The sequence below is a fragment of the Luteimonas salinilitoris genome (genome assembly GCF_041300785.1).
GTDB lineage: Bacteria > Pseudomonadota > Gammaproteobacteria > Xanthomonadales > Xanthomonadaceae > Luteimonas > Luteimonas salinilitoris.
Map to the genome: position 1 here is coordinate 1 of NZ_JBFWIB010000001.1, position 230,686 is coordinate 230,686.

Annotated in this window: 173 protein-coding genes, 3 pseudogenes and 1 riboswitch (1 of these 177 cut by a window edge); of the genes and pseudogenes, 94 read left to right on the forward strand and 82 right to left on the reverse strand. The window is 69.5% G+C overall.

Going from position 1 to position 230,686, the window contains the following annotated elements:
- Nucleotides 1-237: 237 nt before the first annotated feature.
- The 3 genes from AB5T46_RS00005 (at nucleotide 238) to hemC (ending at nucleotide 3,069) form a co-directional block, all read left to right on the forward strand.
- Nucleotides 238-1,215 carry a sensor histidine kinase gene (locus AB5T46_RS00005; RefSeq protein ID WP_370562411.1) on the forward strand — a complete coding sequence of 326 codons (978 nt, stop codon included), beginning with the start codon at nucleotides 238-240 and terminating at the stop codon, nucleotides 1,213-1,215.
- The gene (locus tag AB5T46_RS00010; protein WP_370561690.1) at nucleotides 1,184-1,975 is read left to right on the forward strand and encodes a LytR/AlgR family response regulator transcription factor; all 792 of its coding nucleotides are present in this window, start codon (nucleotides 1,184-1,186) and stop codon (nucleotides 1,973-1,975) included. Before AB5T46_RS00005 ends, AB5T46_RS00010 begins: the two co-directional genes overlap by 32 nt.
- 179 nt (nucleotides 1,976-2,154) lie before the next feature.
- Nucleotides 2,155-3,069 carry a hydroxymethylbilane synthase gene (gene hemC / locus AB5T46_RS00015; RefSeq protein ID WP_370561692.1) on the forward strand — a complete coding sequence of 305 codons (915 nt, stop codon included), beginning with the start codon at nucleotides 2,155-2,157 and terminating at the stop codon, nucleotides 3,067-3,069.
- Here the strand turns inward: hemC and AB5T46_RS00020 are convergent.
- From AB5T46_RS00020 to AB5T46_RS00050, 7 genes are all read right to left on the reverse strand, one after another.
- Nucleotides 3,062-3,862: a DUF481 domain-containing protein gene (locus AB5T46_RS00020; protein ID WP_370561693.1), complete on the reverse strand. Its 801-nt coding sequence runs from the start codon at nucleotides 3,860-3,862 to the stop codon at nucleotides 3,062-3,064. The genes hemC and AB5T46_RS00020 overlap by 8 nt on opposite strands.
- 368 nt (nucleotides 3,863-4,230) lie before the next feature.
- Entirely contained in the window at nucleotides 4,231-5,190 is a 960-nt protein-coding gene (locus AB5T46_RS00025) for a dimethyl sulfoxide reductase anchor subunit family protein (RefSeq protein WP_370561694.1), read from the reverse strand.
- Nucleotides 5,191-5,574: 384 nt separating this feature from the next.
- Nucleotides 5,575-6,339, reverse strand: coding sequence for a 4Fe-4S dicluster domain-containing protein (locus tag AB5T46_RS00030; protein ID WP_370561696.1), 765 nt, complete (start codon nucleotides 6,337-6,339; stop codon nucleotides 5,575-5,577).
- 16 nt (nucleotides 6,340-6,355) lie between these two features.
- Nucleotides 6,356-8,119 carry an SLC13 family permease gene (locus AB5T46_RS00035; protein ID WP_370561697.1) on the reverse strand — a complete coding sequence of 588 codons (1,764 nt, stop codon included), beginning with the start codon at nucleotides 8,117-8,119 and terminating at the stop codon, nucleotides 6,356-6,358.
- Complete coding sequence (locus AB5T46_RS00040; protein ID WP_370561698.1) at nucleotides 8,116-11,058, reverse strand: molybdopterin oxidoreductase family protein; 2,943 nt, start codon at nucleotides 11,056-11,058, stop codon at nucleotides 8,116-8,118. The genes AB5T46_RS00035 and AB5T46_RS00040 overlap by 4 nt, the downstream gene beginning before the upstream one ends.
- A 183-nt stretch (nucleotides 11,059-11,241) precedes the next feature.
- A complete protein-coding gene (locus tag AB5T46_RS00045) occupies nucleotides 11,242-11,898 on the reverse strand; it encodes a LolA-like protein (protein ID WP_370561699.1) in 657 nt (218 codons plus the stop codon).
- Between the two features lie 61 nt (nucleotides 11,899-11,959).
- Nucleotides 11,960-12,559: a hypothetical protein gene (locus AB5T46_RS00050; RefSeq protein ID WP_370561700.1), complete on the reverse strand. Its 600-nt coding sequence runs from the start codon at nucleotides 12,557-12,559 to the stop codon at nucleotides 11,960-11,962.
- A gap of 138 nt (nucleotides 12,560-12,697) precedes the next feature.
- Here AB5T46_RS00050 and AB5T46_RS00055 point away from each other — a divergent pair, with 138 nt between their 5' ends.
- From AB5T46_RS00055 to AB5T46_RS00075, 5 genes are all read left to right on the forward strand, one after another.
- Nucleotides 12,698-13,669 carry a helix-turn-helix transcriptional regulator gene (locus AB5T46_RS00055; RefSeq protein ID WP_370561701.1) on the forward strand — a complete coding sequence of 324 codons (972 nt, stop codon included), beginning with the start codon at nucleotides 12,698-12,700 and terminating at the stop codon, nucleotides 13,667-13,669.
- Complete coding sequence (locus AB5T46_RS00060) at nucleotides 13,669-14,562, forward strand: patatin-like phospholipase family protein (RefSeq protein WP_370561702.1); 894 nt, start codon at nucleotides 13,669-13,671, stop codon at nucleotides 14,560-14,562. The genes AB5T46_RS00055 and AB5T46_RS00060 overlap by 1 nt, the downstream gene beginning before the upstream one ends.
- 219 nt (nucleotides 14,563-14,781) lie before the next feature.
- Nucleotides 14,782-15,111, forward strand: coding sequence for a hypothetical protein (locus tag AB5T46_RS00065; protein WP_370561703.1), 330 nt, complete (start codon nucleotides 14,782-14,784; stop codon nucleotides 15,109-15,111).
- A gap of 261 nt (nucleotides 15,112-15,372) precedes the next feature.
- Entirely contained in the window at nucleotides 15,373-17,496 is a 2,124-nt protein-coding gene (locus AB5T46_RS00070) for a prolyl oligopeptidase family serine peptidase (RefSeq protein ID WP_370561704.1), read from the forward strand.
- A gap of 118 nt (nucleotides 17,497-17,614) precedes the next feature.
- The gene (locus AB5T46_RS00075; RefSeq protein ID WP_370562412.1) at nucleotides 17,615-19,732 is read left to right on the forward strand and encodes a S9 family peptidase; all 2,118 of its coding nucleotides are present in this window, start codon (nucleotides 17,615-17,617) and stop codon (nucleotides 19,730-19,732) included.
- Nucleotides 19,733-19,801: 69 nt separating this feature from the next.
- Here the strand turns inward: AB5T46_RS00075 and AB5T46_RS00080 are convergent, their stop codons facing one another.
- Nucleotides 19,802-21,232: a S41 family peptidase gene (locus AB5T46_RS00080; protein ID WP_370561705.1), complete on the reverse strand. Its 1,431-nt coding sequence runs from the start codon at nucleotides 21,230-21,232 to the stop codon at nucleotides 19,802-19,804.
- Between the two features lie 152 nt (nucleotides 21,233-21,384).
- On the opposite strand from AB5T46_RS00080, the gene AB5T46_RS00085 reads away from it, so the two are divergent.
- The 11 genes from AB5T46_RS00085 to AB5T46_RS00135 all read left to right on the forward strand — a co-directional run bounded on the left by AB5T46_RS00085 (nucleotide 21,385) and on the right by AB5T46_RS00135 (nucleotide 29,489).
- Nucleotides 21,385-21,903 (forward strand): helix-turn-helix domain-containing protein, encoded by a 519-nt coding sequence (locus tag AB5T46_RS00085; RefSeq protein WP_370561706.1) that lies wholly within the window; start codon nucleotides 21,385-21,387, stop codon nucleotides 21,901-21,903.
- Nucleotides 21,904-22,094: 191 nt separating this feature from the next.
- Nucleotides 22,095-22,493, forward strand: coding sequence for a YbaN family protein (locus AB5T46_RS00090; RefSeq protein ID WP_370561707.1), 399 nt, complete (start codon nucleotides 22,095-22,097; stop codon nucleotides 22,491-22,493).
- Nucleotides 22,494-22,545: 52 nt separating this feature from the next.
- Complete coding sequence (lptM, locus tag AB5T46_RS00095; protein WP_370561708.1) at nucleotides 22,546-22,824, forward strand: LPS translocon maturation chaperone LptM; 279 nt, start codon at nucleotides 22,546-22,548, stop codon at nucleotides 22,822-22,824.
- Between the two features lie 4 nt (nucleotides 22,825-22,828).
- Complete coding sequence (gene dapF / locus AB5T46_RS00100) at nucleotides 22,829-23,689, forward strand: diaminopimelate epimerase (protein ID WP_370562413.1); 861 nt, start codon at nucleotides 22,829-22,831, stop codon at nucleotides 23,687-23,689.
- Complete coding sequence (locus tag AB5T46_RS00105) at nucleotides 23,686-24,360, forward strand: DUF484 family protein (protein WP_370561709.1); 675 nt, start codon at nucleotides 23,686-23,688, stop codon at nucleotides 24,358-24,360. Before dapF ends, AB5T46_RS00105 begins: the two co-directional genes overlap by 4 nt.
- Before the next feature lie 208 nt (nucleotides 24,361-24,568).
- A complete protein-coding gene (gene xerC / locus AB5T46_RS00110) occupies nucleotides 24,569-25,516 on the forward strand; it encodes a tyrosine recombinase XerC (RefSeq protein WP_370561710.1) in 948 nt (315 codons plus the stop codon).
- A 158-nt stretch (nucleotides 25,517-25,674) separates the two neighbouring features.
- Nucleotides 25,675-26,226 carry an ATP-dependent protease subunit HslV gene (gene hslV / locus AB5T46_RS00115; RefSeq protein WP_370561711.1) on the forward strand — a complete coding sequence of 184 codons (552 nt, stop codon included), beginning with the start codon at nucleotides 25,675-25,677 and terminating at the stop codon, nucleotides 26,224-26,226.
- Nucleotides 26,227-26,344: 118 nt separating this feature from the next.
- Nucleotides 26,345-27,724: an ATP-dependent protease ATPase subunit HslU gene (gene hslU, locus AB5T46_RS00120; protein ID WP_370561712.1), complete on the forward strand. Its 1,380-nt coding sequence runs from the start codon at nucleotides 26,345-26,347 to the stop codon at nucleotides 27,722-27,724.
- Between the two features lie 149 nt (nucleotides 27,725-27,873).
- Nucleotides 27,874-28,272, forward strand: a complete 399-nt coding sequence (locus tag AB5T46_RS00125) for a type II toxin-antitoxin system PemK/MazF family toxin (RefSeq protein WP_370561713.1) — start codon at nucleotides 27,874-27,876, stop codon at nucleotides 28,270-28,272.
- A gap of 146 nt (nucleotides 28,273-28,418) precedes the next feature.
- Nucleotides 28,419-28,886: an AAC(3)-I family aminoglycoside N-acetyltransferase gene (locus tag AB5T46_RS00130; RefSeq protein WP_370561714.1), complete on the forward strand. Its 468-nt coding sequence runs from the start codon at nucleotides 28,419-28,421 to the stop codon at nucleotides 28,884-28,886.
- 210 nt (nucleotides 28,887-29,096) lie between these two features.
- Nucleotides 29,097-29,489: a VOC family protein gene (locus AB5T46_RS00135; protein WP_370561715.1), complete on the forward strand. Its 393-nt coding sequence runs from the start codon at nucleotides 29,097-29,099 to the stop codon at nucleotides 29,487-29,489.
- Nucleotides 29,490-29,615: 126 nt separating this feature from the next.
- On the opposite strand, the gene AB5T46_RS00140 is transcribed toward AB5T46_RS00135, so the two are convergent.
- The 12 genes and pseudogenes from AB5T46_RS00140 to AB5T46_RS00195 all read right to left on the reverse strand — a co-directional run bounded on the left by AB5T46_RS00140 (nucleotide 29,616) and on the right by AB5T46_RS00195 (nucleotide 44,100).
- A complete protein-coding gene (locus AB5T46_RS00140) occupies nucleotides 29,616-29,747 on the reverse strand; it encodes a hypothetical protein (RefSeq protein ID WP_370561716.1) in 132 nt (43 codons plus the stop codon).
- A 170-nt stretch (nucleotides 29,748-29,917) separates the two neighbouring features.
- On the reverse strand, nucleotides 29,918-31,507 hold the full coding sequence (locus tag AB5T46_RS00145; protein ID WP_370561717.1) for a hypothetical protein: 1,590 nt from the start codon (nucleotides 31,505-31,507) through the stop codon (nucleotides 29,918-29,920).
- A gap of 434 nt (nucleotides 31,508-31,941) precedes the next feature.
- Nucleotides 31,942-32,250, reverse strand: a complete 309-nt coding sequence (locus AB5T46_RS00150; protein ID WP_370561718.1) for an Imm27 family immunity protein — start codon at nucleotides 32,248-32,250, stop codon at nucleotides 31,942-31,944.
- On the reverse strand, nucleotides 32,247-35,636 hold the full coding sequence (locus AB5T46_RS00155; RefSeq protein WP_370561719.1) for a polymorphic toxin type 10 domain-containing protein: 3,390 nt from the start codon (nucleotides 35,634-35,636) through the stop codon (nucleotides 32,247-32,249). Before AB5T46_RS00155 ends, AB5T46_RS00150 begins: the two co-directional genes overlap by 4 nt.
- Before the next feature lie 293 nt (nucleotides 35,637-35,929).
- A pseudogene (locus AB5T46_RS00160) lies at nucleotides 35,930-36,700 on the reverse strand (IS5 family transposase).
- A gap of 32 nt (nucleotides 36,701-36,732) precedes the next feature.
- Complete coding sequence (locus AB5T46_RS00165) at nucleotides 36,733-39,504, reverse strand: TonB-dependent receptor (RefSeq protein WP_370561721.1); 2,772 nt, start codon at nucleotides 39,502-39,504, stop codon at nucleotides 36,733-36,735.
- Between the two features lie 307 nt (nucleotides 39,505-39,811).
- The gene (locus AB5T46_RS00170) at nucleotides 39,812-40,261 is read right to left on the reverse strand and encodes an OsmC family protein (protein WP_370561722.1); all 450 of its coding nucleotides are present in this window, start codon (nucleotides 40,259-40,261) and stop codon (nucleotides 39,812-39,814) included.
- Between the two features lie 70 nt (nucleotides 40,262-40,331).
- A complete protein-coding gene (locus tag AB5T46_RS00175) occupies nucleotides 40,332-41,390 on the reverse strand; it encodes a hypothetical protein (protein ID WP_370561723.1) in 1,059 nt (352 codons plus the stop codon).
- A 39-nt stretch (nucleotides 41,391-41,429) separates the two neighbouring features.
- Nucleotides 41,430-42,149: a helix-turn-helix domain-containing protein gene (locus AB5T46_RS00180; protein WP_370561724.1), complete on the reverse strand. Its 720-nt coding sequence runs from the start codon at nucleotides 42,147-42,149 to the stop codon at nucleotides 41,430-41,432.
- Nucleotides 42,150-42,234: 85 nt separating this feature from the next.
- Entirely contained in the window at nucleotides 42,235-42,687 is a 453-nt protein-coding gene (locus AB5T46_RS00185) for a nucleoside deaminase (protein WP_370561725.1), read from the reverse strand.
- Nucleotides 42,684-43,172 (reverse strand): GNAT family N-acetyltransferase, encoded by a 489-nt coding sequence (locus AB5T46_RS00190; protein ID WP_370561726.1) that lies wholly within the window; start codon nucleotides 43,170-43,172, stop codon nucleotides 42,684-42,686. Before AB5T46_RS00190 ends, AB5T46_RS00185 begins: the two co-directional genes overlap by 4 nt.
- Nucleotides 43,173-43,230: 58 nt before the next feature.
- Nucleotides 43,231-44,100, reverse strand: coding sequence for a peptidoglycan-binding domain-containing protein (locus AB5T46_RS00195; RefSeq protein WP_370561727.1), 870 nt, complete (start codon nucleotides 44,098-44,100; stop codon nucleotides 43,231-43,233).
- Between the two features lie 338 nt (nucleotides 44,101-44,438).
- On the opposite strand from AB5T46_RS00195, the gene ubiE reads away from it, so the two are divergent.
- Nucleotides 44,439-45,197: a bifunctional demethylmenaquinone methyltransferase/2-methoxy-6-polyprenyl-1,4-benzoquinol methylase UbiE gene (gene ubiE / locus AB5T46_RS00200; protein ID WP_370561730.1), complete on the forward strand. Its 759-nt coding sequence runs from the start codon at nucleotides 44,439-44,441 to the stop codon at nucleotides 45,195-45,197.
- Nucleotides 45,198-45,231: 34 nt separating this feature from the next.
- On the opposite strand, the gene AB5T46_RS00205 is transcribed toward ubiE, so the two are convergent.
- The 3 genes from AB5T46_RS00205 to AB5T46_RS00215 all read right to left on the reverse strand — a co-directional run bounded on the left by AB5T46_RS00205 (nucleotide 45,232) and on the right by AB5T46_RS00215 (nucleotide 47,605).
- The gene (locus AB5T46_RS00205; protein ID WP_370561731.1) at nucleotides 45,232-45,573 is read right to left on the reverse strand and encodes a DMT family transporter; all 342 of its coding nucleotides are present in this window, start codon (nucleotides 45,571-45,573) and stop codon (nucleotides 45,232-45,234) included.
- 101 nt (nucleotides 45,574-45,674) lie between these two features.
- Entirely contained in the window at nucleotides 45,675-46,868 is a 1,194-nt protein-coding gene (locus tag AB5T46_RS00210) for an MFS transporter (protein WP_370561732.1), read from the reverse strand.
- Nucleotides 46,865-47,605, reverse strand: coding sequence for an SDR family NAD(P)-dependent oxidoreductase (locus tag AB5T46_RS00215; protein WP_370561733.1), 741 nt, complete (start codon nucleotides 47,603-47,605; stop codon nucleotides 46,865-46,867). The genes AB5T46_RS00210 and AB5T46_RS00215 overlap by 4 nt, the downstream gene beginning before the upstream one ends.
- A 102-nt stretch (nucleotides 47,606-47,707) precedes the next feature.
- Between AB5T46_RS00215 and AB5T46_RS00220 the strand changes: the two genes are divergently transcribed.
- From AB5T46_RS00220 to AB5T46_RS00235, 4 genes are read left to right on the forward strand one after another with little or no spacing between them, the layout of a single operon-like run.
- A complete protein-coding gene (locus tag AB5T46_RS00220; RefSeq protein WP_370561735.1) occupies nucleotides 47,708-48,328 on the forward strand; it encodes a TetR/AcrR family transcriptional regulator in 621 nt (206 codons plus the stop codon).
- Nucleotides 48,329-48,363: 35 nt separating this feature from the next.
- Nucleotides 48,364-50,394 (forward strand): M1 family metallopeptidase, encoded by a 2,031-nt coding sequence (locus AB5T46_RS00225; protein WP_370561737.1) that lies wholly within the window; start codon nucleotides 48,364-48,366, stop codon nucleotides 50,392-50,394.
- 3 nt (nucleotides 50,395-50,397) lie between these two features.
- Nucleotides 50,398-51,369, forward strand: coding sequence for an alpha/beta fold hydrolase (locus AB5T46_RS00230; protein ID WP_370561738.1), 972 nt, complete (start codon nucleotides 50,398-50,400; stop codon nucleotides 51,367-51,369).
- Nucleotides 51,366-52,094, forward strand: coding sequence for a hypothetical protein (locus AB5T46_RS00235; protein ID WP_370561740.1), 729 nt, complete (start codon nucleotides 51,366-51,368; stop codon nucleotides 52,092-52,094). Before AB5T46_RS00230 ends, AB5T46_RS00235 begins: the two co-directional genes overlap by 4 nt.
- 144 nt (nucleotides 52,095-52,238) lie before the next feature.
- Here AB5T46_RS00235 and AB5T46_RS00240 read toward each other — a convergent pair whose 3' ends face one another.
- The gene (locus AB5T46_RS00240) at nucleotides 52,239-53,171 is read right to left on the reverse strand and encodes a carbohydrate kinase family protein (RefSeq protein WP_370561741.1); all 933 of its coding nucleotides are present in this window, start codon (nucleotides 53,169-53,171) and stop codon (nucleotides 52,239-52,241) included.
- 359 nt (nucleotides 53,172-53,530) lie between these two features.
- On the opposite strand from AB5T46_RS00240, the gene AB5T46_RS00245 reads away from it, so the two are divergent.
- From AB5T46_RS00245 to rarD, 14 genes are all read left to right on the forward strand, one after another.
- Nucleotides 53,531-54,574, forward strand: coding sequence for a rod shape-determining protein (locus tag AB5T46_RS00245; RefSeq protein WP_370561743.1), 1,044 nt, complete (start codon nucleotides 53,531-53,533; stop codon nucleotides 54,572-54,574).
- 126 nt (nucleotides 54,575-54,700) lie between these two features.
- A complete protein-coding gene (gene mreC / locus AB5T46_RS00250; RefSeq protein WP_370561744.1) occupies nucleotides 54,701-55,654 on the forward strand; it encodes a rod shape-determining protein MreC in 954 nt (317 codons plus the stop codon).
- On the forward strand, nucleotides 55,651-56,133 hold the full coding sequence (mreD, locus tag AB5T46_RS00255) for a rod shape-determining protein MreD (RefSeq protein WP_370561746.1): 483 nt from the start codon (nucleotides 55,651-55,653) through the stop codon (nucleotides 56,131-56,133). The genes mreC and mreD overlap by 4 nt, the downstream gene beginning before the upstream one ends.
- Nucleotide 56,134: 1 nt before the next feature.
- Nucleotides 56,135-58,102 (forward strand): penicillin-binding protein 2, encoded by a 1,968-nt coding sequence (gene mrdA, locus AB5T46_RS00260; protein ID WP_370561749.1) that lies wholly within the window; start codon nucleotides 56,135-56,137, stop codon nucleotides 58,100-58,102.
- On the forward strand, nucleotides 58,099-59,208 hold the full coding sequence (gene rodA / locus AB5T46_RS00265) for a rod shape-determining protein RodA (RefSeq protein WP_370561750.1): 1,110 nt from the start codon (nucleotides 58,099-58,101) through the stop codon (nucleotides 59,206-59,208). Before mrdA ends, rodA begins: the two co-directional genes overlap by 4 nt.
- 163 nt (nucleotides 59,209-59,371) lie before the next feature.
- Nucleotides 59,372-60,547: a lytic murein transglycosylase B gene (mltB, locus tag AB5T46_RS00270; RefSeq protein WP_370561751.1), complete on the forward strand. Its 1,176-nt coding sequence runs from the start codon at nucleotides 59,372-59,374 to the stop codon at nucleotides 60,545-60,547.
- Complete coding sequence (locus AB5T46_RS00275) at nucleotides 60,544-61,875, forward strand: septal ring lytic transglycosylase RlpA family protein (RefSeq protein ID WP_370561752.1); 1,332 nt, start codon at nucleotides 60,544-60,546, stop codon at nucleotides 61,873-61,875. The genes mltB and AB5T46_RS00275 overlap by 4 nt, the downstream gene beginning before the upstream one ends.
- Nucleotides 61,876-61,958: 83 nt before the next feature.
- Nucleotides 61,959-63,173: a D-alanyl-D-alanine carboxypeptidase family protein gene (locus tag AB5T46_RS00280; RefSeq protein WP_370561753.1), complete on the forward strand. Its 1,215-nt coding sequence runs from the start codon at nucleotides 61,959-61,961 to the stop codon at nucleotides 63,171-63,173.
- 50 nt (nucleotides 63,174-63,223) lie between these two features.
- Nucleotides 63,224-63,502 (forward strand): DUF493 family protein, encoded by a 279-nt coding sequence (locus AB5T46_RS00285; protein ID WP_370561755.1) that lies wholly within the window; start codon nucleotides 63,224-63,226, stop codon nucleotides 63,500-63,502.
- Between the two features lie 98 nt (nucleotides 63,503-63,600).
- A complete protein-coding gene (gene lipB, locus AB5T46_RS00290) occupies nucleotides 63,601-64,260 on the forward strand; it encodes a lipoyl(octanoyl) transferase LipB (RefSeq protein ID WP_370561757.1) in 660 nt (219 codons plus the stop codon).
- A 290-nt stretch (nucleotides 64,261-64,550) separates the two neighbouring features.
- On the forward strand, nucleotides 64,551-65,567 hold the full coding sequence (gene lipA / locus AB5T46_RS00295; protein WP_370561758.1) for a lipoyl synthase: 1,017 nt from the start codon (nucleotides 64,551-64,553) through the stop codon (nucleotides 65,565-65,567).
- Between the two features lie 207 nt (nucleotides 65,568-65,774).
- Nucleotides 65,775-67,964 carry a carboxy terminal-processing peptidase gene (locus tag AB5T46_RS00300; protein WP_370561760.1) on the forward strand — a complete coding sequence of 730 codons (2,190 nt, stop codon included), beginning with the start codon at nucleotides 65,775-65,777 and terminating at the stop codon, nucleotides 67,962-67,964.
- A gap of 340 nt (nucleotides 67,965-68,304) precedes the next feature.
- The gene (yedA, locus tag AB5T46_RS00305; RefSeq protein WP_370561761.1) at nucleotides 68,305-69,240 is read left to right on the forward strand and encodes a drug/metabolite exporter YedA; all 936 of its coding nucleotides are present in this window, start codon (nucleotides 68,305-68,307) and stop codon (nucleotides 69,238-69,240) included.
- On the forward strand, nucleotides 69,237-70,148 hold the full coding sequence (rarD, locus tag AB5T46_RS00310; protein WP_370561762.1) for an EamA family transporter RarD: 912 nt from the start codon (nucleotides 69,237-69,239) through the stop codon (nucleotides 70,146-70,148). Before yedA ends, rarD begins: the two co-directional genes overlap by 4 nt.
- 119 nt (nucleotides 70,149-70,267) lie before the next feature.
- On the opposite strand, the gene AB5T46_RS00315 is transcribed toward rarD, so the two are convergent.
- From AB5T46_RS00315 to AB5T46_RS00325, 3 genes are all read right to left on the reverse strand, one after another.
- Nucleotides 70,268-70,837, reverse strand: coding sequence for a hypothetical protein (locus tag AB5T46_RS00315; RefSeq protein WP_370561763.1), 570 nt, complete (start codon nucleotides 70,835-70,837; stop codon nucleotides 70,268-70,270).
- A 10-nt stretch (nucleotides 70,838-70,847) separates the two neighbouring features.
- Nucleotides 70,848-73,028 carry a xanthine dehydrogenase family protein molybdopterin-binding subunit gene (locus AB5T46_RS00320; protein WP_370561765.1) on the reverse strand — a complete coding sequence of 727 codons (2,181 nt, stop codon included), beginning with the start codon at nucleotides 73,026-73,028 and terminating at the stop codon, nucleotides 70,848-70,850.
- A 144-nt stretch (nucleotides 73,029-73,172) separates the two neighbouring features.
- Entirely contained in the window at nucleotides 73,173-73,628 is a 456-nt protein-coding gene (locus AB5T46_RS00325; protein ID WP_370561766.1) for a (2Fe-2S)-binding protein, read from the reverse strand.
- Nucleotides 73,629-73,829: 201 nt separating this feature from the next.
- Here AB5T46_RS00325 and AB5T46_RS00330 point away from each other — a divergent pair, with 201 nt between their 5' ends.
- Together AB5T46_RS00330 and AB5T46_RS00335 are read left to right on the forward strand one after the other, a co-directional pair.
- A complete protein-coding gene (locus tag AB5T46_RS00330; RefSeq protein ID WP_370561767.1) occupies nucleotides 73,830-74,795 on the forward strand; it encodes an XdhC family protein in 966 nt (321 codons plus the stop codon).
- Entirely contained in the window at nucleotides 74,792-75,418 is a 627-nt protein-coding gene (locus AB5T46_RS00335) for a nucleotidyltransferase family protein (protein ID WP_370561768.1), read from the forward strand. Before AB5T46_RS00330 ends, AB5T46_RS00335 begins: the two co-directional genes overlap by 4 nt.
- Nucleotides 75,419-75,446: 28 nt before the next feature.
- Here the strand turns inward: AB5T46_RS00335 and AB5T46_RS00340 are convergent, their stop codons facing one another.
- From AB5T46_RS00340 to AB5T46_RS00360, 5 genes are all read right to left on the reverse strand, one after another.
- A complete protein-coding gene (locus tag AB5T46_RS00340; protein ID WP_370561769.1) occupies nucleotides 75,447-75,782 on the reverse strand; it encodes a hypothetical protein in 336 nt (111 codons plus the stop codon).
- Complete coding sequence (locus AB5T46_RS00345; RefSeq protein ID WP_370561770.1) at nucleotides 75,779-77,104, reverse strand: ABC transporter permease; 1,326 nt, start codon at nucleotides 77,102-77,104, stop codon at nucleotides 75,779-75,781. The genes AB5T46_RS00340 and AB5T46_RS00345 overlap by 4 nt, the downstream gene beginning before the upstream one ends.
- Before the next feature lie 13 nt (nucleotides 77,105-77,117).
- On the reverse strand, nucleotides 77,118-78,284 hold the full coding sequence (locus tag AB5T46_RS00350; protein WP_370561771.1) for an ABC transporter permease: 1,167 nt from the start codon (nucleotides 78,282-78,284) through the stop codon (nucleotides 77,118-77,120).
- 151 nt (nucleotides 78,285-78,435) lie between these two features.
- A complete protein-coding gene (locus AB5T46_RS00355; RefSeq protein ID WP_370561773.1) occupies nucleotides 78,436-79,128 on the reverse strand; it encodes an ABC transporter ATP-binding protein in 693 nt (230 codons plus the stop codon).
- Between the two features lie 199 nt (nucleotides 79,129-79,327).
- Complete coding sequence (locus AB5T46_RS00360) at nucleotides 79,328-80,572, reverse strand: efflux RND transporter periplasmic adaptor subunit (protein ID WP_370561776.1); 1,245 nt, start codon at nucleotides 80,570-80,572, stop codon at nucleotides 79,328-79,330.
- A gap of 225 nt (nucleotides 80,573-80,797) precedes the next feature.
- Here AB5T46_RS00360 and AB5T46_RS00365 point away from each other — a divergent pair, with 225 nt between their 5' ends.
- The 8 genes from AB5T46_RS00365 (at nucleotide 80,798) to AB5T46_RS00400 (ending at nucleotide 87,790) form a co-directional block, all read left to right on the forward strand.
- Complete coding sequence (locus AB5T46_RS00365; RefSeq protein WP_370561778.1) at nucleotides 80,798-81,706, forward strand: ABC transporter ATP-binding protein; 909 nt, start codon at nucleotides 80,798-80,800, stop codon at nucleotides 81,704-81,706.
- Nucleotides 81,706-82,482, forward strand: a complete 777-nt coding sequence (locus AB5T46_RS00370) for an ABC transporter permease (protein ID WP_370561780.1) — start codon at nucleotides 81,706-81,708, stop codon at nucleotides 82,480-82,482. Before AB5T46_RS00365 ends, AB5T46_RS00370 begins: the two co-directional genes overlap by 1 nt.
- Before the next feature lie 156 nt (nucleotides 82,483-82,638).
- Nucleotides 82,639-83,805: a sensor histidine kinase gene (locus tag AB5T46_RS00375; protein ID WP_370561783.1), complete on the forward strand. Its 1,167-nt coding sequence runs from the start codon at nucleotides 82,639-82,641 to the stop codon at nucleotides 83,803-83,805.
- A gap of 105 nt (nucleotides 83,806-83,910) precedes the next feature.
- Complete coding sequence (locus tag AB5T46_RS00380; protein ID WP_370561786.1) at nucleotides 83,911-84,513, forward strand: response regulator; 603 nt, start codon at nucleotides 83,911-83,913, stop codon at nucleotides 84,511-84,513.
- 100 nt (nucleotides 84,514-84,613) lie between these two features.
- On the forward strand, nucleotides 84,614-85,042 hold the full coding sequence (locus AB5T46_RS00385; RefSeq protein ID WP_370561788.1) for a hypothetical protein: 429 nt from the start codon (nucleotides 84,614-84,616) through the stop codon (nucleotides 85,040-85,042).
- A gap of 79 nt (nucleotides 85,043-85,121) precedes the next feature.
- On the forward strand, nucleotides 85,122-85,322 hold the full coding sequence (locus AB5T46_RS00390; RefSeq protein ID WP_370561789.1) for a zinc-finger domain-containing protein: 201 nt from the start codon (nucleotides 85,122-85,124) through the stop codon (nucleotides 85,320-85,322).
- Nucleotides 85,323-85,344: 22 nt separating this feature from the next.
- Nucleotides 85,345-86,469 carry a glycosyltransferase gene (locus tag AB5T46_RS00395; RefSeq protein ID WP_370561790.1) on the forward strand — a complete coding sequence of 375 codons (1,125 nt, stop codon included), beginning with the start codon at nucleotides 85,345-85,347 and terminating at the stop codon, nucleotides 86,467-86,469.
- Nucleotides 86,447-87,790, forward strand: coding sequence for an O-antigen ligase family protein (locus AB5T46_RS00400; protein WP_370561792.1), 1,344 nt, complete (start codon nucleotides 86,447-86,449; stop codon nucleotides 87,788-87,790). The genes AB5T46_RS00395 and AB5T46_RS00400 overlap by 23 nt, the downstream gene beginning before the upstream one ends.
- Before the next feature lie 135 nt (nucleotides 87,791-87,925).
- On the opposite strand, the gene lpxL is transcribed toward AB5T46_RS00400, so the two are convergent.
- Nucleotides 87,926-88,840: an LpxL/LpxP family Kdo(2)-lipid IV(A) lauroyl/palmitoleoyl acyltransferase gene (gene lpxL / locus AB5T46_RS00405; RefSeq protein WP_370561793.1), complete on the reverse strand. Its 915-nt coding sequence runs from the start codon at nucleotides 88,838-88,840 to the stop codon at nucleotides 87,926-87,928.
- A 380-nt stretch (nucleotides 88,841-89,220) separates the two neighbouring features.
- On the opposite strand from lpxL, the gene waaA reads away from it, so the two are divergent.
- A complete protein-coding gene (gene waaA, locus AB5T46_RS00410; RefSeq protein WP_370561794.1) occupies nucleotides 89,221-90,507 on the forward strand; it encodes a lipid IV(A) 3-deoxy-D-manno-octulosonic acid transferase in 1,287 nt (428 codons plus the stop codon).
- 402 nt (nucleotides 90,508-90,909) lie between these two features.
- On the forward strand, nucleotides 90,910-91,386 hold the full coding sequence (locus tag AB5T46_RS00415) for an RICIN domain-containing protein (protein WP_370561796.1): 477 nt from the start codon (nucleotides 90,910-90,912) through the stop codon (nucleotides 91,384-91,386).
- Nucleotides 91,387-91,813: 427 nt separating this feature from the next.
- Here the strand turns inward: AB5T46_RS00415 and AB5T46_RS00420 are convergent, their stop codons facing one another.
- From AB5T46_RS00420 to AB5T46_RS00430, 3 genes are all read right to left on the reverse strand, one after another.
- On the reverse strand, nucleotides 91,814-93,187 hold the full coding sequence (locus AB5T46_RS00420; RefSeq protein WP_370561798.1) for a TolC family outer membrane protein: 1,374 nt from the start codon (nucleotides 93,185-93,187) through the stop codon (nucleotides 91,814-91,816).
- Between the two features lie 56 nt (nucleotides 93,188-93,243).
- Nucleotides 93,244-93,906 carry a protein-L-isoaspartate O-methyltransferase family protein gene (locus AB5T46_RS00425; protein WP_370561799.1) on the reverse strand — a complete coding sequence of 221 codons (663 nt, stop codon included), beginning with the start codon at nucleotides 93,904-93,906 and terminating at the stop codon, nucleotides 93,244-93,246.
- A 130-nt stretch (nucleotides 93,907-94,036) separates the two neighbouring features.
- Nucleotides 94,037-94,705, reverse strand: a complete 669-nt coding sequence (locus AB5T46_RS00430; RefSeq protein WP_370561802.1) for a TetR/AcrR family transcriptional regulator — start codon at nucleotides 94,703-94,705, stop codon at nucleotides 94,037-94,039.
- A gap of 85 nt (nucleotides 94,706-94,790) precedes the next feature.
- On the opposite strand from AB5T46_RS00430, the gene AB5T46_RS00435 reads away from it, so the two are divergent.
- The 5 genes from AB5T46_RS00435 to AB5T46_RS00455 all read left to right on the forward strand — a co-directional run bounded on the left by AB5T46_RS00435 (nucleotide 94,791) and on the right by AB5T46_RS00455 (nucleotide 104,331).
- Complete coding sequence (locus AB5T46_RS00435; RefSeq protein ID WP_370561804.1) at nucleotides 94,791-95,921, forward strand: efflux RND transporter periplasmic adaptor subunit; 1,131 nt, start codon at nucleotides 94,791-94,793, stop codon at nucleotides 95,919-95,921.
- Between the two features lie 43 nt (nucleotides 95,922-95,964).
- Nucleotides 95,965-99,129, forward strand: coding sequence for an efflux RND transporter permease subunit (locus AB5T46_RS00440; RefSeq protein WP_370561807.1), 3,165 nt, complete (start codon nucleotides 95,965-95,967; stop codon nucleotides 99,127-99,129).
- 121 nt (nucleotides 99,130-99,250) lie between these two features.
- The gene (locus tag AB5T46_RS00445; RefSeq protein WP_370561809.1) at nucleotides 99,251-101,080 is read left to right on the forward strand and encodes an FAD-dependent oxidoreductase; all 1,830 of its coding nucleotides are present in this window, start codon (nucleotides 99,251-99,253) and stop codon (nucleotides 101,078-101,080) included.
- Between the two features lie 61 nt (nucleotides 101,081-101,141).
- On the forward strand, nucleotides 101,142-103,064 hold the full coding sequence (locus AB5T46_RS00450; RefSeq protein ID WP_370561811.1) for a 2-oxoacid:acceptor oxidoreductase subunit alpha: 1,923 nt from the start codon (nucleotides 101,142-101,144) through the stop codon (nucleotides 103,062-103,064).
- Between the two features lie 211 nt (nucleotides 103,065-103,275).
- Nucleotides 103,276-104,331 carry a 2-oxoacid:ferredoxin oxidoreductase subunit beta gene (locus AB5T46_RS00455; protein ID WP_370561812.1) on the forward strand — a complete coding sequence of 352 codons (1,056 nt, stop codon included), beginning with the start codon at nucleotides 103,276-103,278 and terminating at the stop codon, nucleotides 104,329-104,331.
- Nucleotides 104,332-104,470: 139 nt separating this feature from the next.
- On the opposite strand, the gene leuB is transcribed toward AB5T46_RS00455, so the two are convergent.
- The 14 genes from leuB to thrA form a co-directional block, all read right to left on the reverse strand.
- Nucleotides 104,471-105,685, reverse strand: coding sequence for a 3-isopropylmalate dehydrogenase (leuB, locus tag AB5T46_RS00460; protein ID WP_370561813.1), 1,215 nt, complete (start codon nucleotides 105,683-105,685; stop codon nucleotides 104,471-104,473).
- Entirely contained in the window at nucleotides 105,675-106,304 is a 630-nt protein-coding gene (leuD, locus tag AB5T46_RS00465) for a 3-isopropylmalate dehydratase small subunit (RefSeq protein WP_370561815.1), read from the reverse strand. Before leuD ends, leuB begins: the two co-directional genes overlap by 11 nt.
- Complete coding sequence (leuC, locus tag AB5T46_RS00470; protein WP_370561816.1) at nucleotides 106,304-107,728, reverse strand: 3-isopropylmalate dehydratase large subunit; 1,425 nt, start codon at nucleotides 107,726-107,728, stop codon at nucleotides 106,304-106,306. Before leuC ends, leuD begins: the two co-directional genes overlap by 1 nt.
- Nucleotides 107,729-107,827: 99 nt before the next feature.
- Nucleotides 107,828-109,414, reverse strand: a complete 1,587-nt coding sequence (locus AB5T46_RS00475; protein WP_370561817.1) for a 2-isopropylmalate synthase — start codon at nucleotides 109,412-109,414, stop codon at nucleotides 107,828-107,830.
- Complete coding sequence (locus tag AB5T46_RS00480) at nucleotides 109,411-110,556, reverse strand: threonine dehydratase (protein WP_370561818.1); 1,146 nt, start codon at nucleotides 110,554-110,556, stop codon at nucleotides 109,411-109,413. Before AB5T46_RS00480 ends, AB5T46_RS00475 begins: the two co-directional genes overlap by 4 nt.
- A gap of 125 nt (nucleotides 110,557-110,681) precedes the next feature.
- On the reverse strand, nucleotides 110,682-111,602 hold the full coding sequence (locus tag AB5T46_RS00485; protein WP_370561819.1) for an aminotransferase class IV: 921 nt from the start codon (nucleotides 111,600-111,602) through the stop codon (nucleotides 110,682-110,684).
- Between the two features lie 76 nt (nucleotides 111,603-111,678).
- On the reverse strand, nucleotides 111,679-111,915 hold the full coding sequence (locus tag AB5T46_RS00490) for an ACT domain-containing protein (RefSeq protein WP_149196438.1): 237 nt from the start codon (nucleotides 111,913-111,915) through the stop codon (nucleotides 111,679-111,681).
- Nucleotides 111,899-113,746: an acetolactate synthase 2 catalytic subunit gene (ilvG, locus tag AB5T46_RS00495; protein ID WP_370561821.1), complete on the reverse strand. Its 1,848-nt coding sequence runs from the start codon at nucleotides 113,744-113,746 to the stop codon at nucleotides 111,899-111,901. The genes AB5T46_RS00490 and ilvG overlap by 17 nt, the downstream gene beginning before the upstream one ends.
- Nucleotides 113,746-114,783 (reverse strand): ketol-acid reductoisomerase, encoded by a 1,038-nt coding sequence (ilvC, locus tag AB5T46_RS00500; RefSeq protein WP_370561822.1) that lies wholly within the window; start codon nucleotides 114,781-114,783, stop codon nucleotides 113,746-113,748. The genes ilvG and ilvC overlap by 1 nt, the downstream gene beginning before the upstream one ends.
- A gap of 31 nt (nucleotides 114,784-114,814) precedes the next feature.
- Complete coding sequence (gene ilvD, locus AB5T46_RS00505) at nucleotides 114,815-116,569, reverse strand: dihydroxy-acid dehydratase (RefSeq protein ID WP_370561823.1); 1,755 nt, start codon at nucleotides 116,567-116,569, stop codon at nucleotides 114,815-114,817.
- A gap of 160 nt (nucleotides 116,570-116,729) precedes the next feature.
- Entirely contained in the window at nucleotides 116,730-116,888 is a 159-nt protein-coding gene (locus tag AB5T46_RS00510) for a hypothetical protein (RefSeq protein WP_370561825.1), read from the reverse strand.
- Nucleotides 116,889-117,009: 121 nt separating this feature from the next.
- A complete protein-coding gene (gene thrC, locus AB5T46_RS00515; protein ID WP_370561826.1) occupies nucleotides 117,010-118,308 on the reverse strand; it encodes a threonine synthase in 1,299 nt (432 codons plus the stop codon).
- Complete coding sequence (locus tag AB5T46_RS00520; protein WP_370561828.1) at nucleotides 118,305-119,303, reverse strand: homoserine kinase; 999 nt, start codon at nucleotides 119,301-119,303, stop codon at nucleotides 118,305-118,307. The genes thrC and AB5T46_RS00520 overlap by 4 nt, the downstream gene beginning before the upstream one ends.
- 189 nt (nucleotides 119,304-119,492) lie before the next feature.
- On the reverse strand, nucleotides 119,493-122,033 hold the full coding sequence (thrA, locus tag AB5T46_RS00525) for a bifunctional aspartate kinase/homoserine dehydrogenase I (protein ID WP_370561829.1): 2,541 nt from the start codon (nucleotides 122,031-122,033) through the stop codon (nucleotides 119,493-119,495).
- 412 nt (nucleotides 122,034-122,445) lie between these two features.
- Between thrA and AB5T46_RS00530 the strand changes: the two genes are divergently transcribed.
- Together AB5T46_RS00530 and thiC are read left to right on the forward strand one after the other, a co-directional pair.
- Nucleotides 122,446-122,925, forward strand: a complete 480-nt coding sequence (locus AB5T46_RS00530; protein ID WP_370561830.1) for a glycoside hydrolase 5 family protein — start codon at nucleotides 122,446-122,448, stop codon at nucleotides 122,923-122,925.
- Between the two features lie 87 nt (nucleotides 122,926-123,012).
- A riboswitch (TPP riboswitch) is annotated at nucleotides 123,013-123,112 on the forward strand.
- A 65-nt stretch (nucleotides 123,113-123,177) separates the two neighbouring features.
- Complete coding sequence (gene thiC, locus AB5T46_RS00535) at nucleotides 123,178-125,052, forward strand: phosphomethylpyrimidine synthase ThiC (protein WP_370561832.1); 1,875 nt, start codon at nucleotides 123,178-123,180, stop codon at nucleotides 125,050-125,052.
- Nucleotides 125,053-125,218: 166 nt separating this feature from the next.
- On the opposite strand, the gene AB5T46_RS00540 is transcribed toward thiC, so the two are convergent.
- From AB5T46_RS00540 to AB5T46_RS00575, 8 genes are all read right to left on the reverse strand, one after another.
- Complete coding sequence (locus AB5T46_RS00540; RefSeq protein WP_370561833.1) at nucleotides 125,219-126,229, reverse strand: polysaccharide biosynthesis/export family protein; 1,011 nt, start codon at nucleotides 126,227-126,229, stop codon at nucleotides 125,219-125,221.
- Nucleotides 126,230-126,382: 153 nt separating this feature from the next.
- Nucleotides 126,383-127,303 carry a YdcF family protein gene (locus AB5T46_RS00545; RefSeq protein WP_370561835.1) on the reverse strand — a complete coding sequence of 307 codons (921 nt, stop codon included), beginning with the start codon at nucleotides 127,301-127,303 and terminating at the stop codon, nucleotides 126,383-126,385.
- Nucleotides 127,304-127,316: 13 nt separating this feature from the next.
- Complete coding sequence (locus AB5T46_RS00550; protein ID WP_370561836.1) at nucleotides 127,317-128,315, reverse strand: EpsG family protein; 999 nt, start codon at nucleotides 128,313-128,315, stop codon at nucleotides 127,317-127,319.
- Between the two features lie 59 nt (nucleotides 128,316-128,374).
- On the reverse strand, nucleotides 128,375-129,226 hold the full coding sequence (locus AB5T46_RS00555; RefSeq protein WP_370561837.1) for a glycosyltransferase family 2 protein: 852 nt from the start codon (nucleotides 129,224-129,226) through the stop codon (nucleotides 128,375-128,377).
- Nucleotides 129,223-130,341, reverse strand: coding sequence for a polysaccharide pyruvyl transferase family protein (locus tag AB5T46_RS00560; RefSeq protein ID WP_370561838.1), 1,119 nt, complete (start codon nucleotides 130,339-130,341; stop codon nucleotides 129,223-129,225). Before AB5T46_RS00560 ends, AB5T46_RS00555 begins: the two co-directional genes overlap by 4 nt.
- Before the next feature lie 56 nt (nucleotides 130,342-130,397).
- Nucleotides 130,398-131,687, reverse strand: coding sequence for an oligosaccharide flippase family protein (locus AB5T46_RS00565; protein WP_370561839.1), 1,290 nt, complete (start codon nucleotides 131,685-131,687; stop codon nucleotides 130,398-130,400).
- Entirely contained in the window at nucleotides 131,684-132,859 is a 1,176-nt protein-coding gene (locus AB5T46_RS00570) for a glycosyltransferase family 4 protein (RefSeq protein WP_370561841.1), read from the reverse strand. The genes AB5T46_RS00565 and AB5T46_RS00570 overlap by 4 nt, the downstream gene beginning before the upstream one ends.
- Before the next feature lie 206 nt (nucleotides 132,860-133,065).
- Entirely contained in the window at nucleotides 133,066-134,262 is a 1,197-nt protein-coding gene (locus AB5T46_RS00575; RefSeq protein WP_370561842.1) for a right-handed parallel beta-helix repeat-containing protein, read from the reverse strand.
- Nucleotides 134,263-134,737: 475 nt separating this feature from the next.
- On the opposite strand from AB5T46_RS00575, the gene AB5T46_RS00580 reads away from it, so the two are divergent.
- Nucleotides 134,738-135,598 (forward strand): hypothetical protein, encoded by an 861-nt coding sequence (locus tag AB5T46_RS00580; protein ID WP_370561844.1) that lies wholly within the window; start codon nucleotides 134,738-134,740, stop codon nucleotides 135,596-135,598.
- Between the two features lie 34 nt (nucleotides 135,599-135,632).
- Here the strand turns inward: AB5T46_RS00580 and AB5T46_RS00585 are convergent, their stop codons facing one another.
- The 5 genes from AB5T46_RS00585 to AB5T46_RS00605 all read right to left on the reverse strand — a co-directional run bounded on the left by AB5T46_RS00585 (nucleotide 135,633) and on the right by AB5T46_RS00605 (nucleotide 143,489).
- On the reverse strand, nucleotides 135,633-136,736 hold the full coding sequence (locus AB5T46_RS00585) for a right-handed parallel beta-helix repeat-containing protein (protein WP_370561846.1): 1,104 nt from the start codon (nucleotides 136,734-136,736) through the stop codon (nucleotides 135,633-135,635).
- Nucleotides 136,733-138,133, reverse strand: a complete 1,401-nt coding sequence (locus AB5T46_RS00590; protein ID WP_370561847.1) for an asparagine synthase-related protein — start codon at nucleotides 138,131-138,133, stop codon at nucleotides 136,733-136,735. The genes AB5T46_RS00585 and AB5T46_RS00590 overlap by 4 nt, the downstream gene beginning before the upstream one ends.
- Before the next feature lie 23 nt (nucleotides 138,134-138,156).
- A complete protein-coding gene (locus tag AB5T46_RS00595) occupies nucleotides 138,157-140,391 on the reverse strand; it encodes a polysaccharide biosynthesis tyrosine autokinase (protein WP_370561848.1) in 2,235 nt (744 codons plus the stop codon).
- An 82-nt stretch (nucleotides 140,392-140,473) separates the two neighbouring features.
- Entirely contained in the window at nucleotides 140,474-142,798 is a 2,325-nt protein-coding gene (locus tag AB5T46_RS00600) for a UDP-N-acetylglucosamine 2-epimerase (protein WP_370561850.1), read from the reverse strand.
- Between the two features lie 247 nt (nucleotides 142,799-143,045).
- Nucleotides 143,046-143,489 carry a low molecular weight protein-tyrosine-phosphatase gene (locus AB5T46_RS00605; RefSeq protein ID WP_370562414.1) on the reverse strand — a complete coding sequence of 148 codons (444 nt, stop codon included), beginning with the start codon at nucleotides 143,487-143,489 and terminating at the stop codon, nucleotides 143,046-143,048.
- 170 nt (nucleotides 143,490-143,659) lie between these two features.
- Between AB5T46_RS00605 and AB5T46_RS00610 the strand changes: the two genes are divergently transcribed.
- Nucleotides 143,660-144,253: a DUF4136 domain-containing protein gene (locus AB5T46_RS00610; RefSeq protein WP_370561851.1), complete on the forward strand. Its 594-nt coding sequence runs from the start codon at nucleotides 143,660-143,662 to the stop codon at nucleotides 144,251-144,253.
- A 37-nt stretch (nucleotides 144,254-144,290) separates the two neighbouring features.
- Here the strand turns inward: AB5T46_RS00610 and AB5T46_RS00615 are convergent, their stop codons facing one another.
- The 4 genes from AB5T46_RS00615 to AB5T46_RS00630 form a co-directional block, all read right to left on the reverse strand.
- Nucleotides 144,291-144,626, reverse strand: a complete 336-nt coding sequence (locus AB5T46_RS00615) for an immunity protein YezG family protein (protein ID WP_370561852.1) — start codon at nucleotides 144,624-144,626, stop codon at nucleotides 144,291-144,293.
- A 2-nt stretch (nucleotides 144,627-144,628) separates the two neighbouring features.
- On the reverse strand, nucleotides 144,629-145,882 hold the full coding sequence (locus tag AB5T46_RS00620; RefSeq protein ID WP_370561854.1) for a DNA/RNA non-specific endonuclease: 1,254 nt from the start codon (nucleotides 145,880-145,882) through the stop codon (nucleotides 144,629-144,631).
- Nucleotides 145,883-146,084: 202 nt separating this feature from the next.
- The gene (locus tag AB5T46_RS00625) at nucleotides 146,085-146,387 is read right to left on the reverse strand and encodes a contact-dependent growth inhibition system immunity protein (protein WP_370561855.1); all 303 of its coding nucleotides are present in this window, start codon (nucleotides 146,385-146,387) and stop codon (nucleotides 146,085-146,087) included.
- A 29-nt stretch (nucleotides 146,388-146,416) separates the two neighbouring features.
- Nucleotides 146,417-147,097, reverse strand: coding sequence for an RNase A-like domain-containing protein (locus AB5T46_RS00630; RefSeq protein ID WP_370561856.1), 681 nt, complete (start codon nucleotides 147,095-147,097; stop codon nucleotides 146,417-146,419).
- 570 nt (nucleotides 147,098-147,667) lie between these two features.
- Between AB5T46_RS00630 and AB5T46_RS00635 the strand changes: the two genes are divergently transcribed.
- The 7 genes from AB5T46_RS00635 to AB5T46_RS00665 all read left to right on the forward strand — a co-directional run bounded on the left by AB5T46_RS00635 (nucleotide 147,668) and on the right by AB5T46_RS00665 (nucleotide 159,877).
- Nucleotides 147,668-149,941, forward strand: a complete 2,274-nt coding sequence (locus AB5T46_RS00635; protein WP_370561857.1) for a winged helix-turn-helix domain-containing protein — start codon at nucleotides 147,668-147,670, stop codon at nucleotides 149,939-149,941.
- Nucleotides 149,942-150,054: 113 nt separating this feature from the next.
- Nucleotides 150,055-150,990 (forward strand): helix-turn-helix domain-containing protein, encoded by a 936-nt coding sequence (locus tag AB5T46_RS00640; RefSeq protein ID WP_370561859.1) that lies wholly within the window; start codon nucleotides 150,055-150,057, stop codon nucleotides 150,988-150,990.
- 148 nt (nucleotides 150,991-151,138) lie between these two features.
- On the forward strand, nucleotides 151,139-154,045 hold the full coding sequence (locus AB5T46_RS00645) for a TonB-dependent receptor domain-containing protein (RefSeq protein WP_370561860.1): 2,907 nt from the start codon (nucleotides 151,139-151,141) through the stop codon (nucleotides 154,043-154,045).
- 138 nt (nucleotides 154,046-154,183) lie between these two features.
- A complete protein-coding gene (locus tag AB5T46_RS00650) occupies nucleotides 154,184-157,216 on the forward strand; it encodes a xanthine dehydrogenase family protein molybdopterin-binding subunit (RefSeq protein WP_370561862.1) in 3,033 nt (1,010 codons plus the stop codon).
- Entirely contained in the window at nucleotides 157,213-157,785 is a 573-nt protein-coding gene (locus AB5T46_RS00655; RefSeq protein ID WP_370561863.1) for a (2Fe-2S)-binding protein, read from the forward strand. The genes AB5T46_RS00650 and AB5T46_RS00655 overlap by 4 nt, the downstream gene beginning before the upstream one ends.
- The gene (locus AB5T46_RS00660) at nucleotides 157,782-159,059 is read left to right on the forward strand and encodes a c-type cytochrome (protein WP_370561865.1); all 1,278 of its coding nucleotides are present in this window, start codon (nucleotides 157,782-157,784) and stop codon (nucleotides 159,057-159,059) included. Before AB5T46_RS00655 ends, AB5T46_RS00660 begins: the two co-directional genes overlap by 4 nt.
- A 26-nt stretch (nucleotides 159,060-159,085) precedes the next feature.
- Nucleotides 159,086-159,877, forward strand: a complete 792-nt coding sequence (locus AB5T46_RS00665) for an outer membrane protein OmpK (RefSeq protein ID WP_370561866.1) — start codon at nucleotides 159,086-159,088, stop codon at nucleotides 159,875-159,877.
- A gap of 38 nt (nucleotides 159,878-159,915) precedes the next feature.
- On the opposite strand, the gene ppa is transcribed toward AB5T46_RS00665, so the two are convergent.
- Entirely contained in the window at nucleotides 159,916-160,446 is a 531-nt protein-coding gene (gene ppa / locus AB5T46_RS00670) for an inorganic diphosphatase (protein WP_370562415.1), read from the reverse strand.
- A 206-nt stretch (nucleotides 160,447-160,652) separates the two neighbouring features.
- Here ppa and AB5T46_RS00675 point away from each other — a divergent pair, with 206 nt between their 5' ends.
- On the forward strand, nucleotides 160,653-162,194 hold the full coding sequence (locus AB5T46_RS00675) for a M91 family zinc metallopeptidase (protein WP_370561868.1): 1,542 nt from the start codon (nucleotides 160,653-160,655) through the stop codon (nucleotides 162,192-162,194).
- 122 nt (nucleotides 162,195-162,316) lie between these two features.
- Entirely contained in the window at nucleotides 162,317-162,991 is a 675-nt protein-coding gene (locus AB5T46_RS00680; protein ID WP_370561870.1) for a hypothetical protein, read from the forward strand.
- A gap of 234 nt (nucleotides 162,992-163,225) precedes the next feature.
- Here the strand turns inward: AB5T46_RS00680 and AB5T46_RS00685 are convergent, their stop codons facing one another.
- On the reverse strand, nucleotides 163,226-165,280 hold the full coding sequence (locus AB5T46_RS00685) for a sodium-translocating pyrophosphatase (RefSeq protein WP_370561872.1): 2,055 nt from the start codon (nucleotides 165,278-165,280) through the stop codon (nucleotides 163,226-163,228).
- Nucleotides 165,281-165,760: 480 nt separating this feature from the next.
- Between AB5T46_RS00685 and AB5T46_RS00690 the strand changes: the two genes are divergently transcribed.
- The 7 genes from AB5T46_RS00690 (at nucleotide 165,761) to AB5T46_RS00720 (ending at nucleotide 179,810) form a co-directional block, all read left to right on the forward strand.
- Nucleotides 165,761-166,273, forward strand: a complete 513-nt coding sequence (locus AB5T46_RS00690) for a hypothetical protein (RefSeq protein ID WP_370561874.1) — start codon at nucleotides 165,761-165,763, stop codon at nucleotides 166,271-166,273.
- Nucleotides 166,274-166,414: 141 nt separating this feature from the next.
- On the forward strand, nucleotides 166,415-168,751 hold the full coding sequence (locus AB5T46_RS00695; RefSeq protein WP_370561875.1) for a winged helix-turn-helix domain-containing protein: 2,337 nt from the start codon (nucleotides 166,415-166,417) through the stop codon (nucleotides 168,749-168,751).
- Between the two features lie 307 nt (nucleotides 168,752-169,058).
- Nucleotides 169,059-174,230 (forward strand): YadA-like family protein, encoded by a 5,172-nt coding sequence (locus AB5T46_RS00700; RefSeq protein ID WP_370561876.1) that lies wholly within the window; start codon nucleotides 169,059-169,061, stop codon nucleotides 174,228-174,230.
- A 109-nt stretch (nucleotides 174,231-174,339) separates the two neighbouring features.
- Nucleotides 174,340-176,223, forward strand: a complete 1,884-nt coding sequence (locus AB5T46_RS00705) for a S8 family peptidase (protein ID WP_370561878.1) — start codon at nucleotides 174,340-174,342, stop codon at nucleotides 176,221-176,223.
- Nucleotides 176,224-176,519: 296 nt separating this feature from the next.
- Nucleotides 176,520-177,452, forward strand: coding sequence for a 30S ribosomal protein S6--L-glutamate ligase (rimK, locus tag AB5T46_RS00710; protein WP_370561879.1), 933 nt, complete (start codon nucleotides 176,520-176,522; stop codon nucleotides 177,450-177,452).
- A gap of 298 nt (nucleotides 177,453-177,750) precedes the next feature.
- Entirely contained in the window at nucleotides 177,751-178,434 is a 684-nt protein-coding gene (locus AB5T46_RS00715) for a response regulator transcription factor (protein ID WP_149196539.1), read from the forward strand.
- Nucleotides 178,435-178,457: 23 nt separating this feature from the next.
- Nucleotides 178,458-179,810 carry a sensor histidine kinase gene (locus AB5T46_RS00720; protein WP_370561880.1) on the forward strand — a complete coding sequence of 451 codons (1,353 nt, stop codon included), beginning with the start codon at nucleotides 178,458-178,460 and terminating at the stop codon, nucleotides 179,808-179,810.
- A 109-nt stretch (nucleotides 179,811-179,919) separates the two neighbouring features.
- Here AB5T46_RS00720 and AB5T46_RS00725 read toward each other — a convergent pair whose 3' ends face one another.
- The 4 genes from AB5T46_RS00725 to AB5T46_RS00740 all read right to left on the reverse strand — a co-directional run bounded on the left by AB5T46_RS00725 (nucleotide 179,920) and on the right by AB5T46_RS00740 (nucleotide 183,705).
- Nucleotides 179,920-180,567: an ABC-type transport auxiliary lipoprotein family protein gene (locus tag AB5T46_RS00725; RefSeq protein WP_370562416.1), complete on the reverse strand. Its 648-nt coding sequence runs from the start codon at nucleotides 180,565-180,567 to the stop codon at nucleotides 179,920-179,922.
- A 50-nt stretch (nucleotides 180,568-180,617) separates the two neighbouring features.
- On the reverse strand, nucleotides 180,618-181,544 hold the full coding sequence (locus AB5T46_RS00730; RefSeq protein WP_370561881.1) for an MlaD family protein: 927 nt from the start codon (nucleotides 181,542-181,544) through the stop codon (nucleotides 180,618-180,620).
- 134 nt (nucleotides 181,545-181,678) lie between these two features.
- Nucleotides 181,679-182,515 carry an ABC transporter ATP-binding protein gene (locus AB5T46_RS00735; RefSeq protein ID WP_370562417.1) on the reverse strand — a complete coding sequence of 279 codons (837 nt, stop codon included), beginning with the start codon at nucleotides 182,513-182,515 and terminating at the stop codon, nucleotides 181,679-181,681.
- Nucleotides 182,516-182,589: 74 nt separating this feature from the next.
- Nucleotides 182,590-183,705 (reverse strand): ABC transporter permease, encoded by a 1,116-nt coding sequence (locus AB5T46_RS00740; protein WP_370561882.1) that lies wholly within the window; start codon nucleotides 183,703-183,705, stop codon nucleotides 182,590-182,592.
- Nucleotides 183,706-183,864: 159 nt separating this feature from the next.
- Here AB5T46_RS00740 and AB5T46_RS00745 point away from each other — a divergent pair, with 159 nt between their 5' ends.
- Nucleotides 183,865-185,115 (forward strand): threonine/serine exporter family protein, encoded by a 1,251-nt coding sequence (locus tag AB5T46_RS00745; protein WP_370561883.1) that lies wholly within the window; start codon nucleotides 183,865-183,867, stop codon nucleotides 185,113-185,115.
- Nucleotides 185,116-185,422: 307 nt separating this feature from the next.
- Here AB5T46_RS00745 and AB5T46_RS00750 read toward each other — a convergent pair whose 3' ends face one another.
- The 4 genes from AB5T46_RS00750 to AB5T46_RS00765 form a co-directional block, all read right to left on the reverse strand.
- Nucleotides 185,423-185,794 carry an H-NS histone family protein gene (locus tag AB5T46_RS00750; protein ID WP_370561884.1) on the reverse strand — a complete coding sequence of 124 codons (372 nt, stop codon included), beginning with the start codon at nucleotides 185,792-185,794 and terminating at the stop codon, nucleotides 185,423-185,425.
- A 176-nt stretch (nucleotides 185,795-185,970) separates the two neighbouring features.
- Nucleotides 185,971-187,671, reverse strand: a complete 1,701-nt coding sequence (locus tag AB5T46_RS00755; protein ID WP_370561885.1) for a proline--tRNA ligase — start codon at nucleotides 187,669-187,671, stop codon at nucleotides 185,971-185,973.
- A 219-nt stretch (nucleotides 187,672-187,890) separates the two neighbouring features.
- A complete protein-coding gene (locus AB5T46_RS00760; protein WP_370561886.1) occupies nucleotides 187,891-188,178 on the reverse strand; it encodes a DUF4124 domain-containing protein in 288 nt (95 codons plus the stop codon).
- Nucleotides 188,179-188,181: 3 nt separating this feature from the next.
- On the reverse strand, nucleotides 188,182-188,592 hold the full coding sequence (locus AB5T46_RS00765; protein ID WP_370561888.1) for a DUF4124 domain-containing protein: 411 nt from the start codon (nucleotides 188,590-188,592) through the stop codon (nucleotides 188,182-188,184).
- A gap of 147 nt (nucleotides 188,593-188,739) precedes the next feature.
- On the opposite strand from AB5T46_RS00765, the gene pssA reads away from it, so the two are divergent.
- The 3 genes and pseudogenes from pssA (at nucleotide 188,740) to rimI (ending at nucleotide 190,261) form a co-directional block, all read left to right on the forward strand.
- A complete protein-coding gene (gene pssA / locus AB5T46_RS00770; protein ID WP_370561889.1) occupies nucleotides 188,740-189,519 on the forward strand; it encodes a CDP-diacylglycerol--serine O-phosphatidyltransferase in 780 nt (259 codons plus the stop codon).
- 86 nt (nucleotides 189,520-189,605) lie between these two features.
- Nucleotides 189,606-189,773, forward strand: a pseudogene (locus AB5T46_RS00775) (alanine acetyltransferase); the annotation flags it as partial.
- Nucleotides 189,774-189,820: 47 nt separating this feature from the next.
- On the forward strand, nucleotides 189,821-190,261 hold the full coding sequence (rimI, locus tag AB5T46_RS00780) for a ribosomal protein S18-alanine N-acetyltransferase (protein ID WP_370562418.1): 441 nt from the start codon (nucleotides 189,821-189,823) through the stop codon (nucleotides 190,259-190,261).
- Nucleotides 190,262-190,523: 262 nt separating this feature from the next.
- Here the strand turns inward: rimI and AB5T46_RS00785 are convergent, their stop codons facing one another.
- From AB5T46_RS00785 to AB5T46_RS00795, 3 genes are all read right to left on the reverse strand, one after another.
- Complete coding sequence (locus AB5T46_RS00785; RefSeq protein ID WP_370561891.1) at nucleotides 190,524-193,331, reverse strand: valine--tRNA ligase; 2,808 nt, start codon at nucleotides 193,329-193,331, stop codon at nucleotides 190,524-190,526.
- A gap of 119 nt (nucleotides 193,332-193,450) precedes the next feature.
- A complete protein-coding gene (locus AB5T46_RS00790; protein WP_370561892.1) occupies nucleotides 193,451-193,870 on the reverse strand; it encodes a DNA polymerase III subunit chi in 420 nt (139 codons plus the stop codon).
- Between the two features lie 117 nt (nucleotides 193,871-193,987).
- Nucleotides 193,988-195,478, reverse strand: a complete 1,491-nt coding sequence (locus AB5T46_RS00795) for a leucyl aminopeptidase (RefSeq protein ID WP_370561893.1) — start codon at nucleotides 195,476-195,478, stop codon at nucleotides 193,988-193,990.
- Nucleotides 195,479-195,607: 129 nt separating this feature from the next.
- On the opposite strand from AB5T46_RS00795, the gene lptF reads away from it, so the two are divergent.
- The 3 genes from lptF to AB5T46_RS00810 are packed head-to-tail and all read left to right on the forward strand — an operon-like array spanning nucleotide 195,608 to nucleotide 199,375.
- Entirely contained in the window at nucleotides 195,608-196,696 is a 1,089-nt protein-coding gene (lptF, locus tag AB5T46_RS00800) for an LPS export ABC transporter permease LptF (protein ID WP_370561894.1), read from the forward strand.
- Nucleotides 196,693-197,802 carry an LPS export ABC transporter permease LptG gene (gene lptG / locus AB5T46_RS00805; RefSeq protein ID WP_370561895.1) on the forward strand — a complete coding sequence of 370 codons (1,110 nt, stop codon included), beginning with the start codon at nucleotides 196,693-196,695 and terminating at the stop codon, nucleotides 197,800-197,802. Before lptF ends, lptG begins: the two co-directional genes overlap by 4 nt.
- Before the next feature lie 34 nt (nucleotides 197,803-197,836).
- Nucleotides 197,837-199,375: a family 16 glycosylhydrolase gene (locus tag AB5T46_RS00810; protein WP_370561896.1), complete on the forward strand. Its 1,539-nt coding sequence runs from the start codon at nucleotides 197,837-197,839 to the stop codon at nucleotides 199,373-199,375.
- 21 nt (nucleotides 199,376-199,396) lie between these two features.
- On the opposite strand, the gene AB5T46_RS00815 is transcribed toward AB5T46_RS00810, so the two are convergent.
- Entirely contained in the window at nucleotides 199,397-199,867 is a 471-nt protein-coding gene (locus AB5T46_RS00815) for an RDD family protein (RefSeq protein ID WP_370561897.1), read from the reverse strand.
- 113 nt (nucleotides 199,868-199,980) lie between these two features.
- On the opposite strand from AB5T46_RS00815, the gene xerD reads away from it, so the two are divergent.
- The 10 genes and pseudogenes from xerD (at nucleotide 199,981) to AB5T46_RS00865 (ending at nucleotide 223,731) form a co-directional block, all read left to right on the forward strand.
- Nucleotides 199,981-200,955 (forward strand): site-specific tyrosine recombinase XerD, encoded by a 975-nt coding sequence (xerD, locus tag AB5T46_RS00820; RefSeq protein WP_370561899.1) that lies wholly within the window; start codon nucleotides 199,981-199,983, stop codon nucleotides 200,953-200,955.
- A 216-nt stretch (nucleotides 200,956-201,171) separates the two neighbouring features.
- Nucleotides 201,172-201,978, forward strand: coding sequence for a DsbC family protein (locus tag AB5T46_RS00825; protein WP_370561900.1), 807 nt, complete (start codon nucleotides 201,172-201,174; stop codon nucleotides 201,976-201,978).
- Nucleotides 201,979-202,075: 97 nt separating this feature from the next.
- The gene (gene purL / locus AB5T46_RS00830; protein ID WP_370561902.1) at nucleotides 202,076-206,221 is read left to right on the forward strand and encodes a phosphoribosylformylglycinamidine synthase; all 4,146 of its coding nucleotides are present in this window, start codon (nucleotides 202,076-202,078) and stop codon (nucleotides 206,219-206,221) included.
- A gap of 544 nt (nucleotides 206,222-206,765) precedes the next feature.
- A pseudogene (locus AB5T46_RS00835) lies at nucleotides 206,766-206,900 on the forward strand (ESPR domain-containing protein); the annotation flags it as partial.
- On the forward strand, nucleotides 206,901-216,686 hold the full coding sequence (locus AB5T46_RS00840; protein ID WP_370562419.1) for a hypothetical protein: 9,786 nt from the start codon (nucleotides 206,901-206,903) through the stop codon (nucleotides 216,684-216,686). It abuts the pseudogene before it with no gap.
- Between the two features lie 101 nt (nucleotides 216,687-216,787).
- Nucleotides 216,788-218,677: a S8 family peptidase gene (locus AB5T46_RS00845; RefSeq protein WP_370561904.1), complete on the forward strand. Its 1,890-nt coding sequence runs from the start codon at nucleotides 216,788-216,790 to the stop codon at nucleotides 218,675-218,677.
- A 315-nt stretch (nucleotides 218,678-218,992) separates the two neighbouring features.
- Entirely contained in the window at nucleotides 218,993-220,726 is a 1,734-nt protein-coding gene (gene gspE, locus AB5T46_RS00850; RefSeq protein ID WP_370561906.1) for a type II secretion system ATPase GspE, read from the forward strand.
- 148 nt (nucleotides 220,727-220,874) lie between these two features.
- Nucleotides 220,875-222,092 carry a type II secretion system protein XpsF gene (xpsF, locus tag AB5T46_RS00855; RefSeq protein WP_370561908.1) on the forward strand — a complete coding sequence of 406 codons (1,218 nt, stop codon included), beginning with the start codon at nucleotides 220,875-220,877 and terminating at the stop codon, nucleotides 222,090-222,092.
- Between the two features lie 319 nt (nucleotides 222,093-222,411).
- Nucleotides 222,412-222,831: a type II secretion system major pseudopilin GspG gene (gene gspG, locus AB5T46_RS00860; RefSeq protein WP_370562420.1), complete on the forward strand. Its 420-nt coding sequence runs from the start codon at nucleotides 222,412-222,414 to the stop codon at nucleotides 222,829-222,831.
- 150 nt (nucleotides 222,832-222,981) lie between these two features.
- Nucleotides 222,982-223,731, forward strand: coding sequence for a response regulator transcription factor (locus tag AB5T46_RS00865; RefSeq protein WP_370561910.1), 750 nt, complete (start codon nucleotides 222,982-222,984; stop codon nucleotides 223,729-223,731).
- Here AB5T46_RS00865 and AB5T46_RS00870 read toward each other — a convergent pair.
- Entirely contained in the window at nucleotides 223,728-225,125 is a 1,398-nt protein-coding gene (locus AB5T46_RS00870) for a sensor histidine kinase (RefSeq protein WP_370561911.1), read from the reverse strand. The two genes, AB5T46_RS00865 and AB5T46_RS00870, sit on opposite strands and share 4 nt — an antisense overlap.
- A 295-nt stretch (nucleotides 225,126-225,420) precedes the next feature.
- On the opposite strand from AB5T46_RS00870, the gene AB5T46_RS00875 reads away from it, so the two are divergent.
- Together AB5T46_RS00875 and AB5T46_RS00880 are read left to right on the forward strand one after the other, a co-directional pair.
- Entirely contained in the window at nucleotides 225,421-229,767 is a 4,347-nt protein-coding gene (locus AB5T46_RS00875) for an ESPR-type extended signal peptide-containing protein (RefSeq protein WP_370561912.1), read from the forward strand.
- A 170-nt stretch (nucleotides 229,768-229,937) separates the two neighbouring features.
- Nucleotides 229,938-230,686 carry the 5' end (the start) of a S8 family peptidase gene (locus AB5T46_RS00880; RefSeq protein ID WP_370561913.1) on the forward strand. Its footprint extends 1,075 nt past the window's final position, so 749 of the gene's 1,824 nt are visible here — the first part of the coding sequence; it begins with the start codon at nucleotides 229,938-229,940; its stop codon lies beyond the right edge, outside the window.

A 230,686-nucleotide genomic window follows, 5' to 3' on the forward strand; every position in this document is an offset into this window, starting at 1 on the left:
CCCGGCGCCGCATGGCGGCCATTGGGAAGCAACCCGAAGGGCCGGGCCTGCGGACGCGCAGGGCGGCGTCATCACTCGGTTGCGTATCGACATACGCGCCCTCGCTCTTCCTTGCCCCGCACGCCCGCAGGCCCGGCGCGGCATGCTCCATAAGTGCTAACAGGCCCTAGGGTGAGCGATCCGCGCAACCGCGAATCGTGGCTGCCGGATCTGTGCCGGCTGCCGCGGCTGGCGGCGATGCTCGGCCTGGCGCAGCTGGTGGTCGTGGTGGTGGCGCTGGTGCCGGACGGCTCGCCGGGCTGGGACCTGGCGCGGCTGCTGTCGGTCAGCGGCTATGCGCTGTGGTTGGCGCTGGCGGTCTCGGTGCTGCTGTGCGTGTCGCGGCGCACGTTGTCGGCGCTGCCGCGGCGGCTCGGCGCGCTGGCGGCGGTGGCGCTGTCGACCCTGGTGGCGGCGGTCGCGGCGGCGGTGGTGCATGCCCTGTTCGCCAGCGTCGGCGAGGCCGAGGCGTGGCCCGGATTCTGGCGCTTCATCGGCGGCTCGTGCGCGGTGGTGGCGCTGATCACCGCGCTCGCGCTGCGCTACTTCTACGTGATCGACGGCTGGCGGGCGCAGGTCAACGCCAGCGCCCGCGCCGAGGCCGATGCGCTGCAGGCGCGGATCCGCCCGCATTTCCTGTTCAACAGCATGAACATGATCGCCGGCCTGCTGCGGCGCGACCCGGCCGTGGCCGAGCGCGCGGTGCTCGACCTGTCCGACCTGTTCCGCGCCGCGCTCGGCGCCGGCGAGGGCGATTCGTCGCTGGCCGAGGAAGTGCGGCTGGCCGAGCAGTACCTCGCCATCGAGCAGCTGCGCGTGGGCGAGCGCCTGCAGGTGCAGTGGCGCAGGACCGAGCCGTTGCCGTGGACGCTGCCGATGCCGCGGCTGGTGCTGCAGCCGCTGCTGGAGAACGCCGTGCTGCACGGCATCTCACGGCTGCCGCGGGGCGGCTGCATCGCGATCGAACTCGTGGCGACCCCGGACACCCTGTACCTGCGGGTGCGCAACCCGTCGCTGCCGCCGTCGGCGCAGGCGCAGGTGCCGCAGCAGGGCGCCGGCCACGCCCAGCGCAGCATCGCCCATCGCCTCAGCTATGCCTTCGGCGCGCGCGCGCGGATGGCCTGCGGCTGGCGCGACGGCTACTATGCCTGCGAGATCGAGCTGCCGCTCGACTGAAGACGCGAAGCGCGGGAGGGCGCCTGACGTGAAGGTCGTGATCGCCGACGACGAGCCGCTGGCCCGGGAGCGGCTGCGCACGCTGCTGGCGCAGCAGCCGGGCGTGGAGCTGGTGGCCGAGGTCGGCGACGGCCACGCCGCCCTGCATGCCTGCGCCGAGCACGACGCCGACTTGATCCTGCTCGACATCGCCATGCCCGGCATCGACGGCCTGGAGGCCGCGCGCCACCTCGCCGCGTTCGAACCGCGCCCGGCGGTGGTGTTCTGCACCGCGTACGACGCGCACGCGCTGTCGGCGTTCGAGGCCGCCGCCGTCGACTACCTGGTCAAGCCGGTGCGGCCGGAGCGGCTGCATGCGGCGCTCGAGCGTGCGCGCACCTTCACCATCGGCCGCGATCACGACGGCAACGGCAGCAGCCTGAACAAGAGCCGCACCCATCTGTGCGCGCGCCTGCGCGGCAGCCTGCGGCTGATCCCGGTCGAGGAGGTGTATTACCTGCAGGCCGAGGAAAAGTACGTGGTGGTGCACCACGCGCGCGGCGAGGACCTGATCGAGGAATCGCTGAAATCGCTCGAGCAGGAGTTCGGCGAGCGCTTCATGCGCATCCACCGCAACTGCCTGGTCGCGCGGCACGAACTGGTGGAGATCCGCCGCGACCACGACGGCCACGTGCACGCGATGCTGCGCCACGTGCAGCAGCCGCTGGAAGTCAGCCGCCGCTGCGTGGCGCAGGTGCGCGAGGTGATCCAGCGGCTGTGAGCGGGCGTTCCGCGACCCTCGGGTCCGCGACCGGGCGTGCCGGCGCCATGCATGCCGCGGTGCCGGCAGCGATGACGAGTGCCAGCAGTCGGCCTTCCGGCCCGGCGACCACAGGTCGGCGAGCGAAGCATGCAAGTCCGCAATCCCAGCGTCACGCCGCGACCGGCGATAATGGGCCGATGAAGACCCTCCACATCGCCACCCGCAAGAGCCCGCTCGCCCTGTGGCAGAGCGAGCACGTCGCCGCGCGCCTGCGCGAGGCGCATCCCGGCCTCGAGGTCGTGCTGGTTCCGATGAGCACGCGCGGCGACGAGGTGCTGGATCGGTCGCTGGCGGCGATCGGCGGCAAGGGCCTGTTCCTCAAGGAGCTGGAATCGGCCATGCAGCGCGGCGAGGCCGATTGCGCGGTGCACTCGCTCAAGGACGTGCCGATGGCGCTGGAGCCGGGTTTCGCGTTGCCCGCGATCCTGGTGCGTGCCGATTCCGCCGACGCCTTCGTCAGCGCCGCCCATGCCACGCCGATGGCGCTGCCGCCGGGCGCGCGGGTGGGCACTTCGTCGCTGCGGCGGCAGGCGCAGTTGCGCGCGCTGCGCCCCGATGTCCAGCCGCTGGACGTGCGCGGCAACGTCAACACCCGCCTGGCCAAACTCGACGCCGGCGACTACGACGCCATCGTGCTCGCCTGCGCCGGGCTGCAGCGGCTCGGCCTGGAGCGGCGCATCCGCATGCGGCTGGACGCGCCGGACTGGCTGCCGGCACCGGCACAGGGCGCGATCGCGGTCGAATGCCGGGACGACGATGCCGGCATCGCCGCCCTGCTCGCCGCGCTCGACGATCGCGACACGCGCCTGTGCGTGGAGGCCGAGCGCGCGATGAACCGGGCCCTCGACGGCAGCTGTCACGTGCCGGTTGCGGCGCTGGCCCGGCTGGAAGGGGAGCGGGTCACCCTGCACGGGCTGGTCGGCAGCGCCGCCGACGGGCGGCTGGTGCGCGCCTGCGGCAGCGATATGGCCGACGCGCGCGAGCGGCTCGGCGAACGCGTCGCCGGGGACCTGCTCGCCGCCGGCGCCGACCGCCTGCTGGCTTCTATCTAAAGGTGTAGACGAGGTTGATCGTGGTCAGGGTGTCGGTGTTCTTGATCCCGGCCTGGTCGTCGACCTCGGTGTTGTGGCGGGCCTGCAGCGCGGCCTTCAGCGCCAGCGATTCGTTCATCGACACCGCGACGCCGAGGTCGTTCTGGGCGAAGGTGTTGTCGTTGCCGGACTCGACCAGCAGCGTATTGGTCAGGCGGGTGTTTTCGGTCAGCCGGCGCTCGAAATCGAGCAGCCCGCGGACGATGAAGTCGCTGCGGATGTCGCCGCTCTCGGCGTGGCGCGCACGACGGTAGCCGGGGCCGATCTCGGTCAGCAGCTTGGTGCGCGCGTCCTTCAGGAAGTGGTGCCCGTAGCCGAACGAGAACGTGCCCTGGTAGTCGTAGACCGAGAAGTCGTCGCGCTCGTAGCGCGCGGCGCCGAACCAGTTGTGCATCTCGTTGACCTTGATCGCGGTGGTGCCGCCGGCCTGGTAGCGGTTGGCGCTGGTGGTGTAGCGGGTCTCGGCGATGCCGTCGCCGTCGAAATCGCCGGTGACGTCGCTCTTGGCACGCAGCGCCGACAGCGTCAGCTGGTGCTTGCTGCGCACGTCCTCCTGCGAGAACAGCAGCTTGCTGTTGAGGTTCTCGGAGCGGCGGTTGCCGCGGCTCATGGCCAGGCCGAGCTCGCCGGTCAGGTTCCAGATCGACGCTTCTTCCCCGTACGCCGGCGGCGGCGTCTGGGCGCGCAGCGGGCCCGACGACAGGGCGAGGACGACGAGGGCGAGCGGGGCCAGCAGGTGGCGGGAGTCGGTCATTCAACTGGTTCCTGGTGCGACGCGTGACGCGCGGGATTCGACGGATGAGACGTGCAATGTTCGGGCGGCGAAGACGGCGGGTGAAGCGATGATCGCGGCCGCGCCTCGAAGAGGCGGCGACACCGGCGGCGCGGTTCGCCGGCGCGGCGGCGGACCGGGGCCTCACGGGGCATGCGTAGCGGCATTCTGTACGGGGCCGGTGTCCGTGGGGCTGGTTGCATGAATACGGGAGACCGGTCACGGTGGGCGGATCGCGAGCATCGGAGATCCTCGCGGAACGGTCGTGTGGAAACGGTTCCATTATGCCGTCATCGGTTCCGGTTCCCAAGTCGTCCTCGGCGCTCGCGCATCTGTGCGCCGACGACCGTTCAGTAGTAGAGCGTGACCAGGTGCCGGGCCTGGGCGAAGAACAGCCAGCGTTCGACGAATGCGCCGGCCAGCAGCGCGATGGCGGTTGCGGCCAGCAGGGGCGCCGCCGGTGCCCCTGCCGACAGCGCCAGCAGCCAGGCCAGCCCGGGCGCTGCGACCAGCAACGCCGCCGCCAGCCACCGCAGCCGCCGCGCGTGCCGCCGCGCCACGGTGAAGGCCATCTCGCGGGTGATGAAATTGGCCTCGGTGTGCGGTCGCTCGAATACCGTGACCGTGCGTCCCGGCAGGCCGACGGCGTCGCCGCGCGTCGCCGGCGACGGCTGCCGGTCGATCCCACGCCAATACAGCCATTTGCATGCCAGCAGCAGCGCGCCGAGTGCGGCGAGCGTTGCCGTCATCGCGGTCGCGGCGGTACCCGCCGGCAGCAGCAGTGCCATCAGCCAGAACAGCAGCGCCAGCCCCGTCAGCAGCGCGAACAGCAGATAGACCGGGACCACCAGAGGATGGTGCCAGGCCGGAATCGGCGGCAGCGAGGCGTAGATCATCGCCGTGCATGCCACCGTCGCCAGCGCCAGCACCGCCAGCAGCAGGCCGCAGAGCCCGAGCGCGAGCGCGCGTTCCGGGCCGGGTTCGACCCACAGCAGCAGCGCCGCCAATGCCAGCGCCGGGATGACGGTCGCCATCGCCAGCACGCCTTCGCGCGACAGCCAGGAGGTGCGCCACTGCGACAGCGCCCGCCAGGCCCGCTGCGGCTTGCCCAGGTGCGCCAGCGAGCTGAGCAGGCCGACCGTGCTCAGCACCAGGCCCAGCAGCAGCGCCCACCAGTGCAATGCCTCCAGCATCGGCATCACGTCGGCGCGCGCATGCAACAGCAGCACCGACAGGCCGAGCCACGCCAGCAGGCCATAGCCGGCGCCGGACAGCGTGGTGAAGAAGATCACCGAGAGGGCGGGGTGCATCAACGGTTCCCTGGCGGACGAGTCCGCGCGACATCGTACAGGGGAATGCGTGGAGCGAAGCCGGTAGCTGCTTGCGGGCGGAATCGGGAATCGGGAATGGCTCTTGCTCGTCATCCCGGCGAAACGAGCGAAGCGAGTTAACGGCGAAGCCGGCCGAAGAGCCTGCCCCGTACTTGACACGGGGCGAGCGCGGTAGCGCGAGTGAAGCCGGGATCCATTTGCTTTCCGCGCACGTCAGGATGGATCCCGGCTTGACCAGCCGTTCGGCTGTTGAAAACCGCCGGGATGACGATGCGGGCGGGATGACGATGTGGGGCGGGATGACGATGTGGGGCGGGGCGCCGATGCGAGGCGGGATCACGCGCGCGGGACTGCCCCCGTCGGTCAACGCTTGAGAATGCGGTTCAACCAGTGCAGCGGCGTTGTCGCTGTGGCCGGCGGTTCGCGTGGTGCGGCCGCATCGTCGCCGCTGCGACGCGGGCGCGGCGGCAGGTAGCGGTTGACCGGGGCGTAGCCGAGTTCCGGCATCAGCGCCACGCCCTGGCGCTCGGCCACCAGCTTCGACACGTCCGAATCCGGGTCGCCGAGGTCGCCGAAGTGGCGTGCGCGGGTGGGGCAGGCCTGCACGCAGGCCGGTACCCGCTCGCTCTCGTCGAGTTGCTCGTTGTAGATGCGGTCCACGCACAGGGTGCACTTCTTCATCACCCCCTCGACCTCGGAGTATTCGCGCGCGCCGTACGGGCAGGCCCAGCTGCACAGCTTGCAGCCGATGCACTTGTCCTCGTCGACCAGCACGATGCCGTCCTCGGCGCGCTTGTAGCTGGCGCCGGTCGGGCACACGGTCACGCACGCCGGGGTCTCGCAGTGCAGGCAGCTGCGCGGGAAGTGCAGGGTCATCGCCGGCGGGGTCTCCGAAGCCGCGGGTTCAGCCTCCGCAGCTCCGCTCGCCGCGACCTCGTAGCTGTGCACGCGGTTGAACCACACTCCCGACGGTGCCTTGCCGTACGGCTGTTCGTCGGTCAGCGGGCCGGCGATGCCGCCGGCGTTCCACTCCTTGCAGCTGGTGGCGCAGGCATGGCAGCCGACGCAGGTGTCCAGGTCGATTACCAGGCCCATCTTCTTCTTCGATGGCGGCGGCAATGCGGTCACGGGCGGGACATTGCGGTCAAAACGGGAAGTAGCGCGGAATCAGCAGTCCCGCCATGACCAGGAAGATCACGTTCAGCGGCAGGCCGACCTTGACGAAATCGGTGAAGCGGTAGCCGCCCGCGGTGTAGACCATGGTGTTGGTCTGGTAGCCGATCGGCGTGAGAAAGCTGGTCGAGGCCGCGAACGCCACCGCGACCAGGAACGGCTTGCTGTCCAGGCCCAGCGCATCGGCGGTGGCGATCGCGATCGGCACCACCAGCGCCGCCGAGGCGTTGTTGCTCATCGCCTCGGTCAGCACCGAGGTCAGCAAGTAGATCGCCATCAGCGTGGCCACCGGGCCGAAGCCGCCGACCACGGTCACCGCGTGCTCCGCGATCCAGTCGGCGGCGCCGGAGTTCTGCAGCGCGATCCCCATCGGCAGCACGCCGGCCAGCAGGATGACCACGCGCCAGTCGATCGCGCGATATGCGTCCTCCGGCTTGAGGATCTGCAGGACCACCAGCGCGATGCAGCCGAGGATCGCCGAGCCCACGATCGGCAGCCAGCCGAGCCCGGCGACGGTCACCACCGCCGCCATCACCGCGATCGCCAGCAGCGCGCGACCGATCGACGAGCGGTCCTGCTCGCGCTCGCCCAGCACCAGCAGCCCGGGATCGGAGCGCATCGCTTCCAGCGATTTTTCCGGCGCGTCCAGCAGCAGCACGTCGCCGACCGCCAGCGGCACACGGTCGAGCGGCTGCCGGATCGCCAGCCGGTGCCGGTGCAGGCCCTGCACCCGCACGCGATAGGTGTGGCCGAAGCGGACCGCCGCCAGGGTCTGGCCGATCAGGTGCGAGCCGGGCGCCACCATCGCTTCGGCGTGCAGGCGCTCGTCCTCGGTGCCGCCGTCGAGCTCGCGGGCGACCTGGTCGTAGTCGAGCTTGAGCTTCTTGCGCGCCTGCTCGATATCGCGCCATTCGCCGCGCAGCAGCAGGCGGTCGCCCGCGCGCAATTCCTCGCTGCGCGGCGACGGCACCGGCTGCCGGCCGCGGAAGATCTCGAGCACGACCACGTCGCCGGCGTCGTCGGGCAGCAGCTCGCTGCCGCGCTTGCCGATCGCGGACGAGCGCTCGGTCGCCAGCAGTTCCACCACGTAGCGTCCGGCGTGGCCGCTGTCGGCCTGCTCCGGAACGCCGAGGTCGGGCAGCAGGAACCGCCGTGCCACCATCATGTAGGTCACGCCGACGGCGACGAAGATCACCCCCATCGGCGCGAACTCGAACAGGGTGAAGCCGGTCTCGCCCGACTGCCGCGCCAGCGAGTCGACCAGCAGGTTGGTGGAGGTGCCGATCAGCGTGCACACGCCGCCGAACTGGCCGGCATAGGACAGCGCGATCAGGTACTTCGACGGCGGCTGCCGGTTGGCCACGGTCGCCGCGATCACCAGCGGCAGGAACACCGCCACCGCCGCGGTGTTGTTGATGAAGCCGGAGATCACAGCCGTCAGCAGCATCATCGCCAGCGCGAACAGCCATCCCCAGCGGATCCGCGCCAGCAGCGCGCCGAGCCGCTGCAGCGAGCCGCCGCGCTGCAGCCCGGCGCTGAGCACGAACATCGCCGCTACCGTGATCGTGGCCGGGCTGCTGAAACCGGACAGCGCCTGGTCGGTGGACACCAGCCGCAGCGTCAGCAGGCTCGCCAGCACCAGCAGCGCCACCACCTCCACCGGCAGCTTCTCGCTGACGAACAGATAGACCGCGCCGGCGATCACGGCGAAGGTCAGCCAGGCATCCATGGTCATCGAGCGCGTTCCCCGCGGTTCCGTCGGCGTAGCGGCGCACCATAGCGCAGCGGGTGGTCATCAGGGACGGCGCCCGGCAGCGGTGCGAACTGCGGCTGCGTGCAGTCGTCGACGGCGGTTGCCGGGCGCAGGTTCACCCGCAGGTCGAACCAGGCCGCCTGGCCGGTGACCGGGTCGGCGTTGGCGTAGTCGCCGCGCGGGGTATGGTCGGAAATCAGGTGGTTGAGCAGGAAGCCGCGTTCGCCTTCCGGCGCGTCCTTGGCCAGTTTCCATGCGCCGCGGCGCTTGCCGATCGCGTTCCAGCTCCACACCGTGTCCGGCTGCACGTTGCCGGCGAACTTCGCCTGCACGGTGATGCTGCCGTGGTGCGAGACCACCTCGACCCAGTCTTCGTCCCCGATCCCGTATTTCGCCCCGGTGTCCGGATGCAGGTACAGCCAGTTGCGGGCGGCAATCTGCCGCAGCCAGGCGTTTTGCGACCCCCAGGCGTGATACATGAACATCGGCCGCTGGGTGATGGCATGCAAGGGGAAGGGGTGGGTGTGCTCCGCTCCGGTCTGCGCGTGTTCGAACGGCTCGTACCACAGCGGCAGCGGATCGAAATAGGTCGCCACGCGCTGGCGATGTTGCGGCGGCGGCACGTGCGCGCCGTGGCCCTGCGCGGCCAGGCGGAAGCGCTGCACGGGTTCGGCATACAGTTGCAGCGCGATGGCGTCGCCGGCGCCGAGAAACCCCTTGCCCTGCGCCCATTGCAGATAGCCGCGGTTGGCCATCTTGAAATAGCGCGCGTGCTCCGGGATCTCCTCGCGCCAGTAGCCGCCGTTGTCGATGTAGCGCTGCAACTGGCCGGGATTGGGCGCGCCCTTGCCGTGTTGCGCGCCGTCGCCGCGCCAGCCGGCCAGCAGCCCGACCCCGGGCGCACGCTCGTGGCGGACGATGTAGTCGGCGTAGTCGCGGTAGTTCGGCGCGCCGTCGGCGTCGACCATGCCCGGCAGGCCGAGCCGCGCGCCCAGGTCGAGCAGCACCGACTGGAAGCCGCGCACGTCGCGCGGCCGGCCGTCGGCGCCGGCCTGGGTGGCGGGATCGAACACGGGGTGCCGGATCGCGTCGGCGGCGCCGTCGGCGTCGGAGATCGGCCGGTCCAGCAGCGAGATCGCGTCGAAGCGTTCCAGGTACGTCGTGTCGGGCAGCACCAGGTCGGCGTAGGCGACCATCTCGCTGGCGTAGGCGTCGGAATAGATGATGTGGGGAATGCGGTATTCGCCGTCGTCGCCCTTGTCGGTGAGCCACTGCATGGTCTCGCCGGTGTTCATGGCCGAGTTCCAGCTCATGTTGGCCATGAACAGCATCAGCGTGTCGATCGGGTACGGATCGCCGGCATGGGCGTTGCGGATCACCGTGTGCAGCATGCCGTGCGCCGACAGCGGATAGCTCCACGAGAACGCATGGTCGATGCGCCGCGGTTCCCCGCGCGCGTCGACCAGCAGGTCCTCGGGCGCGTGCACGAACCCGAGCGGCGGCGCATCGAGGCTGCCGTCGGCGCGGCGGGTCTTGCCGGGACGGTTCGGCGGCGGCACCGGCTTCGGGTACGGCGGCTGGAAGCGGAACGAGCCCGGCGTGTCCACCGCGCCCAGCAGCAGCTGCAGCACGTGCAGTGCGCGACAGGTATGGAACCCGTTGCTGTGCGCGCTGATGCCGCGCATCGCGTGCATCGCCACCGGCCGGCCGACCATCTCGTCGTGCTCGCGGCCCCAGGCGTCGGTCCAGGCGACCGGCAGCCGCACCGGGTGCTCGAACGCGGCCGCCGCCAGTTCGCGCGCGATGCGGCGGATGGTCCCGGCAGGAATGCCGCAGCGCTCGCTCACCGCGTCGGGTGAATATTGCGGATCGAGATAGCGCTCGGCGATCAGCTGGAACACCGGCACCGCGGTGCGGCCGTCGGCAAGCGCGTACTCGCCGACCACGAGCGGAGAGATGTCGATGGCATCGGCGAGGGCCAGCCGCCACGCTTCAGGCCCGCTGGCGGAGGGCGGCGATTCGTCCCGGGAAGCGGCGGGGCGATCGACACGGGCCGCGCACAACGGCCGTCCTTCGCCGTCGCGCGCGAACAGCCCGTCGTCGGCCGCACCCGGGTCGCGGATCACCAGCCAGTGCGCGTCGGCGTAGCGCACCAGGTAATCGAGGTCGACATGGTCGTTGCGCAGCAGTTCGTGGATCAGCGCGAACGCGAACAGGCCGTCGGTACCGGGGCGGATGCCGATCCACTCGTCGGCGATCGCGCCGTAGCCGCTGCGCACCGGGTTGATCGCGACGATCTTGGCGCCGCGTTCCTTGAGCCTGCCGAGCCCGAGCTTGAGCGGGTTGGAGTCGTGGTCCTCGGCCACGCCCCACAGCATCAGGTACCGCGTGTGCGCCCAGTCCGGCTCGCCGAACTCCCAGAAGCTGCCGCCCAGCGTGTACAGCCCGCCGGCCGCCATGTTGACCGAGCAGAAGCCGCCGTGGGCGGCGTAGTTGATCGTGCCGAACTGCTGCGCCCACCAGCCGGTCAGCGCCTGCGACTGGTCGCGGCCGGTGAAGAAGGCGAGCTCGTCGGGATTGCGCTCGCGGATCGGCCGCAGCCAGTCCGTCGCGATTTGCAGCGCCTCGCCCCATTCGATCTCGCGGAACTCGCCGCTGCCGCGCTCGCCCACCCGCAGCAGCGGCCTCGACAGCCGTGCCGGCGAGTAGTGCTGCATGATCCCCGCCGCGCCCTTGGCGCACAGCACGCCCTGGTTCACCGGATGCGCGGGATTGCCCTGGATGTAGCGGATCTTGCCGTCCGTCGTCCACACCTTGATGCCACAGCGGCAGGCGCACATGTAGCAGGTGGTGGTCCTGACGTCGTCGCCCGGCGAGGGAGAGAGATCCAGGACCGGCTCGTTCGGTGCGGGCACGGGCATGGCGGCTATTGTGCCCGTGCGCCCGGAGCGCGGCGAGGGGCCGCTTCGCGCTCCGCGCCATCGCCGTGCTCGAGGGCGTCCCCGCGGCGCCCTAGCGCGCGCTCGCCGGCCGCGCGTCTTCCGTGATCGCAGGCACGCCGGCGTCGCCGCGGCAGCCGTGGCCGGCCGCCGCGACATGGCGCGTCACTGCGGCGCTTCGATGCGGATCGACGGGTCGTTGAAGCGCGAATAGCGGGCCGTGGTGGTGGCCTGCGCGTCCGCGGCGACCTGCATCTGCAGCGGATAGCCGTCGCTGCCGATCCACAGGGTCGCCGGGGGATTGTCCGGGTCCTCGTGGACCATGCGGTACTTGCGTGCAGGCTTGCCGGCGACGCTGTCGGCGCCCAGCGACTCGATGGTGGTGCCCTGCTGCTCGGCGGCGATTCGCCCCCGGTCGCGGAATTTCTCGAGCATGCCCTCCTGCAGCGGAACCTGCGTGGTCTGGCCCTGCATCTGCATGTACATGCGGTCGCCGAGGATGGTCTGGGTGATGCCGTTGGGCATGGTCATGCGGAAACGGTCGGGGGCGACGTGCTCGAGCATCAGGCTGCCGGCCGCGGTCTCGATGTCCACCGCATAACTGTCCGCCGCCTGCATCCGCTCTATTGCGGCCATCACGTCCGCGCGTGGATCGGACAGCGGATTGGCCGCCGCGGCCGCGCCGGCCACCTTTTCCGCGAATGTCGCGGGCGCGGCGGCGGCTGGATCGGTCCCGGTGCCGGCTGCCGGCGGTTCCGCGCCGCATGCGCCCAGCAGGAGCGTGGACAGGGCGATGATTGCGGTGGATGCGCGTGCTGACATGTGGACCTCCATGGTCGTCCGGATACCTGGCATACGGATTCCGGTGCGCACAAGGGCCAACTCACTGGCACAGCTGCCGCAGCCGGCGCAGTTCCTCCTGCAGCAGCGCGCTGTCGCCGCCGGGCGCCAGGCCGGCCAGGTTGCGACGAACCTGCGGGCAGGGATCGGTCGTGTAGCCGGACCCGCCGACCAGCCGGCCGATGTGCTCCACCACCGCGGCGGGGGAGGGCGGCGGGCGCATCCGGAAGCGCTCCGGCGCCTGCGCCGCGGGTGCGGCCGGGCGCAGGGGGTCGCGGCGGAAATCGTGCCCGCCGGCCTGGGTGCCGGCCCAGCGGCGCCCCTGCTCGAGCAGATCGTGCGCCGATGGCGGCGGCTTTCTGCCTTCGGCGGGCCCGGGAGCGGGCGGCAGTTCGACCACCGTCATCGCGCGCCGGGACGGGGCGGCCGCGGCGGCTGGTGGACGGCGCGGGGCCGGCTTTGCAGGCGCGGACGCGTCCGGCGGCCGAGGCGGTGGTTCGATCCAGTGGATGCGCAGCGCCGTCTCCGGTTGATGCTGCGGTTCCGGCGGCGCCCAGGTCCACCACCACCAGCCCAGGGCGAAGTGCAACGCAACCACCAGGATCATGCAGAGCGCGCGGTCGCCGGCGGTGTCCTGGTGCATGGGACCTTCCCTGGAAGCGCTGCGAGTCTGCATACGCCGGGGTTAAACGCCGGTTATCCGCTCCGGCCATCGCCGCCGGCGTGGCGCAAGGCCCTGCGCCGCTGCCCCGCGGCCCGACTTGCCCCCATAATCGGGCCCATGGACCGCTACGAACGCATTCTCTCGCTGCACCGCACGCTCAAGCACGCGCGCTATCCGGTCACGGTGGCGCGGCTGCAGGACGAGCTCGGCTGCTCGCGCGCCACCGTCTACCGCGACCTGGCCTTCCTGCGTGATGCGCTGATGGCGCCGATCGTCGGCGACGGCGAGGCCGGCTTCCGCTACGACACCGACGAAGGCGGCCGCTTCGAACTGCCCGGGCTGTGGCTGAGTTCGGACGAGCTGCACGCGCTGCTGGCCGCGCAGCAGCTGCTGTCGCGCAGCGGCGGCGGGGTGTTGTCGAACGCGCTGGCGCCGCTGCAACAGCGCATCGAGAAGCTGCTCGACGAGCACGCCGCCGGCAAGCAGTGGCCGGTCGAGCGGGTCCGGGTGATCCCGCACCATTCGCGCAAGATGGACGAGCAGGCGTTCCGCTTCGTCTGCTCGGCGGTGCTCGAGCGCAAGCAGCTGAGCTTCGAGTATCGCGCGCGCTCCACCGACGAGCGCACCCGGCGCACGGTCTCGCCGCAGCGGGTCACGCATTATCGCGGCAACTGGTACCTGGATGCCTGGGACCACGACCGCGATGGCCTGCGCAGCTTTTCCGTCGACCGCATCAGCGGCGCGCGCGTGCTCGATGCCGCCGCCCGCGACATCGACGAGGCCGAACTGGACCGCCACCTGGCCGGCAGCTACGGCATCTTCTCCGGCGAGCCCAAGGGCTGGGCGACGATCCTGTTCAACGCCCGCGCCGCGCGCTGGGTGGCGGACGAACACTGGCATTCGCAGCAGCAGGGGCGCTACCTGTCGGACGGCAGCTACGAGCTGAAGGTGCCCTACAGCGCCGCGCGCGAACTGCTGATGGACGTGCTGCACTACGGCGCCGACGCCACCATTGTCGAGCCGCCGTCGCTGCGCGAGCAGGCGCGTTCGCTGCTTGCCCTGGCGCTGTCCAACTACGAACGCGACTGATGCCCGGCGCCGGGCCCGCACCCGCCCGCGAGAAGGTCGCGCTAGCACTGGGTGCGGGCGGCGCGCGCGGGTTGGCGCAGATCGGCGTGATCGAGGTGCTGGAGGAGCGCGGCCTCGAGATCGTGACGATCTCCGGCGCCTCCAGCGGCGCGCTGGTCGGCGGCATCCATGCGGCGGGCAGGCTGCGCGAGTTCGACGCCCGGCTGCAGGCGATGTCGCGGCGCGATTTCCTGCGCCTGCTCGACCCGGTGTTCGGGCGTTCCGGGATGCTGCGCGGTGACCGCCTGGTGGACGCGATGCGCGAGGTGGTCGGCGATCCGCTGATCGAGGACCTGCCGGTGCGCTTCACCGCCGTCGCGGTGGACCTGCAGCGCCAGCGCGAGGTGTGGCTGCAGACCGGCCCGCTGTGGGAGGCGCTGCGCGCCTCGTTCGCGATTCCCGGCCTGTTCCTCGCGCACGAGGTGCATGGCCGCGAGCTGGTCGACGGCGGCCTGCTGGCGCCGCTGCCGATCGCCGCCACGCGCCTGTCCGATGCGCATCGCCTGATCGCGGTCGACATGCACGGTTGGCCGCGGCGGCCGCCGGGGGAGCCGGCCGCGAACGGCTCGCCGGTGCAGGACCATGCCGGCGCGGTCGATGCCGCTGCCGGCCATCGCCCCTTCTGGCGCCGCGGCCGCGACGCCCGCGACATGGGCCTGGTGGAGGTCATGTCGCGCGCGCTCGACACCATGCAGGCGCAGATCTCGCGCGTGCAGCTGGCGCTGGACCCGCCGGAACTGGTGATCCGCATCCCGCGCGACGTCTGCCAGTTCTACGAGTTCTGGCGCGCCAAGGAACTGATCGCCATCGGCCGCCACGAGGCCACCCGCGCGCTCGACGCCGCGGGGTACTGAGCGGTCGTCCGGTCCTCGGGTGCTCGATCGCCACGACCGTGAGCGGCACGTCCGCAAGCCATGTGAGGCGACGGCAGTCGTGACTGGCGTCGCCGTGCCGGGGCCGTCGTCGTCGGACAGGCCGTGCGGGGTCGCGACCGTTCCGCCCAGGCGGCGCAAGTCGCAGCCATTGCGACCAGGTACCAGCAGGCTGCGCGCATCGATTCCAGGAGCGCAGCCATGCATACCGCAACGATGCCGTCGTCCCCGTCCACCCTGGCCCTGCTGGCCGCCGTCCTCGGCGGCGCACTGTTCCTCGGCGCGCTCGCACTGCTGTCGCTGCCGCCGCTGCGCGCCGGCGCCTTCGCGCTGGGCGCGGCGCCGCTGTGGCTGCTCGGCATGCCGCTGGCCAGCCTGGCGGCGTTGGCCGCCCGCTACCTGGCGACCCTGTCGCGCCGCCGCAGCCCGGCTTCCTCCTCGTCGCCGGGGCTGCGGCGGTGGCGGCCTTCGGGCCCGCAGGCCCGCCGCCGCGCCGCAACGCCTCGTCCGCGGCTGCCGCGCGCCGCCTGAGCCACACGGAACCGCTGCCTGATCACTGTCCCGCTTTCGGAGGGTTGAAGCCCTCGCCTTCAGGCGACAGCTTCAGCAGAAAGCGAAGCCACCGCCTTCAGGCGGTGGAGTATTCACTCGCTCCACGCCGTCGCGGGAATGATGCCGACGAGGATGACGCCGATGTGGAGTGGGCTGACCGGGAACAGCATTGGGCCCGTGGTCGGACGCCGTAGCTGTGCTAGCGTTCGCGGTTTCACCCGAAACCGTTCCGGAGCCCGCATGCCGAAACTGCCGCCTTTCTGCCTTGCCGCCGGCATCGCCCTCGGCCTGGCCACCGGTGCCGCCGCCGCCCAGGCCACGGAGGCCGAGATGTCCGATCCCCACCAATGGCTCGAGGAGGTCGAAGGCGACAAGGCGCTGGCCTGGGTGCGCGAGCAGAACGCCAGGGCGGAAGCCGAGCTGGCGGACACCCCCGCCTTCAAGGCGCTCGAGGCCGAGCTGCTGGCGATCTACGACTCCGACGAGCGCATCCCCGAGGTCGAGAAGCGGGGGGAGTACTACTACAACTTCTGGAAGGACAAGGACCACGAGCGCGGCATCTGGCGCCGCACCACGCTGGAGGAGTACCGCAAGCCGAAGCCGCAGTGGGAAGTGCTGCTCGACCTGGATGCGCTCAACGTCGCCGAGGACGAGAACTGGGTCTGGCACGGCGCCGACTGCCTGCGCCCGGACTACACGCGCTGCCTGATCGCGCTCTCGCGCGGCGGCGCCGACGCCGACGTCACCCGCGAGTTCGACCTGGCGGCGAAGGACTGGGTCGAGGACGGCTTCTTCCGCCCCGAGGCCAAGGGCGGGCTGCAGTGGATCGACCGCGACACGGTGTACGTCTACACCGACTTCGGCGAAGGCAGCCTCACCGGATCCGGCTACCCGCGCATCGCCAAGCGCTGGCGCCGCGGTACGCCGCTGGCGCAGGCCGAGCTGGTGTACGAGGGCGAGCCGGAGGACATGTACATCGCCGCCTTCCGCGATCTCACCCCCGGCTTCGAGCGCGACCTGGTCAGCCGTACCATCGCCTTCTACAACGACGAGCTGTACCTGCGCGGTGCCGACGGCGCGCTGGCGAAGATCGACGCGCCCAACTCCGCCAACAAGGGCCTGCATCGCGAATGGCTCACGCTCGAGCTGCGCGAGCCCTGGACGGTGGGTGGGCGTGAATACCCGGCCGGTTCGCTGCTGGCGACCAGGCTCGACGACTTCATGGCCGGCGGGCGCGCGTTCGAGGTGCTGTTCGAACCCACCGAGACCACGTCGCTGGCCGGCGTCACCTGGACCCGCCACCATGCCGTGCTCAACGTGCTCGACGACGTCAAGAACCGGCTCTCCGTGCTGACGCCGGGCGCCGACGGCTGGGACCGCAACGCGTTCACGGGCGCGCCGGAGATCGGCACCGTGGCGGTCAGGGCGGTCGACGACGTCGAGTCCGACGCGGCGTGGCTCACCGTCACCGACTACCTCACCCCGAGCACCCTGTCGCTGGCCGAGATCGGCGAACAGCCGGAGCAGCTCAAGGCGATGCCGGCGTTCTTCGATGCGTCGACCCACGTCATCGAGCAGCACTTCGCCACGTCCAAGGACGGCACCCGCGTGCCGTATTTCCTGGTGCATCCGAAGGATCTCGAGTACGACGGCCGCAACCCGACCCTGCTGTACGGCTACGGCGGCTTCGAGATCTCGCTCACGCCCGGCTACTCCGGCGGCATCGGCAAGGGCTGGCTCGAGCGTACCCATAACGGCCGGGGCGGCACCTACGCGGTCGCCAACATCCGCGGCGGCGGCGAATACGGTCCGCGCTGGCACCAGGCCGCGCTCAAGGCCAACCGCCACAAGGCCTACGAGGACTTCGCCGCGGTGGCGCGCGACCTGATCGACCGCGGCATCACCTCGCCCGCGCACCTGGGCATCCGCGGCGGCAGCAACGGCGGCCTGCTCACAGGCAACATGCTCACCCAGTACCCGGAGCTGTTCGGCGCGGTGGTGATCCAGGTGCCGCTGCTGGACATGCGGCGCTACCACAAGCTGCTGGCCGGCGCCTCGTGGATGGCCGAGTACGGCAACCCGGACCTTCCGGAGGAATGGGAATTCATCCGCACGTTCTCGCCGTACCACCTGTTCGATGCCGATCGCGACTATCCGCCGACCCTGCTGCTCACCTCGACCCGCGACGACCGCGTCCATCCCGGCCACGCGCGCAAGATGATGGCCAGGATGTCCGAGGCCGGAAAGGACGTGCGCTACTACGAGAACATCGAGGGCGGCCACGGCGGCTCGGCCAGCAACAGGCAGGCCGCGCACATGGACGCGCTGTACTTCACCTTCCTGTGGCAGCAACTGCAGGACTGACCCGTGTCGCGCTCTCCGGCGCGTGCCGGCGGGCGCGGATGTCCCGATCCGTTGCAACATGCACTTCCGGACCCCATCCATGAACACGTTCCCCTTCCTCCTTCCCGCGCTGCTGCTGATGACCACGACCGCTCTCGCCAACGATGACATGCCCGCTCCGCCCGACGCCGCGCAAAAACCCTACGAGGTCAAGGCGCCGCATGGCGCCGTGCGCAACGACGAGTACTACTGGCTGCGCGACGACACCCGCCAGGACAAGGCCGTCATCGAGTACCTGCAGGCCGAGAACGCCTACGTCGATGCGGTGATGGCGCCGCTGGAGCCGCTGCGCGACGCGCTGTACGAGGAGATCGTCGGCCGCATCAAGCAGGACGACAGCTCGGTGCCGTACCGCGAGCGCGGCTGGTGGTACTACACCCGTTTCGAGACCGGTCGCGACTATCCGGTCCATGCCCGTCGTCGCGACGCCGACGGGCTCGACGCCGCGACGATCCAGCGCGCGAACGATGCAGGCGATACCGCCGGCGAGGAAGTCCTGCTCGAGGTGAACGAGCTGGCCGAGGGCAAGGACTACTACAACGTCGGCGACTGGGAGGTCAGCCAGGACAGCCGCATGCTGGCCTACGCCGACGACACCAGCGGCCGTCGCCAGTACACGGTGCGCTTCAAGGACCTGGAGACCGGCGAGGTGCTGGAGGACGCCATCCCCGGCGTGTCCGCCAACCTGGTCTGGGCCGACGACAACCGGACCCTGTTCTACATCGAGAACGACCCCGAGACCCTGCTCACCAAGCGGGTGAAGAAGCACGTGCTCGGCACCCCGGTTGCGGACGACGTGCTGGTCTACGAGGAGCCCGACGACAGCTTCTACATGGGGATCGACCGCACCCGCGACGACGCCTTCATCTGCATCCAGGTCGAGAGCACCGTGTCCTCGGAGATGCGCTGCGCGGCGGCCGCCGATCCGCGCGAGTTCGCGGTGTTCGCGCCGCGCCAGCGCGACATCGAGTACAGCGCCGACCATCACCGCGGCCGCTGGGTGATCCGCACCAACCAGGACGCGCCCAACTTCAAGGTCATGACCGCGCCGACCGACGCGCGCTCGCGCGAGCAGTGGCAGGAATGGCTGCCGCACAGCGACGACGTCTTCATCGAGGGCTTCGAGCTGTTCGACGGCTTCACCGCCATCGAGGAACGTTCCCAGGCGCTGGAGCGGGTGCGGGTGATCAAGGCCGACGGCAGCGAGGAGTACGTGAAGGCCGACGAGCCCGCGTACTCGATGGGCCTGTCGGTCAATGCCGAGCCCGACACCGAATGGCTGCGCTACGGCTACACCTCGATGACCACCCCGTCGACCACCTACGAGGTCAACGTGGCCACCGGCGAGCGTCGCCGGCTCAAGCAGCAACCGGTGATCGGCTACGACCCGGCGCGGTACGTCACCGAGCGCCTGTGGGCCGAGGCCCGGGACGGCACGAAGATCCCGGTGTCGCTGGTCTACCGCAAGGGCTTCGAGAAGAACGGCCAGGCGGCGCTGCTGCAGTATGCCTACGGCAGCTACGGCGCCTCGATGGACCCGGGCTTCAACCAGACCGTGGTCAGCCTGCTCGACCGCGGCATGGTGTACGCCATCGCCCACATCCGTGGCGGCCAGGAGATGGGCCGCAAGTGGTACGACGACGGCAAGCTGTTCAACAAGATCAACACCTTCACCGATTTCGTCGACGTCACCGACTACCTGGTGAAGGAAGGCTACGCAGCGAAGGACCGCGTCGCCGCCTACGGCGGCAGCGCCGGCGGCCTGCTGATGGGCGCGGTGGCCAACATGGCGCCTGACAAGTACCGCGTCATCCTGTCGCAGGTGCCGTTCGTCGACGTGGTCACCACCATGCTCGACCCGAGCATCCCGCTGACCACCAACGAGTACGACGAGTGGGGCAACCCGGAGCAGAAGGACTACTACGACTACATGCTCTCGTACTCGCCGTACGACAACCTCGAGGCGCAGGCCTATCCGGCGATGTTCGTCGGCACCGGGCTGTGGGACTCGCAGGTGCAGTACTGGGAGCCGGCCAAGTACGTCGCCCGCCTGCGCGACCTCAATACCGGCGAGGGCACCGTGGTGTTCCGCACCAACATGGACGCCGGCCACGGCGGCAAGTCCGGCCGCTTCCGCCGCTACCGTGAGCTGTCGGAGATGTACGCCTTCCTCATCGACCGGATCGGCGTGCGCTGATGCGGGTGATCGGCGGGGGTCGCAGCCGCGATCCCCGCCCCCACTGGGTTCTGCCGGACCTGGCGGTGGCTACCGGCTTGCGTCGGCATCGGGCTCGGGCTCGCCGGTCTTCCGGCGCCGAGCGTCGTCTTCCAGCCGGAGTTTCGACAGCAGAGTCTCGACGGCGGCGCGAGGCTGCAGAGGATTCTCGCGTAGCGGAATGTCGGGCTGGAGCATCATCGGTTCCAATGCGCCAGAAGGCCGTGCCAGCACGAATCGCGGCACCCACACGGCCAGGCCCGTATTCGGGAGCGTGAACCGCTCGACGCCGCCGCTCTGGGTACTCCTGGCGCTGCCGCCAGTGCCGGCGATTGCCCCGAACCCGAAGTCCTGCATCACGTTGACGAAGAGGATGGCGGACGAGTAGGTGGAGGCACCCACGAGCACATAGGTGTCGCCGGCGAAGTGCAACGGGTTGTCGGGTTCCGGCAGGATCCAGGTAGTGATCGTTCCGTGCACCACGTCGCCGACACGTTCGCCCTCGTCGCGATACTTCTCGACCACTCTCTTGCGGTAGCGCGAGCCCCAGGTATAGGGTTTGGTGGCGATGTAGGGCAGGAGGCCCTGTCTCCAGAAGGTGTCGTCGCCGCCGCCGTTGGCGCGGAGGTCGATGATGAGCGTTCGCACGCCCGCATCGCGCATCCGCCGGAACGCCGAGCGGGTGAAATCGTAGTACCGCGCCTCGTCATGCCAGCCAAAGCCGCCGATCGTCAGCAGCGCCGTATTGCCGGGCAGCAGTTCGAAGCGGAACTGCCGGTCGAAGCTGGCCTCGTTCGCGAGCAGGGCGGGTGTTTCGCGGCTGGCCGGAACGACGATGCGCGAGGCCTCCGGCTGCGTCAACTCCAGATCATAGGTCGCTTCGTCTCCATAGCGCTTCCAGTAGAAGAACCACCATCGACGCGAGAGCAGTTCGGCGCGAAAGGCCGGCGTATCGCCATGCACTCGCGCCAGCAGGGCCCGTGTGACACGACGGGCGTCCCGGCCGTCGATCCGCTCGATGCGGGCACCGGCCAGGTCGGTGGCTCCGCCGCCGAGCTTCGAGCGGATGAAGGGCTGTCCATCGGCAGGATCCACATGCACCTCGAAAGGGAAGAATCCCTTCCCGGCGAGGTGTGCGAGGCTGTCCTCGCGCCAATCCGGATAGCCGACGAGCAGATGGCCATCGGCCAAGACCGGGTTCAGGATGGCCAACTGCGCCCAGGCCTGATCACGGGTCATGTCGTCATCCAGGCACCGCCGGATGCGGGCGAACGCGTGCGTGAGGGCCGCTTCGTCCGCGGAATGGGCCGGGTCGGGATGCGCGCGGTCGATGGTGTTCCGTATCACATCGAGGTCTGCCCGCAGTTGCTCGGGAGAGAAGATCTGCTGCGAATGGACCGGCGAAGGCGTGCCGGTCCACAGCGCGACCAGGAGCCAGAAGGACGAACGACGCGATGCGCTCTGGAATCGCATGAATTGCATGGTGTGCCTCGACAGGAAGGAGGGCGGCGCTTGCCCGCGCTCGTTATTGTTGAAATAATACCATTAATTTTCAACATATGGGCCACTGCCGCATGACATTCAATCGCAGGACGCTGAGCGATCCGGCCGCCATCCGATCACTGGCCTCGCCCATGCGGCAGGAACTGGTCGACACGCTGTACGCCCTCGGCGGCGAGGCCAGCGTCGCCGACCTGGCGCAGACGCTGGGGCATCATGCGGACGGTCTCTATTACCACCTGCGTCTGCTTCGAAAGGCCGGGCTGGTGGAGGAAATCCAGGCTGAGCCAGGCGCCGGGCTGGCCTACCGGCTCGCCGGCCGCGGCTCCGGGCCGTTGCGACTGGCCTATCGCACCGGCGGTCAAGGCAACACCGAGGCGCTGTCGGCCTATGTTCGCGGGCTGCTGCAGGTCGCGGGCAAGGACTTCGAGCAAGCGCTCGCTCTGCCGGAGGTGGCAGTGGAGGGCAAACGCAGACAGCTTTGGGCCTCGCGCAACAAGGGTTGGCTCAGCGCCGCCGAGATCGAAGAGGTCAATGCACTGCTGGAACGGCTGTGCGAACTGACCAGCCAGCCGCGTAGTCCGGGACGCGATACGCTGATGACGCTGGTGTTCGCGCTGTCGCCGTCCCTTCCGCGTGCAAAGCGGCGCTAGAGCGGTTTTGTCGCAAGCATTGACCACCCCTTCTCTCGCTCGCGGGGCGAGGGCATGCTGCTTGCGGGCGAGTGGCCCGCGCACGACCGAACGCCCGTACGATGCCCGAAGCACCTGTGCTCGGCGCGTTTGCGGGATCGGGCCACCGGTCGGCGGATCGGCGATCGCACGATCGGCACTATCATTTGTCCATGACCGCACGCGCGCGCTTCCGCTGGGCCTGGTGGCTGCTGGCCTATGCCAGTCTCGGCCTCGGCCTGATCGGCGTGTTCGTGCCCGGCCTGCCGACCACGGTGTTCGTCCTGATCGCCGCCTGGGCCGCGGCCCGCGGCTCCGAGCGCCTGCACCGCTGGCTGCTGACGCACCCGCGGTTCGGGCCGGCGATCCGCGACTGGCGGGCGCACGGCGCGGTCAGCCGCCGCGCGAAATGGATGGCGACCGCCGCGATGGCGGCCTGCGCGGCGATCCTGCTGCTGGTCATGCCGCTGTTCCCGGCGCATCGCTGGTGGATGACGGCGCTGCCGGTCGCCTGCATGGCGATCGTCGCGGCCTGGCTGTGGTTGCGGCCGGAACCCCCGGATGCCGGATGAACGGACCGGCGCAAGCGTTTCTCCCCGCGACCGCTGCGGCTACACTGCGGGCATGAACGCACGTCGCCTTGCCATCGCCGTCCTCCTGCTGTTGTTGCTGCCGCTCGCCGCCTGCGGCAACAAGGGCGACCTGGTGCGCCCGCCGCCGGACGACATCGGAATCGAAGCCGTACCCGGCGACGAAGACGACGACGACAGCGACGCGCCGCCTCCCGTGGACGACGCCGGCGACGACGGCACCGCGCCCAGCGTGGACATGCTGCCGCCGCCCGACATCGACGACATCGAAGAAGACGACAGCGGCGACGACACCGACGGTGGCGGCGGCTGAGACCATGGGCGACGGCACGCCGCGGCCGGGTGCGGGCCTGCGTTTCAGCAAGATGCACGGCGCCGGCAACGATTTCGTGGTGCTGGACCTGCGCGACGGCGCACCGCCGCCCACGCCGGCGCTGTGCCGGGCGCTCGCCGACCGCCATACCGGCGTCGGCTGCGACCAGATCCTGGCGGTGGAGCCGGCGCGCAGGGCCGACTCGGTGGCCGGTTATCGGATCTTCAACGCCGACGGCTCCGTCGCACGCCAGTGCGGCAACGGCGCGCGCTGCATCGCCGCCTGGCTGCTGCGCGACGGCGCCGCGCAGGGCCCGCGTTTCATGCTCGACAGCCCGGCCGGCACCCACGCGGTCGAATGTCTCGACGGCGGCGATCTGCGCATCGCCATGGGCGTGCCCGACTTCGCCGCGGCATCGGTGCCGCTCGCCGGCTTCGACCCGGCGCAGGACGCCTACACCCTCGACGTCGACGGCGCGGCGGTGACGTTCGGCGTGGTGTCGATGGGTAACCCGCATGCGGTGGTCGAGGTCGATGCCGCCGACGATTCACCAGTCGCCGTCCTCGGCCCGGCGCTGCAGCGGCACGCCGCGTTTCCGGAATCGGTGAACGTCGGCTTCGCCGAGGTCGTCGCGCGCGACCGCGTCCGCCTGCGCGTGTACGAGCGCGGCGTCGGCGAGACCCTGGCCTGCGGCAGCGGCGCCTGCGCCGCCGCCGCGGTGCTGATGCGGCGCGGCCGTGTCGACCGCGAACTCGACGTCGTGCTGCCGGGTGGCACCCTGCGCCTGGCCTGGCAGCGCGACGCCGGCGAGATCACCATGGCCGGACCGGCCACATTCGTTTACGAAGGGGAGTGGATCGCATGAGCGAGACCATCGAGAAGATCGGCGCGCACGAGATCGCCGCCTGGCTGCGGCGCCATCCGAAGTTCCTGCAGCAGTTCCCGGACCTGGCGCTGAGCCTGGTGGTGCCGCGCGAGGACGGCCCGGCCGCGTCGCTGGCCAGCTACCAACTGGAAGTGCTGCGCGACAAGAACCGCGAGCTTTCGCGGCGGCTGCAGGACCTGTACGCCGTGTCGCAGGAGAACGAGCGCCTCGCGGTGCGCACGCACCAGCTCACCCTGGCGCTGATGCGGCAGGCCGACGCCGCCGGCACCGTGCGCGCGATGGCGGCGTCGCTGGCCGAGGACTTCAACGGCGACCTGGTGCGGATCGTGCTGTTCGCGCCGGTGCCGGGCCTGGACGATGCCGAGTGGCTGCAGGTCGTCGCCCGCGACGACCGCCTGCTGCAACCGTTCGCCGATTGCCTGAAGAGCGACGAGCCGCTGTGCGGCCGCCTGCATCCGGACAAGCAGGCATTGCTGTACGGCGTCCGCGTCGACGAGGTGCAGTCGAGCGCGCTGCTGCCGCTGGAGGGCAACGGCCTGGTGGCCGTCGGCAGCCGCGAGCCGAACCGCTTCTATCCCGGCATGGGCACGCTGTTCCTGCGCATGATGGGCGAGGCGTTCGCCGTCGCCCTCAAGCGGTTCGACGCCTGACAGGCCGAACGGGCCGTCATCCCGGCGAATGCCGAGATCCGGTCTGCGGCCCGCCCGGCAGCCACGAAGCCACCCGGAACCCCATGACTCCCGCCGCCGCCAGCAACCGCGACCCCACCACGGCCCCCAGTGCCGTCGTCCCGGCGCAGGCCGGGACCCAGGCCCGCGACCCCGCCGCCCGGCACTCATCGAATCACCGCAACGCCCGATGACCCCCGCTGTCCCCCGCGACCGCCGACCCGATACCGCGCCCGCCCCCGCGGTAGGCGACTACCTTCGCCATCTCGAAGTCGAAAAACGCATGTCCGCCCACACCCTCGACGCCTACCGCCGCGACCTGCGCGCGCTGGCCGAGTGGGCCGATCAGTACGGGACCGATGACATCGTGCAACTCGACAACGCCCGCCTGCGCGACTTCGTCGCCGCCGAGTACCGCCGCGGCCTGTCGTCGAAGAGCCTGCAGCGGCGCCTTTCGGCCTGCCGCAGCTTCTATCGCTGGCTGCTGCGCCATGGCCGCATCCAGGCCGATCCGAGCGCCGGCATCCGCGCGCCGAAGGGCGCGCGCAAGCTGCCGCAGGTGCTCGACCCGGACGAGGCCAAGGCGCTGGTCGAAGTGCCCACCGACGTCCCACTCGGCCTGCGCGACCGCGCCATCCTGGAACTGTTCTATTCCTCCGGCCTGCGCCTGTCCGAACTGTGCGCGCTGCGCTGGCGCGACCTGCAGCTCGACGATGGCCTGGTGACCGTGCTCGGCAAGGGCAGCAAGCAGCGCAGCGTGCCGGTCGGCTCGCACGCGCGCCGCGCCCTGGCCGAATGGCGCGCCGAGACCGGCGCCGCAGCCGATGCGCCGGTGTTCCCCGGCCGCGGCGGCAAGCCGATCACGCCGCGCGCGGTGCAGTTGCGCCTGCGCCTGCTGGCGCAGCGCCAGGGCCTGTTCAAGCGCGTGCATCCACACCTGCTGCGGCATTCCTTCGCCAGCCACGTGCTCGAATCCTCCGGCGACCTGCGCGGCGTGCAGGAACTGCTCGGCCACGCCGACATCGCCACCACCCAGATCTACACGCACCTGGACTTCCAGCACCTGGCCAAGGTCTACGATGACGCCCATCCGCGTGCGCGGCGCCGCCGTGCCAAGGAACCCGGCGATTCCGACTAGGCGGCCGCCCCGCTGCTTTTCGTAGGAGCGCGCCACGCGCGCGATACCCCCGAACCCGAAGCCGCGCCGAAACACGATCCCAGGCATATCCCGCTCCCGCCGCCCCTTGCCTCGGCCCGTCTCCATCCCCACACAAGGGATTCGACCCCGGAGGCCGCATGGATCCCAGCCGCAACCCCGACGTGTTCCACGCCACCACCATCGTCTCGGTGCGCCGCGGCGACCGCGTCGCCATCGCCGGTGACGGCCAGGTGACGCTCGGCAACACCGTGATGAAGGCCAACGCCCGCAAGGTGCGCCGGCTCGGCAAGGACGGCCAGGTGCTGGCCGGTTTCGCCGGCGCCGCCGCCGACGCCTTCACCCTGTTCGAACTGTTCGAGTCCAAGCTGGAGAAGCACGGCCAGCTGCTGCGCGCCGCGGTCGAGTTCGCCAAGGATTGGCGCACCGAACGCCGCTTCGGCAAGCTCGAGGCGCTGCTCGCCGTCGCCGACCGGGAGACCTCGTTGATCATCAGCGGCACCGGCGACCTGATCGAGCCCGAGGACGGCCTGGTCGCGATCGGTTCCGGCGGCCCCTATGCGCTGTCCGCCGCGCGCGCGTTGCATGCGCACACCGAGCTCGATGCCAAGGCCATCGCCGTCGAGGCCCTCAAGATCGCCGGCGACGTGTGCATCTATACCAACCGCAACGTGGTGGTTGAAGAGCTTTGAGCGGGGAATCGGGAATGGGGAATCGAGAATCGTAGAAGCGATTCCGCAACGCCGAACCCGGACCTCCTGATCCCACCTGCCGCTTTACCCATTCCCCATTCCCGATTCCCTATTCCCCATGAGCGAAGCGAATTCCACCATGACCCCGCGCGAGATCGTGCAGGAGCTCGATCACCACATCATCGGCCAGCAGCAGGCCAAGCGCGCGGTGGCGATCGCGTTGCGCAACCGCTGGCGCCGCATGCAGCTCGACGACGACCTGCGCAACGAGGTGATGCCGAAGAACATCCTGATGATCGGCCCCACCGGCGTGGGCAAGACCGAGATCGCCCGCCGCCTGGCCACCCTGGCCAACGCGCCGTTCGTCAAGGTCGAGGCCACCCGCTTCACCGAGGTCGGCTACGTCGGCAAGGACGTCGAACAGATCGTCCGCGACCTGGCCGACACGGCGGTCAAGCTGTACCGCGAGCAGGCCAAGCAGCGCGTGCGCACCCGCGCCGAGGAGCGCGCCGAGGACCGCATCCTCGACGCCCTGCTGCCGCGCCGCAGCACCGGCATCGGCTTCGATCCGCAGGCGATCCGCGACGAGCCCTCCGCCGTGCAGGGCGCGCTTGGCGAAGGCAGCGAGACCCGGCAGAAGCTGCGCCGCCAGCTGCGCGCCGGCGAACTGGACGAGCGCGAGATCGAACTCGAGCTCAGCATGAAGGTGGGCGTCGACATCATGGCCCCGCCCGGCATGGAAGAGATGGGCCAGCAGCTGCGGCAGATGTTCTCCAGCCTCTCCGGCGGCAAGACCCAGACCCGCAAGCTCACCATCAAGGCCGCGCGCCCGCAGCTGGTCGAGGAGGAGGCCGGTAAGCTGATCAACGAGGACGAGGTGCGCGACGCAGCGATCGAGGCCTGCGAACAGCACGGCATCGTCTTCATCGACGAGATCGACAAGGTCGCCAAGCGCGGCGAATCAGGCATGACTGGCGGCGACGTCAGCCGCGAGGGCGTGCAGCGCGACCTCCTGCCGCTGGTGGAAGGCTCCACCGTCAGCACCAAGTACGGCTCGGTCAAGACCGACCACATCCTGTTCATCGCCTCCGGCGCCTTCCACGTCGCCAAGCCCAGCGACCTGATCCCGGAACTGCAGGGCCGTTTCCCGATCCGCGTGGAACTGGCGGCGCTGACCAAGGAGGACTTCGTCCGCATCCTCACCGAGCCGCGCGCCGCGCTCACCACCCAGTACGTCGAGCTGATGAAGACCGAGGGCGTGGAGCTGCGCTTCGAGGCCGAGGCGGTCGACCGCCTCGCCGAGATCGCCGCCCAGGTCAACGAGCGCCAGGAAAACATCGGCGCCCGCCGCCTGCACACCGTGCTTGAGCGCCTGCTCGACACCCTCAGCTTCGAGGCCCCCGACAGGAGCGGCAGCGTGACCATCGACCGCGCCTATGTCGATGAGCACCTGGGCGAGCTGGTGGAGGATCCGGACCTGAGCCGCTATATCCTCTGACCCCCAACGCGCATCGCCCGAACAAGAAAATGCCGTGCCCATGGACGTGGCGCTGTGGCGCTATCGCAGCATGACTGGCATGCAAGCCGAAGCAATTTCGCCGATCGGCTCAACTCAAGCGTTGGGTCGCTGATGCGATCGGATTCGTAATGGACAGAGAAGCGAAAGAGCAGGCGATACGGCACGGGTTTCCGATCAACCGGGGCGACATCTTCTGGGTTGCGCCCGACGAGTCGAAAGGCGCCATACCAGGTTCGCCACACCCTCACGTCATCGTGCAGGACGACGTCTTCAACCGCTCCAGGATCGCCTCCGTCGTCGTTTGCGCGCTGACCTCGAACCTCAACCGCGCATCGGAGCCCGGCGGCGTTCTGCTGGATCCGGGTGAAGGCGGTCTGGGCAGGCAAAGCGTCGTGATGGCCTCTCAGATCTCATCGATCTACAAGATTCGCCTGGGTGATCGCATCGGATCGCTCTCCGGCCAGCGTGTCGATCAGATCGTTGCTGCGCTACGCTTCCTTCAGGCATCGTATTTCCGTGGCCGCTAGACGGCGGCGCGGCAGTCCGTCGAACCGAACCGCATCAGGATGCACTCGTCGGTTCTGCAATCGACTGGCTCGCCACGCGCCGGGTGGCCCAGGAATCCACTCGGGATCGGATCAGTTCACGGGTCGGGCGGAAGAGGATATTTGCAATGACCCCATCCAAAGTGCGTCGGCTGGCGCCAAATGACGTCGAACTGATGCGCTCGATGCTGCACATGCTCGGAGTGGCATTCGACGATGTGCCGACCTATTCGGACCACCAGCCGGATTCGGACTACCTTGCGCAACTGTTGGCGAATCCCGGCTTTGTCGCCGTTGCGGCCCTGGACCGGAACAAGCCCGTGGGAGGACTCGCTGCCTACGTGCTGCCGAAGTTCGAGCAGGCCCGCAAGGAAATCTACATCTACGACCTGGCCGTGGCGGAAACGCATCGCCGCTGTGGAATCGCGACCGCGTTGATCAACGAGCTCAAGCGCATTGCTTCGGAAATCGGCGCCTACGTCATCTACGTGCAGGCCGACTACGGCGACGATCCTGCCGTGGCGCTGTATACCAAGATGGGGGTGCGGGAGGATGTCATGCACTTCGACATCGAGCCGGAACCGCCGCCGGGCTGAAGCGCTCCGGCCGATCTTTGATTCGTGCCATCACCGGTCATACAGCAGGCAACCAGGTGGCGCACGCCTCTTCTGTGGGAGTGGTGGCGGCAGGCCGCCACCACTCCCACAAGGGGCGGTCCATGACGGCGAACCAGCGACGGTTCGCAACCCGCTGCCCCGTGGGCTTGGCTTGGTGCTATTTTTTCGGAGTCCACTGGGAGTTGTTCAGTGAAGCAAAACATCGGTCTCGTCTCGATCGTGGTCCGCGACTATGACGAGGCGCTGGAGTTCTTCGTAGGCAAGCTCGGGTTTCGGCTGGTCGAGGACAGCTTCGTTCCCGAGCAGTCCAAGCGATGGGTCGTCGTGTCGCCGCCCGGCGCAACCGGAAGCGGACTGCTGCTGGCGCGGGCGTCTAGCCCGGAGCAGGAGGCCCGCATCGGCGCACAGACCGGTGGTCGGGTGTTCCTCTTCCTGTACACGGACGACTTCTGGCGCGACTACGAGGCCTACCGATCCAGGGGCATCGTGTTCGTCCGCGAGCCGAAGGAGGAGGCATACGGCACCGTCGCCGTGTTCCTCGACCTGTACGGCAACCTGTGGGACCTGCTGCAGCCCACGTGATCGTGCGCCGGAAAAGGGCGGTCGACGGGATCGATGGATCGCTGCCGGAGCCTCGGGAACATCCGTCGGTCCCGCCGCGCATGGCGGCGGGACCGGCAGGGAGTGCGGCGCAGGACGCGCGTTGGCCTAGAGGAAGGTGTAGCGCACCCCGAGGGTGAAGTACCGGCCCATCGCGCCGCTGAAGTCCAGCGGATTGTAGTTGAGCGCACCGTAGGTGGTCGGATCCAGCGGGGCGACGCGGTCGGTGACGTTCTGCACCGAGCCGAACAGTTCGAACGCTTCGGTGGATGCTCTTCAGCTGCACGAAAACCGCGCTCAGAATAGCGAAGTCCCGCAGTTGCAGTACGCCCTGCGGCAGCAAAATCACTATGCGTCCAGACTCTAGCAAGTTCTTCAGGGGCGACTAATTCCTCAATAAATTTTCTCAATCAGGGAACTGTCTCGCTGTACTTTTTCCTAGAGATGGGACGAGCAAACGAATCAAACGTCAATACAGCCTCCGAGAAGAGCATGCCACTGCGCGCGATTGATGATTTCTTCTTCGGTGCTATGCGCCCCTCGAAATAATGCTCGCTATGCAAGCTCCCACCGATCCGCTTTGGATACGCAGTTTGTTCATGCGGATCATATTGGTATTCGATTGTTTCTTCGTTTACCACAGCGCCTGACGAAGAAAGCGTGCGCTTCTTTAGCAGGAGTCCTTCGTTACTTCTTATTTCTGTTCCACTCAAGCGCTCAATCAACGTGCCAAAAAGGTAAAGGTCGGTCGTGCCGTCAGGATGTGCAACCGTTGAAGTCCAGCCACTGCTGCCGCCAGGCCGCCTGATTGTATAATTAGTAGTTTGCGACAGAAGACCAGGTCCCATCAAAGTTCGAGACGAAATTGCCCATGTATCAAAAAAAGATGTATAGCTACCCGGCGGCGGATAACACTGATCTCCGCCCCGGCGTATCCGATAATGATCAAATGTATAGGAGGCCTTTGCTCCACTAGGATGTGTGATTGTGTACGTAAACGGGCCATTCCAGAATCCAGGTGGCGGATCACAGACGTCATAAATATCTGGATTATTTACGGCAACGTAATTAACGCGAAATTCCTTTAAGTTTCCATTTTTTTCATAGCGCCAAGAGGAGCCGTCCGGCAATTTGACTTCTAGAAGATCACCGGTTGTTGAATTATAATCATAGCGCCATACACGGCCGCTGGAAGTCGCCGTTACAATCTTCTCGCCTGCATAATTAAGTGTAATCGACCTTCCGTCGCTCGAGACAATAGACGTGACTTTGTTTCCGCTGAACTCATAGTTCACAAAGTTTCCAAAGCGGTCTTCGATTCTTGTTGCCAGCAAAAAAACAAGTTTCCTCTGACGGGTTGGATTATGGCTGAGCGTACTTCCGTCATTGATAGGTGCAGCACTACGCTCGATCGCCCAATTAAAAAAGTACTTTGTTCCCGAAGGAGTAATCGCAACAAATGCTTCCCCAGGGTAACCGTTTTCTGTGGAGTTAAGGCAGCGAAGACGAATATTGCTCTTAGTGACCCACGGATAAGATTGGCCGTCGTTAGGTGATCCGTATGCTCCCGGCATGGCTGAAAGCAACTTTTCTTCACCCATGCCCGGAATGTGAAGATCGTAACCCATCCACACTTTATTCCAAACGACCGTATCGAGAGCGCCGACAAAGGGCCGCCGGACAGTGCTGCACCGCTTCAATCGATGGGGATCAGAAGAGTTACCGACAACCCAGCCTTCCATTTTATCGAACGTGCCGGATATATACGGAATTTCAATATCCCAATCATGAAATCCCTGAATTGCGAATGGAGTTAGATCCCCAACGGATCCTTCTTTATCGCGGACGATAAATCTTCGCCCGAGAGTCACGGGAAGACCTGAATTCCCTTTTACCTCAATATCGTTTACCACGAACTCCGTGGATCCAGTGAAGAGCGATATTTGATCACCGAAGGCGCTCCCGTCGAGAGGGTTTTGTCTACTTGTGGCGGCGATCACCTCTGAGTACTCTTGAAACGGGTGCCGAGTTTGACTGCTCGCCGTAGCTACACAAAGGCAGCACAGAGCCCATGCGGCCAGGAATCGCTCAAATTTCAAACTTGACCTGCCTTGCAGCTCACTGCGTGAGACGCCGGACTTTGCGATCGAAAGTAAACAAAAGGCCATAACGTTCTCCAAGCATTTGTTCGTTGCGCAGCGCCATATATTGCAGATATTTTTGCGTGAACTTTTACTAAAATGAACATCGCTGCCAGTACAACTAATATCAGGATTCCCGTTAGACTTGTAAAAAAATTGACTAGAGTTCACTCATGTCTAGACCGAGAATCGCATCTCATCCAACGTACCTCGTACTGGCAGACAACCAGATCCGCTACACCGCCTTCTTGTTCATCCCAGCGCAAAGCAGCGCACCGCGACCTTCTTAAGGTTTAGGGTGGAGGCCGAAGTGATTTAGTAATAGCTAGGCCGTATTTTTCTTCTGCTTCACCGTATGTTAGACAGCGGAGTTGGGGAGGCCCTCCACCGTGTAGCTCACTCTCTGGGTAAATTAACTCCCATAATCTCGCGTCCTGAGGGTCCCTATATAGTGCATCCCATCCACTTGGGTCTCTTCCTATTTCATGCAGATAGTTTCTGATGAGCTCATTAATTCGTTTGCAAGTGTCGTCGCCAACTAATTGCCCTTTATGCTCAATCCAGCGCCCTGTGATTAACGTTTCGTTTGGGGAAATTTTCATGGCACCGTCCGCACTGTAGCGTTAGGTGGGATTGGCATATTCGGCAGAACGAATTCACGTGCGCCGCCGGCAGTCCTTCCACCGCCTAAAAATCCTGGGTTAGTTCTGAAAACAGGTGATGCAACACCAGACTGAGGCGTCTGAAATTCGAAGATCCTGAATCCTGTTGGGCTCGATTCAATTGTTAGTCGATTAGCAATTTGTGATGCATTCATTCCCGAAATGTCATCTGCAGCAGTCACAAAAACATCAGGTGCGCCAGGCCTACCCAATGTATTCGCTGGAACTCCTTCTGGAATAACGCGAGCCATTGTCGCGGGAACCGGATTCGCAATACCCGCAGCACCGCCCCTCACCGAATTTGTTAGCGATCCGACGCCCCGCACAGCGGTGCCGGCTACTGAAAATTCAGCTGGAGTGACTGCAGATTGGACAGCACCGCTTCCTGTGGGCGCTACATAACTTGCATCGGTTCCGGTAAGCAGGGATACCGTAAGATCACCTTCAGCCATTAGATAGGACTGCGTGAGCTGCGGGTCATCCGTCCCAATTCTGGCGGCGAGCGGAATGGTTTGCCGTCCGTCCGGATCTGTGAACTTGTATGGATTGTTATTGGCATACCAGTACCGATTGAAGTTTGCTCCGTTACCGGTGTTCACCCCCACCGGATCTACGCTGAGGAACCGTCCGATCACCGGATCGTAATAGCGCTGCTGCATGTACGTCAGCCCGGTCGCGGCATCCTGCACGTGTCCGGTATACGCCGGCCGATCATGGTTGGGCCGGTTGCTCAGCGCCCCATAGGGCTCGTATTCGCTGTAGATGACGCTGCCACGCGAATGGCTGCTCCGGGCGACCACGCTGCCCAGTGCGTCGGTGTGCTGGTACTGGGTCACGACCGAGCCGGTGTCGCGGTTGTGGGAGCGGATCGCGATCAGGCGGCCGCCCAGGTGGATGTACTGTTCGTTGGTATTGGTGCCGCGGACGTTGCGTGCGAACATCAGCGTGCCGTCGCGGCTGTACTGGGTGTACTTGGTGCCGCCCACGTAATCGCGCACTCGGCGCCCGTGGCCATCGTACACATAGCTGCTGACCGTACCGCCCTGGTTGGCGCTGCGCAGCCGGTTGCCGAAGTCGAAGTCGTAGCTGGCCCCAGCGCGGCTGGTGATGTTGCCCTGCAGGTCGTAGCCCAGGCTGCTCACCGTGGCCCCGCCCGTGGTGTTGACGATGCGGCTGAGCCGGTTCCGTGCATCGTACTCGTAGGTGTGGTCGCGTGCCGGGCGCATGGCCGTGGATCCCACCTTGATCCGGCGCAGGTTGTCCAGCACGTCATAGGTGTAGAGCGCCGTCCCGAACGTCAACGTCGACGAATCCACCCGGGTCAGCCGGTCGAGTCCGTCGTAGACCATGTCGCGATTGCCGCGTTGACCGGTGCGGGCATCACTGATGGCGGCCACGTTGCCATTGCCATCGTAGTCGTAGCTCTCGTCGACGGGCAAGACCGGGTTGGTCGCTCCGCTGTAAGCATCGCGAATACGCTCGGGCAGGCCTCTGCTGTTCGGCGTCATCGTGTGAACAACGCCATTGCCGTACGTGAACTGCTTGATCGCCCCGTTGGGGTGGTAGCTCACGTTGGTCGCCCACGCACCGGCCTTGGTGGGCTGGCCCAGCGCATTGGGCGCGTAGGCCACCGTCACGCCGCCCGGATAGGCGTGCGAGGCCAGGTGTCCATTGGCGCTGTAGCCATAGCCGATGCCGTAGCTGATGTTGTTCCAGTCCATCGACTCGCCGGTCAGCAGCCGGCGCTTGTTGTAAATGTAGTTGTTATAGACCAGACCGCTGCCGACATTGTCGACAAGCACCTGCGCCAATAGGCCGTCCGGGGTGTAGCTGTAGCTCGTATTGCCCAGGTTGTCCGGGTAGATCACGGACGTGAGGCGATTGCGCTTGTCGTAGCTCCGGTCCACGCGCCGGCCGGACGACCAGGCCTGGGTCTTGGCGTTGCGGCAGCTGATTCCGCTGGGGAGCGTCAGCCCCGCCGCGGTTTGGACCAGCAAGTCGGCCCCGTTGAAGCCGTAGACCGTCGAACCGGTCTCCGGCTCGGTAACGATGCAGAGCCGCCCTGCGCCGCCGTAGACATAGCGCCGAGCCACGCTGACGCTGCCGTCCGCGGTGCGCCGGGTGATGTAGAGAGGTTTGCCGAACGCGTCGCGTCCGAAGTAGGTATAGGCCCCTTCCGGCTGAATGATTCGGGTGATGAAGTCAGTCGTGGGCTGATCCCAAGCCAAGTAGCGGTAATGCGTTTGATTGCCCCGTGGATCCGTGACGCGAGTCTGAAAGCCGGCGAGATACTCTGTCGTCGTTTTCAAGAGCCCTAGTTCGCTGCTTTGCGTCACCAACGTCTGCCGGCCCAGCGCGTCATACACGGTCCTGGTACCTGCAGTCGGGTTGTAGCTCGCGCTGGGATAGGAAGCAAAGGTAACTCGGCCCTCATGGTCGTAGGCATAGCGGATGAATCGTTCCGTCGCGGCAATTTTGGTGTTGTCGTATTCGCGCACGACCAGTGGCCGCCATAGCGCATCGAAGTACGTCACCTTGCGGCTGTCGCCATTTGCAATGATTTGCCGCCAATGACCAGCCGCAATCCCATAGACGCCTGTTGCTGACTTCGCGAAACTGATTGTCGTTGGGTTCCACGCAACCGTATCGCTCGTCGGATAGGTGATCCGGCTCAGCCGGCCCATGGGGTCGTAGGCGTAGTTGGTCGCGAATCCGTTCTCGTCGGTGACGCGAGTAATCCAGCCGGAGGCATTGACCACTGCCGACTGCGACGTTCCATCCGCATAGGTGATCGCGCGCGGAATGCCGCGGTACCAGCTGCCAAGCGTGGTGGTGTTGTTGCCGCCGTCGACGACCGTCCTGACCGTTCCGCGCTGGCCGCTGGCCAGCGAGGCGTTCGTGTCGTAGGTCAGCGTTTGCTTGAGCAGGGTGAAGCTGTAGAACCTGGTCGGCAGCGCATAGGTGGCGTCATAGTCGGTCTGCGAGGCGACGATGCCGTTGACCGTCAGCTTGGCGGGCTGACCCAGGACCCATTTGCCGAGGTTGTCGTGATACTCGATATTTTCTGTCTTGGTGTACGTCTGCCCTTGAACAGACAAAGGCAGTAGCAGACTGCATACCAGCAATAACGAATTCCGGATTGCGGACCAAGACATGGTTAACCCCTTCGCCACAGGTGACCGAACCTGGGTCGCCCGGTTGCAGCTAAAAAGTGATAAACGCGCAGGACCAAGCTGCTCGTTCATGAGACGAATCGATTCGACATTTCGATGTTCCCCTTTCTCTTCCGGCCCGATGCGGCCCGGCTCCCTGAGTTCCCCGGCCATCCGATCGATGGCCGCAACCCTTGCATGGGTTCCTTCTATCAGCTTTCCTGCGCGGCGACAACGTTCGCTCGCGGAACGATTTTCCCGGCGTCGCCTCAGGACTTGAGCTTTCAACGGGCGCGGAAGATCCGCCACATTTCGGTGGCGGAGCCGCGCTTTGTGCACCTGTGGCGCCTGCGCGATGGCGCATGTCAGATCCCACGTTGCTGTTGGAGCACGGGAGATGCCCGCCGGCCCCGCTTGGTAGTGACGGGAGCGGCGGGCGGATCGCGGGCTGCGCAACGCGTACCGGCCTAGGGCCTGTTAACACTAAAGCAAGCCTCTGCGATCAGCGCAAGGTGTATGAAGGCGACGAACATCAGATCGAGCTTGTCGAATCGACTGAAGATCCGGCGAAGCCCTTCAGTCGCCGAAACAACCGTTCGACGTGGTTACGCTTCTTGTAGACCTCGCGATCGTATTCCCAGGGCTGCAGCCGCTGCGGATTGGGTGGCACTACTGGGTTAAACCCCAGTTCCAGCGCTAATTGTCGCGTGTCATCTCCCTGATAGGCGCAGTCCATGATCAGATGACAGGGATCCTTGGGCCGCGCCAGCGTGCGCATCAGCGCTCGACCGGAGGGGCCGTCCCCGGCTTGGCCCGGACTCAGGGAGAAGGCGAGGACACGGCGATCATCCGCGGCAGCCAAATGAATTTTGGTGGTCCAATCACCTCGGGATCGGCCAATGGCTTGTGCGCCGTTTTTTTCGTGCGCCGGTGCCGTCGGGGTGCACCTTGACCAAGGTGCTGTCCAGACTGATCGATTCCAACCGAATCCTGACCAGTTGCTCGGCCTGCATCCGCGCGAACACCCGATCAAGCACGCCAGCCTTGGCCCAGCGATTCAGGCGCGTATAGATCGTGTGCCAGTTGCCGAAGCGTTCGGGCAATGCATGCCATTTGCAGCCGTTCTCAGCCACATACAGCATGGCATTGAGCAATTGTAGATTCTCGAGCGAGACGCGGCCGCGCTGCCGTGGCAGACAATCTTCGATGCGGCGGAATTGCGCAGGAGTCAGTTCCATGCGCCTAGTATATCAATTAGTGTTAACAGGCCCTAGAGGAAGGTGTAGCGCATTCCCAGCGTGAAGTATCGGCCCATGGCGCCGCTGAAGTCCAGCGGGTTGTAGTTGAGCGCACCGTAGGTGGTCGGATCGAGTGGCGCGACCCGGTCGGTGACGTTCTGCACCGAGCCGAACAGTTCGAACGCTTCGGTCGCCCGCCAGCTGCCGGACAGGTCGACGGTGTAGAACGATGGGATCTCGCAGTCGCCGGGGGCGTCGCTGCCATCGGCAAAAGTTGATGCGCAGCGCTCGTCGCTCTCCTCGAACACGTTGTCCATCTCGCCACGGTAGTTGACCACGCTGCTGAGGCTGAAATCGTTGATGTCCCAGGTGGCGCCGAAGTTGATTCGATCCTTGGGCGTGCCAATGCAGTTGGTAACGTTGCAGTCGCCGTGAGTGCCGGCCCATTGCGAGACCGTGCCGTCACTGTCGCGCTCGTAGGAGTTGATCCGGCTCCACTGCAGGTCCAGCGCCAAGGTCCCGGCGTTGCCGAGGTCGAACGACTGGCGCACATCCAGGTCGAGGCCGCGCACAGTGGTGGCGCTGGCATTGATGTAGTTGGTGAAAACGGCGAGGAGGGTGCCACTGCCGGGGAAGCCCGGGACTTCATCGTCGTCGCGGATGAAGTCGCCGAGACGCAATGCCTCCTCGAGGCTCCGGGTGGTGATCTCGTTCTCGCGCTCAATCTGCCAGGCGTCCAGCGTCAGGGTCGTGGTCTGCGTCGGTTGCAGTACCAGGCCCACCGTGTAGCTCTTGGATTCTTCCGGCTCCAGGTCCGGGTTCGGGCGGTTGATGAAAGCCACGCCGGGCGGGCAGTTGGAAGGCCTCGGTTCGATGCTGCATCGCACCGGGTCGTTGGCGGTCGCGAAGCCGACCGACGAACCCGCGGTCTCGGCTGGATTCGGCGCACGGAAGCCTTCCGCGTACGTGCCGCGCAGCGCGATCCAGTCGATCGGCGTCCACTTGACGCCGAACTTCGGCGTGAATGCGGTGTCGCCGTCCCTGTAGTCATCCATGCGCAGAGCGCCTGACAGTTCCAGGGTGTCGTGCACCGGCGCCAGCAGCTCGACATAGGCGGCGGTGACGGTCTCGTCGCCGTCGTAGGCGGAATAGCCCAGGCCGATGATCTCGCTCTGGTCGGTGAAGGTGACCGGGGTGAGCATCGCCGTCTGGCGTCGCCATTCGGCGCCGACCGCCAGCCCCAGGGCGCCACCGGGTAGGTCCATCAGGCTACGCGAAGCCTTGATGTCGAATGCATCGAGCTTGGTCTCCGCGTTGGCGCGGATCGTGGGCGAGATGAAGTCGTACAGCGCCTGCGAGTTTTCGCCGGCATTCGCACCCAGCCGCCACCAGCCGACCGGGCTGTCGGGATCGGTCAGCACGGTCTGCACCGCGCTGTAGCGCAGATAGCCCCTGCGCTCGCTTTCCAGGTCGGTCTCCGAATGCAGGTAGCCGACATCGTAATCCCATTCGCCTAGGTAGCCCCGCACGCCGACCAGGAAGCGCACGAACTGGTTGTCGACGCTGTTCCGGCGCGATCCCACGTCGAACGCGGCATAGCGCAGGCGCGCGTCCACGCCGAACGGGTTGTCTGGGTGCTCGGCGCCGATCACGGTCGCCTGCTCGCCGCTGCTGGCGTTGATCGCGCCGCCCTCCGGCGATGCCCAGGCGCCGGACACGCCCGACGGCGTGTTGTGGAACGAGCTCTTCTTGCGCCCGTAGCCGAACTCCGTGTAGATCTCGGAGGTGTCGCTGAGGGCGAAGGTGCCGCGCGAGAAGAAGTTGATGTACTCCTGCTCCGGCTGCAGGCTGCGGATCTGGGCCGTATCCCACATGCAGCCGCCGTTCGGATCGTCCTGCGGCGTCACGCTCGAGAACAGTGCGCAGGATTCGGGAGAGGGGTCGAGGGACGCCCACCCGTCCGGGCCTTCGGCGTTGCCGACCGGGGAGTTGGTGCCGGTTCCGCCGTCGGGAATGAAACCGGTGATGCCGCCGAAATCCTGGATGTCATAGCCCCAGGGACGGATGTCGCCGGTGCCGATCCATTTGCGGCCGCGCCGGTCGCGCGCGAAGATCTCGTCGCTCTTGGACGCCTCGACGCTGAAGAAGAAGTTGTAGCCATTCTCCGCCAGGTCGCCCGTGCCCCAGGTCACCGAAGCCTTGCGCTCGTCGCCGTCGCCCTCCTCGGACATGCCGTAGGAGCCGGTGAGCACCGTCCCGGTGAAGTCCCGGCGCAGGATCACGTTGACCACGCCGGCGATGGCGTCGGAGCCGTAGATGGACGACGCGCCGTCCTTCAGCACCTCGACCCGCTCCACCGCTTCCAGCGGAATGATGCTGAGATCGGTGAACACCTTTTGGCCGTCGTCGGCCAGGCCGTAGGGCGCGATGCGGCGGCCGTTGATCAGCACCAGCGTGGATCCGGCGCCCAGCCCGCGCATCGAGATGCCTGAAGCGCCCGATGCGAAGCCGGCGCCGAAGCTCTTGGGGACCGAACCGGAACCATCGACGGTCAGCGTCTGCAGGTATTCGCCGAGGGTGCGTTCGCCGCTACGGTCGATGTCCTCCCGCTGGATCAACTGCACCGGCGAGGCGGTTTCGGTGTCGGTGCGCAGGATGCGCGAGCCGGTCACCTCGATGCGTCCGAGGGTGGTGGCGTCCGGCTCGGTGGCCGGGGGTTCCTGCGCCAGTACGGCGGGCGCGGTGCCGGCGAGGGCGGTGGCAAGCAGCGAATGCCGAATGGCACGGCAGAGAGCGTGAGTCATGAAAGGGAGCCTCCTCGACAATCCGGACCCCCCAATCCAGAAAAAGAATGAACAGCCAACGGGTCTGAAACCGACCGACAAACCTCTTCAAGCAAACCGCCATCAACATCGCAGCCGGTTGGTGAAGAGCGCGTCGATAGACCGGCCGGGCAGCGGGCGCGCCGCGCTGCTCGACATGGTCTTTCGCATCATTTGTTCCCGACCGCCAGCACAGCTGCCGGTCGCGCCTGCGGCCCATTCATTGCCGTCCGTCGACGACGCGAGGCAGACGCCCTGGACGACGCCGGCCGACGGTTCCCCCGTGGATTCAGAGCGGAACGATCTCGACCTCGGTCTTCACCGAGTTGGCGATGAAGCAGTGCTCGTGCGCCTGGGCGTGCAGGCGCGCCAAGGCGTCGGCGTCCGGCGCGGCGCCGTCGGCGAAGACGATCGTCGGGCGCAGCGTCACGCGGGTGACGGCCAGCCGGCCGTCGGCGTTCTTCTCCAGGATGCCGGCGGCGTCGTCCTCATAGCGGTCCACGGTCCAGCCCTTCCTGGCCGCGATCGCCAGCAGCGTGAGCATGTGGCACGACGAGAGCGCCGCGACCAGCGCCTCCTCCGGGTCCACGGCCTGTTCGCTGCCCAGGTAGCCGGGCGCGGCGGAGGCGGCGATGCGCTGGCCGCCGTCGAATTCCCAGGTGTGATCGCGTGGGTAGCGCTGATATTCGAACGGCGTGTCGCCGCGGGTCCAGCGGATCGAGGCGCGGTGCTCGGACATGGCAGTTCCGGCGTGGTGGGGACGCGACATGGTACCGCCGCAGGCCGTCGTGCCGTGGTCGCAGTTCGGATCAGTGCGTCGCGCCGCCTTCCCGGCGCGCGCTGTCCTCGAGCAGCAGTTCCCGGGCGGTGGCCTGCAGGTGCGCCAGCGGCGCCTGGTCCGGTTCCGCATCCAGTTTCGCGCGCAGGTGTTCGACCACCCGCTTGTTGGCATAGGTGTGCGGCGAGTCGGGATCGTCGCTCTGCGCGGTGATGAAGCCGCGCAGGCGCTTGGCGCTCACCGCATCGGCCTGCGCCAGCTCCACCAGCTTGGCGCGGTATTCGAGTTCCCACGGCTCCAGGCCGGGGAAGCGGTTCTGGTCGGCGAAATGCTGGGCTTCGTGGCCGAGGAACACCACGCGGAACTTCTCCGCCTCCAGGTCGCCGTAGACGGGAACGATGGCGAACAGCTTCTCCGCGGTGGCCCAGCCGCCGTTGGAGCCATGATCGCAGCGGCCGTACGCCGACCAGCCGAGTGCGACGAAGTCATCGAGCAGTTCCACCTTGACGCGCTGCTCGCCCTCGGGCAACGGGACGTCGAATTCGCGTGTGCCCTGCGTACGCCACAGCATCAGTTCGCGCAACGGCGGGGTCCGCCCCATCTGCGCGTGATAGCGGCGTTCGCCCAGTGCCGCCGTCAGCTGCGTTTCCGTCGCATCGAAGTCGCCGCTGCGGTCATGCGCGATGCCGGCCTGCGCCATCATGTTGTGCAGGCGCGCCAGCAACTGTTCGTCCAGCGCGGCGCGCTGTCGCGGCGTCGCCAGCGCGTGCCACCAGTAGTCCTGATAGGCAGCGAGCACGTTGCGCACGAAAGGATCGTCGATGCCGTCGGCCAGGAACGGCGGCCGCGCGCGGTCCAGGCGCCCGAGCATGCAGGCGCGCTGGTCGCGTTGCGGGCCGCGGAAGCCGTCCGGCGCGGCGGTTGAAAGAACGGCGATCGCGCGTCTCGCGTCGCCCTGGAGAATGGCGCTGTTGGCGGCGTCGATGGCGTCGCGCGCGTATGGTTCGCTTTGCGCCGGTTCGACGGCCGGAGCCATGCAGGCGGCGAAGCACAGGCCGAGGCCGGACAGGGGCAGCAGGGATCGCATCATCGGGTCTCCGTCTCGACAGGGCGGCGGACCGGGGAAGCGTCACGCCGCGTACGGGGCCGATTGCAACAGGGACGCGCCGGCCGCGTCTTGAACGGATTTGAGCTGGCGCCGCAGCCGCGCCGGCGGTACGCCGGTGCGGGCGCGGAAGGCCCGCGTCATATGGCTCTGGTCGGCATAGCCGGCGGCACCCGCCACCGCGGCCAGCGGTTCGTCGCCCGTCAGCGCCGCCAGTGCGCGCCGCCAGCGCAGTTCGCCGCGAAGCGCCTGTGGCGACAGCCCGTGGCTGCGCGCGAAGCTGCGGCTGGCATGCGCGAACGACACGCCCAGATCGGCGGCGATGCGGCCGACCGGGAGATCGCTGCGCACCAGCGATTCGAGAAAGGGGCGCTGCCAATCCCGCAGCGGCCGCAGCGGCAGCGGGCTGGAGGCGTCCAGCAGCTCGGCGATGCGTGCCGGTGCGCGCGACAGCACTTCGCGCGCCTCGCGCGCATCATGGGTGCGCAGTACGCGGAGGTCGTGCACGTCCGCATCGGGCAGGGTCACGTTGAGGACACGGGCGCCATGGCGCCCGAAGCGGTTGCCGTGCGCGTGCCACGGCGGATGCACCACCAGCGTGCCCGGTTCGCAGTCCCAGGCGCCGTCGGCGCTGGCCTCGACGTGGCTGCCGTCGACCACCAGCGCGACATAGGCCGCGCGATGCCGGTGCATCGCCAGGCTGGCGGTGCGTTCGTGACGGGTCTCGTGGGAGGCATCGCACATGCTGCGATCATCCTCCCGGCGCCGGCCTGTGCGCCATCCTCCGGAAGTCATGGCTCCGAACGCACGACGTGCGGCATGCGCGGCGTCAATCCTCGCCGATATCCTCGTTCCACACCTCGGGATGCGCGGCGATCCAGTCGCCGAGCATGCGGATGCAGGCGTCGTCGTTGAGGTCGACCATCTCGATCCCGTGCTCGCGCAGCCAATCCGTGCCGCCCTGGAAGTTGACCGACTCGCCCACCACCACCATGCCGATGCCGAACTGCCGCACCAGGCCGCTGCAGTACCAGCACGGGGCGAGGGTAGTGACCATGACGGTGTCGCGATAGCTGCGCTGCCGGCCGGCCTTGCGGAAGGCGTCGGTCTCGCCATGCACCGACGGGTCGCCTTCCTGCACGCGGCGGTTGTGGCCGCGGCCGAGCAGGCGGCCATCGCGGTGGAACAGGGCGGCGCCGATCGGGATGCCGCCCTCGGCCAGGCCCTGGCGGGCCTCGGCGACGGCGATCTCGAGCATGGCGGCGTAGTCGGGTGCGTTCATGTGCCGGATTCTCCATCGGCGCGGCGCAGCATGTCGATGTGCGGAATGCCGTCTTCCAGGTACGGCTCGGAGGCGGCCACGAAGCCGTGCCGGCCGTAGTAGGTGCGCAGGTGCGCCTGCGCGCCGATCCGGACGTCCGTGCCCGGCCAGTGCCGGTCGATCTCGCGCAGGGCCTCGCGCAGCAGCGGATCGCCCAGGCCGCGGCCGCGGAAGGCCGCGGCCGTCACGACGCGGCCGAAGCTGACCTGCGGGTAGGCCAGCCCCGGCGGCAGGACCCGCAGGTACGCCGCCAGCGCGTCGTCCGCGGCCAGCCCCAGCAGGTGCAGGGTGTTGGGGTGGCGGTCCCGGTCGTCCGGGTCGAGATAGACGCAGTTCTGTTCGACCACGAACACCTCGGCGCGCAGCCTGAGCACTGCATACAGCATGTCGAGGTCGAGTTCGCGGAAGCGCCGGACCTGCCAGCGGATGGGAGACGACGTGTCCATGCCGGACATGATGCCAGCCCGCGGGGCATCGTTCCTGCCGATGGAGTGGGAGCAGGGCTCAGAACATCAATTGGATACTGAGGTTCTGCTGGAAGATCCCCTTGGATGTGTGTTCGCCGGCTTCAAAGACATGATTGCTCTTCAATGCGCCATCGGCCGATAGCGACAGGCTCGGGCCTTGGCCGCCGATGTTGTCGAGCAGCTTAAGCTTGAGGCTTGCGCCACCTCCGAGGTTGAGATCGCGGTAGTTCCCTTGCTTCATTCCGGATCCGACGGAAAAGTAGGGCGCCAGTTCCAGGCGGCCGCCTTTATCCAATTTGAAGGGCATCTTGATTTTGCCGCTGAGCTGGTACTGGTTCGGGCCGGGCGTGCTGGCCGCAACCTCGAGCTTGAGCGGATCGGGCAGCAGGACGGGCCAGGGGATTTTCGGGCTGAGCGTGAGCTTCACCGTGTGCTTGAATTCCGTCTTGGACTGGCCGCCGAGGACGAACTTGTTTTCGATTTCGAAGCCCGCGCTCACGACCGCGCGCGTCTGCGGGACGGGCTGTTTGGGTGGGCTGGCACTCGGCCCCGCCGGCCCGAGCTGCCTCATGCCAGGAGCGCCGAACGGGGCCAAGCGCGGGCCGAGGCCGGCGGGTATCCGGCCCCGGAAAAATGCCTGGTGAGCCTCGATCTTGTAGGGGACCAGCAGGGCTTCGACGACGCCACCGTGCGCGCGATAGAGCATGCCGATCGTCACCGGTCCGGCGATGCCGTCGGCGTGAATCTGCGCCAGGCGCTGGAACTCGCGAAGGCGTGCATCGGTGAGCGGGCCGAAGATTCCGTCGGGAACCAATGGCGTGGCCGGTGCGCGGACGTGGAAGTTCAGTGCGGCCTGAAGCTCGGTGACATCAAGGCCTGTATTTCCCTTGGACAGCAGTCTTCCCATCTCGGTGCTCCTCCGATCATGCTGGCCGGCCCGACGCTTGATTCTGACTGTGCCAGGAGCGGCATCGTCCTGAACAGGTGAAAAGTAAACATGCCGTTCCGGCAGTCGCCCCATCCGGCCCAGAAAACCTCTCAGACAGATCGAACGAAAGCCGTTGGAAAATCCGGACGTGGCCTTGACGTTCGCGCCGGTTCCATACGCACGTCGGCCGATCGGCGGATGTCGAGGGTGGTACCGGCCGAGGATCAATCCTCGCCGATGTCCTCATTCCAGACCTCCGGATGGGCAGCGATGAAGTCGCCGCGCATCCGGTCCGGAGGATCGGCGATAATCGCCCCATGAGCGCATCCGACAAGCCCGGCACCACCCACTTCGGCTTCCGCGAAGTGCCGGCCGCCGAGAAGCAGAAGCTGGTCGGCGAGGTGTTCTCGTCGGTCGCCGGCAACTACGACCTGATGAACGACCTGATGAGCCTGGGCATCCATCGGGTGTGGAAGCGCTATTTCGTCGCCACCGCGCAGGTCAAGCGCGGCGACCGCGTGCTCGACCTCGCCGGCGGCACCGGCGACATCGCCGCGTTGCTGCGCGAGCGCGTGGGCGACGGCGGCGCGCTGGTGCTCGGCGACATCAACGGCGCCATGCTGCGGGTCGGCCGCGACCGCATGACCGACCGCGGCCACGTGCGCGGGTTCGAGTACGTGCAGTGCAACGCCGAAACGCTGCCGTTCCCGGATTCCAGCTTCGACCTGGTCACGATCGCCTTCGGCCTGCGCAACGTCACCGACAAGGACGCGGCGCTGCGCGAGATGCATCGCGTGCTCAAGGTCGGCGGGCAAGCGCGGGTGCTGGAATTCTCGCGGGTGAAGGCGGACTGGTTCCGGCCGCTGTACGATTTCCACTCCTTCCAGGTGCTGCCGCGGCTGGGCAAGCTGTTCGCCAGGGATGCCGACAGCTACCAATACCTCGCCGAATCGATCCGCAAGCATCCGCCGCAGGAAGAGTTGAAGGCGATGATGGAAGGTGCCGGATTCGAGCGCTGCCGCTACCGCAACCTCTCCGGCGGCATCGTCGCCATCCACGACGGCTACCGGGTCTGACGCGTGGCGCGTCCGGCGGCCCCACCGCCTGCGCTTACGACTCGATGAACCTGAGGCCGATCACGCCGATCAGGATCAGCAGCAGGCAGCCCAGCCGCGCCGGCGACGCGCTCTCGCCGAGCGCGAGGATGCCGACCGCGGCCACGCCGAGCGCGCCGATGCCCACCCACACCGCGTAGGCGGAGCCGGCCGGCAGGTCCTTCAGCGCCAGGGTGAGCAGGGCGAAGCTGATCGCCGCGGTCGTCAGGCCGAGCACGCTGGGCCAGAGCCGGGAGAATCCGTCGCTCTGCTTGAGGGCGATCGCCCAGACGATCTCGAGCAGGCCGGCGACGATCAGCAGGATCCAGGCGAGCGTGGTTGTCGATGGCGTGTGCATGGGTCAGGTCACAGTTTGGGTCGGGATGAAGCCGTCACAGGATGGCACGGGCGATGACCAGGGCGCCTGGCGCCGCAGGGCACGGCGGACCGTCAGATGTTTCATCCGGATGCCGCCGAGCGCAGCGCAGCGGCCACGGCGAGCGCGCAGAGCGCCAGCGCGGTACCCGCGAATCCGATCGCGCCGATGCCGAACTGCGCGATCGTCCAGCCGCCCGCGATCGCACCGCCGGCGATGCCGAGATTGCACGCCGAGAGGTTGAGCGCGGCGGCGAAGGCCGGTGCCGTCGGCGCCGCGAGCATCGTCCGCACCTGGCACAGCAGCAGCACGGCCGCCTGTGCCATGCCCCAGACGGCCAGCAGCGGTGCGAACAGCAGCGGATTGCCGCCCGTCAGCGAAAGTCCGGCCAGGATCGGCGCCAGCAGCAGCGCCGCGCCGATGCTGGCGGTGACCGGCCCGCGTTCGGCCAGGCGTCCGGCGATCCAGTTGCCGGCGATGCCCATCGTGCCGAAGGCCATCAGGGCTGCGGCGGTGCCGGCGCTGCCGTAGCCGGCCACCGCCTCCAGCCAGGCCGCCAGGTAGGTGTAGGCCGCGAACGTCGCCGCGGTCAGGCACGCCGACAGCAGCAGATGGGCCTGGAACCGGCCACGCCGCAGGATCGCGGCCTGGATCCGGACCGGGCCCGGCGTGGAGGCACCCAGCCGCGGAAATGCCGCGGCCAGCCATGCCGCCGCCGCGGCCGCGGCCAGCGCGAGCACGCCGAAGCTCGCCCGCCAGTCGACGCGATCGGCCAGCAGTACGCCCGCCGGTATCGCCAGGGCGAGCGCCGCCACCACGCCGATGTAGACGCGCGCCACGGCGCGGCCTGCCTGGCCCGGGCCGGCCAGCCGGGCGGCCGCCGCGCTGCCGACGCTGATCAGCACCGGCAGGCTCGCCCCCTCGACCACGCGGACCGCGAGGACGAGCGGATAGCCCGGCAGCAATGCGATCAACAGATTGCCCGCGGCGAAGCACAGCAGCACCGCGACCAGCACGCGATGCGGCGCCAGCCGGGCGACCAACAGCGTCAGCGGCGCCCCGAACAGTGCCGCGGACAGCGCGAAGCCCGACACCAGCGCACCGGCTGAGGCGATCGGCACGCCGAGATCGCGCGCCATGCCCGGCAGCAGCCCCACCACGAGGAATTCCGTGGACACCACCACCGCGGTGGCGAAGGCGAGCATCGCGGCCACGCCGGTGCGCGATGCGGATGCCGCGATCGCCGATGTCGCCTGCGACCGCGGCACCGCGTTCACGCGCTGAACCCGCCGTCGACCGAGATCGCCGCGCCGGTGACGAAGCGCCCGCCTTCGCCGGCCAGGTGCGCGACCATCGCCGCGACGTCGTCCGCGCTCCCGAAGTGCCCCAACGGCAGCCCCTGCCGTTGCGCGTCGGCGGCATCGGCATCGGCGGGATTCATGTCGGTGTCGACCGGGCCGGGGTGGACGACGTTGACGGTGATTCCGCGCGCACCGAGATCCTGCGCCAGGCCCTTGCTCAGCCCCGTCAGTGCCGCCTTGCTGGCGGCGTACACGGTCATGTTGGGACCGCCGGTGCGTTCGGCCAGGCAGCTGCCGATGTTGATGATGCGCCCGCCCTCGCGCATGTGGCGCGCGGCCGCCTGCGCGGCGACGAAGGCGGCGCGCACGTGGATCGCCATGGCGCGGTCGAAGGTCTCCAGCGCGACCGCTTCCAGCGGCTCGTACGGGAAGATGCCGGCGTTGTTGACCAGGATGTCGATCCGGCCGAGTCCGGCCACGGTGCGCTCCACCGCGGCGGCCACCGCCTGCGGATCGGCGCTGTCGGCGGCGATCGCCAGCGCCCGGCGTCCACCCGCCTCGATCGCCGCGGCGACCGCGCCCGCGCGCTCGGCCGAACTGACGTAGGTCAGCGCGACATCGGCGCCTTCGCGCGCCAGCCGCCTGGCGATCGCCGCGCCGATGCCGCGGCTGCCGCCGGTCACCAGTGCGGTCTTGCCGGTCAATTGCGTCATGTTGCATCCTTTGTGTACCGAATGGTAGTTAAATAATGCCTGCTTGAATCCGCGCGTCAAGGGATTTATGTTCAATTCGGTATGAAAAAGAACGTTCCATCCATGGGCGCCCGTGGCCGACCACGCGGCTTCGACCGCGACGCCGCGCTGCGCGCGGCGATGCACGTGTTCTGGGAGCGCGGCTACGACGGCGCCTCGATCGGCGAGCTGACCGCGGCGATGGGCATCAACCGCCCGAGCCTGTACGCCGCCTTCGGCGACAAGGAAGCGCTGTTCGCCGAGGCCATGACGCGCTACGAGCAGGAAGAGAACGCCACCGCCCGGGCCCTGCGCGAGCAGCCGACGGCGCGCGCGGCGGTGGAGGCGATGCTGCGCGACAACGCCGATGCCTACTGCAATCCGGCCACGCCGCCGGGCTGCCTGGTGGTGACCGCCGCGGTCGGCTGCGCACCCGAACACGCCGCCGTGCGCGCCCGCCTCGCCGCCAGCCAGCGCGCGGTGTCCGAAGCGCTGCTGCGCCGGCTGCGGCGCGCGGTCGGCGCGGGCGAACTGCCGCGGAATGCCGATGTCGGCGCGCTCGCCGGCTACTACGACGCGCTGCTGCAGGGACTGTCGCTGCAGGCGCGCGCGGGTGCGTCGCGGCGGCGCCTGCAGCGGATCATCGACCACGCGATGCATGCTTGGGACGCCGCGGCGGACCCGTGCCCATGCCCGGAACGGTAAACTCGCAGGCCCGATCCGCCGAGGATTTGCCCTCCATGCGCTTTCCCCCGATCCGATCCGGCCGCCTGATCCCCCTCGTGGCGCTGTCGCTGCTCGCCCTGTTCGCCGCCGGCTGCCAGCGCGAAGCCACTCCCGAAACCGCGACTCCCACCGCCCGGCCGGAGACCGCCGTGTCCGCCGAAGACCGCGACGAACATTCCTATGCCGAGCCGGAGAAGGTCGTCATCGACGACCTGGCGCTCGACCTGGCGCTCGATTTCGACAGCAAGACGCTGGCCGGCACCGCCACCTACACGCTCGACTGGAAGGACGACGGCGCGACCCAGCTGGTGCTCGACACCCGCGACCTGGCCATCGAGCAGGTGGAAGGCCAGACCGACGGCGGCTGGCAGCCCCTGCAGTACACGCTCGACGCGCCCGACGAGCTGCTCGGCAGCCGGCTGGCGATCGAGACCCCGGAGCGCAACGCCCTGGTGCGCGTGACCTACCGCACCTCGCCCGAGGCCTCGGGCCTGCAGTGGCTGGAGCCGTCGATGACCGAGGGCGGCGAGCTGCCCTTCATGTTCAGCCAGTCGCAGGCGATCCACGCCCGCAGCTGGGTGCCGCTGCAGGACACGCCGTCGGTGCGCTACACCTACAGCGCGAAGATCGCCTCCCGTCCGGACGTGATGGTGCTGATGAGCGCCGACAACGATCCGGCCGCGGAACGCGACGGCGACTACGCCTTCGAGATGCCGCAGAAGATCCCGTCCTACCTGATGGCGATCGCCGCCGGCGACCTGGTGTTCCAGCCGATCTCGCAGCGCGCCGGCGTGTGGGCCGAGCCGGCCACCGTCGACGCCGCGGTGGCCGAGTTCGCCGACACCGAGGAGATGATCCGCACCACCGAGCAGCTGTACGGACCGTACCGCTGGGAGCGCTACGACCTGCTGATCCTGCCGCCGTCGTTCCCGTTCGGCGGCATGGAGAACCCGCGCCTGTCGTTCATCACCCCCACGGTGATCGTCGGTGACAAGTCGCTGGTGTCGCTGATCGCGCACGAGCTGGCGCACAGCTGGTCCGGCAACCTGGTCACCAACGCCAGCTGGAAGGACATGTGGCTCAACGAGGGCTTCACCTCGTACGTGGAGAACCGCATCGTCGAGGCACTGTACGGCAAGGAGATCGCCGACATGGAATTCGTGATCGCGCGCGAGGGCCTGCAGAAGGAGCTCGCCGACACGCGTTCCGAACTGCAGGTGCTCGCGGTGCGTCCGGGCGATGCGCGCGATCCCGACGACACCTTCGGCGCGGTCGCCTACGACAAGGGCGCCTGGTTCCTGCAGTTCCTGGAAGAGCGCTTCGGCCGCGAGACGCTCGATGCGTTCCTGCGCGGCTACTTCGACCATTTCGCCTTCCAGAGCATCTCCACCGCGACCTTCGTCGAGTACGCAAAGGCGGAGCTGCTGCCGAAGAAGCAGGACGCGGTGACCGAGGCCGAGCTGGAAGAGTGGCTGTACGAGCCCGGCATTCCCGCTTCGGCGCCGCAGGTGCTGTCGCCGCGGCTGGGGCTGGTGGATTCGGCGCGGCTGGCCTGGCTCGGCAGCGAACAGCTGCCGCCGCAGTCGATGACCGCGGAATGGACCACGCAGGAATGGATCCACTTCCTCGAGGGCATGCCGGAGACGCTGACCCTGGAGCAGATGTCGCAGCTCGACACGGCCTATGGGTTCTCGGACACCCCCAACGGCGAACTGGCGATGCGCTGGTATCCGCTGGCGGTGCGTAGCGGCTATGCGATCGCCTACGAGCCGATGAGCGCGTTCCTGCAGCGGATCGGCCGTCGCAAGCTGATCATCCCGGTGTACGAGGCGCTGGCGCAGAGCGAGGAGGGGCTGGCGTTCGCCAGGCGCGTGTTCGAGCGCGCGCGTCCCGGTTACCACCCGATCACCACCGCGTCGGTGCAGAAGACCCTCGACGAGGCGAAGCCGAAACCCGCTCCGGCGGTGACACCGCCGCCGGAGTCGGAGGTCGAAGGCGACACCGGTGCCGACGGCACGACCCCGCAGGCGCCGCCGGCCGGCTGAGCCGTGGACGCCGCGACGATCGCGCTGTCGCTGGCCGCCGTCGCGGTACTCGCCTGCGCGATCGCCCTGGCGTTCGCGCTGTGGCGGGATCCCTACCGGCTGGTGCGCGCCGAATACGCACGCCAGCGCCGCGCGCTCGGCCTGCGCCGGCACCGGCGCGGCATCGACGGCTGTGCCTGGACCTGGGTCGAGCGCGCGGCATCGCACGCGGACGCGCCGACCTTGGTGATGCTGCACGGCTACACCGGCAGCAAGGAGAACTGGTACCGCCTGGCGGCGCGGCTGCGCGACCGCTACCGGCTGGTCATTCCCGACCTCCCCGGCTGGGGTGACAGCCAGCGCAAGGACGGCGACGATTACGGCTATGCCGCCGAGGCCGCCCGCGTCGCCGCCTTCATCCGTGCCGTCGGCGGGTACCCGGTGGTGCTGCTCGGACACTCGATGGGCGGCGGCATCGCCGCGGTGGCGGCGGCGCGTTATCCGGAGCTGATCGAACGGGTCGCGCTGCTCAACGCCTCGGGCGTGGAGTTCGGCGAGAACCGCTTCGGACTCGAGGTGCTCGACGGCGGCAACCCGTTCGGCGTCAGCGACGCGGCCTCGCTCGAGCGGTACCTGTCGCTGCTGTTCCACGATCGCAGCGCGCGTCCGCCGATCCCGTGGCCGGCCGCGCACGCGCTCATCGCGCACCGCCGCCGCGAGGGCGCGTTCGAACAGTCGGTGCTGGACCGCATCGGCCGTGGCGAGGCGCGCTTCCTGCCCGGCGAGGCGGCGGCGGAAATTCGGCAGCCCGCCCTGCTGGTCTGGGGCGCGCAGGACCGGGTGATCGACCCCAGCGCGCTGGACCTGTTCGCGCAACGCATCCCGCATGCGCGCAAACTGCTGCTCGAGGGCAGCGGCCACATGACCCTGATGGAACGACCCGATGCCGTCGCCGCCGCGGTGACGGTCCTGATCGAGGAGGCGAGACCCGCATGAATCTTCGCAATTCCACCCTGGCACTGCTGCTGGCAGCCCTGGCGCTGCCGGGCTGCGGCGATCCCGAGGCCGAGGCGCAGGCGCGCGCCGAGGCGCAGGCCGCCGCCAACGAGCGCGCCGCCGGCGAGGCGGCCGCCGGCTTCGACGCCGCCGTCGCGGAGGAGAACTGGCCGCTGGCCAAGGCCCAGGCCGACGTGCTGCTGGCGCGTTTTCCCGACACCGAGGCCGCCGCGCGCGTGCGCGCGCAGTTCGACGAGGTGAAGGCGAAGGCCGACGCGCTGCGCGAGGACGCGCGCACCGCCGGCCTGTGGAGCTACAACGTGCAGGAAGTGAAAGGCGGGCAGCAGCGCTCGGCCGCGATCTATGCACGCGAGGACGTCGATACCGACGGCAGCGGCGCGAAACCGGTGCGGCTGATCTTCCGCGACCACCCGTCCTGGGGCCGCAGCAGCTACCTGGTGTTGCAGGCCGGCGATTTCGCCTGCGGCCGCGCGTGCCGGGTGCCGGTGGCCGTCGACGACGGCGAACCGCGGCGCATGGCCGCCAACCGCCCCGACACCGACGAGGCGATCGCCATGTTCATCGAGGACGAGGCCGCGCTGTGGCGCATGAGCGAGGGCGCGAAGACGCTGACGGTCGAGTTCCCGGTGAAGGCCGGCGGTACCCGCACCGCGGTGTTCGAGGTCGGCGGCCTGGACCGCTCGCGGATGCCGGGCTGGGATTGAGGCGCGCCAGGCAGCCCCATCGGTGGCGACCACGATGAACGCGCCGCCGCGCGTTGCGAAGGTAAACAACGGCAGAGAGCATCTATTGTTCGCCCGCGCGGTCGGGGCTGAAGCCCCTCCTACAAGAGCGGGAGCGGAGTAGCCCTACAGCGCGTAGCCGAACTGCTGGCGGAACTGTTCGGCGAACTCGGCGTAGTCGAAGCGCTGGTTCTGGGTGCCGGGATGCTCGACCTTGAGCGCGCCCATCAGGTTGGCGATGCGGCCGGTGGTCATCCAGTCGTAGCCGCCGGTGAGGCCGAAGATCAGCCCGGCGCGGAAGGCGTCGCCGCAGCCGGTGGGATCGGTGACGCGGCGCTCGTGCGCGGGCGGGATGTCGTAGACCTTGTCGCCGGCGCGGATGATCGCGCCCTTGGGGCCGCGCGTGGCGATGTAGGCCTTCACCTTGCCGGCGATCCGCTCCTCGCTCCAGCCGGTGCGCTCCTGCAGCAGGTTGGATTCGTAGTCGTTGACGGTGACGTAGTCGGCCTGCTCGATGAAGTTGCGCAGCTCGTCGCCGTTGAACAGCGGCATCGCCTGGCCCGGATCGAAGATGAAGGGAATGCCGCCCTCGAAGAACTCCTGCGCATTCTGCAGCATGCCCTCGCGCCCGTCGGGGCTGACGATGCCGAACTTCACGCCTTCCACCTGCTTCACGTGGTTCTCGTAGCTGCGCATCATCGCGCCGGGATGGAAGGCGGTGATCTGGTTGTTGTCGTGGTCGGTGGTGATGAAGGCCTGCGGGGTGAACAGCTCCTCGATCACCTTCACCTGGTCCAGGCGGATCTCCATCTCCTCGAACCATTCCCGGTACGGGCCGAAGTCCTGGCCGACGGTCGCCATCGGGATGGGTTCGCCGCCGAGCAGCTTGAGGTTGTAGGCGATGTTGCCGGCGCAGCCGCCGAACTCGCGGCGCATCCGCGGCACCAGGAACGACACGTTCAGGATGTGCACCTTGTCCGGAAGGATGTGGTTCTTGAACTGGTCGGGGAACACCATGATGGTGTCGTAGGCCAGGGAACCGCAGATCAGGACGGACATCGGCGCAGCACTCGATTTTCGAAGGCCGCTAGGGTAGCGGCCCGGGCGGGGGGAGGCCAGCCGGGCGCCGGACGGCAGATTGCCGCTGCCGATCGGATGCGGGAGCCAAGGTGTGGGAGCGACGGAAGTCGCGACTTCCGTCGCTCCCACATGGTCGCCCCTCCCCCGCACCGGAGCGGGCCGGTGCCCGGGCCCTCGCCGGCCGGCGGCCCCCGGAGCCGCCCCACTCACCCGCGCCCGTGCACCCGCATCCGCCCCACGCCCGAGCGCCTTTTTGCTAGGCTTGTCGGCTCCCGATCCCCTCCATCTTTCGATAGCGCCGGCCCCGCGCGCGGCGCCCTGACGGACCCTATTCCCCGATGTTCAAGAAGTTCCGCGGCCTGTTCTCCAACGACCTGTCCATCGACCTGGGCACGGCCAACACCCTCATCTTCGTCCGCGGCCAGGGCATCGTGCTCAACGAGCCTTCGGTGGTCGCGGTGCGCCAGGACCGTGCCGGCGGCCAGAAGGCGGTCGCCGCGGTCGGCAGCGAGGCCAAGCAGATGCTCGGCCGCACCCCCGGCAACATCACCACCCACCGGCCGATGAAGGACGGGGTGATCGCCGACTTCACCTATACCGAGGAGATGCTCAAGCATTTCATCCGCAAGGTGCACAAGTCGCGCTTCCTCCGCCCCAGCCCGCGGGTGCTGATCTGCGTGCCCTGCGGCTCGACCCAGGTGGAGAAGCGCGCGATCAAGGACTCGGCGATGGAGGCCGGCGCCCGCGACGTCTCCCTGATCGAGGAGCCGATGGCCGCGGCGATCGGCGCCGGCATGCCGGTCACCGAGGCGCGCGGCTCGATGGTGGTCGACATCGGCGGCGGCACCACCGAGGTCGCGGTGATCGCGCTCAACGGCATCGTCTACTCGCAGTCGGTGCGCATCGGCGGCGACCGCTTCGACGAGTCGATCATCAACTACGTGCGCCGCAACCACGGCATGCTGATCGGCGAGTCCACCGCCGAGCGGATCAAGCTCGAGATCGGCTGTGCCTATCCGCAGGAACGCAACGTCGAGATGGAGGTCTCGGGCCGGCACCTGGCCGAGGGCGTGCCGAAGATGATCAAGATCGGCTCCACGGAGGTGCTCGACGCCCTGCGCGAGCCGCTGGCGGGCATCGTCGAGGCGATCAAGCAGGCGCTGGAGCAGACCCCGCCGGAGCTGTGCGCCGACGTCGCCGAGCGCGGCATCGTGCTGACCGGCGGCGGCGCCCTGCTGCGCGACATGGACCGGTTGATCAGCGAGGAGACCGGGCTGCACGTGCAGGTCGCCGAGGACCCGCTGACCTGCGTGGCCCGTGGCGGCGGCCGCGCGCTGGAGCTGCTGGACATGCACGGCAACGAGTTCTTTGCCGCCGAATGAGGGGTGATTGGTGATTCGTGATTCGTGATTGGCAAAACCCTATGATGTTTCGCGCGGTCTTCAGGTAGCCCGCCTTTCGGTCGGCGGTGACCGCAACGAATCACGAATCACCAATCACGGCCCTAAATGTCTTCCTATGCCAGTCCCGCCGCACCCCGTTCCGGCGATGTCGCCGGCACCTTGCGGCTGCTGGCGTACCTGGCGATCTCGGTGGCGCTGATCGTCGCCGACCATCGCGGCGACTGGCTCGACCGCGTCCGCGCCCAGGCCTCGGTGGCGATGCAGCCGGTGTGGTGGCTGGCGGGCCTGCCGTCGCGGCTGGGCCGCAACGTGCGCGAGGACGCGGTCACCCGCTCGCTGCTGGCCGAGGACAACCGCCGCCTGCGCAACGAACTGCTGGTCGGCAATGCGCGGCTGGCGCGATTGCAGGCAGCGGCGGCGGAAAACGCGCGCCTGCGCGGCCTGCTCGGCGCCGCCGAGCGCGGCGGCCTGGACGTGCAGCTGGCGCCGATCCTCGATGTCGACCTCGATCCGACCCGGCAGCGGCTGATGCTCAGCGCAGGCAGCCGCGACGGCGTGCGCAACGGCCAGTGCGTGATCGATGCCGGCGGCCTGGTCGGGCAGATCATCGAAACCACCCCGACCACCGCGACCGTGCTGCTGCTCACCGACCCCGACCACGCGGTACCGGTGGTGGTGGCACGCACCGGGGTCCGCCTGATCGCCTATGGGCAGGGGCGCAGCGACCGGCTGCGGCTGCCGAACGTGCCGCTGTCGAGCGACGTGGAAGTCGGCGACGAACTGGTCACCTCGGGCCTCGGCGGACGCTTCCCGGCCGGTTTCCCGGTCGGCAGCATCGCCGCGCTGGCGCCCGACGACAGCCGCGCGTTCCTGGTCGGCGACGTGGCGCCGGCGGCGCGGCTCGACCGCGGCCGCGACGTGCTGCTGCTGCAGGACCTGGCGCAGCCGCCGGAGCCGGCCGCCGCAGGAAGCGATGCGGACCGCGGCGACGTGCCGGTCCTGCCGTCCGGCGATGCCTTGCCGGCGCCGCCGGCCGCCGGAAGCGGGGAAGCGCGATGAGGCGCACCCGCAGCCACTGGCTGCTGCCGCTGAGCGTGCTGGTGGCGCTGCTGCTCGGCCTGCTGCCGCTGCCGGCGGGCCTGCAGCCGTTGCGGCCGTACTGGCTGGCGCTGGTCGTCGCCTACTGGGTCATCGAGGACAGCGGCAACGCCGGCCTCGGCTTCGCCTTCCTGGCGGGCCTGCTCGGCGACCTGGCCTTCGGCGGCCTGCTCGGCGAACAGGCGCTGCGGCTGACGATCATGGCCTTCATCCTGCAGCGCTTCCGCAACCAGCTGCGGTTCTTCCCGATGGCGCAGCAGGCGCTGGCGATCGGCGGGCTGCTGCTCAACGACCGCGTGGTCACGGCCGCGATCCACGTCGCCCTGGGCGCGCCGCAGCTGCCGTGGATGTTCTGGCTGGCGCCGGTGCTGGGCATGCTGCTGTGGGCGCCGCTGTTCGTGCTGCTGGATGCGCTCCGACTGGTACGCCGGGTGCGCTGAGATGATGGTGCGCCAGCAGCGCAGGCTGCGTAATCCACAGGTCGAGGCGGCGCGGTTCCGCGCGCGCGCGCTGCTCGGGTTCGTCGTGGTGGTGCTGGCGTTCGGCGGGCTCGCGGCCTGGTACTTCCGCCTGCAGGTGCTCGAACACAGCGACTACGCGCGCCGGTCGGAGGCCAACCGCATCAAGCTGCGGCCGGTGGTGCCGGGGCGGGGGCTGATCTACGACCGCCAGGGCCGCATCCTCGCCGACAACGTGCCGGCCTACCGGCTCGAGGTGACGCCCGAGGACGCCGGCGACACCGATGCGCTGCTCGAGGGGTTGTCGACGATCTTCGCGCTCGCGCCCGAGGACATCGCCGGCTTCCGCGAGGAGCGCCGGAGCAACCGCGGCTTCCGCCCGATCACCCTGAAGCTGCGCGTCGAGGAGCACGAAGCGGCGCGCTTCGCGGTCGACCGCTGGCGCTTTCCGGGCGTCGAGATCGTGCCCTACCTCAACCGCCGCTATCCGTACGGGCAGCTGTTCGCGCACGTGATCGGCTATGTCGGCCGCACCGACGGGAACGACATCGAGCGCTACGGCCGCGACCACGTGCTGTTCCCGCACACCGGGCGCACCGGGATCGAGCGTTCCTACGAGGACCAGCTGCGCGGCAGCATCGGCTACGAACAGGTCGAGACCAACGTCGAGGGGCGGGCGCTGGCCACCGTCGGCCGGCAGCCGGCGACCGCCGGCACCGACCTGCGCCTGAGCATCGACCTCAAGCTGCAGCAGGCGATGGTGCGCGCATTCGGCGCGCTGCACGGCTCGGCGGTGGCGGTGGACCCGGCCAGCGGCGAGGTACTGGGCATGGTCAGCCTGCCGAGCTTCGACCCCAACCTGTTCGTCAACGGCATCTCGCACGCCGACTACCGCCGGCTGATGGACGATCCGGCCAAGCCGCTGTTCAACCGCAACGTGCTCGGCGGCGGGCCGCCGGGTTCGACGATCAAGCCGTTCGTGGCGCTGGCCGGGGTCGACAGCGGCATGCGCACGCCGGAGGACAAGGTGTTCTCGACCGGCGAGTTCTTCATCCCCGGGCAGAGTCGCGGCTATCGCGATGCCGGCAGTTCGGGCGGCTGGGTGGACCTGCGCGACTCGATCTCGCGCTCGATCAACTATTACTACTACAAGCTCGCCTACGAGATGGGGATCGCGCGCTTCGCCGAGTACATGACGCGCTACGGTTTCGGGCAGCCGACCGGGATCGACCTGGTGGGCGAGAACCCCGGCGTGGTGCCGTCGCCGCAGTGGAAGGCCGGGCACAGCCCCGAGCCCTGGTACCCCGGCGAGACGGTAATCGCCGGCATCGGGCAGGGCTACTGGATCGCCACCGCGCTGCAGCTGGCGCGCGGCACCGCGGCGATCGCCAACGGCGGCGAGCTGCATCCGCTGCGGCTGGTCGCGAGCCGGCGCGAGGGCTACGACCAGCCGTGGCAGGCGCCGGCCGCGTCCGGCTCCGGGTCCGGGCGCATCACCGACGACGCCGGTCACCTGCGCGCGGTGCAGGAGGGCATGATCGCCACCATCCACGGGCGCGGCACCGCCACGGCGCTGGCGCGCGACGCCGAATACACGATGGCCGGCAAGACCGGCACCGCGCAGCGGGTGGGTCGGCGCGGCAATGCCCGTGTGGATCCGCGCTCGCTGCCGTATCACCTGCGCCACCAGGCGCTGTTCGTCGGCTACGCGCCGGCCGACGATCCGACCATCGCGCTGGCGGTGACGGTCGAGCACGGCGGCTACGGTGGCGTCACCGCGGCGCCGATCGCGCGCAAGATCTTCGATGCCTGGCTGCTGGGCAAGATGCCGGAACTCGAGGAAGGCGAGGACGCCGTCGTCGCCGGGCAGCCGGAGGGCACGGCCTCGAACGGCGGCTCGCGGATCGCGACCGCGACGGTGGCGGCATCGGTCGCGGGGGAGGGCCGATGAACGTCATCCTGCGTTGGCTGCTGGACCTGTTCGCGCGCTTCGTCCGCACGCTGGACTGGCCGTTGTGCGCGGCTCTGGTGATGCTGATGGGCATCGGCCTGGCGGTGCTGTACAGCGCCGGCGGCCAGAGCAGCCAGATGGTGCTCGCGCAGGCGGCGCGCTACGGCATCGGCCTGGGCGCGATGTGGCTGCTCTCACGGGTCACGCCGCTGCGCCTGCGCAGCATCACGCCGGCGGTCTACGGGCTGTCGTTGCTGCCGCTGCTGCTGGTGCTGTTCATCGGCACCGGCCGCCACGGCAGCCACTGGATCGACCTGGGCGTGTTCTATTTCCAGCCGGCGGAACTGATGAAGCTGAGCCTGCCGATGATGGCGGCCTGGTACCTCAACCAGGCCGGCACGCCGCCGCGCTTCGGCCATGTCCTGGTCTGCGTGCTGGTGATCGCGGTACCGACCGGGCTGATCATGCTGCAGCCCGATCTGGGCACCGCGATGCTCGTCGCGACCAGCGGCGCCTTCGCGCTGTACCTGGCGGGACTGTCGTGGTGGTGGTTCGCGGCGGCGGGCGGCGCGGTCGCCGCGGCCGCGCCGGCGGCGTGGTTCTGGTTGCTGATGCCCTACCAGAAGGACCGGCTGCTGACCTTCCTCGATCCCGAGAACGATCCGCTCGGCGCCGGCTGGAACATCATCCAGTCGAAGATCGCCATCGGCGCCGGCGGGTTCGCCGGGCAGGGCTGGGGGCAGGGCACGCAGTCGCATCTCAACTACGTGCCCGAGCACACCACCGACTTCATCTTCGCCGTGCTCAGCGAGGAGTTCGGCTGGCTGGGAGTGGTGGTCACGCTGGCGCTGTACCTGTTCGTCATCGGCCGCTGTCTGTGGATCGCCAGCGAGGCACGCGACGGCTATGCGCGGCTGCTGGCCGGCAGCCTGGGGCTGGCGATGTTCGTCTACGTGATCGTCAACGGCGGCATGATCTCCGGCCTGCTGCCGGTGGTCGGCGTGCCGATGCCGCTGCTCAGCTACGGCGGCACCGCCGCGGTCTCGCTGCTGGCCGGCATGGGCGTCGTGATGTCGGTGCATGCGCACAGGCCGGTGCGTGGGTGAGGGCCCAAGAGCGAGGAGTGAGAAACGAGGAGTGAGAAACGAGTGAAAGGCGATCGCTCTTACTCGTTTCTCACTCCTCGTTTCTCGTTTCTCGTCTTCAAGCCTGAATGCAGTCGCGCCTGCCGCGATCCACGCCGATTTCACCATGCTAACCTCGCGGCCGATGAACCGACCTTCCGCTTTGCCGCTGGCCTCGTGCCTGCTGTCGTTCGCCCTCGTCGCCTGCGCGACCCGGGCCAATCCCCCGTCCCTCGAAGCCGCCGCGCCGGTGCCCGCCCCGGCACCCGCCGATGCGCCGGCGCCGCCCGCCACGCCCGCGAGCGGGCCCGTCTCCGCGACCGGCCAGGCACTGCTGGCGCCGGTGCCGCAGCCGCCGGAACGTCCGGTGGCGCCGGAGCCGGTGACCGACCCGGCGATTCCGCGCCAGCAGCGCATCGACAACTTCGTCGACTACACGGTGCGGACCTATGGCGTGGACGCCGCCGGGGTGCGTTCGGTGCTGTCGCAGGCGGAAAAGAGGCAAAGCATCCTCGATGCGATGTCGCGGCCGGCGGAGAAGACGCGCACCTGGGCCGAGTACCGCCCGATCTTCGTCAACGATGCCAGGATCAGCGGCGGCCGCAGCTTCTATGCCCAGCACCGCGCCGCACTGGACCGGGTCTCCGCCGAGACCGGGGTGCCGGCCGAGTACATCGTCGCCATCATCGGTGTGGAGACCAGCTACGGGAAGATCACCGGCAACTACCGCGTGGTCGACGCGTTGTACACGCTGGCGTTCGACTTTCCCAAGCGCGCGCCGTTCTTCGCCGGCGAGCTGGCGCAGCTGTTCGCGTTGGCGCAGGAGGAACCGCAGCTCGATGTCGCCGCGCTGAAGGGCAGCTACGCCGGCGCGATGGGCATGGGGCAGTTCATGCCTTCCAGCTACCGGCTGTGGGCCAAGGACGGCGACGGCGACGGCCGCCGCGACCTGCTGACCCACCTGCCGGACGTGTTCGCCTCGATCGCCAACTACTTCGTGATCCACGGCTGGGAGCGCGGCGGCCCGGTGGTGGCACACGCCGATCGCGACACGGCCGCGGCCGACTTCGCCCCCGAATCGCTGGATCCGGTGTACCCGCTGGCCGATCTGGCCGGCCGCGGCTACCGCCCGCGGGCCGGGGAGCCGGTCGCCGAAGGCGCCACCCTGCTGTCGCTGGACGGCGATGCCGGTCCGGAATACTGGCTCGGTTACCGCAATTTCTACGTCATCACCCGCTACAACCGTTCGCCGATGTACGCATTGTCGGTACACCAGCTGGCACAGGCGATCCGCGCCGGCAGCGGCGGCGCCGGGCCATGAGCCACGGCGGGCTCCGCATCGGCCGGCAGGCGTTGGCGCCGCTCGCTGCCGCGCTCCTGCTCGCAGCCTGCAGCGGTGCTCCCAAGAAGTCCTCGCCCCCCGCCGAGACGGCGCACGAGCCCGGCGGGCGGGCGGCCTCGCCCCGGCGCGGATCGCGGCGGTCGCCGTATCCGCCGGCGCAGGAGGACCCGAGCAAGCGTGGCGACTACACCGCCGGCGGCCTGTACGCGCCGCATATCCGCGACAGCGCACCGGACGACATCCCGGATGTCGACGCGATCCCGGAGCCGGAGGTGGTCGACGAGCCGCGTTCGCCCTACGGCAACCGTTCGCCGTACAAGGTGCTCGGCAAGACCTACCAGGTGCTCGAGCGCACCGACGATTTCGTCGAGCGCGGACGCGCGTCCTACTACGGCAACAAGTTCCACGGCCGCCGCACCTCCAACCTGGAGGTGTACGACATGTACGCGTTCACCGCGGCGCACAAATCGCTGCCGCTGCCGAGTTTCGCGCGCGTCACCAATCTCGACAACGGCCGCTCGGTAGTGGTGCGGGTCAACGACCGCGGGCCGTTCCACGAGGGCCGCGTGGTCGATCTGAGCTGGGCCGCCGCGGTCAAGCTGGACATGCACCGCGCCGGCACCGCGCAGGTCGAGGTGCGTGCGCTGAGCCCGGGCGAGAACGCGCGCCGCGACCACGAGGCCGTGGCCGCGCCGGCGCCGGCGCCGGCGGAAGCGCCCGTAGTACCGCCTGCGGCCGCGAGCGCCATCGACCAGCTGGTCGAGGCATTGCCGCTCGCCGCCGCCAGTGCCGGTACACGCCCCGCCACGGCGCCGGCCGGTGCGCAACCGGCCAACGTGCAACCGGCCGCTGCGGAAGACTGGCGCTTCGACATGATGCGCGACGGCCGCGTCATGACCGCGGACGAATTCGACGCGTGGATGGCCTCGCGCCGCATCCGCGTGGCCACCGGCAAGCCGGGCGTGCCCGACCCGGTGCCGGCCGCGATCGAGCCGCCGATCCCGGTGGTCAGCCCCGCGCAGGCCGCCGCCGAGGTCGAGGCCGAGGTCGAGGAGGTCTCGTCGTCAGCCGCGAGTGCCGGTGTGACCCTGCAGGTCGCGGCCTTCGGCGCAAAGGCCAATGCCGAACGCGCGCTGTCGATGCTGCGCGGCGCCGGAATCGACGGCGCCCGCTTGATCGACGGGAATTCCGGCGGCAAACCGGTGTGGCGCGTGCGCGTCGGACCGGTGGATGCCGCCGCCGTCGCGGAACTGAGCGCCCGCTTCGCCGGTCTCGGTTTCGGGCAGCCGCACGTCGTTCGCGAGTAGACTGCCGACCATCCGTTGCCATATCCAATGTCCGCATCCATGCCGTGGCCGTGAACGGCCGCGCCACCGGAGTTCCGCTGTCGATGAAATTTGCCGCCATCCGCCCCACCCTCGTTGCCGTCCTCGCCCTGTCCGTGTCCGTGCTCGAAATGGCGCTCGCCCAGGAGGCGCCGGCGCCGGACGCGCCCGCCGCGCTCAGCGACGCCGTGCCGACACCGCCGCCGCCGCCGGTCGTCGGCAATGCCTGGCTGCTGATGGACTACGAGACCGGGCAGGTTCTGGCCGGCGAGAACGTGGACGAGCGGGTCGAGCCGGCCAGCATCACCAAGGTGATGACCAGCTACGTGATCGCCGCGGAAATGGCCGCCGGCAAGGTCGGGCCGGACGACCAGGTGATGCTGAGCGAGAACGCCTGGCGCACCGGCGGCGCCATGACCGACGGCAGCTACAGCGGTTTCGAGGTCAATCAGACCGCCCCGCTGCTGGACATGGAAAAGGGCATGGCGGTGCAGTCGGGCAACGACGCCGCGATCGCGCTGGCCGAGCACGTGGCCGGCAGCGAGGAATCCTTCGCCGCGCTGATGAACGCCTACGCGGACCGCATCGGGTTGAAGAACAGCCATTTCGTCAACGCGCACGGGCTGTCGGCCGAGAACCACTACTCGACCGCGCGCGACCTGGCGCTGCTGGGGCGGGCGATGATCCGCGACTATCCCGAGCAGTACGCGCACAACAAGGTCAAGCAGTTCACCGTCGGTCCGATCACCCAGCGCAACCGCAACCTGCTGCTGTGGCGCGACGACAGCGTCGACGGCATCAAGACCGGCCACCACTCCAAGGCCGGATACTGCCTGTTGTCCTCGGCCAAGCGCGGCGACCAGCGCCTGATCGCGGTGGTGATGGGCTCCACCGGCGAGGCGCAGCGCGCCACCGATTCGCTGGCGCTGCTGAACTGGGGCTTCCGCTTCTTCGAAACGCACAAGCTGTACGACGCAGGGCAGGCCATCTCCACCCAGAAGATATGGAAGGGCAAGGCCAACGAGCTGCGCATGGGCCTGGCCGAGCCGCTGCTGATCAGCATGCCGCGCGGCAAGTACGACCAGCTCGAGCCGACCATGGACGTGCCGAAGACCCTGGTCGCGCCGGTGGAGCGGGGCCAGGCGATCGGAACCGTGCGCGTCACCCTCGATGGCGAGGTGGTCGCCGAGCGCCCGCTGGTGGCGCTGGACGCGGTGGAGCAGGCCGGATTCTTCAAGCGCCTGTGGCACGAGTTCCTGATGTGGTGGAACTCGGACTGAGAGCGCCAGCCGGACTTGGGAACGGCCGCGGGCGCGCCCATAATCGGGCGATGGAGATCAAGTCCGACAATCCCGAGCACGGTTTCCAGTTTCCCGGCGAGTTCGAGATCACCGCCATGGGCCCGGCCGGCGCCGGGCTGGAGACCGAGATCCCGGACCTGCTGACCGCGGCCGGCATCACCGTGCTGCACGAGACCGTCACCACCCGCGAATCCAGCGGCGGCCGGTTCGTGTCGGTGCGGCTCAGTTTCCGTGCCGGCTCGCGCGAGGAGTACGAGACCGCGCATGCCGCCCTGCGCGAGCACCCGGAAGTGAGGTGGACGCTGTGAACGCGCGCGGTGCCCCGGGGCCGCGTGCACGTGGCGCGGGGCGGCGTCGCGGCGGCGAATCCCCTGCGCTCCCGTCGGGCAGGGGAGCGGGCTAGCGCATGCATCCCACCATGATCGTGCGCGACCTCGGTCGCCAGCCGTACATCCCGGTATGGCGCGCCATGCAGCATTTCACCGATGCGCGCGCGGCCGACACTGCCGACGAACTGTGGCTGGTCGAGCACGACCCGGTGTTCACCCTCGGCCAGGCCGGCAGGCCCGAGCACGTGCTACTGCCCGGCGACATCCCGGTGCTGCACGTCGACCGCGGCGGCCAGGTCACCTATCACGGACCGGGACAGATCGTGGCCTATCCGCTGCTCGACCTGCGGCGGCTGAAGATCGGGGTGCGCGAGTACATCGACCGCATCGAGCAGGCGGTCATCGACACCCTGGAGGAATGGAACATCGTGGCCGGGCGGCGCGATGGCGCGCCCGGCGTGTACGTGGCCGGGGCCAAGGTCGCCGCGCTCGGTATCCGCGTGCGCCGCGGCTGCACGTTCCACGGGCTCGCGTTCAATATCGCGATGGACCTGGAGCCGTTCCGGCGCATCAACCCCTGCGGCTACCAGGGACTGCAGGTGACCTCGGTGGCGGATCTGGGCGGCCCCTCCGGCCCGGGGCCGGTCAAGCCGGTGCTGCTGCAACGGCTGGCGCGGCAGTTCGGGCTGGACCTGCAGGCCGCGTCCGACCTGCCGGACCTCTCCGCCGCCGCCTGACGGCCGACCTGCCGCCTCGCCGCCTGGTCCCGGTGGCTTTTCTGTAGAGCGGAGCTTGCTCCGCTTACCCAGGCTCCGGAGCCCGCTCCTGTAGAGCCGAGCTTGCTCGGCTGCGTGGGCTCCGGAGCCGGGAGCAGCGGAGCAAGCTCCGCTCTACGGGGAGTGTTGCGGCGGCACGGGCGCGCGATCCGCCTGCGGATCGCTCCATCCCGCCGGGCGCGGCCGCCGTCGGCAAGACAGCGCCGGCGCCCGACCCTACAATGGCATCTCATCCGGGATAGCAAACGGCCATGACGTCTTCCGCCGACCGATCCATCCCGCTGCAGGTGGTGCAGCCGGCCGCCGCGCCCGCGCAGACCGCCCTGCAGCCCGGCGCCCGCCAGGTCGCCGGCGACAAGATCGCGCGCTCGCCGGTACAGTTCGCCGACGCGCCGGTGCTGCGCAAGCCGTCGTGGATCCGGGTACGCATCCCCAGCAACGGCGCGGTCGCCGCACTGAAGGCGAAGCTGCGCGAGAACCGGCTGGTCACGGTGTGCGAGGAGGCCAGCTGCCCGAACATCCACGAATGCTTCGGCCATGGCACCGCCACGTTCATGATCCTCGGCGAGGTCTGCACCCGCCGCTGCAGCTTCTGCGACGTCGCCCACGGCCGGCCCAAGCCGCCGGATTCGTCGGAGCCGCTGAGCCTGGCGACCACCGTCGCCGACATGGGCCTGAAGTACGTGGTGGTCACCAGCGTCGACCGCGACGACCTGCGCGACGGCGGCGCCCGGCATTTCGTCGACTGCATCGCCGCGATCCGCGACAAGGCGCCGGGCACCCGGATCGAGATCCTGACGCCGGACTTTCGCGGCAAGGGCCGCATGGACCGGGCGCTGGAGATCCTGGCGGGCAACCCGCCGGACGTGTTCAACCACAACGTCGAGACCGTGCCGGAGCTGTACCGCAACGTGCGCCCCGGCGCCGACTACCAGTGGTCGCTGACCCTGCTGCAGAAATTCAAGGCCCGGCACCCGCGGTTGCCGACCAAGTCCGGGATCATGCTCGGTCTCGGCGAGACCCTGGAACAGGTGCAGGGGACCCTGCGTGACCTGCGCGCGCACGATGTCGACATGATCACCATCGGCCAGTACCTGCAGCCCAGCGCCCACCATCATCCGGTGCTGCGCTACTGGACGCCGGAGGAATTCAAGGCGCTGGAGGTGTTCGGGCTCGAACTCGGCTTCAGCCACGTCGCCTCGGGGCCACTGGTGCGCTCGTCCTACCACGCCGACCGCCAGGCGATGGAGGCCGGCGTCGCCGCCTGACGGCGCCGGGACGGCCAATCCCGCCCCATGGCCGTCCCGCACATGTACCGTTCACACCGGGACGGCGGCGGCCGGGTAGAGTGGAATTCGCGTCGTCGTGCGCCGCTGATGCAACTTTCGGCACCGTGGCGCCGTCCATGACTGTCCACACATTGTCTGCCGGACCCGCCGGACCCGCCGGACCGGCCATCGAAGGTTGAATCGCGCATGAAAGCCTCCCGCCTGATCTCCACCGCCGTGATCGCGCTGGCCCTGTCGGTGCCGCTGGCGCTGATGGCGCGCGCCGACGGCGACTCGATCCCGACCTCGCCGAACACCGACCAGGTGCGGACCTCGAAGCTGGTCCACGGCCTGCTTTCGGACAGCCGCTACGCCTACCGGCCGCGGCAGCTGGATCCGACGATGTCGACCGACATCTTCGAGCGCTATCTCGAGTCCCTCGACCCGACCAAGATGTTCCTGGCCGCCGCCGACGTCGCCGGATTCGAGGCCTACGAGCCGCGGATCGGCGAGGCCATCCGCGACGGCGACGTGGAGCCGGCCTATGCGATCTTCATGCTGTACAAGGAGCGCGTGGGCGAGCGCGTGGCCCATGCGCGCGCGCTGCTCAAGCAGGACATCTTCGACTTCGACGGCGAGGATCGCTGGGTCTACGACCGCGAGGAAGCCCCCTGGGCGGCCGACCAGGCCGAGCTCGACACGCTGTGGCGGCAACAGGTGCGCAACGACTGGCTGCGCCTGAAGCTGGCCGGGCGCGAGCCGGCGGAGATCCGCAAGACCCTCGACCGGCGCTACGTCAACCTGGGCAACAACGTCGCCCAGCTCGACGGCGAGGATGCGTTCCAGACCTTCGTCAACGCCTACACCGCCGCGATCGATCCGCATACCGACTACTTCAACCCGCGCAGCACCGCGCTGTTCAACCAGAGCATGTCGCTGTCGCTGGAGGGGATCGGCGCGCAGCTGCAGAAGCAGGACGACGTGGTGGTGATCCGCGAGCTCATCGCCGGCGGCCCGGCCGCGATCAGCGGCAAGTTCAAGCCCGGCGACCGCATCGTCGGCGTCGGCCAGGGCAAGGACGGCCCGATCGAGGACGTGGTCGGCTGGCGCATCGACGACGTGGTCGAGAAGATCAAGGGACCGAAGGGCACCCAGGTGCAGCTCGACGTGGTGCCGGGCTCGGCCAACCTCGACAGCGAACCGGTGCGCATCGTGCTGACCCGCGCGCGCGTGCGCCTCGAGGAACAGGCGGCCAAGTCCAAGATCCTGACCCTGCCGGGCGTCGGCGAGGACGGCGCCGATCGGCGTATCGGCGTGATCGAGCTGCCGGCGTTCTACCAGGACTTCCAGGGCCGGCGCAACCGCGACGGCGACTACGCCTCGGCCACTCGCGACGTGGCACGGATCCTCGGTGAGTTCGGAGAGGAAGACGTCGACGGCGTGGTGCTGGACCTGCGCAACAACGGCGGCGGCTCGCTCAACGAAGCGGTGGAGCTGACCGGCCTGTTCATCGACACCGGCCCGGTGGTGCAGGTGCGCGAATCCGGCGGCCGCGTCAGCGTCGAGGGCGACCGTGCCTCGGGCGTCGCCTGGGACGGGCCGCTGGCGGTGCTGATCAACCGCGGCTCGGCGTCGGCCTCGGAGATCGTCGCCGGCGCGATCCAGGACTACGGCCGCGGCCTGGTGATCGGCGAGACCACCTTCGGCAAGGGCACGGTGCAGAACCTGGTCGACCTGGACCGCTGGCCGGGCAGCGAGGAGAAGCGTTTCGGCTCGGTCAAGCTGACCGTGGCGCAGTTCTTCCTGCCCGGCGGCAGCAGCACCCAGAACCGCGGCGTGGTGCCGGACATCCGCTTCCCGGTGACGGTCGACGCCGGCGAGTTCGGCGAGAGCACCTACGACAACGCGCTGCCGTGGACCCGCATCGCCTCGGTCCCGCACACCCGCTACGGCGACTTCAAGCCGCTGCTGCCGCAGCTCGACGTGCTGCACGAGAGCCGGATCGCCGAGGATCCGGAATTCCAGTGGTGGGTGGAGGACGTCGAGCAGTTCCGCGCCGAGCGCGCGAAGAAGTACGTCTCGCTCAACGAGGCCGAGCGCCGCGCCGAGCGCGAGCGCGAGGACACCAAGCGTCGCGAGCGCCAGGAGCAGCGTCGTGCGCTGGGCCTGCCGCTGGACCCGCTGGCCGAGGACGGCAGCGATGACGGCCTGCAGGCCAACGAACGCGACATCGCCCTGGACACGGCCCGCGAGAAGGCGGCCGAGGAGCGCCCGGATCCGCTGCTGCAGGAGTCGGCGGCGATCCTGGCCGACGCCATGCGCCTGCTGGACAGCAACCAGCAGTTGTCCGCACAGGTATTGCCGGAATCCACCCAGCCCGGCAGCTGGGCGAAGTAGGGGTACCGCGCGCACGGCCCACACCGGGCCGTGCCGCCTCCCGCCTGCTTTACGTAGGAGCGCGCCATGCGCGCGATGCCGCGGGCGCCTGGCCGCTCGTGGAGTCCGGTCACGGGTGTGCTTGCCGACTCATGATCGCGCCGATCGTCGGATGCTGCCGGCATGACCGGCATCGCGCGCATGGCGCGCTCCTACGGATATGGGCGGCCGACCGGCACCGCCACCGGCATGCAGCGTTGCGGCGCAATCGTCGAAGACCGGCGTAAGATTGCGTGGCGCGTACCGTATCCGCGCGGTACCGGCTGTCCCCCACTCCCACTCCCCGTCTGGACGCTTTTCCATGAGTGCCGTGTCGTCGCTCGTGCCACGCCCTGCCACGGTGCTTTCCGTGGCGGTGGCCCTCGCCTTGGTCTATGTGATCTGGGGCTCGACCTATCTCGGCATCCGCTTCGCCCTGGAGGGCGGCTATCCGCCGTTGCTGATGGCGGGCATGCGCTTCGTCGTCGCCGGCGCACTGATGTATGCGGTGCTGCGATTGCGCGGCACGCCGGTGCCGACCCGCGCACAGTGGCGCAACTGCACCGTCATGGGCGTGCTGCTGCTGGGCGGCGGCAACGGCCTGGTGTGCATCGCCGAGCAGTCGGTGTCCTCGGGGCTGGCGGCGATCGCGGTGGCGTCGGCGCCGCTGTGGATCGGCCTGTTCGCCACCCTGCGCGGACAACGCTCCGGCGCGCTCGAATGGACCGGCCTGGCGATCGGCTTCGTCGGCGTGCTGTGGCTCAACGCCGGCAGTTCGCTGACGGCGACCCCGCAGGGCCTGGTCGCGCTGCTGATCGCGCCGATCGCCTGGGCGTTCGGTTCCGTCTGGAGCCGCGGCCGCGACCTGCCGTCGCCGTTCATGACCGCGGCGGCGCAGATGCTGTGCGGCGGCGCGGTCATGCTGCTGACCGGAGGCTTGCTGGGCGAGCGCTTCGCCGGCCTGCCGACCCTGCACGGCACGCTGTCGGTGGTCTACCTGATCGGCTTCGGTTCGATCGTCGGCTTCACCGCCTATGTCTGGCTGCTGCATCACGTGCGGCCGACGCTGGCCGGCAGCTATGCCTACGTCAATCCGGTGATCGCGGTGGTGCTCGGCGCCTGGCTCGCCGCCGAGCGCTTCAGCGTGGACGATCTCGGTGCGATGGCGGTGATCCTGTGCGGCGTGGTGGCGATCACGCTGGCGCGCACGCGCGCGCCGAAACCGGCACCGGCGCCGGAAGCGGACGTCGGCACGTGAGCGATGGCTCGCGCGAACTGCGCGCCGGGCTGTGGACCGCGGCCGGCGCGTTCGTGCTGTGGGGACTGACGCCGCTGTACTGGCACCTGCTCAAGGCGGTGCCGTCGCTGCAGATCGTCGCGCACCGGATCGTCTGGAGCACGCTGCTGGTGGTCGCCTGGCTGGCATGGAAGCGCGGACGCGGCTGGTTGCGGGCGACGCTGATGCAGCCGCGGCTGGCCTGGATGCTGGCGCTCAGCGCGCTGCTGATCGGTTGCAACTGGGCGCTGTACGTCTGGGCGGTGAACGCCGGCCACGTGATCGAGACCAGCCTCGGCTACTTCATCAATCCGCTGCTCAACGTGGTGATCGGCGTGCTGTTCCTGCGCGAGCGGCTGTCCGCGCCGCAGTGGGTGTCGGTGGCCATGGCCGCTGCCGGGGTGCTGTGGCTGACGTTCCATTACGGCAGCTTTCCCTGGATCGCGCTGGGGTTGGCGCTGTCGTTCGCGCTGTACGGGCTGGTGCGCAAGCTGGCGGCGGTGGAGTCGATCCCCGGGCTCGGCGTGGAAAGCCTGTACCTGTTGCTGCCCGGCCTGGCGCTGCTGCTGTGGGGCGAGACCCACGGGCAGGGCGGCTTCTTCGACGGCTGGGGCGCGACGCTGGTGGCGCTGCTGGTGGTCGGCGGCGCGCTGACCGCGCTGCCGCTGATCGGCTTCGCCTATGCGGTGCGACGGGTGCCGCTGTCGGTGGTCGGGGTGATGCAGTACATCGCGCCGACGCTGCAGTTCCTGCTCGGCGTGTTCTTCTTCCAGGAGGCGTTCGACCGCGATCGCGCGATCGGCTTCGCCTTCATCTGGGTGGCGCTGGCGGTGTTCGCGATCGACGGCTGGCTGCGCTCGCGCCGGCGCGCGGTGGCGCCGGTCGCCTGATCCCGCGACGCCCGTCGCCTGTAGAGCCGAGCTTGCTCGGCTGCTCCTGTCTCCGGAGCCAAGAGCAGCGGAGCAAGCTCCGCTCTACATGTTGTCGTGGCGGCATGCCTCGACAGTCGTCAGCTCGCCGGGCACGGGCCGCCGGCGTCGGCCCAGGTGGTGAACGCGGCTACGAACTCGGCGTGCGGCACCGGCACCGGCGTGCGTTCGCCGCCCGGCTCCCAGCCCCACAGCACCAGCGCGTCCTCGGCGACGTGCTCGAGCATGGCGTCGAGGTCGCGGTCGCCGTTGCGGCTGCGGTCCTTGAGCAACGCGCACAACTCGGCGGGCGAGGCGCCGATCCAGACCATCTTCTGCTCCGGCGGCGGCAGCTGCCAGTGCGGTGCGCCGGGTGGGGCGTGCGGCCCGTAGCTGTCCGGCGCGTTGACCTCGCCATGGCAGGTGGCGCAGGGAAGGCCGGGCGCGCCCTTGCCCTCCGGGCCGCGCACCACCTGCATCGCGTGCGGAGTCTGGCTGTCGAACTGCAGCGGCTGGTCGCCGGGGATGTGGCAGTTGCTGCAGCGCGGGTGCTGGAACACCTGCTCGACGGTGGCGAAGGCCTCGACCGCGGCAGCTTCCTGTTCGGGGCTCACGCGCGGAGCGCAGGCGGCGAGCGCCAGCACGGCCAGGCAATGGATCAGGATGCGCATCGTGGTGTCCTCAGGTCCGCGGTGCGGAGGTATCGGCGGCGGCGGGCCGCAGCGGCAGGTCGCGCAGGCGCTGGCCGGTGAGCGCGAACACCGCGTTGGCCACGGCCGGCGCGATCGGCGGCGTGCCGGGTTCGCCGGCGCCGCCCATCTTCCCGGTGCTGGGCACGATGTGGACCTCGATCTTCGGCATCTCGTGCATGCGCAGTACCCGGTAGTCGTGGTAGTTGGATTCCTGCACCCGGCCCTCGCGCAGGGTCAGGGTGCCGTACAGCGCCGCGCCCAGTCCGAAGACGATGCCCGACTCCATCTGTGCGCGGACGCCTTCCGGATTGACCGCCACGCCGCAGTCGATGGCGCAGACCACCCGGTGCACGCGGATGCGGCCGTCTTCCATCGAGACCTCGGCCACCTGCGCCACGTAGCTGCCGAACGACTCGTGCACGGCCACGCCGCGGGCGCGGCCCTCGGGCAACGCGCCCGTCCAACCGGCATGCTCGACCGCGAGGTCGAGCGCCGCCAGGTGGCGCGGGTGGTCCTTCAGCAGGTCGCGCCGGTAATCGACCGGATCCCGGCCGGCGGCGTGCGCCAGTTCGTCGACCAGGCTCTCCATGGCGAAGCCGGTGTGGGTGTGGCCGACCGAGCGCCACCACAGCACCGGCACCGGATTGGTCGGCGAGTGCAGGTCGACGCGATGGTCGGGCACGTCGCGCAGGTAGGGCGAGTCGGATGCGCCTTCGACCGAGGCGTTGTCGATGCCGTTCTCGATCATCGCCGCGAACGGCGTTCCGCCGAGGATCGACTGGCCGACGATCGTGTGCCGCCAGGCCATCGGCCGCCCGGCCGCGTCCAGCCCGACCCGTGCCCGGTGCAGGAAGGCCGGCCGGTAGTAGCCGCCGTGCATGTCGTCCTCGCGCGTCCATACCGTCTTGACCGGTCGTCCCGTCGCCTTGGCCACGTGCAGCGCCTCGCGCACGAAGTCGCAGGTCGGCGTGGCGCGACGACCGAAGGCGCCGCCGAGGAAGGTGGTGTGGATGCGGATCCGCTCCGGGCCGAGCCCGGTGACCTCCTGCGCGACCTGCATGTCCAGGGTCTGGAACTGGGTGCCGGTCCAGACCTCGCAGAGATCGGCATCGAGGCGCACCGTGCAGTTGAGCGGCTCCATCGCGGCGTGCGCGAGATAGGGCACGGTGTACTCGGCCTCGACGACCCGTGCGGCGGATTCCAGTGCCGCGGCGGCGTTGCCGGCGCTGGCCGCGACCGCGCCTTCGGTCTCCGCCAGCCGGCGGTAGTCGTCGAGCAGCGCGTCGCTGTCGACGGCGGCGCCGTCGCCGGGCTCCCATTGCAGGCGCAGGGCATCGCGGCCGCGCTTGGCGGCCCAGAAGTGATCGGCGACCACGGCCACGCCGCTCGGCACCTGCACCACGTCGCGCACGCCGGCGACCGCGCGCGCATCGCTGTCGTCGAACGATGCCAGCCGGGCGCCGAAGACCGGCGCACGCGCGACCGCCGCGGTCAGCAGGCCCTCGAACCGCACGTCGATGCCGAAGATCGCGCGGCCGGTGATCTTCTCGGGCGTGTCCAGGCGCCGGGTCGGCCGGCCGATGCGGGTCCACTGCTTCGGATCCTTGAGCGGTACCGACGCCGGGGCCGGCAGTTCGGCCGCCGCCGCCGCGACCTCGCCGTAGCGCAGGCGGCGATCGCCGGCGATCAGCTCGCCGTTCTCGGCGCGCACGCGCTCGGCCGGCACGCCGAACCGCTGCGCCGCGGCCTGCACCAGCAGCGCGCGCGCCAGCGCGCCGGCCTGGCGGTAGCGGTCGAACTCCGACCAGGTGCTGGTCGAGCCGCCGGTCATCTGGATGCCCATCGCCGTGTGCGCATAGGCCGGTGCGGCCGGCGCGTGCTCCACCCGGATCGTCGACCAGTCGGCATCGAGTTCCTCGGCGATCAGCAGCGGCAGGGTGGTCCACACGCCCTGGCCCATTTCCGAATGCGCCAGCAGCACGGTGATGCGGTCGTCGCTGCCGATGCGCAGGAATGCGTTCGGCGCAAACGTCGCGACGCCAGCGACGGCTTCCTGCGCCATCGCCAGCCGCCTGGCGCCGGGCAGGGCGATGGCGACCACCAGGCCGCCGCCGAGCACGGCGCCGGTCTTGAGGAATCTGCGGCGGGAAGCATCGGTTGCGGTGTTCACGGCAGGTCTCCGGGTAACGTCGGGAGGTGAAGAAAAAGGCATCGTCCGCAACCGGTGTCACGTAAAGCCGAGCTTGCTCGGCTGGGTAGGCTCCGGAGCCGGGAGCAGCGGAGCAAGCTCCGCTCTACGCTTCCGCCGGTCGAATCAGCCCTTGCTCAATTCCGCTGCGCGGTGCACCGCGGCACGGATGCGCTGGTAGGTCCCGCAGCGGCACAGGTTGCCGGACAGCGCCTGGTCGATGTCGCCGTCGCTCGGGCTGGGCACCGTGACCAGCAATGCGGCCGCGGACATGATCTGCCCGGACTGGCAGTAGCCGCACTGCACCACGTCGATTTCCGCCCATGCCTGCTGCACGGGATGGCTGCCGTCCTCCGACAGGCCCTCGATGGTGGTGATGCGCTTGCCCGCCACCGCCGCCACCGGCGTGACACAGGCGCGCAGCGGTGCGCCGTCGACGTGCACGGTGCAGGCGCCGCATTGGGCGATGCCGCAGCCGTACTTGGTGCCGGTCAGGCCCATCAGGTCGCGCAGGACCCAGAGCAGGGGCATGTCGGCGGGCGCGTCGATCTCGCGTTCGGAACCGTTGACGTGGAGTTGCATGTGTCTCCCCTGGCGGCGGCTGGGATGTTCAGGCACGTTACCCCTGCCGGCGGTCGTTTGCATCGCGTCCGCTTGCATGATCGTCCGGAACTCGTGCCCGATCGTCGTTGCATGGCCCTGCCGGCCTGACGGTGGGGATGAACTCGGGCAGTTTTGTTCGCATCGTCGACGGCCGTTGCGGCCGATGAGCCTGGGAGTGTCATGTCCGAACAGCGCATGGTGATGGAAGCATCGCTCGCCGCCCTGTGGCGTGGGGAAACGGCCGCGCTGGTCGTCGTCGCCGCCACCGAGGGCTCCACCTACGTGCGTGCCGGGGCGATGGCGCTGTTCGGTGCCGGCGATACGCAGGTCGGCTGGCTCAGCGGCGGCTGCCTGGAGCCGGAGATCGCGCTCAACGCCTGCACCGCGGCGGCCGCCGGGCAGGTGGCGTGGATGGACGTGGACACGCGCGACGACGAGGACCTGTTCTCGGGCTCGGCGCTCGGCTGCCGTGGCCGCCTGCGCCTGGCATTGCTGCCGTTGCGTGCCCTGACGGGATGGGACGAGGTGGTGCGCGACTGGCTCCAGGGCGCCGCGCTGCAGCTGACGATCGAGGAGGCCGGCGTCGTCGCCGCCGTGATCGGCGGCCGGCGCCTTCGCTGGCGATTGCCGGTGTCCGCGGCGGTATCGGCATTGCCGCCGCTGCCGTGCCGGTTGCCGATCGCCGCGCCGCGCCGGGTGCTGGTGTTCGGCGCCGGGCCGGAATCGGCCGGCTTGCTGCCGCTGCTGCGCCGGCTCGGCTGGATGACCACGGTGGTCGAGCGGCGCGAGCGCTGGCGTGCGCAGGCGCAGCTGGCCGACCGGGTGATCGAAGGCGACGCGGCGACGGTCGTGGTCGACCCGGATGCGGCCCCGTACGCGGCGGCGCTGGTGATGCAGCACAACTTCGAACTCGATCGCGCGGCGCTGGCGGCGCTCGCCGGCAGCGTCATTCCCCTCATCGGTCTGCTCGGGCCGCCGCGCCGGCGCGAGGACCTGTTCCGGGTGCTGCCGGAGTCGGCGCGCGCGACCCTCGCGCCGCGGCTGCACTCGCCGGTCGGCCTGGACCTCGGCGGGCATGGGCCGGAGGCGATCGCGTTGAGCATCGCCGCGCAGCTGCAGGCCTGGCGCGGCGGCGAGGCGCCGTGAGCGCGCGGCATGTCGCGGTGGTGCTGGCGGCGGGCGGCAGCCGGCGGCTGGGCCGTCCCAAGCAACTGCTGACGCGTGCGGGCGAGCCGCTGCTGTGCCGCGCCGCACGGCTGGCGCTGGCGACTGCGCCCGTGCGCGTGCTCGTGATCGTCGGCGCCGGGCACGCGGCGATGGCCGCGGCGCTGCACGAGTCGCCTGTCGAGACCCTTCTCAATCCGGACTGGGAGCAGGGGCTGTCGACGAGCCTGCGCGTGGCTGCCGATGCGCTGGCGACGGCTGCGGGCAGTTGCCTGATCCTGGGCTGCGACCAGCCGGCACTGGAGAGATCCCACCTGGAAGCGCTGCTGGCGCTGGCGCACGGACCTGCGTCCGGCTGTGCTGCGACCGTGCACGGCGACCTCGCCGGCATTCCGGCGGTCGTGCCCATGACGCTGTTGCGACAGGCTGCCGCACTGCACGGCGACCAGGGGCTGCGTGGCGTGCTGCGGGCGTTGCCGGAGGCGGAACTGGGCCGGCTCGAGGCTTCCGAGCTGCGGTTCGACATCGATACGCCGGAACAGCTGCGGGCAGCGGTCGGCGCGGGCTGGGTGGATCCGGTGGATCCGGTGGAACCGGCGCGATAGCGGCCGGGAAGCGACGGTCCCGCGCCGGTCAACCCCGCGCCAGCAGCAGCCAGGCGATCGTGCCGCAACCGGCGATCGCCACCACCACCGTGGCGATCCACCAGCGGCGTGCACGTCGGCGCAGGCGCGCCACGCGCTCGGCGTGCACGGCGCGCGCCTGCTCGATCAGCGGTGCGGCCTGCGCCTGCGCGCGCGCGGTCGCGGTTCCGTGGTCGACACGGCCGGACTCGGCCGCCAGTTCGCCGTCGTCGTAGCACTCGAACACGCGCCGGTGCAGGCCGGCGTACAGCGCTTCGAGCTCGCGTCCGGACAGGCGCCGCAGCGCCTCGGGCGCGAGCGGATCGCCCGGCGGCGCCGCGCTCACGCCGCCCGCAGCGCCGTCGTCACCGGCAGCCGCGCCGCCCGCAGCGCCGGGAACAGGCCACCGACGAAGCCGATCGCCAGCGCCCATTTCAGCCCGGTCCACAGCACCGCCGGCGAGACGTCGAACTGGAACGTCAGCTGGCCGACGCCGCCGGCGATGGTCGAGGCGGTATAGCCGTTGAACACCAGCCACGCCAGCAGTCCGCCGAGCAGCCCGCCGAGCAGTGCCAGCAGCATCGTCTCCAGCATCACCGCCACCACCACCGGCGCGCCGCGAAAGCCGATCGCGCGCAAGGTCGCGATCTCGCGCGCGCGCGTGGCCACGGTGGCGAACATGGTGTTGAGCGCGCCGAACACCGCGCCGATCGCCATGATCGAACCGACCACGATGCCGATGATGCGGATGATCGTGGTCATCTGCTCCGACTGCTTGCTGAAGTATTCGAGCGTGGTGCTGGCGTCGACATCGACGCGCGGATCGGCGGCCAGCGCCGCCTTGAACGGCTCGAAGGCGTCGCGACCGTCGAGCCTGACCGTGACCGAGGTGCGCGAGCTGCCGCGGCGATAGGTCGCGGCGACGATCTCGGCGTCCGCCCACAGCTCCGACTCCATGGCGTCTCCGGAGCGGAAGATGCCGGCCACGGTCCACAGGTCGCTGCCCAGGCGGATCTGCTTGCCGACGTCGAGATCGGCGAACTGGCGGCGTGCGCCCAGGCCGGCCACGATCTCGCGCTTGCCGGGCTCGAACCGGCGGCCCTCGACGATCTCCAGGTTCGGGCGCACGTCCCAGGCGCGCTCGCCGACGCCGCGCAGCTGCACGCTGCCGTCCTCGTCGGGGGCGCCGTCCTTGATCGGCAGGTTGGCCGCCACCACCAGTTCCGCCGAGGCGATCGGCCGTCCGTCGGCGTCGCGGGCCACGCCCGGCGCCTGCTCGACCACGATCACGGAGTCGCGCGCCAGCGTCGACATCACCTCGGCCGCGGAGGCGCCGCGCAGGACGATCGCGGTGTCCTCGCTGCCGCTCTTGCGCAGGGTCTCGCGGTAACCTTCCGCCATTGCCAGCAGCGCCACCAGCACCGCGACCACGCCGGCGATGCCGATCACGATCACCGACGAGGCGCCGAGACGCTGGCGGATCGTGCTGACGCCGACCTGGGTCACCGACCCCGCTTGGCGGCCGCGCCGGGTGAGCGCCATCCACAGCGCGAACGCGACCGCCACCGCCAGCAGCGCCTGCCACGGCAGGGCCAGCCAGGCGGCGATGCCGAGCACCACCACCAACAACAGGCCGAGGCCGCCGAGAAACGATTTCAACTTGCCCATGTCGGTCTCTCCGTTAACGTCCGGCCAGCGCATCGACGATGTTCAGCCGCATCGCGCGTAGCGCGGGCAGTGCGCCCACCAGCAGTCCGATCGCGATCATCAGGCCCAGTCCCAGCAGCCAGCTGCTGAGGCCGATCGCCGGCAGGTTGATCACGCCCCCCGACCCGGCGCTCACCATCGGCCCGAGCACCGCCGCCAGCCCCAGCCCGAGCACGCCACCGATCAGCACCAGTACGACCGATTCGGCGAGCACCAGGCCGAGCACGGTGCCGTCGCGGAAGCCGATGGTCTTGAGCACCGCCAGTTCCGGGATGCGCTCGCGTACCGCCTGCGCCATGGTGTTGCCGGTCAGCAGCAACAGGGTGAAGAACACCGCGCCCATGATCGAGCCGACGATCAGGCCGATGTCGGCCATCTGCTTCATCCACGACGCGGTCGCCGCCTGCTCGGTCTGGGTCTTGGTCTCGTTGGCGGAGTTGGCCGACAGCGCGTCGATCGCCTTGGCCACGCGGTCGGCCTGGTTGACGTCGGCGACGCGGCTGACGTACCAGCCCGCCTGCCCCTGGTTGTAGGACGTGGACTCGTCGAAGTACTTCCATTGCAGCATCAACATCTGGTCGTACCAGCCGCCGCTCTTCTTGTCGGCGGCGCTCATCACGCCGACGATGTCGAACTCCCAGTTCTTGCTGCCGTCGCGGTTGGGGAAGATGGTGGACTGCAGCGGGATGCGCTGCCCCACTTCCCAGTCGAAGCGCTCCATCAGCGCCTCGCCGACCAGCACGCCGGTACGCGTGTTGTTGAAGGCCTCGCGCTGCTTCGGGTCGACCGAGATCTCCGGGTAGAGATCGAGATAGTTCGGCGCGACCGCGAAACTGAAAATCTGGTTGCGCGGATCCTGATAGGCGCCGCCGAACCAGTTGGCGTAGGTCACCGCCTCCACGCCGTCGACCTGCGCGATGCGCGCGTGCAGCGCCATCGGCAGCGCCTGGATGAAGGACAGGCGCGAGCCGGTCTGCAGGCGCTCGGCGCCGGCCGCGCTCTGCCCGGCCTGGGCGAAGCTGTCGCGCACGCCGTTGAGCAGCCCGAACAGCAGGAACGCCGCCAGGATCGACAGCAGGGTCAGGATCGTCCGCGTCTTGCGCCGGAACAGCTCGGCCCAGATCAGGGGCAGGTATTTCATGTCGCTACCTCGTGCGTGCCTGTAGTGGTGCTGGGGGTGGAGCGAGGAACGAGAAACGAGGAACGAGAAACGAGTGGGGAGGCATGAGAAACGAGAGAGCGGCTGTCCGCTCCTACTCGTTCCTCGTTTCTCTCCACTCGTTCCTCATCTCTCAGGCGGCATGCCGCACCTGCTCCACCAGCGTGCCCTTGTCCAGATGCAGGGTATGCGTGGCGTACTCGGCCGCCTTCGGGTCGTGGGTGACCATGACGATAGTCTTGCCGTGCTCGCGGTTGAGCGTCTGCAGCAGGCCCAGGATCTCCTCGGCCGAGTGGCGGTCGAGATCGCCGGTGGGCTCGTCGCAGATCAGCAGGGTGGGATCGGACACGATCGCGCGCGCGATCGCCACGCGCTGCTGCTGGCCGCCGGAGAGCTCGTTGGGCCGGTGCGAACTGCGGTCGGCAAGCCCGACCAGGGTCAGCGCGACCTCGGCGTTGCGCTTGCGCTGCGCCCCGCCCAGGTTGGTCAGCAGCAGCGGCAGCTCGACATTGCGCTGCGCGCTGAGCATCGGCATCAGGTTGTAGAACTGGAACACGAAGCCGACATGGTCGCTGCGCCACTGCGCCAGCTGGCCGGCGCCCATGGTGTCGATGCGGGCGCCGTCGACCTCGATCTCGCCGGAGGTCGGGTTGTCCAGGCCGCCGATCAGGTTGAGCAGGGTGCTCTTGCCCGAGCCGGAGGGGCCCATCAGCGCGATGAAGTCGCCCTTGGCGATCTCGAGGTCGATGCCGTGCAGCACCTCGATCTTCTCCGGGCCGCGCTGGTAGGTCTTGGTGAGGTTGCGGGTCGATACCAGGGATGCCATTGCGTTACCTCGTGTCGGTCGGGGACATGCCCCGGGGCTAAGGCCAGGAGTGAGTGAATAGGAGTGAGAAATGAGAGGAGGCGCCTGATCCCACTCGTTTCTCACTCCTATTCACTCACTTCTGTTCTCGGAGCATTCAGCGGCAACAGCCTCGTTGCCATGGGTGCGACGAACGGGGGACGGCGATTTCGACGCACGCTCATTGCACCACTCGTACCCGGCTGCCGTCCTCCAGCTCAGCCGGCGGCGCCAGCACCACGGTCTCGCCGGCGCTCAGCCCGGACAGCACCTGCCGGTCGTCGCCGATCGCGCGCCCGGGCTCCACCGTGCGGCGCTCGACCGTAGCCGGATCGCCGCCGTCGATGACGAATGCGACATCGTCGCCGTCGCGCTGCACGATGGCGTCGGCGGCCACGCGGGCTTCCCGCGGCGCCTGCTCGCCGGCCGGCGGTTCGGCCTCGAGGAAGCTCACGTTGACACCCATGTCCGGCACGATTCGCGGATCCTTCTCCTTCAGCGCCACGCGCACTTTCACCGTGGCCTTGCCGCGGTCGGCGGTGGGCACGATGGCGATCACCTCGGCCGGGATCTTCCAGTCCGGATAGGCGTTGAGCGTCGCCTCGACCGGCATCTTCGGCTTCACCCGGCCGATATAGGCCTCGCCGACGTCGACCTCGATCTCCAGCGAGTCCATGTCGACCACGGTGCCGATGCCGGTACGCGTGAAGCCGCCGCCGGCCGACAGCGGCGAGACGATCTCGCCCGGCTGCGCCGCCTTCGCCACCACGACGCCGTCGAACGGCGCGCGCACGACGGTGTTGTCGACGCCGATGTCGGCGATCCTGAGCTGGTCGCCGGCGACCTCGACGTTGCGCTGCGTCGAGGCCAGCTGCGCGCGCAGCGAGTCGCGTTCCGCCACCGCCTGCTCGTACTGCGCGCGCGAGACCAGCTGCTGCTGCACCAGCGACTCCAACCGGCGCGCGTTGGCCTCGGCTTCCTTCAGCTGCGCCTGCACGTTGCCGACCTGGGTACGCGCGGCGGCGAGCTGCGCGGCGGAGAGGCTGCGCTGGGCGTCGGCGTCGATCGGGTCGAGCGTGGCCATGACCTGGCCTTCCTTCACGGCCATGCCTTCCTCGATCAGCACCTCGCGCACCCGGCCGGTGATCTTGGCCGAGACCGTCGCCATGCGCCGCGCGACCACGTAGCCGCTGGCGTCGAGCACCGAGGCGGACGCCGTGCCGCCGCCCGTGGCCACGACCTGCGCGGTGCGCACCTCGATCCCGCGGTCGCGGCCGAACAGCGCCCAGGCGGCGAGCGCGGCCAGGAGCAGGGCGACGACCACGGCGGCCGCGATCCACGGGCCGCGCCGCGAGGGCGGCGGTCCGGACTTGCGGTCGATGCGCAGTTCCTTGAGCAGGTCGGCTTGGTTGTTCTGGTTATTCATGCGTACCCGGGACGGAAGATCCGGTGCGAGTGTGACGGCCGGCGGCGCCATGGGCAGCGGCCGGAAGTCACGCGATGGCCGGGGTCGGGCGACCCGAGACAGACTGGCGCGGATCCCGCCCGCGATCACCTGACGGTTGTCACCTGCTTTTCCTGATGCCGGCGACTGCCGGTGCCAGGCCCCGGCGCCGAGGATGGCGTCATCCGGCCACGAGGGCAAGCGACGATGCAACACGAAGATGCGGTGCCGGCGCGGTTGCGCGCGGCGGGAAAGCGATACGGCAGCACCTGCGCGCTCGACGGCGTCGACCTGACGCTGCACGGCGGCGAGGTGCTGGCGCTGCTCGGCGCCAACGGCGCCGGCAAGAGCACCGCGGTCGGCCTGCTGCTCGGATTGCTGCAGCCCGACGCCGGCCAGGCCACCTTGCTCGGCATGGCGCCGGAAGCGTTGGCCGCACGTCGCGGCGCCGGCGTGATGCTGCAGAGCGCCGGCATCCCGGGAACGCTGCGCGTAGGTGAGCTGCTCGAACTCACCCGCAGCTACTATCCGGCGCCGCGCAGCGTCGCCGACTGCGTGGCGCTGGCCGGGCTGGACGGCCTGCTCGGCCGCCGATACGGCCGTCTCTCCGGCGGGCAGCAGCGCCGGGTGCAGTTCGCGCTGGCGATCTGCGGGCGGCCGCAGGTGCTGTTCCTCGACGAACCGACCACCGGCCTGGACATCCAGGCGCGAGAGCAGGTGTGGCGGGCGGTGCGCGAGCTGGTCGCCGAGGGCAGTGCGGTGTTGCTGACCACGCACTACCTCGAGGAGGCGGAGGCGCTGGCCGACCGCGTGGTCATGCTGGAGGCCGGGCGCGTGGTTGCGGCCGGCAGCGTGGCGGAGGTCCGCGCACGGGTGGTGCAGCGACGTATCCGCTGCGCCTCGACGCTCGATGCCGACACGGTCGCGCGCTGGCCGCAGGTGCACAGCGCGACCCGCCAGGGCGAGTCCCTGGAGATCGTGGCCTCTGCGGCCGAGGCCGTGGTGCGGCGGCTGCTCGACGGCGATCCGCAACTGCACGATCTCGAGGTGCGCCGCGCCGGCCTGGCCGACGCCTTCCTCGAACTGAGCCGCGAATCCCGACAGGAGGCCGCCTGATGGACGTCATCATCGATACCGTTGCTCCTTCCGCATCCGCACCGCGGTGGCGCAGCTACGTGCTCGAGGCGCGCTGCGAGTCCCTGCGTCTGCTGCGCGAACCGATGTACGTGCTGCCGACGCTGCTGTTCCCGGCGCTGTTCTACCTGCTGTTCGCGGTACTGCTCGGCGGCGGCCGTGGTCCCGCGGGAGCGCAGCTGCTGGCAGGCTACGGCGCCTTCGGGGTCATCGGCGCGGGGCTGTTCGGCTTCGGCGTCACCACCGCGCTGGACCGCGCACAGGGATTCCTGCAACTCAAGCGCGCGCTGCCGGTGCCGCCCGGCGCGTGGCTGCTGGCGCGGATGGCGATGTCGATGCTGTTCGCGGCCATGGTCACGCTGCTGCTGATGGCGCTGGCCGCCACGCTGGCCGGCGTGGCGCTGCCGGCGACGCGTTGGGCGCTGCTGCTGACCGTGAACGTGCTCGGGGTGCTGCCGTTCTGCGCGCTGGGCATGTACCTGGGCACCCTGGTCAGCGGCAACGCCGCGCCGGCGCTGATCAATCTGCTGTTCCTGCCGATGTCGTTCCTGTCCGGGTTGCTGCTGCCGCTGGCGGTGCTGCCGGACATCCTCGCCAGGCTGGCGCCGACGTGGCCCGCCTACCATTTCGGCCAGGTGGCGTTGAAGGTCGTCGACGGCGACGTCGGCGGCAGCCTCTGGCTGCACCTGGCGGTGCTGGCGCTGGTGACGCTCGCCTGTTTCCTGCTCGCACGCCGGCGCCTGGCGTCGGTGGGCTGATCCGTACTTGCCTTTCAAGGAGCCATCGTGAAGAAGCGCACGCCCGGGATCCCTTCGCGGTTGCGCGGCATCGGCTTCGTCGCCAGGCGACCCGCGGGCGCCGAGTGCGTGCTCGACGATGTCGAGCTGCACTGAGGCGGTGGCATGATGGCCGGCATGCACCCGGCCCGCCTCCCGCAATGGCTGCGGCCGGCCCCCGACTCGGTGGCCGGCAACGCCAAGTCTGCTGGCAGGTCGCCCTGGACCGATGCCGTGCACGCGCTGTGGTCGGGTTGGGTGTTCATCACCCCGGCGTTCACGCCCAACGGCTACGACGCGCGCTGGCTGTGGCTGACGCTGGCTTCCTGGCCGCTGTTCCTGCTGCTCTACGCCCGGGTACTGACGGCGCCGGCGCGCAGCGCGCATCGGTACGCGCTGGCGATGGTCGCCCTGTGCCTGGTGCTGCTGCCCTGGTACCCCGCCGGTTTCAGCTACTTCGTGTTCGGCTGCGTGCTGCTGCATCCGCAGCGCGTGCGTGCGCTCGCGCCCTATCTGGCGCTGCTGCTGGCGCTCAACGTGGTGCTGCTCGGCTGGGCGCTGTGGCTCGGCTATCCGTGGCGGATGCTGGCGTGGATTCCACCGGTGACTCTCATCGTCGGCATCGTGGTGCACGTCGAGCACATCGGCAAGAGGAAGGATCTCGCGCTCAAGCTCTCGCAGGAGGAAGTGCGCCGGCTGGCCGCGACCGCCGAGCGCGAGCGCATCGGCCGTGACCTCCACGACCTGCTGGGGCACACGCTTTCGATGGTGGCGCTGAAGTCGGACCTGGCCGCTCGCCTGGTGGCGCGCGATCCGGATGCGGCGCGCGCGGAGATCGAGCAGGTCGCCCGCGGCGCCCGCGACGCCCTGGCGCAGGTGCGGCGCGCGGTCAGCGGCATCCGCGCCGCCGGCATCGCCGCGGAGCTGGCTTCGGCGCGGCTGTTGCTGGAGTGCGACGGGGTGGCGTTCGGCTACCGGCTCGAGGGCGATGACGTCGACGCCGTGCTGCCGCCGTCCGTCGAGACGGCGCTGGCACTCACCGTGCGCGAGGCGATCACCAACGTCCAGCGCCATGCGCGGGCCAGCCGCGCCGAAGTCTGGTTCACGGTCGTGGGCGGCGAGGCGGTGCTGCGCGTCGTGGACGATGGCCGCGGCGGCGCGATCGTGCCCGGCAACGGCCTAGCGGGCATGCGCGAGCGGCTGGAGGCGGCGCGTGGTTGTCTGCGCATCGACGCGATCGAGGGCGGCGGCACCCGGCTCGAGGCACGCGTGCCGCTGGCCGTCGAAGATGACCATGCCCGCTGAAGCGGCGCGCGCGGCACGCTGCCCGATGGCGATCGACCGCGCCGCGGCCGGCGCCGGCCGGCCCTGTTATGTTGCGCCGATGCCCGCTCCGCGTCCGCGCCGTCGATGATCCGCGTGCTGCTCGCCGAGGACCAGGCGCTGGTGCGCGGCGCACTGTCGGCACTGCTGGGGCTGGAGTCCGATATCGAGGTGGTCGGCGCCTGCGCCGACGGCGAGAGCGCGTGGCGCGAGCTGCAGCGGCTGCATCCGGACCTGCTGGTGACCGACATCGAAATGCCGGGCCTCAGCGGCCTGGAGCTGGCGCAGCGCATCCATCGCCACGAACTGCCGGTAAAGGTGGTGATCGTGACCACTTTCGCGCGCCCGGGCTTCCTGCGCCGGGCGCTCGACGCCGGCGTGTCCGGCTACCTGCTCAAGGACGCGCCGGCCGAGGAGCTGGCCGAGGCGCTGCGCAAGGTGCACCGCGGCGGCCGCGCCCTCGATCCGCAGCTGGCGCTGGAGGCGTGGTCCGAGGCCGATCCGCTCAGCGACCGCGAGCGCCAGGTGCTGCGCCTGGCCGGCGAGGGCCGCTCGGCGGGCGAGATCGCCGGCCAGCTGCGCCTGTCGCAGGGGACCGTGCGCAACTACCTGTCCGAGGCGATCGGCAAGCTCGGGGTCGGCAACCGTATCGAGGCCTACCGGCTGGCGCGGCAGAAGGGCTGGCTCTAGGGCCTGTTGGCCCGCCCTGGCCCGCCCGGCGGTACTGGATGCGCGCGTCGGCGAGGCGTAGCCTCGGCGCCATCACCAGGCGAATCCCGGGGAGGGAGCTATGGACACGACGAAGGTGCCGGCCACGCTGTGGGTGGTCGGAGCGGTCGCGCTGGTCTGGAACCTGATTGGCGTGGCGATGTTCTTCCTGCAGACCAACTTGGGCCCGGAGCAGATCGCGGCGCTGCCGCCCGAACAGCAGCAGGTCTATGCAGCGATGCCGGCCTGGCTGGACATCCCGTATGGCGTGGCGGTGTTCGGCGGCGTGCTGGGCTCGCTCGCCCTGCTGTTGCGCCGGCGCTGGGCAGTGGCGATGTTCGCCGTCTCGCTGCTGGCAGTGGTGGTGCAGATGGCCGGCGTCTATGCGCTGACCCCCGCCTGGGCGGCGTCCGGCGCCTCGGGACTGCCGATGACGCTGCTGATCGTCGCCATCGCGGGGTTCCTGTTCTGGTATGCACGCCGGGCGGCGGCGCGCGGCTGGCTGCGCTGACGCGTCGCCGCGGTGACGACACGCCGCAGTCATGGCGCGGGGCGGTAAACTGGCGGCCTGTCCCACCCGGTCTCCCGCCATGTCCGCAGCCGAAGCCAGTCCCGAGCAAGCCAACGCCCAGCGGCGCTACGAAGTCCGCCGCGGCGACCTGCCGCTGAGCTGTCCGCTGCCTTCGATGGCGCTGTGGAACTCGCATCCGCGCGTGTACCTGCCGATCGAGGCCGAGGGCGGCGAGTCCGACTGCCCGTATTGCGGCGCGCACTTCGTCCTGCTCGACTGATCCGGCCGGGGCCTGCGCGCCGGTGCCGACGCAACCGGGACTCACCGTGGTCCAGCTGCTGCCGGCGCTCGTGTCCGGCGGCGTCGAGCGCTCCACTATCGAAATCGCCGAGGCCCTGGTGCGTGCCGGGCACCGGGCGCTGGTGGTCTCCGCCGGCGGTCGCCTGCTGCCGGCGCTGCAGGCGACCGGCGCCGAACACTGCACCCTCGACATCGGCCGTAAGTCGCTGTTGACCCTGCGCTACATTGCGGCGCTGCGGCGGCTGTTCGCGGCCTCCGGCGCCGACATCGTGCACGCCCGCTCACGCCTGCCGGCCTGGCTGGGCTGGCGCGCGCTGCGCGGCATGGCGGCCACCGACCGGCCGCGTTTCGTGACCACCGTGCACGGGCTGAACTCGCCGTCGCGCTACAGCGCGATCATGGCCCGCGGCGAGCGCGTGATCTGCGTGTCGCGGACGGTGCGCGACTACGTGCTGCGGCACTACCCGCAGACCGATGCCGCACGCCTGCGGGTGGTGCCGCGCGGCATCGATCCGGAGTCGTTCCCGCGGCGGGCATCGCCGGATCGCGCGGCGCGCGCGCGCGTGGCCGCGCAGCATCCGCGGCTGGCCGGCGACGGCCCGCTGCTGCTGCTGCCCGGGCGCGGCACCCGGTTGAAGGGCCACGCCGACGCCGTGGCATTGCTCGATGCGTTGCGTGCAGACGGCGTCGATGCGCGCCTGTGGATGCCCGGCGCACGCGAAGCCGGGCGCGAGCGCTACGTCGCCGAACTCGAGGCCGAGGCCGCGCGTGCCGGCGTCGCCGATGCGCTGGCGATCACGCCGCCGACGGCGGGGATCGCCGAGGCCTATGCCGCCGCCGACCTGGTCCTGCAGCTGTCGCGCAAGCCCGAGGCGTTCGGGCGTACCGTGATCGAGGCGTTCTCGGTCGGCCGCCCGGTGCTCGGCTGGGACCACGGCGGCGTCGGCGAACTGTTGCGCGAACTGCAGCCGCGGGGCGCGGTGGCGCCGTTCGATCCCGCCGCGCTCGCCGATGCCGCGCGTGCGCTGCTCGCGCAGGCGCCGGCCCTTCCCGCTACGATGCCCTACACCCTCGCCGCCATGCAGGCCGCCACGCTCGCCGTCTATGCCGAACTCGCCCGCCGCTGACCGTAATCCCGCCGCGCCCGGCTGGCGCTGGGCGCCGCACTGGGTGCTGGCCTTCGTCGCGCTGTGGCCGGCGCCGGGCTACGCCGAAGGGGTCATGGTGCTCGGTGCGCTGGTGGCCATCGTGCGTTTGCTGATGGCGCGCTTCGCCAACGGCACCGCGCTGCTCAGCGTGCAGGCCTGGGCGCTGACCAGCGTGCTGTTCTTCGCCTACTGGTTGCCGGAAATGTTCTCGTCGGTCGGTGCGGTCGACGGCAGCCGGGCGCTGCGCGAGTCGCTGGTCGACCTGCGCTACCTGCCGTTCCTGTGGCTGGTCGCCGCGGCGGTGGCCGACCGGCGCGGGCGCCGCATCACCTTCGGCGGACTGGCGGTGATCGTCGGCATCTGGACCCTGGACGGATTGGCCGAGGCCTTCTTCGGCACCAGCCCGCTGTTCTTCGGCATCGACGTGGCCAAGCAGCTGATCAGCGGCCGGCCGATGTGCAGCGCCGAGGATGTCGCCGCGGTCGATCGCCTCAGCGGCGTCCTCGGCCCCTGCAATCTCAAGCTCGGCCTGGTGCTGGCGAGCCTGTCGCCGTTCGTGTTGTACGCGGCCGGGCGCCGTTTCGGGACCGGCGGCTGGATCCTGGCCGCGGCGGCCCTGGGACTGGTGATCCTGCTGGCGGGCGCGCGGGCGTCGTGGCTCACCTTCGCCCTGGTGCTGCTGTTCTCGGGCTGGCGGCTGCTGGGCTGGAAACGGCTCGCGGGCGTGTTCGGCTTCGGCGCGGCGACGGTCGTGCTGCTGACCTTGGCTTCGCCGCAGGTGCGCGATCGCATCGAGCGCACCGCGCAGATGGTCACTGCCGACGAATCCGGGGTCGACATGGCGTTGTCCGGGCGCATGCGCATCTGGGGCGCGGCGCTGTGCATGGCCGGCGAGCGGCCGGTCAACGGCGTCGGCGCGCGCGGCTTCCGCGAGGCGTTCCCGGCCTGCGATCCGCATGCGGGCAAGGTCTCCGTCTGGGGCGAGGGACCGGCGCTGCATGCGCACCAGATCGTGCTGGAGATCCTCAGCGAGACCGGCGGCCTCGGCCTGCTGCTGTGGCTGGCCGGCGCCGCGCTGGCCTGGCGCGCATGGCGCTATGCCGACACCGAGGCGCGCGATCGCGCGCGACCGGCGATGCTGGCACTGGCGGTGACGGTGTTCCCGCTCAACACGCACCTGGCGTTCTATTCGACGTTCTGGGGCGGGCTGACGCTGATGCTGGCGGCGCTGTATGCAGGGAGCCTGCTGGCGCGGGAAGAGCCGGGGAGCGAGGAGCGAGGAACGAGAAACGAGGAGTGAGAAACGAGTAAGGGCAAGGGCCCGCCGCTTGTGGAGCGCGGGGGTCGCGACTGGTCGCCCCGTAGAGTCGCACTCCCTCGCTCCCACACTCGTTTCTCGTTCCTCTTCACTCGTTCCTCGTCAGTTCGTGCTCCTTCAGTAAACGGCTTCTCCATCCGGCCGGCGCTTGAAGCGGCGGTGGATCCATAGGTACTGCGCCGGCGCGGCGCGCACCATCGCCTCGATGCCGGCCATGACACGTGCCGTGTCCGCGGTCGCGTCGCGCGAGGGAAAGTCCTCGAGCGCCGGCGACAGCCGCAGCGAGTAGCCGCCGTCCGCGCGGCGCTCGTGCCGGAACAGCACCACCGCCGCGCCCGACAGCCGCGCCAGCTGGTGGGTGGAGGTCAGGCTGTGCGCCGGCTGGCCGAAGAACGGCACGTAGACGGCATCGCCGCGGCTCGGGTCCTGGTCCGGTGCGTACCAGAGCAGGCCGCCGCGCTTGAGGTGGCGCACGGTGCCGCGCACGTCCTGCTTGGGGAACATCGCCGCCGCGTAGCGCGCGCGCCCGCGGCGGACCGCCCATTCCATCGCCGGCTCCGCATGCGGGCGGTACATGCCGGCCAGCGGCACGCGGTCGCACATCAGCCGGCCGCAGACCTCGAGCGTGGTGAAGTGCCCGGAGACCACGATCACGCCGCGGCCGCCGGCGCGCGCAGCCTGCAGATGTTCCAGGCCCTCGACCACGAGACCGCGCCGCAGCGGTTGCACCGATCCCCACCACGCGCGGGCGAACTCGAACAATCCGATGCCCAGCGTCACGAAGTGCGCGCGCAGCAGGGCTGCACGGGCTTCGGGGTCGAGTTCGGGAAAGCACAGTGCCAGGTTGCGCTCGGCCACCTTGCGCCGCTTGCCCAGCAGTCGCCGCAGCAACGCACCGAGCCCGCGTCCCAGTACCCGTTGCCACGACCAGGGCAGCCGCGCCGCGGCGGCCATCAGGCCGATGCCGATCCACGCCGGCCAGTGCCGCAGCGCCAGGGGCGGGCGGTGGAGTGTCGTGCCGGTGCGGGTCATGGGGGAATTGTACGGGCGGGCGGCGATCGAGCGAGGAAGGCGGGAGACGGAAGACGAGACGAGAGACGTAAAGCCTGGCGCCGATACCGTCATCCCAGCGCAAGCTGGATTGCGAAGGCCGAAGTGAACATTCGCGCCAGCGAATGGCCCGAAGCGCTTGCCCCGCACTCGATACGGGGCAAGCGCAGCGAGTCATCCATTTTGATCTGGTCCGCTTCGACCAGCCAAACGACTGCAGCTGGATCCCAGCGTGCGTTGGGATGACGGGGGATTACGCGCACTGCTCAATGGATCCCAGCTTGCGCCGGGATGACGAGCGATTATGCGCACCGCACCGCGCAACCGCGCACGGCCGGCGGGCCAGCGGGTATCCTTCCGCGATGCCGGAAACCCTCGTCGAACGCCTGCTGCGCGGCCTGTACTCGGCCGTGCTCTATGTCCTGGTGCCGGTGACGGTGTATCACCTGATCTGGCGTGGTTTCCGCCAGGCCGAATACTTCCAGCGCTGGAGCGAGCGCTACGCCTCGTATCGCGATGCGCCGCACGCCGCCACCGTCTGGGTGCATGCGGTGTCGGTGGGCGAGGTCAACGCGGCGGCGCCGCTGATCGACGCCCTGCTGCACCAGCGCCCCGACCTGCGCCTGCTGGTGACCACCATCACCCCGACCGGCTCGGCGCGGGTGACGACACTCTGGGACGGGCGCGTCGAGCACGTGTACCTGCCCTACGACCTGTCCGGCGCGGTGCGCCGCTTCCTCGATCATTACCGGCCGCAGCTGGGCCTGATCGTGGAAACCGAGCTGTGGCCGAACCTGCTGTTCTGCTGCCGCGACCGCGGCATCCCGGTATACGTGGTCAATGCGCGGCTGTCGGCGCGCTCGCTGCGCGGCTACCGGGTGCTCCGGCCGCTGGTCGGCCGCGCGCTGCGCACGGTGCGGGTGGTGGCGGCGCAGTCGGTCGACGACGGCAGGCGGTTCGAGCGCCTCGGCGCCTCGGCCGGGCAGATCGTGGTCACCGGCAATCTCAAGTACGACATCGCCGTCGATCCCGCGCTGGACGCGTTCGTGCGCGGTTTCCGCGCCCGCATCGGCGCCCGGCCGGTGTGGATTGCCGCCAGCACCCACGAGGAGGAGGAAGCGCCGGTCGTGGAGATCCATCGCCGGCTGCGCGAACGCTGGCCGGACCTGCTGCTGCTGTGGGCGCCGCGGCACCCGGAGCGCTTCCGCGCCGTCGCGCAGCAGGCGGTCGCCGCCGGCTGGCGCACCGCCACCCGCAAGTTCACCCACTGGCCGGACGCGGACGATGCGGTGTTCGTGGTCGACACGCTCGGCGAGCTGATGAACTTCTACGGCTGCGCCGACGTGGCGTTCGTCGGCGGCAGCCTGCAGGACGTGGGCGGGCACAACCTGCTCGAGCCGGCCGCGGTCGGCACCGCCGTGGTGACCGGCCCGCACTTGCACAACTTCAGCGAGATCGCGCGCCGGCTCGAGCAGGCCGGCGGCCTGCGCGTCGGCGCCGATGCCGCCGCGGTGGGCGCGGCGCTGGAAGCATTGCTGGCCGACAGCGGGCAGCGCGCGGCGATGACTTCGGCCGCGGCGGCGCTGGTGGAGGAGGGGCGCGGTGCGGTCGAGCGGACCTTGACCGTGGTCTACGCCGACCTGCCGTAGAGCGGAGCTTGCTCTGCTGCTTTTGCGTACCGCCGATATCGAGCCGGCATGAGCCGGTGTCGCGTGTCGATGCCGCAGGCCGTTGGGCGTCGGCTCCCGGAGGCCGAGTAGCCGAGCAAGCTCGGCTCTACCTGAGCGGGCTGGGCTTCACTGCTGCTGCGGAGCATTCAGGTGCGCCTCGGCCAAGCCATCAACGTCCAGCCGGCCCTATGCGCCAGCAGAAGCTGGTTGCCGGATAGATCCCATGACGACTGGGATTACGATGCTGCTGTCAGACAAAGCGGGATGTCATGGAGCGCGTACACCGAGCACTATTGATTTTGATCAACATCACGAAAATCTTCGCGACAGAGAGTGTAACGTGCTTGTGCCTCAATCCCACGAGGCGTCCAAGGAGTTCACATGAAAAAGGAAATCCTATCAGCTCTTGCTTTCGCCGTTGTTGCCGGGTTCTCCAGTAATGCCTCGGCAACTATTTCAACGATAGAGAGTTCAAGCTATCAAACTTGTTTGATTCCAGCATCAGGGTCCGCCGAAGCACTCGTAGTAGGAGGGGTCTGCAGCGCCGTCCAAAACCAGAGTTGGTTCTGGAGGCTTGAGTTTATTGGTCAGAGCGAACATGTACGCATACGCAATACTCAAACGAACCTTTGCCTGGATCTTCAAACCGTAAGTACGGCCGATTCTGTTCGGGTAGTGCAAAGGGCTTGCGGTACCTCTTACACGCAGCGCTGGACTCTATCTACTGTTGCTGGCATCGCGCGAACGTTTAGAAACGGACATAGCGCAAAGTGCTTGGCAATGGATAACTCCACCGGCATCATTTATCAATGGGGTTGTAACGGAACGACTAGTCAACGGTGGTGGATGTTTCTGTAGCGGATGATGCGAGTAATTGGTCGCCTGTAAAGATTGACGGGTGTTCTTTATGGGCATCCGTCGATCTTCTTGGTCAGAAGTTCATTTTCTTTGCCGCGAGTGCAGCATGCAAAGTGCGGCGCCAAGCTACATCGCCGCTGCCGTGCTAATCGAGCCCGGTCGCATAACAATCGCGCACATTCCGCCGTCGTCTACGCCGACCTGCCGTAGAGCGGAGCTTGCTCCGCTGCTTTTGCGTGGCCCCGTTATTGGCCGGCATGAGCCGGTGTCGCGTGTCGATGCCGCAGACCGTCGGGCGTCGGCTCCGGGGCCGGCGTAGCCGAGCAAGTTCGGCTCTACGGACGCAGGCTTCGGAGCCGGTGCAGCCGAGCAAGCTCGGCTCTACGGATACGGGCTCCGGAGCCGGTGCAGCGGAGCGAGCTCCGCTCTACTGCGGGGGAGCCGTCAGGCGCGCCTCGGCCTCGGTGGTGAGCAGGCCGTTGATGTCCCGCAGATCGTCGATGTCGAGGGTGCCGGCGGCCTGCGCCAGCAGCAGCCGGTTCTGCAGGAAGTTGTAGCGCGCCAGCGCGTGCTGCTGCTCGGCGTTGAACAGGGTCTGCTGGTTGATCAGCACGTCGACCACGGTGCGGGTGCCGACTTCCAGCCCGACCTGCGAGGCCTCGTAGGCGCTGCGCGCGGAGATCACCGCCTGGCGCCGCGCCTCGATCTCGGAGACACCGGCGACCACGGTCTGGTAGGCGTTGCGGGCGTTGCGCTCGAGCGCGCGGCGGGTCTGCTCCAACTGGTCCCGGGCGATCTCGCGGCGGGCGATCGCCTCGCGCACGCCGGACTGGGTGGCGCCGCCGCTGAAGATCGGCACGGTCAGGGTCAGGCCGATGTTGTGGCCCTCGCTGGAGGGGGATTGCAAGATGGCATCGGGGTCATTGGGGTCAGTGGGGTCGGCATCACGGATACGGCTTCCCCAGGACGCACTGTTGCTGTAGCCGGCGCCGAGCGTGAGCCGCGGCAGATGTCCGGATTTGGCCGTGGTGACATTGTGCTCGGCCGCCTGGTAGGCGTATTCGGCCGCGCGCAGCGACGGGTTGTTGGCGATCGCGGTGGCGACCCAATCGTCGGCGGCGCCTTCGGCCGGCACCTCCGGCTGGAAGTCGTCCGGCAGCGCGCGCAGGTCGCGCACCGGCCGCCCGGTGATCTCGGCCAGCGCCTGGTAGGCGTCCTCGAGCTCGTTGCGGGCGAGGATCACGTTGGCGCGGGCGCCGTCGTACTGCGCGCGGGCCTCGTGGACGTCGGTGATCGGCGCCAGGCCCACTTCCAGTCGCTTGTCGGCGAAGTCGTACTGCTTCTGCAGCGCCGCCTCGGACGCCTCGGCGGCGGCCAGGGTCTCGATCGCCACCAGCACGTTGAAGTACGCGGCGGCAGTGCGGGTGATCAGCTCGTCGTTGGCGGCGTCCAGGTCGAAGCCGGCGGCGGTGTCGAGGTCGCGCTGCGCGCGCAGGCTGGAAATCTGCCCGAGATCGAACACGGTCTGGTTGAGGTCGACGCCGGCGTTGCGCCGGCGCAGGTCGCCGCTTGTGCCGGCCAGATAGCTGTGGCTGAGCGACGCGCTGCCGGTGATCTGCGGCAACAGCTGCGCCCGCGCCTGCACGCGACCCTCGCGGGCGATGTCGCGATTGGACTCGGAGATCGACAGCTGCGGGTCGCCGCTGCGGGCCAGCTCATAGGTCTGCAGCAGGTCCTGGGCGAAGGCCGAGGCCGGCAGCAGGGCGAGGGTGAGGGCGATTGCTAGAGGGCGGCGAAGCATGCGGGGGTCCTTTGCGTGTCCGGTGAGGTCCGTGCGGGTGTGCGCGGAGGCTCGGGTCAGAGCTGGAATTCGGGCGCCGGCGCGGCGCCGGCGAGATAGCCGAGGTCGGTTTCGAACAACGATTCGGTACGCGCGGCGTTGACGTCGTCGCCGACCATGTGCACCAGCACCGCCTCCATCGCCGGCGCACGGCCGTGGACGACGAACATCCGCCCACCGGGACGCAGCCAGCCGAGGAAACGTGACGGGACGCGGTCGACCGCGGCAGTCACGCAGATCGCGTCGAAGCGGCGTTCGGTGTCCCAGGCGAAGGCGTCGGCGGTCTCGACCGCGACATTGCCGATGCCATGAGCGCCCAGGCGCGCGCGCGCGGCCTCGGCGAGGTCGGCGTGGCGCTCGAGGCTGACCACGTCGCGCGCCAGGCGACCGAGGCAGGCGCTCAGGTACCCGCTGCCGGTGCCGATCTCCAGCACGTCGTCGCCGGCGGCCGGCGCCAGCGACTGCAGGATCCGTCCGGTGACGACCGGCTTGAGCATGCGCTCGCCGTGGCCGAGCGGAATCTCGATGTCGCTATAGGCCAGCGCGCGGTACGGCTCGGGCGCGAAGTCTTCGCGCGGCAGTTCGGCGAGCACGTCGAGCACGCGCTGGTCCAGCACGTCCCATGGCCGGATCTGCTGTTCAACCATGGTGTCGCGGGCTTGGGCATAGTCCATCGTCATCGTGGCGGTCTCGTGCGCGGGGAGCGCAAGTTTAGCGGGCATTGCGGGGGAGCGGCCGCACCAGGCGTCCGCGGACAGCATCGCCGCCCGCGGGACGATGACTGAGTGCCATAAGTCATCGCGACGCAGGTCACGGTGTGGCGTTCGGGCGCCGGGGTGCATAGGCGCGTAGGAACATGTCGACCGAGGCCTCGATATGCGCCTCGCGGTACGCCTCGCACTGCATGTCCTCGTCGCAGCACTCGAACACCATCATCATGTGCAGGTCGCCCTTGAGCAGGGTAAAGAACTGCGCGGAGGCGCGCGGGATGTCGTCGATCTCCAGTTGCCCGGCCTTGACCCGCCGCCGCAGCAGTTCGGCGAAGGCGTTCTGTACGCGCACCGGTCCGCCTTGCCAGAAGGCCCGGGGCAGGCGCTTCTCGACCATCTGCGGCGTGCACAGCAGCCGATGCCCGGAGATCGCCTCGGGCGAGGTGACCATGGCGAAGAACGCGTGCGCGATCTCCAGCAGGCGCTCCCGCAGCGGCCGTCCCGGCGACGGATCGAAGATCGAGATCGGCATCTGCTGTTCGCAATAGGCCTTGGCGGCCTCGGCGAACAGCGTGTCCTTGTCGCCGAAATGGCTGTAGACGGTGAGCTTGGAGACGCCGGCCTCGCCGGCGATCTGGTCCATGCTGACGCCCTCGTAGCCCTGCTGCAGGAACATGCGCTCGGCGGCATCGAGGATCGCCGCGCGCTTGGTCAGGTCCTTGGGGCGGCCGGGACTGGCCGTGGCCTTGGGAAGGGGTTTTCGCGACATGGGGTAATACTAGACCAACGGGTTTGATATTTATACTATACGGTTCGGTTCATTAATTTGCCGATACGGCACTCGGAGACCCGCGATGGGCGGCAATCGTGGAAGAGGCGCGGTCCTGGCCCTGGCGCTGCTGCTGGGCGGCTGCGGAAATGGCGCTGGGACGGAGGCCGCGCCGCGCCCGGTCCTGGTCGAGCGCCCGGCCGGGGGCGCGGCCGGCGCGGCGCTGGCGCTGGCCGGCGAGATCCGCGCGCGCGCGGAGAGCGCGCTGTCGTTCCGGGTCGGCGGCAAGCTGGTGCAGCGCCATGTCGACATCGGCGCCGTGGTCCGCCGCGGCGATCTGCTCGCCGAACTCGATCCCGGCGACCAGCGCCTGCAGGCGCGGTCGGCCCAGGCCCAGTACGCCGCGGCCGACGCCGAGCTCAAGCGCGCACGCGCCGACCAGGCGCGCTACGAACGGTTGGCCGCGCAGCAGCTGGTCAGCCAGTCGACCCTCGACGCCCAGACCGCCGCCTTCCGCGCCGCGCAGGGGCAGGCGCGGGCGGCGCGCGCGCAGCTGGACGTGGCCCGCAACCAGGCCGGCTACACCGAACTGCGGGCGCCAGAGGACGGCGTGATCGCCGATCGCCAGGCCGAGGCCGGGCAGGTCGTCGCCGCCGGGCAGACGATCTTCACCCTGGCCGGCGATGGCGGCCGCGAGGTCGCGGTCGCGCTGCCGGAATCGCGCATCCGCGCGTTCCGGATCGGCCAGGAGGTCGCGGTGGAGTTGTGGAGTGCGCCGGGGCGGCGCTGGTCCGGACGCATCCGCGAGATCGCGCCGGCGGCCGACCCGCAGGCACGCACCTATGCCGCGCGCGTCGCGCTGGAGGACGCCGCCGCCGCCGCGGTCGAACTGGGCCAGAGCGCGCGCGTGTATGCCGCCGATGCGGACGGCGCGGCCATCAGCGTGCCGCTGTCGGCGGTGCAGCGCGGCGACGACGGCGGCACTGCGCTGTGGGTGGTCGATCCGCAGGACCCGGTCGCCCGGCAGGTGCCGGTCAGGCTGGGCGAGTTCGGCGCCGAACGCGTCCCGGTGCTCGACGGCCTGCCCGCGGATGCGCTGGTGGTCGTCGCCGGCGGCCACCTGCTGCGGGAGGGCCAGCCGGTCGCCCCGTTAGACCGCGACAACAGACCCATAAAACCGAACCCCCCGAAGTCCGCAACCACGAAGGCACCGTAATGTCGCCGCAGCGATTTCCGCACGGTACAGACGGGACCGCCCCATGACCCGCTTCAATCTTTCCGAGTGGGCCCTCGGCAACCGCGGCCTGGTGCTGTACGCGATGCTGGTGGCGGCGATGGTCGGCGCGTGGTCCTACACCCGCCTGGGCCAGTCCGAGGACCCGCCGTTCACCTTCAAGGTGATGGTGGTGCGCACGCTGTGGCCGGGCGCGACCGCGAACGAGGTGGCCAGGCAGGTCACCGAGCGCATCGAGAAGAAGCTGATGGAGACCGGCGACTACGAGTTCATCCGCTCGTACTCGCGGCCGGGAGAATCGCAGGTGATCTTCACCGCGCGCGACTCGATGCGCTCGAGCGAGATCCCGGAGCTCTGGTACCAGGTGCGCAAGAAGGTCGGCGACATCCGCGCCACCCTGCCCGAGGGCGTGGTCGGTCCGTTCTTCAACGACGAGTTCGGCGACACCTTCGGCAACATCTACGCGCTGACCGCGGACGGCTACGACTACGCGGTGATGAAAGACTACGCCGAGCGCCTGCAGCTGCAACTGCAACGACTGCCGGATGTCGGCAAGGTCGAGCTGGTCGGGCTGCAGGACGAGAAGATCTGGATCGAGGTCAGCAACACCCGGCTGGCGACCCTCGGCATCCCGCTGGCGACGGTGCAGCAGGCACTGGCCGAGCAGAACGCGGTGACGCCGGCAGGCTTCTTCGAAACCCGCTCCGACCGCGTGCGGCTGCGCGTCGACGGCGCCTTCGATTCGGTCGAGGCGATCCGTGCGTTCCCGATCCGCGCCGGCGACCGCACCATCCGCCTCGACGACATCGCCACCGTACGCCGCGGCTTCGCCGATCCGGCGGCGCCGCGGGTGCGCTTCATGGGCGAGAACGCGATCGGCATCGCGGTGTCGATGCACGACGGCGGCGACATCCTGCGGCTGGGCGAGACGCTGGAAACCGAGTTCGCACGGCTGCAGGAGACGCTGCCCGTGGGCATGCAGCTGCGCAAGGTGGCCGACCAGCCGAAGGCGGTGGAGGATTCGGTCGGCGAGTTCGTCAAGGTGCTGGCCGAGGCGGTGGCGATCGTGCTGCTGGTGAGCTTCTTCTCGCTCGGTTTCCGCACCGGGCTGGTGGTGGCGGTGTCGATCCCGCTGGTGCTGGCGATGACCTTCGCGGCGATGCATTACTTCGGCATCGGCCTGCACAAGATCTCGCTGGGCGCGCTGGTGCTGGCGCTGGGCCTGCTGGTCGACGACGCGATCATCGCGGTGGAGATGATGGCGATCAAGATGGAGCAGGGCTTCAGCCGGCTGAAGGCGGCCAGTTTCGCCTGGGACCACACCGCGTTCCCGATGCTCACCGGTACCCTGGTGACCGCCGCCGGCTTCCTGCCGATCGCCACCGCGGCCTCGAGCACCGGCGAGTACACGCGCTCGCTGTTCCAGGTGGTGACGATCGCGCTGGTGGTGTCGTGGATCGCGGCCGTGCTGTTCATTCCGTACCTGGGCGACAAGATGCTGCCGGACTTCGGCAAGCCGAAGCCACTCCGCCCCGGCTCGCCGGTCGCGCGCTGGCGCGCGTTCCGCGCGCGGCTCGCCGACCGCTGGCCAGCGTTCGCCTTCGTGCTCGAACCCAGGCCGGAGGACGCGCACGACCACGATCCGTACCAGCGTCCGTTCTACCGCCGCTTCCGGCGCTGGCTGGACTGGTCGCTGGCGCACCGCTGGCTGGTGATCGGCGCCACGGTGGGGTTGTTCGTCGGCTCGCTGCTGCTGTTCCGCTTCGTGCCGCAGCAGTTCTTTCCCGACTCGACCCGGCTGGAGCTGATGGTCGACCTGGAACTGGCCGAGGGCAGCTCGCTGCGCGCCACCGAGGCGCAGGCGCGCAAGCTCGAGAAGCTGCTGGCCGGGCACCAGGGCGTCGACAACTACGTCGCCTATGTCGGCTCCGGTTCGCCGCGCTTCTACCTGCCGCTCGACCAGCAGCTGCCGCAGGCGAACTTCTCCCAGTTCGTGGTGATGACCACGGACGTCGCCGCGCGCGAGCGGGTCCGCGCCTGGCTGACCGACGAGGTCGCGCCCGCATTCCCGGAGCTGCAGTTGCGCGTCACCCGGCTGGAGACCGGGCCGCCGGTGGGCTATCCGGTGCAGCTGCGCGTGTCGGGCGAACACGTCGAGCGCGTGCGCGAGATCGCGCGCGCCGTGGCCGACAAGGTCCGCGCCAACCCGCATGCGACCAACGTCAACCTGGACTGGGACGAACCCAGCAAGGTGGTGCGGCTGAAGATCGACCAGGACCGCGCCCGCGCCCTGGGGGTGAGCTCGCAGCACGTGGCGCAGTTCCTGTCGGGCTCGCTGTCCGGGCTGCGCGTGAGCGTGTACCGCGAGGGCAACGAACTGGTCGAGATGCTGCTGCGCGGTCCGGCCGACGAGCGCGCGCAGCTGGAGATGCTGGGCAGCCTGGCAGTGCCGACCGAAAGCGGGCAGTCGGTGCCGGTCTCGCAGATCGCGACCCTGGAATACGTGTTCGAGGACGGCATCGTCTGGCATCGCGACCGCCTGCCGACGGTGACCGTGCGCGCCGACATCCGCAACGGGCTGACCCCGCCGACGGTGGTCGCGCAGATCCTGCCGACGCTCGAGGAGATCCGCGCGGAACTGCCGCAGGGCTACCTGCTGGAAACCGGCGGCACGGTCGAGGACTCGGCGCGCGGCCAGAATTCGATCAAGGCCGGGATGCCGCTGTTCCTGTTCGTGGTGGTGTCGCTGCTGATGCTGCAGCTGCGCAGCTTCCCGCGCGTGGCGCTGGTGCTGCTGACCGCACCGCTGGGCCTGATCGGGGTGACCCTGTTCCTGCTGGCGTTCCGGGTGCCGTTCGGGTTCGTGGCGATGCTGGGCACGATCGCGCTGGCCGGCATGATCATGCGCAACGCGGTGATCCTGGTCGACCAGATCGAGCAGGACGTCGCCGCCGGCCTCGATCGCTGGCACGCGATCGTCGAGGCCACCGTGCGCCGCTTCCGCCCGATCGTGCTGACCGCGCTGGCGGCGATCCTGGCGATGATCCCGCTCTCGCGCAGCGTGTTCTTCGGGCCGATGGCGGTGGCGATCATGGGCGGCCTGACCGTGGCCACGGTGCTGACGCTGACCTTCCTGCCGGCGCTGTACGCGGCGTGGTTCCGGGTGAAGCGCGAGCAGGCGGAGGCGTAGAGGGCCCGCACACGCGCCATGCCGGGTTGCCCTGCAACATGACGCGCCCGGATGGCAGCGCTAGACTCGCCGCGCAAGCGACGGCCGACGCCATCGGCCCAGCCAGCGACAGGGTGCAGCGGTGAAACCGACCGACATTCGCGACCCGGACGTCTTCCACAAGGTGGTGGACTGCCAATGGGCCTGCCCGGCGCACACCCCGGTGCCCGAATACATCCGCCTGATCGCCGCCGGCCGCTACGCCGATGCGTACATGGTCAACTGGCACAGCAACGTCTTTCCGGGAATCCTCGGCCGCACCTGCGACCGCCCCTGCGAGCCGGCGTGCCGGCGCGGGCGGGTCGAGGAGAACAACGGTGCCAAGCCCGAACCGGTGGCGATCTGCCGGCTCAAGCGCGTCGCCGCCGACCACAAGGGCGACGTGCGTACGCGCATGCCGAAGCCGGCGGCGCGGCCGAACGGCCGGCGCGTCGCCTGCGTCGGCGCGGGGCCGGCATCGCTGACCCTGGCGCGTGACCTGGCGCCGCTCGGCTACGGGGTCACGATCTTCGACGCCGATGCCAAGGCCGGCGGCTTCATGCGCACCCAGGTGCCGCGCTTTCGCCTGCCGGAGTCCGTCATCGACGAGGAGACCGGTTACGTCCTCGACCTCGGCGTCGAGTTCGTCGGCGGGCGCCGCATCGACTCGATGCGCGAGCTGCTGGCCCACGGTTTCGACGCCGTGTTCGTCGGCAGCGGCGCGCCCCGCGGCCGCGACCTCGAGCTGCCCGGGCGCGTGGAGGCCGATGCGCAGATCCACGTCGGCCTGGACTGGCTGGCCAACGTCTATTTCGGCCACGTCACCAAGGTCGGCAGGCGGGTGCTGGTGCTCGGCGGTGGCAACACCGCGATGGACTGCTGCCGCAGCGCGCGCCGGCTCGGCGGCGAGGACGTCAAGGTGATCGTGCGCTCCGGCTTCGAGCAGATGAAGGCGAGTCCGTGGGAGAAAGAGGACGCGATGCACGAGGGCATCCCGATCCTCGACTGCCGGGTACCCAAGGCCTTCACCCACGCCAGCGGCAAGCTGACCGGCATGACCTTCGGGAAGGTGCGCGTGGAATACGGCGACGACGGCCGCCGCCGGCTGGTGCCGACCGGCGAGCCGGACGAGTTCCATCCCTGCGACGAGGTGCTGATCGCGGTCGGCCAGGAGAACGCCTTCCCCTGGATCGAGCGCGACCTCGGCGTCGAGTTCGACGAGTGGGGCATGCCGGTGGTGGACAAGACCACGTTCCAGTCGACGCTGCCGCACGTGCTGTTCGGCGGCGACGCGGCGTTCGGGCCGAAGAACATCATCTGGGCGGTCGCCCATGGCCACGCCGCCGCGATCACGGTCGATCGGCTGCTCGAGGGCGCGGACCCGCGCGTGCGCCCGGCTCCGGACGTGCAGCTGCTCTCGCAGAAGATGGGCATCCACGAGTGGAGCTACGACAACGCGGTCTCGCCCGACGAGCGCTACGCGGTGCCCTGGTCGGAGGCGGCCAGGAAGCTCGACAGCCTGTCCACCGAGGTCGAGCTCGGATTCGACATGGCCACGGCGTGGAAGGAGACGCAGCGCTGCCTCAACTGCGACGTGCAGACGGTGTTCGACCGCGACAAGTGCATCGAGTGCGACGCCTGCGTCGACATCTGCCCGACCGACTGCATCACCTTCATCGCCAACGGCGAAGAGGATGAGTTGCGCCCGCAGCTGACCGCGCCGGCGCTCAATGCCGAGCAGGACCTGTATGTCTCGGAGCCGCTGAAAACCGCACGGGTGATGGTCAAGGACGAGGACGTCTGCCTGCACTGCAGCCTGTGTGCGGAGCGCTGCCCGACCGGCGCCTGGGACATGCAGAAGTTCCTGCTGCAGGAGGTCTACGCCGGGCCCGCATGCCGCGACGCGAAGGCGAAGGCGAAGGAAGCCGCATGACTCGACCCCAAAAGGACCAGAACATCCCGCTCCCCCCTTTGAAAAAGGGGGAAAGAAGCGCATGACCCCGGCCTTCGCCCCGCTGCGGTCGGTCAACGATTTCGTCGTCAAGTTCGCCAACGTCAACGGCTCCGGTTCCGCCTCGGCCAACGAGCTGTTCGCCAAGGCGATCCTGCGCATGGGCGTTCCGGTCAGTCCGCGCAACATCTTTCCTTCGAACATCCAGGGCCTGCCGACCTGGTACGAGGTGCGGGTGTGCGAACGCGGCTGGCTCGGCCGCCGTGGTGGCACCGACCTGATGGTGGCGATGAACCCGCAGACCTGGGACGAGGACGTCGCCGGCATCGAACCCGGCGGCTACCTGTTCCACGACAGCAGCAAGCCGCTGCCGCGCGCGAAGTTCCGCGACGACATCACCGCCATCGGCGTGCCGCTGACGGAGATCTGCAACGCGACCTACGACGATCCGCGCCAGCGCCAGTTGTTCAAGAACATCATGTACGTGGGCGCGCTGAGCGCGCTGCTGGACATGGATGCGGCGACGATCGAGACGCTGATCGGCGAGCAGTACCGGAGCAAGCCGAAGCTGCTGCGGCCGAACGTCGAGGCGCTGCACCTGGGCCGCGACTGGGTGCGCGACCACCTGCCGCATCCGATCGGGCTGCAGGTGCGCAGGGCCGACGCCGTGGGCGACCGCATCTTCGTCGAGGGCAACGCCGCCGCGGCGCTCGGCTGCGTCTACGGCGGTGCCACCGTCTGCGCCTGGTATCCGATCACGCCCTCGTCGTCGCTGGCCGAAGCCTTCCAGGCGTACTGCCGGAAGTACCGCGTCGACGAACACGGCAACGCGCGTTACGCGGTGATCCAGGCCGAGGACGAGATCGCCTCGATCGGCATGGTGATCGGCGCCGGCTGGAACGGCGCCCGCGCCTTCACCGCCACCGCCGGGCCCGGGATCTCGCTGATGAACGAGTTCATCGGCCTGGCCTATTTCGCCGAGATCCCGGTCACGATCATCGACGTGCAGCGCGGCGGGCCGTCGACCGGGATGCCGACGCGCACCCAGCAGTCCGACGTGCTGGCCTGCGCCTACGCTTCGCACGGCGACACCAAGCATGTCCTGCTGTTCCCGGAGGACCCACACGAGTGCTTCGATTTCGCCGCGCGCGCGCTGGACCTGGCCGATCGCCTGCAGACCCCGGTGTTCGTCATGAGCGATCTCGACATCGGCATGAACCAGCGCCTGTGCGCGCCGCTGCACTGGGACGATGCGCGCCGTTACGACCGCGGCAAGGTGATGACCGCCGAAGCGCTGGAGGCCGGCACCGAGTTCGCCCGCTACCGCGACGTCGACGGCGACGGCATCCCGTACCGCACCTGGCCCGGTACGCATCCGGACAAGGGCGCGTATTTCACCCGCGGCACCTCGCGCGATCCGTCGGCGCGTTATTCCGAGCGCGGTGCCGACTACGTCTACAACATGCGGCGCCTGCTGCAGAAGTTCGAGACCGCGAAATCGCTGGTGCCGCAGCCGCTGGCCACGCCGGCCGCGCGCGGGCAGTCCGCGGTGCCCGCGCGTCACGGCGTCCTGTTCTACGGCTCGACCAGTCCGGCCATGGCCGAGGCGATCGAGCAGCTGCAGGCCGACGGCATGGCGCTCGACATGCTGCGGATCCGCGCGTTCCCGTTTCCCGACGCGGTGCGCGATTTCATCCTCGCGCACGAGACGGTGTTCGTGGTCGAGCAGAACCGTGATGGCCAGCTGCGGACGCTGCTGGTCAACGAATTCGACCTGGATCCGGCGCGGCTGCTGCCGGTGCTGCACTACGACGGGACGCCGATCACCGCACGCTTCATCGCCGGGGCGATCGCGGCGCACGTGCGGCCGGAGGCGCAAAAGGAAAAGGTGGCCGAGCGCTTCCTTCTCCCGCCCGAAGAAGAGCCTGCCCCCGCGCAGGCGGGAGCGGCACGCGGTGCCGGGTGAGGGTACGGCGAGGCGACAGGCGTCCGCATCATCGCGGCTTCGCCGTCCCCTCACCCCAACCCCCGCTCCGCGCCCCGGCCCGCGCCGGCGGCGCGGGCGCTCCACCGCACGCGCGCCAGTGGCGCGCAAGCCGTGCGGTTTCGCCCCGGAGGGAGAGGGGCTCGAAGCGTTCCTCTCCCAGGGGAGAGGGGCTTAACAGCAGGAGTTCCCGATGACCTACATCGCCAAGCCGAAGCTCCATCACCCCACGCTCGCCTGCAACGCGATCGGCTTCACCCGGCGCGACTACGAGGGCAAGATCAGCACGCTGTGCGCCGGCTGCGGGCACGACTCGATCTCGGCGGCGATCATCCAGGCTTGCTGGGAGCTCGACATCCGGCCGCACCGGGTCGCCAAGCTGTCCGGGATCGGCTGCAGCTCGAAGACGCCCGACTACTTCCTCGGCCAGTCGCACGGCTTCAATACCGTGCACGGGCGCATGCCCTCGGTGCTCACCGGCGCCGGCCTGGCCAACCGCGACCTGATCTACCTCGGCGTGTCCGGCGACGGCGACTCGGCTTCGATCGGCATCGGCCAGTTCGTGCATGCGATCCGGCGCGCGGTGAACATGACCTACATCGTCGAGAACAACGGCGTCTACGGCCTGACCAAGGGGCAGTTCTCTGCCACCGCCGACCAGGGCTCCGTCTCCAAGCGCGGCATGGCCAACAGCGACAGCGCGCTGGACATGGTGACGATGGCACTGCAGCTGGGTGCAACTTACGTCGCCCGCGGCTTCTCCGGCGACAAGAAGCAGCTGGTGCCGCTGATCAAGGGCGCACTGTCGCACCGCGGCCCCGCCTTCCTCGACATCGTCAGCCCCTGTGTCGCCTTCAACAATCACGACGGCAGCACCAAGAGCTACGACTATGTGCGCGAGCACAACGACGCGGTGAACCGGCTCGACGTGATGCCGCCGCGGACGGAGATCGTGGCCGACTACGCCGCCGGCGAGAGCATCGATGTTCCCCAGCACGACGGTTCGGTGCTGCGGCTGCACAAGGTCGAAGGCGGCTATGATCCGCGCGACCGCATCGCGGCGATGAACCTGATCCAGCAGCGCCACGCGCGCGGCGAGATCGTCACCGGGCTGCTGTACGTCGATCCCGATGCCGTGGACCTGCATGCGCACCTGGGCACGGTCGAGGTTCCGCTCAACAGCCTCGAGGCGGACACGCTTTCACCGGGTGCGGAGGCGCTGGCCGGGATCAACGCTGCGCTGCGCTGATTGCGGGCGCTTCCGGATGCTCCACGCCGTCTGCTCCGTAGAGCGGAGCTTGCTCCGCTGATGCGGGCTCCGGAGCCGAGCGTAGCCGAGCAAGCTCGGCTCTACGCTCGTGGAGATCTCTCGTTCCGAAGCGGAGCGTTCAGTCGCGCAGTTCCGGCACCCGACTGATGGCGGTGATGCGCTCGATCACCGCGTCGGCAACCTCGCCGGTGCCGGCGGCACGGCCGTTCGGTGCCAGGTCGGCGCTGAAGACGCCCGCCTCCAGGGTCGCGGCGACCGCCTGCTCGACGCAGGCGGCCTCCGCTTCCAGCCCGAGCGAGTGCCGCAGCAGCAGCGCGCCGCTGAGGATCGCGCCGACCGGGTTGGCGATGCCGCGGCCGGCGATGTCGGGCGCCGAGCCGTGGATCGGCTCGTAGAGGCCCATGGTGGTTTGTCGGCGGCCATCCCTGGCGTCGCTCTCCCGGCTTGCGGATACCCCGGCCCGGCCATCCATGGCCGGGCGCTCAGCGGCGCACGCACTGTCGATAGGACAGTGCGTAGGCGCGCCGCTTCGCCCGTCGCCGAGAGAGGCGGACGGCAGCAGCCCCATCGATCCGGCCAGCATCGAGGCCTCGTCGGTGAGGATGTCGCCGAACATGTTCTCGGTGACGATCACGTCGTAGGCGCGCGGCTTCGACAGCAGGTGCATCGCCATCGAGTCGACCAGCTGATGCTCCAGGGTCACGTCGGGAAACTCGTCGCGGGCGATGCGCGCGGCCACTTCGCGCCATAGCCGCGAGGTCTCCAGCACGTTGGCCTTGTCGACCGAGGTGACATGGCCGCGGCGCAGGCGCGCGAGCACGCAGGCGCGACGGACGACGCGCTCGATCTCGGCCACGCTGTAGCTGCACAGATCGCTGGCACCGTCGGCGCTGCGTGTCTTTTCCCCGAAGTAGATGCCGCCGGTCAGTTCGCGCACCACCACCAGGTCGACGCCGGAGAGCAGGTGCGCCTTGATCGGCGCCGCGCCGAGGGTGGCCGGATGCGGCCGCACCGGGCGCAGGTTGGCGTACAGGCCCAGGCCCTTGCGCAACGCCAGCAGCCCCTGTTCCGGACGCACCCTGGCGTTCGGGTCCGACCATTGCGGTCCGCCGACCGCGCCCAGCAGCACCGCGTCGGCGCGGCGGCAGGCCGCGAGCGTCGATGGCGGCAGCGGGTCGCCGTGGCGGTCGATGGCGATGCCGCCGATGTCGTGCGGGGCGAAGTCGAACGCATGGCGGAAGCGGTGGGCGACCGCCTGCAGCACGGCGACGGCGGCGGCGGTGACCTCGGGGCCGATGCCGTCGCCGGGCAGGACGGCGATGTCAGCGCGCATGGAAGCGTTCCTCGTACAGGGTGATGTCGGACTGGCGCGCGAGCAGGTAGCCGAGCTCGTCCACGCCCTCGAGCAGGCAGGTGCGCGAGAACGCGTCGAGCGGGAACCGGTACACGTTGTTGCCGGGCGTGCGCAGCTCGCGGGTGGCGACGTCGATCTCGAGCTCGTCGTCCGGGCGCCGCATCAGCGCCTGCACCACGGTCTCCGGCAACACGATCGGCAGCAGGCCGTTCTTGAGCGCGTTGCTGCGGAAGATGTCGGCGATCTCGCTGCTGACGATCGCGCGCAGGCCCAGGTCGCGCAGGGCCCACGGCGCGTGCTCGCGCGAGGAGCCGCAGCCGAAGTTGCGTCCGGCGACGAGGATCGAGCGCCCGGTGTTCTCCGGCCGGTTGAAGGCGAAGTCCGGGTCCGGCGCGCCGTCGGCGCGCCAGCGCCAGTCGTTGAACGCGTGCCGGCCGAGCCCCTCGCGCTCGGTGGTCGACAGGAACCGCGCGGGGATGATCTGGTCGGTATCGATGTTGGTCTGCGCCAGCACCACGCTGCGCGAGCGCACGCGCAGGGTGCGGCGGTCGTCGACTTGCGGCCGGGGCTGCGTAGCGGGGGATTCAAGAACGTTCATTACGCTACCTCGCGTTGCGGTTGTCTTGCGAAGAACTCGCGTGGATCGGCGACGTGGCCGTGCACCGCGGCCCAGGCGGCGGTCAGCGGCGAGGCCAGCAGCGTGCGCGAGCCCGGACCCTGGCGGCCTTCGAAGTTGCGGTTGCTGGTGCTGACCGCCAACTGCCCGGGTGCGACCAGGTCGCCGTTCATGGCGATGCACATCGAGCAGCCCGGCTCGCGCCATTCCGCGCCGGCCGCGCGCACGATCGCGGGGATGCCCTCGGCCTCGGCCTCGCGCTTGACCTGCTCGGAGCCGGGCACCACCAGCATGCGCACGTGCGCGGCGATCCGGCGCCCGGCGAGCACCTGCGCCACCTCGCGCAGGTCGCGCAGGCGGCCGTTGGTGCAGGAACCGACGAACACCACGTCGACCGGCGTGCCCTGCAGCGGCCGGCCGGGGGCGAGTTGCATGTAGTCCAGGCCTTTTTGCGCCGCCGCGTCGGCGGCCTCCGGGATCGCGCGATCGACCGCGATCGCGGTACCGGGATGCGTGCCCCAGGTCAGCGTGGGGCGGATGTCGCGCGCGTCGATCGTCACCTCGGCGTCGAAGCGCGCGCCGGGTTCGGTGCGCAGCTCGCGCCAGCGCGCCTTGGCGGCCTCGAACGCCGGACCCTTCGGCGCGCGCGGGGCCTTCTCCAGCCACGCGAACGTGGTCTCGTCCGGCGCCACCATGCCGGCGCGGGCGCCGGCCTCGATCGACATGTTGCACAGGGTCATGCGTTCTTCCATGTCCATCGCGCGGATGGTCGAGCCGCGGTACTCGATCACGTGGCCGGTGCCGCCGTTGACGCCGATGGTGCCGATCACGTGCAGGGTCACGTCCTTGGCGCCGACGCCCGGCGCCAGCTCGCCCTCGACGTTGACCGCCATCGTCTTCGGCCGGCGCTGCAGCAGGCACTGGGTGGCCAGCACGTGGCCGACCTCGCTGGTGCCGATGCCGAACGCCAGCGCGCCGAACGCGCCGTGGGTGGAGGTATGGCTGTCGCCGCAGACGATGGTCATGCCGGGCTGGGTGAAGCCCATCTCCGGCGCGAACACGTGGACGATGCCGCGCTGGTCGGAGCCGAAGTCGAACAGCTCGATGCCGGCCTCGGCGCAGTTGCGCGCCAGCATCTCCACCTGGCTCTCGGAGGCCGGCGTGTAGTAGGGCAGGCGGCCGTCGGCGCCGCGCGGCAGGGTCGGCGTGGAGTGGTCCATCGTCGCCTTGGTGCGGTCCGGCCGGCGCGGCGACAGCCCGCGCCCGCGCAGCTCGGCGAACGCCTGCGGCGAGGTCACCTCGTGGATCAGGTGCAGGTCGACGTACAGCACCGCGGGCGCCGCATCGGTGTCCGGGACCACGACGTGCGCTTCCCATAGTTTGTCGAACAGTGTTCTGGCGGTCATGGTGGAAATCGGGTCCAGAGGGTGTGGGGACGAGGAACGAGAAACGAGAAACGAGAAACGAGGAACGAGGAACGAGGAACGAGTAGGAACGAGTAGGAGCTAATGGGAGAGTGCCGCGAGCTTTTCTCTCGTTTCTCGTTCCTCGTTTCTCTTTCCTCGCGCCCGCAGGGCGCGGTTGGCGATGTCCAGCCACGCCAGCGCGCTGGCCTCGATCACGTCGCGGCTGGTGCCGGTGCCCTCGTAGGCGGTGTCGCCGCAGCGCACGCTGAGGTTGGCCTCGCCGCGGGCATCGGCGCCGATGCCGACGCTGTGCACCTGGTAGCTTTCCAGCGTCAGCTCGACGTCGGTCGCGGCCGAGAGCGCGGCGAACAGCGCGTCGACCGGGCCGTCGCCGAGCGCGCTCTCGGCGACGCGCCGGCCGTCCGGATCCGACAGTTCCACCTGCGCGCTGGCGCGCTGGCCGCGATCGCTCACGGTCATCGACGCCAGCCGGAAGCCCTCGCCGTTCACGTCGCCGTGCATCAGCGCTTCCAGGTCGCGGTCCTCGACCACGCGCTGGCGCTCGCACAGCGCCTTGAAGCCGGCGAACGCCTGCTCCAGCTGCGCGTCCTCCAGCGCATAGCCCAACGCCCGCAGCCGGTGCGAGAACGCGGCGCGGCCGCTGTGCCGGCCCAGCACCATCTTAGAATCGGGCCAGCCCACGTCCTCCGGATGCATGATCTCGTAGGTGCCGCGATGGCGCAGCATGCCGTGCTGGTGGATGCCGGACTCGTGCGCGAAGGCATTGGCGCCGACCACCGCCTTGTTGCGCTGCACGGGCATGCCGACCAGGCGCGACAGCAGCTGCGAGGTCGGCACCAGCCGCCGCGTATCGATGCCGGTGTCGGCGCCGTACCAGGCGCCGCGCACCTTCAGCGCCATCACCAGCTCCTCCATCGCGCAGTTGCCGGCGCGCTCGCCGATGCCGTTGACGGTGCACTCGACCTGGCGCGCGCCGCCCTCGATCGCCGCCAGCGAATTGGCCACCGCCAGGCCGAGATCGTCATGGCAGTGCGCGCTGAAGACCACCCCGCGGGCGCCCGGTACGGTCTCGATCAGGAACGCGAACAGCGCCCGCATCTCGTCCGGCGTCGTATAGCCGAGGGTGTCGGGCACGTTGATGGTGGTGGCGCCGGCGGCGATCGCCGCGCCGATCACCTCGGCCAGGAACTCGCGTTCGGTGCGGGTGCCGTCCTCGGTCGAGAACTCCACGTCGTCGACGTGGCGGCGCGCCTGCGCAACGCACGCCGCGGTCGCCTCCAGCACCTGCGCCTTCGACATCCGCAGCTTGTGCTCGCGGTGCAGCGGGCTGGTCGAGATGAACACGTGCAGCCGCGGATTGGCGGCGATCTCCAGCGCCCGCGCCGAGGCCTCGATGTCGGCCGGCAGGCAGCGCGAGAGCACCGCCAGCGTCGGCGCGCGCAACTCGCGCGCGATCAGTCGCGCGGCCTCGCGGTCGGACTCGGAACTGGCCGGGAAGCCGGTCTCGATCACGTCCACGCCGAGTTCGGCGAGCGCGCGCGCCATCACCACCTTCTGCTGCGGGGTCATGCTGCAGCCGGGCGACTGCTCGCCGTCGCGCAGCGTGGTGTCGAAGATGCGGATCGGCGTCGGCGCGACGACGCCCGCGGGCGTGGGATCGTTCATGCGGGGATTTCCTCTTCGGAACGGATGGCGGTGCACGGCGCGGCCGGCGCGCGCATCGGTGACGGATCGCCCGCGCGCGGCGTGGCGACCAGGATTCGGGGCAGGGTGGGGGCGGGCTCGGCCACGGCGACGGTTTCGCGGCGGCGGCGCGGGCGTCGCGGCGTGCGCGGGCGCACCTCGGACAACAACCGCGCCAGGACCGACGCGTCGAGATTGCCGCCGGAGACCACCGCGCACTTGCGCCGTCCGGCGACGCGGCGGCCGGCGGCCAGCGCCAGCGCGCCGGCGCCCTCGGCGATCACGTGCTCTTCCAGCGCCAGCCGCACCACGGTTTCGCGCAGCTCCGCCTCGCGCACGATCACGATGTCGTCGAGCAGTTCGCCCAGCAGCGACCGCGTCAGCCGTCCCGGCTCCTTCACGCGGACGCCGTCGGCAAGCGTGGTCGCAGGTTCGCAGGCGATGTCCTCGCCGCGCAACGCGCGTGCCATCGCGTCGACGCCCTCGACCTGGGCGCCGACGATGCGGACGTGGCCGGACGCGCGGCCGGATCGGGCCAGGCGCCGGGACTGCAACGCCAGCGCGACGCCGGAGGCGAGTCCGCCGCCGCCGATCGGCACCAGCACCACGTCCGGCTGCATCGCCGCCGCGATCTCCAGCCCCACCGTGCCCTGGCCGGCGATCACGTCGGGATCGTCGAAGGCCGACAGCAGGCGATAGCCGTTCTGCGCCGCCAGTTCGATCGCGAACGCCTTGGCCTGGTCGTAGCCGTCGCCGTGCAGGCGCACGGTGGCGCCCCAATGGGCGACCCCGGCGATCTTGGTCTGCGGCGCGCACTTCGGCATCACCGTGATTGCCCGCATGCCGAGCCGCCAGGCTGCCCACGCCAGTCCCTGCGCGTGGTTGCCGGCCGAGGCCGCGATCACCGGACGGTCGTCGCCGCGCTCGCGCGCGGCCAGCAGCGCGTTGAGCGCGCCGCGCACCTTGTACGAGCCGGTGCGCTGCAGGTTCTCCAGCTTCAACCAGCAGCCGAAGCGTTCGGCGTAGTGCAGCGGCGTCACTTCCAGGTAGCGGCGCAGGCGCGCCTGCGCGGCCAGCACGTCGGCAGCGGTGACTTGGGTGGCGGTGGCAACGGCAGGATCCATGAGGTCAGGGCTAGAAACGAGTGAAGAGGAACGAGAAACGAGTAAGAGCAAGTGCAAGGGCACTCGGCCCTGCCTTGGCTTTTGATTTCACTCGTTTCTCGTTCCTCTCCACTCGTTCCTCGCTCCTAGATTTCGGTCAACCAATGGCGGTATGCAGGCTCCTGGCCCCGGATCACGCGCGCATACAGCGTCGCCAGCTCGCGGCTGACCGGGTTGTCGCCGTAGCCGCGGTCCTCGATCCGGGCGATCGGCGCGACCTCGGCGGCGGTGCCGCAGGCGAAGACCTCGTCGGCGTCCAGCAGCTCGTCCAGGGTCACCGCGCGCGTTTCGGCGCCGGTCAGCGCGATCAGCGTGTCGCGGGTGATGCCCGGCAGCGCATCGCGATGCTCGACCGCGGTCACGCGCCCGGACTTGACCAGGAACACGTTGGCGCCGGTGCATTCGACGACGAAGCCGTCGTGGTCGACGAACAGGGCCTCGTCGTAGCCGCGCGCCTTGCCTTCGCGCTTGGCGAGGATCGAATTGACGTAGGCGCCGCACAATTTGAGCGGCGGCAGCGAATCGGCCGGATTGCGCCGCCACGAGGACACGCCGACCGTCGCGCGCGCGCCGGACAGATGCACGCGCGTGGCGGTGGTCGACACCATCACGTGTTGCGGATGGCCCTCGACGTCCAGGCCGAAGCCGCCGGCGCCGAACCACGCCAGCGGGCGGATGTACGCATCGCGATGGCCGTTGGCGCGCAGCGTCGCGAGCACCGCCTCGGTGACCTCGTCCACGTCGAACGCCATGCCCAGCAGTTCCGCACCGCGGCGCATGCGCTCCATGTGCTCGGGCAGCCGGAACACCGCGGCGCCCTCGGCGGTGGCGTAGGCGCGGATGCCTTCGAACACGCCGCTGCCGTAGTGCATGGCGTGGGTGGTCAGGTCGGCCTGCAGCGTGTCGACGTCGGCCAGGACGCCGTCGAACCACAGCTTCGGCGTCGGCGCGGCCTCGAAGCCCGGCGCCTCGGAGATCGGGGTGACGTTGCTGGCGTTCACGGACACGGCGACACCTCCGCATCCCCGTAGGAGCGCGCCATGCGCGCGATGCCCGCGAACCCGCTGCGCCCACGTGCCAGGATCAAGGACATGGCGACACCTCCACGGACAGGCAGTCGTACAGCTTCGCCAGCTGCGCACGCAGCGAATCGTCGGAACGCTCGCCCTCCACGGTCATCCGCAGGTACCAGCGGTCGCCGTCGGGCTGCGCCTCGCCGTCGACCGAGAGCGGCTGGAAGCCGCGGCGTTCGGCGGCGCCGAGTACGCGCGTCAGCGCGCCCTCGGCTCGTCGCAGGGTCAGATCAAGCTGGTATCGCATGGGAGGGATCCTCGGGCGTGGGGTGGGGAGCGGCGGGCGTGGTGGTCGGCAGCGACGACACCTCGTCGGCGTCGAGCATCTGCGCGTTGTTGTGGTTCGGCGGCACCAGCGGCCAGACGTTGGCGGCCTGGTCGATGGCCACGTGCAGCAGCGCCGGTCCGGGCGCGGCCAGCAGCGCGGCCAATGCCTCGTCGACGCCGTCGGCGCGGTCGAGCGAGATCGCCTCGATCCCGAACGCGCGCGCGACCAACGCGAAATCCGGGTTGTCGGACAGGTCGATCTCGGAGTAGCGGCGCTCGAAGAACAGTTCCTGCCACTGCCGCACCATGCCCAGTGCCTGGTTGTCGAGCAGCACGATCTTCACCGGCAGCCGGTAGCGCGCCACGGTCGCCAGCTCCTGCACGTTCATCAGGAACGAGCCGTCGCCGCTGACGCAGATCACCTGCGCCTGCGGATCCTGCAGTTGCGCGCCGATCGCCGCCGGCAGGCCGAAGCCCATCGCGCCCAGCGCGCCGCTGGTCAGGTGCCGGCGCGGATGCGCGAAGCGGCAGTGCTGCGCGACCCACATCTGGTGCTGGCCGACGTCGCAGCTGACGATCGCATCCGGCGCCAGTTCCGACAGCCGCTTCAGCAGCGCGGGCGCATAGACGCCGTCGCCGGGCGCGTCGTAGCGCGCGGCGAAGCGATGCCGGCGATCGTTGCACAGCTCGAGCCAGGCCTTGCGTGCGGCCACATGGCGGCCGTTTCGCGCCTGCGCCGCGCAGGGCGGCGCCAGCCTGGCCAGGGCAGTGTCGAGATCGCCCTGCACGGCGACGTCGGCGGCGCGCAGCTTGCCGATCTCGCAGCCGTCGGCGTCCAGGTGCACGACCCGCGCATCCGGCGCGAACTCGGCCAGCTTGCCGGTGGCGCGATCGTCGAAGCGGGCGCCGACCACGAGCAGCAGGTCGCATTCCTGCACCGCATGGTTGGCCGCGCGCGAGCCGTGCATGCCGAGCATGCCCAGATTGCATGGATGCGTGGCCGGCAGCGCGCCCAGTGCCTTCAGCGTCAGCACGGTCGGGATGCGGGTGCGGTCGACGAAATCGCGGAAGGTCTCGACTGCGCCGGCCAGGGCGATGCCGCCGCCGCCGTAGATCACCGGGCGCTGCGCTTGCGCGAGCAGCGCCGCGGCGGCATGCAGCGAGGCATCGGCGGGACCGGCGACCGGCTCCACCGGCCGCGGCGCATGCGCCGGCAGGTGCGAGGCGTCGCCGGCCTGCACGTCCTTGGGCAGGTCGATCAGCACCGGGCCGGGCCGGCCGCAACGGGCGATGCGGAACGCCTCGGCCAGCATCTCCGGCAGCTGGTCGACGCTGCGCGGCAGGAAGCTGTGCTTGACGATCGGCAGGGTCATGCCGAACACGTCCAGCTCCTGGAAGGCGTCGGTGCCCATCAGCGGCGTCGCCACCTGTCCGGTGATGATCACCATCGGCACCGAGTCCAGCATCGCGTCGGCGATGCCGGTGACCAGGTTCGACGCGCCCGGCCCCGAGGTGGCGACGCAGACGCCGACCCGGCCGCTGGCGCGCGCGTAACCGTTGGCCGCGAACGCGGCGCCCTGCTCGTGGCGGACCAGCACGTGCTTGAGGGCAGCGCCGTGCAGCGCGTCGTAGAACGGCATGATCGCCCCGCCCGGATAGCCGAACAGGGTGTCCACGCCCTCCGCCGCCAGCGCCTGCACCAGCCAGCGGGCGCCGTTGACCGGCGTCGGAGCCGGAGCCGGAGCCGGTGCAGGCGCCGGCGTGGCCGCGGCCGCATCGCCGTTGTCCGCCGCCGCTGCACGGGTGTTCATCACGCGGCCTCGGTCTGCGCAGTGGAGGCCGGCGCCGCGGCGGGCTTGGCGGCCTGGCCGGATGCTTGCTCCGGCGCCTGCTGCAACCACTTCATCGCGCCGCGCAGCTTCGCGCCGACGGCCTCGATGGGATGGTCGAGATCGGCCTGCTTCAGCGCCTTGTAGTTGCCGTTGCCGGCGGCGTATTCGGCGATCCATTGCCGCGCGAAGGTGCCGTCCTGGATTTCCGCCAGGATCTTCTTCATCTGCGCGCGGGCGTGGTCGTCGATCACGTACGGACCGCGGGTCAGGTCGCCGTATTGCGCGGTCTCGCTGATGAACTCGTGCATGCGGGTGATGCCGCCCTCGTACAGCAGGTCGACGATCAGCTTCAGCTCGTGCAGGCACTCGTAATAGGCGACTTCCGGCTGGTAGCCGGCCTCGACCAGGGTCTCCCAGCCGGCCTGCACCAGCTTGGTGGCGCCGCCGCACAGCACCGCCTGCTCGCCGAACAGGTCGGTCTCGGTCTCCTCCTTGAAGGTGGTGCGGATCGCGTTCTGGCGCGCGCCGCCGATGCCGGCGCAGTAGGTCAGCGCCAGCGCTTCGGCCTGCCCGCTGGTGTCCTGGTGCACGGCGTACACCGCCGGCACGCCGCGGCCGATCTCGTACTCGCGCCGCACCAGCGCGCCGGGGCCCTTCGGCGCCACCAGCACCACGTCGAGGTCGGCGCGCGGCGCGATCTGCGCGTAGTGCACGTTGAAGCCGTGCGCGAACAGCAGGCAGGCGCCCTCGCGCATGCTCGGTGCGATCACCTCGCTGTAGAGCTGCGGTTGCACCATGTCCGGGGTCAGCACGGCGACGATGTCGGCGCCGGCCGCGGCCTCGGCCGGGGTCTTCACCGCGAAACCGTCGGCGGCGGCCTTGATCGAGGTCGGGCCGCCGGGGCGCAGGCCGACGCGGACGTCGAAGCCGGAGTCGCGCAGGTTGAGCGCGTGCGCGCGGCCCTGGCTGCCGTAGCCGAGGATGGCGATGGTGGGTTTGTTCGTGTCGCTTGTCATGGCTAGATCCGTTGCGGAGTGGAGGGGAAGGTCAGTCGTCGGTGAGGGTTGCGGGGATCGCCGAGCGGGAGAGGAGGCGTCGGTTGTCGGCGGGAGTCGCTTGCCGGGGCGGCGCCGGTGCGTGGGTGGTGTTGGCTTCGGGAGGTTCGGTGGTTACGGCCCCCTGCGAGGCGGAGCCGACCAGGCGCGCGTACTTGGCCAGCGCGCCGGTGGTCACCCGCGGGGCAATGCGTGCGGGCTCGCGTTCCGCCAGGTCGGCATCGGTGGAGAACGTGCGCGAATCCACGTCGATGGTGACGATGTCGCCTTCGCGCAGCCGCGCCAGCGGCCCGCCACGGGCCGCCTCGGGGGCGACGTGCCCGACCATGAAGCCGCGGGTGGCGCCGGAGAAGCGGCCGTCGGTGACCAAGGCGACGTCGTCGCCCAGGCCCTGGCCGACCAGCGCCGCGGTCACCGCCAGCATCTCGCGCATGCCGGGGCCGCCCACCGGTCCTTCGAAGCGGATCACCACCACGTCGCCGGCATCGATGCGGCGCGCCTGCACCGCCGCGAAGCAGGCTTCCTCGGAATCGAACACGCGCGCCGGGCCGCTGTGGCGGCTGCGCCCCTTGGCGGCCAGCTTGAGGATGCAGCCTTCGGGCGCGAGGTTGCCGTACAGGATCGCGTAGCCGCCCTGCGGCTTGAGCGGATCGCCGATGGAACGCACCACGTCCTGCGGCTGCGCCGGTACCGGGATCGCGTCCAGCTCGGCGAAGAAGCTGCGGCCGGTGACGGTGGCGATGTCGTCGATCAGCCCCGCGGCGCGCAGCTCGCGCGCCACCAGCGCCGTGCCGCCCATCGCATACAACTCCGCCGCGGTGTAGCGGCCGCCCGGCTTCAGGTCGGCGATCACCGGCGTCGCCGCGGCGGCGTGGAAGTCCTCGAGGTCGAATGGCACCCCGGCCTCGTGCGCGATCGCCAGCAGGTGCAGCGCGGCGTTGGTAGAGCCGGCGGTGGCCGACACCGCGCGCGCAGCGTTTTGCAGCGCAGCCGGAGAGAGAACCTCGCGCGGTGTCGGGCCGCCGGAAAGCAGGCGGTGCATGACCAGCTCGCCGCAGCGCCGGGCGGCGGCGGGCTTGTCCGGATGCACGGCGGGAATGTCGTTCAGTCCCAACGGCGACAGTCCCAGGAAACTGAGCGCCATCGACATCGTGTTGGCGGTGAACTGGCCGCCGCAGGCACCGGCGCCCGGGCAGGCGGCCTTCTCGATCTCTTCCAGGCCGGCATCGTCCAGCTGGCCGGCGGCGTGCCGGCCGACCGCCTCGAACACCTCCTGCACCGTGATCGATTTGCCGCGGCACTTGCCGGGCATGATGGTGCCGCCGTAGAGGATCACCGTCGGGATATCCAGGCGCGCGGCCGCCATCGCCGCGGCGGGAATGGTCTTGTCGCAGCCGCACAGCAGCACCAGCGCGTCCAGGCAATGGCCGCTGACCGCCAGTTCGATGGAGTCGGCGATCACCTCGCGCGAGGCCAGCGAGGCGCGCATGCCGCTGCTGCCCATGGCGATGCCGTCGGTGACGGCGATGGTGTTGAACTCGACCGGGGTGCCGCCGGCCGCGCGCACGCCTTCGCAGGCATGCGCGGCCAGGTCGCGCAGGCCCAGGTTGCAGGGCGAGACGCTGGACCAGGTGTGGACCACCGCGACCAGCGGCTTGGCGATGGCGTCGCTGTCCAGTCCGGTCGCGCGCAGCATTGCGCGTGCCGGTGCGTGTTCGGGTCCCTGCTTGATGGCATTGCTTCGCACTGCGTGGCTTCCGTTGGTGCGAATCCTTCGCGGGGAAGTCTGCGCTTTCCGTGCGCGGACGTTGGTTTTCGGAGGACACCGGAGCGACAGAAACGAAAAACCCCGCGCCCTGGTCGGGCGCGGGGTCTGGTTTCTTTCGACCTGGGTTTGTGCTGTCTAGCTACGCAAACCCGATTCCCGCGCCGGTGGGCAAGGTAATAAGGAGGACGACGACGAGAAGGCGCGCGATCGGCGCAAGCGCGACCGGGACGCCCGGCAGGGCGGCCTGGATGGTCAGCGGATGGCTGTTGCGATGCATCATGGGGACCGAGATAAACATGGAGGTTTTGCCGGTGTCAACAGTTTCATTTAGAACCTTTTGCCATGAAGGGCGTCGTCGCCGTCGCTCGCCGCTGGTGCCGCGGAGTGCGATTGCGACCTTGCCCCGGTGGCGCAGGCCGTCATCGATCGCCGGCCTGCAGCCGGTGGCGGAGTGCGGCGTAATCGTTCGCGAGCGTATGCGCCGATGCCGGGCGCCGCAGGCACTCGGCGAGTGCCGGGGGCGGAATGACGGCATGGCCGACCAACGGCTCGACGATGGTCTCGAACTTGGCCGGGTGCGCGGTGGCGACGACCGCCCAGGGGCGCGTGTCGCCCTGCGCGCGCAAACGATCGAGCAGGTGCAGCCCGGTGGCGGTGTGCGGGCAGGGCACGACGCCGTGGCGGACGGGGGCGCTGCGGATGGTGTCGCGGATGGTGGCGTCGTCCACGGCGTCGGCGCGGATCGCCGCGCGCAGGGCGTCGTCGTCGCCGCCGTGCCAGTGCCGCAGCCGCTCGAAATTGCTGGGCGCGCCCACGTCCATGGCATTGGCCAGGGTGGTGCGGGTGGCCCGCGGCGCATATTCGCCGCCGGAGAAATAGCGCGGCAGGATGTCGTTGGCATTGGTGACCAGCCGGATTTCCCCGATCGGCAGGCCCATGCGCCGGGCCAGCAGCGCGGCACAGGCGTTGCCGAGATTGCCGGTCGGCACGATGAGGTTGAGCGCTGCGCCGTGCTCCGCGCGGAACCGCAATGCCGCGTGCGCGTAGTACGCCGCCTGCGGCAGCAGGCGGCCGAGACTGATGCTGTTGGCCGAGGTGAGCGCACGCTCGCGGCGCAGGGCTTCGTCGGCCAGCGCCTGTTTGGACAGCCGCTGGCAGTCGTCGAAGCTGCCGGCGACGCGGAACGCGCGCACGTTGTCGCCCCAGCATTCCAGCCCGTGCGCCTGTCGCGGCGAAACCCGGCCGTCGGGGTAGAGGATGACCACCTCGAAACCGGGGCGGCGATGGAACGCGGCGGCGACGGCGGCGCCGGTGTCGCCGGAGGTGGCCACCAGGACCGTCGTCGCCGGCGCGTCCGGCTCCCGCAGCGCGGCCAGCGCCTCGGCGAGGAAGCGCGCGGCGTAGTCCTTGAACGCCGCGGTGGGGCCGTGGAACAGCTCCAGCAGATGGTCGCCTTCGCCTGCGAGCGGACGCAGCGGCGCGTCGAAGGAAAACGCCTGCGTGCAGATGCCGGCGAGGCGGTCGCGCAGCGACGATTCCGTGAAGTACGGTGCCAGCACCGCGCATGCGGTGTCGGCGAGTGCCGCACCGGGCCGCGCGTCGGCGAGCGCGGGGATCCGTTCCGGCACGTACAGGCCGCCGTCCGGTGCGAGGCCGGCGACGAGTGCGCTGTCGATGGCGGTCGGCGGGGTGTTGTCGCGGGTGCTGACGAAGTTCATGGATGCAGGAGAGGGGGTTTGTCACGGGCGGTGTCGATGATGTCTGCACGCGGGCCGGCGACCGGAGAGACGTGGACGCGCGCGTCGAAGCCGGCATCGGTGAAGCCGGCGCGCATCGCCGGCGCCGCGGCCTGCGCCTGCGCCTGCGAGGCGAACCAGGCGAACACGCTCGGCCCGCCGCCGGAGATGCTGGCGCCGAGCGCGTCGTGATCGAGCGCCGCGGCCTTCACACCGGCGAAGCCGGGAATCAGCGGCGCCCGCCGCGGTTCCACCAGCACGTCGCGCAGGCCTTCGGCGATCAGTGCCGCGTCTCCGCGCTGCAGTCCGGTCAGGAACAGCGCCAGGTGCGCCTGCTGTTCGATGATGACGTGCAGCGGATACGGTTCGGCCAGCGCCGCGCGCGAACGGCGCGTCTCCAGCACCTGGTCCGGATGCACCACCACGCAGTGCAGCCACCCGGGCGTCGCCAGCGCGATCATGCGCGCGGCCGTGGCCATGACCACGCCGCCGAGCAGCATCGGCGCGACGTTGTCGCCGTGGCGGCTGCCGCTGGAGACCGCCTCGCCGTCGAGCGCGAACGGGTACAGCGCCGCGCGCGGCAGCGGTGCCTCGAGCAGCGCGTTCGCGGCCACCAGCGCGGCCACGCACGAGGCCGCCGAACCGCCGAGCCCGGAGCCGAGCGGGATGCCCTTGTCGAGCTCCAGCGCGAAGCCGTGCGCGAGGCCGAGCGTGTCGCGCAGCGCGATCAGGGCGCGGCCGGCGGTGTTTTCCTCCGCGGCCAGCGGCAGGCTGCCGGCGCCGGCGGCGTCGCCGCCGATCGCGTCGATCCGCACCACGGGCGCGTCGATCCGGCGCACGCGGGCGACGTCGCGCGGCCCGTCGATGGCATGGCCGAGCAGGTCGAAGCCGACGCCGATGTTGCCGACGCTGGCCGGAGCGAACGCGGTCGCCTGTGAGGGTGGACTCATGGTGTGGGCCCCGATGGATGAGAGCATTCTCGCCACGAATTGACGCGGATGAACGCGGATAAGGCAAATCGAAGGCATGCACTCCCTTTCCCCTCGCAAGCGGGGGAGAGGGCGTTTTCCCTTGCAGGCGTATTGCTTCGGCTTGCTGTATCCGCGTTCATCGGCGCCGATCCGTGGCAAAAGCGCTATCCCCGGTAGCCATCGAATCGCCCCCGGTCACGACCGCGCCCCGAGCGATTGCGCGATCGCCAGCACGTCGCCGAACACGCCGGCCGCGGTGACCTCGGGTCCGGCGCCCGGGCCCTGCACCACCAGCGGGTTGTCGGCGTAGCGGGCGCTGCGGAACTGCACCAGGTTGTCGGTGAGCCGCGTGTGGCAGCAGGCATGGTCGGCCGCCAGCGCGACCACGCCGACGCTGGCGCGACCGTCCTCGCCGAGGCGGGCGAGGTGGCGAAGCCGGCATCCGTCCGCGTGCGCGGCATCCAGGCGCGCCTGCATCGGCGCATCGAGCTCTTCCAGCCGCGCCAGGAATTCGTCCAGGCTCGCCTGCCGCAGCGATTCCGGCACCAGGCTCTCCACCTCCACGTCGTCGAGCGACAGTTCACGCCCGGCCTCGCGCGCCAGGATCACCAGCTTGCGCGCCACGTCCAGGCCGGACAGGTCGTCGCGCGGATCCGGTTCGGTATAGCCGAGTCCGCGGGCCTCGCGCACCAGCGCCGAGAACGGGCGGCTGCTGCATCCATAACTGTTGAACAGCCAGGCCAGGGTGCCCGACAGCATGCCGTCGATGCCGTGCAGCACGTCGCCGGTGTCGAGCAGGTTGCGCAGGGTCAGGATTACCGGCAGGCCGGCGCCGACGGTGGCCTCGTAAAGAAAGCGCCCGCCGCCCGCGCGCCGGGCGGCGGCGATCGCCGCGTAGCGCGCCCAGTCGCCGCTGCCGGCATGCTTGTTCGGCGTGACCACGTGGATGCCGGCCGCCAGCCACTCGGGATATTTCGCAGCCACCGCGTCGCTGGCGCTGCAGTCGACGATCATCGCGTGCGGCAGGTGCTCGGCGCGCACGTGCGCGGCGAAGGCGTCGAGGTCGAGGGTCTGGGCGCTGTCGGCGCCGAGCCGGTCGAGCGCCTCGGCCGGTGCGATCGCGGCGTGGTCGAGCGTCATCCCGCGGCTGTTGCCGATGGCGCGCAGGCGCAGGTCGACGCCGGAGCGTTCGCGCAGTCCCGGCGCCACTTCGGCCAGCTGCCGCAGCAGCGTGCGGCCGACGTTGCCCGGCCCGATCAGGCCGATCGAGACCGTCTGCGGCGACAGCCAGAACGCCGCGTGCGCGGCGCGCAGCGCGCGGGTGGCGTCGGCGCGCGCGATCGCGACCGACAGGTTGCGCTCGCTGGCGCCCTGCGCGATCGCGCGCACGTTCACCCGCGCCTGCGCCAGCCCGCCGAACAGCCGTGCCGCCACGCCGTGGTGGCCGACCATGCCGTCGCCGACCGCGGCCAGCACGCAGATGTCGCCGGTGACCTGCACGCCCTGCGCCTGGCCATCCGCGATCGCGTCGGCGAAGGCGGCGCGGATCGCGTCGCGGCCGCGTTCGGCCTGCCCGGCGCGCACCACGCAGCAGATCGAGTGCTCGGAAGAGCCCTGCGAGATCATCGTCACCGACACGCCGGCCCCATGCAGCGCCGCGAACAGGCGTTCGGCGATGCCCGGTACCCCGACCAGGCCGTTGCCGGTCAATTCCAGCACCGCCAGGTCGTCGACCAGGCTCAGGCCCTTGACCGGCCCGCCGCCGAACGCGGTGGGCGTGGCGTCGCCGTCGGCGCAGATCAGGGTGCCGGGCGCCTGCGGCCGCAGCGTATTGCGGATGCGCACCGGGATGCCGCGCGCCTGCACCGGCGCCAGCGTCTGCGGGTGCAGCACCCGCGCGCCGAAATAGGCCAGCTCGCAGGCCTCGGCATAGGAGATCGCCGGCAGGCAGACCGCGTCCGGCACCAGTCGCGGATCGGCCGAGAGCACGCCGTCGACGTCGGTCCAGATGGTGAGCGCATCGGCATCGAACAGGTCGGCGAAGATCGATGCCGAATAGTCGCTGCCGTTGCGGCCCAGCGTGGTCGCCTCGCCATGCGCATCGCGGGCGATGAAACCGGTGACGACGACGTCGCGTCCGCGATTGCGCGCACGCCAGGCGTGCAGGCGCGCGCGGCTTTGCTCGCGGTCCACGCCGGCGCCCATCTCGCCCGGATGCACCACCAGCACCTCGCGCGCGTCCAGCCGTTCCCAGCCCGCTGCCGTGCCGCCGAGCGCCGCCTGCAGCAGCAGCGATGACCACAGCTCGCCGTAGCCCTGGATGCGTGTGGCGGCGCGCTCGAGCCGTTCGCCGTCGGCGGGCAATGCGGCGAGCTCGTTGCGCAGGGCATCGAAACCGTCCAGCAATGCCTCGTGCAATCCGGGTCGGACCGGCGTCTCCGCCGCGGCGAGTGCTTCCGCCTGCCCCGCGCGCGCGTTGTGCAGGGACGCGAATGTCCGCTGCGCGGGCTGCAGCGCATCGGCCACCGCCAGGTGCCGGCTGCGCAGTGCGGCCCAGGCCGGCATCCAGTCGCTGCCGCGGTGGGCGTCGGCGATCAGTGCCAGCAGCGCATCGGTGGTGCCCTGCATGGCCGAGGCCACCACCACGCGGTGCGCGGCAGCGTCGTCGTCGAGCAGCGCGCAGGCGCTGCGGAAGCGGCCGACATCGGCCAGGCTGCTGCCGCCGAACTTGTGCACGTGGGAAAGGGCCGGCGTTTCCGGAGCCCGTGAAGCTCCGCCAGGGACGGCATGGGGTCTTTCGTTCGAAGGTTGCGCGGACGACATCGGGGGAGGCTCCGGTTCGGGCCCCGCGCCGGTCGGGTGTGGCCGCCTGGCCGCACCCGGATCGGGTGCGGAGCGGCGTGGTCAGGTCAGGCGATGGACACGCGCGTCCGCACTCCGGTGCCGGTGCTACCGGTACCGGTGGTGGTAATCGTCACGCGTGCAACCAATGTCCGCGATTGCGGGCAGTGGCGGCAGGCGGGGCGGGCGGATGCGGCGAGCATGGCGACAGCAATAGCGGATCATGATGCACCGCGTCAAGCGGTAATTCGATCGCGCCCACGGCGCGTTCGCGTTCGCGACCGTCCGCGAACGGCGGCGGGCGATTGTGCGGCTGCAGCGTGAAGCGGCGCCCGCATCGGCGTTCTGGAACTGGTTCGATCCGCGCGACGCCGAGGCGACCTGGCCGTCGGCGCTGGAAACCTCGCTGGCCTACATCGACCGCCACATCGACATCGCCGGCAAGCTCGGCAAGCCGGTCGTGCTGTCCGAGTTCGGCCTCAACCGCGACGACGGCGGCTTCGACCCGGAGACGACCACGCGCTACCGCGACCGCTTCTACGAGACGGTGTTCGCGCGCCTGCAGCAGCGCGCCGCCGCCGGCGACGCGATCGCCGGCTCCAACTTCTGGGCCTGGGGCGGCCGCGGCCGCACCGCCAACGCCGACTACATGTGGCAAGCCGGGGATGCCTTCACCGGCGATCCGCCGCAGGAGCCGCAGGGGCTGTACTCGGTGTTCGACGACGACGCCACGACCCTGCGCATCATCGGCGACCACGCGGCGAAGATGGACGCGCTCGCCGACTGACGCCGCGTTTTTCGCCCGCCGCCAGGACGGGCAGATCCCGCTTCGCCGCGCATGAAGGGAGCCGGTGCGCCGGTTGTGGTGTAATGCCGGCTGAAGCGGGGGTACCGGCGCGCAGGCGGCGGTTGAGACAGACCCTTCGAACCTGATCCGGTTGACACCGGCGTAGGGAAGCTTCGCAGGACCGGGGATCGCTCCGTCCGTGCGCCGCCCGCTTCGTCCCGGCTCCCCGAGCGATTCCACAGGACGAATGCCATGAATGCCGTGCCCTCCCCGCTGCTGCAGCAGACCGAGCAGCTCTCCGAATCCGTTACCCGTCCGATTCCCGGCTCGCGCAAGATCTTCGTCGCCGGCTCGCGCGCCGATCTGCGCGTGCCGATGCGCGAGATCGCATTGACGAAGACGCCGACGCTGTTCGGCGGCGAGGACAATCCGCCGGTCACGGTCTACGACCCGTCCGGGCCGTACACCGATCCCGATGCCGCCATCGATTTGGCGGCCGGCCTGGCACCGCTGCGCGCGCGGTGGATCGCCGAGCGCGGCGATACCGAGGAACTGGCGGGGCTGAGTTCGGAGTTCGGCCGCGCCCGCGAGACCAATGCGAAGCTCGACGCGGTGCGCTTCCCCTCGCGGCGCCTGCCGCGGCGTGCGGCCGCCGGCGCCAACGTCACCCAGATGCACTACGCCAGGCGCGGCATCGTGACGCCGGAAATGGAGTTCGTCGCGATCCGCGAGAACCAGCGCCTGGAGGCGGTGCGCGATGCCGGGTTGCTGGCGCAGCACCCGGGCGAGTCCTTCGGCGCGAACATCCAGACGCTGATCACGCCCGAGTTCGTGCGCGACGAGATCGCCCGCGGCCGCGCGATCCTGCCAAACAACATCAACCATCCGGAAAGCGAGCCGATGATCATCGGCCGCAACTTCCTGACCAAGATCAACGCCAACATCGGCAACTCGGCCGTGAGTTCGGGCATCGCCGAGGAAGTGGAGAAGCTGGTCTGGGCGATCCGCTGGGGCGGCGACACGGTGATGGACCTGTCGACCGGCAAGCACATCCACGAGACGCGAGAGTGGATCGTGCGCAATTCGCCGGTGCCGATCGGGACGGTCCCGATCTACCAGGCGCTGGAAAAGGTCGACGGCCGCGCCGAGGAGCTGACTTGGGAGATCTTCCGCGACACCCTGGTCGAGCAGGCCGAGCAGGGCGTGGACTACTTCACCATCCATGCCGGGGTGCTGTTGCGCTACGTGCCGCTGACGGCCAGGCGCGTGACCGGCATCGTCTCGCGCGGCGGCAGCATCATGGCCAAGTGGTGCCTGGCGCACCATCGCGAGAGCTTCCTCTACGAGCACTTCGAGGACATCTGCGACATCATGAAGGCCTACGACGTGGCCTTCTCGCTCGGCGACGGGCTGCGCCCGGGCTGCATCGCCGACGCCAACGACGCCGCCCAGTTCGGCGAGCTGGAAACCCTCGGCGAGTTGACCAAGATCGCCTGGAAGCACGACGTGCAGACCATGATCGAAGGTCCCGGCCACGTGCCGATGCAGCTGATCAAGGAGAACATGGACAAGCAGCTGGCCGAATGCGGCGAGGCGCCGTTCTACACGCTCGGCCCGCTGACCACCGATATCGCGCCCGGCTACGACCACATTACCAGCGCGATCGGCGCGGCGATGATCGGCTGGTACGGCACCGCGATGCTCTGCTACGTCACGCCCAAGGAGCACCTGGGCCTGCCCAACCGCGCCGACGTGCGCGAGGGGATCATGGCCTACAGGATCGCCGCGCACGCGGCAGACCTGGCCAAGGGCCATCCTGGCGCGCAGGTGCGCGACAACGCGCTGTCCAAGGCGCGCTTCGAATTCCGCTGGGAGGACCAGTTCCACCTCGGCCTGGATCCGGAACGGGCCAAGGAATACCACGACGAGACCCTGCCCAAGGACGCGCACAAGCTGGCGCACTTCTGCTCGATGTGCGGCCCGCACTTCTGCTCGATGAAGATCACCCAGGACGTGCGCGAGTACGCCGCCGAGCACGGGCTGGGCGAGCGGGCGGCGCTGGAGGCCGGCATGGAGAAGTCGCGGCAGTTCCGCGACGAGGGCGCCGAGGTGTATCGGCCGGAGTGACCGCGGCGGCGTGGCCGGGCCGGTTCGCGTCGGAAGAACGGCGAGGCGTGTTTCCGGGGCCGTGGCCGGTCGATGGTCCGTTGCGTGGCGGCCAATGGTCCGTCTCCGGTTCTCGGCCGGGCCGGCAATCCTGCCGGCCCGGCACTCTGGCGCTGGTCTCCCGGCGTCAGTTGCTGGTGCGGTCGATGTTGTACTGCGCGGCCGCCGCGTTGTTGATGATGCCGGTCAGCGGCAGCAGCTGGGTGAGGAACCGGTTCCAGCGGGTGACGCCGGCCGGTCCGACCCAGACCACGTCGCCGGCGCGCAGCGAGAACCGGTCGGCCAGGGCGAAGGCGACCGGCGACTTGGCGTCCAGGTGGTAGACCGTCGCCGGCGCGTTCTGCATCTCCTCGACACCGCGGATCACGTAGACCGCCCCGCCCTTCGAGGTGGCCGGATTGAGGCCGCCGGTCCGGCCCAGCGCCTGCGTCAGGGTCATGTCGCTGGTCTTGAAGGTGATTGCCTGCGGCCGCAGCACTTCGCCGATCACATAGATTTCCTTGCGGTCGTTGAACGGCAGGAACAGGTGGTCGCCTGGCTTCAGGTAGATCTGCTGCGCCACGTTTCCGTTGCGGTTCAGGGCGTCCAGGTCGATCCGGTAGTTTCGCTGGTCGCGCATCAGCACCAGGCCGGACAGGTCGGCTTCGTCGACATCGACCTGTGCCGCTCCGATTGCCTGCGACAGCGTCAGCGGCACCGTCGTCAGTTCCTGCGGCGTGGTGTCGACGAACGCGCCCTGCAGTGAAACCCGGCTGCCGAAGCCGACCACGTTGACGTCCACCTTGGGCTCGAGCAGGAACTTGGAAAGCCGGTTGCTGAGCGTCTCGCGCAACTCCTCGATCGTCATGCCGGAGACGTCGACGTTGCCGGCATAGGGATAGAACAGCGTGCCATCCGGCTTCACCAGGCGTCCGTTGCTGACGGCCTGCTGCTGGCTGCCGGCGGGCGTGGTCAGTTCGGGGTGATCCCACACGGTGACCAGGATGGTGTCGCCCGGATGGATCCGGTACGAGTCGGGCCGGTATTCGGTGAGTTCGGCCGGAATTTCCGTCGCCGGCTTCGGCCCCTGCGAGACCAGCTGCGAGGTGATCGGGACCATCGTGACATCGCCTTCCTGCACCAGCGTGTGGTTGTTCACGTCGCGCACCGACATGTGCTGACCGGTGCATCCGCTGAGGACGATGACCGCGATTGTCGTGGCCGCAAAAGGAAGAATCGTTGATTTCGGCATGGCTGCTCGGCGCCTCGTGCTGGGTGGGCGCATCCTGGCGGTCGGGCGCTCAAGACGGTGCTAAGAGCCGGCCGCGGTCGGACGCTGGCGGGGGAAGAAACGCGCGGTGCCGCGTCCGATGCACACCGTTGCCGATCGAAGACTAACGCTTTCCTGTGACGTCCGTCGCTTTTCCGGGCCGGCGTTGGCTCCCGATTCAGCGGTGTCTACGCGGTGCGAAGACCGTGTCCGGGGCCTCCGTTCATCCGTCAGGTGCAGGGCCGCTAAGGCGACGTATTCCTTCAGCGCGCGGCTGCTTCGCCACAGCGCACGACGCGACGGCAGCCAGCGTTCGCGCCAGCCCACGCGAGGCGAGGTTTCCGGCACGGGCACGGGAACCGCGTCGAGCCCGGCATTGCGGAACGCGCGCAAGGCGCGGGGCATGTGCAGTGCCGAGGTCACCAGCAGGATCCGCTCCATCCCGCGTCGTTCCGCCAGCACCGCCGTGAACCGCGCGTTGTCGCGCGTGCTGCGGCTGCGGTCGTCCAGCACGACGGCCGAGGCGGGCACGCCCAGCCTGGCGATCCCTGCGGCCATCTTCGGGGCCTCGCTGCCGTCTCCGGAGAGCACGACGACCGGGGCGCGCCGCGCCTGCCACGCGCGTGCGCCGGCGGCGAGCCGGCTGCCCTTCAACTGTTCGGGATCGACGTTCCGTCGTTTGAGCCAGCCGTAGTACCCGCCGCCGAGCACGACGATGGCGTCCGCTTCCGGCAGGGCCGCCTCGGCCACGGTCGGGTGGCGGGATTCGAGACGGCCGCGCAGCCAGTCCGAGGCCTGCGGGATCGACCACACCAGCGACCATGCGACGGCGAAGACCATGATCGCCGCCGCCGACCGGCGCCAGCGCAGGAGCAGCACCAGTCCGCCGCACACGAGCAGGCAGAGCGACAGCATCGGCGGGTAGATCAGCGCGAGGAGGAGGTCCTGTAGCAACGACAGCATATGCGGGGGTGCGTCAGATCACGATGACGTTGGTCACGAGCACATAGAAAACAGCGCACGAGGCGACCAGGCCTATCCGTACCAGCAAGGGGTTGCGCAGGAGCGCGATCCGGCTGTGGCAAAGCACCGCCGCCAGGATCAGCGAAACCGCCAGCCAGCCTGGCAACAGATAGCGATTGGAGAAGAAGCCCCAGCCGATCGAGAAGAACGGCAGCAGCATGACCAGGTAGACCGCGGTGCTGTTCTTGATCCTTTCGCGATACGGCCGGGGCACCAGTGGCGCGAGCAGGTGCGGCAGGGCGTACCAGAAGATAGAGAACACGGCGAAATCGATGCGCACGCCGGACTCGAAGCGGGTGGTGGCGGTGTATTCCATGACCGTCTGGTACAACGACGGCAGCGCGGTGCGCACGACGATCAACGACAGGCCCGACACGTAGCAGAGGAAGGCGGCCGCGGCCAGGTAGCGCTGCACGTCCGGCCGCAGCAAGAGCACCGGGGCGAACGCGAGGTACAGCAGCGAGGAGTAATGGAAGCTGCTGGCCAGCGTGCCGTACAGGGCGAATTTCCACCAGTCCCGCTGATGGAACGACAGCAGCGCGGCGAAAACGAGCGGCGCCGCGATTCCCTGCCGGATCGCGTTGATCGACGCGTTGACGAACATCGGCGAGATCAGCAACAGCATCAGCGCCGCGCTGAGGAGGGTGAAGTATCCGCGCGTGTCGCCCAGGTAGTGGAAGTAGCGGCGCGTGGCGACGGTGGCGGCTCCCAGCAGCAGGGCGAACAGCGCCGCCTGATAGCCGACCACGCCCAGGCCCAGTTGTCGCAGCACATAGCTGAGATAGACGAAACCCGGTTCCAGCCGGGTCTCGACCATTCCGGTGCCCAGGCGCTGGTAGAGGCCGGCATAGGCGCTGGTGTCGGTACCGACATCGAACGGGCGGGTGCCGATCAGCCAGCAGCCGAAGATGGCCACGGCAAGCAGCAGCAACAGGTTCAAGCCGGTCGCCATCGCCGTATCGGCTCGGCGCCGCGGTCGCAGCGCGGCGTCCCCGGTAGTCACGGTCATGGTCATGGCGACAGGCCTCCCGGACGGAAACGCCGCAGCAGCAGCAGCAGGTTGCGGCGCGCGCGGCGAACCGCGCCGACGCTACGGGTAAGCATGCGCTCGCGGCCGCTGACCAGGCCGAGTCGCTGCAGCTCGTCTCCGACCTTGCGGCCGGCACGACGCATCGCCTCGAGATCTCCGCTCAGTCCGCCGGCGCCGTAGGCGGGCTTGTGCAGGTATGCCAGGACCTGGTTGATCTTGGCGCAGCGGTATCCGGAGTGCGCGATCTGCGCCCACAACAGGAAGTCCTCGACGTGGCGGAAGTCCTCGTTGAACCGGAACGGCAGGTCGCGCCGCAGCACGACCGAGGGCGTGGCGAACGGATTGTTGAACAACAGGCGGCGGCGGCCGACGATGGCCGTGCGAATCGGCTTGCGCAACGCGAGGGGCCCGAGTCCGCGCTCGCGCACCTGCACGCGATGCGCAATCAGGGCGATCTGCGGGTCGGCGCCGAGTGCCTGCATCTGCAGCTCGAGCTTGCGCGGTGCCCAGGTGTCGTCGGCATCCAGGAAGGCGATGTAGTCCTGTGTCGCCCGTTCCCATCCGACATTGCGCGCCCGCGACGGGCCGCCGTTGGCGGGCAGCGCGACGGCCTCGATCCAGCCCGGCGGGTAGGTCTCGGCCAGCGAACGCAGCGTCTCCAGCGTGCCGTCGCCGCTGCAGTCGTCGACCAGCAGCACCTGCGCCGGCGGCAAGGTCTGCGCGGCGATCGAGGCAACCGCGGCCGCGATCGTGTCAGCGCAGCGATAGCAGGGGACGACCACGCTCACGGGCGCGAACGGACGGGCGTCGATCGGCGGCGCATGGGGACTCATGAGGCTGCACCCGCAGTCGCCCAAGGGGCGCGTTGGAAGATCTCCTGCGCCTGTCGCGCATAGACGTCGCGCGGAAAGGTGGGCGCGTCGCCTGCGTCGAGCATCGACCCCATCCCGTCGCCGATTGCGGCGGCATCGTGGCGTCGTGCGGTAATCCGCCGCGACCCGGGCAGGCCGATGTCATCAGCGAAATCCACGCATTTTGGATGGTAATCGACGATCATGAATGGAACGCCCAGCAGGTAGGCTACGATCGCACCGTGCAGGCGGGTACTGATGAACGCATCGCAACCCGCGATCGCGCGGGCGGTGGCGACGGGATCGCTGCGCCGATAGCGCACCTGCCGGGCGGTGAGCCCCCGGGCGGACAATTCCTGCTGCAGGGCGCAGGTCAGCCGCAGGTCGCCGTGGATGGGGTGATCGTTGAGACTGAAGACCTCCGCCTGCACCCGATAGCGCCTGTTCAGCTGGACCAGCGCTTCGGCCAGCGAAGACTGTAGCGCCGTTGGCTCGGGCGTCGGATAGCCGGGCCGGGGGAGGTGGTTGCATGGGGCCAGTCCGATGCGCAGCGTCTGTCCGGGCACCGGAAGCGGCGGCCGGGCGGGCGGGGTCAACAGCAGCGGTAACAGGCCCGCCAGATCGCGGCCATGGTGGGTCCGATCGCCGACTCCCATCGCGACGGCGAGTTCGTAGGAGCGGCGATCGCGCACGGCGATGTACGAGAACTGGCGGATGAACGCCGCGGCCGAGTCCTGCGTGGCCGCATCGTCGAAGGGGCCGATAGACACGCCGAGCGCCGCCAGCTGCAACCGGCCGCGGCGCCGGGCGGACAGCATCAGCGGCTCGCGGAACGACCCGCGCCCGGTGATCACAGAACCGCCACCCATGACCAGCACGTCGGTCCCATGCAGGCCCCGGGCGAAGCTGTACATGCGGCTGGCCCTGCCCAGCACGTTCGATGCGCCGTACACCGCCGGCGGATACCAGCTGGGCATCGTGTAGCGCGCGTCCACGCCGTCGATCGCCGGGCCGACCACGCGCGGCCTGGCGTTCCAGAACCGGGACGCCGCGGCCGTGCAGATCGCGCCGAACAGGTCGTCGCCGAAGTTGCGCATGCCGTAGTAGCCGGTGAAGCTGACGCGCAGCTCGCGTTCCATCGTTTCGTGCTCCATCATGCCTCCGCGGATCGTTTGACGCGGCGCACGCCGCGATACATGGCCGACAACAGCAGGAGCTCGGCCGCCACCGTGGCTGCGGCCGCGCCGAATTCGTCGAACACGGGAATCAGCATCGCGTTCAGCGCGATCGCGGCGAACGTCGCCGTCGCCATGGCGCGGACCCGATAACGCATATGCCCGCCGGTGAGCAGCGCCGAGCCCACGGACGTGGAGAGGAAGCGGACCGGGATCGCCAGCGCCAGCACCATCAGGATCGCCGCCACCCCGCGGTACTGCTCGCCGAACGCCAGCGGCACCAGCAGCGGCGCCGTGGCCGCCAGTCCTGCGCCGACGACCAGTCCCAGCAGCAGCATCGCCAGATTTCCCTGGCGGTGGATGCGCCAGAACTTCGGCTTGTCGTGCACCGCCCAGCGGTGCAGCTTGGAGAGCAGGAACTTCTGGTAGATGGTGGCGGGCAGCAGGTAGATCGCGGTCATCACCGCCATGGCGATGCCATAGCGTCCGGCCTGGGCGTCGCCGTTGATGTACTTGACCAGCACCGTGCTCACCTGGAAGAAGACCGGGTAAAGTATGGCTGCCACGCCGTAAGGCCAGGCTTCACGCCAGAGTTCCGCGACCGCGGGAACCGGCCGCGGCGGCGCAGCCACGCGCGGCCCATGTCCCTGCAGGCGCATTTCTCCGCGCAGCATGGCGCGCGTCGGCGCAAGGGAAAGCGCGACGACCAGAAGCGCGACCGCGCAATAGCCCAGCGCCACGGAGTAGACGGTCATGGCGGGGATCAGCAGCGCCAGCAGCGCGACGAGCAGGCGGCCACCGGGCATCAGCAGGTGCAGGCCCGCCAGGGCGGCATAGCGATCCTCCAGGCGCATCTTGCTGCTGACCAGATTGACTGCGAGCACGCCCAGGATCACCGGGCAAAGCAGCAGCAGCATCGATCGCGTCGACGCGTCCACCGGGCCGCCGAAGAGCGCCCAGGCGACAACGAGCCCGACGGTGAGCAGGGCGCTCCATGCAGTGAACCGCAGCGACGCCGTGAGCCAGCGGTCCGCCGTCCAGCCTTCGGCGCCGTACACCCGCAGGCGGAACTGCGACAGCCCGAAGCCGGCGAGCGGCGCCACCATCGTCACCGTCGCCAGCGAAGAGGCGAACAGGCCGTAGTCGGACGGGCCGAGGCGACGCGCCAGGATTGCCTGGGCCAGGAACACGAAACCGGCCCCGAGCGCCGTGGCGATCCCGAGCGTCGAAATCGCGGCGACCGCCGACCGCCCCGGGCGTGGGATCATGATGCGCTGGCGTACTGCGGCGCAGCGCCCGTCAACGGCGATCCGAGCACCTCGCCGTAGACGTCGATGGTCTTCTGGATGACGATCCGCTCGTCGAAATGCTGCAGCGCCCGTTCGCGTGCCCGGGTACCGAGCCGCCGCCGCAGTGGGCGGTCGTCGTCCAGCCGCGCCAGCGCCTCTGCCAGCGATTTCGCGCAGCGTGGCTCGATGCGCAAGCCGTCGACGTCGTGTTCGGTGACCACCTCGCGGCATCCCGGCAGCCCGGTGGTGACCAGCGCCAGCCCGCAGGCCGCGCCTTCGATCAGGCTCTTGGGCACGCCCTCGCGGTAATAGCTGGGAAGCGCCATCACGTCGACCTCGCGCAGCAACGCGGCCATGTCGTCGACATGGCCGAGCCATTGCAGCAATCTGTCGCGGTGCCAGCGTTCGACCTCATCGCGCGGGACCGAGCGCGGGTTCCCGGGGTCCGGCGTGCCGGCAAGCAGAAGTTCGATGCGCCGGCCTTGCTGTCCCAGCAGGATCGCCGCGTCGACGTATTCCCGTATGCCTTTTTCCCAAAGCAGCCGTGCGGCCAGGACCACGCGCAGCGGACGCGCGGTTTCGGCGTCACGGCCGCCCGGACGGAAACGGCCGGTATCGACGCCGGAGCTGCGGATCATGCGCGTCTTCTCCGGCGCCGCAAGCCGAAGTTCGGCGAATGCATCGGCGTCGTCGGGGTTTTGCAGGATGACGCGCGAGTTTCCGCTACCCAGCGTGCAGCGCATCAGCGCGCTCACGATCGGCCTGAGCAGGCGTGCCTTTGCGCGGTCGCTCGTGAACACGTAGCCCATGCCGGCGACGGCGTTGACCACCGCCGGTACCGCGGCGGCGCGGGCCGCCAGCGCACCGTAGACCGCGCATTTCACCGTGAAGTTGTGCAGCAGGTCGGGACGCTCGCGCTTCAGCAGCCGCGTCAGCTGCCGCAGCAGCAAGGCTTCCCGCAGGGGATTGAGGCTGGCGCGATCCATCGGCAGCGTCAGCCAGCGGATCCCGTGGTCGGCGAAGCGGCGGCCGAATTCACCGGGCGGCGAGATCATGACGGTCTCGACGCCCAATGACCGCAGCCGCAACGCCGTCGCCAACCTGAAGTTGTACAGGTACCAGTCGGTGTTCGCGAAGAAGGCAAACTTCATCGGGCTTTCGCGCGCCGCCATCTCGCGCCCGGCAATCGCCGGGCATCGATGTCAACGCCGAACCAATAGAGGCCAGCGAACGATTCTAGCCAGCAACCGCCGGTCGCCATCGCCGGCGCCGGGGACGGTTAGCGGAGCATTCAGAAAAATTGCCCCGGGGTGAAAACAGCGACGGATGCCAGCGTCGGCCGGCATCCGTCACAAGGTCACTTGGCGTAGTAGTTCGTGGTGACCCGGATGCCGACGCAGTCCGCGGTCTTCTGGATGTGGGCACCGGTGCCCCGGTTGCCGCCGACCAGGCCGGTCATCGGCACCGCCCGGCCTCCGGAGGTGTTCACGCCATGTAGACGGGTCTTGTTGTTGCGGAAGTAGTTTCCGCTGGCCTGATAATCCCGGGTGCCGGCACGCAGCATCAGCCCCTCGAGATAGTTGTGCCGGATCCTGTTCTGCGCGACATAGCCGCTGCGCGGTGCGATCGTGAGAATGCCGTATCCGCCATTCCTGGCGATGGTGCATTTCTTGATGGCGGTACCGCTGACCCGCTTGTACACCAGGATGCCGTTGGATGCATTGTTCTCGATCAGGCAGTTCTCGATATGCATGTTGGTCGCCGTGTTGCTGTTGCTCGGCTCGATATCGATACCGCACCCGAAGGCCAGGCCGTGGGAGTTGCTGAACTCGCTGTCGTAGACCTTCACGTTGTGCGCATTGGCGATCGTCAGGCCATGGCGGCGGTTTCCGGTGGAGACGATGTTCGCGATGACGACATCCTCCGACGGGATGGGATCGGCGTTGGCGACCATCGCGCCGCCGACACAGACGCCATCGCCCCAGCACCTGGAAACCTTGATGTCCCGCACCGTCACCCGCGAGGACCCGAGGACCTGGATGCCGTGTCCCCATTCTCCAGTCGTTCCCAGGTGCGCGTCGCGATCGCCGATGATCTGGCCGCCGGAGATTTCGACATTGCTGACCTTGTAGGCCATCAACACGTAGGCGCGATCGGCGCTGTTGCGCTTGGCGCGCAACGTGGCGCCAGAAGCGAGCTTCAGGTGCATCTTGCTGCGCAGGCGGACCTTGCGGGTGGGATCGATCACGTAATTGCCCGCGGGTATGGTGACGGTACCGCCGGCGCTCGGCAGGGAGTCGATGGCTCGCTGGAACGCCGTCGTGTCGTCATTCGAACCGTTTCCGAGCGCGCCGAAGTTGCGGACGTCCACGGTCGCGGCGCCACGGGCGCGGCGCGGCGGGGTGTATGCGGAAGTGGAGATCGAGGCGACCGCGTGCGGCATTCCGCTGGCGGCCAGTGCCGCCGGGACGGCCATCAGTAGCGAGGTGCGCAGGAAATTTCTGCGAGGCAATTCAGCCCCGTGCAGCGCCTGCACGAGTTCGGCATTCTTCAAGAGTATGTTCCCTTTCTGGGCTGCCTTGCGGCAGGAGACGGGTGAGAGGGTGAATTCACGCCACGAAGACATCCGTGACCGGGTCGCACTCTAACGTACGAAATGCGCACGAAAACCCGGAATGCCCTGAACTGTGAGCATTTTCGGCTATCCAGGGGTGAACCATTCATCCTTGCTCCAATTCATATTGATGACTACGATAGTTCGGCCCAATTCATGATGAATGGCTATCACGCATTCAGCCTCGTTGCGGCGATGAGCGGCGGATGAATCCGCAGGCATCCGTGTTGCCTCGGGGCAGGAGCGAGACGCGGAAAGGACGGTACGCATGCACGACAGGCCGTTCGCTGACGGGCAGGTGGCCTCGGCAACGGCAGCCCTCCGGGATGCATACGGAGGCTTGACGGATGGTTACGCCATCATTCGGGACTGCCCCGATAAGCTGTGGGCCAGGTCGATGGACGGGTGACGCTCAATGGCAACAGGCAATGCGGACGTCTCTGCCGGGAACGATCTCGCGGGTGAGCCCGCGGGCGCGGACCGGGCGGCGCATCCGCCGGTGCATCTGCTCTGGACCGGTGGATGGGACTCGAGCTTCCGTCTGCTGGAACTGCTGCTGCTGCACAGGCGGGAGGTCGTGCCGCATTACCTGCTGGATCCCACTCGGCCTTCCACACAAGCCGAACTGGCGGCCATGGCCCGCATCCGGAACCGCCTGTTCGACGACCATCCGCATACCCGCGGGTTGCTGGCACCGGTCCGTCAGTTCGACATCGCGGGCCTGGCACCGGATCCCGACGTTACGGATGCGTTCGAGCGCATCTCCGCGGAGACGTTCATCGGGAGCCAGTACGAATGGCTCGCCAGGTTCTGCAGGCAACGGGGCATCGAGCGACTCGAGCTGGGTGCCGGCCATCGTGGCGGCAGGATCCAGAAAATCATCGGGCCTTTCGCGACGCCGACCGAAGAGGATGGCTATCGGACCTACCGCATCGGCCGGGAGTACCGGCACACCAGGGAGTACGCGGTGTTCGGGGGCTTCTCGTTTCCCCTGTTCGAGCTTGGCAAGCGGGAAACCGCGGATCTCGCCGGCGAGCGCGGTTGGCTGGATCTTCTGGGCATGACCTGTTTCTGTCACAAGCCGCGCAACGGTTGGGAGCCGTGCGGATGCTGCAATCCCTGTCTTTACGCGGTCGACGAAGGATTCGGTTGGCGGATTCCACGCCAGAACCGCATCAAGGGCATTTTCTATCGCGCCCTGATCCGGCCGATGAAGGCACCAGCGAAGGTGGTATTGCACCGACTGGGACTGCGGACCGCACGGCGGCCGGCCTGAGTGAGGCCGGCACCGGAAGCGACAGCAGGCCTGGCTACTCGAACACGTTGTCCGCATCGATGCCGACCGCGACGCTGTCGTCGGCGATCCGTACCTGCCGCTTGCCGCCGCGGCCGCGGTCGTTGGCCTTGAAGCGATTGCCGGTGATGCGCACGTTGCGGGAGCCGGTACGCACCAGGATGCCCTTCAGGCCGTTGTTGCGGATGGTATTGTCGGCGAAGACGCAGTCGATCGCGGTCACGGCCAGGATGCCGTCGCCGCGATTCCGCTCGATCGTGCATTTCCTGATCGTTACCTCGGCGGCGCGCTTGTAGAGCGAGATGCCGGGGCCGCGATTGCCGTGGATCAGGCAATCCTCGATCACGACATCGCGTGCGACATCGGTGTCCGGTTCGATATCGATGCCGGCGCCCGGCGGCGTGCCGCCGGTGTCGCTGAATTCGCAACCGCGTATGCGCACGCGCCGCGAACTGCCGATGGTGAGCCCCTGGCGCCGGTTGCCGGTGCAGAGCACGTTCTCGAACAGGTAGTCGCGGCCGGGGCGCGATGGCCGCCCCCTGGCCATGATTCCGCCCGCGGAAATGCCGTCGCCCCAGCAATGGGAGATACGGATGTCGCGGACGGTGACGCCCACGCAACCGCGGATCCGGATGCCGTGCCCCCACTCGCCGCTTTCCGCCAGGTGCGTATCGCGGTCGCCGACGATGCGGCCGCCGGAGATCTCGACATCCCGGACCTCCTGCGCCAGCAATACGTATGCGCGCGGCGCCGCATTGGCCTTGGCCAGAAGCCTGGCGCCATCGGCCATGGCCAGGTGCATCCGGCTGCGCAGCCGGACGCTGCGCGTCGGATCGATGAGATAGGCGCCGGGCGGTACGCGCACGGTGCCGCCGTCGTCCGGCAATGCATCGATCGCCGCCTGGAACGCGGCGGTGTCGTCGCTGACGCCGTCCCCGCTTGCGCCGTGTTCGCGGACGTCGATCCGCGCGCTCCCGCGCGCTCTCGCTGCGGCGGCCGCAGGGCGCGCGACCGCCAGAATCGCACCGCCGGCCGCGGCGGCCGCGGCCAGCGCTGCCAGATGACCGAGGAAATTCCGCCGCGCCGCTGCCGCGATGTCGTCCGTAGGCCGCCGCTTCATGGTGTGTCCGCTCCCGGCACGGCGTCGCGGCCGTGCTGCACCAGCCACGGCAGCACGATCGCGAGCAGGTAGAACTTGGACGCGTGATACTTGTTGTCGAGCCGGCACCGGTTGCGATCGAGCCAGGAGACGGCGCCGGGAAGCACCTTCCGGGCGCGCTGCGCATGATCGCGGACGAGGTCGAACCGCTCGCGTGCCAAGCCGCAGAGATCGAAGCGGAAGCTGCCTTTCTGCGTGACGTAGGGCAGGTGGCCGAAGCGCGTGGCGATGTGCTTGCGGACCAGCACCTTGCCCAGGCCCGAGACCGGGTCGATCTTCTGCGACTGCGGCACTTCGTGATGCACCCACTCGCGCAGCGCCCGGTCGCAGAACGGGTACGCCGCGTCCAGCGACAGGGCGCTGGCGGTGTAGAGCCCCTTGGCGAACGCGCCGGTCGATCCGGCGATGGACAGGGACATCGCCCGCCACTCCCAATCGCTGGACGCAGTGGCGATCTCGTCCTCGAACAGGGCCAGGCGGTTGCGCGAGACCTTGGCGATGGGACGGCCGAACAGCGCGTCGACTTCGGCATCGGTGAAGCGCGAGCCGGGGAACACGCGCTCGATCATGCTCATCTGCAGGGTGCCGAGCATGAAGCACAGCAGGAAGCTGCGGTCGATACCCGGCAGCTCGGCCATGCGGCTCGGTACCCGCCACTGCCGGGCGAGCCGGGCCAGCCATCGCTGCCGCGAGCTGATGGGCGCACCGAAGTACGTGTCCGAGCCGAGCCCGTCGATCACGCCGTCGCCGCCGTGATCGGCGATTTCGGTCGCCAGGTCGACGTAGGACAGCAGCGCGAAGTCCGCCGTCAGCAGCGGCATGCGCGGCACGATCGCCAGATAGCGATCATAGGCCCGTCCCGGCGAGCAGACGAGGGTTTCGTGCCTCAGCCCGAGTTCGCGCGCGACCCGGCGCGCGGAGTCGACCTCGTTCTCCTCGTGGCCGCCGAGGTAGGTGATGCAGGCGGTGTCCGGCCGCGCGTCGGCGACGGCGATCGCCAGCGTGGTGGAATCCTTGCCGCCGCTCTGCAGCAGCCACGGCGTGCGCATCCGTTCGCACGAATGGGAGACCGCCTCGCACAGCAGGCGATGGTAGGTGCTCACCCAGTCCCGGTTCTCGTCCTCCGGAGCGGCGCTGCCCACGCCGCGGAACTTGAACTTGAACACCGGGCTGGTGTGCATGTCGTGCTGCGGACAGAAGCCGAACGTCACCAGCCTGACGTCCTCGAACACGGAGTAGGGCGGGTAGACGAACGCGTTGCGCAGGGTATCGGCGACGGAAACGAGATCCAGCGCCCCGCGCGCGGAACCGTTTTCGCACAGCTCCGAGAAGTCGGGCCTGCCGTAATACGGCGACATGCAGATCTGCATCCGGGGCCCCGTCAGCGCGAGATGTCGTTGACGGGCAGGTACGCGTAGTGACTGTACGAATGGCGGCCGGAGCCGCGATTCTGCACGCCGTTGAAGATCGCACCCTTGACTTCGACGCCGTTCTGCTCGAGCCGCTGCTTGGCGAGCGCGATCTCGCGCTGCTGGTTGCGGCCCCAGCGCACCACCATCAGGCAGGTGCCGACGTGGTGTCCGATCAAGGCCGCGTCGGTCACCGCCAGCACCGGAGGGGTGTCGATGATGACGACGTCGTAGTTCCGCTCGAGCAGCTTCAACACCCTTGCGAAGTTCGAATCCATCAACAGTTCCGACGGATTGGGCGGAACCGCGCCGCGCGAGATGAACGACAGCTTCTCGGCGCCCGGTACCTTGCGGATCGCATCGTCGATGGAGATTTCGCCGGCCAGCAGCTCCGACAAGCCGCCCCTGGACCGGGTCCCCACCGCGAGGTGCACGGCGCCGCGACGCATGTCCGCATCCACCAGTATGACGCGTTGCCCGGCCTGGGCCATCGTCACCGCCAGGTTGGCGCAGACGAAGGTCTTGCCGACGCCGGGGCTCGGCGCGACGATCATCATCAGGTTGTTGTTGGCCTGCCGGCGTGCGAAGTGCAGGCTGGTGCGCAGCGTGCGCAGCGCCTCCATGGCCAGGTCGGACGGTGCGCGCAGGGCCAGCAGGTTCGGGCGGCCGTCGCGGCGCAGGCGCCCGGCCGGCAGCGAGAATTCCTGCCCCTTCCGGCTGAACGGCACCGAGGCGAACACCGGCATCCCAAGCAGTTCGATGTCCACCGGATCCTCGACGCCGCGCCGGAAGGTCTGCCGCAGCAGCACCAGGGCGATCATCAGCATCGATCCGAGCGCGATGCTGCCGGCCAGGACCGGCAGCGGTTTCGGCCAGGTGGGATTGTTGCGGTTGACCGCGGCCGGATCGACGATCCGCGCGTTGCCCACCGCGCTGGCGCGCGCGATGTTCAGGTGCTGCGCCTGGTCGAGCAGGCTGGCGTACGTCTGGTTGGTGACCTCCACGTCGCGGTTGAGCCGGAACAGGCCCTGCTGGATGTCCGGCAGCATCTGGATGCGGCTTTCCAGTTCCTGCCTCTCGCCCTCGAACTGGCCGATCTGCCGCTGCAGCGTGCGATAGGCCGGATGCTCGCTGGTGTAGCGGCCGGCGGCCTCGACCATCTGGATGCGCAGCTGCTGGATGCCCGCTCCAAGCGTCACGGTCTGGTCGAGGAGGGCACGGTTCTGCACTTGTACGTCCAGGGTCCGCGTGCGTTTCTGGAAGGCGTTCAGCGCCGCCTGCGCCTTCGACAGTTCGTCGCGCACGTTCGGCAGCTGTTCGGACACGAACTGCAGGCGCTTGGCCGCCTCGGCGGAATTGCGCGCCACGTTCTGGCGGATGTAGGCCTGCGTGACCTCGTCCAGGACCTGCTTGGCGCGCTGCGGATCCGCGCTGGCGTAGGTGAGGGAGATGATCCCCGACTCCCGGCCCTGCTCGATCGCGGTGATGTCGCGCTTCAACGCCGCCATGATCATCGTCGGGTCGGGACGGGTGGCTACGAAGCGGGTGCCCGGATGCGCCTGCAATGCATCGACCCGGATGCGCACGCCCCGCGCGCTGGCGTTCTCGCCTACGCCGGCGTCCACCAGCACGTTGCCTTCCGGATCCGAGAGCGTGTAGCGACTGCGGTCCTCGACCCGCAGCTGCAACGGGACCCCGAGCAAGCCGTCCGGCACTTCCAGGCGGGAGATGTCGAGCCGCTCGCCGCCCCAGCCGTAGCCGAACCACGCCGGGGCCAGCCCGGTCGGCTGCATCTGCGCGAAACTCCGCGCCACCAGGTTGCCGATCACCGGAAGTCGATGCGGTTCGACCTGGATATCGAGATCGAGATGCGCCATCGCCTCTTCCAGGACCCGGCGCGAGGTCACCAGCTGTATTTCCGTCGATGCGGATGCCTCCGCCAATGCACCCGGCTGCGCGGCCGTACTGGCGTTGGCGCCGTGCAGTGCCGGCGGCCGCCGCTCGACCTGCACGACCGCATTGGCCTCGTACTGAGGGGTGGCCAGCGCGAGGTAGGCGATGCCGATCAGGAGGAAGACCGCAGTGCCGAACAGGATTAGGCGCTTGTTCTCCATCAGCGTGGTCGCCAGCATCGGCAGATCGATGTCTTCGTCGCCGTAGTGCAGCGGCTTGCGGGGATCCGGTCGTGTCGTCAGCGCTTTTGTCATTTCGTTCTACCAGTCAGCGGTGGCGTGGGTCGCCTGTGTCGAGGCAGGGCGGGCGGGAATGGCGGAATCGACCGCGGCGGGGTCACGTCTGTTCGCGGGTCAGTTCGGCGGCGGCCGGGGCCTGGGGCGCGAATCGCGATGCATCGGCAGGCGTGCGCGGGCGCATGCCGGCCAGTACGTCCAGGACATGCTGGCGGGCGCCGTTGCCGTCGTGCCTGCGGGGGCCGACCGTCGCGGCCTGCGCCCGCCCGCCGTCGAGCAGCGACAGCACCAGCCGGGCGATCGCGTCCCCTTCGGCCAGGACCCGGGTGACGTGGCTCGGTTCCACGGTCGCGACCGGCGCACTGCCGCCGCGCACGATCACGATGGGGTTTCCGATCTCGATCACCTCCGCTCCCAACTCGCCGCAGCCGACGATCAGGTCGGCGTTGCGCATCAGGTAGACCGCTGCCAGGTAGTCCGGCGCCTCGACCGCATGGGTGTTCGCCAGCCCGCCCAGCCGAGCATTGATGCGTTCGGCGACGGGCGACCCCGGGTGGACGAGGCAGACGATGTCGACATCCTGGCGTTGGCCGGCCACTTCCCGCAGCGCATGGGCGATCGCCTCGGCGCTGTCGACCGCGTCGGGTGTCTCCACCACGAGCAGCAGGGGACTGTCCGGGCGCAGGAACGGGTAGTGGTTGGCCAGCTTGCGGTTCAGCTCGAGGTCGTGCTGGAACTGTTCGAGCGCCGCATGCAGCGTGTCGGCGGCGGTGTTGTCCGCGACCAGGATGCGATCCGCGGGAACGCCTTCCTCGATCAGGTTCCGGCGTGCCTGGCTCGACGCCATGTGCAGGGACGCGAGCGTGCGAACCGTCGTGCGCGCCAGGGCATCGGCGCCCGCGGTCGCGCCCGCGGCGGGCGAATCCCCCGTTTCCACCGATATCACCGGGATATTCCGGCGGTACGCGGCCAGCGTCGCCGCGAACGCGGCGTCGGCATCGGCGGGCACCAGCACGATGTCGGGCTTCGTATCGTCCAGTACGCGCTCCATTCCACTGTGTGCCGCGGGCGAGGCGCGGCCGGATTGGTCGTTGGCGGTGTCCAGTTCGATCTTCATGTCGGGCCGGAGATCGAACAGCTGCAGCACGTCCTCGGTTTCGCGCGCCGACGCGGCGGTGATGCAGACCTTCGATTCGAAGCGGTCGTCCTGGGAGATCTGCTGCGCGATCGGGGCGAGGGTGACCGCTTCCGACGCCGCCGAGATCACGCACAATGCCTTCACCGGCTGGCGGGGTTGCGCGGGGTTCATGGCCTTGGGGACGGGGACGGTCGCATCGCCGCCATTGGCGCGGGCACGGGCGCCGGCGATGGCACGCGCGGAACGCCGGCGCGCCATGCCCGGCGGCTCGAGCTTCAGCTGCGGCAGCCAGAAGACATATGCCGCCAGCAGCGCGACGAACGCGCCGGTGCTCACGAAATCGGTCGAGTTGCGCAAGGCGTAGCCGAACATCGCCAGGAAGCCGCTGGTCGCGACGATCGCCAGCAGCGCCGCCCGTGGCGAGAAGCCGGCGTCGAGCAGAAGATGGTGGAGATGCTGGCGATCGGGCTCGAACGGCGAGCGCCCCTTCCGGAAGCGGCGGTACATCACGGCGATCGTGTCCATGACCGGCAGCGCCACGCACCACAGAACATCGACTGGCGCCAGGCGTCCGACGCTGGGATGGCTGAGATAGATCAGGCTCCACGCCAGCAGGAATCCGACCAGCATGCTCCCCGCGTCGCCCATGAAGACCTTGCGTCCGTCGGGCCAGCCAAGATTGACGAACAGGTGGGGAATCAACGCGGCGAACAGGACCTGCAGCAGCAGCAGGATGCCCGGCGCCGACAGGCGCGCATCGCCGAACAGCAGGATCGCGATGATGGTGACCATCGTCATCGCGGCGGCCAGGCCGTCGATGCCGTCGAGCATGTTGTACGCGTTGATCAGCCCGATCACCGCGACCACGGTGAGCGGAATGCCGAGCAGGCCGAGCTTGGTGGGTTCGCCGAAAAGCGCTCCGAGGTCGTCGATGTAGTAGCCGGAAGCGGCGATGACCAGGCAGACCGCGGCGGCCTCGGCGAGCACCCGCGAGCGCACGCTCAGGCCGTTGAGGTCGTCGATCACGCCGATGACCACGATGACCCCGGCGCCGGCCATCAGGCTCGAGACGAAGCGGCCGAGATATCCCAGATAGACCAGCCCGGCGAGGGTGCCGAGAAAAAAGCACAGGCCGCCGATCAGCGGAATGTAGCCGCGATGGCGCTTGCGCTCGTCCGGCTTGTCCACGAGACCGAAGCGTCGGGCGATCGGCCGCAGCGAGAAGATGGCGAAAAGAGTGACCGCCAGCGCAATAACGCTAGCCGCTACCAGCTTGGGATGCTCCATGCGTTCCTCGGGGCTATGGCTGTCGACTGCTACGTGCGGATGCACGTACAACAACCGCCCCCCTCAGCGGCTGACCTGCATTCGGACATGGCGCGTCCGTATCCGAGAAGCAGGTATCCAATAATGCGCGACTCTAGTCACAAAAACCTGATCACGAGATGAAGAATTCAGGACAATTCGTAGACATCGCCTATTCGCGTGCGTGCCGTTCATCTGGCGAACTACATTCATGAACATCAAAATTTCGTTAAATTCCTTGCAGGCGCGGGCACCAATGCTCGAGCGCGTCGCCGATCAGCTGGCAGCTCCGTTCGAAGTCGCGGTCGCCGCCCCGGTACGGATCCGGGATGTCGGCGTTGCCCAGCCACTTCCCCAGCAGAAAGGTCCGGTCGTGCGCGTCCGGAGCCAACGCCTTCAGCGCGGCGAGGTGCCGCTTCTCCATCGCAAGCACGATGTCCGCCTGTGCAATGAGCGCGGGTGTCAGTTGCCGCGCCACGTGCCCTCCCGCAGTCAGGCCGCGGGTGGCGAGCGCCGCTTCGGCGCGGGGATCGATCGGATGCCCCGCCTGGGCGATCAGGCCCGCGGACGCGGCGGCGACGTCGTCGCCGGCGAACCGGTGCCGCAGGATGGCTTCGGCCGTCGGGCTGCGGCAGATGTTGGCGGTGCAGACGAACAGGACGCATTTGGGCATGCGCGACAATCTAGCCGCGGGCGACCGGTCTGCCGGTGAAGGCGTCGGGAAGGCGCCGCGCCGCTGTTCATCGCGCGCTCGCGCCCGCTGGACGGCCGATCCCGTATATTCGGCGACGCGTTCGAGGCGTCCGCCCAGTGTTCCTCCACCCTGCCACCCGGAGATCCGCCATGAAAGCCCATCGCCGCTTCGCCACCCGGTTGTTCGGGCTCTGCATGCTGGCCCTGCTGGCCGGCTGCGCCACCGGTCCGCGCATCACCGCCGAGGCCGATCCGCGCGCCGACTTCTCCAGCTACCGCAGCTACGCCTTCTACTCGCCGCTGGCGATCGAGAAGCACGGCTATGCCACCGCCACCAGCGAGGCCGCCAAGGCCGCGGTGCGGCGGCAGATGGAGTCGCGCGGCTATGTCCACGATGCCGAGAATCCCGACCTGTGGGTCAACATCAACGCCTATCTCGAACGCCGTACCGACGTCAGCTCGGTGCCGACGGTCGACTACGCCTACTACTACAGCTACCGCTCGCGCGCCTACTTCGCGGTGCCGTACTGGGGTGAACGCACCCACGTCTATCGCTACACCGAGGGCACGATGAACATCGACCTTGTCGACGTCGACGAGAACCGCCTGGTCTGGGAGGGGATCGCGGTCGGTCGCGTCTCCAATCTCGAGCCCGAGGAGCGCAATGCCCGCATCGACGCGACGGTGACGGAGATCTTCGCGCGCTATCCGCATCGCGCGGGCGCGTCCGCACCGGCGATGTGATCCAGGCAATGGGACGCGGTTGCCGCGGCAACCGGGTTCAGACGTCGCTCGGGGTGTAGTCGAAGTCGAGGTCGAACTTGCCGTCGCGGCGCATGTCGAAACGGCAATGGCTCCACGGGTCGCTGCCGTCGGCCGCCATCCGCTTGCGCAGTTCGATCAGCGCCTCGCCGATATCGCCGGCCGCCTGTGCGGGGTGCGCGTCGAAACCGAAATGCGCCGGCTTGCCGTCGTCGCCGGCGAACTCGAACGACACTTCGGACCAGTCGTCGCCGACGGTGGCCAGCGCGCTGATGCGCTGCGCCCGCGGCGGCATCACCGAGGCCAGGATTTCACCGATGCGCTGGTAGAGATCGGCGTCCTGTCCTGGAATCATGCTCAGCCTCCGGGGCGGTTCTGGAACGTTCGGGTAGCGGGCGGCTGGCCTTCGACCTGGTAGCTGACGTCGAATCGCGTCGGCCGCAGGCTGTCGCCGCCGTAGACGGGGTTGATTCTAACCTGCACGTCCAGGTCCGCCTTCAGCGCCTCGGCCCAGGCGTTCTCCATCTGCTTCCAGGCGCCCATGTTGAGGTTGCCGTTCTGCGGCACCAGGTTCATCTGCTCACCCGGCCCCTGGAAGATCGAGGCGATCAGGTGGCCGCCCTGGTCGTCCGGCAGGCGGTCCTCGCGCCCGGATACCTGCTGCTGGTAGGTGTTGCGGGGGCCGTCGCCGAGCTGCAGGTTGCCCTCGACGCGCGACACCCGGCCCTGGCCGTCGGTGTGATAGAGATAGCCGGTATCGGTGCGGTAGAGCGCGTCGGGTTCGAGGCGGTCGACGTTGAGGGTCGCGTTCCAGCCGCCGGTGGCGCCCGGTTTCGCGTCGATGACGGTGCGCCCGGTCACCGGGTCGACATGGCGCGCGCCGTCGGCGAACTCGGGGAAGCGGCCGGCGCCGCCGAAGAACTCGTCCAGCTTGCCCTTCATCGAGGCCACGGCTTCGCGCGCGGAGGCGGGCAGCGCGTCGAGCGGTACGTTGTCGATGAGGCCGTTGATGCGTTCCAGCAGCGGCCTGGCCTGTCGTGCGAAACCGGGATCGGTGCGGGCGATGTCGACCGCGTTCTCGATCGTGCCGGCCAGGCGCGGCAGCTTGCCCAGCTTGCCGAGATCGCCGACGTAGGGAATCACTCCGAGCGCCGACAGCCCGGCATCGAGCCACTCGCCGCGGCCGATCGAGACGCCGGTATTGGCCAGGTCCGCGAACGGCGTGGGCTCGACGATGCCGATGATGTCGAGTGCGGTCTGGCCGAGATCGAGCAGCAAGGCCCCGCGATCACCCGGCGCGGATGCGCCATCGCCGCCGCCTTGTGCCGCGGCCAGGCGCATGCGGTCGCCCTCGGCGGTCAGCAGCGCCGGTGGCGCCTCGGCCAGGGCGTCGTCCAGCGCCTGCAGCGTGGCGCGGCCGTCCTCGCTCGCGGCCAGCATGGCCAGCGCGGCATCGTCGAACTCACCCAGCAGTTCGGTGGCCAGCTCCGGGCGTTGCGCGGCGGAGGCGTCGGCGAGCTGCGCGCGCACCTGCGTGGCGGCGGGATCGGCGAACGTGGGCGGCGGAGGAGGGGAGGTGCGGGCGACATCGACACGCAAGGGATCGACCATGACGCCATCTCTGCGGGGGAACCGCGGCCAAGTCTGGCGGCACGCCGCACGCGGCGACATCGGGGCAAACCCTAGGCTGCTGAAGCGCTGCTCGTCATCGCGGCGTCACGTGCCTGTCGTTATTGCGCATCGGCCTTCCTCGAAAATTCTGGTGTGAGCGCGATGCGCTTCACCGCCGGTGCGCACCGCGCGCGTCGGCATCCTATGGCGACGGCGTCGTTGCGGCCAGGCGCTGTGCGATCGCGGCCAGCCAGCCGCGCCAGCTGTCGCCGGCCAGCGTCGGGTCGTATTCGCTGCCGAGCGCGCGCAGCTGTGCGGCCAACGCAAGCTCGTCGAGATCACGTGCCAGCAGGCGGTCGAGTTCGTCGCGTGCCCGCGCCACGGTGGCATCGCTTTCGCTGTCGCGGTAGGTGTCGACCACGGCATCGGCCGAGTCGTGCTCCAACGCCCAGTCCTGATGGAAATAGGCGGCGAAGAAGTTTTCCAGCGTGGGGAATTCGCTCATGGAAGCAGGGACTCGGCGGTCATCGAGACTCACGGCGCGGACGGATAGCCGGTGACGATTCTATAGCCGATGTCCAGGCGATCCGAGCGTTCCAGCACCAGCCGTACCGAGAACACGTCCTCGGCCCGGCTCTCGCCGCGTGCCACCGAGAGCCCGGTGCTGGCGTCGAAGCGGGCATCGACCACCAGGCGGTTGCCGCCTTCGCCGCCGAGCCAGGCGTCGATGCGGTCGTCGTGTTCGGCGAGCGTCGCGGCGACGAAGTGCTCGGCCTCGGGCAGGTCGCGGAAGCTGGACGCGGCGCTGATGTTCTCGCTGCGCACACGGTCGACCAGTGCCTGCTCGCTCTTGCCGACGTGGCGCTCGATCAGGTGCCCGCCGGCGTCCTCGTGCGCCTGCAAGCCGCCGCCGGGGACCTCCCCGCCGGGCGCAGGGCCATCGACCGGCCCCAGATGCGCATCGAGGCGCTCGAGCGTCGCCGCCACCGCGTCCCGCTCGACCGCGGGCAACCGTTCGACCGGCAGTTGCGACAGGCCGTCGCGGATCCGGTCGAGGAGCGGGTCAAGCTGTCCGGCGAAGACCGGCGCCGACTCGGCGAGCGCGACGGCGGTGTCGGTCTGCGTCAGGAACGAGGTGAGTTCGCCGCGTTCGGCCAGATCGGAAATGTGCTGCGGCAGATCCGTGTCCACCGCCGCGGCTTCGAGCGCGTGCATACGCGTATCGAACGCGGACTGCGGTATCGCCCACGTAGCGGGACTCGCGGTAAGTGCGCCTGCGGCATCCATCTCGAAGCCAGCTCCAGTCGGAAAGGACACGAGGCTAGGGCGGGAGGCCTGTCGCGGCCAGCTAGTGGTGCCCCTAGGGCCGGAACGTCGCCGCGGCTGCGGCGTCCTGCCCGTGCCGATGCTTCGACGTGCACCATTGGTACGGTGTTCGCGCGCCGGCAGTATGGCCGGCACCGAAAGCGCGTCGACACGTGCGCGTATCGGGTGCGTCCGGGTGGAAGCCGATGCAAAAAAAAGAAGCGCGCCCGAAGGCGCGCAAGACGTTGCAGAGCAGAGAGAGAGAGAGAGAGGAACTTGCGCCGCCGGCGACAATTGCGGCGGCATCGATACGGTAGAATCCGCGGCCGGATCGCACCTGTCCGATCGTGCCGCCGCTCTTTGCGCAATCTGGCGGCTGGCTTGGTGTTCAGGCATGTGACGGCATCCTTGCCGCCCCGATTTCCGCTTCTGTTGATGCAAACGCCTCCTCCCTCACATCGATCCGCATCGTCGGATCGCATGCGGATCGGCGATGGTCTCGCCGTCGTCTCCACGCGCGAGATCCACATGCCCGGTGCGCGCGGTCCGCAGCGCGTCACGCCGAAGGCGATGGCGGTGCTGTGCTTGCTCGCGGACAATCCCGGCAAGGTCGTGAGCAGGAGCGCACTGCTGGCGGAGGTGTGGCCCGGCACGCTGCCGACCGACGATGTCCTGACCCAGGCGGTGACCCAGCTGCGCAAGGCGTTCGGTGCCGGCATGGGCGACGCCGCGGAAGGCAAGCGCTACATCGAGACCATCGCCAAGAATGGCTACCGCCTGACGGCGACGGTGGAATGGCTGGCCGACGGCGAGTCGGGTGGCAAGGAGCCCGGCGATTCCCCGGCATCTTCCGCCGAGCCCGCGCCTGCGCCCGTCGCCGCATCCGACGCGCCGCGTCCACGCGTGACCCGCCGGGTCTTCGTCGCCGGCGTCACGGTGCTGGCGCTGGCAGTGGTCTCGGGGACATTCATGCTGATGCGCGCCGCCCGGGCGCCGGCCGCCGCGGTGCCTGATCCGGCGCACGGCGTCGGCGCACCCGCCAGGCCCTATCGCCTGATCACTTCCGCACCCGGGTTCGAGCTGTCGCCGACGCTGTCGCCGGATGCGTCGATGGTGGCGTATGCGGCCACCGTACGCGGACGACGCGGCACCGTGATCCTGGTACAGACCACCAGCAGCGCACAACCGCGGCAACTCAGCGAGCCGCCCGCCGCCGATGTCTCCGACAGCCTTCCGGCCTGGTCGCCGGATGGCCGCGAGATCGCATTCGCCCGTACCGAGCGCAACGGTCGTTGCCGGGTGATGATCGTCGCCGCCAACGGCGGCGGCGACGAGCGCGAAGTGGCGCGTTGCGACCACAACGACCTGCTCAGTTTCGACTGGACGCCGGATGGCAATGGACTGCTGTTCGGGACCATGGCCGGATCCGATCCCAGCCCCGGCATACGCGTGCTCGAACTGGCGACGGGCCGCTGGCGCGAACTCGACTACGACGTCGGCGAGGACGATTTCGACTACGCGCCGCGCTATTCGCCGGACGGCAAGTGGATCGCATTCGTGCGCAACCCGCAGTTGGGCGACCTGTGGCGGATGCCCGCCGCGGGCGGCAAGCCGGAGCCGCTGACCAGGCTGGGCACCGAGATCCGCGGCTGGAGCTGGCTGCCGGACAGCCGTTCGATCCTGTTCGGCCGCCGCGTCGACAGCCAGGCGCGCCTGTATCGCCTGGACGTGGCCCGCGGCAGGGTAGACGACCTGGGCCTGGATGACGCGCAAAGCCCGGCGGTCTCGGCTCCGACGGGAATGCTGGCGTTCGTGCACCGGCGGCCGCAGTTCGGCATCTACCGGGTCGATCCGCTGGGCTCGCCGGACGCGCCGGTGACCAGGATGCGCCTGTTCGAGTCATCCGGCCGCGATACCCAGCCCACGATCTCGCCGGACGGACGGCAACTGGTGTTCACCTCGGACCGGTCGGGCCGGTTCGAGCTATGGCATGCCGACCTGTCCCGCCCCCGATCGCTGCGGCCGCTCGAGGGCGTGCGCCCCGAAACCCGGCAGGCGCCGGTGTGGTCGGCGGACAGCCGCAAGTTGCTGGTGGCCGGGTGGGACGAGCGCGAGCGGGCGTCGATCTACGAAGTCGTTCCCGAGACCGGGCGGGCGACGCGGTTGCCGATCCCGCTGGAGCGGCCGTTGCAGGCGGTCTACCTGCCCGATCCGACGCAGCTGCTGATCGGTGCGGAAACCGGCAACGGCGACATGCGGCTGATCCTGTACGATCGCAGCCGAACGCCCTGGCGCGCGCTGCAGGTGGTGGAGGGCGTATCGCAGGCCCGGTTCGACCCGGTGCGCCGGCGTGTGCTGTTCACGCGCCTGTCCGGCGACGGGTTGTGGCAGGCCGACCTGGAATTGAGGCCGGAGAGCGTTCGTCAGGTCGATGCCACCATGCCGGCGCGCTGGCGTTATCGCACCTGGGCGGTGACCGGCGACGGCGGCATCGACTATCTGCATCGTTCGCCCGACTGTCGTGCGCGGCTGAGCCGGATCGACTCGGGCGCACCGGCGACCTATTGCCTGGACCCGGAAAAGCTCGGCAGCACGAATGGTTTCAGCGTCGATGCGCGGACCGGGGCCGTGTACGTGGCGCTGGCGACCGAGGACGGCACCGACATCGGCTTCATGGCGCTTCCCGAGTCGCCCGTGAAGTTCCTGCTAGGGATCGCCAGGTGGCTGAATTCATTCGAAAAAAGCACTTCGTGAATCCTTCGGATCGGGCATCGGCGCGATTTCGGCGAAGTCTCCGGCGAATTTCCTGAATCGGGTCCGCGATTCGGGCACATCCATCAACCTACTTTGGCAATGATGGATGCGACATGCAGCAAACGTTCTGGGCCGATCGCGGCCAACTGCTCGGTCCGGTTTCCTCCGACTCCGCCGAGGACGCCGATACGAACCGCTGCATCGGCCTTTCGCGCCTGGGCGGGGTGCGGTCGGCAACCGGCGCGCTGACTATCTGGATCCAGCTGCGCGGCAACGGCTGGGTGGAAGCCAGGGAGGGCCGCTTCCAGCTCCGGCGTGGCGAATGGATGGTGCTCGAGCGCGACTCGGGCCCGCTCGTACAGGTGGACGCGCACGGCCTGTGCGTCGGGGTGGCCGTGGGCAGCGAGGCCCTCAAATCGCTGGAAAGGCTGGCCGACTGCATGCTGTACAGCGGCCGCGGTCGCCTCGCGCCGTCCGATGCCCGGACTGCCTTGCGGCTGTGGCGGGCAGCGGCCGAAACGTGCGATCCCGAAGCGATTCGGCCCATGCTGTTGCACATGGCGGCGGTCCAGCGCGAACTGGCGCAGCGCGTCCGCCTCTGCCCGGGCCGGTCGCGAAGCCGCAAACGCCAGGTCTTCGGCCGGATGCAACGCGCGCGCCTGTTCCTGGAGGGCAACAGCGACCGCGTCGTGCGGGTCGGCGAGCTCGCGGACCTCACCAGCTTCTCCAGCTGGTACTTCTCCAAGGCGTTCCAGAGCCTGTACGACGAGAGCCCGCAGGCGCTCTCCGCGCGCCTGCGCCTGGAGCGCGCGGCCGACCTGCTGCGCAGCACGTCGATGATGATCGGCGAGGTGGCGGCATCCAGCGGTTTCGACAACTGCTGCAGCTTCGCCCGCGCGTTCCGGGCGCGGTTCGGCATGCCGGCGACCCGTTACAGGGAAGAGGCGCTGCGAAGCGCCGGGGAGGCGAACCCGTCGAGCGTGCATGCACCGAGACGGCTTCCGGCGGCGGTCACGGCCGGCAAGCACACGAATGCTTCATTCGCGTAACCGCCGGCACGTGCCTGCCCGTCCGTGCATGTACGGACAGACTCGGCAAAGTCTTCGAGCCCCCGTCGCAAAGCAGCGACGCGTGCACGCCCGTAACGTGCCGAGTGCGTTTTAACGCCTCACTAACGTTACTCTGGAGAGAGAATCAATGAATCTTCGTACTCCCGCACTGCGGCGGGGGCTGCTCCCGGCAGCCATCCTGATGGCCATGACACCTGCGATCGGCTCGGCGCAGGAGCAGGCCAGCGCTTCGGACGCCACCACCCTGGACCGCATCGAAGTGACCGGCTCGCGCATCCGCCAGGTCGACCTCGAGACCGCGCAGCCCGTTCTTCAGATCACCCGCGAAGATCTCCAGAACCAAGGCTACAGCTCGGTTGCCGACATTCTGGAAAACATCACCTCCGCAGGATCGCCGGCGATCAGTCGTGCCTCCCCGCTGAGCTCGGGTGAAGCCGTAGGCGGTACGTATATCGACCTGCGCAACCTCGGACCGGAGCGTACGCTGGTGCTGGTCAACGGCCGTCGCCTGGGCATCACCACGGGTGGCCTGCAGGACGTCTCCGCGATCCCGACCTCGATGGTCGAGCGCATCGAGGTCCTCAAGGATGGCGCGTCCACGATCTACGGTTCGGATGCCGTGGCCGGCGTCATCAACATCATCACCCGCCGCAACTTCGATGGGGCGGAAGCCAGCGCATACTACGGCCAGTGGGGCGAGGGCGACGGTGAAGTCGAGCGCTACGACATCGTCGTCGGCTCGACCGGCGAGCGCACGTCGCTGACGTTCGGCGCCGAATACGCCAAGGAAAGCCCGGTGTTCGCACCGGATCGCTGGTTCTCGCGCGATACCTTCCCGACCGGTCCGAACAGCGCTCCGATTCCGGGCGGCGCCTCGGGCGCGCGCAAGGAAGGCCAGTTCAACTTCAACGGCGTGAACTACACCCTGCGCCGCGACGTGCCGAACCTGGACCCGACCGATTTCGCCAGCTACCGACCGGTGGACCCGGCGCTCGACCAGACCTACCCGGGCGAGCAATCGACCGTCTACAGCGGCATCGAGCGCAAGTCGGCGTTCATGAACGCCATCGTCGACATCACCGACAACATCAGCTTCGAGACCGACCTGCTGTATTCGGATCGCGACTCGTATGCGCGCAATGCCGGTTATCCGTTCCAGAGCGCTGCTTTCGCCAACAGCGCCGGTGGCCTGTCGGAGGACAGCTTCTTCAATCCGGTCGGCGAGGCGGTCAGCTACATCCGTCGCGGTTGGGAAGTGCCGCGCGAAGTGCTCAACAGCCTGACCACCTACCGCATAAGCAACACCGTTCGCGGTTCGTTCGACTTCGGCGACAGCCGCTTCTTCGATTGGGATGTCGGCCATCTCTACAATCAGAACAAGGGCGTGCAGATCAGCACCGGCAACCTCAACACGCTCAATGTTGCGCGTGCCACGGGTGCCTCGTTCCGCAATGCGGACGGCATGCTGCAGTGTGGCACCCCCGACAATCCGATCACCCTGGGCACAGGCCCCAACGCCTGCACCCCGTGGAACCCGCTGATCCCGTTCGGCTACGACGCAGAGAACAGCCTTGCCGATCCGAACGTGCAGGCCTATCTGTACAAGCCGGGCCAGGCGCTGTCGGAAACCGAAACCCGCGCCTACTTCGCGAACATCAGTGGCACGCTGTTCACGCTGCCCGCGGGCGACCTGGGTGTGGCCGTCGGCGTCGAGCATCGCAAGGAGTCGGGCAGCTTCTCGCCTGACGCGCTGGCCCAGACCGGTGATTCGACCGATCTGGCGGCCGGTCCGACCGGTGGTTCATACAGCCTCGACGAAATCTACGCCGAGCTGCAGATCCCGTTGCTTGCCGACGTGCCGTTCGCCCAGGAGCTGACGCTGAACCTCGCGTCGCGCTACTCCGATTACGACACCTTCGGCGACACCACCAACAGCAAGGCCGGCTTCACCTGGAAGCCGATCGAGTCCCTGCTGGTACGAGGTACCTGGTCGCAGGGCTTCCGTGCCCCGTCGGTCAACGACCTGTTCGGTGGCGAATCGCAGTCGTTCGAGTTCTATGCCGATCCGTGCGACAGCGTGTACGGCATCGCTGCCGGCAGCGAGCGCTGCCTGGCCGACGTGCCGGCGGACTTCCGTCAGCGCGCCAACACGCCCGACGGGTTCTCGGAAAGCCGCGAAGACCAGTCCGATCGCGCCTTCACGTCCGGATCGAACCCCGGCCTGACGCCCGAGGAGTCGGTCAGCAAGACGTTGGGACTGGTCTACAGCCCCTCGTTCGCCCAGGGCCTGAACGTTGCACTGGACTGGTGGAACATCCGCATCGACAACACGATCATCGGCGACTTGCCGACGTCGGTGCTCGATGACTGCTATGTCCGCGGCATCGAATCTCGTTGTTCCGATCCCACGGGCTCGCGCTTTACCCGTGATGAGAACGGCGTGATCACCTCGTTCTTCTATGCCGGCATCAACGCTGGCTATCAGGAGACCGAAGGTTACGATCTCGACGTGAACTACTCGATGGACACCGACTACGGTCTCTTCCGTCTGTCCTGGCTCAACACGTACGTGTCGAAGAACGAACTGAAGCAGGACAACGACGACGCGATCCCGCCGGAGCAGCGGAATGCGTTCTCGGGCGGTGCGGGCATCAACTTCCGTCTCCGCTCGAATGCGAGCCTGACGTGGGAGCTGGGGGATGTGGGCGTGACGTGGACCACCCGCTACTTCTCGGGCGTGAAGGAAAGCTGCCTTAGCGTGGCGGACTACCCGGAGCTGTGCACCGACCCGGACTACACCGCGCCGGATCTCGATGGTGCGATCTCACCGCAGAACCGGGTCGGCTCCAACACGTTCCACGACGTGCAGGTCCGCTGGAACGCGCCGTGGAATGCGACGGTGTCCGTCGGTGCGAACAACGTGTTCGAGCACTATTCGGCTCCGATGTACTCCAACCCGGCGTCCGGTTCGGCCTACTACGGCGGCTACGACATCGGCCGGTTCATGTACATGCAGTACCAGCAGCGCTTCTGATACTTTTGGGTAACCAGAAGCAATGCAAAGGAAGAGGCGGGCCAATGGCCCGCCTCTTTTTTATGTGCGCCCGGCATGGGCGCACTCTTGGAAGCGCAAGTCCTCCCGCGAGCTGACCACATACGAATTGAGTGTAAGTTGGAGCGAGCATGGCGAGCTTCAACGCAGGCAGCCTCTTCTTCAATCGATCGGCGCGAATGTGGGTTTTCACGCGCCGACGATGGCCGGTCCAACATGCTTGGCATGGGGATAGCCACGAAGAGATCGCAGCTCATGACCGCTCGCCTAAGCCGTCGGGATTTTCTCAAGTGCAGTGTCATCGCCGGGGTGTCCGTCTATGTAGCGGCGCCCGGCAGCGGGGCGCTGGCCGCGCTGTTCGAGGAAGAGCGGCTGCGTCCGCTGCCTTGGGATGCGAAGACCGGCCGCGTCCGCTATCGCGTCGATGCGACTGCCAAGGTCACGGGCGAGAAGATTTTCAGCTTCGACATGCGCAGCCGCGATCTTCCCGGCTGGCCTTCCACCCAGGCGCATGCGATGTTGCTGCGCACCACGTCGGCCGACCATCGATACGCGGGCTTCGACCTGTCCATGCTCGGGGACGAGCTGCAGCCGGACCGGATCGTCACTGCAGCCGAACTGGAGCGCGACGATATCGTGATCCCGCCATTCTTCGGCGACGACATGCTGCTGCCGGAGGGCAAGACGCCGGCTTATCTCGGACAGGCCGTCGCTCTGCTCGTCTGGTGGGACTTCTACCGCTATCGCGCGGGCAAGAGCGCGCTCAAGTTCCGCCACGATGTCATCCGCTGGGGTGAAAAGACCGGCCCGCTGGAGCGCTCGCCCTGGGCGAGCTTCCGCTATGTCCGCGTAGGCGGGGAAACGCCGCTCGACCACGACGCCTATTCGAGCCTCAAGGATTCGCCGCTATTCCCGAAGGGATACCGGAAGAACACGCCCGAGTGGGCGACGGCCGACATCAACGGCGCGGTCGACGCGCAGGGTATGGCGCACGCGAAGGCGATTGGCGCCGACCTGGATGCGCCTTCCGATGCCCGGATGGCGATGGAGCGTGAATATTTCTCGCAATCGATCGACACGGCGGCATTCGAACTCGACAACGGCAACGGCTGGTTCGACGCGGACAGCGGGACCGTGCACCTGGTCGTCGCCACCCAGTCGCCGCACGAAGTCGCCGAGGAAGGTGCACGCATGCTGGCCGCCAGCGGACTCGGCATCAAGCGGCTGGTCCTGCACCCCTGCTACACGGTGGGCTACGGCGCCAAGGACCACAGCCCGTTTCCTTTCCTTGCATTGATGGCGGGCCTGTATGGCGATGGCCGTCCGGTCCGGCTGGCCAATGACCGTTACGAGCAGTTCCAGTCCAGCCTCAAGCGGCACAGTTTCCGCATGCACTACCGTATCTCGGTCGACCGCAGTGACGGCAAGTTCGATGCGCTGCAGACCCGCTTCGTTGGCAATGGCGGGGGACGCCGGAACTTCTCGCCTTCCGTGGGGCTGGTAGCGGCCACCGCGGCGCAATCGATCTACTACTTTCCACGCAACGACCTGGCGGTCACGGTGACGGCTTCGCGCGCGCTCGATGCAGGGTCGGCGCGGGGCTATGGCACGCTGCAGAGCATGGGCGCCACCGAGATGCTGGTGGATGAGGTTGCTGAGGAGCTGGGCATCGATCCGATCGAATTGCGCCAGCGCAACGTATTGACCAGCGGGATGAAGAATACGCAGGGCGCGATCGCCGGAGGTGCGCTGCGGGCCGACGAGGTGCTTGCCAAATGCCGTGAACACCCCTTGTGGACGCAACGCGCCGAGCGCAAGACCGAGTACGAGGCGTCGCACCCCGGAAAGCGCTATGGCGTTGGCTTCGGTTGCGTGCAAAAGGATTTCGGCACCGGCGCGGAGGCGGCTTTCGCCGAAGTCGCCGTGGATCGCGATGGCCGGGTGGTGTTGCGCCACATCGGTATCGACATGGGCACCGGCATGGCGACCAGCCAGGCCCTGGTGTGCGCGCAATGGCTGGGCCGGCCGGCCGACAGCGTGCGTACCGGCGAGACCGAATGGCCGGAACTGCCCATGCATGAAACCGGCGACCCATGGCTGATGCCGCAGGCCGAGCAGGACCGCCATGTCGGCGACGCGCGCTGGACCCCGCACCTGATGAGTCCGAGCAGCGCAAGCAACTCCGCGTACTTCTTCAGCCATGCCACGCGCGAGGCCGCGCGCCTGCTGTTCACACAGGGGCTGTGGCCCGCGGCGCTGGCGATCTGGAGCGACGGCTTCGGCGGCGGCCAGCTGGCGCCGTTGGCCGTCCGACGTGAGGACGCCCGCTGGGTCGAAGGCCGCCTGACGGCGCATGGCCTGACGCCGCTGGACTTCGAGCAGCTGGTAGCCAAGGCGCATGAGCTGGGTCTGGCGACCGGCGCGGTGGTGCACAGCTTCAACCGCTGGCAGTGGGCGGAGGCCGATTTCCCGCTTGCCGGCGACGATGCCCGCCTGCCGCTGGATGGCGTGGCCCTGCGCTGGGGCGACGGGCAGTCCGAGGCGGCCGGCAAGCATGCGAAGGGCAAGCCGAGCGCGAACGGCTACCGCGTGGTCGAACGCACGCGCGTGCACTATCCACCCACCCAGCGCAACAACGCGGGGGTGGTCTACTACAGTGCGATCGGCACCATCGCCGAGGTCGCGGTCGACACCGCAAGCGGCAAAGTCGAACTGCTCGACCACCACTCCGTGCTCGAGTGCGGCAATCAGATCGTGCCGGAGCTGGTGTCGGGACAGCTCCAGGGCGGCCTGGCGATGGGGATCGGCCACGCGTTGCACGAAGACCTGCCGCTGTACGAGGAAGGTCCCGGCAACGGCACCTGGAATTTCAACCGCTACCACCTGCCGCGGGCAACAGACGTGGCGGTGTGGAAGCAGAGCGGCGAAGTGTTGCCGGCGCTGTCGGCGACCGATCCGCCCAAGGGCATGGCCGAGGTGGTCATGATTTCCGTCGTACCGGCGATCGTGAACGCCATCGCCCACGCGACCGGCCTGCGTTTCCGCGAACTGCCGGTGACGGCGGAGAAGGTTCGCACCGCATTGGCGGGTGGGAACACCGGGGCTGGGCAGGCCAAGCCCGATCGGTCCGAGCTGGAGGAGTCGACCGCATGAGCATCGAACCGAGCAAGACGCGGCCGCTGACATTGCAGATCAACGGCAGGGCGCGCGGCCCGATGGATGTGCCCGAGGACATGATGCTGGTCGATGTACTGCATGAATACCTCGGCCTGACCGGCACCCGTCTTGGCTGCGGCCAGGGCGAGTGCAAGGCGTGCACGGTCATCGTCGACGACGAGCGTGGCCCGCGCGAAGTGCGCAGTTGCATCACCGGCGCGCACTACTTCCAGGGCAAGCCGATCCGCACCGTCGAGGGCCATGCGAAGCGCGACGACTCCGGAGAGCTCGTCGAGCTTTCTCCGGTGCAGCAGGCGTTCCTCGATCACTTCAGTTTCCAGTGCGGCTACTGCACGCCGGGGTTCGTCAATGCCGCCACCGTGCTGCTCGAGCGGCTGGCCAAGTCGCCGATCGATGCCGACGAGGTCGAGGACGCCATCACCGAGGCGCTCGACCCGCACCTGTGCCGTTGCACCGGCTACGTGCGCTACTACCAGGCGGTGAAGGAACTGATCCTCGAAACCCCCGGCCTGGTCAGTGGCTCGAGCACGGAGGGTGCGTCATGAGCCTGTTCACTCGTAAGCGACTGTTCCGGGCGCTGATCGTGCTGGTGGCGCTGTGGTTGCTGTACCTGTTGTTCATCGGGGTGTCGCGCTGGTGGGCCGGACGCGCGCCGGTGCAGCAGGTCGAGGCGAGCGCGGAGCTGATCGCCAAGGGCCGCTATCTGGCAGACGCCGCCGACTGCGCCGCCTGCCATACCGCGCCCGACGGTGCCCCGTTTGCCGGTGGCGTGCCGTTGGCCTCGCCGTTCGGCACCCTGTACGGCACCAACATCACCTCCGACCCGGACCACGGCATCGGCCGCTACACCGCCGAGGAGTTCTTCGAGGCCATGACCGAGGGCAAGTCGCGCGTCGGTTACCGGCTGTACCCGGCCATGCCGTACGTGTCCTACAGGGCGATCACGCGCGAGGACAGCGACGCGATCTATGCCTACCTGATGACCCGGCCCGCGGTGAAACAGGCCAATACCGACCATGACCTGCGCTTTCCGGCGAACTTCCGCCTCGGTCTTTACGGCTGGGACCTGCTGTTTGGCGGGGATCCGATTGCACCGGTATCGGAAGGGGCATCGCCGGAATGGCAGCGCGGACGCTACCTGGTCGATGTGCTCGGCCACTGCGGCGAGTGCCATACCCCCCGCGGTTTTCTCGGACATATGGATCAGGACCGGCCGCTGGTCGGCAATCCCGAACTCGGCCTGTTCGCGGCGCCGGACATCACCCCGCAAGGGCTGGCGGCACGGGGCTGGGACAGGAAGGCGCTGGCGCGCTACCTCGCCACCGGCGTTGCAGGTCATGCGGTGGCCTCGGATGAAATGCTGCTGGTGGTGAACCTGTCCACCAGCCGGCTCGATGAAACCGATGTGGATGCCATGACGACCTACCTGCTGGGCGACACGCCCCCGGATGCAGTCCCGATGGCGTCGGGGATGCCGGTCGCCGCTTCCGGGGATGTCCGGCAAACCTACATGAACCTGTGCTCGGGTTGCCATGGGCGCAATGCCAGGGGGGTGCCCAACGTGGCGGTCGCACTGCACGGCAACAGCAGCGTACGCGACCCGGATCCGCACAATCTGCTGGTGGCGATTCTGGATGGCCTGCCCGAACACGATTTCCCGGGCGCGGCGCGGATGCAGGACATGCCCGGATTCGGCGACGAGCTGGACGACGAACAGGTCGCGGATCTGGCGACCTGGTTGCGGCAACGCCACGGCGGCCAGGAGGTCCCGGTCGATGCCGCGTCCGTCCGTGCGCTGCGTGGTCGCGCGGGACATTGAACGGTCGACAAAGGAAGCGAGTCCACATGGCCGGTCGTGCTGTCGCCACCACACTCCTGCCCGTGCTTTTCATGTCGGGCTTGGCCGGCGTACCGCTGCCGGCCCGGTCCGGCGATGGCGTTGTCCAGTTCGTCGATACCAGCGTCTCGCTGCTGCATGGCTCCGGTTTCAAGGTCGAGCCGAAGACGCAGACCACGTTCACCATCGAGCAGGTCAGTGGTTGGTCGTTCGGCGACCTCTACTGGTTCGTCGACTCGCTCCACTATTCGCGTGACGATGGCGCCGGGCATCGCAGCAGCTGGTATGGCGAGTTTTCACCCCGGCTGAGCCTGGGCAAGCTCACCGGGCATCCATGGCGGGCCGGTCCGGTCGAGGACGTATTGATCGCGGCCACCTACGAACTGGGACGCGATCGCCGGACGACTGAGTCGGGCCTGTTGGGCGTGGGTTTCGACCTCGATGCGGCAGGGTTCGACTATCTGCAGGTCAACGTCTATGCGCGCAAGGATTTCCATCGCGGCGACTGGGACACCTGGCAGCTCACCGTGACCGGTGCGCGGCCGTTCACCGTGGGTCGACAGCGGTTCATGATCGATGGCTTTTTCGACTACGTCGCCCCTGGAGGCCCGCACAGCTGGAACCTGCACGTGGTCCCGCAGCTGAAGTGGGACCTGGGCCATGCACTGGGCCATGCCGACGGAAAGTTGTGGCTGGGTGTCGAGGTCGACCTGTGGTGGAACAAGTTCGGGATACCCGACAGCCGCGGATTCCCCACGGATCAGCGGACCGCCAGTCTCCTGCTTCGCCAACATTTTTGACGGGTATCGACAGGTTCCTGGTTGCGACCAGCCGGCGATCAGCCGTTGGCGTAGCGTTCGATCGCCTCGTTGAGGATCCGCTTGCCCTCGGCCGCGTCGCCCCAGCCGTCGATCTTCACCCACTTGCCCTTCTCCAGATCCTTGTAGTGCTCGAAGAAGTGGCCGATGCGCTCCAGCCAGTGCTGCGACACCTTGTCGAGATCATCGACGTGCGCGTAGCCGGCAAAGACCTTGTCGATCGGCACCGCGAGCAGCTTCTCGTCGCTGCCGGCCTCGTCGGACATCTTCAGCACGCCGACCGGGCGGCAGCGGATCACCGAGCCCGGGACCAGCGGCAGCGGCAGGATCACCAGCACGTCGGCAGGGTCGCCGTCGCCGCAGACCGTATGCGGCACGTAGCCGTAATTGCAGGGGTAGCGCATCGGCGTGGACAGCACGCGATCGACGAAGATCGCGCCGCTGGTCTTGTCGACCTCGTACTTGACCGGCTCGGCGTCCTTGGGGATTTCGATGATGACGTTGATTTCGTCCGGCGGGTTGTTGCCGGTGGGGACGTGGTCCAGGCCCATGCGGTACGGCTCCAGCAGTTGCGTGCGCGGCAGGCCGCGCACAGGGGATAAGGGAAGCCACGGCATTTTACGCGGCTTTTTGTTGCACCGCGGCACGGTCTCCTGCGCCCTCGGGTCGACCCCAGCATGGGGTACGCCCTAGCTTGGCCGGTTCCGTACCTTTGCGTATCTATACGTCACCGTACTGTTACCGCGCAGGCCCCGCCATGTCCATCAGCCTCGATTCCGCCACCAGTCCCACCGCGTCGCAGCCGACCCAGACCTACTGGGACAATGCAGCGCGCAACGAGGACCGGTTCGCCGAGGCGCCGCTGCAAGGCGAGGACATCGGCGCCGTCGACCCTTCCCGCGACAGTGCCACGGACGGCGCCGTCACCATCGACGGCAACGACGCCGGCTCGCCGCTGGCCGACCGCCGGACGCCCGACGGCAAGACCATCCGCAACGCCGAGCTGCACCAGGGGGAGCAGGCCACCGTCACCCGCGAGCAGACCGTCGCCAGCGCCGGTCCTTTCCAGACCTACGTCAGCAGCGACCAGGTGGTGTTCACCACCGGCGAAGGCGACGACGACGTCCAGGTCAGCCAGCGCGACGACGGCACCCTGGACATCGAGGTCAACGGCGAGAGCTATGAGGTCCGCCTGACCGAGCAGCAGGAACTGACCTTGCGCACCGGCGGCGGCAACGACACCATCGCGGCCGCATCCAACGTGACCGTCAACATGGTGGTCGATGGCGGCGCGGGCGAGGACCGCATCGCGACCGGCAACGGCGACGATCGCATCGACGGCGGCATCGGTGACGACGTGATCGAGAGCCTCGGCGGCCGCAACGACATCTTCGGCAATGCGGGCGACGACGAGATCCAGGGGGGCGCCGGGATCAACGTGGTCTACGGGGGAGACGGCGACGACGAGATCCGCGGGGGTGGCCAGGACGGCTATCTGGAAGGAGGGGCAGGCAACGACGAGATCCACGTCGGCGCGGGCGACGACATCGTCTCCGGGGGGCTGGGCGACGACGTGATCCATTCCGGCGCCGGCAGCAACGCGATCTATGCGGGCCAGGGGAAGGATACGGTCGAGGGCGCCACCGGCGCCGACACCGTCTACGCGCAGGCCAGCGACCTGATCAACGCCGCCACCGGCGCCAAGCCGACGGTGGTCAATGTCGAGATCGACGCCAGCGTCGGCACGCACGGCATCACCGTGACCGGATCCGACGCCTTCCGCCAGCGGGTCGAGGCGGAGATGGAGTTCCTGCGCTCATCGCCCAACGGGCAGCAGATGCTGGCCGAGTTCGATGCCGCCGCCGAGGCCAAGGGCAACACGGTGACGATCAAGGAGCTGGCCAACGAGCAGAACGGCTATGCGCAGACCTTCAGCAACGATGCCGACATCGTCAACGGTCGGCCGGGCGCCGGCGGCGACGTGGACATCAGCTACAACCCGTCCTTCCACATGGACGCCTTCCCGGCACCCGTCGTGGTGCTGTATCACGAGATGTCCCATGCCTACAACGGCGTCAACGGCACCTTCCAGCCAGGCACCTATGTCGGCGAAGGCCCGGATTCCGGCCGCGTGCCCAATGCCGAGCGCCAGGCGGTAGGCCTGGAGAGTTCCGCGGAACCCTTCGACTTCGACGGCAACCCGGACACGCCGCCCACCACCCACAACCCGATCCACCTGACCGAGAACGGCATCCGCCGCGAGCTCGGGTTGCCGGATCGTCCCAGCTACGCCTTGTGACCGACCGCTGAGCGGCGATCGCGACCTGCCACGGAAGGAGGGACGGGCGGCCCGCGTTCATCGCGGGTCGCTCGTCATCTATTAAGCTTCGGGCAGCGGCATCCGCCCGAGGGAGAAGCCGAATGTCCACGCGATTCCCGCGCCCCCGGCCGCGCCATGCCGCGGCATTCGTGCTGCTGAGCACGACGATGGCGTGCGCGCACGGCGTGCCGCCGGTGGGCGATGCCTCCGTCCAGACCTCCGCCGAGACCGCCGCCATGGCCCGTACCGAAGCCGCCAGCACCACCGTCGAGGGCGAGGGCGCCCGCCTCGAAGTCTCTTTCCGGGCGGCAGCCGGCGGTCCGCTGCAGGTGCATTATCGCGTGCACAACACCGCGGATGCCGACCTCGCCGTGTTCGACCGTGGCAACCGGCATGCGGTGCTGACCGGGCGACAGCATGGCGGCGCGGTCGGTGCCCCGACCTTTCGCGAGGACGGCGACGACGTCACCCTGAGCCACGTCGCGCTGCCGCTGGCGCAGCCGACGCCGACCGTGCCGCCGGTACCGCTGGCGGCGAAGCTCGCGGCCGGCGAGACGCTCGAAGGCGCGTTCGCCTTCACCGCGCCGACCGCCGAAGCGCCGAAGCGGATGCGCTGGTGCCTGGGCGTGGCGCCGTTCGACGAGGCCGACTTCAGCGCGCCCGAAGAGGTCGACGGAGTCGAAGTCTGGCAGGCGTCGTTCGCGCTGGCGGAGCGGCAGCAGACGCTGTGCACCCCGTGGTTCGATCTCTCCAGCGGAGTATTCGCGCCCGACTGAGCCTGCGCGGAAGAAGGCAAGTGGGTTCTTTGGGAATGATCGGCGACTTCCACATTGTCGCGAGGCCGTCGTTTCCAGTACCTGTTTGAATCATTAATGCTCTTGCTCAACGACAGCGAGAACGTGTCCAGTGCAAACGGGTGAAGAGCCATAAAAAACACGGCGGCCATGAGGCCGCCGTGTTCGTGCATGCCATACGAGTTCTCGGCGCAGGGCGCGATGCAGGTTGCGTCGCTACAGCAACGGCACGAGCAGCAGCGCGACGATGTTGATGATCTTGATGAGGGGGTTGATGGCCGGGCCGGCGGTGTCCTTGTAGGGATCGCCGACGGTGTCGCCGGTGACCGCGGCCTTGTGCGCCTCCGAGCCCTTGCCGCCGAAGTTGCCGTCCTCGATGTACTTCTTGGCGTTGTCCCAGGCGCCGCCGCCGGTGGTCATCGAAATGGCCACGAACAGGCCGGTGACGATGGTGCCGATCAGCAGGCCGCCCAGCGCCTCCGGGCCCAGCAGCAGGCCGACGACGATCGGCACCGCCACCGGCAGCAGCGACGGCACGACCATCTCCTTGATCGCCGACTTGGTCAGCATGTCGACGGCGCGCGAGTAGTCCGGCTTGGCGGTGCCTTCCATGATCCCGGGGATCTCGCGGAACTGGCGTCGCACCTCCTCGACCACCGAACCGGCGGCGCGGCCCACGGCCTCCATCGCCATCGCCCCGAACAGGTACGGGATCAGGCCGCCGATCAACAGGCCGATGATCACCATGTGGTTGGAGAGGTCGAAGGTCGGCGCCACGTACGCCACCCCGTCCGCCAGCGCCCTGGCGGCGCCGACGGTGTCGAGGTTGTGGGTGTAGTCGGCGAACAGCACCAGCGCCGCCAGCGCGGCCGAACCGATCGCGTAGCCCTTGGTCACCGCCTTGGTGGTGTTGCCGACCGCGTCCAGCGGGTCGGTCACGGCGCGTACCTCCGGGGGCAGCTCCGCCATCTCGGCGATGCCGCCGGCATTGTCGGTGATCGGGCCGTAGGCGTCGAGCGCCACGATCATGCCGGCCATCGACAGCATCGCGGTGGCGGCGATGGCGATGCCGTACAGGCCGCCCAGCAGGTGGCAGGCCCAGATCGCGATGCACACCGCGATCACCGGCAGCGCCGTCGACTTCATCGAGATGCCGAGCCCGGCGATGATGTTGGTGCCGTGGCCCGTGGTCGAGGCGGACGCCACGTGCTGCACCGGCTTGTACTGGGTGCCGGTGTAGTACTCGGTGATCCAGACGATGGCGCCGGTCAGGATCAAGCCGATCAGCGCGCAGATGTAGAGGTTCGTCGCGCCGTGGCTGTTGTCGGCCATCAGTTCGGCGGTGATCGGGTAGTACAGGATCGCGGCAATCACGCCGGAGACGATCACGCCCTTGTAGAGCGCGCCCATGATCGAGCCGCCCGGCTTCACCTTGACGAAGAACGCGCCGATGATCGAGGCGATGATCGAGGCGCCGCCGAGCACCAGCGGATACAGCGGACCGTTGCTGCCGACCTCGGTGACCATCAGGTAGCCGAGCAACATGGTGGCGATCACGGTGACCGCATAGGTCTCGAACAGGTCGGCGGCCATGCCGGCGCAGTCGCCGACGTTGTCGCCGACGTTGTCGGCGATCACCGCCGGGTTGCGCGGGTCGTCCTCGGGGATGCCGGCCTCGACCTTGCCGACCAGGTCGGCGCCGACGTCGGCGCCCTTGGTGAAGATGCCGCCGCCCAGGCGCGCGAAGATCGAGATCAGCGACGAGCCGAAGGCCAGGCCGACCAGCGCGTGCAGCGCGTCTTCGCCCGACATGCCCATGGCGTTGAGCGCCACCCAGTAGCCGGCCACGCCGAGCAGGCCCAGGCCGACCACCAGCATGCCGGTGATCGCGCCGCCGCGGAAGGCGACGTCCATCGCCGGGCCGATGCCGTTGCGCGCCGCCTCGGCGGTGCGCACGTTGGCCCGCACCGAGACGTTCATGCCGATGTAGCCGGCGGCGCCCGACAGCACCGCGCCGAGCAGGAAGCCGATCCCCGTGGCCCAGTTGAGGAATACGCCCACCAGCAGGAACAGCACCGCGCCGGCGATCGAGATCGTCATGTACTGGCGGTTGAGGTAGGCGTGCGCGCCTTCCTGGATCGCACCGGCGATCTCCTGCATGCGCGCGTTGCCGGCCGGCTGCCGGTTGATCCAGCGCGCCGAAATCACGCCATAGAGAATCGCGACGACCGCGCATGCGAGCGCCAGCCACAAACCGTATTGCTCCAGCATGAAACCCCTCCCAGAGTGAATGCCTAGACGAACAGTGGTGCGGTGATGATCCCCCCTGCGCCCGGAACTGGCCGGTCGTATCGCAGCGATGAAGACCTGCCTGTCGCGCGAGCCCGCCGACTATGGCACACGGCCGCGGACAGGCCAAACCGCTGGCCGGTCGGCGCTGTCCGGCCCGCGGCCGGCACCGTGCCGGATGCGAAGTTCGCCTACGCGTGCCGCATTCCCGGCTTGTCGAAATCCACCCGGAAGGCCGCCTGGATACGACGATGGCGCGTCTGGCGCGGGCCTTGCATTTCCGTCCGGCCCGGCAGCGGCGTGGGCATCGGGTCAGGGTGGCCCCGCAAGTCGCTCCCCGATACTCGCTTTGTTGCGGGGCCACCCTGACCCGATGGTGCCGACCTCGCGGCATCTGCGTCGTGGCGTTCGATTCAGCCGGCCCGTGGCAGGCTGCATCGCTGCATCGATGGAGTCCCCGCCATGTGCCGCTTCGCTTCCGTCCTTTTCGTTTCGCTGACAGTCGTGCCGGTCGCGCTGGCTGCCGACGGGCAGGCGCCCGAGATCGAGCGCGAGACCGCGCCGCCGCAGGCCGTCGGTGCCGCGCACACGCTGCGGCAGATTCCGGAGGCCTGCGCGCGGATCGAGGGCGTGTTCACCGGTCAGGCCGAGCCGCCGTACCGGTTCTCGGTCAAGCAGACCAGTCCCGGTTGCCAGCCACGGGCGCGGCTGGTCAATGCCGACGAGGTACAGCCGGATCCCGATGACGGCTGGCTGCTCAACGATGTGGTGCGCATCCCCAGTGCCGCCTGCCCGTCGCAGCAGGCGGTGGCGCGGATCTGGCGCAAGCCCGCGGCCGCATCGCTGCAGACCGACGCGCAGGGCCGGGCGCGTATTTATCTCGACGAAGCGCGCGCGCAGGCCGACACCGGGCAGGTGCCGCAGCCGGAACTCTACGCCGCGCAGCTGCGGGTCGAGGGCGACGGCTGCGACTAGCGAAGGCGTGTCGCGCCTGTCGGGCGCGGACGCCAGGCGCCTGGGTCATACTAGGGAGCCTCCGGTCGGTGCCCGACCGTCGGCAACCTGTCTCCCGATAGCCATGCCGTCGGCGGGCGATCTCCGCCGGCCGTATGATCCATGTCGAGTACTGCCTACCGTTTCTGCGAATACCTACTCGATTGCCGCGCGCGCGAACTGCGTCATCGCGGCGAGGTGGTCGCGCTGCCTGCGCGCGTGTTCGAGTGCCTGCAAACCCTGATCGAGCATCGGGAGCGCGCGGTCGGGCGCGATGAACTGGCGCACGCCATCTTCGCCCGCGACAACGTCTCCGATGCGCAGCTGAGCCAGATCGTGCTGCGGGCGCGGCGCGTGGTCGGCGACGACGGCCAGGAGCAGCGGCTGATCCGCACGGTGCCGCGCTACGGGTTCCGCTGGGTGGCGGAAGTCGAGGCCTTGCAGGTCGCGGAAGAGACGGCGACGGCGCCCGGACCGGCGGTGCCCCGGAGCGATGCGCCGGAGGCGGCGGCCTTGCAGGTGTTCCCGGAGTCGGACCTGACGCCACCGCGGCAACGCCGGATCCTGACCGTTCTTGCATCGATCGCGATCGTGTTGACGGCGGGCGCCTGGTGGGCGGTGTCGCAGCGGGAGCGAGCGGCTCCCGTCGTCGACGCCGGTGCCGGGGCGCGACCCACCGCCGCGCTGATCGTGCTGCCGACGACGGTGGAGGGGCCGCGGGCCGCGGCCTGGGCGCGCCTGGGACTGATGGATTTCATCGGCGACCGGCTGCGCCGTAACGGCCTGCCGGTGGCGTCGAGCGAAAGCGTGCTCTCGCTGCTGCACGGAAAGGAGCGCGACGTGGTGGCCGGCCAGCTGCGCCGCGCCGCGGGCGAGGGCTGGATCATCAGCAGCCGCGCCCGGCATCGCAAGCAGGGCTGGCGCGTCGAACTCACCGCCGACGGCAACGACGGCGGCTCGCGGCGCGCCGCCGGTGAGCACGCCGACCTGCTGCAGGCCGCCGACCAGGCCAGCGGCCGGTTGCTGGCCGCGCTGGGACGCAACGACAGCGGCGCGGGCATCGACCTCAGCCTCGCCGAGCGACTGCAGCGCGCGCAGGCGGCGATGCTGGGCAACGAACTCGACACCGCGCGCCGGATCCTGCAGGACGCGCCGGAACTGCAGCGCAACGAACCGCAGCTGCGGCTGCGGCTGGCGCAGGTGGATTTCCGCGCCGGCAAGCATGACGAAGCGCTGGTCGAAGTGGACCGCCTGCTGCGCACCGCCGCCGCGAGCGACGACCCGATGTTCCGCGCGCGCGCGCTGCTGGTGCGCGGCGCCATCTGCGTGCGCCTGGATCGCTACGCCGAGGGCGAGCGCAACTATTCGGCGGCGATCGGCCTGCTCGACCCCGACGAGCACGTGTCGCTGCTGGGGGGCGCGCTCAACGGCCGCGGCGTGACCCGGGCCGCGCTGGGCAAGTTCGCCGGTGCGCTGGAGGACCTGGGGCGGGCGCGCATCCTGCTGGCGCGTACCGGCGACCTGCTGTCGGTGGCGCGGGTCGACGCCAACCTCGGCCACCTCGAGGGCGAGCGCGGCCGGCCCGCGCAGTCGCTCGAATACCTGGGCAAGGCGGCGGCGGAGTTCCGGCGCTTCGGCGCCATCCATGAGCTGGTGGCGATGCATTCGGCGCTGGCGGTCACCCATCTGCGGCTGCTGCAGCCGGACCAGGCGCGCGCCGCGGCCGAGCAGGCCTGGGCGCTGCGCGAACAGGTGAGCGACGTCACCCTGGCAACCAATGTCGCGCTCGGCCATGCCGAGGTGATGATCCGCGAGGGCCGGTTCGAGGCCGCGCGCGCGCTGCTGGACGAGTACGGCGGCGGGCCGGTGCTGCCGGGCGACTTCCATCGCAACGACGCACTGCAGGCGGAACTGGCCTGGCGCAGCGGCGATCCGGCGCGGACGATCGCGATCGTCGATGCCGCCCTGCAGGACTGGGCGCCCGAGACCTGGCCGTCGCGCCTGCGCTGGATGCAGTGGCTGCGGCAGCAGGCGGCGCTGCAGATCGACCGGCCGTTGCGCGACGACATCCTGGTCGGCGCCGATGCCGGCGTGACCGGGCGCCTGCTCGAGGCACTCGCGGCCCGCGCGCAGGGCCGCGACGACGATGCCGAACGCAGCTACCGCGCCGCCGTGGCGCAGGCCGAGCAGGACGGGGTGCCCGGCGACATCGCGCAGGCGGTGCTCGCCTATGCGCCCTGGCTGATCGAGCGCGGCGACCTGGCCGAGGCCACTGCCCTGGTCGGACGGGTCGCACCGTGGACGCGTCGCGATTTCGACCTTGCCCTGCTGCAGGCACGGCTGTTCCATGCCCTGGGCCAGACCGAATCCCTGGAGGCGGCGCTGCAGGACGCGCAGCGCCTGGCGGGCGAGCGCCGGATCCCGGAAACGCTGCGCGAGCCGCCGGACGCCGCACGCTAGATTCTCTGCCCTCGGCAGCCCCGAGTGCCGCGCCGCAGGCCCGGAGCGGGCCTCGTCATGTCCGGATCGCATCGCGGCGGCGGCGGACGCATGCCCCGCCGAGGGTGCCAACCCCCTGATTGTGCGGGGATAAACGTCGAGATAAAGCGGTTGTCATCGAATTGGAATGGCATCCGCGCCCGCTTGCTGCCAAGCATCGACGGCTGCGGACCGCGACCGACAGGCGCGGCCGTGGGCGGGGCCGGCGTTACCCATGCAGTGCCCCGCCTTCCCGATTTCCGGATCCCCCTGGAGGAGAGAGCACGAGATGAAGCGTACGACCCTGGCGCTCGCCATTGCCGCCCTGATCGCCACCGCGCCCGCCGCGGCGACAGGCCTCCAGCGTTCCACGGCCGCCGGCACGACATGCGGGCCGGAGGCCGATACCGATTTTTACGCCCAGGAGTGCGACAGCGGCGCCGCGGGCGCCGTCGCGACGGTCCGGGGCGACAGCGACGCGCCCGCGCCGGCCGCGGCCGAAGGGGTGAGCTATTTCCAGGCGGACGGCGCCGGCGACGGCAGCGACGCCGCCCTGGCCAGCGGCGCCGGTGCGCTCGCGGCCGGCGCGGGCAGCGCCGCGATCGCCGACGACGCCAGCGCCAGTGGCCACTACAGCCAGGCCTGGGGCCGCGAGAGCAGCGCCTATGGCGCCAACAGCTGGGCCGATGCCGACCACGCCACCGCGCTCGGCGCCGGCAGTTCCGCATTCGCGGTCGGGACCACGGCGGTCGGCACCGGCGCCTTCGCATCGGGGGCGTCGGCCACCGCCGGCGGTTACGGCAGTTCCGCCACCGGCGAGTACAGCGCCGCCTACGGCGCCGGCAGCCAGGCCAGCGGCCGCGGCGGTACCGCGATCGGCGGGCAGATGACCGTGTTCGACGTGGAGAGCGGCGAGGAGCAGCAGTGGTCGACCGTCGCCTCCGGACAAGAGAGCACCGCGCTCGGTTCCGCCGCGCGCGCGACCCGCTACGGCGCCACCGCCGCCGGTGCGCTCGCCCAAGCGCACGGCGAGGAGTCCACCGCGGTCGGCATGGGTGCCAACGCGCGCGGACACTGGAGCGTGGCGGTCGGCGGAGGCGCCTACGCGTTCGACAACTTCAGCGTGGCGATCGGTGCGTCGGCGGTGGCACTGGGTCCGCGCGGCATCGCCATCGGCGGACAGACCTTCGACGACCTCGGCACTGCGGTCGGGCACCTGGCGGAGAGCCAGGGCGAGGGCGCCAGCGCTTTCGGCGGCGACGCGATGGCGGCGGCCGGGCAAGCCTCGGCGCTGGGCGCCGGAAGCCGGGCGATGGCGGCCGGCAGCGTCGCCCTGGGCGCGGGTTCGATCGCAGAGCGCGAGAACACCGTTTCGGTTGGTGCAGCCGGCATGGAGCGGCAGGTCGTCAACGTCGCCGCCGGCACCGAGGGCACCGATGCGGTGAACCTTGACCAGTTGAGCGCCGCGACCGAGGACAACCGCTATCTCGCCGCCAGCGGCGGTCCGGACAACGAGCAGGAGGCAGCGGTCGAAGGCGACTACGCCACCGCGGTGGGTTCGGCCGCCTATGCGGTCGGTCTCGGTGCCTCGGCGTTCGGCAGCGGCGCCTTCGCGATGGGCGAGTACGCGACCGCTGGCGGCTTCAACAGCCTGGCCTCGGGCCAGTGGAGTACCAGCTACGGCGTCGGCAGCCAGGCCACCGGCGACAGCGCGGTCGCCATCGGCGGGCAGATGGTGGTGATCAACGGTAGCACCTGGGAAGAGGAGATCTGGTCGACCGAGGCCTCCGGCCAGGAAAGCACCGCCGTCGGCACCGCCGCCCGCGCCACCAGCTACGGCAGCACGGCGCTGGGCGTGGTGTCGGAGGCCAGCGGCGAGAGCGCCACCGCGCTCGGCCAGGCCAGCACCGCGCGCGGCGACCAGAGCGTCGCCATCGGCGGCCAGGCGCGCGCCTACGACGTGTTCAGCACCGCGGTGGGCAGCTGGTCGCAGGCGCGCGGCCCGCGCAGCACCGCGCTCGGCGTGGGCGCGTTCGCCGAGGGCGACAGCAGCCTGGCGCTGGGCGGCCAGGCCGCCGTCGGCGGCTATCAAAGCGTGGCGCTGGGCTGGAACAGCATCGTCTTTCCCGGCACCGATACCAGCATGGCGCTGGGGCCGCATTCGCAGGTCGCCATTGGCGCCGACAATGCCGTCGCGCTGGGCAGCTACTCGTATGCGGACCGGCCCAATTCGGTTTCGGTCGGCACGCCGGCACGCATCCACGACGGCGTGATCCCGGTCGAGGTTGCGGCGATCGATCGCCAGATCACCCATGTCGCCGCCGGCACCGAGGCCACCGACGCGGTGAACCTGGACCAGTTGCAGGAAGCCACCGCGAGCAACCGCTACTTCGCCGCGCGCGGCGACGACGAGAACGACCAGGTCGCCGCGGCCGACGGCGACTTCTCCACTGCGGCCGGCTCGGGCGCGTACGCGGCCGGGCTGGGTGCGTCGGCCTTCGGCAGCGGCGCGTTCGCACTGGGCCGGAACGCCACCGCCTCCGGCTTCAACAGCGTGGCATCCGGCGACATGAGCGCCGCCTACGGCGCCAGCAGCGAGGCCGCCGGCACCAGCAGCACCGCGCTGGGCGGACAGCTGACGGTGTTCGACATGGAAACCGGCGAGGACGTGACCTGGTCGACCGTGGCTTCCGGGCAGGACGGCACCGCCGTCGGTTCGGCGGCGCAGGCTACCGGAAGCGGCACCGTCGCTCTGGGCGTGATTGCCCGGGCTTCGGGCCAGTCGGCGGTCGCGATCGGTGCCGCGAGCCATGCCGCGGGTGACTGGAGCATGTCCATGGGTGCCAACTCCCAGGCCGACGGCGTGCACGCTGTCGCGCTGGGCAACCGGGCGAAGGCATACGGCGACCGCAGCGTCGCCGTCGGCAGCAGCGCGGTGGCGTACGACGAGTCGAACACCGCGGTCGGGCAGCATTCCGGCGCCGCGGGCGCGCAGTCCAGCGCCTTCGGTCGGCAGGCCAAGGCGCGCGTCACGCACGCGACGGCGCTGGGTGCGGAGACCGACGTGCTGGCGACCAACGCCGTGGCCCTGGGCGCCTACTCGGTGGCCGATCGTGAAGGCACGGTATCCGTGGGTGCGGCGAATGGTTATCGCGACAGCCACGGCAATTGGGTGGAGGCGTTCGATCGCCAGATCACCAATGTCGCCGCCGGCACCGAGGCTACCGACGCGGTGAATATGGGCCAGCTCGAGGAAGCGACTGCAAGCAACCGTTATTTCGTCGCGCGCGGCGATGCCGAAAACAATCAGGCCGCCGCGGCCGACGGCGATTTCTCCACCGCAGCCGGTTCCGGTGCGTACGCGGCCGAGTTGGGTGCGTCCGCCTTTGGCAGCGGCGCGTTCGCGATGGCGCAGAAGACCACCGCGACCGGCTTCAACAGCGTCGCCGATGCCGACTATGCCAGCGCCTTCGGCGCGGGCAGCGAGGCGACCGCCGACAGCGCCACCGCGATCGGGGGACATCTCTACGTGATGAACGGCGAGACCTGGGAAATGGAGGAGTTCGCCACGGTCGCCTCCGGCCGCGAAAGCACCGCGGTCGGCGCCGGTGCCCGCGCGCTGGAATACGCCTCGACCGCGGTCGGCGCCGGCGCCTATGCCGGCGGCGAAATGGCGGTTGCGATCGGCGGCAGCGCGCGTGCCGACCGCAGCACGGCAGTCGGCGTGATGTCGGTGGCGGCGGGGGAGTTCGCCACCGCGTTCGGCGAAGGCTCGACCGCCGCCGCGATCCGCACGCTTGCCGTCGGCAGCGGCAGCGGGGCGTTCGGCGAGAGCTCGACGGCGGTCGGGCAGGTGGCGCGCGCCTACGGCGAAGAAAGCGTTGCGCTCGGTTTCCGCAGCCAGGCCGACGGCCTGTCCAGCATGGCGCTGGGCGTGGACGCCTGGGCGACGGCGGACAACAGCGTCGCGCTGGGGCGCGGCGCCATTGCGGCCCGCGAGAACACGGTCTCGGTCGGCAGCGAAGGCGCCGAGCGCCAGGTCGTCAACGTCGCCGCCGGCACCGCGGGCACCGATGCGGTGAACCTCGATCAGCTGAGCGCCGTCGCCGACGAGATCGGGCATATCAGCGAGAACGCGATCACCTACGACGACGACAGCCACGACCGCGTCACGTTCGACGGCGCGCAGGGCACCGTTCTGACCAATGTCGCGGCGGGCGAGGTGTCGGAGGAGAGCACCGACGCGGTCAACGGCAGCCAGCTGTTCGAGACCAACGAACGCGTCGGGGTGGTCGAGGGCCGGGTGGACGGCATGGAGGACCGCATCGGCGACATCGAGGGCGTGGCCGTGAACGCGGTGACCTACGACGACGACAGCCACGACCGCATCAGCCTCGACGGCGAGGGCGGCACCCGGCTGGGCAATGTCGCCGCGGGGGCGATCAAGGCCGCCAGCCGCGATGCGGTGAACGGCGGGCAGGTGCACGCGGCGATGGATTCGGTCGCCACCGCCTTCGGCGGCGGCACGGTGGTGGACGCCAACGGCAAGTTGATCGGATCGGTGTTCTCCGTCCAGGGCAGCTACTACGGCAACGTCGGCGACGCCCTCGGCGCGCTCGACGGTGCGCTGTCGGGGCTCGACAGCCGGGTCGGAGCGCTGGAGCAAGGTGGCCACGGAAACGGAAACGGAAACGGAAACGGAAACGGAAACGGAAACGGAAACGGAAACGGCAGCGGCAACGGCAGCGGCAAGGGCCTCGCGGTCGGCAACTCCAGCGTCGCCGCCGACGACAACGACACCGCGATCGGCAACGGTGCGAGGGTGGATGCCGAGAACAGCACCGCGGTGGGCAGCGCCGCAGCGATCTCGGTGGAGGCGACCAACGCGGTCGCGGTCGGCGCCGACGCGAATGTCGAGGCCGCCTCGGGCACGGCCGTCGGCCAGGGCGCCAGCGTCACCGCCGAAGGTTCGGTAGCGCTGGGGCAAGGATCCGTCGCGGACCAGGCCAATACGGTCTCGGTCGGCAGCGCCGACAACCAGCGGCGCGTCACCAACGTCGCCGAGGGCGTCGACGACAGCGATGCGGCCAACGTGGCGCAGGTCGACGCCGGCGACGCGCGCACGCTGAACCAGGCCAAGGCCTACACCGACGAGCAGTTCGCCGCCTGGGAGGACAACTTCACCTCGCTGCGCGGCGAGATCGACGAGCGCTTCCGCCACCAGGATCGCCGCATCGACCGCATGGGCGCGATGAGCGGCGCCTATGCCGGCATGGCGCTCAACACCGCCGGACTCGCCGGGCAGAACCGCGTCGGCGTCGGCGTCGGCGCCCAGGGCGGCGAGCAGGCGATCGCGGTCGGTTACCAGCGCGCGCTCGGCAACCGCGCCAGCATTTCGTTCGGCGGCGCGGTGTCCGGCGGCGAGAGCAGCGTCTCGGCCGGCGCCGGCTTCAGCTGGTAATGCGCGGCCTTCGCCGAACGAACGGATCCGCGCGTGCCTCGATGCGCGCGGATTCCCCAGTCCTCTGCCGGGAGATGCTTCCCCCCGGCGCAGACCCGGAGTGATCCCGATGTCCGATCCGACCAAGCGCTTTCCCCTCGCATGTCTCGCCGCCGCCGTGGGGTTGTCTTTGTCCGCGCATGCGGCCGTCGCGGCCGAGGGCGGCACGATGCTGCCGCGGACACAGGCGGCATCGCTGCAGGACGCCGGCATTGCCCAGCGCCACCAGCGCTTCGTCGTCCGCTACCGCGACGGCGCGGCACCCGCGCGCGATCCGCGGGCGGCGCAAGACAGCCTGGACGCGGCGCTCGCGCGCAGTGGGTTGGCGGCTGCCCCGGCAACGGGACCTGCCGGCGCGCTGCGCGCCTCGCTGCTGCGCCACACCGCCGGCGGCGCGGTCGTCGTGCGCACCTCGTCGCCGCTCGATCGCGTGCAGGCCGAGCGCTTCGTCGAGCAGCTGGCGGCGGATCCGACGGTGGAGTACGCGGGGATCGACCGCCTGCTCGCGCATGCCGGCCTGGTCGCCACGGACGGCTCCGTGTCGGCGACACCGGACGATCCGGACTTCGTCGAACTGCAGTGGCATCTGCACGGCTACGCCGGCGGCGTCCACGCCACCGGGGCCTGGCAGCGCGCGACCGGCGACGGCGTGGTGGTCGCGGTGCTCGACACCGGGGTCACCGCGCATCCGGACCTCGACGCCAACATGCTCGAAGGCTATGACTTCATCACCGACCCGGTGCTCTCGCGCCGCGACAGCGCCGACCGCGTGCCCGGCGGTCTCGATCCCGGTACCTGGAACGACGATCCGGACGTCTGCGGGATCATGCCCAGTTCCTGGCACGGCACCCATGTCGCCGGCACGGTGGCGCAGGCGACCGGCAACGGCATCGGCCTGGCCGGCGTGGCGCCGGACGCGAAGGTGCTGCCGATGCGCGTGCTGGGGCGCTGCGGATTCGGCTATGATTCGGACATCGCCGACGCGATCGTCTGGGCCTCCGGCGGCAGCGTCGAAGGCGTGCCGGACAATCCGGACCCGGCCGAGGTGATCAACCTCAGCCTGTCGGGCTGGTACACCTGTGAGGCGGACTCGCCGATGCAGACGGCGATCGACACCGCGGTCGGCAACGGTAGCCTCGTGGTGGTCGCCGCCGGCAATTCCAATTGGTACCAGGACGTGGCGGCAGTCACGCCGGGCGGCTGCGCCAACGTCGTCACCGTGGCGGCGACCGGCCGCGAAGGCGACATCAGCTACTACACCAACGTCGGCGCCGGCGTGGACCTGTCCGCGCCCGGCGGCGACATCGTCTACGACCAGTTCAGCTACATCTGGCAGGCCTGGCACGACAGCCCCGAGGGCCCGGTGCCGGGCGGCGCCAGCTATGCGGGGATGATGGGCACCTCGATGGCGGCGCCGCACGTGGCCGGTGTCGCCGCGCTGGTGCAGAGCGTCGCGGAGACGCCGCTGCCGCCGCAGCAGTTGCACGACCTGCTGGTCTCGTCGGCACGACCCTTCCCCTGGCCGATCCAGATTCCGCGGGACCGGCTGATGGGCGCCGGCATCGTCGATGCGCATGCCGCCGTCTCGGCGGTTCTGGATCCGCCGTGCGATCCGGGCGAGCCCTGCGACCGGCCGCTCGTGCCGATGCCGGTCTACAACCGGCAGCCCATGGCCGGACTGGCCAGCCGCGCGGGCGAGGCGCTGCTGTTCTCGCTGGAGATTCCAGCGGGGACGGGGCCGCTGAGCCTGGCGACGCATGGCGGGATCGGCGACGCCGACCTGCGGGTCCGGCACGGCGAGCCGCCGACGCTGGACACGGCCGATTTCCGCAGCCGTCGCCGCGGCACCAACGCCGAAACGGTCCGGATCATGCGGCCGCAGCCCGGCACCTACTACATCCAGGTCGTCGGCGCGCGCAGCTTCGACGGCGTGATCCTGGACGTGCGCCACTAGTTTCCCGGCCGCCTGCCGTCGCGCCGCGCATCCGCGCGCGCGGTGGCAGGCGGTTCTTTTTATTCGATCGATCTTCGCCTTCGCCGCGCCTTGTCGGTCCGCAATCGCGACGTGCCGCCGCCCGCCGTCATTGGGGCGACCGGGATACGCCACGCCCCGTTTCCCCGCTTGCGGGGCGGGAACGGATCACGGGATACCCCGGCGCATGCATCGGTGACGGCCATCGGGCGCGCGCTCGGACGCGGCGTTGCGGTATAACGGCGGCCCGGATCCCGCCAGGATCACGATCGCCGCCCATGAAGCTCGCCATCCTCTCGCGCAACAGCAAGCTGTACTCGACCCGGCGCCTGGTCGAAGCCGCGCGGGCGCGCGGCCACAGCGTGCGGGTGTTGGATCCGTTGCGCTGCTACATGCGGATCGCGGCGGACGGATTCTCGATGCACTACAAAGGGCGGCCGGTCGCCGGCTACGACGCGGTGATCCCGCGGATCGGCGCATCCGTGATGCGCTACGGCAACGCCGTGCTGCACCAGTTCGAACTGATGGGCACCTACACGCCCAATCCCTCCGCGGCGATCGCACGCGCACGCGACAAGCTGCGCTGTCACCAGCTGCTCGCGGCCCAGGGCATCGACCTGCCGGCGACGGTGTTCGGCGACAACCCCGACGACACCGCGGACCTGCTGTCGATGCTCGGCCCGCCGCCGCACGTGATCAAGCTCAACGAGGGCACCCAGGGCGCCGGGGTGATGTTGACCGAAAAGCCGTCGGCTTCGCGCGGCGTGATCGAGGCGCTGCGCGGGCTGTACGCCAATTTCCTGGTGCAGGAGTTCGTGGCCGAGGCCGAGGGGCGCGACCTGCGCTGCCTGGTGGTCGGCGAGCGCGTGGTCGCGGCGATGCAGCGGGAGGCGCCGCCGGGCGACTTCCGCTCCAACCTGCACCGTGGCGGCAGCGGCCACGCGGCGCTGCCGTCGCGGGACGAGCAGGCGGTGGCGATCCGCGCCGCGCAGGCGCTGGGACTGGGCGTGGCCGGCGTCGACCTGATCCGCTCGCGGCGCGGGCCGCTGGTGCTCGAGGTCAACGCCTCGCCGGGGCTGGAGGGGGTCGAGGCGGTCACCGGCACCGATGTCGCCGGGCAGATCGTCGAGTTCGTGGCCGCGACCGTCGGCGGCCAGGTCCGGAGCGACGGGCGGAAACCGCGGCAGTCCTCCCGATTAACCCGAAAGTAACAGCCCGCTTAACGGTGGTTTAATCGTGCCGGGCGTAGCGTGCGCAGTCCGCAATCTGCTTGCCTCCTGTTCCGTTCCAACCAGTCAGTCGGCAGATTACGGGCAATCGGGCAATACTCATTGACCCAGGCGATGATTTCGCCTGGGTCCTTTGTATCCACGGTACGGACGAGGCCGGCTTCGCACCGGCTTTGTGCCAGAATCTGTCGATCACGGGAAACCAGCCGCCGTTTCTCCGGTCCAACGGCGACACCGTCTCCCGCCCGCCCACCCGCCCCCAACACGGAATCCCTCGCCGATGCGCATCCTCGTGATCGAAGACAACCAGGACATCGCCGCGAACCTCGGCGATTACCTCGAAGACCGTGGCCATACCGTCGACTTCGCCGCCGACGGCGTCACCGGTCTGCACCTGGCCGTGGTCCACGATTTCGACGCGATCGTGCTCGACCTCAACCTGCCCGGGATGGACGGGCTCGAAGTCTGCCGCAAGCTGCGCAACGAGGCGCGCAAGCAGACGCCGGTGCTGATGCTGACCGCGCGCGATTCGCTGGACAACAAACTCTCCGGCTTCGACTCCGGCGCCGACGACTACCTGATCAAGCCGTTCGCGCTGCAGGAGGTCGAGGTACGGCTCAACGCGTTGTCGCGGCGCGGCCGCGGCGTGCAGACGCGGGTGCTGGAAACGGCCGATCTCGAATACAACCTCGACACCCTGGAAGTGCGCCGCCAGGGCAAGCTGCTGCAGCTCAATCCCACCGCGCTCAAGATCCTGCAGTCGCTGATGGAGGCGTCGCCGGCGGTGGTCACGCGGCAGGAGCTGGAAACCCGGGTCTGGGGCGAGGAGCTGCCGGATTCGGATTCGTTGCGGGTGCACATCCACGGCCTGCGCGCGGTGATCGACAAGCCGTTCGACACGCCTCTGATCCAGACCCGCCACGGTATCGGCTACCGCATCGCCGCGCCCGAGGGCAGCAGCTAGTCTCCCGCCCGCTCGTCCCGCACATGTCGACAGATCCGACGCCCGAGGCGACACCAGCGCGTCGGGTCAGACGCTACCGGCGGCGCCTGCGCAGCCGCATCATCCTCTCCTTCGTCCTGCTCGGTTTCGGCCTCACCGCGCTGTTCGCGTTCCTGACCCAGGAGGCGCGCAACCGCGTCGAGAACGACCTGGTCGAGGACGTGATGAACCGCAACATCGACGAGTTCGCGCGGCGCTTCTACAGCGACCCCACCAGCAGCCCCGATCTGCCGCTGCAGCAGATGATCGGACGGGTGGTCAAGCGCGAGCGCTTCGAAATGCTCAAGGTCGAGCAGCCGGACTGGTACGACCTGCCCGACGGCATCCACAACCTCAGCGGCGTGGACGAGAACGGCGAGCCGTTCTCGTACAAGCTGGCGGTGCGCAAGACGCCGGAGGAGTGGTTCTTCCTCGCTTACGACATGACCCAGGCCGCGCGCGGCGAGGCGCAGTTCCAGCGCGCGATCCTGGGTTCGGTGCTGCTGGTCTCCCTGTTGTCGTTGCTGATCGGGTGGTGGGCGGCGTCACGGGTGATGAGCCCGGTCTCCGACCTCGCCAGGCGCCTGCAGGATTCGGACAGCAGCACGCGGCCCGCGGCGTTGGCGGCGCACTTCCCCGACGACGAGGTCGGCCAGCTCGCCGGCGCGCTGGACGACTACGCCGCGCGCCTGACCGAGGTGGTGCAGCGCGATCGCGAGTTCAACGCCGACGTCAGCCATGAGCTGCGCACGCCGCTGGCGGTGATCAGGGGCGCGGTCGAGCTGCTGCTGGCCAGGCCCGGGCTCGACGACAAGACCGAGGCGCGGCTGCTGCGCATCCAGCGCGCCGAGCAGCAATGCACCGACCTGATCAGCGCGCTGCTGCTGCTCTCGCGCAACGAGCGCGGGCATGGCGCGACCGACGTGGCCAAGGTCGCCGAGCAGTTGCTGGATGCGCACCGCACCCAGATCCGCAACAAGCCGCTGGAGCTGCGGCTGCAGGGCGAGTCCGGCCTGGTGGTCGACGCGCCGGAGGCGGCGGTCTCGGTGGCGCTGGGCAACCTGATCGGCAACGCGGTCAAGTACACCAACGCCGGCGAGGTGGTGGTGCGGATGCGGCAGCAGGCGGTCGAGGTGGTCGACTCGGGACCCGGCCTCAGCCCCGAGGACGCGGCCAGGCTGTTCGAGCGCGGCTATCGCGGCACCCACGCCGAGCACTCCCAGGGCGGCGGCATCGGCCTGTCGATCGTGCGCCGGCTGTGCGACCTGTACGGCTGGAGCGTGCGCGTGGTGCCCGGCGAGACGCAGGGCGTGATCGCGACGCTGTCGTTCGCCACGACCACCGCCTCCCCGTCGTAGAGCGGAGCTTGCTCCGCTGCTCCCGGCTCCGGAGCCCGCGCAGCCGAGCAAGCTCGGCTCTACGGGTCCGGGGGCCTGCGGGAACGCATCCCGCGGCAGGGACTGGCGGTCATGGTCGTTGGGCCTCCGCTGCATCCGCCTCGCCGCTGGTCAGGGTCCAGCCGACGATGTCGCGGGTGATCGCGGCCAGCGACTGCTCGAACGCGGCGACCACGTCGTCGACCTCCGTGCTGGCGGCGGGCGCCGCCTGCAGGAACGTGCGCGAGGCGGCCACGCGCTGGTCGCGGTTGTAGAGCAGCTTGGCGGCGATCTCGATCGTCGCGTCGGGCACGGCGAGGCCGGTGTAGTCGGATTCGAAACGGCGCACGTCCAGCACCAGCTTGTAGTCGGCACGGATCCCGGTGTCGCTGCGGGCGACCGCGTTGATCCGGCCGGAATCCTCGAACGCGCGCAGCAGCGTGTCCTCGATCAGGTTGGTCGACGGCTGTGCCCAGGATGCGCCGGCATAGACCTGCAGTTCCGCCGGCGTCGGCCGCACGTTGATGCGCGGGCTGTCGATCACGCGCGAGGCGGAGGCGCCGCCGATGGCGAGCTGCCACTGCACGCTGGGCCAGGCCGGATCGGCCTGGACGCGGACATCCGGCGCATAGATCGTGGCGCGCGCGCTGGTGCCGCCGCTGCCGAGCACGCTGCAGCCAGCCAGCGCAATGGCGGCGATCGCCGGCACGGCCGAGCGCAGCAGCGCGCCGGCCGTGATGCGGTTCCGGCGCGGCAATGCCGGCGCCCGGTGGGATCGGTTGGCGGTGTTCATTCCGGTTCGAACTCCTTGGGGGCGTCGCGACCGAGCAGGTAGCGCGCGGGATTGCTCTCGAGGCGGTCGCTGATCCGGCGCAGGTCGCGGACCAACGCGCGCAGTTCGCCCAGCGTCGGTCCGAGCTGCGACAGGCCGTCGTTGGCGAAACTGTTGATGGCGGCGCGGTTCTCGTTGAGGATCGCGTCGGCGCCGTTGGCAGCCGAATCCAGCCGGACCAGGGTGCGGTCCAGTTTCTCCATCAGCTGCGGCAGTTCCTGCACGAAGCCGCGGTCGAACTCGCCGATCACCGCGTTGGTCGAATCCAGCGTGCGCTCCAGCCGCTCGCTGGCCGAGCGCGCCGAGCGCAGCAGTTCGGTGATGTCTTCGCGGCCGTCGCCGAGCGCCGCGGTGACGTTCTCGATATTGGTCAGCGTGCTGTCGATCTTGGCGATGTTGTCGTCGCTGAACAGCGTGTCCAGCCGCTCGACCAGGCGGTTGGCGATGTCGGCGATGTTCTGCAGCGCGGACGGTTCGGTGAGGATGATCGGCACCTCGCGATCGGAGCGGTCGATCAGGCGCGGCGCATTGGGGCTGCCGCCGGTGAGCTGGATGATCGGCGGTCCGGTCAGGCTGGTCATCGACAGCCTGGCGCGGGTGTCGACCTTGATCGGCGCCTGCGCATCGAGGCGCAGCTGTGCGATCACCTGGCGCGGATCGTCCGGCGCCAGATGCAGGTTCTGCACCGTGCCGACGGCGATGCCGTTGTACTGCACGCTGCTGCCCTCCGACAGGCCGGTGACCGGCTCGTTGAACACCACCGCGTAGGTCTCCCAGCTGCGGTCGGAGGCATATTTGGCCGCCCATAGCGCGAACAGCAGGCCGAACACCGTCACCGCGATGGTGAAGACGCCGATCAGGACATAGTTGGCTTTTGTTTCCATGAGTCAGGGCCGGGAATCGGGAATGGGGAATGGGGAATCGGGAACGGCGCCGCTGTTTCGGTCATCTCGAGGCACGAACCGCGCGCTGGTGCCGGGCCGCCGGGTGATACGAAGAATGCAAGGTAGCGAGGATTTCATCCATTCCCGATTCCCGATTCCCGATTCCCGGACTTCCGTGCGGCACGGGCGCGCGGACCGTGGAAATATTCCTGCACCCACGGATGATCGAGTCGTTCCACCTCGGCCAGCGGCGCCGTGGCCAGCACCCTGCGATCGGCCAGTACCGCGATCCGGTCGCAGATGGCGTACAGCGTATCCAGATCGTGCGTGATCAGGAACACCGTCAATCCGAGGGCCTGTTGCAGGGTGCGGATCAGCTGGTCGAAGGCGGCCGCGCCGATCGGATCGAGCCCGGCGGTGGGCTCGTCCAGGAACATCAACGGCGGATCCAGCGCCAGTGCGCGCGCCACGCCGGCGCGCTTGCGCATGCCGCCGGACAGCTGCGACGGCAGCTTGTCGATGGTATCTGCCGGCAGCCCCGCCAGTTTGACCTTGAGCAGGGCGAGTTCGTAGCGCAGTGAATCGCTGAGCTGCGGATAGTACTCCTTCAGCGGCACCTGCACGTTCTCGCCGACGGTCAGCGAGGAGAACAGTGCGCCGTCCTGGAACAGCACGCCGGTGTTGCGCTCGACATGGCGCCGCGAGACCGGATCTTCGCTGCGCGCGTCCACGCCCAGCACCTCGATCTGCCCGGCCTGGGGCTTGCGCAGGCCGAGGATGGTGCGCATCAGCACCGACTTGCCGGAACCGGAGCCGCCGACCACGCCGAGGATCTCGCCGCGGCGCACGTCCAGGTCCAGCCCTTCGTGCACGACTTGTTTGCCGAAGCGGTTCTCGATGCCGCGCACGCGGATGATCGGCTGTTCGTCGGCGTGGCCGTGATTGGTGATTGGTGATTGGTGATTGGTCAAATCCAAGGCAGGATCTCCGACGCGTTAGTCATCTGCTGCTACGAATCACCAATTGCCGGTCATCAATCACGATCCTACCAGCCGATGTGCATGAACCAGATCGCAGCGATCGCATCGAGCACGATGACCAGCGCGATCGACTGCACCACGCTCGAGGTGGTGCGCTCGCCGACCGATTGCGCGGTGCCTTCCACCCGCAGACCCTCCAGACAGCCGATCAGGCCGATCAGCATTGCGAACACCGGCGCCTTCGACAGGCCGACCAGCATGTGCCGCAGTTCGAAGGTATCCTGCATGCGCGCCAGGTAGGCTGGCGGCGGGATGTCCAGGCTGAAGGCGCCGACCGAGACGCCCCCGGCCAGGCCGGCGACCATCGCCAGGAAGGTCAGCAGCGGCAGCATCACCAGCAGCGCGATGATCCGCGGCAGCACCAGCAGGTCCACCGGGTCCAGGCCCAGGGTGCGGATCGCGTCGACCTCCTCGCGGCTGACCATCGCGCCGATCTGCGCGGTGAACGCGCTGGCGGTGCGGCCGGCGAGGATGATCGCGGTCAGCAGCACTGCGAACTCGCGCAGGAAGGCGATGCTGACCAGCTCGACCACGAAGATCTGAGCGCCGAAGTCGGCCAGGATGGTCGAGCCGAGGAAGGCGATCACCGCGCCCACCAGGAACGACAGCAGCATCACCAGCGGCACCGCGTCCAGGCCCACCTGTTCCATGTGGTGCACGGTGGAGGTGAGCCGGAAGCGCGACGGCTCCTTCACCAGGCGCACCAGCTTGAACAGGTTCTCGCCGAGGAAGCTGACCAGCGCGACGGCTTCCTTCCAGTTGCCCTGTACCGCGAAACCGAGGCGGTAGAGCGCGGCCGCGAAGCCGTACTCGCGCTTGCGCGGCGGTCGGTCGTCGGCCACGTCCTCGATCGCCTCGACCAGCGCGTGATGGTTGTCATGGAAGCGGAACCGGTCGAAATCCAGTTCGCGGCGCCGGGCGAAGCGGATCAGCTGCAGCACGCCGACCGAATCGATGCGCTCGACGCCGCTGGCGTCGATCTCGCGCACGCTTTCCGGGATCTCGCGCAGGCAGGCGCCGATTTCGCCGGAGAAGCGCAGCGTCCAGCGCCCGCTCAGGCGCAGCCGCGAGGCGTCGTCGGGATCGGTCTCGATGCTCGGCGCTGAGGCGGGCGGGGTCATGCGGAAGCACGGTTCCTGTGCACTGGCATCGCCATAGAGTACGCAATCGCGGCGGCGCGCGGTCAAGCGGCCGCGGAACGGCGTCGGCCGTTGCTGCGGGCGCGCCGCGCCGGTGCCGGGCGGCTGTCGGCGCGGCCGCGCGCGTGCGATCCTGTGCCGATGACCCGCGCCTCCCCTCGCACCTACGGTTACGCCGCCCGCATCGCCTTCGTGGTGGAGCTGGCGGAGCAACTGCATGCCTACGGCACCACCGCGCAGCGGCTGGAGAGCACGGTGGTCGCCATCGCGCAGCAGCTGGACCTGGATTGCGAGCCCTGGGTCAACCCGACCGGCATGGTGCTGTCCTTCAGCGATCCGCAGCGCCCGCCCGGCGACAGCGATACCACCCGCGTGATCCGGATGGCGCCGGGCGAGGTCGATCTCTACAGCCTGTGCGAGGTCGATCGCATCGCCGAGGAGGTGATGGCGGGCGCGCTCGACCTGGCCGAGGGCCACGCCGCGCTGCGTGCGCTCGACCTGCGCCGCCCCGGCTGGCGCGGCAAGACCCTGCACGTGCTCGCGTTCGCCATGATCGCCGCCGGCGTGGCCGGGCTGTGGCGGCTGCCGTGGCTGGACATCGCCACCGCGGCGACCATCGGCCTGCTGATCGGCCTGCTCGACCTGGCCACCCGCAACGGCCAGCGGCTGAAGGAGGCGGGCGACGCGCTGGCGGGCATGCTCGCCGGCTTCGTGGCCATCGTCGTGGCCGGATTCGTGGCGCCGCTCAATCTCAACACGGTAGTGATCGCTTCGCTGATCGTGATGCTGCCCGGCATGGCGCTGACCAACGCGGTCACCGAACTGACCAGCCAGCACCTGGTGTCGGGCACCGCGCGCTTCGCCGGTGCGGTGACCACCGTGCTCAAGCTCACCGTCGGCACCGTGATCGCGTTGACGCTGGCGCAACTGCTCGGGATCGAGCCGCAGGTGCGGGCGCTGCGGCCGCAGCCGGACTGGGTGGAATGGTTGGCGCTGGGCACGGCTTCGCTGGCCTTCGCGATCCTGTTCCGCGCGCATCGCCGTGATTATCCGCTGGTGATGCTGGCCGCGGCCGCGGGCTATCTGATCTCGCGCCATGCCGGCGTCGTCTGGGGTGCGTCGATTGGGCTGTTCCTGTCCGCGCTGGTGCTGACCGCCGCCGGCAACGGCTACGCGCGCTGGGCCAACCGTCCGGGTGCGGTGATCCGGGTGCCCGGGATCATCATGCTGGTACCCGGCAGCGCCAGCCTGCGCGGACTGATGACCCTGATCCAGCAGCAGGACGTCACCCTCGGCCAGCAGGCGATGCTGGCGGTGCTCAACATCATCCTCGCGCTGATCGCCGGCCTGTTGTTCGGCAACCTGTTGCTGCCGGCGCGCAAGCATCTTTGATCGCGCCGCGCCAGGCAGCCCTCTCCGTTGCGCCAAGACAAACGCCGTCGCCACGGCCGGTGTCAATGACTAGCCGCGCCAGGCAGCCCTCTCCGTTGCGCCGAGACAAACGCCGTCGCCACGGCCGGTGTCAATGACTAGCCGGTATCCGTTTAGATGCGCAGCAAAAAACCACTGGATGACCACCCGACGGCCGTCGTAAAGCGCCTCCGGCTTGCGACAGGATGACTTGACCATAAGCTCTTCCCGAGTCCCGACAACAAAAACGCCGGCTTTCGCCGGCGTTTTCGTCTACACGAGGCCATGATCACTTCTTGATCAAAAAGTCCTCGACCTTCTTGCCTTTCTTTACCTGCGCGGCCAGCCAGCGCGGCTGCTTGCCGCGACCGGTCCAGGTTTCGGTCCTGTTGGCGGGATTGCGGTACTTCGGCGCCACTTTGCCGAGCTTGCGACGCTTGGTTGCCTTCTTTGCGGTCTTGCGCGTCGCGGTGACGGTCTTGGCGGTACGACCGCCGAACAGTTCGGCGATGCTGTAGCCCTCCGCCTGCGCCTGGGTCTCGAGCTTCTTGCGGACCGCGGCGATCGGCTTGCGCTTCTTCAGCGTGGTCTTGCGCTGCTTCGCCTGGGTGATCAGCGAGTCGAGTTCCCTGGCCGACAGGTCGTTCAGATCGATTGCCATCAAGTGCTCCAGATTATGGGTAAAGGGAATGCCGGTCCGTGGCGACCCGGGATCATAATCCATTCAGTTAACTCTTGACAAATTCCGAGTTAATCGATCCGGCAGATGTCTTGCGCTGTCGGGCCGGAGTATGGCCGAGGTACGGCCGAAAATCGCGGATATTCCTTGCGGCCCGCTCAGCGGTTGCCGTGCAGGCGCGCGAACAGCGCGCTGCGATCCAGGTTCTCCGACGCATCGGCGCTGCGCGCACGATATTCGAAGGTGCCGGCCGCGAGGCCGCGTTCCGACACCACCACGCGGTGCGGGATGCCGATCAGTTCGATGTCGGCGAACATCGGGCCGGGACGCAGCCCGCGATCGTCGAGCACGGTTTCGATGCCGGCGGCCTGCAGCTCGCGATACAGCGCTTCGGCCGCCTCGATCACCGACGGATTCTGCTTGGGGTTGATCACGCAGACCGCGACCTGCCAGGGCGCCATCGGTTCGGGCCAGAGAATGCCGGCGTCGTCGTGGTTCTGCTCGATCGCGGCGGCGACCACGCGCGAGACGCCGATGCCGTAGCAGCCCATCGCCGGCACCGCCGCCTTGCCGGTTTCGTCGAGCACCGTGCAGTCCATCGCTTCGGCGTACCTGCGGCCGAGCTGGAACACATGACCGACCTCGATGCCGCGGGCGATGCGGATCTCGCCGCCGTCCTCGGCGCGATCGCCGGCGACCACGTTACGGATGTCGGCGACGGTTTCCACCTCGGGCAGGTCACGGCCCCAGTTGACGCCAGCCAGGTGGTAGCCGGCCTCGTTGGCGCCGACCACGAAATCGGCCAGCGCAGCGACTTCGCGGTCGGCGACCACGCGGACCACGCCGCGCATGCCGACCGGCCCGAGGAAACCCGGCTCGCTGCCCATGTGGGCGAGAATCTCGGCCTCGGTGGCCATGCGGTAGTCGGCCAGGCCCGGCACCTTGGCCAGCTTGATCTCGTTGACGCCGTGATCGCCGCGCACCAGCGCCAGCACGAAGCCGTCGTCGGCCATCACCGCGATCGACTTGACCGTCCGCGCCAGCGGAATGCCGAGCAGCGCGGCCACGTCCTCGCAGGTGCGCTGCGTCGGCGTTTCGACCTTGCGCAGTTCCTCGGCGGCGACCGCGCGTGGGCCGGGCGCGGCGGCGACCGCGGTTTCGACGTTGGCGGCGTAGTCGGAACCGGTGGAGAAAGCGATCGCGTCCTCGCCGGAGTCGGCCAGCACGTGGAATTCCTGCGAGGCGTCGCCGCCGATCGCGCCGGAATCGGCCTGTACCGCGCGGAACTTCAACCCGAGCCGGGCGAAGATGCGGGTATAAGCCGCATGCATGTTGCGGTATTCGCGATCCAGGTCGGCATCGGTGAGATGGAAGGAATAAGCATCCTTCATCAGGAACTCGCGCGCGCGCATCACCCCGAAGCGCGGGCGGATCTCGTCGCGGAACTTGGTCTGGATCTGGTAGAAGTTCACCGGCAGCTGCTTGTAGCTCGCCAGTTCGTTGCGGGCGAGGTCGGTGATCACTTCCTCGTGCGTGGGGCCGACGCAATACCAGGCGTCCTTGCGATCGCGCAGTTTCAGCAGCTGGCCGCCGAATTTCTGCCAGCGCCCGCTTTCCTCCCACAATTCCTTCGGTTGCACCGACGGCATCAGCAGCTCGATCGCGCCGGCGGCGTTCATTTCCTCGCGCACGATCGCCTCGACCTTGCGCAGCACGCGCAGGCCCAGCGGCGACCAGGTGTAGATGCCGGCGGCGAGCTTGCGGACCATGCCGGCGCGGAGCATCAGCTGGTGGCTGACGATCTCGGCGTCGGCGGGCGTTTCCTTGCTGGTGTGGAGATGGAACTGCGACAGGCGCATGGCAGGGGATTCGTCGAAAGCGGACCCGCGATTCTGCCAGCGTTGAGGCCCGGATGCGGGAATTTCGTTCCGGACGGCTCTTGCGGTTTCGAGAAGGGCAGGATACGGATACGCGGATCGAAACCGCGCCCGCACCGCTCGCGTCCGTGCATTCCGGGGCCGGTCCGGAATGCGGGGGCGCGTTCGCCGAAACCGAAGTCCCGAGTTCCCGGCCGGCGCTCAGCGCCGCTCGCCGTGGACCTCGATCCCCTCGCGCGGCTGCACGTCGACTTTCTCGTAGCTGCGCCCGGCATGGCGGCCGCCCGGCGGCCGTTCGGTAATCTGCAGGTTGCCGGCATCGTCGCGCCAGCGGTACAGCGCCGGGCCGGCGTCCCCGGCCGCGGCGGCCGCGGCGTTTTCGGCGCGATCGCGCCTGGCTTGCGCCGCTTCCGGCGGGTCGCGCGACAGCCACCAGGCCAGCGCGCCGCCGGCCACCAAGCCCAGCACCACGGCCCAGGTCAGGCGCATGGCTCAGCCGACGGGTGCGTCGTCGGTGCAGTAGGCCTGCACCGCCGCCTGGGCCAGCTCCAGCTGGTTGGCGCGCTCGTCGGCATCCAGCTCGCGAACGTTGCCTTCGCCGTCGTCCTGCTGCACCGGTCCCTCGCTTCGCAACGTCTCGATATTGCGGCGCGCGATGGCGCATTGCGAATTCTCGGCGGCGGCGGGCGTGGAGGCCTGCCCGGCGGCGGTGGTGGTCTGCGAAGTGCTGGCGCCGGAATCGGTGATCTTGCGCTGCTGATAATTGCCGCTCGGCGGCGGGGACTCCGAATAGTGGGTGACGCCGTTGGCGTCCTTCCACTGGTAGACCTCGTCGGCGCCGGCGCCGGTGGCGAACGCGGCGACGACCAGCGCCAGAGCGGTGCCGAGGATCGGATGGCGCATGGAAAGCTCCTGGGGAATCGAGGAAAAGGGGGGGCGGGGGGATGGACGCGATTGCAGCACCCCCGAGGCGGGCGCGCAAGCCGCGGTTCCGCGGTGCTTGACGGCCGTCGCGGGATTCCCAGGCCCCGGGCCCGGTAAACTCGGGCCATGGAAGACGACGCCCCCACCCCCGGCCCGGCACGCGGCCGCGGCATCTACCTGCTGCCGAACCTGTTCACCACGGGCGGGCTGTTCGCGGGTTTCTTCGCCATCATCGCCGCCTCGCAGGGGCGCTACGGGGCGGCCTGCATCGCGATCTTCGTCGCCGCGATCCTCGACGGCATCGACGGCCGGGTGGCGCGCCTGACCAACACCCAGAGCGAGTTCGGCGTGCAGTACGACTCGCTGGCCGACCTGATCAGCTTCGGCATGGCGCCGGCGCTGGTGATGTACCACTGGGCGCTGATGTCGCTGAAGCTCGATGGCGTGACCATCGGCCGGATCGGCTGGCTGGCGGCGTTCCTGTACGCCGCCTGCGCGGCGCTGCGGCTGGCGCGCTTCAACAGCCAGGTGGCGAAGGTCGACAAGCGCTGGTTCGTCGGCCTGGCCAGCCCGGCGGCGGCGGGGCTGATGGCGAGCTTCGTGTGGACCAGCCACGATCTCGACTGGAGCGGCGAGGAGCTGCGCTACCTCGCGCTGGCGGTGACGGTGGTCGCCTCGCTGCTGATGGTCAGCCGGATCCGCTACACCAGTTTCAAGGGCGGCGGCAGCGGGCCGAAATCCGACCGGGTGCCGTTCTTCTTCCTGCTGATCGCGCTGGCGTTGCTGATCGCACTGTGGATCGATCCTCCCAAGACGCTGCTGACGGCGGCGACGCTGTACGCGCTGTCCGGGCCGGCCGCGTGGGCGTGGCGCCGTCGCTCGCCGGCGGCGAGGGCGGCGCCGTGAGTTGGGACGGGCTGCAGCGCGAGACGCTCGACGCGCTCGGTTTCACCCTGTGGCGCAGGGTCGACGCGACGGCGTCGATGCCGGACGATCCATTGCTGCATGCGCTGCTGCGCGCGGCCGGGCGCGGTCCGGAGGCGCCGGACGCGGCGAGCCTGTGCCGCGGCTGGATGCCGCTGGCGCGCCTGCGCACGCCCGACGCCAAGCGCGCACTCTGGCCGCAGCTGCGTGCGCTGCGGAGCCGGGCCGGCTCGTGAACGCCCGGGCCGCGGACGCTCCCGGCGTCGCCGCGAGCCTGCGGCCGATGCGCGCGGACGATCTTGCCGAGGTGATGGCGATCGAACTGCGCGCCTACCCGTTTCCGTGGACGCCGGGGATCTTCCGCGACTGCCTGCGCGCCGGTTATCCGGCCTGGGTGCTGCAGGACCGGGGGCGCATCATCGGCTACGGCGTGCTCAGCGTCGCCGCCGGCGAAGCGCACGTGCTCAACCTTTGCGTCGGTCCCGAGGTCCAGGGACAGGGGCATGGCCGCAGGCTGCTGCGGGCATTGCTGCGCATCGCCCGCGGGCAGGGCGTGGTCCGCGTGTTCCTCGAGGTGCGGCCGTCGAACCCGCAGGCCATCGCGCTGTACCACGACGAGGGTTTCAACGAGATCGGGCGGCGGCCGCGCTATTACCCCGCCATGCGCGGGCGCGAGGATGCGATCGTGATGGCGATCGAACTGGTCGGCGAATCCGAGGACTAGACCACCGTAGGAGCGCGCCATGCGCGCGATGCCGTGCCAGGCAGTCCTTTCCGCTACGACGAAGCCATCCCCGTCGCCACGGGCGGTGTCAGTGAATAGCCCGCACCTCGAGCCAAAGAAGATGAGGGGTTGGTCCATCGTGAAGGGCTTGGCTATTGATTGGCACCGCCCGTGGCGACGGGGTTTGTCTCATCGCAACGGAGAAGGCTGCCTGGCGCGGCATCGCGCGCATGGCGCGCTCCTACGGGGGAAGCGGCGGTTTCTACAGCCGCGCGCGCTGCGCGGCGAGCGCGTCGCGCTGCGCGGTCCATTCGGCCAGGCGCTTGCGCTCCTGTTCCACCACCGCGGCCGGCGCGTTCTGCACGAAGGTGGCGTTGCCGAGTTTGCCCTCGCACTTGCCGATCTCGGCCTCGACCCGCTTGAGCTCCTTGTCCAGGCGGCCACGCTCGGCATCCAGGTCGACCAGGCCCGCCAGCGGCACGAACAGCTTCAGTCCGCCGACGACGCCGGCGGCGGCCGGCGGCGGGTCGCCTTCGATCGCCTCGATGCGCTCGAGCCGCAACAGGAACGTCAGCTGCGAGGCGAAGCGCTCCACGCGGACGCTGTCCGTCGCGGACGCATCGCGCAGCAGCAGGACCACCTGCCGCGCCGGCGAGACGCCGAGTTCGCTGCGGATGCGGCGCAGCGTCGACACCATCTGCTTGAGCCACTCGACATCGTCCTCGGCCTGTGCGAACGCGGCCACGTCGAAGCCGGCGGCCTGCGGATAGCGCTGCAGTGAAATACTGTCGCCGTCGATGCCGAGCCGCGGCGCGACCTGGCGCCACAGCGCCTCGGTCACGAACGGGATCAGCGGGTGCAGCAGCCGCAGCAGCGCTTCGAGCACAAACAGCAGCGTGTGGCGGGTGCTGTCGGCGGCCGCGGCGTCATCGCCGTTGAGCGCCGGCTTGGCCAGTTCGACGAACCAGTCGCAGAAGCCGTTCCAGGCGAACTCGTACAGCGTCTGCGCCAGCAGGTCGAAACGGTAGGCGGCGAAGTGCGCCTCGGCCTCGGCCGCGGTCGTGGCCAGACGGGCGAGGATCCATTTTTCCGGGGCGGTCCGGGCTGTAGGAGCGGCTTCAGCCCCGACTGTCGCGGCTGAAGCCGCTCCTACAGAGACGGGGAAACCCTCGGTGTTCATCAGCACGAAGCGCGTCGCGTTCCACAGCTTGTTGCAGAAGTTCTTGTAGCCCTCGGCGCGGCCGAGATCGAACTTGATGTCGCGCCCGGGGCCGGCCAGCGCCGCCATGGTGAAGCGCAGCGGATCGGCACCGTGCGCGGCGATGCCGTCGGGGAACTCCTTGCGCGTCGCCTTCTCGATCCTGGCCGCCATCTGCGGCTGCATCAGCCCGGCGGTGCGCTTGGCGACCAGGTGGTCGAGCGTGATGCCGTCGATGATGTCCAGCGGGTCGAGGATGTTGCCCTTGGACTTGGACATCTTCTGCCCGTCCTTGTCGCGCACCAGGCCGGTGATGTAGACGTCGCGGAACGGGATCTGCCCGGTGAGCGCGTCGCTCATCACGATCATCCGCGCCACCCAGAAGAAGATGATGTCGAAGCCGGTGACCAGCACGCTGCTGGGCAGGAAATCCTCGAAGCCGCGCTCGCCCATCGCGGCCTCGTCCGGCCAGCCCAGGGTCGAGAACGGCCACAGCCCGGACGAGAACCAGGTCTCGAGCACGTCGCTGTCCTGCGCCAGCGGCCCGTGGTAGCCGGCCGCTTCGGCCTTGGCGCGCGCCTCGGCCTCGTTGCGGCCGACGAACACTTCGCCGTCCTCGCCGTACCAGGCGGGAATGCGATGGCCCCACCACAGCTGGCGGCTGATGCACCAGTCCTGGATGTTCTGCAGCCAGTGCCGGTAGGTGCTGATCCAGTTCGGCGGCACGAACTTCACCGACCCGTTCTCGACCAGTTCCAGTCCGCGTTGCGCCAGGCCGTCCATCTTCACGAACCATTGGTCGGTCAGGTACGGCTCGATCGCCTGGCCGGTGCGGTCGCCGCGCGGCACCTGCAGCTTGTGCGGTTTCGCCTCGATCAGCAGGCCGGCGGCCTCGAGGTCGACGACGATCGCCTTGCGCGCGGCGAAACGGTCCAGGCCGCGGTACCGCTCCGGCGCGTTGTCGTTGATCGCCGCGTCTGCGGTGAAGACATTGATCAGCGGCAGCGCGTGCCGCTGGCCGACGGCGTAGTCGTTGAAGTCGTGCGCCGGGGTGACCTTGACGATGCCGGTGCCGAACGCGCGGTCGACATAGGCGTCGGCGATCACCGGGATCTCGCGTCCGGTCAGCGGCAGGGTCACCGCCTTGCCGACCAGGTGCGCGTAGCGCTCGTCCTCCGGATGCACCATCACCGCGGTGTCGCCGAGCATGGTCTCCGGGCGGGTGGTGGCCACCACCACCTCGCCACTGCCGTCGCTGAGCGGATAGCGGATCGACCACAGGAAGCCGTCCTCTTCCTCGCTCACCACCTCCAGGTCGGAGATCGCGGTCTTCAGCGCCGGGTCCCAGTTGACCAGGCGCTGGCCGCGGTAGACCAGGCCCTGCTCGTACATGCGCACGAAGGCCTCGATCACCGCCCGCGAGGGCATGTCGTCCATGGTGAAGACGCTGCGCGACCAGTCGCCGGAGGTACCCAGCCGGCGCATCTGTCGTTCGATGGTGTCGCCGGACTCCGCCTTCCATTCCCACACCTTGGCGATGAAGCCATCGCGGCCGAGCGCGTCGCGGGTTTCACCCTTGCCTTCGCGCGTCAGGTTGCGGGTGACCACCATCTCGGTGGCGATGCCGGCATGGTCGCTGCCCATCTGCCACAGCGTGCGGTGGCCGAGCATGCGGTGATAGCGGATCAACGCATCCTGCAGCGTGTGCTGGAAGGCGTGGCCCATGTGCAGCGTGCCGGTGACGTTCGGCGGCGGCAGCAGGATCGTGTAGGCGGGACCGTCGCCGCGCGGCGAGAACATGCCGGCCGATTCCCACTCGGCGTAGAGCCGGGATTCGAAGGCGCTGGGGTCGTAGCTGGGGGCGAGGGTCATAAGGGCCGGGAATGGGGAATCGAGAATCGGGAATAGTGAAGAGCAGCGGTCAACGGGAGACCGGGCCGGAGGAGGGGTGATCGCTCTTGACGATTCTCCATTCCCGATTCCCGCCCCACCTACATATCGTATTTCTTCAGTTCCAGCCCGCGCGCCTGGTACTGCTTCCAGCGCTCGCGCAGCGGGCCGCGCGCGGATTCGTCGGAGGGGACCACTTCCAGCACCCGTTCGAAGCCGCCTTCGACCGCGGCATCGCGCAGGTTGATCACCAGCGGGCGCATCGGCGGATCGAACTCCGGCGGCGCGATCAGCACGGGCGTGACGTCGTCCTCGTCCCCGCCGGCGATCTGGTGCGCGATGTAGACATCGTCGCCCATGTCCCAGAGCAGGTCGTCGAGCGTCTCGGCCTCGGCCTGGTCGCGCGCCAGCACCAGGGTCGGCAGGTCGGCGTCATGGGCCTTGCGCGCCAATTCGCACACCAGCCGCAGTGGCTCGGTGCGAAAGCGGGGCTTGGCGATCAGGTAGAAGTCGGCGCGCATGAGAGCCGGGAATGGGGAATCGGGAATCGGGAATGGTAGAGGCGGGTAACGGAGCCGCGAAAGCCCGCGAAGATGATCCTGGGCGATGGAGCTTTCACGATTCCCTATTCCCGATTCTCAATTCCCGTCGACCGCGCAGCGGTCGATCAGCCACTGCGACAGCAATCCCACCGGCCGCCCGGTCGCCATGCCCAGCTTGCCGTCGCCGCTGGCGCTGCCGGCGATGTCGATGTGCGCCCAGCGCTGGCCCTCGGTGAAGCGCGACAGGAAGCAGCCGGCGGTGATGGCGCCGCCCCAGCGGCCGCCGATGTTGTAGACGTCGGCGAAGGCCGAATCGAGCATCGGCTGGTATTCGTCCCACAGCGGCAGGCGCCAGGCGCGATCGAACACCGTCTCGCCCGCGGCCAGCAGCTCGTCGGCGAGGTCGTCGTGCTTGCTCATCAGGCCGCTGGCCTGGCGCCCGAGCGCGACCATGCAGGCGCCGGTGAGGGTGGCGACGTCGACCAGCGCCTGTGGCTCGAAGCGCTCGGAATAGGTCAGCGCGTCGCACAGGATCAGCCGGCCCTCGGCGTCGGTGTTGCCGACCTCGATGGTCTTGCCGGACATGCTGGTGATGACGTCGGACGGGCGGTAGGCGTTGCCGTCGATGGCGTTCTCCACCGCCGGCACCACCACCCGCAGGTTGATCGGCAGGCCCAGCCCGACCGCCGAGACGAAGGTGCCCAGTACCGTCGCGGCGCCGCACATGTCGAACTTCATGTCCTCGATGCCGCCCTGGGTCTTGAGGTTGACGCCGCCGGTGTCGAAGGTGATGCCCTTGCCGATCAGCACGTAGGGCTTCGCATCGCCGCCGTTGTTCCACTCCAGCACGATCAGCCGCGGGCGGTGGGCCGAGGCGCGCGCCACCGCGAGCAGGGCGCCCATGCCGAGCGCTTCCATCTCCGCCTCCTCCAGCACCTGGCAGGCGGCCTTGTCGAAGCGCGCGGCGAAGGTCTTCGCCTGCTCGGCCAGATAGGCCGGATTGCAGACGTTGGCCGGCAGGTTGCCCAGTTCGCGCGCGAACTCGACGCCGTTGGCGATCGCCTTGCCCTGCGACAGCGCCTGCTCGTCGTCGCCCGACACCGCCAGCGCGCGCAGGCCGGTGTGCTTGCGTTTCTTGTTGTTGGCGCCGAGGGTCGCGGTGTAGCGGTAGGCGGCATGGTCGGCGGCGATCACCGCCTGGCGGATCGCCCAGGCGTCGTCGCGGCCGTCGACCGCGAGCTCGGACAGCGTCAGCAGCGCGCCGGCGGCGGCACCGGTCTTCAGCGTCCGGACCGCATCGGCCACCGCGCGCTGGTACTGCGCAGCGCCGAACTTGGCCTGTTCGCCGAGCCCGACCACCAGTACCCGCGGCGCGGCCACCCCGTCCAGGTCATGCAGCAGGGTGGTGCGGCCGGCCTTGCCGCTGATGTCCCCGCGCGCCAGCAGCGCCGCCAGGCGGCCGTTGCTGGCGCCATCCAGCGCCTGGGCGGCCGGGGAGAGCGTCTTGTCGGCGAACGCGCCTACCACGATGCAGTCGGTCGCGGCGGTGGCGGGGATATCGCGATTCAGGGTGAATTCGAGGGTCATCAACCAGATTCCGTGTGCGGGTCATTACAATCGGGCGTTCGGTCGCGGCCGCGACCGCCGCCGGCCTCATGTCCGCGCCGCCGGCCTGCCCGTAAAAGAACCCCAAAGTCTAAAGCAACCCGCCTTTCGATGCCGAAGCTCGACAGCTACCTGTTCCGCGAATTCGCCCAGGCCACCTTCGCCGTGCTGGTGGTGCTGATGGTCGTCAGCCTGGGCGGCGTGTTCGCCGACGTGCTCGGCGACATCGCCCGTGGCCGCGTGCCGGCCGGGATGATGCTCTCGCAGCTCGGCCTGCAGGTGCTGAACTACCTGCCGCTGATCCTGCCGCTGGGCCTGATGCTGGGCCTGTTGCTGGCGGTGGGGCGGCTGTACCGCGATTCGGAGATGCCGGTGCTGACCGCCACCGGTGTCGGTCCGCGCCGATTGCTGCGCCCGGTGCTGCTGCTGGTGGTGCCGATGGTCGCGTTCATCGGCCTGTGCTCGCTGTGGCTGGGGCCCTGGGCGCGCGACTATTCCAAGCGGATGATCGAGCAGGGCAGCCGAAGCCTGCTGATCGCCGGGCTCGAGGCCGGGCGCTTCGTCGAGCTGCCGGGCGGCCGCGGCGTGGTCTACGTGGGCGGCATGTCCAACGACGGCACGCAGATGGCACGGGTGTTCGTCTACCAGCAGGACGAGGAGCGGATGGACGTCACCACCTCGGCCACCGGACGGCTGACGGTCGAGGACAGCGGCGAGCGCTATCTCACCCTGGACGACGGCTTCCGGGTCGAGGGACCGCAGCGCGAAGGACTCGATTTCCGCCTGATGCGCTTCGCCAGCAACGAACTGCGATTGCCCGAGGCGGAGGGCAGCCGCGACGAAGCCGATCCCGAGTTGCAGCCGACCCTGGCCCTGCTCGGCGACGAACGGCGCGAAGCCCGCGCCGAGCTGCACTTCCGCCTGGCGCCGCCGCTGCTGGCGCTGGCGTTCGGGTTGCTGGCGGTGCCGCTGGCGCGCAGCCAGCCGCGGCAGGCGCGCTACGGCCGCACCATGCTGGCCTTCCTCGGCTATTTCGTCGGCATCAACCTGATGCTGCTCGGCCAGGACTGGCTGGCCGAGGGCACGATCCCGATCGCGCTCGGACTGTGGTGGCTGGTGCTGCCGCTGCTGGCGCTGGGCACGTGGATGTACTTCACCGACGGCCGCGTCCGCCGCGCGCGGTGGAGACGGCCGCGATGATGCCGTTTCCCAAGCTCCACGACCTCTACGCCGCGCGCGTGGTCCTGGTGACGGTGATGCTGACCTGGGCGGTGCTGACCGGCCTGGATTTCGTGGTCAGCGGCCTGTTCTCCGAGATCGACGACATCGGCCAGGGCGACTACGGCTTCTTCTCGGCGCTCACCTATACGCTCTACAGCTTGCCGCGCCGCGCCTACACCATGTTTCCGACCGCGGCGGTGATCGGCACGCTGATGGGCCTGGGGCAATTGGCGGCGACCTCGGAACTGACCGCATTGCGCGCGCTGGGGCTGTCGCGCAAGCGCCTGAGCCTGTCGGTGGCGGTGCCGCTGCTGCTGCTGACGGCGGTGATGATCCTCAACGGCGAGACCCTGGCGCCGTGGGCGCAGCGCAGCGCCGACGGCATGAAGGCGGCGGCCAAGTCCAACGACCTGATCGTCGCGCAGTACTCGGGACTGTGGGCGCGCGAGGGCGATACCTTCCTCAACGCTCGGACCGGACAGGAGCGCAGCGAAGGCGGGCGGCAATGGCTGGAACTGGCCGACGTGCGCCTGTTCGAATTCGACGACGACGGCCGCCTGGTCTCGGTGGCCAACGCCGCCACCGCCGAGCACGGCGCCGACGGCTGGCTGCTGCGCGACGTGCGCCGGATCTGGTTCGAGGAGCGCGCCGTCACCGAGACCGAGGTCGACGAGGAGAAGTGGGCTTCGCAGCTCGACTCCGCGGCGCTGGCGACCGCCAGCAACCTGTGGCGGCCACGCTACCAGCGCGCGGCCGACCTGCGCCGCGGCATCGAGTACCGCGAGCGCAACGGCCTGGACGCCAGCGAGTACGAGGAGCACTACTGGGGCCGCTGGTTCTATCCGTTCAACGTGCTCGCGCTGTGCCTGGCGGCGATTCCGTTCGCGTTCGGCAGCCTGCGCAGCGGCGGCCTGGGGCGGCGGCTGTTCATCGGCGTGGTGTTCGCGCTGGGGTTCTGGCTGCTGCAGAACCAGTTCGTGCGGTTGGCCGGCGTGTACCAGTTCGACTTCCGCCTCGCCTACCTGATGCCGCCGGCGGTGATGCTGCTGATCTCGTTCCTGCTGTTCCGGCGCAGGAGCGGATAGCGTCGCGTTGCGACGAGTCGTATGGACTGCGGCGTTGCCGCTTCCGGTCTTGCCCGGAGGCCACGGGATCGCCGGAATCTCGGGCCGGCAGCGAGCAGGGCAGTCGTGCCGGCGCGGTAACGCAGCCGCGGCGCGCCGCAATGCGTGGTTTCGCCATCTGCGTCACGGCAAGCCGCTCGAGGAAGAAGCTACCCTCGCGGTGCATCGGGTCGCTGCAACCCGGACCTTCTCCTTCGGCGGCCAGGCCGGCCGGAGGATGCAGCCGCCGGGCCGCCGATCCGCATGCCTGAGCATCCGATCCGGGGACGATATGACAATTCATGCACTCGGCAGGGCGCGCAGGGGCCTGTCCGCACTCCTGGCATGCCTGCTGATCCCGTTGCTGTGCGCGCCCTCCGCCCGGGCCCAGTCCGCGTCGGGCTGGACCCTGGTCTTCCACGACGAGTTCGACGACAGCTCGCTGGATACGGGCAAGTGGAACACGACCTATATGTGGGGCGGAGAAGGCGCGCGCACTCTTTCCGGAAACGACGAATTGCAGGTGTACCTGGACGACCAGTTCGAGTTCCGGGGAGATGGCGTCCTGCGCATTCGCGCCGAGCGCAAGGACACGGTCTGGCACGACAAGACGTACCGCTACGCGTCCGGCCTCATCACCACGTACCAGAAGTTCGCCCGGCAGAAAGGCTATTTCGAAATGCGCGCCAGGCTGCCGTCCGGGAAGGGGCTTTGGCCCGCGTTCTGGATGTTGCTGGACCGGCCGTCCTGGCCTCCGGAAATCGACATCATGGAGGTCCTGGGCCAGGCTCCGTCCACCGTCTACATGTCCAAGCATTCGAATGCGGACGGCGACCAGACCACGCTCGCCGGCATCTTCGACACCTCGGCCGCCTTCCATGTGTACGGCCTCGAGTGGAGCGACGCCTATCTGACCTGGTACCTCGATGGGTTGCCCGTCGCCCGAACCGCGCGCTCCAGCGACATGGACGAGCCGATGCAGCTGCTGGTGAACCTCGCCGTGGGCGGCCATTGGCCGGGAGCGCCGGACGCCTCGACGGTCTTTCCTGCCTACCTGGAAGTGGACTATGTCCGGGCCTGGCGCCGCGATTCCCCTGCCGCAGCCGTTCCCGGAATGACGAACGGGAAAACGTTCGTCGTCGGCAACCTTCACACCGGCATGGCGTTGCGGCCGGAAGGGGCCGGCGCCGGAAACAACGTGCGCGTCGTCCAGAACGCCTACAACGACACCTGGGCCAGCCAGCGGTGGGTGGTGCGGCCGGTCGGCGGCGGCGACTACGCGATCGTCAACAGCTACACTGGCAAGGCGCTGCGGCCGCGCGATGGCGCGGCGGGAGACGGTGTCGATATCGTCCAGTACGACTACAACGCGGCGTGGGACAGCCAGAAATGGAACCTGGTCCGCGCCGGAAACGGTCATTTCGCCATCATCAACAAGTACACCGGCAAGGCGCTGCGGCCGAAAGGCGCCGGGACCGCGGACGGTGCCGGAATCGTCCAGGAAACCTATCGCGACACCTGGAACTCGCAGAAGTGGAAGATCGTCGTGCCGTAGGGCCGAACGCGGACTCGGCTGTCAGCGCGGCTTCGGTTCGCGGAGCAGACGGGTGCCGCTGGCGCGGTCGTGCCAGGTCAGGCGGCCGCGGTCGAACCACGCCCACCAGAACCCCAGGCCGGCGGGCAGCAGCGAGAGCGCGCCGACCGCATAGCGCAGCCAGAGCGCGCGCCAGGAGGGCCTGCTGCCGTCGGCGGCGCGCACGCGCAGGCGCCAGGGGCGCATGCCCAGGGTCTGGCCGCCGCGGCGCCAGCTGACGGTCGCGTACAGGCCGGTGACCAGCCAGCAGGCGATCCACAGCAGCCAGCCCAGTACGGTGAACGGTGCGACGAATTCGCGCGCGCCATGGCCGGCGAGCAGGTAGCCGAGATTGAACAGGAACGACAGCGCGAACCACAGCGCCGCCGCCGGCCACAGATCGTAGAACAGGGCCAGCAGGCGCCAGCCGATCAGGGCGCGCGGTCTCTGGGGTGCGGGCGATGTGTCGTCCATCGCGACAGGATAAAGGCAGTCGTGCCGGCCGGACGATCGCGTTGGCGGCAGGCACCTACCGTGGCGATGCGTTATCCATGACGGGCGGGTGGTCCCACGCGTAAGCTTGCGACATGACGACGATGACGCCCGCCGAACGCCGCCTGCAGGCGATGCGGCTGCCGCCGCTGCCGGACGCCGACGCGCACGCCATCGACGCATTCCTCGATGCGTTCTGGGCCGAGCGCGGGCTGTCCAGGCAGACGCTGGACAGCTACCGGCGCGATCTCGCTGCGCTCGCGCGCTGGCGCGGCGGCCATGGTGGGGGCCTGGCCAGCGCCGATCGCGCGGCGCTGCTGGACTACCTGGCCTGGCGCACGGGGCAGGGCTATACCGCGCGCAGCAACGCCCGGCTGCTGTCGGCGCTGCGCGCGTTCTTCGCCCACCGGCTCCGCCGCGGCGACCGCAAGGACGATCCGACCGCGTTGCTGGAGGCGCCGCGGCAGGGGCGGGCGTTGCCGAAGGCGCTGACCGAGAGCCAGATCGATGCCCTGCTCGCGGCGCCGGACACGGATGCCACCGAAGGCCTGCGCGACCGCGCCATGCTGGAGCTGATGTACGCCTGCGGGCTGCGTGTCAGCGAGCTGGTCGGCCTGCCGGCCAATGGCGTCAACCTGCGCCAGGGCGTGGCGCGGGTGTTCGGCAAGGGCCGCAAGGAGCGGCTGGTGCCCCTGGGCGAGGAGGCGCAGCACTGGCTGGAGCGGTACCTCGACCAGGCGCGTCCGGCCCTGGCCGGTGGCCGGCCGGTGCCCCGGGACGACGACGGCGAGACGCCGCTGTTCATCAACCGCAGCCGCAAGGCGCCGAGCCGGCAGCAGTTCTGGGGCACGGTGAAACGCTACGCCGCCGCGGCCGGCATCGACCCCGCGCGGATCAGTCCGCACGTGCTGCGCCACAGTTTCGCCACCCATCTGCTCAACCACGGTGCCGATCTGCGCGCGCTGCAGATGCTGCTCGGCCACAGTTCGCTGTCGAGCACGCAGATCTACACCCTGGTCGCGCGCGAGCAGCTCAAGCGGCTGCATGCCCGGCATCATCCGCGCGCCTAGGGAGCCTCTGAACGAGTGCGGTGGTTCCGCAGGCCACCTTTCCCGCGAATGTCCTCGCGGTCCGGACGGGGCGATCTCCTCGGTGACCCGCCTGCATGGGCAGGGCGACGTGAACGGCCGCAGTCCGCCGGCGGAAAGCGTGCGCCCGTGCCCGGCGGGCGTGCGGCCGGGCCGTGAGACAATGGCGGCCCGATTCCGCATGGTGACGTGGCCCGCATGAAGTCCTTCCTGTTCGTCCTGCTCGGCGCTTTCAGTCTCTCGGCCTGCGCGCAGTCCCCGGCGCCCGGCAACGGCGAGGGTGCCGCGGAGCCCGCGCCCGCTCCGGCCACTGCAGGGGACGAAGCCGATGCGGGAACGGCCGACGGCCGCGCCGTTGCGGCGATCCGCAAGCTCAATCCGCAGGTCGCGGTGGACCGGGTGGGTGCGGCGCCGATCGACGGATTCCGCGAGGTCGTGGTCGGCGGCCAGGTGCTGTACGTCAGCGACGACGGCCGCTACCTGCTGCAGGGCTCGCTGTTCGACATCGAGGCGCGCAAGGACCTGAGCCAGGCCGGCCTGGCGGAAGTGCGCCGCGAACTGATCGCCGAAGTGCCGCGGAGCGATCGTATCGTGTTCGCGCCGGACGATCCGGAGTACACCGTCACCGTGTTCACCGATGTCGAGTGCGGTTATTGCCGCAAGCTGCATCAGGAGATCGCCGAGTACAACCGGCAGGGCATCGCCATCGAGTACCTCGCCTTTCCGCGCATGGGGCCGGCCAGCCCGGACTTCGCGGAGATGGTGTCGGTGTGGTGCGCGGAAGATCGCCGCCAGGCGCTGACCGACGCCAAGAGCGACAAGCGCGTGCCCAAGCGCAACTGCACCAATCCGGTGGCGATGCATTACGCACTCGGCCAGCGCATCGGCTTGACCGGCACGCCGATGATCGTCACCGAGTCGGGCGTGCAGATGCCCGGCTACATGCCGCCGAAGGCGCTGCGCGAGGCGCTCGAGCAGCTGGACGCGGAGGCGGTCGGCGGCTGAGCCGGATCGCCGTCTGGCACCGGTCCGACGTGCGCGGCGGAACCGGCGGTCGGCGCGTCCGCTACAATAACGCCCCCGCCCCACACGCCTCCCGGACATGATCGTCCTAGAGGGCCAGCCGGCCCTGTCGCCGTTCCGCCTGGAACGGCTCGAATCCCGCCTGCAGGCCCTTGTTCCGTCGCTGCGCATCGTCGATGCCCGCTACGTGTACTGGATCGATCCGGAGGCCGGCGCGCAGCCGGACGCGGAGGCGCTGCGGCGCATCCTGCAGGCCGACGCGGGATCGGCGCCGCGCGACGATGGCGCGGTCACCCGCCTGGTCGCCCCGCGCCTGGGCATGATTTCTCCCTGGGCCAGCAAGGCCACCGAGCTGCTGCGCGATGCCGGCTTGCGGCTGCATCGCGTCGAGCGCGGCGTCCGCATCGCGCTTTCCGGCTGGCCGCACGCCGCGACCGCCGCCGAGGCCGCCGCGCTGGAGCGGCTGCTGCACGATCCGATGACGCAGTCGTTGCTGGACTCGCACGAGGCGGCCGCGGAACTGTTCGCGGTCCCGGAGCGCGGCATCCTGGAACGAGTCGCGCTGGACGATCTCGAAGCCGCCAACGCGCGCCTCGGCCTGGCCCTGGCCGCGGACGAGATCGAATATCTGCGCGAGCGCTACGGCGAACTCGGCCGCGATCCGTCCGACGTCGAACTGATGATGTTCGCGCAGGCCAACTCCGAGCACTGCCGCCACAAGATCTTCAATGCCGACTGGACCGTCGACGGCGAGGCGCAGCCGCGGTCGCTGTTCCGGATGATCCGCCACACCCATGCGCGGACGCCGGAACACACGCTGTCGGCCTACAGCGACAACGCCGCGGTGGTGGAAGGCTACGCGACGCGGCGGTTCCGTCCCGACCCGGCCACCGGCGAGTACCGCGCCGAGCCCCTGGCCGAGAGCGCGTTCTGCATCAAGGTCGAGACCCATAACCATCCCACCGCGATCTCGCCGTTCCCGGGCGCGGCCACCGGCGCCGGCGGCGAAATCCGTGACGAGGGCGCGACCGGCCGCGGCGGCAAGCCCAAGGCGGGGCTTTGCGGCTTCTCGGTCTCGCACTTGCGGATCCCGACCCTGCCGCAGCCGTGGGAGCAGGCGCGCGCGCTGAATCCGCGGATGGCGCCGGCGCTGGAGATCATGCTCGACGGGCCGATCGGCGCGGCGGCGTTCAACAACGAGTTCGGCCGCCCCAACCTCAACGGCTATTTCCGCAGTTTCGAGTTGCCGCAAGGCGCCGGTTTCGCCTGGGCCTACGACAAGCCGATCATGCTGGCCGGCGGCCTCGGCGCGGTCGACCGCCCGCTGGTGCAGAAGAAGACGCTGTCGCCCGGCGACGCGGTGGTCGTGCTCGGCGGCCCGGCGATGCTGATCGGCCTGGGCGGCGGCGCCGCCAGTTCGGTGGCCGGCGGCAGCAGCGCCGAGGACCTCGATTTCGCCAGCGTGCAGCGGGACAACCCGGAGATGGAACGCCGCTGCCAGGAGGTGATCGACCGCTGCGTGGCAATGGGTGCGGACACTCCGATCGTGTCGATCCACGACGTCGGCGCCGGTGGCCTGTCCAATGCGATTCCGGAGCTGCTGCACGATTCCGGCGTCGGCGGCGTGATCGACCTGGCCAGGGTGCCCAGCGACGATCCGTCGCTGTCGCCGATGCAGCTGTGGTGCAACGAGGCGCAGGAACGCTACGTGCTCGGCATCCCCCGCGATCGCGTGAGCGTCTTCGCCGCCTTGTGCGAGCGCGAACGCTGCCCGTTCGCGGTGGTCGGCGTCGCAACCGCGGAACAGCGGCTGGTGGCCGGCTACGGCGCGTCGGTCGAAGGCGTGTACGGCGACGATGCCGCGGCCGACGTGCCCGATCCGGCGCAGCCTGCCGGGCGTTCGGAGGGCCCGCGCGGCGGTGCCGCGCAAGCGGGAGCTGATACACCCGGCCCGGCGCAGCGCGCCGGGCGTTCGGACGACCCGCGCGGCAGTGCCGCGCAAGCGGGTCGTTCTCACCCCATTGACCTGCCGATGGATGTGCTGTTCGGCAAGGCGCCGAAGCTGCATCGCGATACCGCGCATCCGGCGCATGCGCGCTGGCCGGCGGTCAACAGCCGCGGGCTGGACCTGCACGATGCCGGCCTGCGCGTGCTGGCGCACCCGACGGTGGCGGCGAAGAATTTCCTGATCACCATCGGCGATCGCAGCGTCGGCGGGCTGACCGCGCGCGACCAGATGGTGGGCCCCTGGCAGATGCCGGTGGCGGACTGCGCGATCACCCTGTCCGGCTACGACGGCGAGGCCGGCGAGGCGATGGCGATCGGCGAGCGCACGCCGCTGGCGCTGCTCGATGCCGCCGCGGCCGCGCGCATGGCGGTCGGCGAGGCGATCACCAACCTGTGCGCGGCGCCGGTCGAGACCCTGCACCGGGTCAAGCTGTCGGCGAACTGGATGGCCGCCGCCGGCCACGACGGCGAGGACGCGAAGCTGTTCGAGGCGGTGAAGGCGGTCGGCATGGAGTTGTGCCCGCAGCTCGACCTCAGCATTCCGGTGGGCAAGGACTCGCTGTCGATGCAGGCGCAATGGCGGTTGGAAGCCGGGAATGGGGAATCGGGAATCGGGAATAGGGAAAAGCAGGAAGCTTCGGCCACCGACGACGCCGCTTCTCCGATTCCCGATTCCCGATTCCCGATTCCCGGCAAAATGCAGCAAAGCGTTTCGCCCGTATCGCTGATCGTCAGCGCCTTCGCCTCGGTGGTCGACGTGCGCGCCCAGCTCACGCCGCTGCTGTCCGGGCGCCGCGACACCGAGTTGTGGCTGATCGGCCTGGGCGCCGGCAAGCAGCGGCTGGGCGGTTCGATCCTGGCGCAGTGCCATGGCGCGTTCGGCGGCGCCTGCCCGGACCTGGACGACCCGTCGCGCCTGCGCGCGTTCTTCGAGCTGATCCGCGCCGCGCGCGAAGCGGGCCTGCTGCTCGCCTATCACGACCGTTCCGACGGCGGCGCCTTCGCCACCCTGTGCGAAATGGCGTTCTGCGCCCACGTCGGGCTCGACATCGACCTCGACGGCTGGGGCGACGACCGCAGCGAGGATGTCTTCCGCACCCTGTTCAACGAGGAGCTCGGCGCGGTGGTGGAGATCGCCGCGGACGCTCGCGTCGAGTTCGCCGACCTGGTCGCGCGACACGGCCTGATCGAATGCGCGCAGCGCATCGCGCGCCCGACCAGCGCCCCGGTGGTGCGCGTGCTCGACGACGAGGACGTGCTGGCGGAGTGGCGCTGGGAGACGTTGTTCGACGCCTGGTGGTCGGTCAGTCATGCGTTGCAGCGGTTGCGCGACAATCCGGCCTGCGCCGACGAGGAGCGCGCCAGCGCCCGTCGCTTCGACGCACCCGGCCTGCAGCCGGTGCTCGGATTCGATCCCGACGACGACGTCGCGGCGCCCTTCGTCAACACCGGTGCGCGGCCGCGGGTCGCGATCCTGCGCGAACAGGGCGTCAACGGCCAGATCGAGATGGCCGCCGGCTTCGACCGCGCCGGGTTCACCGCGGTCGACGTGCACATGAGCGATCTGATCGCCGGCCGCGCCAGCCTCCACGACTTCACCGGCCTGGTCGCCTGCGGCGGCTTCAGTTACGGCGACGTGCTCGGCGCCGGCCGTGGCTGGGCGACGTCGATCCTCGAGCATCCGGCGCTGCGCGCAGCGTTCGCCGCATTTTTCGCCCGCGACGACCGCTTCTCGCTCGGCGTGTGCAACGGCTGCCAGATGCTGGCGCAACTCCGCGACATCATCCCCGGTACGCAGCACTGGCCGCAGTTCCTGCGCAATCGCAGCGAACAGTTCGAGGCGCGGCTGGGCTTGCTGGAAGTGATCGATTCGCCGTCGCTGTTCCTGCGCGGCATGGAAGGCTCGCGCATCCCGGTGGCGATCGCGCACGGCGAAGGCCGGGCCACCTTCGATGCCGGAGCAGATCCCGCCGCCGCCCGCGTCGCGCTGCGCTACGTGCAGGGCGACGGCACCGCGGCCGTTTCCTATCCCGCCAATCCCAACGGCTCGGTGGATGCGATCGCCGGCCTGAGCAGCGACGACGGCCGTGCCACGATCGTGATGCCGCATCCGGAGCGCACGCTGCGCGGCGTCAACTTCAGCTGGCAGCCTTCGTCCTGGGGCGATGCCTCGCCGTGGCTGCGGATGTTCCGGAATGCGCGCGCCTGGGTGAATTGACGCCCGCGATTTGACAGATCCCGCGGCGGTGCTTTGCACCATCGGTCCGATGCCCGCCGTCCGTCGGATTGCTTTCGATTGCAACTAGTTCATCTCCGTTCTCAGCAAGTGCGGGGAAGTCCCTGCATGCGCGTGCTTTTCTCTGTTTGCTGCGTTGCGACAGCCGCCATGGGCCAATCTTCGGCAGGCCATCGATGTGATTTTTGTCACATTTCCGTATTCTTTGGCAGTCAACCATGTCGCTCCGTAGCAGGGCTTGACCTAGTGCGTCAGTCACTGAGAGTATCGAGTCACATTTATTTCCGGTTAACCAGCAGTGACGGCGCTGACGTAGCGCGCCACTGAAGGGAAGGTCGCCGGATCACATCGGATCGTGGGGGGCAGGTTGTTCGAGCTATTTCATCCGCACGAGCGCGGTGCCGCCGCGTCTCGTCCTATTCCGGAATCGAGTCCGAGTGAATCGAACTGAGGCCGCGCGTGCATTGCATGCGCGGCCTTTTTCATCTGCAGATCCAACCGATCAAAACCTAGAGGGGCAGTGTCGATGAATCGCATCTATCGAAAGGTTTGGAACAAATCGCTGGGCCAGCTGGTCGTGGCCTCTGAACTGGCATCGGGCGATAGCGCAGGGAAGCGATGCGAAGACGGTGCATCGGCTCCGCGCCGGACCTCCCTGGTCGTGGCGCTTAGCGCGCTGCTGTTCGGCATGGCGTCGCCGTTGGCGATCGCGCAGTCGGTGGAAATCGGCGGCAACCAGGACTGCGAGACCCTGCCCGGCGGCGTCCCGACGCCCGACAGCTGCGCCGTGTCCGGCGATGCCGACGCCTCCGGCAGCAACGCGGTCGCGATCGGCGCCGGATCGGCTGCCGGCGGCGGCAATGCGGTGGCGGTGGGTCAACTCGCCGAGGCGAACGGGGTCGACTCCACCGCGGCCGGATCCCGCGCCATCGCCTCGGGCGCGGGTTCGACCGCGACCGGCGCCGGCGCGCGGGCCACCGCGGTGAGCAGCACCGCGGTCGGCGGCAACAGCCGCGCGATGGCGACCAATTCCGCCGCCTTCGGTGCCGGCGCGCTCGCGCAGCGGACGGCGAGCACCGCACTCGGCTCGAACGCGCAGGCGCTCAACAACTGGAGCACGGCGGTCGGTTTCGCGGCGCAGGGCCGCGCCGATGGCGCGACCGCCGTGGGCCGCAATGCGATCGTGCAGGCCGGCGCCGGCAACGCCGTCGCGCTCGGCCACGGCGCGATCGCCGACCAGGCCGATACGGTCTCGATCGGCACCGGCGCCGCCGCCGGCCCGGCGGGTGCCCCGGCCACGCGCCGTCTTGTCAACCTGGCCGCGGGCGTCGACGACACCGATGCGGTCAACGTCGCCCAGCTCGACGAGGTGGCCGACGTCGCGGAGGAAACCAGCAACTACTTCCAGGCCACCGGCGCCGGCAGCGCGCTGGTCGACGGCGACGAATCGCTCGCCGCCGGTTCGGACGCGATGGCCGAAGGCGACTACGCCACCGCCGTCGGTTCCGCCGCGCAGGCGGTGGCGGAAGGCGCATCGGCCTTCGGCAGCGGCGCGTTCGTGCTGGGCGAGTTCGGCACTGCGGTGGGCTACGGTGCCACCGCTTCGAGCGCCGGCGCGGTCGCGCTGGGCGCCTTCAGCGACGCTTCCGGTGCAGCCGCCACCACGGTCGGCGCAGAGAGCGTCGCCTCGGGCGAAGCCGCGGCGGCCTTCGGGGCCCTGTCGGAAGCCAGCGGCGACTATTCGACCGCGGTCGGCGGTAACGCGTCGGCGACGGGCTTCAACAGCACCGCGCTGGGCAACTTCAGCGAGGCGTCGGGCTCGAACAGCCTGGCGGTGGGTTCGGACAGCGCGGCAGGCGGCGACGACAGCGTTGCGGTGGGCCAGGGCGCGCAGGCGAGCGGCTTCAACAGCGTGGCGGTGGGCGGTTCCGGCTTCCTCGGGCTGCTGCCGACCGAGGCGGTGGGTGATTACTCGACCGCAGTGGGCGGCGCGGCTTATGCCGCCGGCTACAACAGCACGGCGCTGGGCAACTTCGCCTCGGCGCTAGGCGACGATACGGTGGTGCTGGGTTCGGACGCGGAAGCGACGGCGGCCGGCAGCGTGGCGCTGGGCCAGGGCTCGGTGGCGGACCGCGCGGACACGGTGTCGGTGGGCGCAGCCGGCGAGGAGCGCCAGGTCGTCAACGTGGCGGCGGGCACCGAGGGTACGGACGCGGTGAACCTGGACCAGCTGGAAGACGCCACGGCGAGCAACAAGTACTTCCAGGCGACCGGTGACGGCGAGGCGTATGCGCTGGGCGCGGACGCGACGGCGTCCGGTTCGGACGCGTACGCCGAGGCGGACTACGCGACGGCGGTGGGCGCGGGCAGCAGCGTCTACGGCGTGGGCGGCTCGGCATTCGGCAGCGGTTCGGTGGCCGGCGGGCAGTACGCCACGGCCTCCGGTTTCAACGCGGTGGCCGAAGGCGATTCGAGCACCGCGGTCGGCGGCGCCCTGTATTACGAGGTGGATGGCGAAGTGGTGCTCGATGCCACCACCACGGCCTCCGACTTCGGCGCCAGCGCCTTCGGTGCCGGCGCACAGGCGACCGGTTTCCTGAGCACCGCGACCGGCGCGAACGCGGCGGCTTCGGGCCTGCAGTCGACCGCGCTCGGCTACAGCAGCGTCGCGTCCTCCGACTACTCGACGGCGGTCGGCAGCTTCAGCGAGGCGACCGCCGAGCGTTCGGCGGCGTTCGGCTACGGCTCCTCCGCCAGCGACTACGGCGCGACCGCGCTGGGCTTCTTCGCCGATGCCGGCGGCTACTACAGCACCGCCGTCGGCTACAACGCGCTGGCGACGGGCGAGGACGGCACGGCGGTCGGCCAGTCGGCGTGGGCGACCGGCGACCAGAGCACCGCGCTCGGCCAGTTCGCCTGGGCGACCCGCGATGGCGCGACCGCGATCGGCCAGGACAGCTTCGCCTATGCCGAGAACGCGACGGCGCTGGGCGCCAGCGCGTGGGCGAGCGCGGTCAACAGCGTGGCGATCGGCGCCGATTCGCGTGCCAACCGCGAGAACACGGTGTCGGTCGGCACCGAAGGCGGCGAGCGCCAGATCGTCAACGTCGCGGCCGGGACCGAGGACACCGATGCGGTGAACCTTGCCCAGCTCGAGGCGGTCACCTCCAGCACGCAGTACTTCCAGGCGACGGGCGAAGGCGAAGCCTATGCCGACGGCGCCGAGGCGACGGCTTCGGGTTCGAACGCGATCGCCGAGGGCGACTACTCGACCGCTAACGGCTCGGCCAGCTATGCCGCGGGCCTGGGCGCTTCGGCGTTCGGCAGCGGCGCGCAGGCATGGGGCCAGTACGCGACGGCGTCCGGCTACAACGCGGTGGCCAACGGTGATTCGAGCACCGCGGTCGGCGGCTGGCTGTACTACGAGGATCCGGACACCGGCGAGGTGTTGCTCGACCAGACCACTACGGCGCTGGAAGTGGGCGCCTCGGCGTTCGGCGCGGGCGCGCAGGCGAACGGCGCGTTCAGCACCGCGACGGGCGCGGCGGCCACGGCCGACGGGCTGCAGGCCACGGCCACCGGCTACAGCAGCTTGGCCACCGGCCTGGCCTCGACCGCCAACGGCGGTTTCGCCGACGCCAGCGGCGATTTCGCCACTGCGCTGGGTTATGGCGCCGAGGCGAGCAATACGCGCACGACCGCTGTCGGCATCTCCTCGGTGGCCAGCGGCACCAATGCCACGGCGCTGGGCAATACCTCGACCGCCAGCGGCAGCGCCAGCGTGGCGCTGGGCAGCAGCTCGCGGGCGACCAGCCTCAACAGCACGGCCGTGGGTGGTACGTCCTGGGCCACGGCCGACAACACGACGGCGGTGGGCCAGTTCGCCTGGGCGACATCGGTGGGTTCGACGGCGATCGGCCGCGACTCGTACGCCTATGGCGGCATCAACGCCACCGCGGTCGGTCTGAACGCCTGGGCGAACGGGGCCAACAGCGTGGCGCTGGGTGCCGGATCGCGCGCCAGCGCGGAGAACGTGGTGTCGGTGGGCAACGGCACCGGGGCGGGCGGCTATCCGGACACGCGGCGCATCGTCAACGTCAGCGACGGCATCGACGACAACGACGCGGTCAACATGGGGCAATTCAACGAAGTGGCCGAAGGCGCGGCGGAAACCGCGCGCTACTTCAAGGCCACCGGCGAAGGCGAGGCCTTTGCCGATGGCGAGGAGGCGACCGCGGCCGGTTCGAACGCGATCGCCGAGGGCGACTATTCGACTGCGACCGGTTCGAGCAGCTATGCGGGCGACCTCGGCGCCTCGGCGTTCGGCAGCGGCGCGTTTGCGCTTGCCGAAACCGCGACGGCCGTCGGTTTCAATTCGGTTGCCGATGGCGAGAGCGCGATTGCGCTCGGCGCGATGGCGCAGGCCAGCGGCGAATACGCCGTCGCGCTGGGTTCGGAAAGCCTGGCGACCGGCGAACTGGCCACGGCCACCGGTGCCGGTGCGGTCGCCAGCGGAGACGGCAGCCTGGCTTCCGGCGCACTCAGCGACGCTTCGGGTACCGAAGCCACGGCGGTCGGCTTCCATGCCGACGCCGCAGGCGAAGGCGCGACCGCGATCGGTGCCGAGAGCAGCGCCAGCGGCGAGACCGCGGCGGCGTTCGGTTTCCTGTCGGAAGCCAGTGGCGACTTTTCCACCGCGGTGGGCGGTTACGCCGCGGCAACGGGCTTCAACAGCACGGCCCTGGGCAACTTCAGTAGCGCATCGGGCTCCAACAGCCTGGCGGTGGGCTCGGACAGCGATGCATCCGGCAGCTACGGCACGGCCGTAGGGCAGGCGGCGATTGCCAGCGGCATCAATAGCGTGGCTTTAGGCGGCTCGTTCCTGGGGTTGTTGCCGACGGAAGCATCGGGCGACTTCTCCACGGCGATCGGCGGTGCGGCATACGCGGCCGGCTTCAACAGCACGGTGGTGGGCAACTTCGCCTCGGCGCTGGGTGACGATACGGTGGTGCTGGGATCCGACGCGGAAGCGACGGCGGTCGGCAGCGTGGCGCTGGGCCAGGGTTCGGTGGCCGACCGCGCGGACACGGTGTCGGTGGGTGCAGCCGGCGAGGAGCGCCAGATCGCCAACGTGGCGGCGGGCACCGAAGGCACCGACGCGGTGAACCTCGACCAGCTGGAAGACGCCACGGCGAGCAACAAGTACTTCCAGGCAACCGGTGACGGCGAGGCGTATGCGCTGGGCGCGGACGCGACGGCGTCCGGTTCGGACGCATACGCCGAGGCGGACTACGCGACGGCGGTGGGCGCGGGCAGCAGCGTCTACGGCGTAGGCGGCTCGGCATTCGGCAGCGGTTCGGTGGCCGGCGGGCAGTACGCCACGGCCTCCGGTTTCAATGCGGTGGCCGAAGGCGATTCCAGCACCGCGGTCGGCGGCTGGCTGTACTACGAGGATCCGGACACCGGCGAGGTGCTGCTGGACCAGACCACCACGGCCCTCGAAGTGGGTGCCTCGGCCTTCGGCGCCGGCGCGCAGGCCAACGGTGCGTTCAGCACCGCGACCGGCGCGGCGGCCACGGCCGACGGGCTGCAGTCGACGGCCACCGGCTACAGCAGCGGTGCCACCGGCGACTACAGCACGGCGAACGGCGGCTTCAGCTCCGCCGGCGGCTACGGCGCGACCGCGCTGGGCTACGGCGCGGACGCATCGATGGACTACGCCACGGCCGTAGGCGTGGCCGCGCTGGCCTCGGGCGTGAGCAGCGTGGCGCTGGGCGAGTTCAGCGAGGCCACGGGCGACGAGAGCGTGGCAGTGGGCGGCAGCACGTTCTTCGGCTTCATCCCGGCGCGCGCATCGGGCACGGGGGCATCGGCGTTCGGCGCCGGCGCCTGGGCGACGGCGGACTACGCGACGGCGATCGGCTGGAACAGCTGGGCCGACGAGGACGGCGCGACGGCGGTGGGCGAGAGCGCGTTCGCGCTGGCGGCCAACAGCGTGGCGCTGGGTGCGGGTTCGCGCGCCGAACGCGAGGACACGGTGTCGGTGGGCGATGTCGGCGCCGAGCGCCAGATCACCAATGTCGCCGAAGGCACCGAGGACACCGACGCGGTGAACCTGGCGCAGTTGGACGAGGCGACGCAGTACAACCAGTACTTCAAGGCGACCGGCGAGGGCGAGGCCTTCGTGGCCGGGGTCGATGCGACGGCGGCGGGTTCTGATGCCACGGCCGATGCCGACTACGCCACGGCGGTGGGTGCGTCGAGCGGCGCCTACGGCGTGGGCGCCTCGGCATTCGGCAGCGGCGCGCAAGCGTTCGGCCAGTACGCGACGGCGTCCGGCTACAACGCGGTGGCCACGGGTGACTCGAGCACCGCGGTCGGCGGCTGGCTGTACTACGAGGATCCGAACACCGGCGAGGTGCTGCTGGACCAGACCACCACGGCGCTCGAAGTGGGTGCCTCGGCCTTCGGTGCCGGCGCGCAGGCCAACGGTGCGTTCAGCACCGCGACCGGCGCGGCGGCTACGGCCGAGGGGCGGCAGTCGACGGCCACCGGCTACAGCAGCGGTGCCACCGGCGACTACAGCACGGCGAACGGCGGCTTCAGCTCCGCCGGCGGCTACAGCGCGACCGCGCTGGGCCACGGCGCGGACGCATCGATGGACTACGCCACGGCCGTGGGCGTGGCCGCGCTGGCCTCGGGCGTGAGCAGCGTGGCGCTGGGCGAGTCCAGCCGGGCCACCGGCGACGAGAGCGTGGCGGTGGGCGGCAGCACGTTCTTCGGCTTCACCCCGGCGCGCGCGTCGGGCACGGGCGCATCGGCGTTCGGCGCCGGCGCCTGGGCGACGGCGAACTACGCGACGGCGATCGGCTGGAACAGCTTCGCCAACAAGGTCGGCGCGACGGCGGTGGGCGGGAGCGCGTTCGCGGGCTACTACTCGACCGCGGTGGGCGGCGCCGCTTTGGCATCAGGTTTGAACAGCACGGTGATGGGCCACTTCGCCAGCGCCACGGGCGACAACACGCTCGCGCTGGGCTCCGACGCTACCGCCGCCGCCGAAGGCAGCGTGGCGCTGGGCCAGGGCTCGGTGGCGGACCGTGAGAACACGGTATCGGTGGGATCGGCGGGTGATGAGCGCCAGATCGCCAATGTGGCAGCGGGCACCGAGGGGACAGACGCGGTGAACCTCGACCAGTTGGAAGAGGCCACGGCGAGCAACAAGTACTTCCAGGCGACCGGCGATGGCGAGGCGTTCGTGGACGGCACCGATGCCACCGCGGCCGGTTCCAATGCATACGCGGAAGCCGACTACGCGACCGCGGTGGGCGCGAGCAGCAGCGCCTATGGCACCGGCGCCTCGGCGTTCGGCAGCGGTTCGGTGGCGGGCGGCCAGTACGCCACGGCCTCGGGCTACAACGCCTATGCGGCCTCGGATTCCAGCACGGCCGTGGGCGGCTGGCTGTACTACGAGGACCCGGAGACGGGCGAGGTGCTGCTGGATCAGACGACGACGGCGTCCGAAGTGGGCGCCTCGGCGCTGGGCGCGGGTGCGCAGGCGTCGGGTGCGTTCAGCACCGCGACGGGTGCGGCGTCGAACAGCGAAGGGCTGCAGTCGACGGCGACCGGCTACAGCAGCGCGGCCGGCGGCGATTACAGCACGGCCAACGGCAGCTTCAGCACGGCAGGCGGTTACGGAGCGACGGCGCTGGGCTATGGCGCGGACGCGTCGACGGATTACTCGACGGCGGTGGGCCTGGATGCGACCGCCAGCGGCTTGGGCAGCACTGCGGTCGGCGGTCTCGCAGACCTGGTGCCGGGGCTGGGCTTCCTGGTTCCCGCGGTAGCCGCTGGCGATGCCTCGTCCGCCATCGGTGCGGGCTCGGGTGCGTGGGGCGACTACAGTGCCGCCATCGGCGCCCTGGCCCAGGCCGACGGCGTGGAAGCCACGGCGCTGGGCTACTTCGCCTATGCGCAGGCCGACAACGCCAGTGCCTTGGGTGCGGAAGCGTGGGCCAGCGGTGCGAACAGTACGGCACTGGGCTACTACAGCACTTCGTTCGGCGCCGACAGCGTCGCGTTGGGCGCCAACTCCCTTGCGGACGCCGACAACAGCGTGGCGCTGGGCAATGGTTCGGTGGCCGACCGCGACAACACAGTGTCGGTGGGCACGGAAGGTGGCGAGCGCCAGATCACCAACGTCGCCGCGGGCACCGAAGACACCGATGCGGTGAACCTCGGGCAGCTCAACGATGCCGCCGACGGCGCCCTGGTGGCGGGTCGCTTCTTCAAGGCGACCGGTGACGTCGATGCTTACGCGGCCGGCGAGGAGGCCACCGCGGCCGGTTCCGGTGCGATGGCCGATGCCGACTACGCCACGGCGGTAGGTTCGTCGAGCAGTGCGTACGACACCGGCGCGTCGGCGTTCGGCAGCGGCGCCCTGGCGCAGGCGGTCAACGCCACGGCGGTCGGCTTCAACGCCAGCGCCTTCGGTCCGGACAGCTCGGCATTCGGTACGGGAGCCGATGCGAGCGGGATCGCCAGTACCGCGATCGGAGGAATGGGCGAGGCGTTCGATCAGTTCGGCTGGCCGATCGAGGACGAGGAGGGCAACGTGGTGATGGTCGGTGCGACCGCCGGCGATTACAGCACCGCGGTCGGTGCCGGCGCGCAGGCGACCGGCGGCAATTCGGCGTCGCTGGGCTACGGTGCCCGCGCCGAAGGCGAGTTCACGCTCGCCGCCGGCAACAAGGCGCACGCGCAGGGCAACTACAGCGTGTCCCTGGGCGACAACAGCCGCGCCAACGGCGAGCAGAGCACCGCCACTGGCGCTTACGCCTGGGCCACCGCGGACGGCGCAACCGCCTACGGCAGCTTCGCCTGGGCGACGGGCACCGACGCCACCGCTATTGGCATGGATTCCTATGCGAGCGGGGCGCGCTCGGTGTCGATCGGCTACGGCAGCTGGGCCCCGGCCACCAACTCGATCGGCATCGGCAAGGGCGCCTTCGGCTACTCCGACAACAGCGTCGCCGTCGGCACCCAGGCATTCGCCAACGACATCCACGCCATCGCCATCGGCACCAACTCGTTCGCCAACGCGGAAAGCGCGATCGCAATCGGTGCCGGTGCCGAGGTGGAGGAAGGTGCGTTGAACGCGGTCGCCCTCGGCTCCGGCTCGTTGGCGGATCGTGAGAACTCGCTGTCGGTCGGCAGCGCCGGCGCCGAGCGCCAGATCACCAACGTGGCGGCGGGCACCGAGAACACCGATGCGGTGAACCTGGCGCAGCTCAACGATGTCGCCGGCAGCGTCGGCGAGCTCGCCGACAACGCGCTGTTGTACGACGACGACAGCAAGGGTGCGGTCACCCTGGCCGGGGAGGGCGGCACCCTGGTCGGCAACCTGGCCGCGGGCGCGGTGAGCGCCGGCAGCACCGATGCGATCCACGGCGGGCAGATGTATGCCGCGCTGCAGAGCGCGGCGGATGCGCTCGGCGGTGGTGCGACGGTCACCGCATTCGGCGCGCTGACTACGCCGAGCTACTCGATCCAGGGTGCGAACTACTACAGCGTGGGCGATGCGATCGGCGCGCTCGATGCACAGATCGGCATGCTCGACCAGCGCATGACGGCCACGCAGGGGCCCGGCAACGCGATCGCCGGCGACGCAGCGGGAGCAACGACCATGATGGCGGCCGATCAAGACAACAGCGGCGTCGCGGTCGGTCCGGATGCAGCGGCCAACAGCGAGAGTGGCGTGGCGATGGGCGGCGACGCCTATGCCCATGGTCCCAACGACACCGCGATCGGCGGAAACGCGCGCGTCAATGCCGACGGCAGTGCGGCGGTCGGCGCCAACACGCTCGTGACTGCCGCCGCCACCGATGCGGTGGCGATGGGCGAAAGCGCGAGCGTCAGCGCGGCATCGGGCACCGCGGTCGGCCAGGGCGCTTCGGTCACCGCCGAGGGTGCGGTGGCGCTGGGCCAGGGCTCGGTGGCCGATCGCGCGGGTACGGTGTCGGTCGGCAGCGCCGGAAACGAGCGTCAGGTCACCAATGTCGCCGCGGGCACTGCCGATACCGACGCCGCCAACGTGGCGCAGGTGAGGTCCGGTGTTGCGGAATCCAAGGCCTACACCGATACGCAGGCGGCGATCTGGAGCGACAACTTCGAAGCCTTCCAGGGCGACGTCGAGCGCCGTTTCCACGACCAGGATCGTCGTATCGATCGCCAGGGCGCGATGGGTGCGGCGATGTTGAACATGGCGACCAGCGCGGCCGGCATCCGCACCCAGAACCGGGTCGGCGTCGGCGTCGGGTTCCAGGGCGGTGAAAGCGCGATGTCGGTCGGTTACCAGCGTGCGATGAGCGAACGCGCGACGCTGACCATCGGTGGCGCGTTCAGTGGCGACGAGAAATCGATCGGCGTGGGTGCCGGTTTCGGTTGGTAAGGATGGTGGGTGGATCGGCCCCGTCACCGAAGGGGCTCAGGAAGAACGTTCCCCATTTCGTGTCAGCAAAGACAATTCACAAATCGTGAGGAGAAGTTTAGATGTCGATGAAGCGTAAGAGCCTGTTGTGCGCCGCGATTGCCGCGGCGATCGGAATGCCGGCGGCATTCGCCGCCGGTCCACAGGCGGTGATCGGCGATTCGAAGATCGCCCAGCCGCCCGCTGCCGCGCAGGCGGGCGCCCGCGTGATCGTGAAGTATCGCGACGGCAGCCTGGAAAGCACCAGCAACATGGCCAAGTCACGTGTCGTCGAGTCCGCCGCGGCGCGCTCGGGCGCGCGCATGCAGGTCGGCGGCGGCGCGGTGTCCGCCCGCCACCTGCGCCGGCTCGGCATCGGCGCGGACCTGCTGCGCCTGTCGCAGAAGCTCGATCGCGATGGACTCGAGACGCTGGTGCGCGAGATCGCGGCCGATCCGGCGGTCGAGTACGCCGTGATCGACGAGCGCGACTATGCCCTCGGCCCGGCGCGCCGGGCCACCGAGGCGCAGCCGCAGTTCACCCCGGACGATCCGTTCTTCGCCCAGTACCAGTGGAACTTGCGCACCGACAATCCGGGCGGCATTCATGCCGAGAGCGCCTGGGACGTGAGCACCGGCGACGGCGTGGTGGTGGCGGTGCTCGACACCGGCATCCTGCCCGAGCATCCCGACATGTCCGGCGGCCAGCTGCTGGCAGGCTACGACTTCATCACCGACGCCTTCGTCTCGCGCCGCGACACCGACGAGCGCGTCCCCGGCGCGCTCGACTATGGCGACTGGAACCCGGTTGCGAGCGAGTGCTATGCCGGCTCGCCGGTGCAGGACAGCTCCTGGCACGGCACCCACGTCGCCGGCACCGTGGCCGAGAGCACCAACAACGCGCTCGGTGCGGCCGGTATCGCCCATGGCGCCCAGGTGCTGCCGGTGCGCGTGCTCGGCCGTTGCGGCGGCTACCTGTCCGACATCGCCGATGCGATCGTGTGGGCCTCGGGCGGCACGGTTGACGGCATCCCGGCCAACGAGCACCCGGCCGAGATCATCAACATGAGCCTGGGCGGCGGTGCGCCTTGCGACGCGGTCTACCAGAGCGCGATCGACACCGCGGTGGCCAACGGCAGCACCGTGGTGGTCGCGGCCGGCAACAGCAACGCCAACGTCGCCAACTTCCGTCCGGCCAGCTGCGACAACGTGGTCGTCGTCGGCGCCACCCGGATCACCGGCGGCAAGGCGTCGTACTCCAACTACGGCGAGCTGGTCGACCTGTCGGCGCCGGGCGGCGGCGGCGGCGCGGACACGGGCAACGGCGGCTGGGACGGCTATATCCTGCAGGCCGGTTCCGATGCGGCGACCACGCCGGATTCGGGCGATTACCTGTACACCGGCTATGCCGGCACCTCGATGGCCTCGCCGCACGTGGCGGCGGTGGCGGCGCTGGTGCAGAGCGCGCTGGTGGCGGCGGAACGCGATCCGCTGAGCCCGGCGGAGATGGAAGCGCTGCTGAAGGACTCGGCGCGCGCGTTCCCGGTGTCGATCCCGTCGACCACGCCGCTGGGCACCGGCATCGTCGATCCGGTGGCCGCGCTGGACGCGGCGCTCGAGGAGCCGTGCGATCCCGAGGTCGAGGAGTGCGGACCGGAGGCCATCGAGCTGCTGAACAAGGTGCCGGTGCGCGGCCTGAGCGGGGCGGCGGGCAGCGAGGCGCTGTACGCGATCGAGGTGCCGGCCGGCGTGAACGGACCGTTGAGCATCACCAGCAGCGGCGGCAGCGGCGACGTGTCGCTGCACGTGAGCCTGGATGCCGAGCCGGAGGCCGGCGCCGGCGACTGGAACTCGACCCGGCCGGGCAACAGCGAGGTGATCCGCATCAACCGGCCCGCCGCCGGCGTGTACTACGTCAAGCTGGTGAGCGTGCGTGCGTTCAGCAACGTCACCCTGCAGGCGCGGCATAACTGATCTTCGCCGTCCTTCGCGTGATCCAGGAACCCCGGCTTCGGCCGGGGTTTCTTTATTGGAGAGTCCCGGAGAAAACCGTGCGAGCCCGGTCGGGCCCGCCGTCGTGCACCAAGGAAGAGATGCCGCGCCGACGGCGGAAAGGTGAACGAAGCCGGCAGCGGTTCGACGGCCGTGCCCGACGTGCGGCAGTGCCCACGACCACCCCGTTGCGCGAACTCCTTTCGGGGCAATGGCACCCACTGCGGGGCCTCAATCGAACTGCTACAGTCGGCGCCTGACCGCAGAACGAGACACAGGCCGCACCACGTGAACGCGATGCTCGAAGTCCCCGGCGAGTCCGCGCCCGACGGCGTAGTGCCGGAGGAGCGCCTGATCGCCAGGCTGCTGGACAAGGGCCGGCTGAAGGAGGCCGACCTCGCTCGCGCGCGTCGCCTGCACGCCGAGGCCGGTGGCAGCCTGCTCGCCCTGCTCGGCCGCCTCGGGCTGGTGTCCGAGCGCGACCATGCCGAGACCTGCGCCGAGGTGCTCGGCCTGCCGCTGCTGTCGGCCAAGGAACTTCCCGAGAATCCGCCGGAGCTCGTCGAGGATGCGCAGCCGCTGTCGGCGCGCTTTCTCCGGCAGTTCCATCTCTGCCCGCTGGGCGAGCGCGGCGGGCGCCTCGCGGTATGGATGGCCGATCCGCACGACGCCTACGCCGTCGACGCGGTGCGCCTGGCGACCGGTCGCGAGGTGCAGCCGCTGGTTGGCGTGCGCTCCGAGATCGACGACCTGGTGGAGCGCTGGTACGGCCAGGGCCGCAGCGCGATGGGCGCGATCGTCGAGACCGCGGACGGCGAGGGCGGCGGCGACGTCGACGACGTCGAGCACCTGCGCGACCTCGCCTCGGAGGCGCCGGTCATCCGCCTGGTCAACCTGGTGATCCAGCGCGCGGTGGAGCTGCGCGCCTCCGACATCCACATCGAGCCGTTCGAGAACCGGCTGAAGGTGCGCTACCGCATCGACGGCGTGCTGGAGGAAGGCGAGAGCCCGCCGTCCAACCTCACCGCGGCGGTGATCAGCCGCGTCAAGATCATGGCCAAGCTCAACATCGCCGAGCGCCGGCTGCCGCAGGACGGCCGCATCATGCTGCGGGTGCAGGGCAAGGAGCTCGACCTGCGCGTATCGACGATGCCGACCGCGCATGGCGAGTCGGTGGTGATGCGCCTGCTCGATCGCGAGACGGTGGTGTTCGATTTCCACCGCCTCGGCTTCACCGACGAGTTCCTGCCGCAGTTCCAGCGCGTGCTCGAGCAGCCGCACGGCATCCTGCTGGTCACCGGCCCCACCGGCTCGGGCAAGACCACCACGCTGTACACCGCGCTGTCGAAGCTCAACACCGCCGACGTCAAGATCATCACCGTCGAGGACCCGGTCGAATACCAGATCGAGGGTATCAACCAGATCCAGGCCAAGCCGCAGATCGGGCTCGATTTCGCCCACGCGCTGCGCAGCATCGTGCGCCAGGACCCGGACATCATCATGATCGGCGAGATGCGCGACCTGGAGACCGCCCGGATCGCGATCCAGTCCGCGCTCACCGGTCACCTGGTGCTGAGCACGCTGCATACCAACAATGCCGCCGGTGGCATCACCCGCATGCTCGACATGGGCGTCGAGGACTACCTGCTCACCTCGACCATCAACGGCATCCTCGCGCAGCGCCTGGTGCGCCGGCTGGAGCCGACGCACGCCGAGCGCCATCCGGCATCGCCCGAGGAGATCGAGAAATTCGGCCTGCGCCGCTACCAGCCGCACGGCGAAATCTTCCTGTACCACCCGCGCGGCTCGGAACTCGCGCCCACCGGTTATCTCGGCCGGACCACGATCATGGAGTTCCTGGTCATGAACGACGAGCTGCGCCGCGCGGTGATGCGCCATGCCGGGATGGGCGAACTGGAGCGTCTCGCCCGCGACGCCGGCATGCGCACCATGTACGAGGACGGCATCGTCAAGGCGCTCGCCGGCGTCACCACGATCGAGGAAGTGCTGCGGGTGACGGAGGACGCATGAGGCCGGGATTGGGGATTGGGGATTCGGGATTGGGAGAGCGGCCGAACCGCTGCAACCAGCCTCGCCTCGACCGCCTTCGGGTCGCGTTGGCCGCGCCCGTCCCGGGCTGTTCCGAATCCCGAATCCCGAATCCCGAATCCCGGCCTTAATGCCCCTGTACCGCTACAAAGCCCTCAACACGCGCGGCGAGACGCTCGACGGCCAGATGGAGGCCGCCAGCGACGGCGAGGTGGTGCAGCGGCTGCAGGAACAAGGGCACCTGCCGGTGGAAGCGCGGCTGGCGAGCGAGGTTGGCGGCGAGCCGGCCTGGAAGTCGCTGTTCAAGCCCAAACCCTTCTCCGGCCAGCGCCTGGTGCAGTTCACCCAGCAGCTGGCGACCCTGCTCGCCGCCGGGCAGCCGCTGGACCGGGGCCTGACCATCCTGCTGGACCTGCCGGAGGACGCCGCCGCCAAGCGCACCGTCACCGACATCCGCGACGCGGTGCGCGGCGGCAGTCCGTTGTCGGTGGCGCTGGAACGCCAGCACGGCACCTTCTCGCGGCTGTACGTGAACATGGTGCGCGCCGGAGAGGCCGGCGGCAGCCTGCACGAGACGCTGCAGCGACTGGCGGACTATCTCGAGCGCAGCCGTGCATTGCGCGGGCGCGTGATCAACGCGCTGATCTATCCGATCATCCTGCTGGCGATGGTCGGGCTGTCGCTGCTGTTCCTGCTCGGCTACGTGGTGCCGCAGTTCGGCGCGATGTACGACAGCCTCGATGCCGAACTGCCGCTGTTCTCGCAGGTCGTGCTCGGCATCGGCCTGTTCGTGCGCGACTGGTGGATCCTGCTGCTGGTGGTTCCGGCGCTGGCGCTATGGTGGTTCGACCGCAAGCTGCGCAATCCGGCGTTCCGCGCCCGCTTCGACCAGTGGCTGCTCGGCACCCGCTTCTTCGGTTCGCTGGTCGCGCGGCTGGAGACGGCGCGCCTGGCGCGCACGCTCGGCACCCTGCTGCGCAACGGCGTGCCCTTGCTGGCGGCGCTCGGCATCGGCCGCAACGTGCTGGGGAACCGTGCGCTCGCGGCCGATGTCGAAACCGCAGCGGAAGAGGTCAAGGGCGGTATCGGCCTGTCGGCCGCGCTGGCGCGCGGCAAGCGCTTCCCGCGGCTGGCGCTGCAGATGATCCAGGTGGGCGAGGAGTCAGGTGCGCTCGATACGATGCTGCTCAAGACCGCCGATACCTTCGAACAGGAAACCGCGCAGGCGCTGGACCGCATGCTGGCTGCACTGGTCCCGGTGGTCACGCTGCTGCTGGCGGGCATCGTCATGGTGGTGATCCTGGCCGTGCTGATCCCGATCTACGATCTCACCAACGTCATAGGCTGATGGCATGAATTCATATCGTTTTTGTCGACGTTTCCCCGGACGTTTCCCTGCCTCCAAGGTGTGGGGCGCGCAGTTGGAAGGAAGTCCTGGCGGGCGGGGGGCGCCGGCCGATGACTGTCGGCGATTCATTGGCGGCAGCCGTGGCGACGGCCTTACTGGTGCCAGGTCGGTCGGTGGACGGGAGCCAAAAAGCGGTGCAAATGGGCGAGTCATTGGCGTTAGCCGTGGCGACGGCCTCATTGGTGCGGGATCGGTGGGTGGACGGGAGCCGAAGAATGGCGTGGATGGGCGATTCATTAGCGTCAGCCGTGGCGACGGCATCATTCGTGCCCGGTCGGTTGGTGCACGGCAGCGCGGCTTCAGCCTGATCGAGATCATCCTGGTGGTGGTGCTGATCGGCGGCATCGTCGCCTTCGCCGCGACCCGCATCCTGGGCGGCGGCGACCGCGCCCGGGTCAACCTGGCCAAGGCCCAGGTGCAGACCCTGGCGGAGAAGGTGCAAGGCTACGAGATGGACACCGGCACCCTGCCCAACAGCCTCAGCGAGCTGGTGGTGCAGCCCGGCGGCGTCGGCGGCTGGCTCGGCCCGTATGCCAAGGAGGCCGAGCTCAACGATCCCTGGGGCACCCCGTTCGAATACCGGGTCCCGGGCGAAAGCGGGCCGTTCGGTATCGTCAGCTACGGCGCCGACCGCAGCCCCGGCGGCGACAGCGTCAACGCCGACATTCGATACGAGTAGGCGCTGCGACGCCGGAAGAGCTCGGTCGGAGCCCGGTCGCCATCCGGTTCCGGTTCCGGTGCCGGGGAAAGGGCGGTTCAAAGGCGTCCCGGCGGTGCGAGGCCGGGGCCTGTCCGGCGCCCGAAGATGCGGCGGCGGTAAGATGCCCGCATGACCGAAGAGGGCCGAAGGGGTGATCGGGCGCGCCGGCAGGCCGATCCCGGAAACGCGCTGCGGATCGTCCTGCTCGAGGACGACGCGCTGCTGCGCGACCGAATCCTGATTCCCGGGTTGGCCGGCTACGGTTTCACCGTGCGAGGCCTGGAGCGGGCCGCGGAGCTGGAGGCCTGCCTGCACGCGGGCGGCGCGGATATCGTCGTGCTCGACGTCGGCCTGCCGGACGATGACGGCTACAGCGTCGCCCGGCGATTGCGCGAACGTGATCCGGACATCGGCATCGTCATGCTGACCGGGCGCCGGGAAACCCCGGATCGCGTGCGCGGGCTCAGCGAGGGTGCCGACGCCTACCTGTCCAAGCCGGTCGAGCTGGAGTTGCTGGTGGCGACGCTCTACAGCCTGGCGCGACGGCTCGGGCCGCAAGGCGGCGTCGAGCCTTCCGGACACGGGCGCTGGCGCCTGGACACCGGCGGTTGGTGCCTGCTGTCGCCCGCCGGGCGCAGTGTCCCCTTGACCCGGACCGAACGCCGGGTGATGGCGCGATTGACGGAGGCTCCGGGGCGGCTGGTCACGCGCAACACGCTGATCGCCGAACTCACCAGCAACGTGTACGACTTCGATACCCATCGGCTCGACTCGTTGATCTACCGGTTGCGGCGCAAGGTGGTCGATGCCTGTGGCGAACCCTTGCCCTTGAACGCCGTGCACGGCGAAGGTTACGTGCTCGCCGCCAACGGCCCCTAGCGTGCCAGCGGCCCGAGGACGGCCGCCTCGGGTATCACGCCGGCGTCGGAAGTCTCGGTGCGTGCCTGCGGTAGGGCGATGGTGAACGTCGTGCCTGTGCCCGGCGCGCTGTCCACCGAGATGGACCCGCCGGCGGCCTGGACCAGGTCGCGGATCACCGCCAGCCCCAAGCCGGTGCCCTCGGCGGCGGACTTGGTGCTGAAGAATGGTTCGAAGATGCGCGCCATGACCGCCGCCTGCATGCCCTCTCCGTTGTCGGTCAGGGCGATCGTGATCCGGTTGCCGGCGGTGCGCGCGATCCGGATCCGGAACCGCCCCTGCGCCGGCATCGCATCGCGCGCATTGGCGGCGATGTTGAGGATCATCAGATCGAACTCGCTGCGGTCCATGCGGACCGGCGCCGGGTCCGCGTCGCCCTCCAGCGCGAGCCGGACGTCTGGCGGGAACAGCTGCCGCAGCATCGGCTGCAGTTCCCGCAGCGCGTGGCCGGCGTCGAACACCTCCGGGCGTGGTGCGTCCTTGCGGCTGAAGCTGAGCAGCTTGCGGGTGATCGCGGTGCCGCGTCGCGCCGCGATCTCCACGCCTTCCAGCGAATCGGCTAACGCCGCGTTCTGCCCGGCCAGGCCGGCGTCCTCCGGCAGGCGATGGCGCTGGGCCGAGAAGCCGAGGATGACGTCGAGGATGTGGTTGAAATCGTGGGCCACGCCGCTGGCAAGCCGCCCGCTGGCCTCCATCTTCTGGGCGTGGACGAGTTGCGCCTGCGCGCGCTCGCGTTCGGCCATCTCCAGCTGCAGCTCGTGCCGGCGCGCGTTGGATTCGGCCAGGCTCTCGCGCAGCGCGGTCAGGGTGCGGTCCAGCAGGATGGTGATGAGCAGGTAGCTCAGGACCAGCGATGGCGCGTTGCGCAGCGAATTGCGGATCCATTGCGCCGTCTGCGCGGTGTTGGTGGCATCGGCGACGAAACCGATCGTGAACACGACCAGCAGCAGGCCGAACACGGTCCACAACGCGCGTCTTCCCAGTACCAGCCCGCTGATCACCAGGGTCAGGATTACCGACACCTGGTCGATCAGCTGCGCATGCGCACCCAGCTTGTGGTACGCCAGCGCCAGCGACGCCAAAAGGGCGCCGACGAACAACTTGATCGCGAGCCGGAAGTTGCCGCGCCGGATCAGGACCACGCTGAACAGTGCCAGCGCCGCCGTGGTCAGGTCGAGCACCAGCACGATGGTCCAGCCTTCCGGGATCGGCCGCGAGGCCAGATGCCAGGCCCAGTTCGCCGGCAATGCGACGCCGTAGAGCAGCAGCAGCAACTGCATGACCGGGGCGTTGCGCCGGTCGACGGCATCGCTGATAGGCGCGCGCCGCAGCCAGCTTGAAATACGGTTCCACATGGCGTGTCCGACTGCGGCGCCGCCGCGGAGCGGATCGCGCCACTCCGTCGGCGACGGTGAGAATTCGGTGATTATTCGGCGAGAACCCGTGCGTGACAAGGCGCACATAACCGCCTTAGGTTCGGCCGGTCCCCGCGGCTCGCGGGGCCGGAGTGGGAAGTGCGGCAGCCATGCGGACGCCGGCCAGGCGTGCGCCATCACCGCGATCAGCACTCACGTCATCCGCGTTGCGGGAGGCGGCGTCAGGCCGTTGCCCGGTTTCGTCCGGCTCATTTCATTTCAGGCGAGGGTTCAGATGAACAGGATTTACAGCAAGGTGTGGAACGGCGCGCTGCAGGCGATGGTGGTGGCTTCGGAGCTGGCCACGGACAAGGGCAAGTCGCCGCAGCGCGGCCGTCGTCGCCGCACGTTGCCGGGCATGGCGGTCCTGTCGCTGGGCCTGGTCCTGGCGGCGCCCGTCGCGCTGGCCGCTGGATCCGACGAAGAGGATGCGGGGTGTAACGATCCGGCTGTCGATGCGCCCGCGGAGGGGTGTGAACGCGAGGATGGCCGGATCGGGATCGCCGAGGCGGCGAGCGCCGCGTATTTCAAGGCCGACGGCATCGGCGACGGCAGCGACGATGCGGTCATCGAAGGCGAGGGCGCGATCGCGATCGGCCGCAGCAGCTGGGCGGGGGCCAACGCCACCACCGCGGTCGGCGCGGAGAGCATCGCCGCCGGCATCGGCGCCAGCGCCTTCGGCCAGGGTGCCATGGCGTTCGGTGACGCCAGCGCCGCGATCGGGCAGGGCGCCTATGCCGAGGGTTTCGGCAACACCGCCGTGGGCGCTTCCGCCGAAGCGAGCGCCGAGCAGGCGGCGACCGCGATCGGCGCGCTCAGCGTCGCCGCCGGCATGGGCTCGACCGCAATCGGCGGCAATGCGCAGGCCTACGGGCCGGGCAGCCTGGTGGGCGGCTTCGGCGCCGGCGCCAACGGCGAGGCCGGCGTCGCCCTGGGCGCGAACTCGCGTGCGATGGGCGGCGATTTCGGCGTCGCGGTCGGCGGCTACAGTTATGCGGTCGGCGAGGATGCGGTGGGCATCGGCGCCTTCAGCACCGCGCTCGGCGGCGGCGCGATCGGCATCGGCGGCAACAGCCTGGCCGAAGGCGCGCACGCGCTCGCCGCGGGCCACAACGCCGCGGCGACAGGCGACGGCGCCATCGCCGTTGGCGGCGGCGCCTGGACCGACCTGGACGGCGACGGCCGCCCCGGTATCGGCGAGGCGACCTTCGCCGCGGGCCAGGGGTCGACCGCGGTCGGCAGCCTGGCCGCCGCATCCGGCGATCGCGCGCTGGCGACCGGTGAACAGGCGCATGCGCTCGCGAGCGACGCCAGCGCCCTTGGCGCGATGAGTCTCGCCGCCGCCGAGGCCGCGACCGCCACCGGTGCCTACAGCGTGGCCGCCGGTGACGAGAGTAGCGCCTTCGGTTACCAAAGCCATGCCGATGGCGATTACTCGACCGCGCTGGGCAGCGGCAGCCTGGCGCTGGGAACGGGGGCGTCGGCGCTCGGCAGCGGCACCAATGCGATCGGCGACTTCAGCGTCGCCGGTGGCTACGGCAGCGTCGCCTCGGAGCAGGACGCGGTCGCGCTCGGTCATTCGGCACAGGCGACCGGTGCCGGTGCGCTGGCGCTGGGCGTGGACAGCGTGTCCGCGGGCAGCAATGCCGTGGCGCTGGGCGGCGGCAGTGCCGCCAACGGCGCGGCCAGCCTTGCGCTCGGTGCGGGAAGCCAGGCCAATGGCGCCTTCGCCTCCGCGATCGGCGCGCAGGCTTGGGCCAATGCGCCCTTCAGCATGGCATACGGCGCCTTCAGCACCGCTGACGGCTGGGAGAGCGTGGCCGTGGGTGGTGGCGCCTGGGCCAAAGACTGGTGGGCGGCGGCCTTCGGCACGGGCAGCCAGGGCGGCTTCGGCGGCACCTCGATCGGCAGCTACAGCATCGCCGCGGACCTGTCGGTGGCGGTGGGCTACAACGCCAAGGTGATCGACTGGCTCGGACAGTACGACGATGCGGTCGCCTTCGGCACGGCGGTGGGCACCGAGTCCGGCGCCGGCTGGGACGGCGTCGCCGTGGGCTACAACGCCTATGCGCAGAATCTCGCCGGCACGGCGGTGGGGTCGAATGCCTGGACCCTGGCGGACCACGGCACATCGCTCGGCGCCTACAGCCAGGTGGCCGAGGGCGCCGACAACAGTGTGGCGCTGGGCCACGGCTCGCGCGCCGACCGGGCCGGCACGGTGTCGGTGGGGGCGGCGGAGGCGTGGACGGATGCGCTGGGCAACGAGCATGTCGCGACGGACCGCCAGATCACCAACGTCGCCGCCGGCACCGAGGCCACCGACGCGGTGAACAAGGCGCAACTGGATGCGCTGGCCGACGGCATCGGCGACGCCAACCACTACTTTGCCGCCGATGGCGCCGGCGACGGCAGCGACGATGCGCTGGCGCTCGGCGACCAGGCGACCGCGGCGGGCGCCAACAGCGTCGCCAACGGCATGGACAGTGCCGCATTCGGCGCCGGCAGCTACGCCGATGCCGATTACGCCACGGCGCTGGGCAGCGGCAGCCTGGCGCTGGGCGAGGGCGCGTCGGCGCTCGGCAGCGGCGCCAACGCGCTCGGCGACTTCAGCACCGCCAACGGCTACGGCGCCATCGCCGAGGGCGCCGGCAGCAGCGCGATCGGCACCAACGCGCTGGCCGGGGGCGAGTCGAGCTTCGCCGGCGGCAACGGCGCCCAGGCCAATGGCGGCAGCGCGGTCGCGCTCGGCGCGGGTGCCATCTCGAACGGCTCGCTCGCCGTCTCCATCGGCGCGGGCGCCGAGAACAACGGCTTCTTTGCCGCGGCGATCGGCGGGCTTGCGCTGGCGGATGCACCGTTTTCGACCGCGATCGGCGGATTCGCCACCGCATCCGGCTGGCAGGCCACGGCGGTCGGCTCGGGCGCGTACGCGCCCGGATTCGACGCGACGGCGACCGGTGCGGGGGCGACCGCGGGCGACGGTGGCGTCGCGATCGGCGCCGGTGCGATGTCGGGCTACTGGGGGGTCGACGAGGACACCGGCGGGAGCGTGCTGGTCGGCACCTCCGGCACCGCGGTCGGCCAGAACGCGTCCGCCACCGGCCGCTACAGCACGGCCCTGGGGGGGTTCTCCGACGGTTCGTTCAGCTCCGCCGGCGCGACCGGCGAGTACAGCACGGCCCTGGGTGCGGGCGCCTACGCGGGCTCGTACTGGGACAGCGACCTGGTCGGCGACTACACCACCGCCGTCGGCGCCGAGAGCTGGGCGATCGGCGGATCCGCCACTTCGCTCGGCTTCAACAGCTTCGCCCAGGCCGACCGTTCCCTCGTGCTCGGCGCCAACGCCTGGACCACGGAGGAGGCAAGCGGCAGCGTCGCCCTCGGCGAAGGGTCGCTGGCCGATCGCGCCGATGCCGTGTCGGTCGGCGCGGCGCAGGCGTGGACCGATGCCGGCGGTACCGTGCACGCGGCGATCGATCGCCAGATCACCAACGTCGCGGCGGGCACAGAGGCGACCGACGCGGTGAACAAGAGACAGCTCGATGCCGCCCTCGGCGATCTCGGCGACATCGGCGAGATCGGTGCGACCGCGGTGCGCTACGACGACGGCGAGCGCAGGGATTCGGTCACCCTGACCGGCGAGGACGGCACCCGTATCCGCAATCTCGCCGCGGGAACGCAGGCGGGCGACGCGGTCAACGTCGCGCAACTGGATTCGGTGGCCACCGCATTCGGCGGCGGTGCCGCGCTCGGTGCCGACGGCATGCTGATGACGCCGACCTATGTCGTCCAGGGCGGCAGCTACTACAGCGTCGGCGATGCGATGGGCGCGCTCGACGGCGCCCTGTCCGGCCTCGACGGCCGCGTCAGCCAGCTCGAGCAGGGCGCGGGCAACGGCGGCGGCGTCGGTGGCGACCAGGGACCGGCGATGGGCGCCGGCGACGGCCTCGCGATCGGCGAGGGCAGCGTCGCCGCCGACGCGCAGGTCACCGCGTCCTCCGGCACCGCGCTCGGCCAGGGCGCATCGGTTACGGCCGACGGTGCGGTCGCGATCGGGCAGGGCTCGGTGGCGGACGAAGCCGGTACCGTGTCGGTCGGCAGCGTCGGCAGCGAGCGCAAGGTCAGCAACGTCGCCGCCGGCAGCGCGGCGACCGATGCGGCCAACGTCGGCCAGGTGCAGGCCGGCGATGCGCAGGCGGTGGCTTCGGCCAACGCCTATGCCGACAGTGCCGCGACGCGGACGCTGTCGTCGGCGAACGCCTACACGGACAGCCGCGTCGAAGCGCTCGGCAGCCAGTTCGAACAACTCAGCGATGACGTCTGGCACCGGCTCGGACAGCAGGACCGCCGCATCGATCGCATGGGCGCGATGAGCGCGGCGATGATGAACATGTCGACCAACGCCGCCGGCAGCCGCAGTCCGCGCGGGCGTGTCGCGGTGGGGGCGGGTTGGCAGAACGGCGAGAACGCGCTGTCGATCGGATACTCGAAACAGCTCGGCGATCGCGCGTCCTTCAGCTTGGGCGGCGCGTTCAGCGGCGACGACCGATCCGCCGGCGTCGGATTCGGCATCGATCTCTGAGCGCAGAAGCAGGACTTCCGTCCGCCGGCGAGTCTTCGCGGCGGACGGAACCGGGGCAGGGGCGGAGGCGCGCTTCCGTGAGGGCAGTCATCCGGACGGTGGCGGCAACGGCATCGACGGTACAAGTCAATCCAACCGAGGGGTTCATTGTGAGCAATAGAAAACACTCCATGCGCATCCGCGCGCTGAGCGCGATGGTGATGACGGTCATGGGAACGGCGTCGGTGCATGCCGCGCACGCCGGTGATCTCGATGTCGTCGGACCGCCTGCAGCACAGGCCGACGGCGCACGACTGCATCGGCTGATCGTGAAGTACCGCGACGGCAGCGCCGAGCGCCGCGACGTGCCGGCCAAGCTGCGCGCGATCGAGTCCGCGGCGGCCCGTGCGCTGCCGCAGCGCACGGTGCGCGCGCAGGCCGGCCTGCAGCCGCGCCATGTGCGTACGCTGGCGATCGGCGCGGACGTGATCCGGCTCGCACATGCGCTGGATCGCGCCGAAGGCGAGGCGTTGATGCGCGAGATCGCCGCCGATCCCGCGGTGGTATACGTCGAGGCGGATCTCCGCCTGCGGCACACCGGTGTCGTCGCGCCCGCGCTGGTGCCGGACGACCAGTACTACGACCAGTACCAGTGGCACCTGAAGGACAACGATGGCGGCATCCGTGCGCCGTCGGCCTGGGATGTGTCCGCCGGCGCCGGCGTGGTGGTGGCGGTGCTGGACACCGGCATCACCGCGCATCCCGATCTCGACGACAACGTGCTCGAGGGCTACGACTTCATCACCGACAGTTTCGTGTCCCGGCGCGAGACCGACGAGCGCGTTCCCGGCGCGCAGGACCACGGCGACTGGAACCCCGAGGCCGGCGAGTGCTACGCCGGCTCGCCGGCGCAGCCCAGCAGCTGGCACGGCACGCACGT

What these genes read in the sequence shown, in the direction of transcription:
- hslU (WP_370561712.1), top strand. Translation starts at nt 26,345, where the DNA reads ATGAGCGAAGCGAATTCCACCATGACCCCGCGCGAGATCGTGCAGGAG.
- AB5T46_RS00565 (WP_370561839.1), bottom strand. Translation starts at nt 131,687, where the DNA reads ATGATCCCACGCCCGGGGCGGTCGGCGGTCGCCGCGATTTCGACGCTC.
- AB5T46_RS00165 (WP_370561721.1), bottom strand. Translation starts at nt 39,504, where the DNA reads ATGACTCACGCTCTCTGCCGTGCCATTCGGCATTCGCTGCTTGCCACC.
- thiC (WP_370561832.1), top strand. Translation starts at nt 123,178, where the DNA reads ATGAATGCCGTGCCCTCCCCGCTGCTGCAGCAGACCGAGCAGCTCTCC.
- pssA (WP_370561889.1), top strand. Translation starts at nt 188,740, where the DNA reads ATGGAAGACGACGCCCCCACCCCCGGCCCGGCACGCGGCCGCGGCATC.
- AB5T46_RS00090 (WP_370561707.1), top strand. Translation starts at nt 22,095, where the DNA reads ATGACCGCACGCGCGCGCTTCCGCTGGGCCTGGTGGCTGCTGGCCTAT.
- AB5T46_RS00365 (WP_370561778.1), top strand. Translation starts at nt 80,798, where the DNA reads ATGCAACACGAAGATGCGGTGCCGGCGCGGTTGCGCGCGGCGGGAAAG.
- AB5T46_RS00300 (WP_370561760.1), top strand. Translation starts at nt 65,775, where the DNA reads ATGAAAGCCTCCCGCCTGATCTCCACCGCCGTGATCGCGCTGGCCCTG.
- xerC (WP_370561710.1), top strand. Translation starts at nt 24,569, where the DNA reads ATGACCCCCGCTGTCCCCCGCGACCGCCGACCCGATACCGCGCCCGCC.
- AB5T46_RS00595 (WP_370561848.1), bottom strand. Translation starts at nt 140,391, where the DNA reads ATGACAAAAGCGCTGACGACACGACCGGATCCCCGCAAGCCGCTGCAC.
- AB5T46_RS00020 (WP_370561693.1), bottom strand. Translation starts at nt 3,862, where the DNA reads ATGACCGACTCCCGCCACCTGCTGGCCCCGCTCGCCCTCGTCGTCCTC.
- AB5T46_RS00790 (WP_370561892.1), bottom strand. Translation starts at nt 193,870, where the DNA reads ATGCGCGCCGACTTCTACCTGATCGCCAAGCCCCGCTTTCGCACCGAG.
- AB5T46_RS00690 (WP_370561874.1), top strand. Translation starts at nt 165,761, where the DNA reads ATGTGCCGCTTCGCTTCCGTCCTTTTCGTTTCGCTGACAGTCGTGCCG.
- mreC (WP_370561744.1), top strand. Translation starts at nt 54,701, where the DNA reads ATGTCTTCCTATGCCAGTCCCGCCGCACCCCGTTCCGGCGATGTCGCC.
- AB5T46_RS00580 (WP_370561844.1), top strand. Translation starts at nt 134,738, where the DNA reads ATGGCAACAGGCAATGCGGACGTCTCTGCCGGGAACGATCTCGCGGGT.
- xerD (WP_370561899.1), top strand. Translation starts at nt 199,981, where the DNA reads ATGACGACGATGACGCCCGCCGAACGCCGCCTGCAGGCGATGCGGCTG.
- AB5T46_RS00420 (WP_370561798.1), bottom strand. Translation starts at nt 93,187, where the DNA reads ATGCTTCGCCGCCCTCTAGCAATCGCCCTCACCCTCGCCCTGCTGCCG.
- leuC (WP_370561816.1), bottom strand. Translation starts at nt 107,728, where the DNA reads ATGACCGCCAGAACACTGTTCGACAAACTATGGGAAGCGCACGTCGTG.
- AB5T46_RS00325 (WP_370561766.1), bottom strand. Translation starts at nt 73,628, where the DNA reads ATGCAACTCCACGTCAACGGTTCCGAACGCGAGATCGACGCGCCCGCC.
- AB5T46_RS00240 (WP_370561741.1), bottom strand. Translation starts at nt 53,171, where the DNA reads ATGTCCGTCCTGATCTGCGGTTCCCTGGCCTACGACACCATCATGGTG.
- rodA (WP_370561750.1), top strand. Translation starts at nt 58,099, where the DNA reads ATGAACGTCATCCTGCGTTGGCTGCTGGACCTGTTCGCGCGCTTCGTC.
- AB5T46_RS00520 (WP_370561828.1), bottom strand. Translation starts at nt 119,303, where the DNA reads ATGCTCTCATCCATCGGGGCCCACACCATGAGTCCACCCTCACAGGCG.
- AB5T46_RS00665 (WP_370561866.1), top strand. Translation starts at nt 159,086, where the DNA reads ATGGCCGGTCGTGCTGTCGCCACCACACTCCTGCCCGTGCTTTTCATG.
- AB5T46_RS00740 (WP_370561882.1), bottom strand. Translation starts at nt 183,705, where the DNA reads ATGACCCCGCCCGCCTCAGCGCCGAGCATCGAGACCGATCCCGACGAC.
- AB5T46_RS00330 (WP_370561767.1), top strand. Translation starts at nt 73,830, where the DNA reads ATGTCCGAACAGCGCATGGTGATGGAAGCATCGCTCGCCGCCCTGTGG.
- AB5T46_RS00760 (WP_370561886.1), bottom strand. Translation starts at nt 188,178, where the DNA reads ATGCGCCTGACCTGGGCCGTGGTGCTGGGCTTGGTGGCCGGCGGCGCG.
- lptM (WP_370561708.1), top strand. Translation starts at nt 22,546, where the DNA reads ATGAACGCACGTCGCCTTGCCATCGCCGTCCTCCTGCTGTTGTTGCTG.
- rimK (WP_370561879.1), top strand. Translation starts at nt 176,520, where the DNA reads ATGAAGCTCGCCATCCTCTCGCGCAACAGCAAGCTGTACTCGACCCGG.
- hslV (WP_370561711.1), top strand. Translation starts at nt 25,675, where the DNA reads ATGGATCCCAGCCGCAACCCCGACGTGTTCCACGCCACCACCATCGTC.
- AB5T46_RS00125 (WP_370561713.1), top strand. Translation starts at nt 27,874, where the DNA reads ATGGACAGAGAAGCGAAAGAGCAGGCGATACGGCACGGGTTTCCGATC.
- gspE (WP_370561906.1), top strand. Translation starts at nt 218,993, where the DNA reads ATGCTCGAAGTCCCCGGCGAGTCCGCGCCCGACGGCGTAGTGCCGGAG.
- AB5T46_RS00185 (WP_370561725.1), bottom strand. Translation starts at nt 42,687, where the DNA reads ATGAACGCACCCGACTACGCCGCCATGCTCGAGATCGCCGTCGCCGAG.
- AB5T46_RS00685 (WP_370561872.1), bottom strand. Translation starts at nt 165,280, where the DNA reads ATGCTGGAGCAATACGGTTTGTGGCTGGCGCTCGCATGCGCGGTCGTC.
- AB5T46_RS00585 (WP_370561846.1), bottom strand. Translation starts at nt 136,736, where the DNA reads ATGAAGCGGCGGCCTACGGACGACATCGCGGCAGCGGCGCGGCGGAAT.
- lipA (WP_370561758.1), top strand. Translation starts at nt 64,551, where the DNA reads ATGACGTCTTCCGCCGACCGATCCATCCCGCTGCAGGTGGTGCAGCCG.
- AB5T46_RS00605 (WP_370562414.1), bottom strand. Translation starts at nt 143,489, where the DNA reads ATGCCCAAATGCGTCCTGTTCGTCTGCACCGCCAACATCTGCCGCAGC.
- waaA (WP_370561794.1), top strand. Translation starts at nt 89,221, where the DNA reads ATGCCGGAAACCCTCGTCGAACGCCTGCTGCGCGGCCTGTACTCGGCC.
- AB5T46_RS00070 (WP_370561704.1), top strand. Translation starts at nt 15,373, where the DNA reads ATGCCGAAACTGCCGCCTTTCTGCCTTGCCGCCGGCATCGCCCTCGGC.
- ubiE (WP_370561730.1), top strand. Translation starts at nt 44,439, where the DNA reads ATGAGCGCATCCGACAAGCCCGGCACCACCCACTTCGGCTTCCGCGAA.
- AB5T46_RS00175 (WP_370561723.1), bottom strand. Translation starts at nt 41,390, where the DNA reads ATGATGCGATCCCTGCTGCCCCTGTCCGGCCTCGGCCTGTGCTTCGCC.
- dapF (WP_370562413.1), top strand. Translation starts at nt 22,829, where the DNA reads ATGGGCGACGGCACGCCGCGGCCGGGTGCGGGCCTGCGTTTCAGCAAG.
- AB5T46_RS00190 (WP_370561726.1), bottom strand. Translation starts at nt 43,172, where the DNA reads ATGGACACGTCGTCTCCCATCCGCTGGCAGGTCCGGCGCTTCCGCGAA.
- AB5T46_RS00845 (WP_370561904.1), top strand. Translation starts at nt 216,788, where the DNA reads ATGTCGATGAAGCGTAAGAGCCTGTTGTGCGCCGCGATTGCCGCGGCG.
- AB5T46_RS00385 (WP_370561788.1), top strand. Translation starts at nt 84,614, where the DNA reads ATGGACACGACGAAGGTGCCGGCCACGCTGTGGGTGGTCGGAGCGGTC.
- AB5T46_RS00475 (WP_370561817.1), bottom strand. Translation starts at nt 109,414, where the DNA reads ATGAACGATCCCACGCCCGCGGGCGTCGTCGCGCCGACGCCGATCCGC.
- mrdA (WP_370561749.1), top strand. Translation starts at nt 56,135, where the DNA reads ATGATGGTGCGCCAGCAGCGCAGGCTGCGTAATCCACAGGTCGAGGCG.
- AB5T46_RS00815 (WP_370561897.1), bottom strand. Translation starts at nt 199,867, where the DNA reads ATGGACGACACATCGCCCGCACCCCAGAGACCGCGCGCCCTGATCGGC.
- AB5T46_RS00435 (WP_370561804.1), top strand. Translation starts at nt 94,791, where the DNA reads ATGGGCGGCAATCGTGGAAGAGGCGCGGTCCTGGCCCTGGCGCTGCTG.
- leuB (WP_370561813.1), bottom strand. Translation starts at nt 105,685, where the DNA reads ATGCGCGCTGACATCGCCGTCCTGCCCGGCGACGGCATCGGCCCCGAG.
- AB5T46_RS00220 (WP_370561735.1), top strand. Translation starts at nt 47,708, where the DNA reads ATGGGCGCCCGTGGCCGACCACGCGGCTTCGACCGCGACGCCGCGCTG.
- AB5T46_RS00865 (WP_370561910.1), top strand. Translation starts at nt 222,982, where the DNA reads ATGACCGAAGAGGGCCGAAGGGGTGATCGGGCGCGCCGGCAGGCCGAT.
- AB5T46_RS00035 (WP_370561697.1), bottom strand. Translation starts at nt 8,119, where the DNA reads ATGACCATGGATGCCTGGCTGACCTTCGCCGTGATCGCCGGCGCGGTC.
- AB5T46_RS00450 (WP_370561811.1), top strand. Translation starts at nt 101,142, where the DNA reads ATGACCCCGGCCTTCGCCCCGCTGCGGTCGGTCAACGATTTCGTCGTC.
- AB5T46_RS00415 (WP_370561796.1), top strand. Translation starts at nt 90,910, where the DNA reads ATGAAAAAGGAAATCCTATCAGCTCTTGCTTTCGCCGTTGTTGCCGGG.
- mreD (WP_370561746.1), top strand. Translation starts at nt 55,651, where the DNA reads ATGAGGCGCACCCGCAGCCACTGGCTGCTGCCGCTGAGCGTGCTGGTG.
- AB5T46_RS00615 (WP_370561852.1), bottom strand. Translation starts at nt 144,626, where the DNA reads ATGATTCCAGGACAGGACGCCGATCTCTACCAGCGCATCGGTGAAATC.
- AB5T46_RS00715 (WP_149196539.1), top strand. Translation starts at nt 177,751, where the DNA reads ATGCGCATCCTCGTGATCGAAGACAACCAGGACATCGCCGCGAACCTC.
- AB5T46_RS00765 (WP_370561888.1), bottom strand. Translation starts at nt 188,592, where the DNA reads ATGCGCCATCCGATCCTCGGCACCGCTCTGGCGCTGGTCGTCGCCGCG.
- AB5T46_RS00085 (WP_370561706.1), top strand. Translation starts at nt 21,385, where the DNA reads ATGCGGCAGGAACTGGTCGACACGCTGTACGCCCTCGGCGGCGAGGCC.
- AB5T46_RS00545 (WP_370561835.1), bottom strand. Translation starts at nt 127,303, where the DNA reads ATGCTGTCGTTGCTACAGGACCTCCTCCTCGCGCTGATCTACCCGCCG.
- leuD (WP_370561815.1), bottom strand. Translation starts at nt 106,304, where the DNA reads ATGAACGTTCTTGAATCCCCCGCTACGCAGCCCCGGCCGCAAGTCGAC.
- AB5T46_RS00430 (WP_370561802.1), bottom strand. Translation starts at nt 94,705, where the DNA reads ATGTCGCGAAAACCCCTTCCCAAGGCCACGGCCAGTCCCGGCCGCCCC.
- AB5T46_RS00875 (WP_370561912.1), top strand. Translation starts at nt 225,421, where the DNA reads ATGAACAGGATTTACAGCAAGGTGTGGAACGGCGCGCTGCAGGCGATG.
- AB5T46_RS00695 (WP_370561875.1), top strand. Translation starts at nt 166,415, where the DNA reads ATGTCGAGTACTGCCTACCGTTTCTGCGAATACCTACTCGATTGCCGC.
- AB5T46_RS00550 (WP_370561836.1), bottom strand. Translation starts at nt 128,315, where the DNA reads ATGGCGACCGGCTTGAACCTGTTGCTGCTGCTTGCCGTGGCCATCTTC.
- AB5T46_RS00570 (WP_370561841.1), bottom strand. Translation starts at nt 132,859, where the DNA reads ATGAAGTTTGCCTTCTTCGCGAACACCGACTGGTACCTGTACAACTTC.
- AB5T46_RS00390 (WP_370561789.1), top strand. Translation starts at nt 85,122, where the DNA reads ATGTCCGCAGCCGAAGCCAGTCCCGAGCAAGCCAACGCCCAGCGGCGC.
- AB5T46_RS00040 (WP_370561698.1), bottom strand. Translation starts at nt 11,058, where the DNA reads ATGCCCGTGCCCGCACCGAACGAGCCGGTCCTGGATCTCTCTCCCTCG.
- AB5T46_RS00870 (WP_370561911.1), bottom strand. Translation starts at nt 225,125, where the DNA reads ATGTGGAACCGTATTTCAAGCTGGCTGCGGCGCGCGCCTATCAGCGAT.
- AB5T46_RS00065 (WP_370561703.1), top strand. Translation starts at nt 14,782, where the DNA reads ATGCATACCGCAACGATGCCGTCGTCCCCGTCCACCCTGGCCCTGCTG.
- AB5T46_RS00155 (WP_370561719.1), bottom strand. Translation starts at nt 35,636, where the DNA reads ATGGCCGGGGAACTCAGGGAGCCGGGCCGCATCGGGCCGGAAGAGAAA.
- AB5T46_RS00555 (WP_370561837.1), bottom strand. Translation starts at nt 129,226, where the DNA reads ATGAGTCCCCATGCGCCGCCGATCGACGCCCGTCCGTTCGCGCCCGTG.
- AB5T46_RS00345 (WP_370561770.1), bottom strand. Translation starts at nt 77,104, where the DNA reads ATGGGCAAGTTGAAATCGTTTCTCGGCGGCCTCGGCCTGTTGTTGGTG.
- AB5T46_RS00060 (WP_370561702.1), top strand. Translation starts at nt 13,669, where the DNA reads ATGCCCGGCGCCGGGCCCGCACCCGCCCGCGAGAAGGTCGCGCTAGCA.
- AB5T46_RS00645 (WP_370561860.1), top strand. Translation starts at nt 151,139, where the DNA reads ATGAATCTTCGTACTCCCGCACTGCGGCGGGGGCTGCTCCCGGCAGCC.
- AB5T46_RS00425 (WP_370561799.1), bottom strand. Translation starts at nt 93,906, where the DNA reads ATGACGATGGACTATGCCCAAGCCCGCGACACCATGGTTGAACAGCAG.
- AB5T46_RS00480 (WP_370561818.1), bottom strand. Translation starts at nt 110,556, where the DNA reads ATGGATCCTGCCGTTGCCACCGCCACCCAAGTCACCGCTGCCGACGTG.
- AB5T46_RS00680 (WP_370561870.1), top strand. Translation starts at nt 162,317, where the DNA reads ATGTCCACGCGATTCCCGCGCCCCCGGCCGCGCCATGCCGCGGCATTC.
- AB5T46_RS00235 (WP_370561740.1), top strand. Translation starts at nt 51,366, where the DNA reads ATGAATCTTCGCAATTCCACCCTGGCACTGCTGCTGGCAGCCCTGGCG.
- AB5T46_RS00245 (WP_370561743.1), top strand. Translation starts at nt 53,531, where the DNA reads ATGTTCAAGAAGTTCCGCGGCCTGTTCTCCAACGACCTGTCCATCGAC.
- AB5T46_RS00170 (WP_370561722.1), bottom strand. Translation starts at nt 40,261, where the DNA reads ATGTCCGAGCACCGCGCCTCGATCCGCTGGACCCGCGGCGACACGCCG.
- AB5T46_RS00180 (WP_370561724.1), bottom strand. Translation starts at nt 42,149, where the DNA reads ATGTGCGATGCCTCCCACGAGACCCGTCACGAACGCACCGCCAGCCTG.
- lpxL (WP_370561793.1), bottom strand. Translation starts at nt 88,840, where the DNA reads ATGACCCGCACCGGCACGACACTCCACCGCCCGCCCCTGGCGCTGCGG.
- AB5T46_RS00195 (WP_370561727.1), bottom strand. Translation starts at nt 44,100, where the DNA reads ATGGGAAGACTGCTGTCCAAGGGAAATACAGGCCTTGATGTCACCGAG.
- AB5T46_RS00360 (WP_370561776.1), bottom strand. Translation starts at nt 80,572, where the DNA reads ATGAATAACCAGAACAACCAAGCCGACCTGCTCAAGGAACTGCGCATC.
- AB5T46_RS00640 (WP_370561859.1), top strand. Translation starts at nt 150,055, where the DNA reads ATGCAGCAAACGTTCTGGGCCGATCGCGGCCAACTGCTCGGTCCGGTT.
- AB5T46_RS00620 (WP_370561854.1), bottom strand. Translation starts at nt 145,882, where the DNA reads ATGGTCGATCCCTTGCGTGTCGATGTCGCCCGCACCTCCCCTCCTCCG.
- AB5T46_RS00025 (WP_370561694.1), bottom strand. Translation starts at nt 5,190, where the DNA reads ATGCACCCCGCCCTCTCGGTGATCTTCTTCACCACGCTGTCCGGCGCC.
- AB5T46_RS00150 (WP_370561718.1), bottom strand. Translation starts at nt 32,250, where the DNA reads ATGAAAATTTCCCCAAACGAAACGTTAATCACAGGGCGCTGGATTGAG.
- AB5T46_RS00630 (WP_370561856.1), bottom strand. Translation starts at nt 147,097, where the DNA reads ATGCACGCGCTCGAAGCCGCGGCGGTGGACACGGATCTGCCGCAGCAC.
- AB5T46_RS00705 (WP_370561878.1), top strand. Translation starts at nt 174,340, where the DNA reads ATGTCCGATCCGACCAAGCGCTTTCCCCTCGCATGTCTCGCCGCCGCC.
- AB5T46_RS00560 (WP_370561838.1), bottom strand. Translation starts at nt 130,341, where the DNA reads ATGCGCAACTTCGGCGACGACCTGTTCGGCGCGATCTGCACGGCCGCG.
- AB5T46_RS00380 (WP_370561786.1), top strand. Translation starts at nt 83,911, where the DNA reads ATGATCCGCGTGCTGCTCGCCGAGGACCAGGCGCTGGTGCGCGGCGCA.
- thrC (WP_370561826.1), bottom strand. Translation starts at nt 118,308, where the DNA reads ATGAACTTCGTCAGCACCCGCGACAACACCCCGCCGACCGCCATCGAC.
- lipB (WP_370561757.1), top strand. Translation starts at nt 63,601, where the DNA reads ATGCATCCCACCATGATCGTGCGCGACCTCGGTCGCCAGCCGTACATC.
- ilvG (WP_370561821.1), bottom strand. Translation starts at nt 113,746, where the DNA reads ATGAACACCCGTGCAGCGGCGGCGGACAACGGCGATGCGGCCGCGGCC.
- AB5T46_RS00660 (WP_370561865.1), top strand. Translation starts at nt 157,782, where the DNA reads ATGAGCCTGTTCACTCGTAAGCGACTGTTCCGGGCGCTGATCGTGCTG.
- AB5T46_RS00130 (WP_370561714.1), top strand. Translation starts at nt 28,419, where the DNA reads ATGACCCCATCCAAAGTGCGTCGGCTGGCGCCAAATGACGTCGAACTG.
- AB5T46_RS00280 (WP_370561753.1), top strand. Translation starts at nt 61,959, where the DNA reads ATGAAATTTGCCGCCATCCGCCCCACCCTCGTTGCCGTCCTCGCCCTG.
- AB5T46_RS00755 (WP_370561885.1), bottom strand. Translation starts at nt 187,671, where the DNA reads ATGCGCCTGTCGCAGTTCCATCTCCACACCAGCAAGGAAACGCCCGCC.
- AB5T46_RS00055 (WP_370561701.1), top strand. Translation starts at nt 12,698, where the DNA reads ATGGACCGCTACGAACGCATTCTCTCGCTGCACCGCACGCTCAAGCAC.
- AB5T46_RS00730 (WP_370561881.1), bottom strand. Translation starts at nt 181,544, where the DNA reads ATGGAAACAAAAGCCAACTATGTCCTGATCGGCGTCTTCACCATCGCG.
- AB5T46_RS00285 (WP_370561755.1), top strand. Translation starts at nt 63,224, where the DNA reads ATGGAGATCAAGTCCGACAATCCCGAGCACGGTTTCCAGTTTCCCGGC.
- AB5T46_RS00400 (WP_370561792.1), top strand. Translation starts at nt 86,447, where the DNA reads ATGCCGAACTCGCCCGCCGCTGACCGTAATCCCGCCGCGCCCGGCTGG.
- AB5T46_RS00315 (WP_370561763.1), bottom strand. Translation starts at nt 70,837, where the DNA reads ATGCGCATCCTGATCCATTGCCTGGCCGTGCTGGCGCTCGCCGCCTGC.
- AB5T46_RS00350 (WP_370561771.1), bottom strand. Translation starts at nt 78,284, where the DNA reads ATGAAATACCTGCCCCTGATCTGGGCCGAGCTGTTCCGGCGCAAGACG.
- AB5T46_RS00655 (WP_370561863.1), top strand. Translation starts at nt 157,213, where the DNA reads ATGAGCATCGAACCGAGCAAGACGCGGCCGCTGACATTGCAGATCAAC.
- AB5T46_RS00825 (WP_370561900.1), top strand. Translation starts at nt 201,172, where the DNA reads ATGAAGTCCTTCCTGTTCGTCCTGCTCGGCGCTTTCAGTCTCTCGGCC.
- lptF (WP_370561894.1), top strand. Translation starts at nt 195,608, where the DNA reads ATGCCGAAGCTCGACAGCTACCTGTTCCGCGAATTCGCCCAGGCCACC.
- AB5T46_RS00700 (WP_370561876.1), top strand. Translation starts at nt 169,059, where the DNA reads ATGAAGCGTACGACCCTGGCGCTCGCCATTGCCGCCCTGATCGCCACC.
- mltB (WP_370561751.1), top strand. Translation starts at nt 59,372, where the DNA reads ATGAACCGACCTTCCGCTTTGCCGCTGGCCTCGTGCCTGCTGTCGTTC.
- AB5T46_RS00590 (WP_370561847.1), bottom strand. Translation starts at nt 138,133, where the DNA reads ATGTCGCCGTATTACGGCAGGCCCGACTTCTCGGAGCTGTGCGAAAAC.
- ilvC (WP_370561822.1), bottom strand. Translation starts at nt 114,783, where the DNA reads ATGACAAGCGACACGAACAAACCCACCATCGCCATCCTCGGCTACGGC.
- AB5T46_RS00750 (WP_370561884.1), bottom strand. Translation starts at nt 185,794, where the DNA reads ATGGCAATCGATCTGAACGACCTGTCGGCCAGGGAACTCGACTCGCTG.
- AB5T46_RS00600 (WP_370561850.1), bottom strand. Translation starts at nt 142,798, where the DNA reads ATGGAGCATCCCAAGCTGGTAGCGGCTAGCGTTATTGCGCTGGCGGTC.
- AB5T46_RS00075 (WP_370562412.1), top strand. Translation starts at nt 17,615, where the DNA reads ATGACCACGACCGCTCTCGCCAACGATGACATGCCCGCTCCGCCCGAC.
- AB5T46_RS00355 (WP_370561773.1), bottom strand. Translation starts at nt 79,128, where the DNA reads ATGGCATCCCTGGTATCGACCCGCAACCTCACCAAGACCTACCAGCGC.
- AB5T46_RS00370 (WP_370561780.1), top strand. Translation starts at nt 81,706, where the DNA reads ATGGACGTCATCATCGATACCGTTGCTCCTTCCGCATCCGCACCGCGG.
- lptG (WP_370561895.1), top strand. Translation starts at nt 196,693, where the DNA reads ATGATGCCGTTTCCCAAGCTCCACGACCTCTACGCCGCGCGCGTGGTC.
- AB5T46_RS00455 (WP_370561812.1), top strand. Translation starts at nt 103,276, where the DNA reads ATGACCTACATCGCCAAGCCGAAGCTCCATCACCCCACGCTCGCCTGC.
- AB5T46_RS00225 (WP_370561737.1), top strand. Translation starts at nt 48,364, where the DNA reads ATGCGCTTTCCCCCGATCCGATCCGGCCGCCTGATCCCCCTCGTGGCG.
- AB5T46_RS00215 (WP_370561733.1), bottom strand. Translation starts at nt 47,605, where the DNA reads ATGACGCAATTGACCGGCAAGACCGCACTGGTGACCGGCGGCAGCCGC.
- AB5T46_RS00795 (WP_370561893.1), bottom strand. Translation starts at nt 195,478, where the DNA reads ATGACCCTCGAATTCACCCTGAATCGCGATATCCCCGCCACCGCCGCG.
- AB5T46_RS00720 (WP_370561880.1), top strand. Translation starts at nt 178,458, where the DNA reads ATGTCGACAGATCCGACGCCCGAGGCGACACCAGCGCGTCGGGTCAGA.
- AB5T46_RS00045 (WP_370561699.1), bottom strand. Translation starts at nt 11,898, where the DNA reads ATGTCAGCACGCGCATCCACCGCAATCATCGCCCTGTCCACGCTCCTG.
- AB5T46_RS00510 (WP_370561825.1), bottom strand. Translation starts at nt 116,888, where the DNA reads ATGTTTATCTCGGTCCCCATGATGCATCGCAACAGCCATCCGCTGACC.
- AB5T46_RS00745 (WP_370561883.1), top strand. Translation starts at nt 183,865, where the DNA reads ATGACCCGCGCCTCCCCTCGCACCTACGGTTACGCCGCCCGCATCGCC.
- AB5T46_RS00005 (WP_370562411.1), top strand. Translation starts at nt 238, where the DNA reads ATGCTCGGCCTGGCGCAGCTGGTGGTCGTGGTGGTGGCGCTGGTGCCG.
- ppa (WP_370562415.1), bottom strand. Translation starts at nt 160,446, where the DNA reads ATGGGCCTGGACCACGTCCCCACCGGCAACAACCCGCCGGACGAAATC.
- AB5T46_RS00675 (WP_370561868.1), top strand. Translation starts at nt 160,653, where the DNA reads ATGTCCATCAGCCTCGATTCCGCCACCAGTCCCACCGCGTCGCAGCCG.
- AB5T46_RS00275 (WP_370561752.1), top strand. Translation starts at nt 60,544, where the DNA reads ATGAGCCACGGCGGGCTCCGCATCGGCCGGCAGGCGTTGGCGCCGCTC.
- AB5T46_RS00080 (WP_370561705.1), bottom strand. Translation starts at nt 21,232, where the DNA reads ATGCAATTCATGCGATTCCAGAGCGCATCGCGTCGTTCGTCCTTCTGG.
- yedA (WP_370561761.1), top strand. Translation starts at nt 68,305, where the DNA reads ATGAGTGCCGTGTCGTCGCTCGTGCCACGCCCTGCCACGGTGCTTTCC.
- xpsF (WP_370561908.1), top strand. Translation starts at nt 220,875, where the DNA reads ATGCCCCTGTACCGCTACAAAGCCCTCAACACGCGCGGCGAGACGCTC.
- AB5T46_RS00440 (WP_370561807.1), top strand. Translation starts at nt 95,965, where the DNA reads ATGACCCGCTTCAATCTTTCCGAGTGGGCCCTCGGCAACCGCGGCCTG.
- AB5T46_RS00375 (WP_370561783.1), top strand. Translation starts at nt 82,639, where the DNA reads ATGCACCCGGCCCGCCTCCCGCAATGGCTGCGGCCGGCCCCCGACTCG.
- AB5T46_RS00610 (WP_370561851.1), top strand. Translation starts at nt 143,660, where the DNA reads ATGAAAGCCCATCGCCGCTTCGCCACCCGGTTGTTCGGGCTCTGCATG.
- AB5T46_RS00105 (WP_370561709.1), top strand. Translation starts at nt 23,686, where the DNA reads ATGAGCGAGACCATCGAGAAGATCGGCGCGCACGAGATCGCCGCCTGG.
- AB5T46_RS00625 (WP_370561855.1), bottom strand. Translation starts at nt 146,387, where the DNA reads ATGAGCGAATTCCCCACGCTGGAAAACTTCTTCGCCGCCTATTTCCAT.
- hemC (WP_370561692.1), top strand. Translation starts at nt 2,155, where the DNA reads ATGAAGACCCTCCACATCGCCACCCGCAAGAGCCCGCTCGCCCTGTGG.
- AB5T46_RS00635 (WP_370561857.1), top strand. Translation starts at nt 147,668, where the DNA reads ATGCGGATCGGCGATGGTCTCGCCGTCGTCTCCACGCGCGAGATCCAC.
- purL (WP_370561902.1), top strand. Translation starts at nt 202,076, where the DNA reads ATGATCGTCCTAGAGGGCCAGCCGGCCCTGTCGCCGTTCCGCCTGGAA.
- AB5T46_RS00785 (WP_370561891.1), bottom strand. Translation starts at nt 193,331, where the DNA reads ATGACCCTCGCCCCCAGCTACGACCCCAGCGCCTTCGAATCCCGGCTC.
- AB5T46_RS00205 (WP_370561731.1), bottom strand. Translation starts at nt 45,573, where the DNA reads ATGCACACGCCATCGACAACCACGCTCGCCTGGATCCTGCTGATCGTC.
- AB5T46_RS00490 (WP_149196438.1), bottom strand. Translation starts at nt 111,915, where the DNA reads ATGCGATACCAGCTTGATCTGACCCTGCGACGAGCCGAGGGCGCGCTG.
- AB5T46_RS00050 (WP_370561700.1), bottom strand. Translation starts at nt 12,559, where the DNA reads ATGCACCAGGACACCGCCGGCGACCGCGCGCTCTGCATGATCCTGGTG.
- AB5T46_RS00010 (WP_370561690.1), top strand. Translation starts at nt 1,184, where the DNA reads ATGCCTGCGAGATCGAGCTGCCGCTCGACTGAAGACGCGAAGCGCGGG.
- rimI (WP_370562418.1), top strand. Translation starts at nt 189,821, where the DNA reads ATGCGCGCGGACGATCTTGCCGAGGTGATGGCGATCGAACTGCGCGCC.